Here is a 220,380-nt window from a genome sequence, read left to right on the forward strand (position 1 = left end):
CGGGATCGGACTTCGAGCCCCTGCTGCACATCTACGCGAAGGAAGGCCCTGCCGCCTTCCAGCGGCTGCGGGGAATGTACGCCTTCTGCCTGATCGGCGCCGACGGGCGCTCCTGGCTGGTCCGCGACCCGTTCGGCATCAAGCCGCTCTACGTCCTGGAGCGCGAGGGCGCGGTGATCTTCGCTTCCGAGCCGCGGGCGTTCCTCGCCGCCGGGCTGATCGGCGCCGAGCTGTCGGAGGACAGGGCGCGCGAGCTGCTGGCCTTCAACTACGTGCTCGGCGAGGAGACCATCTTCCAAGGCCTGCGCCGCCTGGCGCCCGGCGAGATCGTCGAGGTGACGGACGGCAAGATCGTCCCGCGGGAGGTCCGTCCCGCGGTTCCCGCCCGCGCGCCGTCGGGCAGGAGCGAGGAGGCCGCCCTGCTCTCACGCCTGGACGCCGTGCTGGAGGACAGCGTCCGGGTCCATCAACGGTCGGACGTGCCCTATGGCCTCTTCCTCTCCGGCGGCGTCGACTCGGCGACCATCGCCACCCTGATGTCGCGCCTCAACGCGCGGCCGGTCACCGCCTTCACCTGCGGCTTCGACGCCCCCGGCGCCCGCGACGAGCGCGCCCAGGCCGAGCGCGTGGCCAGGGCCCTGAACCTCGACTGGCGGGAGACCGGGTTCGGCGAGGAGGACTTCTGGCGCATCCTGCCGCAGGTCGCCTGGGCGATGGACGATCCCACCGCCGACTACGCCACCTTGCCCACCTACAAGCTCGCTGAGGCCGCCAAGGGAACCCTGACCGTGGTGCTCACCGGCGAGGGGGGCGACGAGCTGTTCGGCGGCTATGGCCGCTACCGCCGCGCCCTGCGCCCGGCCTGGATGGGCGGCCGGCCGGCCGAGCCGCGCAGCCCCGACGCCGGCGTGGTCGAGCGCTGGCGCGCCGCCGCCAAGGCCCCACCCGGTCTCACCCGGCTGCAGCAGGCGCAATATGCCGACATCGCCACCTGGCTGCCGAACGACCTGCTGCTGAAGCTGGACCGCTGCCTGATGGCTCACGGGCTGGAAGGGCGCACGCCGTTCCTCGACCCGCAGGTGGCCGAGTTCGCCTTCCCCCTGCCCGACCGAATGAAGGTGCGCGGCCGCTACGGCAAATGGCTGCTGCGCCGCTGGCTGGAGCGAGCCTGCCCCGCCGCCGAGCCCTGGGCCCGCAAGCAGGGCTTCACCGTTCCGGTCGAGGCCTGGATCGAACCCCGCGCCGGCGAGATCGCCGCCCGCATCGGCAAGGTCGCCGCCGTGCGCGAGCTTCTCGGCGCCGATCTGGCCTCCAGCGCGTTCACATCGCAAGGTGGCGGTCGCTGGCCTCTGCTCTTCTTTGCTGTGTGGTCGCTGATCCACCTGGAGGGGGCCGCCCCGACCGACGCCCTGGCCGCCGTCGCCGGCCCGATAGGACCTTAAGAAGGAGCTTCCCATGCGCCGTCTGCTGATCACCACGGCCATCGCCGCCCTGGCCGGAGCCTGCGGCGGGCGGGACGGCCAGGCCCAGCCCCAAAATCAGACCCAGGCTAAGGCCGCCGCCGGCGCTCCCGTCGCCACCGCCCCGCCGAACGCGCCGAACCAGAAGCCCGCCTTCGCCGGCCAGACCCGCGCGCCGGAGATGAAGTCGAACGTGGCCCTGCAGGTCACCACGATCGCCGAGGGGCTCGAGATGCCCTGGGGCATGGCCTTCCTGCCGGACGGGCGTCTGCTGGTCACCGAAAAGCACCTCGGCCAACTCCGCATCCTCGGGACCGACGGCAAGCTTTCCGGCCCGATCCTTGGCCTGCCCGCCGTCGCCGGCGTCGACCAGGGCGGCATGCTGGGCCTGGCCGTCGATCCGAAGTTCGCGGAGAACGGCCTGATCTACTGGGCCTATGCCGAGCCCCGGGCGAACGGGACCAACAACACCGCCGTGGCCCGCGGCCGGCTGGCCGGCGACCATCTGGAGAACGTCCAGGTGATCTTCCACCAGACCCCGTCGCTCGAATCGACCATGCACTTCGGCGGTCGCCTGGCCTTCGCCCCCGACGGCACGCTGTTCATCACCACCGGCGAGCGTTCGATCCTGCCGGGCCGCGCCCAGGCCCAGCGCCTGGACGGGACCCTGGGCAAGGTGGTCCGGATCAATTCGGACGGCTCGATCCCCAGGGACAACCCCTTCGTCGGCCGCCCCGGCGTGCGGCCGGAGATCTGGTCCTACGGCCACCGCAACATCCTCTCGGCCGCGATCGACCCCGCGACCGGCAAGCTATGGGAGGTCGAGCACGGCGCGCGGGGCGGCGACGAGTTGAACCAGCCGCAGGCCGGCAAGAACTACGGCTGGCCGGTCATCACCTACGGCCTCGAATATTCCGGCGAGAAGATCGGCGACGGCATCACCGCCAAGGAGGGCATGGAGCAGCCGGTCTACTACTGGGACCCGGTGATCGCGCCCGCCGGCATGGCCTTCTATGAGGCGGACCTCATCCCGGCCTGGAAGGGAAACATCCTGATCGGCGGCCTGGCCAGCAAGGCCCTGGTTCGCCTGGTCATGCAGGACGGCAAGGTGGTCGGCGAAGAGCGCCTGCTCACGGACCTGAACGAGCGCATCCGCGACGTGATCGTTGGCCCCGACGGCGCCGTCTACCTCGCCACCGACAACAAGAACGGCCGCATCCTGAAGGTCACGCCCAGGGCGTGATGGTGAACGTTCGCGCTCTTCTCGATGATACTTGAGGATTAGGCCCCCAGCCGCCCCGCCACCTCCTCGCCGATCGCCAGGGAGGACGTCAGGCCAGGGCTCTCGATGCCGAACAGGGCGACCAGCCCGGCCAGGCCATGCGCCTCCGGACCGTCGATGCGGAAGTCCGGCTGCGGCTCGTCAGGGCCATGCAGCTTGGGCCGGATGCCCGCATAGTCGGGAGCCAGCGCCCCGTCCGGCAGGCCCGGCCAGAACTTGCGGATATAGGCGTAGAACTCACCGGCGCCGGCCGGATCGACGCTGTAGTCGATGTGGTCCACGAAGTGCAGGTCGGGTCCGAACACCGCCTGGCCGCCCAGGTCACGGCGATAGTGGGTGCCCAGCGCCCCGGGGATCGGCGGCGGGTAGATCAGGCGCGCGAACGGCGCCTTGCCGCTCAGCCGGAAATAGACCCCCTTGCCGTAGTGCAGCGCCGGGATCTGGTCCCTCGGAAAGCCCTCGATCTCACCGGCCACGGCTTGCGCCGAGAGCCCCGGCGCGGTCACCAGCAGCCGCGCGGTCAGGGTCGTCGGCTCGGCCCCGCCGGCGCGGATGGAGAACCCGCCGCCTTCCAGCGGCCGCGCGCCTTCGAACGGGGTCGAAGTGACCACCGCCCCGCCGGCTTCCTCGATCTCTCCCTGCAGGGCCACCATGTAGCCGTGGCTGTCGAACACCCCGCTCTGCGGCGAGATCAGCGCCGCCTCGCACTTCAGTTGCGGCTCCAGCGCCAGGGCCTCTCCCTTGGTCAGCCGCGCCATGCCCTCGACGTCGTTGGCCTGCGCCTGCGCAAGGATGTCGTCCAGGCGGCCGACCTCGTCCGGATTGGTCGCCACGACAAGCTTTCCGCAGCGGTCGTAGGCGACCTTGTGCTTTTCGAGGAAGGCGTAGAGCGCTCGCCGGCCAGCCACGCACAGCCGCGCCTTCAGCGAACCGGTCGGATAGTAGAGCCCGCCGTGAATGACCTCGGAGTTCCGGGCGGAGATCCCCTCCCCGATGCCGGGCTCGCGCTCCAGCACCGCCACCGTGAGCCCGCGCCGCGACAGCGCATAGCCGCAGGCCAGGCCCACGGCCCCGGCGCCCACCACGACCGCATCGAAATCGAAATCCGCCATGACTCTATTCTTGGTTGGAGCGCCGTTCCGCGCTCCAGGCCTAGCCGAGCCCCGCGCCCTTGCCTACCGGCGAACGAAGGCAAATCGCGCGTTCATGACCCGGATGGCCGCCACGCCAGCGCCGACAGCGTCGTCAGGCAGAGCGCGATGAAGGCGATCACCGTATTGGCCGCGTGCGAGTATTCCCACTGACGGCGCAGCGCCTCCCAGTTTTCGGGGGCCGTGGTCCAGTTCGAGGTCGCCTGGTTGGCTGGCTGGGTCCAGAGGAAGAAGATCACCAGCATCAGGACGAAGCAGGTCGCCGCCAGCGCCGCCAGCCAGAACGGCCCGCTCTGTGAGCGGGCCAGCCCCGCGAGCAAGGTGTTCGCGACGATGGCGGCCGGCCAGAGAAGCCCGAGCAAGGCCCACCGGCTGTAGATGCCCTGCACGACGAAATAGTCGGCCTGCGGAAGGCCGATCTTGTTGGGCAGCGCAGCGAGGTGCGCTCCGGACGGGATGAGCGCCAGCGCGCCGATGACGATGGCGAGAAACTGGACGGTTCTGATCGTCACGCCGAAGTCTCCCTTCCGGCCTGAACTGGCGCGAGAGAGGAGATGTTCCTGGCTGCGGCCTCTAGGTGGTCGCCGGTTCGGGCCCGACGTTTTCCGGGCTGAGGCGCCGGGCGAAGAGCCGGCCGACCAGGAGGAAGACGAGGCCTGCGCCGAGCCCGATGCCGGCGTGCATCAGCCAGAACCGGCTGGCCGGCATCTTCTCGAGCAGGCCGCCCAGGATCCCCACCGTCTGGTTCGCCATGAAGAGGTGCAGGTAGTAGACTCCGATGATCGAGCCGGCGAGCGCCTGGGGCGCGGCGCGGGCGAAGAGGGCCAGCGACACCGGCAGGATGTTGGCGAAGGCGATGCTGTTGATGACGTGGAAGGCCACGCACCAGAGGATGTTGACCTTGCCGCCCGTAGCCTCGGCGATGGCCGCGCCGGCGGCCAGGCACAGCGCTCCGCCCACCGAGACGAAGGCGCCGATGGTCAGCTTGCCGATCTCGTCCGGCTCCTTGAAGCGCGTGGCCCACACCCGCCAGAAGACCACCATGATCGCCAGGAACGAGACCGAGACGATGGAGTCGAGGGTGATCAGCCAGGTCGTGGGCGCCTTCTGGCCCATGAACTCCAGGTTCACCGCCCGGTCGGCCCAGACCAGGTAGGCGTTGAAGATCTGCTGGTTGCAGAGCACCGAGGCGGCCATGACTGGCAGGAGGGCGACCAGCAGCAGGATAGTCCCCCTTTCGCTTGCAGCGAGCTTGGGGCGGGCCGCGCCCTTGGCCCGCAGCGGCGGGTCGGGCGGCAGGTGGCGGCGGCCGCTCAGATAGATGACCAGCGCGATCAGCATGCCCACCCCGGCCGCGCCGAAGCCGTAGTGCCAGCCGACCTTCTCCCCGAGCGTCCCCGCGATCAGCGGCGCGGCGATGACCCCGGCGTTGATGCCCAGGTAGAAGATCTGGAAGGCGTCGGCCCGGCGCAGGTCCTTGTCGCCGTAGAGCGCCCCCACCTGGCCGGCGATATTGCCCTTGAAGCATCCGGTCCCGAGAATCAGGCACAGCAGGGCCAGCAGGAACGAGACGTCGAAGGCCATCAGGAAGTGGCCGGCCGCCATCAGCAGCGCGCCCAGCACCACCGTCCGGGTCTTGCCCAGCACCCGGTCGGCCAGGAAACCGCCCAGGATCGGCGTCAGGTAGACCAGGCTGGTGTAGAGCCCGAAGATCGCCGAAGCGACCGCCTGGATCGACGCGCCCGGATGGTAGAGCGCCTCGATGAAGGCGTGGAACGCCGGAAAGCCCGCGATCCTGTCGACCTGCGGGCTGAGCAGCAACTGCTTGGTCATGTAGAGCACCAGCAACGACTGCATGCCGTAGTAGGAGAACCGCTCCCAGGCCTCGGAGAAAGCGAGGAAGCCGAGGGCGCGCGGGTGCCCCAGGAAGGCGGTGTCACCGTCGGTGGCGGTCTTTGTCATCCGATGCTCCAGAGCCGGCGACGACCGGCGCGCCCCGTTCACCTACGCCTTTAGCGCCAATGTCGCGCCATGGCTAAGCGTCGCCCTGCGACGGGCCCCGGCCATCCATAGACGCCGATGATCGCCGATCCCCGGCAAGCTGACGCGGCCGGGGATGACGATCTGGAAGATGGAGCGGGCGGATCGAGATCGCCCACCCGATAGCCTCGCCGAAATCGGCCTTGGATCAGCAGCTGAAAACGCCGGGAGAGCCCCCGACCTCAGGCTCCCTCCCACCGCTTCCAGAGCCGCGCTTCCTTGGCCTTGGCGACCTTCACCGAGGCGTCCTTGATGTGGCCGAAGCCGCGGATGTCCTGGGGGATGGCGGCGATGTCGATGGCGACCGGCAGGTGGGCGGCGTCGAGCGTGCCGAGCAGCCTATCGAGGGTCGCCTCATAGTCGGCGATCAGGCCGCGCTCCATCTTCCGCTCCTCGGTCCGGCCGAAGAGGTCCAGCGGCGTGCCGCGCAGGCCCTTCAGCTTCGCCAGCATCGGGAAGGCGAGGTCGAGCATCCAGCCGCCGAACTCCATCTTGCGCGGCTTGCCGTCCGGCCCCTTGGGCGCGAGCAGCGGCGGGGAGAGCAGCACCTTGGTCCTGCCGCCCTTGAAGGCTTCGTTGCGCTCGGCGGCGAACCGGCCGTCGGTATAGAGCCGGGCGACCTCGTACTCGTCCTTGTAGGCCATCAGCTTGAAGAGGCTGACCGCGACGGCCCGGGTCAGGGCCTCGGAGCCGAAGGGCGCTTCGGCCGCGGCCACCTTAGCGACCTTGTCGGCGTAGCGCCTGGCGTAGGCGGCGTTCTGATAGGCGGTCAGTTCCCTTGTCCGATGGGCGATCAGCTCGTCCAGCGACATGGTCTCGGGCGTCGGGGTCTTGTCCTCGGCCGCGACCGCCAGGCTCGGGTCGTGAGCGACCCGGCGGCCCAGCTCGAAAGCCTGCAGGTTGGCCTCGGCCTCCACCCCGTTCAGGCGGATGGCGCGATAGACGGCGCGGCTGGAGATCGGGATGAGCCCCTTCTGCCAGGCGAAACCGACCATGATCATGTTGGCGTAGATGGCGTCGCCGAAGTTGCGCTCGGCCAGGTGATGGGCCGGGCACTCGTCATAGGCCTTGGTCGCGGCCTTGATGCGCCGGGACATCGAGGCGCTGTCGAAGCGCACGTCGCGGTCGGTGACGAAGTCGGCGGTGGGCGCGAAGTCCTCGTTGCCGACGGCGACCGTGCGGTCCTTGGCGTAGAGGGCCAGGGCGTCGGCGCCGGCCGCCGAGAGGATGTCGCAGGCGATCAGCACGTGGGCCGAAGCCGCCGGCACCCGGCCGCCGATCACCGTCTCCTCGGTCTCGCCGATCCGGACGTGGGAGAACACCGCCCCGCCCTTCTGCGCTAGGCCGGTCATGTCGACCACCGAGGCGGCGCGGCCGTCCACGTGGGCGGCCATGGCCAGGATCGAGGCCACCGTCGTCACCCCCGTCCCGCCGATGCCGGTGAAGACGATGTTGCGCACGCCGTGCAGCGGCTCGGTGGTCGGCAGCGGCGTCGACTCCGCCGTCAGGGCCGGCAAGGCCTTGGCCTGCGGGTTCTCGCCGCCCTCGATGGTGATGAACGAGGGGCAGAAGCCTTCCAGGCAGGAATAGTCGGCGTTGCAGGTCGACTGGTTGATCTTGCGCTTGCGGCCGAACTCGGTGTTCAGCGGCTCGACCGAGACGCAGTTGGACTTCTTCGAGCAGTCACCGCAGCCCTCGCAGACCAGCGGGTTGATGAAGACGCGCTTGGTCGCCGCCTCCATCGTGCCGCGCTTGCGCCGGCGGCGCTTCTCGGTGGCGCAGACCTGATCATAGAGCAGGACCGTTGTTCCGGGGGTGTCGCGCAGCATCTCCTGAACGGTGATGAGTTCCGAACGCGGACGCACCTCGACGCCGGGCGCCAGGTCGGTGACGCCCTCGTAGCGCCCGGGGTCGTCGGCCACGATCACCGTCTTGGCCACGCCTTCCGAGGCGAGCTGGCGGGTGATCTGGGCCGGGGTGAAGCCGCTCTCGGGCGCCTGGCCGCCGGTCATCGCCACCGCGTCGTTGAACAGCAGCTTGTAGGTGACGTGCGAATTGGCCGCCACCGATGCGCGGATCGCCAGCGAACCCGAGTGGTTGTAGGTGCCGTCGCCCAGATTGACGAAGACGTGCGGCTCTTCGGTGAACGGCGCCGAGCCGACCCAACTCAGGCCTTCGCCGCCCATGTGGCTGTTCAGGTCGGTCTGAGGGTCGGTGAAGCTGGCCATATAGTGGCAGCCGATCCCGGCCAGGGCGCGCGAGCCCTCCGGCAGGCGGGTCGAGGAGTTGTGCGGGCAGCCGGAGCAGAAGAACGGCTTGCGCTGCTGCTCGGCCGCCAGGGTCACCGCCGCCATGGAGGCGGCCGAGACGCGGGCCAGGTAGTCGTTCACCCGCTCCGAATGCGGGCCTTTCGGCAGCCGGTCGGCGATGGCGAGCGCGATCTCGGCTACCGACAGCGAGCCCAGCTCGGAAAGCAGCGGATGGCCCTGCTCGTCGATCTTGCCGATGATCTTCGGGCGGGCGTGGGCCGGCAGGTCGTAGAGCGCCGAGCGGGCCTGGGTCTCGATCAGCGGGCGCTTGTGCTCGACCACCATCAGGGTTTCGAGACCCGCGGCGAAGGAGCGAAGCCCGGTCGGCTCCAGCGGCCAGGGCATGCCGACCTTGTAGATCGAGACGCCGAGGTCAGCGACTTCCTGCTCGGAAAGTCCCATGGCCGCGAAGGCCTCGATGACGTCCTTGTAGGCCTGGCCCTGGCAGACGATGCCGAAGCGCGGCCGCGCAGCGGCCAGCATCGTCCGGTCGATCCTGTTGGCGCGGGCGAAGGCGAGCGCCGCCGGGATCTTGAAGTTGCGGAGCCGGCGCTCCTTCTCCAGCGGCTGGTCCTTCAGGCGGATGCCCAGGCCACCGGCCGGTAGATGGAAGTTTGGTGGGGAAACCTGACGATGGCGGCTCAGCGAGACGTCGATCGTCGCGCCCGAATCCATGGTGTCGGCCAGGGCGATCAGCCCGACCCAGAGGCCCGAGAACCGCGACATGGCGATCCCCATCAGGCCGTAGTCGAGCACCTCCTGCACGTCGGCCGGCGACAGCACCGGGATCTCGAAGTCCTGGAAGGCGTACTCCGACTGCGACGGCAGCGTAGAGGACTTGCAGGTATGGTCGTCGCCCGCGACCGCCAGCACCCCGCCCTTGGCCCAGGTGCCCGCGAAGTTCGCGTGCTTGAACGCGTCGCCCGTCCGGTCCACGCCCGGAGCCTTGCCGTACCACATGCCGGTGACGCCATCGAACTTCGCGCCGGGGAACAGGTTGGCCTGCTGGCTGCCCCAGACGGCGGTGGCCGCCAGGTCCTCGTTCAGCCCCTCCTTGAAGACGACGTCCGCCGCCTTGAGGAACTTGGCCGCGCGGCCCGCCTGCTGGTCAAGGCCGCCGAGGGGGGAGCCGCGATATCCGGAAACAAAGCCCGCCGTATGCAGGCCAGCCGCGTCGTCGAGCCGATGCTGGTCCAGCATCACCCTGAGGAGCGCTTGGACGCCTGTGATGAAGACCCGACCTTCCGTGAGCAGGAATTTGTCGTCGAGCGTCACGTCAGCGTGCCGCATAGCAATATCTTTCCTTTTCGGCTCCCTAATGCCAATAGAACATCATATAAGTTCGCCGGAATTGCTTGCCAAAGATATGCCCCTCATTTGCAGGTTTGGGGCAAGATTGACGCTCACAAGCGCCGATTGAAGGAGGAAAAATTGTCCGAGGCACTCGACGCCGTCGACGCCAAGATTCTCGATCTCATCCAGCATGACGCCGGTTTGTCGGTGGCGGAGATCGCCGAAAGGGTAGGTTTGTCCTCCAGCCCCTGCTGGCGGCGCATCAAGCGCCTGGAAGACGCGGGCGTGATTCAACGCCGGGTCACGATCCTGGATCGCGACCTGCTGGGCCTGGGATTCGAGGTCTACTGCACCGTCAAGCTCAGCCTGCCCACCAAGGACAATCTCGACGCCTTCGAACAGGCCATCATCCGCCTGGCCGAGGTCGTGCAGTGCGCGACGGTCACCGGCTCGGCGGATTACGAACTGCGCGTCGTCACCCGGGACATGCACGCCTTTGACGACTTCCTGCGCGACAAGATCCTCTCCCTGGGCCTGGTCTCGAACATCGAAAGCCGGATCGTGATCCGGTCGGTAAAGAACACGACCGCCGCTCCCCTCGGCCTTGTCAGTCCCTATGTGAGCGCGCAAGGCTAGACCTCCTTCCTGCATTCCCTCGCAGGGGGGAACGCAAAGGAAGCGAATATGATCGAACTCGTCATCGACCAGCGGCGCCGGGACCTTGGCGGCTTCGAAGTCGGCCGCGTGCTTCCCTTCGCCAAGCGGCGCATGGTCGGGCCGTTCATCTTCTTCGATCACATGGGGCCAGTGACCTTCCAGCCCGGCTTCGGCCGCGAGGCGGATGTCCGCCCGCACCCGCACATCGGCCTTTCGACCCTGACCTATCTGTTCGAGGGCGAGATCACCCACCGGGATTCCGTGGGCGCGATCCAGCCGATCCATCCGGGCGAGGTGAACTGGATGACCGCCGGCAGCGGGGTCACCCACTCCGAGCGCTTCGAAACCCTGCGCGCCAAGGGCGGGCGCATGGACGGCATCCAGGCCTGGATCGCCCTGCCCGTCGAGGACGAAGAGATCGCCCCCTCCTTCGACCACTACGGCATGGACGCCCTGCCGACCTACGAGGAGAACGGCCTATGGGCGCGGCTGATCGCCGGCAAGGCCTATGGCGCGAGTTCGCCGGTGAAGACCCACTCTCCGCTGTTTTATGCCCACTGGCGGCTCAAGCTGGGCGCCAAGGGCGAGCTGCCGGCCGAGTACCCCGAGCGCGCCGCCTATGTGGCGCAAGGGGTGGTCGAGGTGGACGGCCGCCAATTCAAGGAAGGCCAGATGCTGGTCTTCGAGCCGGGCCAGTCGATCGTCTTCACGGCGGTGACCGACGCCATCGTCATGTTGCTGGGCGGCGAGCCCGTTGGTCCCCGTCTCATCGAGTGGAACTTCGTCTCGTCCTCCAAGGACCGCCTGGAGCAGGCCAAGGCCGACTGGCGGGCCGGCCGCATGAAACTGCCGGACGCGGACAACCAGGAATTCATCCCCCTGCCCGAGCCTGCGCCCCCGGCCAATCCGATGTCGTAAGGCGCTTGCTCGCCCCAAGGTAAACCAGGCCAGATGCCGTCCGAACAATGTCCAGGGAGGACGGCATGAAACTCTATTCCTCGATGGGTCCCAATCCGGCGGTTGTGACCATGTTCCTGGCCGAGAAGGGGGTCGAGATCCCCGTCGAGACCGTGGACCTGATGGGCGGCGAGAACCGCCAGGCGCCCTACATGGTGAAGAACCCGGCCGGCCAGCTCCCTTGCCTGGAGCTGGACGACGGTTCGCACCTCTCGGAGATCATCGCGATCTGCGAGTATCTCGACGAGAAGTTCCCGAGCCCGCCGCTGATCGGCGCCACGCCCGAGGAACGCGCCCAGACCCGGATGTGGGTCCGCCGCGTGGACCTGAACATCTGCGAGCCCATGGCCGCGGGCTTCCGCTACGCCGAGGGCCTGCCGCTGTTCCAGGACCGCATGCGCACGATCCCGCACGCCGCGGACGACTTAAAGACCCTGGCCCAGGAAAAGCTGACCTGGCTGGACGGCCTCCTGACCGGCAAGACCTGGATCGCAGGCGAGCGGTTCACCCTGGCCGACATCCTGCTGTTTTGCTTCCTGCAATTCGGCGCCCAGGTCGGCCAGCCGCTGAACCCGGACAACAAGAACCTGGCGGCCTGGATCGAACGGGTGAAGGCGCGCGCCGCCGAGAAGACCCCGGCCTAAAGCCCGCGGAGCGCCTTGCGGGTCTGCTCCCAGTATTGAGCGCCGGTGATCACCGTCACGATGGCCGCGATCCACATCAGGGCATGCGCGGTCAGGGTCACCGGCTGCTCGATCGCCGGATCGGGCGGCAGATCGAACGCGCCCCAGGAGGAGACCAGCAGCTCGGCCGTCAGGGCGGTGAGCTGGAGGGTGGTCTTCCACTTGGCCAGGCGGGTGACCGGAAGCTTGACCCCCTTTCCGGCCCCGACCTCGCGCAGGGCGCTGACGGTGAACTCGCGGAACAGCATCAGTCCCGCAGGCAGGACGATCGCCGGCTGGCCGCCGAGCGCCAGCAGGCCAAGGATCGCGCCGCAGACCAGCACCTTGTCGCCGATCGGGTCGAGGATGGCGCCCCAGACGCTCACGGCGTCGAGCCTGCGCGCCAGCCAGCCGTCGAAGAAGTCGGTCACCGCGGCGATCACGAAGGACCAGAACGCCCAGCGCTGCAGCGAGAACTGCGCCTCCGGCGTCAGCCGCTCGCTGACATAGGGAAAGGCGCCCGCAGCCGTCGCCAGCGCCAGGAAGACGAACAGCGTCAGGACCAGACGCAGCGAAGTCAGGATATTCGGCAGAGCTTTCATGGCTAACTCGGTGTGCGCGCGGTCTCTCGGGTGGCCGGCGACAGCTCGACCTTCTTGCGGTTGTTCGCCAGCTTAGCCGGACCTTCAGCCTTTGCGGAAGAAATCGAAGATCCGCTGGGCCAGTGCCTCGCTCACGCCGTCCACCTTCGCCAGGTCGTCGGCGGAGGCGCGGCTGACGCCTCGGGCGGAGCCGAAGGCGTGCAACAGGGCGCGCTTGCGCCCCGGCCCCACGCCGTCGATCTCGTCGAGCGGGTTCTTCTTGATCTCCATCTTCCGGCGCGTCTGGTGACTACCGTTGGCGAAACGGTGGGCCTCGTCGCGAAGCCGCTGTAGGTAGTAGAGCACCGGCGATTTCGGCTCGAGCATGAAGGGTTCGCGCCCCTCGATGAAGAAGCGCTCCAGGCCTGCGTCGCGGTCCGGCCCCTTGGCGACGCCCACGACCTGGATGTCATCGACGCCAAGGTCGGCCATGACCTCCAGCACCGCCGCAAGCTGGCCGGCGCCGCCGTCGACCAGCACCAGATCGGGGCGCGGCGGATTTTCGCCCGCCTCCTCGTCCTTCACCATGCGCGAGAAGCGGCGGCGCATGACCTCGCGCATCATCCCGTAGTCGTCGCCAGGGGTGAGGTCGGTCCCCTTGATGTTGAACTTCCGGTACTGGCCCTTCTGGAATCCGTCAGGGCCGGCGACGATCATGCCGCCCACGGCGTTGGTCCCCATGATGTGGGCGTTGTCGTAGACCTCGATCCGCTCAGGGGAGGCCTCCAGGCCGAACGCCTCGCAGACGCCCGCCAGCAGCTTCGACTGGGCTGAGCTCTCGGCCATCCTGCGCCCCAGCGCCTCGCGCGCGTTGGTCAGGGCGTGTTCCACGAGCTGAGCCTTCTCGCCCCGCTTGGGCTGGGCGATCTCGACCTTGCGGCCGGCCTTCATGCCAAAGGCTTCGGTCAGCAGTTCGCAGTCGGACGGTTCGATATTGGCCAGGATCAGGCGCGGGATCGGCTTGTCGTCATAGAACTGGCCGAGGAAGGCGGACATCACGTCCGGATCCTCGTCGCTCTTGTCGATCCGCGGGAAATAGGCGCGATTGCCCCAGTTCTGGCCGGCGCGGAAGAAGAACACCTGAACGCAGGCCTGGCCGCCCTCGGCGTGCAGCGCGAAGACGTCGGCCTCCTCGATGGTCTCCGGATTGATCTGCTGTTCCTGGGCGATGGAGGCCAGGGCGCGGATCCGGTCGCGCAGCCGCGCGGCGCGCTCGAACTCCATCTCGTCCGAGGCCTCCTGCATCTCCTTGGACATGCGGGCGATCACCGCCCGGCTCTTGCCGCGCAGGAAGTTCTCCGACTCCTCGACCAGCTTGCCGTAGTCCTCGAGGCTGATCAGGCCGGTGCAGGGGGCTGAGCAGCGCTTGATCTGGTGCAGCATGCAGGGCCGGGTGCGGGTCTCGTAGACACTGTCCGAGCACGAGCGCAGCAGGAAGGCCTTCTGCAGGGTGTTCAGGGTCCGGTTGACCGCCCAGGCGCTGGCGAAGGGGCCGAAATAGTCGCCCTTGATGGTGTGCGCGCCGCGATGCTTGCGCAGTTGAGGCGCGGCGTGGTCGCGCCGGATGACGATCTCGGGAAAGCTCTTGTCGTCGCGCAGCAGGACGTTGAAGCGCGGCTTGAGCTGCTTGATCAGGTTGATCTCGAGCAGCAGGGCGTCGGTCTCGGTCCGGGTGGTGACGAACTCCATGGACCGGGTCAGATCGACCATCAGGGCGATGCGCTGGGTATGGAAGCGCCCCTGCGCATACTGGGTCACCCGCTTCTTCAGCGAGCGCGCCTTGCCGACATAGAGGACCTCGCCCCCCTCGCCCATCATGCGATAGACGCCGGGCGAGTCCGGCAGGCGACGCACCTCGTCCTTGATGAGGGCTGCGCCCAGCAGGGGCGCGGGAGCGGTCACGTCGGTCGGCATGTCACCAATATAGGCGAGTCCTGGCTGCGGCGCAGGGCTACAGCTTGACGCCGCCGTCGAGGATCTTGGCGTAGCCGGCCTTGGTCAGCTTCACATAACCGCGGGTCGGGTCCTTGTAGTAGACGGCGCCCTTGATCGCCGTCGGGTCGAAGCCCTCGGCCACCAGGTCGATCTTGCGGTACTTGAAGGTCCCGGTCGTCTGGATCGCCGGCAGGATGCGGACGAAGACCGGCTGCATATAGGCCGGCAGGTCATGGCCCACTGTGTCGCCGAAGGCCTTGATGTCGAAACCGTCGTCGACCACCAGCCCCGCCATGCCGGCCCGGCCATCGGCGCCCTCGACAGCTACGCCATAGACATTGGCCTCGACCACGCCGGGGATCGCCTGCAGCCGTTCGGCGACTTCGCCGGTCGAGACGTTCTCGCCCTTCCAGCGGAAGGTGTCGCCGATGCGGTCGACGAAATAGAAATAGCCGTCGCTGTCGGTCTTCATCAGGTCGCCGGTGCGGAACCAGGCGTCACCCTTCTCGAAGACGTCCCGCAGGATCTTCCGGTCGGACGCGGCCTTGTCGACATAGCCGGTGAACTCGGTCCGGGCGTCGTTGCCGATCTTGCCGATGCACTCACCGATCTGCCCGGGGCCGGCCTCGATGCAGAGCCCGTTCGCGCCGCGGATCTCCTCTTCCCTCTCCACGTCGAACTGGACGAGGCGGAAATTGAACCGCTTCTTCAGCCAGCCCGGCACCCGCCCGATCGCTCCGACGCGGCCGTCGAAGTTGAACATCGAGACGTTGCCTTCGGTGGCCCCGTAGAATTCCAGCACGTCGGGAATGCGGAAGCGGCGCTTCATCTCCGCCCAGACGTCCGCACGCAGGCCGTTGCCGAACATCAGGCGGATCTTGTGCCGGTGCTCGTCCTCCACTTCCTCGTGGTTGATCAGGTAGCGGCAGAGCTCGCCGATATAGACGAACATCGTGCAGTTCTCGGCCACCACGTCTTCCCAGAAGTGGCTGGCGGAGAACTTCTTCTTGATGACCACCGATCCGCCGCTCAGCAGGCCGGCGCCCATAGCGCAGAGACCGCCGGTGGCGTGATAGAGCGGCAAGGTCACATAGACCCGGTCCTTCTCGCCTGCGTCCGTCGCCCCGGCGAAGGCGCGCATATAAAGCTGGGCGCGCACGTGGGTGATACGGGCCGCCTTCGGCAAGCCGGTGGTGCCGCTGGTATAGATGAACAGCGCCGTGTCCTTGGCGGTCATGCCGTCACGGACGGACCGATCGGGCGGAAGCTGGCTGCAGCTCTTCAGGGCCTGGGAAAGGTCGCGCTGGTCGCCGTGCGCCTGGCCCAGCATCCACTGCTGCATCGGGCGCTCCAGCAGTTCCCTGGCCTCCTCGAACGCGGCCGAGGTTTCGGGGTCGACGATGACGTGGGCGGCCCCGGAGATATTGAGGCAGTGGGCCAGCGGCGCGCCGATGAGCTGGTTGTTGATCAGGGCGGTGACCGCGCCGATCTTGCTCAGCCCATACCAGATCGGCAGGTATTCCAGGCGATTGGGCATGAAGAGCGCCACGGTCTGGCCGCGCCGCACACCGATGCCCTTGGCCCAATGGGCGAAGCGGTTGGCGATGGCGTCCATCTCGCCATAGGTGACGGTCTTGTGCTCGAAGGTCAGGGCGGGATGGTCGCGCCACTTCTCGACCGCAGCCTGGATGTCGTCGCATACGAGGTTCGGAGAGTCAGGCGTGATGGACTTCACACGCTTCAGAGTGCGGTTGAGCCCACGGAAGAACTTCCAATCACGATCTAGCCGGGCCTTTAGACGCATCGATTCCCTCCGACTTGCGGCCGACCTTGGTCAGTTGCGGCGTGAAGGGTCAAGGCGCACCGAGCACCTCGCCGGTCACACACGCGTCAGGCGAGCGCGGCGTGGCGCCCAGGACTCACCCCTTCGTTCGGGGCGAACCGCACGAGCTGACCCGTGTTTCCTGTAAGGTGAAGCCATGACGATCCTGCCCGCAGCGATTCTGTTCGATCTGGACGAGACGATCATCTCCTTCGGCTCGCGGCGGCAGATCCTGCAGGAGGTCGTGGAGGAGTTCGGCGAGATATTCGCTCCCCTCGCCCCGGCCGAGGCGGCCAACGCCCTGGAGGCGGGCTTCCGCCGGTTCTGGGCCGATGAGGAACGCGCAGCGATCTGGCGGCAGAACCTCTCTGAGGGCCGGATCCTGGCGGTCGAGGAATCCTTCCAGCCCCTCCGCGATCGCGCGTCGGCCCTGACGTCCGCCTTCGCCAGGACCTTCGGCGAACGCTTCCATGCCTATCGGGAGGAACAGGGGAAGTTCTTCCCCGGCGCGCTGGAAACCATCCGCTTCTTCCGCGAGCGGGAGGTCAAGCTCGCCCTGGTCACCAACGGCGCGGCCGAGCCCCAGCGGGCCAAGGTCGAGCGCTTCGCGCTGGCGCCGCTGTTCCATCACGTGCAGATCGAAGGCGAGGCCGGGTTCGGCAAGCCGCAGGAGCGGGCCTATCTGCACGCGATGCAGGCGCTGGGCGTCGAGGCCCGCGAAACCTGGATGGTCGGCGACAATCTGGAGTGGGAGGTCGCGGCGCCGCAGCGGCTGGGCATCTATGGGATCTGGCATGACCATCTGGGCGAAGGCGTGCCGGAGGGCAGCCCGGTCAAGCCCGACCGGATCGTCCGCTCGATCGCCGAACTGGTGAGCGGCTTCGACTAAGCAATATCGCGGAATCGCGTTTTTCGTGCGCGAAGCTTGACCACACCCTTGGTTAACCTGCTGGCGGCAGACTCGGTGAAACCAACGGCGAGTGAGGGGCGGCCGAAGGCATGCGACGTAGGTCCGAGTTCAGGTTGCTGGCGCCGCTCGCCGCATTGGCGCTGGGCGCCATGGCCGCCTTCGTCGCCAGTCTGCTCATCTGGGCCCACGCCGTCGATCAGGGCGTACGTCGCCGCGAGGAGGCCCTGGTTGAGCGGGGCGTCGCCGGCAGCATCGCGCGGATCGAACGGACCATCATTGCCAAAACCAACTGGAACGAGGCGGTCGTCAACCTGGACAACCGTTTCGACCAGGCTTGGGCGGACGCGCGCCTCGACGGCTATTTCACCCTGAAGGCGGGCTTCGACCAACTCTTCGTCCTCGACCGGGACAACCGCCCGATCTATGCGCGACGCCGTGCGGGCGACGCCGACCCGGCGGGCTTCTCAGGCGTCCTGGGCGCCGACTCGGTCATCGCAGAGGTCCGCCGCGCCGAGGCGCGGGCGACCAGCACGCGGGGCCCGCTCCAGGCCAGCCAGATCGTGAGGCAGGACGGCAGGACCCATCTCGTCACCGCGACGCTGGTCCGGCCCGCGAACGGCGGGGCAAGGCTCCACCACCGTTATGCGCCGATCGTCCTCACCACGATGCACCTCGATGAGGGCACGCTCGCGCGGCTGCAGCGTCGCTTTCAGCTCAAGGACCTGAAGGTCGAAGCCGAGGCGGCCACCGCGGGCCGGGCCGGGATCCGGCTGCCGACCACCGTGGGCGGGCCGAGCCTGGTGCTGAGCTGGACGCCGGAGCGGCCGGGAGCGGAGATCGCCCGCGCCTCGATCGCGCCGATCGCCCTCGTCCTGCTGGTGTTCGGCGGCCTTGGCGCGCTCATGGTCGCGCGAATCCGCGCCGCCGCCTTGCAGCTTTACACCAGCCACAAGGCGCAGAACGACTTCCTGGCCAATATGAGCCACGAGATCCGGACCCCGCTAAACGGGGTGAACGCCGTCGCCGCGGCCCTCGCCAGGACGCCCCTGGCCCCCTCTCAGGCCGAGATGGTCGAGATCATCCACAGCTCCGGCGTCGCGCTCGAGCGGGTGCTTTCGGACGTGCTCGACCTGTCGCGGATCGAGGCCGGCGGGGTGAAGGTCGTCAATGAGCCGTTCCACCTCGGCGAGGCGGTCCGCAGCGTAGCCGGCCTCACCGCCTCGCGCGCCGAGGACAAGGGCCTGGACCTGATCCTCGACATCGACCCCGCCGCCGAGGCGGCCGTGAGCGGCGACGTCGTGCGGGTCAAACAGGTCCTGGTGAACCTCGTCTCCAACGCCGTGAAGTTCACCAGCGAAGGCTATGTGGCGATCGGGGTCCGCCAGGAGGAAGGCGATTGGTGGCGCATCGACGTGCAGGACACCGGCATCGGCTTCGAGCCTGGCGACACCGAGCGCCTGTTCCGGCGCTTCCAGCAGCTCGACACCTCCTCCACCCGCCGTCACGGCGGCGTCGGACTCGGCCTGAGCATCGCCCAGCAGCTCGTGGTCCTGATGGGCGGCAAGCTGGAGGCCGTCGGATCCCCGGGCGAGGGCTCGACCTTCACCGTCCGCTTGCCCATGAGCGCGGCCGAGGCCACGCCGGAACCGGCCGCCGGAGCCGGGCCGCCCGAGCGCCCCCTGCGCATTCTGCTGGCCGACGACCATCCCACCAACCGCAAGGTCGTCCAGGTGCTGTTCTCGCAGTTCGAGGTCGATCTGGTGAGCGTCGAAAACGGCAAGCAGGCCCTGGAGGCCTTCTCCACCCAGCGCTTCGACCTGATCCTGATGGACATGCAGATGCCGGTCCTCGACGGCGTCGCGGCGGTCAAGGCGATCCGGGAACGCGAACAGTTGCGCGGCATGACCCGCACCCCGATCGTCATGCTGACGGCCAACGCCCTGCCTGAACACGAGGCCCTCAGCCTCGCGGCTGGAGCCGACCTGCACATGCCCAAGCCCATCGAAGCGCCCAAGCTCTTCAACGTGCTGCAGACCGTGGCCGAACGGCAGGGGCTGGCGAGCGCGGCCTAAGGCCAAGCGACCCCATGCCACATTCCCGGCATGGCGCCGGCTGTGGCTTTAGACGGCCGACTTACCAGAGGACCGTCATGCTGAAGCTGCTGTTTTCGAGCTGGGGCGCCGAGTGGGGCACCGCGGCTCTCGTCTTCTTCGTCAGCGCCGCCGTTGGCCGTTACGCCGCCGAAGGCATGAATACGCTGCAGTGGTGCGGCGCGATCACCGCCATCCTCGCCGCGATCACCGCGGCCGTCGCCGTCCGGGTCTGGAAAGCCGAGCCGGTCAAGGTGCGCAGCGACGACTGATCAGTCGGCGTAGACGTCCAGGCCCATGGCCGTCAGCAGCCGGTACTGCTGGTCGGCCGTGACCTTCATTCCGTCCAGGCTTCCCAGTTCCGACAGGTTGAGCCCACTGACCTCCGCCCCGCGGACGTCGGCGCGCGCCAGCTTCGCGCCCACCGTCAGGGCCTGGAAGAAGTCGCACTCGCGCAGGTCGGCCCCCTCCAGGTCGGCATCCACGAGCACCGCCTCGCGGAAGCTCGACCGGTTGAGCTCGCAGTCCTGCAGCCGGACCTGCGTCAGGTCGGCCAGCTCCAGATTGCAGCCTGCGAGCCGCGCAGAGTAGCGCACGATGTTCCGGCCAAGCGCGCGGGCGAAGTCGGCGTGGGCGAACACGGCGCCGCGCAGGTTGCAGGTCTCCATCTCCACTCCATAGAGCGACGAGCGCTCGAACCGCGCGAACGACAGATCGCACTTGGCCAGCCGCGCCTCGTCCAGTTTCGAAAAGGCGAACTGCACGCCCGCATGATCGTCGGCGTCGGCGAAGCTGCACGCCTCGAACACCGCCTCACGCAGGTCGGCATGGGCGAAGCGGCAACGGACCAGCCGGCAATCGGTGAACCGCGCCCCCTGCAGGACGACGCCCGAGAGCTGCGCGTCATGCAGGAAGCAGCCGTCCAGTTCGGCGTCGGTCAGGTCGACGTCCGAGAAGTCCAGGTGCGAGAGGTCCAGGCCCGAGAGCCTGGCCCCTGGCTTCAGTTCGATCTCGGACACGCCGGGCCTCAGGATTTCACGTAGATCTCGCCGCCTTCAGCCCGGAACTTGTCGCTCATTTCCGCCATGCCCGCAGCGATGTCGTTCTGCTTGGCGGCCGCGTCGCGGATGTCCTGGCTGATCTTCATCGAGCAGAACTTGGGACCGCACATCGAGCAGAAGTGGGCGGTCTTCATCGCCTCCTTCGGCAAGGTCTCGTCGTGGTATTGGCGCGCAGTCTCCGGATCGAGGCCCAGGTTGAACTGGTCTTCCCAGCGGAACTCGAAGCGCGCGCGAGAGAGCGCGTCGTCCCAGGCGCGCGCCGAAGGATGGCCCTTGGCCAGGTCGGCGGCGTGGGCGGCGATCTTGTAGGTGATCACGCCCTCCTTCACGTCCTCGCGGTCCGGCAGGCCCAGGTGCTCCTTGGGCGTGACGTAGCAGAGCATGGCGGTGCCGAACCAGCCGATCATCGCCGCCCCGATGGCGCTGGTGATGTGGTCGTAGCCGGGGGCCACGTCGGTGGTTAGCGGGCCGAGCGTGTAGAACGGCGCCTCGCCGCAGGCGGCGAGCTGCTTGTCCATGTTGGCCTTGATCTTGTGCATCGGCACGTGGCCGGGGCCTTCGATCATCACCTGGACCCCATGCTTCCAGGCGATCGGCGTAAGCTCGCCCAGGGTCTCCAGCTCGGCGAACTGGGCCGCGTCGTTCGCGTCGGCGATCGAGCCGGGGCGCAGGCCATCGCCGAGCGAGAACGACACGTCATAGGCGCGCATGATCTCGCAGATGTCCTCGAAGTGCTCGTAGAGGAAGTTCTCCTTGTGGTGCGCCAGGCACCACTTGGCCATGATCGAGCCGCCGCGGCTGACGATGCCGGTCACCCGCTTGGCGGTCAGGGGAATGAAGGGCAGCCGCACGCCGGCGTGGATGGTGAAGTAGTCGACCCCCTGCTCGGCCTGTTCGATGAGGGTGTCGCGGAAGACCTCCCAGGTCAGGTCCTCGGCGATCCCGCCGACCTTCTCCAGGGCCTGGTAGATCGGAACCGTGCCGATCGGGACCGGGCTGTTGCGGACGATCCAGTCGCGGATGTTGTGGATGTTGCGGCCGGTGGAGAGGTCCATGACGGTGTCCGCGCCCCAGCGGATCGCCCAGACCATCTTGTCCACCTCGTCGGCGACGGTGGAGAGCACCGCCGAGTTGCCGATGTTGGCGTTGATCTTGACCAGGAAGTTCCGGCCGATGGCCATCGGCTCGAGTTCGGTGTGGTTGATGTTGGCGGGAATGATCGCCCGGCCGCGGGCCACCTCGTCGCGCACGAACTCCGGGGTCACGAAGTCGGGGATCGAGGCCCCGAAGTCCTCGCCGTCGCGGATCGCCCCGTCGTTCTCCTGACGGCGCAGGTTCTCGCGGATCGCGACATATTCCATCTCGGGCGTGATGATCCCGCGGCGAGCGTAGTCGAGCTGGGTGACCGCCACCCCGCCCTTGGCGCGATAGACCCGGCGCGGGGCGGAGAACCGCGGCGCAAGGTGTTGGCCGGTCGCAAAGCCGTTGTCCTCGGGCTTCACCTCGCGAGGGGTCTCGACGATCTCCACATCGCCCCGAGAGACGACCCACGGCTCGCGGGTGCGCGCCAGGCCGAGGTTGATGTCGATCTTCGTCGTCGGATCGGTATAGGGGCCGGAGGGATCGTAGATCGTCACCGCCGGCTCCTTGGCCGACGGATGCACCGCCACCTCGCGAAACGGCACGCGGATGTCGGGCCAGAGCACGCCAGGCTGATAGACCTTGCGCGAACCCGGGCGCTCGCCCGTGGGAATGGCGTCCTTGACGGGGGTCTGAATATTCACCGGCATGCTCCTTCGCGGCCAAGGGACCGCCGGACGCCGGGAATCCGGGCGCACGACCGCGCCCGACGCCTTCCCTTCGCCGGCATGACCCGGATCAGGTTCTACGGGTCGCGGGCTCGCCCGCCTCTCAGCCGCCCAAGCGCGGCCCCCCGAGGACATGCGTTCAGTCTTATGCGCGATCGGCGCCAATGAAAAGCGCCGCCGTCCGATCTCGTTTCGGCGCATAATCGGTGAAGACTTTCAGGAGGTTCGCCATGCAACGCCTGCTCCTCGCCGCCGCCTTCGCAGCCCTGGCTTCCGGCCCCGCCCTCGCCGCCGACCAGGCCACCGCGCCGGCCCAGGCCAACCAGTGCTTCCGCGTCAGCCAGATCCACAACCACACCAAGGCCGACGACCGGACCCTCTATCTCTCCGTCCGCAACGGGAAGGAGGTCTTTCGGCTGGACATGGCCGGCGCCTGCCTTGCGGGCGTGAGTTCGAGCGGCCCGCTGGTCCTCACCCCAACGGCCGGGACCGATCTCGTCTGCCGTCCGCTGGACCTCGACCTGAAGGTCCGCATGGCGCCCGGCGCCCTGACGCCCTGCATCATCCGGAGCATCACCCGACTCACGCCCGAGCAGGTCGCAACCTTGCCGCCCAAGGTCCGGCCTTAGGACGACGGGGCTCGCGGGACGGCTCGACCTCATGTTAGGGGGCGCGGACTAAGGAGCGCCTCGATGAGTCTGATCCTCGGCGTGCTGGGCGGCATGGGGCCGGCGGCCACGCTCGATTTCCTCGGCAAGCTGCAAGCCGCGACGCCGGTCCAGCGCGACCAGGACCACATCCGGACCCTGGTGGACATCAATCCCCTCGTGCCGGACCGCAACGATCCGGCGGCCCGACCGGGTCCGGTGCTGGCCCAGATGGCCACCAGCCTGCGGGACAGCGGCGCCCAGGTCCTGGCGATCGCCTGCAACACCGCCCACGCCTATGCCGACGTGATCGTCAGGGCCTCTGGACTGCCGCTGGTCGACATGATCGGGACGGCCGCCAAGACCGCCAGGGACACCGGCGCCCGTCGCGCAGGGGTCCTGGGCACGCCCAAGGCGCTCAAGCTCTATCGCGAATACCTCGCGGCCCAGGGCATGGGAGTAGTGACCCTCGACCAGGGGCGGCAGGAGGTCTTCATGGACCTGATCTACAAGATCAAGCGAGGCGACCTTGGCCCCGAGGTTCGAGAGCGCATGGCCGAACTGACGCAATACCTGGCGGCCGAAGGCGCCGAAGCGATCATCGCCGGCTGCACCGAGGTCCCGCTGGTCTTCGACGCCGCCACGAGCCGACTGCCGTTCGTGGACGCCGGCGAGGTGCTGGCGCGCCGCTGCGTGTCGGTCTGCCTGGGGCTGGAGCCCCTGCCCGCGCTCTAGATTCAAAATCTTGAGCGCGTTCTGGTCGCAAAACCGGTTTCCACTTTTGCGGAACGCGCTCTAGAGCCGCGCCGCCTTGAAGGTGTCGCAGGCGCCCGGGTTTCCGGTCTGCACGCCGGTGCGGAACCAGCGCATCCGCTGCTCGCTGGAGCCGTGGGTGAAGGCGTCCGGCATGACCCGTCCCTGGGCCTGCTTCTGGATGGCGTCGTCGCCGACCGCCGCGGCCGCGCGAATGCCGTCCTCGATATCCGCCGGATCGAGCGCCACCTGGCCGCCGGACACCGTCGCGGCGTGCGCGACCCAGACGCCGGCATAGCAGTCGGCCTGCAGTTCCAGCCGCACGGACGAGGAGTCGGCGCCGGCGGAACCCCGTTCCACCCGCCGAGCCTCGCCGGTCAGATTCTGGACGTGGTGGCCGATCTCGTGGGCGATGACATAGGCGCGGGCCGCCTCGCCCTGGGCGCCGAAGCGGCTCTCCAGCTCCTGCCAGAAGGCCAGGTCCAGATAGACCTTCTGATCGGCCGGGCAGTAGAACGGCCCCATGGCCGACTGGCCCATGCCGCAGCCGGTGCCTGTGGCCTGGTCGTAGATAACCACCGCGGCCGGCCGCCGATAAGTCTGGCCCTCCTGGGCGAAGATCTGGGACCAGACGTCGGTGGTGGACTGCTCGATCACGTCCACGAACTGGCCGCCCTGGTCGGTCGTGGTCCCGCGCACGCCCTCCTGCTGCTCGGCCTGGCCGCCGCCCTGGACGACCGACATGGTGGTCGAGGGGTCGATGCCGAAGACGAAGTAGCCGATCAGCGCCAGCACGACGCCGCCGAGGCCGATGCCGCCGACGCCGGCCGCGCTCATGCCGCGCCGGTCTTCGATGTTGCCGCCGCGGCGGCCACCCTGCCAACGCATGCCCGTCTCCTTCCAAACATCGGCCGCCCGAAACCAGGTTCAGCCTAGGTCGAGAGGATGCGGGGAATTGACGCCCTTGTCAGCGGGGGTTTTTCGAGGCGGCGCGTACACGCGCGTTGGAATCGGCCAGCACCGAGTCGGGGATCGTGGCGTAGGCGCCGCTGACGTTGGGGGCCGGTCGCTCGGGCGCGCTCAGCCTGGGCGGAGGCTGGGCCGCCTCGAACTCGCGCAGGCGCTGCTCGCTCTGAATCCGGGCGTCCAGGGTGTTGAGCTGGTTCTCGAGGGCGATGGCCCGCTGCCGATCGATCTGCTGCTGAGCCATGTAGGCCGGGTCGGTGACGACGGAGCCGTATGGAACCTGGGCCGACGAGGCGCCGGCTGAAAGGGCGAGAAGGCTCACGCTCAGGAAGATCGTGCGCATATCAACCCAACGTCGCGGACCGGCCATGGCTCCATCCTACCTGCGCGAGACCGTGAAGCGCGTGAGCTGCTCGCGGGGCGCCGCCCACTCGGGGTCGATCTCGACCGCCTTCTGATAGTCGAAATAGGCAGCCTTGGCGTTGTCCATGCCCTCATGGGCGATGGCTCGATTGTAATAGGCCTTGGCCGGCTCCGACACGCCGAGTTCCAGGGCGCGGTTCAAGTCCGGCAGGCTCTCGGCGTAGCGCCTTTGGCCGAGGAAGGCCGCGCCGCGATTGACGTAGGCCTCGCCCATGTCCGGCTGCAGGCGCGCGGCCTCGCTGAAGTCACGGGCGGCGTCGGCATAGGCGGCGCGGCGCAGCTTGAAGACCCCGCGATTGACATAGGTGCCCGCCCGGTCACGCAGCGACAGGAATTCGGTGTCGAGCGCCAGGGCGCAGAGATCCTCGAACCGGCGGTCGTTCTCGCCGGCGACGGCGGCCTTGGAGCACTGCTCGGCCAGGCCTCCGCCGAGCACGGTGACGGCGCCCTCCGCGGCGGTCGCTACGGCCAGGGCCAGGATCGCGAGCACCGCGACCAGGATTCCCTTGAGCATCTTCCAAGCGCCTCCAGCGCCCCGTGGGCGGCGCGGCTCGGTTCTGGCGGCGGTCCAAGCGTCCAGCCCTACGGCCCTGCCAGAATCCGCCCGCGGCGCGAGCCTGTCAACGCCGCATCTGGCCGCAAGCTATTGTGGAGTAAGCCTTATTTGGCGGCGGCCGCGCGAATGCGGCGGGTCTCGCGAAAGAGGATGTAGACCCCGCTGGCCGCCACGACCAAGGCGCCGCTCACCGTCGCCGCGCGGGGGATCTCGTCCCAGAACAGGTAGCCGATCAGACAGGCCCAGACGAGTTGCGTGTAGTCGAAGGGCGCGACCACCGCGACCGGCGCGCGGCGAAGGGCTTCAGTCAGCAGCAGTTGGCCCGTCCCGCCCACCAGGCCGGTTGCGATCAGCATCGCAAGGGTCGTCAGGTCGGGGATCTTCCAGCCGCCGAACGGCAGGCTGGCCAGGCCGAACAGCATCGCCGCCAGGGTGAAATAGAAGACGATGGTCGGGCCCGGCTCGGTGCGGCTGATCTCCCGGATGGTGATCATCGCGCCGGCGGCCCCCAGCGCGCCGGCCAGGCCGAACGCCGCGCCCAGATTGGCCATGTGCGCCGGATCGGGCCGCACCATGATCAGCACGCCGATGAAGCCGACCACCACAGCGCCCCATCTGTGCGGTCCCACCACCTCCTTAAGGATCAGGGCCGACAGGGCCGTCATGAACAGCGGCGAGGCGAAGGAGAGCGCCGTCGACTCCGTCAGCGGCAGCATCGAGACGGCGGTGAAACCGCAGACCATGCCTACCAGGCCTACGGTCGCGCGCATGGCGTGGCCGCCCAGCCGCCTGGTCTTCAGCACCCCGAAGCCGGCCGTCCGCCAGACGTAGAGCAGCACCGGCACGAAGGCGAATGCGTTGCGAAAGAAGACGATCTCCAGCACCGGCGCGCCGCGCTCGGCGCAGCCCTTCACCAGGGCGGCGAGCACGGCCATGCACGCCATGGCCGCCACGCGCAGGGCGATGCCGGCGCCGTTGCGTTGGACGACGGCGTGTGCGGCGGGCTCGGCGGACAACGAAGATCTCCTTTGGCCGCCGTCCATAGAGGGAGCGGGCGGCAGGCGCCATAGCTGGGTGCGCCGACTCGCCCGCCCCTCGCCGAATCGGGCGAACCTTCGGCGCGCGAACAACGGAGAGACTTCGCCATGACGATCGGTCTGATGATGGCGGCCTGGACCCTGGTCCTCGCCTTTGCCCAGATCCTGCTTTTCGACATCGCCAGGACCAGCCAGTACGGATTGAAGTGGAACACCGGGGCTCGGGACGGCGAGATGCCGCCGCTCAGCGAAAAGGCGCTGCGCCTGAAGCGCGCCCAGGACAATCTCTTCGAAACCCTGCCGCTCTTCTTGGGCGCCGTGCTGATCGCCCATGTGGCCGGCAAGGAGAACGAAACCACCGCCTTGGGCGCGCAGATCTACTTCTGGGCCCGCGTGGCCTATGTGCCGCTCTACGCCTGGGGCGTGCGCCACCTGCGCTCGCTGGTCTGGCTGGTCAGCATTGTCGGCCTCGGCATGATCGCCCAGGCGATCCTCATCCCCTAAGGCAGCAGCCCGCCCCCCCCAGGACGCTCTGGACTCTCGCGGTTCTTGCGCCATTTTCCCCGGGACGCGAGTTGGGCGTCGTGGCTTCGAGCAGGACGATGGCGTCGCGCCGCAATGGCTTCACAGCCCGAGAGGTCCGGCGGCTGTTCGGCGCCGCCGTGCTGGCAGCGATGCTGTCGGGTTGCGCTTCCCTAAGCCGGGAGGACTTCAGCGCCGACGAGGCGCACCGGGCGCTCCCGCCCCTGGCCGCCGACATCCGCTTCAATGCCGCGGACGAGGCCGCCGCCCTGGCGTTCACCCAGCGCGCCCAGACCGAGCGGCCCGGTGGCGACGGACAGGTCGATGTGCTGGCGATCTCCGGCGGCGGCGCGGACGGAGCCTATGGCGCCGGGGTGATGGTCGGCTGGACCAGGGCCAAGACGCGGCCGTCCTTCGAGGTGGTGACCGGGGTCAGCACCGGCGCCCTGATCGCCCCCTTCGCTTTCCTCGGCCCCGCCTGGGACGGCAAGCTCAAGGAAGCCTATGCCGGCGGCCTGGCCAGCCAGGTGCTGCAGGGCCGGGGCCTGGGCGTGCTGTTCGCCTCCAGCATCTACAATCCGAGGCATCTGCGGAATCTGGTCGAAGCCAACTGCACGCCGGTGATGCTCCACGAGATCGCCCAGGAGCACGCCAAGGGCCGGCGGCTGCTGATCGCCACCACCAATCTGGACAGCCAGCAGACCGTCGTCTGGGACATGGGCGCCATAGCCAGCCGCGGCGGCCCCGATGCGCTCAAGCTGTTCCGCGAGGTGCTGGTCGCCTCGGCCGCGATCCCAGGTGTGTTTCCGCCCGTGATCATCCCGATCGGCGAGGCCGACGGGCGGGAGATCGACGAACTACACGTGGACGGCGGCGTGACCGCGCCGTTCGTTTCCATCCCCGAAGGTCTCTACTTCTGGGACGCCCCCGACCAGGAGCGTCAGCGCAGCCGGATCTTCGTGCTGATCAACGGCAAGATCGATCCGACCTTCGCCGTGGTGCGCGGCGGCGCGCCGACCATCCTCGCCCGCGCCTACGATACGATGATGAAGACCAATCTGCGCGTGCACCTGGCCGCCAACCGGGCCTTCGCCGAGCGCAACGGCATGGAATTCTCCGTTTCGGAGATCCCCCGCGAGGCCGAGAGCGGCAGCCTCAACTTCCAGCCGGAAAGCATGAAACGCCTGTTCAAGCTGGGAGAAAGCCGCGCGGTCGCGGGAACCGCCTGGACGCGGCTGAACTGAGGCTTCCGACGAGGAACCACATAGGCGCGCACCCGTTGGTCGTGCGGGACGGCGTAACCTGAACGAGGTTAGCGATGCGACTTTCCAAGAAGGCCGCGGCGGTTGGAGCCACCCTCCTTGTGACCGCTTGCGGTACGACCATGACCGAACGTGCAGCGACCGGCGGGCTGGCAGGCGCGGCAGTCGGTGCGGCGGTGGACAGCTCGGTGACCGGCGCCCTGGTGGGCGGCGCGGCCGGCGCGGCCCTCGGCGCAGCGACCACGCCCCGCAACTACAACAACATCAACCGTCGCCAGTATTACGACGAAGGCGCCCGCCGCTACTACTTCTACGATCCGGGCGCCCGCCGCTACTACTGGGAAGACGGCAGCCCGCGCTACTAGGCCTTTACGGCGTAACCGGCTTCCTTGATCGCCGCGGCGACGGCGTCGCGGCGATCATCGCCGCCGGTCACCGAGACCCGGCCGGTCTCCAGATCGATCTGCACCTGAGCGGCAGGCGCGGCCCCCTTCACGGCGGCGGTCACCGTCTGGGCGCAATGGCTGCACGTCATTCCTTCGACTTCGAACTGCATGGTCGTTTTTCCTCCGTTCTTCGCCACCTGATGGACCTTCCCGCCATGGGAAGGTCAAGCACCTTGGCGCCCCTTGACCCTCCCATCATGGGAATCTTTATCTAAGCCGGGCATGAAGCTGCGGAGCGCCCGGTCGATGTCCGATACCGTCCTGATCCCATTGGAAATTCCCGTCCTCGGGATGACCTGCGCCTCATGCGTCGGCCGTGTCGAGAAGGCGATCCGCGGCACGCCGGGAGTCGCGTCCGCGACGGTCAATCTCGCCGCCGAGCGCGCCCATGTGGAGCTGACGCCCGAGGGCGACACCGGCGCGGTGGTCGAGGCGATCCGCCGCGCCGGCTACGAGCCGCTCGACGAACGCGTCGAGCTCAAGATCTCCGGCATGACCTGCGCCTCCTGCGTGAGCCGGGTCGAGAAGGCGCTTCGCGAGGTTCCGGGCGTGCTGGAGGCGAACGTCAACCTGGCGACCGAGCGCGCCAGCCTGCGCGTCCTGGCCGGCGGCCCCGACATCCGCCGCCTGGCCGCCGCCGTCGCCGCAGCCGGCTACAAGGCCGAAGCGATCGAAGAACCCGGGTCGGCCCAGCAGGCCGACCGCGAAAGCGCCGCGCGCGAGCAGGAGATCAAGGGACTCCAGCGCGACCTCGCCATCGCCGCAGCCGGGACCCTGCCGCTGTTCCTGGTCGAGATGGGGCGTCACTTCATCCCCGGCGTCCACCACTGGCTGGCGGCCAATATCGGCGAACAGCCCTGGCGGCTGGCCAGCTTCGCCCTGGCCGCGCTGGTCCTGGCCGGGCCCGGCCGCCGCTTCTTCGCCAAGGGCGCGCCCGCCCTGCTTCGGGGCGCGCCGGACATGAACTCCCTGGTCGTGCTCGGCACGACCGCGGCCTTCGCCTATTCGGCCGTCGCCACCTTCGTCCCCGGCGTGCTGCCGGCCGCCTCGAACCACGTCTATTACGAAGCCGCCGCGGTCATCGTGACCCTCATCCTGCTGGGGCGGCTGTTCGAGGCCCGCGCCAAGGGCCGCACCAGCGAAGCCATACGACGGCTCATGACCCTTCAGGCCAAGAGCGCGCGCATCCTTCGCGACGGCGCCGAGGTCGAGGTTCCGATCGCCGAGGTGGTGGTCGGGGATGTGGTGGCGGTCCGCCCCGGCGAGCGCATCCCCGTGGATGGCGACGTCACCGAAGGCGCGTCCTTCGTCGACGAATCCATGATCAGCGGCGAACCGGTCCCGGTCGAGAAGACCCTCGGCTCGGGCGTGGTGGCGGGCACGGTCAACGGAACCGGCGCCTTCCGCTTCCGCGCCACCAAGGTCGGCGCCGATACGGTGCTGGCCCAGATCGTCCGCATGGTCGAGACCGCCCAGGGCTCGAAGCTTCCGATCCAGGCGATGGTGGACAAGGTGACCGGCTGGTTCGTCCCAGCGGTGATCGCCTCAGCCCTGCTGACCTTCGCCGTCTGGATGTTCGCCGCGCCCAGCCCGGCCCTGGCCTTCGCCCTGGTCAACGCCGTGGCGGTGCTGATCATCGCCTGCCCCTGCGCCATGGGCCTGGCGACGCCCACCTCGATCATGGTCGGAACCGGCCGCGCCGCGGAGCTGGGCGTGCTCTTCCGGCAGGGCGAGGCCTTGCAGGCCCTGCGCGACGTGCGGGTGGTCGCCTTCGACAAGACCGGCACCTTGACCGTCGGCCGCCCCGCCCTCACCGACCTGCGCGTCGCGCCCGGTTTCGATGAGGCCGAGGTGCTGGCGCTGGCCGCCTCGGTGGAGAGCCGCTCCGAGCACCCGATCGCCCAGGCGGTGGTCGCCGCCGCCAAGGCCCAGGCCCTGGCCATCCCCGAGGCGAGCGCCTTCGACGCCACCGCCGGCTTCGGCGCCGGCGCCACGGTGGCCGGCCGCCGCGTAGACGTCGGCTCCGATCGGATGATGCGCCAGCTCGGACTCGACCCGGCGATCTTCGCCCATGACGCCGAACAGATGGGCGACGAGGCCAAGACCCCGATCTATGCTGCGGTAGACGGCAAGCTCGCCGCCCTGCTGGCCGTCGCCGACCCGATCAAGCCCACCACCGCCGAGGCGCTGAAGACCCTGCACGCCCTGGGGCTGAAGATCGCCGTGATCACCGGCGACAACCGCCGGACCGCTCAGGCCGTCGCCGACAGGCTGGGCCTGGATCAGGTCGAGGCCGAGGTGCTGCCCGACGGCAAGGTCGCCGCCGTGGAGGCCCTGCGCAGCCGCTTCGGCCCTATCGCCTTCGTGGGTGACGGCATCAACGACGCCCCGGCCCTGGCTGCGGCGGACGTCGGGATCGCCATGGGCGCGGGAACCGACATCGCCATCGAGAGCGCCGACCTCGTCCTGATGCGCGACGACCTGCGCGCCGTGGCCACGGCCGTCTCGCTCAGCCGCGCGGTCATGACCAACATCGGCCAGAATCTCGCCTGGGCCTTTGGCTACAATGTCATCCTCATTCCGGTGGCGGCCGGCGCGCTCTACCCCGTCTTCGGCTGGCTGCTGTCGCCTATGGCGGCGGCGGGCGCCATGGCGCTCTCCAGCGTCAGCGTCGTGACCAACGCCCTGCGGCTGAAAAGTTTCAAGACCAGGAGTCTCGCATGAACATCGGTCAGGCTTCGCGGGCCTCTGGCGTCAGCGCCAAGATGATACGCTACTACGACGAAATCGGCCTCGTCCGCCCCTCGGCGCGGACCGAGTCCAACTACCGCGAATACGACGAGCGGGAGATCAACGAGCTGCGCTTCATCCGCCGGGCGCGGTCGCTGGGCTTCTCCATGCCGGAGATCACCAAGCTGCTGTCGCTGTGGCGTGATCGCGGCCGTCCCAGCCGCGAGGTGAAGGCCATTGCCGACCGCCATCTGGCCGACCTCGACAACCGCATCGCCGAGATGCAGGCCATGGCCGACACCCTGCGCCAGCTCTCACGGTGCTGCGCGGGCGACGACCGGCCCGACTGCCCGATCCTGGCGGACCTGACCGGCGAGACGGCGGCTTAATCCGGGCGATAGGCGCGGAGGAAGGTGTCAACCGCCTGGCGGACCTGGAGCTCCATCTCCTCGCCCGTCATGTCCTCGGTGATCACCCCCCAGATGCGCGGTTGCAGGACGCCGGAGATGGCCAGGTCCTTGAACTGCTGGGCGGCGATGAAGGGATCGGCCTTGCGCAGGATCCCGCGGTCCATCAGGTCGGAGAGATAGCCGCCGATCTTGGTCAGTAGAACCTTTGGCCCGGTTTCGTAGAAGACCTTGCCGATCTCCGGGAAGCGCTCGTTCTCCGCGACGACCAGCCTATGGATACCGCGGGACTCCGCGGTCAGCAGCAGGCGCAGGAAGCTGTCGGCGAAGTGCTCAAGGCGCTCGCGCGGCGTGGCGCCCTCATGGGCCACGTCGAACAGGGTCTCGGCCAGCGCTCCGCATTGGCGCTGCATCACCGCCGCGAACAGCTCCTCCTTGGATTTGAAATAGTTGTAGAGCGTGCCTTTCGAACCGCCGAGACGGGCCGAGATCATCGACATCGAGGTGGCGGCGTAGCCCTCGGCCACGAAGCAATCCCGCGCGACGTCGAGGATCATGTCGCGACGCTCGTCGCGGCGTTCTTCCCTCCGCGTGGGGATTGTCGCGTTCACAGTTCCATCCCAGATGTTTCTGACCATCCTGTACGGTTTCGGCTTGACCCCGTCCAGTTCGCACAACATATGACCGTACCGTACGGTTTTCTAGTCGTAGCCCATTCATTCAGTGCGAGACGCGGCATGGCCCGCCTGATCCTCCCCCTATCGACGGCGGCCCTCCTCCTGGCGGGCTGCGCTGCTGTGCCGGACCTGGGCGCCCCCCCTCAGGTCCGACCGCCGCAGGCCTATGCCGCAACCCAGAGCTTCGCGGCCGCTCCGGCGGAGTGGCCCGCCGATCAATGGTGGAAGGGCTATGGCGACAGCCAGCTCGACGCCCTGGTCGATGAGGCGCTCGCCGGCTCTCCGACCCTGGTCCAGGCCCAGGCGCGGGTCCGCGCCGCCCAGGCGCAGGCGCAGCAGGCGCGGGCCTCGACCCTGCCTTCCGCCAGCCTCGAGGCCCAGGCCGCGCAGACCAAGCAAAGCTACAACAACGGCATCCCGGCCGACTTCGTGCCCAAGGGCTACAACGACACAGGACGCGCCACCCTCGACCTGGGCTTCGACCTCGACATCTGGGGCCGCAACCGCGCAGCCCTGGCAGCGGCGACCTCCGAGGCCGTCGCCGCCGAAATGGACGCCGCCCAGGCGCGTCTGGTCCTGACCACCGCCGTGGTCTCGTCCTACGCCGAGCTCAACCGCGCCTTCGCCGAGTCCGAAGCCGCGCAGCAGGCCAAGGCCAACCGCGAGGCGACACGCAAGCTCGTGGCCCAGCGCGTCGACAACGGCGCCGCCAACCAGGGCGAGCTGAGGCAGGCCGAAGCCGCGCTCGCCAGCGCCGATCAGGAACTTGCCGCCGCCCATGAGCAGGTCGAGCTGACGCGCAACCAGATCGCGGCCCTGCTGGGCGCCGGTCCCGACCGCGGCCTGGCGATCACCCGTCCCGCCGCCGGCGCAGGCCGCGAGTTCGGCCTGCCCCAGAACCTCGCCGCCGACCTCCTGGGACGCCGGCCGGACCTGCAGGCCGCGAAGCTGCGCGCGCAGGCCGCGGCCAAGCGCATCGACGTCGCCCACGCCGCCTTCTATCCGAACGTCAATCTGGCGGCCTTCATCGGCGCCCAGTCCCTGGGGCTGGACCTGCTGACCAAGTCCGGATCCGACATCGGCCAGGCCGGGCTCGCCGTCAGCCTCCCGATCTTCCAGGGCGGCCGGCTCTCGGGCGCCTATCGCGGCGCGCGGGCCGAGTACGACGCCGCCGTCGCCGCCTATGACGCCACCCTGGTTCAGGCGCTGAAGGAAGTGGCCGACGCCGCCGCCAGCGAGCGCGCCCTCGGCGCCCGGCTCGCCGCCTCGCGCGAAGCCCTGGCCAAGGGCGAGGAAGCCTATCGCATCGCCAGGCTGCGCTACGAGGGCGGCCTTGATTCCTACACCTCGGTGCTGACCGCCGAGAACGCGGTGATCCTCCAGCGGCGCGCCGCCGCCGACCTGGAATCCCGGGCCCTGATGCTCGACGCCGCCCTTGTCCGCGCCCTCGGCGGCGGCTTCCGAACCGCCTGATTCATAAAAAGACGCTTTCCGCCCTCCCCCGGAAAAAGGCCTCTCTCCCATGCCCGACGATATCGGATCGCATCCCCAGCCGGCGAAGCCGGCCACCGCCGCGCCTGCAGCCCCCGCCGTCAGCAACAACGGCGCCCGGCGCAAGCGCATGCTCAAGATCCTGGCCGCCGTCGTCGTCGGCGTGGCCCTGCTCTGGGGCGTCTACTGGCTGCTGATCGGCTCGCGGCACGTCTCGACCGACAACGCCTATGTGAACGCCGACACCGCCCAGGTGACCGCACTGGTCGCCGGCCAGATCGTCGAAGCTCCGGTCAGCGAGACCCAGATGGTCAAGAAGGGCCAAGTGCTCGCGGTGATCGATCCGGCCGACTACCGGCTCGCGGTCGACACCGCCCGCGCCCAGCTCGGCCAGGCCGAACGCCGGGTCGGCCAGTACTACGCCAATGACGAAGCGCTGACCGCCCAGACCGCCGCCCGCAAGGCCGACATCGCCCGGGCCGAGGCTCAGCTCGCCAGCGCCCAGTCCGATTATTCGCGGGCGCAGGTCGAATACGGCCGCCGCCGCAACCTTTCGGAGTCCGGCGCGGTCTCCGGTGATGAGCTGACCCAGGCCGAGAACCGCTTCCAGGCCGCCAAGGCGGCGCTGGCTGCGGCGCAGGCGGGCCTCGCCCAGGCCCGCGCCACCGCCGCCCAGAGCGCCGGCCAGCAGAAGGCCGCCAACGCCCTCGTCGCCGGCGTCGATGCGAACGCCAATCCGGAAGTGGCCGCCGCTCGCGCGCGCCTCGCCCAGGCCGAGCTGGACCTCTCGCGCACCACCATCCGTTCGCCCGTGGACGGCGTGGTCGCCCGCAAGCAGGCCGTCGTCGGCCAGAAGATCGCCAACGGCGCGCCGGTCATGAGCGTGGTGCCGATCCAGGCCGCCTATGTCGACGCCAACTTCAAGGAAGTGCAGCTCCGCAAGGTCCGCGCCGGCCAGAGCGTCGAGTTGACCAGCGACCTCTACGGCAAGGGCGTGAAGTTCCACGGCAAGGTCGCCGGCATGGCCGGCGGCACCGGCTCGGCCTTCGCCCTGATCCCCGCGCAGAACGCCACCGGCAACTGGATCAAGGTCGTCCAGCGCGTTCCGGTCCGCATCATCCTCGACCCCAGGGAGCTGGCCGAGCATCCGCTGCGCGTCGGCCTCTCCATGGACGCCGTCATCGACGTCGCCGAACGATAGGAGCGGCCGGTGAGCCAGGCCCACTCCCCACCCGCCCCGCTGACGGGCGCGCCCCTGCTGCTGGCCGGGCTGCTGCTGGGCCTCGCCAACTTCATGGTGGTGCTCGACATCACCATCGCCAACGTCGCCGTTCCGCACATCGCCGGCGGCCTAGCGGTCTCGCCCAGCCAGGGAACCTGGGTGATCACCTCTTATTCGGTCGCCGAAGCGATCACCGTCCCGCTCTCGGGCTGGCTGGCCCAGCGCTTCGGGGCGGTGAAGGTCTTCGTGTTCGGGCTGGTCGGCTTTGGCGTCTGCTCGATCTTCTGCGGGATCGCGCCGACCTTCGGCCTCCTGGTCCTCGGCCGGGTCCTGCAGGGTCTATGCGGCGGCCCGATCATGCCGATGTCCCAGACCCTGCTGCTGCAGATCTTCCCCCGGGAGCGCGCGCCCCAGGCGCTGGGCATCTGGAGCATGACCACTGTCGTCGGCCCCATCGCCGGCCCGATCCTGGGCGGCGCCATCTCCGACAGCATCGGCTGGCACTGGATCTTCTTCATCAACATCCCGGTGGCCTTCGGCGTCGCCTTCCTGGCCTACCGCACCCTCATCCGCCGCCAGGAGCCGACCCGCCGCATCCCCGTCGACTATATCGGCCTCGGCCTGCTCATCGTCTGGGTGGCCGCCCTGCAGATCATGCTCGACACCGGCAAGGAGCACGAATGGTTCTCCTCGCCGCTGATCGTGGTCCTGGCCATCGTCGCGGTCCTGGGCTTTGCGGTCTTCATGATCTGGGAGCTGACCGCCGAGAACCCGATCGTGAACCTGCGGGTGTTCCGCCATCGCGGCTTTTCGATCGGCGTCCTGACCCTGGCCATAACCTTCGGCGCCTTCTTCGGGACGGTGGTGCTGATCCCGCTCTGGCTGCAGACCAACATGGGCTACACGGCCACCTGGGCCGGCTATGCCGCCGCTTTCCAGGGACTGCTGGCGGTGGTCATGTCACCGATCGTGGCCAGCCAGGTGGCCAAGCGCGACCCGCGAGCCCTGGTGTCGTTCGGCGTCTTCTGGATGGCCGGAATCGCCATCTGGCGCACCCACTTCACGACCGGCGCGGACTTCCTGTCGATCGCCTTGCCCCAGCTCTTCCTGGGCTTCGCCATGCCGTTCTTCTTCATCCCGACCCAGAGCATCGCCCTAGGCGCAGTGGATCCCGAGGAGACGGCCTCCGCCGCCGGGATCGCGAACTTCCTGCGCGTGGTCGCTGGGGCCTTCGCCACCTCGCTGATCAACACCGGATGGGAGAACACCGCCAACGCCAAGCGGACCGAGTTGGTCGGCGCGCTCAACCAGCCCCAGGGCGCCCTGGACCGGATGATCGCCCAGGGCTTCTCGCCCGATCAGGCGCTCAGGCAGCTCGAGAGCCTGGTCCAGACCCAGGCGGTCATGCTGTCCACCAACGAGATGTTCCTGATCACGGCGGTGGTCTTCGCCATCGCAGCCAGCACCATCTGGCTGGCGCCTCGTCCCAAGAACGCTCCGGCCCCCGGGGGCGGCGGCCACTGAAGCCGTCGCTTGCCTCCCGCAACGTGAACCGGGCCTAATGCCCGCAACACGCCATGAAGAAACGCGGGGAGAGCCGGGATGGCCGATTTTGGAAGCGATGTGGAGCTTGAGGAATTCCGCGCCGAGGCCCGCACCTGGCTGGAGGAAAACTTCCCCGAATCATTGCGCGGCCAGACCGGCGTCGCCGCCCAGTTGATGGACGGTCCGGCGCCTGCCGGCGACATCGGTCTCTGGAAGCAGCGCATGGGCGCCAAGGGCTGGGGCACCCCGACCTGGCCCAAGGAATACGGTGGCGGCGGACTGACGCCCCAGCAGGCCCGCGTCCTGCTGCAGGAGATGACCCGGATCGGCGCGTTCAACCCCCTGATGGCCGGCATGGGCGTGACCATGATCGGCCCGACCATCCTCGACTACGGCACAGAAGAGCAGAAGCGGAAGCACATCCCGCCGATCGCCCGCGGCGAGGTCCGCTGGTGCGTCGGCTATTCCGAGCCCGGCGCCGGGTCGGACCTGGCCTCGCTGCAGATGCGCTGCGTCGACGCCGGCGACCACTGGAAGATCGACGGCCAGAAGATCTGGACCTCCGGCGCCCAGTATTCCGACTGGTGCGGCGCCCTGGTGCGGACCGATCCGCGGGCCAAGAAGCATGAGGGCATCAGCTTCATGCTGGTCGACATGCACCAGCCGCGGATCGAGACCCGGCCGATCAAGCTGATCGCCGGCGCCTCGCCGTTCTGCGAGACCTTCTTCACCGACGCACGCGCCGAGAAGGACGCCATGCTCGGCCAGATCAACGCCGGCTGGACCGTCGGCAAGCGCCTGCTGCAGCACGAGCGCGCCAGCCAGACCGGGGCCTCCACCGGCGGCGGCGGCAAGGCCGCGCCGGTTCACGAGATCGCCAAGCGCTATATGGAGGTCGAGGCCGACGGCTCCATCGCCGACCGCGACCTGCGCAGCCGCATCGCCCAGCACCAGATCGACGCCCGCGCCCACGCCCTTACCCTGGCCCGCGCGGCGGCCGAGGCCCGCGGCGCCGGCGGCGCCACCAACGCCGCCTCGGTGCTCAAGAACTCCGCCACCCACGTCTCCCAGACGCGTTCGGAGCTGTTGCTCGAGATCATGGGCGCCCAAGGGCTCGGCTGGGAGGGCGAGGCCTACTCCACCGAAGAGATCGAGACCGTACGGAGCTGGCTGTCGGGCAAGGCGATGTCGATCTACGGCGGCTCGGCCGAGATCCAGAACAACATCATCTCCAAGCGCATCCTCGGCCTGCCGGACACCACTCAGTCGACCTGAAGCCGCTAGGCGGGCGCGGTGTAGCGGCGCTCGATCATCTCGCGCATCGCCGCTCGCGTCGTCGGCGCATCCTGGCTGTCCTGCAGGACCTGGGCCTCATCCGCCAGGCCATCGTCCTTGATGGCCTCGCGGAACCAGCGGGCATAGTCGCCACGGTGCAGATGGTGCAGCCAGGTGGCGTCGTCCACGCCGTCGGCGATCTGCATGAACAGCCGCAGGTTCTGGGCGCGCAGGTTGAGTGCGCCGTCCGGCCCTCGGAAATAGAAGCTCTTGTCCTCGCCGAGTTCGCCCTCCGCATACTTGCGAGTATGGCGCTTGTGCTCCTGGCGCGGCGGATCGGCGTGGACCCAGCGCGGACCGGCCTTCTGGGCGCGGCTCCAGAACAGCACCATGTCCTCGCCGGGCGCCGGCGGGACGAACGGAACCGCCGCGCCCACCGCCTTGCAGAAGCTTTCGACCACCTCGCCCGCCTGCGGCCCCACCGCCAGCAGCACCTTGACCGCCTCAAGCGCCTGGTGCGCGATCTTGTCGGGATGCACCGTGACCAGGATGGCCGGCCCCAGCTCGGCTGGCGGACCTTCTCCGCCGGCGGGCAGCATGTGGTGCGCTTCGTCGACCAGCAGCCAGTGCGGCCGCGCCTTCGCCGCCCTCAGCTCGCAGACCCGCAGGATCGCCTCGCGGAAGAAGCCCGGCCGCTCCTGCACCGACAGGCCCAGCATGTTGATCGACAGCGGCGGCGCGTCGGGCTTTTCGAGAACGGCGAGCGCCTCGTGGATCACCGGCTCGTGCTTGGCGTCGCCGATCACCACCGCGCCTTCAAGATCGTCGTAGTCACCCTCCGGATCGAGCACGCAGAGCTGGAACCCCTGAGCTTGCAGCTTCTCCAGCAAGGCCGTCGCCAGGGTCGACTTGCCGAGCCCGGAGGAACCGGCGATCAGCACCGTCCCCTGGTCCGGCAGGATGGCGGCGTCCGCGTCCGGGCCCACCAGGACCCGCCGGCGGTGCGCGGCCAGGATCGCGAGCTGGGACGGCTCGGCCAGCATCGTCTCGATGGCCTCGGCCACGCCGGCGCCGTGGTCCGAAGGCGTCACCAGATCGGCCGTACCCTTCACCGCATCGAGGGCGTTGGCCACCGCCACCGAGGCCCCGCAGGCCGAGAGGAAGGCATGGTCGTTCTCAGCGTCGCCGATCCCCACCACATTGAGCGGAGAAAACCCCATGTCCGCCAGCGCCGCCTCCAGGCCGGTCGCCTTGTTGACTCCTGGCGGCAGCACCATCACCGCCCCCTTGTTGAAGATGATCTGCCATTCCAGGCCAAGCTCCTGGATGGTCTCCAGGACAGCACCCTCGTTGGGCTCCCAGGTCGCCACGATGCCGCGGCCGACCGACAACGGGGAGACGCCCCGCGCCTCGAGGCCGGCGACGAGCTCCGGCGGCGGCGCGGTCGAAACCAGCCGCTCCTCGCGGTTTTCCGGGAAGTAGAGCAGCGACCCGTTCTCCGCGACGATCAGGTCGAATAGATCGAACCGGTCGAAAACCCGCTGCAGGTCGGTGAGCTCGCGGCCGGTCACCATCAACAGCTTCCGGCCCGCCGATTTCAGCCGTTCCAGCGCCGCGATGGTCGGTCCATCGACTAGGCCGTGGTGGGCCAGGGTGCCGTCATAGTCGGTGGCGAGCGCGATGAGCTGCATGGGAACGGAGCGATGCAGCCCGCCCGCGGTTCCATCGCTCAGGGCTTGGCGGGGTTCTCGCCGGTGGCCTCGCCGTACTTCATCCCCTCCAGCTTGAGCCCGTCGGGATCGAGGAAGAACACGGCGTAGTAATCCTCGTAGTACTCGCCGGCCGGATCGACGATCTCCACGCCCTCCTTGCGCAGGAAGGCCTGCAGTTCGTCCACGTCGGCGCGGCTGCGCAGTTCGAAGGCGTAGTGATGGAAGCCGACGTCGCCGATGCGGTAAGGCCGCTTGCGCCCCTCCGCGTCAGCCTGGCCGATCCAGAACCTGGTCTGGCCATTGGTCCAGCCGATCGCGTCCTCGTAATCGCCGAGGATCTCGAAGCCGAGAAACGTGAAAAGCTTCTGGTAGAAGGCCTTCGACTTCTCGAAGTCGCTGACTCTGATAACCAGGTGATCGATGCCGACGACGCGCGCCATGGGAGGTCCTCCTTTGGCGCAATAACGATCGGTCCGCCTGCTTGGTCTCGATCAAGGCTGGACGAAAGCGGCTCCGCCTATGCTATCTGCGTCAAAATGGCTCGTCAGGGCCAAGCCGCAAGGAAGCAGTATTGACCCTGGAAGCCGAGGCATTCCTGGCGCCGACGCCCTCGCCTGCCACTCCGGCGCGCGAGGCGGCGCAGCCGCTGCGGATCGCCTTCCTTTCCTATCGGTCCGATCCGAAGGTCGGCGGCCAGGGCGTGTATCTCGCCGAGGCTGCGCGGGCGCTATCGGCGCTGGGCCACCAGGTCGACGTGATCTCCGGCCCGCCCTACCCGGTGCTCAGCGAGGGCGTGCGGCTGATCAAGCTCCCCTCGCTCGATCTCTACGCCCAGCCGCACAACGGCCAGCGCGCCCTGCGCTGGCGCCATCTCAAGAGCTGGACCGACACCGCAGAGTATTTCGGCCACGTCAGCGGCAAGTTCATGGAGCCGTGGAGCTTCGGACGGCGCGCAGCGAAATACCTGCGCCAGCATGGCGCCGACTATGACGTGGCCCTCGACAACCAGTCGCTTTCGTCAGGTCTGCTGGCCATCGAACGGGCCGGCCTGCCGGTGGTCGAGGTGATCCACCATCCGATCCGTCGGGACCTTGAACTCGCCCTCGCCGCCGAGCCGAAGGCCAGCATGCGCTGGCTCAAGCGCCGCTGGTACAGCTTCCTTTCCATGCAGGAAAAGGTCGCGCCGCAGCTCACCGACGTGATTCTGGTTTCGGAGGCCAGCGCGCGGGATGTGAGCGAGTGCCTGGCCGTTCGGCAGGACGCCATGTCGGTGATCCATCTGGGGATCGATCGGCAGGTTTTCTGCCCAAATCCCCAGATAACTCGCGATAGCGCCCGGCTGCTGACCACCGCCAGCGCCGACGTGCCGCTCAAGGGGCTGCGCTACCTGATCGAGGCCTATGGCCAGCTCCTGCAAAGCCACCCCGAACTCGAGCTCGTGGTCATCGGGACCCTGCGCAAAGGTCCGACCAAGGACCTGCTCGACAGCCTCGGCCTGGCCGACAGGGTCCAGTTCATCAGCAATCTGACCCGCGAGGAGGTGGTCGCCCAGTATGCCCAGGCGACCATCTGCGTCACGCCCTCGCTCTATGAAGGCTTTGGCCTGCCCGCGGCCGAGGCCATGGCCTGCGGCGCGCCGGTGGTCGTCACCGACGGCGGCGCCCTGCCCGAGGTCGTGGGCGAGGCGGGGGTGGTGGTCCGCAAGGCCGATCCGGGCGCCCTCGCCTCGGCGATCGGCCAGCTTCTGGACGATCCGGCCAAGCGCGAGGAGATGAGCCGCGCCGGCCTGGAGCGCGCCCGCGAGCGCCTCTCCTGGACCCGCGCCGCCACCGCCTACGAGGAGGTCCTGCGCCGGGCCGTCGCCCGCCGATGCTGACCGTCCGCCTCGAAGACCTCGAGCTCAAGGCTGGCGACTGGGTGCTCGATCTCGGCTGCGGCGAGGGCCGGCACGTGCATGGCGTCCACGTTCTGGGCGGGATCAACGTCGTGGGCCTGGACCTCGACATGCCCTCGCTCGCCAAGGCCCGCGAGGGCCTGGCCATGCTGGACCGCGGCGAGCCGGGCGCGGTCAGCGCGGTGCTGTCGGGCGACGCCTATCGCCTGCCCTTTCCGGACGCGGCCTTCGACGCGGTGATCTGCTCGGAGGTGCTGGAGCACCTGCACGACTATCCCAAGGCCCTGGCCGAGATCACCCGCGTCCTGAAGCCCGGCGGCCTCTTCGTTCCCACCGTGCCGCGGGCCTGGCCCGAACGGATCTGCTGGGCTCTGGCCTCCGGGCCCGGCGGCTATGCGGACCAGCCCGGCGGTCACATCCGCATCTTCCGCGAGCCCCAGCTCCGCGGCGAGATCGCGGACCTGGGCTACAGGCCGCTGGGCAAGCACTACGCCCACGCGCTGCACTCGCCCTACTGGTGGCTGAAGTGCGCCTTCTGGAGCCGACGCGACGACCATCCGCTGGTCAAGCTCTATCACCGCTTCCTGGTATGGGACCTGATGCAGCGGCCCTGGCTGACGCGCGCCCTGGAGGCGGCGGCCTCGCCGCTGATGGGCAAGAGCCTCGCCCTCTATTTCCGCAAGGACGCAGCGTGAACGCGGCCCTGGACCGCCGCCCCGCCGCCGCCGCGCTCGGCGAGCTTCGCGGCGCGGCCCGGGCCATCGGCGAGAGCCAGCGGCCGGACGGGGCCATCCCCTGGTTCGAAGGCGGGCCCTGGGATCCCTGGAACCACGCCGAATGCGTCATGGCCCTGGCGGTGATGGGCGAGGCCGCCGCGGCGCGGGCCGGGCTCGACTATCTGCAGGCGACGCAAGAACCGGACGGCTCATGGCTCGGCGGCTACGGCAACGCCCTGCCCATGGAAGGGCGCCTGAAGATCGCCCGCGTCGCCGCGCCGGAGCTGAAGGACGCCAACTTCATCGCCTATCCGGCCCTGGCCGTCTGGCACGGCTTCCGGCTCACAGGCGACCTGAAGGAGGCGCGGCGACGCTGGCCGATGGTGCGCGCGGCGATCGACTTCGTGCTCTCGCTGCAGCATCCGGAGGGCGACATCTCCTGGTGCGCCGAAGCCCACGGAGGGCCGCTGGACGACGCCATCCTCGCCGGCGCCGCCTCGATCTACGCCAGCCTGGGCGCGGCGATCCGGCTGGCCGACCTAGTGGGTGAGCCATCGCAAGCCTGGCGCCTGGCCCGCGCGCGGCTGCAGAACGCCATCCTTTGCGCGCCTCACCGGTTCGACCGGACCGGAACCCCGCGCTCGGGCTTCGCCATGGACGCCTATTACCCGATCCTGGCCGGGGTCATGCCGTGGATGGCGGGCCTGGCGCGCCTGGAGACCAGGGTCGCGCCCTTCGTCGAGCAGAGCTTAGGTTGTCGCTGCGTCCTGGGCGAGCCCTGGTTCACGGTGGCGGAGTCCAGCGAACTGGCCATGGCCCTCGTCCGCCTCGGCCGCCATCGCCAAGCCCAGGCGCTGCTCTCCTGGCAGATGGCCCACCGCGACGACGACGGCGCCTTCTGGATGGGCTGGCAGATGCAAGAGGCGATCTTCTGGCCCCAGGAAAAGCCGAGCTGGACCCAGGCCGCCGTCATCCTCGCCACCGACGCCCTGCATGGCGCGACGGCGGCCTGCGGGGTCCTGACGGCGGACTGAAACCTCTCCCCCGCTGGACTCCGCCGGAGCTTCTGCAGCGGGAAGCATCTGTTCGGCCCTACAGCTTCCGCAGCACCCGCAGGCTCTTCACCGCGGTCACCTCGTCATAGAGGTCCGAGGCCAGGGCGCGCTGGTAGATTTCGAAGGGTGGGCGGCCGCCGTCGGCGGGGTCGGGGAAGACGTCGTGGATGGCCAGCAGGCCACCGGTCTTCAGGTGCGGGGTCCAGCCGCGCCAGTCGGCCAGGGCCGCCTCCATGGTGTGGCCGCCGTCGATGAAGAGGAAGCCCAGCGGCGTTCCCCAGGCCCGCGCGATGGTCGCCGAGCGGCCGACCACCGGGATGACATGATCCTCCAGGCCGGCGCGACGCAGGGTCCGGCGCAGGAAAGGCAGGGTGTCCATGGCGCCGGCCTCGGCGTCCCATAGCTCGGGATCGTGGTATTCCCAGCCCGGTTGGTTCTCTTCCGATCCGCGATGATGATCTACGCAGAAGAGCAGGCCGCCGGCCTCGCGGCAGGCGGCGCCGAGATAGACCGCGGACTTGCCGCAATAGCTGCCGACCTCCAGAGCAGGCCCAAGCCCTGCGCTCGCGAGCGCGGCGTCGTGGAGGGCGCGGCCCTCCGCTGGATCCAGGAAGCCTTTGACGCTGTCGATGTCGATCGGAAGCTGCATCCGACCGACCTAGGCCATGGAGGCCAGCAAGGAAAGCGGCCGCGTGGGCCGCTCCCGATCAGATAGCCCGGGCCAGCCGCAGGTTCTCGGGATGCTCGGCCTGGGCGCGGCGAGCGTTGATCTCGACCGACTCCGCGTCGAGTTCCGCGTCGAGCGCCTCGACCATGTCGAGTTCCGGCTCTTCAAACGGGGAAGCGACTTCGAACAGTTCTTTCGGCATCGGGACCTCCGTGGCTGGGACGTCGAATTGTTAAGCAATGCTTGACGCAAAAAGAACCCTCACACGGCCTGAAAAGTCCTGAAACATGCCGTGATCACGGCATGTTGAGGCCGTGACGACATCACTACGGCCAAGCTTGGCCTCATCGGGTTCAGGTGTCCAAAAGTCACCGACCCGGCCAAAACCCGGTCATTTTGATCCAGAAATGTATTGGCTGGGCCGTCGAGAAGGTCCTACGATCCTCCCGAACGCTGCGTCGCGGTAAGGCGAGCCTGCTTTCATTGGCCGTCGTCTGGAGTCCCGCGGGAGAACGGCGTCGGGAAGGAAGCGATTGTGCAGCGCACTAGTGCCGAGGGGCCAGACTACTTCCACAAGGTCGTCGATTGCCAATGGGCCTGTCCGGCCCACACGCCCGTACCCGAATACATCAGGCTGATCGCCGAAGGGCGTTACACAGACGCCTATATGGTCAACTGGAAGTCGAACGTCTTCCCGGGGATCCTGGGCCGAACCTGCGACCGCCCCTGCGAGCCGGCCTGCCGGCGCGGGCGGGTCGAGGAGGAACCGGTCGCGATCTGCCGACTGAAGCGCGTCGCCGCCGACAACAAGGAGGACATCACGGGCCGGCTGCCCGTGCCGGTCGCGGTGGACAGCGGCAAGCGCGTCGCCCTGGTGGGCGCAGGCCCCGCCTCGCTCACCGTCGCCCGCGATCTCGCCGTGCTCGGCTACCAACTCACCCTGTTCGACGGGGAAGCCAGGTCCGGCGGCATGATCCGCAGCCAGATTCCGCGTTTCCGGCTGCCCGAGGAGGTTATCGACGAGGAGGTAGGCTACATCACCGGCCTGGGCATGGAGCTTCGGCTGGGCGAACGGATCGACAGCCTGAAGGCGCTGCTGGCCGAGGGCTATGACGCCATCTTCGTCGGGTCCGGCGCGCCGCGCGGGCGCGACCTCGACATTCCCGGGCGGCAGGAAGCGGCCGCCAACATCCACATCGGCATCGACTGGCTCTCCTCGGTCTCCTTCGGCCACATCGAGAAGATCGGCCGGCGGGTCATCGTCCTCGGCGGCGGCAACACCGCCATGGACTGCTGCCGCACCTCGCGCCGGCTGGGCGGCGAGGACGTGAAGGTCATCGTCCGCTCCGGCTTCGAGGAGATGAAGGCCAGCCCCTGGGAGAAGGAGGACGCGATCCACGAGGACATCCCGATCCTCAACTACCTGGTCCCCAAGGCCTTCACCCACGAGAACGGACGCCTGACCGGCGTGCTGTTCGAGAAGGTGCGGCCCGAATACGACGAGCGCGGCCGGCGCAAGCTGGTCCCCTCGGGCGAGCCGGACGAACACTACGAGTGCGACGACGTGCTGGTGGCCGTCGGCCAGGAGAACGCCTTCCCCTGGATCGAGCGCGACATCGGCCTCGAGTTCAACGAGTGGGACATGCCGAAGGTCGACGAGACGACCTTCCAGTCCACCCTGCCCAACGTCTTCTTCGGCGGCGACGCGGCCTTCGGACCCAAGAACATCATCTGGGCCGTCGCTCATGGACACGAGGCGGCGATCTCCATCGACAAGCTGTGTCAGGGCGAGGACATCGGCGAGCGCCCGGCGCCGCAGACCTCGCTGGTCAGCCAGAAGATGGGCATCCACGAGTGGAGCTACGACAACGCCCCGGCCAACGACGCGCGCTATCGCGTGCCGCTACGCGAGAAGAGCGAGGCGCTGCGGAACGTGAAGTTGGAGGTCGAGCTCGGCTTCGACCGGGAGCTGGCCTACAGCGAGGCCAGGCGCTGCCTGAACTGCGACGTCCAGACGGTGTTCACCGAGTCGGCCTGCATCGAGTGCGACGCCTGCGTGGACATCTGCCCCACCGACTGCATCACCTTCACCGACAATGGCGAGGAAGAGGACCTGCGGGGCCGCCTGAAGGCGCCGGCGCTGAATCTGGAACAGGCGCTCTACGTCTCGTCGGATCTGCCGACCGGACGGGTGATGGTCAAGGACGAGGACGTCTGCCTGCACTGCGGCCTCTGCGCCGAGCGCTGCCCGACCGGAGCCTGGGACATGCAGAAGTTCCTGCTCGAAATGACCCATGCGGGGGGATGCCGATGATGAGCAGGCCTTCAGTCCTTCTCCCCTTGCGGGAGAAGGTGGCGGGCGAAGCCCGACGGATGAGGGGTTCGGGCCTCTCGGCCGGACGGGGCGCCGCCACGCGAACCGCGACGCCGCCCCCCTCATCCGACCCTGCTTCGCAGGGCCACCTTCTCCCGCGAGGGGAGAAGGACCGGGGGGCAAGACCATGAGCGCGGCGGTCAACGACTTCGTCGTCAAGTTCGCCAACGTCAACGGCTCGGGCTCGGCCAGCGCCAACGGGATGTTCGCCAGGGCGATCCTGCGGATGGGCGTGCCGGTGGCGGCGCGCAACATCTTCCCCTCGAACATCCAGGGCCTGCCGACCTGGTTCGAGGTGCGGGTGACCGAGGCAGGCCATCTGGGCCGGCGCGGCGGCGTGGACCTCATGGTCGCCATGAACCCGCAGACCTGGGATCGCGACGTCGCCGAGATCGAGCCGGGCGGCTACCTGTTCCACGACTCGACCAAGCCTCTGCCGCCCTCGAAGTTCCGCGACGACATCACCGTGGTCGGGGTGCCGCTGACCGAGATGTGCAACGCGGCCTACCAGGTCCCGCGCGAGCGGCAGCTCTTCAAGAACATCATCTATGTCGGCGCGCTGGCCGCCCTGCTCGACATCGAGATTCCGGTCATCGAGCAACTGCTGGCCGAGCAGTTCGCCGGCAAGGAACGGCTGATCACCGCCAATGTCGCGGCGCTGCACATGGGCCGGGACTATGTGGCCGAGAACCTCCAGCCGCTGGACCTCAAGGTGCGCCGCGTCGATCAGGTGGGGACGCGGATCTTCGTCGAGGGCAACGCCGCCGCGGCGCTGGGCGCGGTCTATGGCGGGGCCAGCGTCTGCGCCTGGTATCCGATCACCCCGTCCACCTCGCTGGCCGAGGCCTTCACCGACTACTGCCACCAACTTCGGATCGACCCGGAGACCGGCAAGGCGCGCTACGCCATCGTCCAGGCCGAGGACGAGATCGCCTCCATCGGCATCGTGGTCGGCGCCGGCTGGAACGGGGCGCGGGCCTTCACCGCCACCTCCGGCCCAGGCGTGTCGCTGATGACCGAGTTCATCGGCCTCTCCTATTTCGCCGAGATCCCGGCGGTGATCTTCGACGTCCAGCGCGGCGGCCCCTCCACCGGCATGCCCACCCGCACCCAGCAGGCCGACCTGCTGGCGGCGGCATACGCCGGCCATGGGGACACCAAGCACCCGCTGCTGCTGCCGGCCGATCCGGGCGAGTGCTTCGAGATGGGAGCGCTGGCCTTCGACCTCTCGGACCGGCTGCAGACCACGATCTTCGTCATGCTGGACCTCGACATCGGCATGAACGAGTGGCTGACCGAGCCCTTCGCCTGGGACGACGCGCGCAAGCTCGACCGCGGCAAGGTGATGAGCTTCGAGGACCTGGAGGCCGGCCGCGAGTTCGGCCGCTATCTCGATGTGGACGGCGACGGCATCCCGTACCGCACCTATCCGGGCGTCCACCCGACCCGGGGCGGCTATTTCACCCGTGGCACTTCGCGCAATCCCTTCGCCCGCTACAGCGAAGAGGGCGCGGTCTATGTCGACAACATGGAGCGGCTGCTGCGCAAGTTCGACACCGCCCGCAGCCTGGTGCCCGCCCCGATCCGGCGCGACGCCGCCGAGCCGAGCCGCGACGGCGTGATCTATTTCGGCTCGTCGACCCCGGCGGTGCACGAGGCCCTGACCACCCTGGAGGAAGGCGGCGTGGCGCTGGACGCCCTGCGCCTGCGCGGCTTCCCGTTCGCCGACGAAGTCTACGCCTTCGTCGCCGAGCACGAGCGTGTGTTCGTGGTCGAGCAGAACCGCGACGCCCAGCTCCGCACCCTGCTGATCAACGAGGGCGACATCGACCCGTCGAAGCTGATTTCGGTGCTGCACTACGACGGCACGCCGATCACCGCGCGGTTCATCGCCGGCGCGATCGAACGACTGCTCCTGGGCCAGAGCGCCATGTCGGAGGCCGCCGAATGACCTACATCACCAAGCCCCGGCTGCATCACCCGCTGCTGACGCCCAACGCCCTGGGCTACACGCGCCGCGACTATGAGGGCTCGGTCTCCACCCTGTGCGCCGGCTGCGGCCACGACTCGATTTCCTCGGCGATCATCCAAGCGGCCTACGAGTTGGACCTGCCGCCGCATCGGGTCGCCAAGCTGTCGGGCATCGGCTGCTCGTCCAAGACGCCGGATTATTTCCTCAGCGCCTCGCACGGCTTCAACACCGTGCATGGCCGCATGCCCTCGGTGCTGACTGGAGCCAACCTGGCCAACCGCGACCTGATCTATCTGGGCGTCTCGGGCGACGGGGACTCCGCCTCCATCGGCCTTGGCCAGTTCGCCCACTCGATCCGGCGTGGGGTGAACATGCTCTACATCGTCGAGAACAACGGCGTGTACGGCCTGACCAAGGGCCAGTTCTCGGCCACCTCCGACAAGGGCTCGAAGTCGAGGAAGGGCGTGGTCAACCACGACGCCGGGGTCGACCTGGTGAGCCTGGCCCTGCAGATGGGCGCCACCTTCGTCGCCCGCTCCTTCTCCGGCGACAAGGCCCAGCTCGTGCCGCTGATCAAGGCGGCCCTGGCCCACCGCGGCGCGGCCTTCATCGACTGCATCAGCCCCTGCGTGCAGTTCAACAACCACCCGGGCTCCACCAAGTCCTACGACTATGTGCGCGAGCACAACGAGGCGGTGAACCGCATGGACCTGGTCCCGGCCCGCGAGGCGATCACCGTCGACTACGCGCCCGGCGAGACCGTGCCGGTGACCCAGCACGACGGCTCGGTCCTGCGCCTGCACAAGCTGGCCGAGCACTACGACCCGTCCGACCGGGTCGGCGCCATGGCCTATCTCCAGGCGCGCCAGGCCCTGGGCGAGATCGTCACCGGCCTGCTGTTCCTCGATCCGGAGGCCCGCGACCTGCACGAGAACCTGGGCACGGTGGAAACCCCGCTCAACGCGCTGGCGGAACACGAGTTGGTCCCAGGTTCGGCGGCTCTGGAAAAGATCAACGCCGCCCTGCGCTAGCGCCGCTCGATTTGCGTATCGAGCGGAAGACCGCTCGCCCTCAAGCCGGCCATCGGCTAGAGCGCGGCCTCGTCTTCGACCGCAGATCAGTGGAGTTTGGGCATGAGCCAGGTCCTGGTGCTCGACGCCGGAGGGACCATCAGTTCCGCGCCCGCCGCCAACGGCGCCCTGGCCGGCGGCCAGGCCCTGGCGGCAGCCCTGGGCGACGCCGCCGCCGACCTGCGCATCGAACGGGTCTATGCCGGGCTGAGCGAGGAAATGAGCCTCACCCAGGCCGGAGAGGTCGTCGCCGCCGCCCTCGCCGCAGCCGAGCGCGAGGACGTGGCCGCCGTCGTGGTCACCCACGGCACCGACACCATGGAGGAGACAGCCTTCCTCGCCGACATCCATTGGACCAGCGCCAAGCCCATCGTCTTCACCGGCGCCCAGCGCTCTCCGGGCCAGCCGGGCTTCGACGGGCTCGACAACCTGCGCGACGCCTTCGCCCTGGCGCAGAAGCCGGAAGCACATGGCCTGGGCGCCTGGATCGTGTTCGGCGGCTACGCCCTGCCGGCCCGCGGCGCCTTCAAGCGGCACACCAGCGCCCTCGACGGCTTCGCCCATCGCATGGGCCTGGGGGTCACCCTGCGCCAGCCCCTGCCGCGGCGGGTACGGCCGGCCCCGCTGCCGTTCGGGCCGTGCGACGAGCACGTCGACCTGATCGGCCTAGGATTGGGCGCCAACGGCCGGCTGATCGACTCAGCCGTGGCCGGGGGCGAGCGCGGCCTGGTGCTGGAGGGCCTGGGGCGCGGCAACGCCGGCCCGGTCGTCGCCGAGGCGGTGTCCCGCGCCATCGCGGCCGGCGTCGCGGTCGCGGTCACCTCGCGCTGCGCCGAAGGCGACGTCTCGCCGGACTACGCTACCGGCCGGCGGTTGGCCGACGCCGGCGCGGTGTTCTGCAACGACCTCAGCCCCAGCCAGTCCCGCATCCTGCTGGCCCGGATGCTGGCCCTGCACGGCGAGGCGGGTCCGGCGCTCGACGCGTTCCGGCGCTGGCTCTCGGCCGGCTGAGGGGATCAGGACCGTCGCGTCGGCGTCACGATGTGGGTTTCGGCAGGGTCATAGCCCCAGATCACTTCGGCGATGGCCTTGGGCGTGCGCCGGAAGATCAGGCCGATGCGGCGCGGCGTCATGCCGGCCCGGTGCAGGCGCCGGATCTCTTCCTGGTCGGCTTCCGACAGCAGCGCCGGTTCGGCCTTGGGCCGGCTGCGCGAAGCCGGCGCGACCCGCCCGAGCGCGGCCAGCGCCACCACCGTGGCCCGCGAGGCCGGCCCGACCTCGAACACCTCCCCTTGCGCATCGAACGCCTGCACGACGACACCGCGCCGCGCCAGGCCATCAAGTATCGAGAGGACCTCCGGCAACGAGGGGGCCAGCACCGCCAGTTCGGTCACCACCACGCCATCGCCCTCGCCAAGGTGTTCCAGGCGCTCGACCAGCCGCTGCGCGGCCCGGGCGTTGGCGGTCTCTTCGATCAGATAGTCGTCAGGCGACATCGCACGCACCCGCGCCACCTGCTCGTCGGTGGTGGGTAATCCGGATCGATGTTGAACTATCGCCAAACGCATGGCCGCGGACCGCCGCAAAGTCAGATCAAGGACCGCTTTACAATCAGCTTCACGTGACAGTTCGCTGACACCGACGAGACTCTTCAGCGTCACATATCCTGCACACGGCCTCGCTAGGTTCGGTGCATGCGGGGAACGTCGCTCTTCATTGGCGCGCCAAGCGTCGAGCCGAAGCCACTAGGCCTGGCCGTCGGCCTTGCGGCGCTGGGCTTCGCCATCCGCCTGGCGGCCGATCCCTTGCTCGGAGAGGACGACACCTACATCGCCTTCTACCCGCTGGTCACGGTCGCCGCGCTCTTCCTGGGCCCGGCTCCGGCCGCGCTGGTCACCGGCCTCGGAGCGATCAGCGGCTATGTCTGGTTCGGCCGCCCGGAAGGGGACGAAGACCTGGGCGCCGAGCATCTGACCCCTCTGGCCCTGTTCGTGGTCAGCAGCGTGCTGACCATCGTTCTGCTCGTGAAGATGCGGCGCGCGATGGCTTGGCAGGCCAGCGCCAGGCGCGAGGCCGAAGCGCTCGCCACCGACCATGCGGTGTTGTTCGGCGAGATGAACGCGCGGGTGACCAACCATCTCCAGCTCATCGCCGGCCTGCTCCAGCTCCACGCCCGGAACGATCGCGGCCCGACCAGCCGCGCCTTCGAGGAAGCCTCCGCCCACACCCTGCTGATCTCCAAGCTGCACAGGGACGTCGCGGGCGACGGCCAGCCGCTCGACTTCAGGCCGCTCGTGCGCCGGCTGGTGGACTCGGCCGCGCCGCCCCCAAACCCGCGGATCGAGATCTCGCCTGGCGAGCTCTGGCTTCGCCCGGACCAGGCGACCTCCGCCGCCGTCGTCCTCTTGGAGCGTCTGCGCGCGCACCAGGCCGCCAGGACGGACGGCTCCCTGCGGATCAACCTTCGAACCGAAAGCCATCAGGCGCGCATCGAGCTCGTCGCCAGCAGCGACCGGCCGCTGCGCCGGTCGCCCCTGCCGCGCCTGCATTTCATCGAGGCCATGGTCGAGCAGCTCGGCGGCCGGTTCCAGCAGCGGCAGACGGCGTTCGGTTCGACCGAAACCCTGGCCTTTCCGCTGGATCCTCCGGCTACGGACCAGATTTCGTCGCAAGCCACGCTGCATTGACGGCGACGATTTACGCAGTGCGGCGCGGCCGCCGATCCTATAGTTGGCGATCAATGAGCGCGTCCCCCCCTTTCTCTGCGTTGCGGATCCTCGAGGCCGCCTCACGCCACAAGAGCTACACTGGGGCGGCGCGCGAGCTGAACGTCACCCACAGCGCCGTCAGCCAGTCGATCAAGCGGCTGGAGACCAGCCTCGGCGCCTCGCTGTTCGCGCGGCGCGGCGGCGCCATGGAGCCGTCTGAGGCCGCGCTGAAGCTCGCCCAGACCTACGCCCAGGCCGCCCTCGCCCTCGAGCGCACCCTGCTGGAGGTGCAGACCGGTTCAGAGGCGAGCGGGCTCTCGCTGCTAGTCCCGGCCGGCATCGGCAAGGGCTGGCTGGCCGGCAGGCTGGACCGGCTGCAGGACGCACTGCCCGATCTCGAGGTGGCGCTGACCAGCAATCCGGCCGCGCCCTTTGACGCCCAGCTCCTGCTGGCTGCGCCCGCGCCGCTCGACGCTGCGGCGATCGGAGAGGCGACCCTGTTCGCGGCCCATGCTCCGGACGAGCCGGCCAAGACGCTCGACGACGCTCTGGCTGCTCCCCTGCTGGTGGAGGCCGGTTCGAACTGGGAGAGCTGGGCACGCCGCGCCGGTCTCGATCCCAGCCGGACGCAGCATCGCGCCTTCGACGATCCGGCCGCATTGCTCGATGCTGCGGCGAAGGGCGCCGGCGTCGCCGTCACCCACATGTTCGTGGCCGAAGCCCATCTGGAGGACGGCAGGCTGCGGCCCCTGCCTTCGCCGGCCTTCGCCTCGGAGAGCGCCAGCCTCGTCCTGCGGGCCAGCACCGCGCCAGGCAAGGCCGATGCGGTGTCGCGCCTCACCATGTGGCTGAAGCTCGAAGCGGCCCGCAGCGCCGCGCGCCTGCGCGAGCGCTTCAAGTCGCTAGCGTGAGCGTCCGCGGGCGCTGACCGGCCAGATGTCCACCAGGGTCTCGCCGCGGACCAGGTGGTAGCTCTCGTAGAGATCGACCGTCGGATCGCAGTGCGGCGTCGATAGCCGGACCATGTCGCCGATCGCAAGGTCAGCCGTCGCCGGGCCGACCAGGGCGCCGTGCTCGTCGCCCATGAAGGCGTAGCGTCCTTCTGCCAGGGCCTCGTCCTCGGGGCGCGGCGGCTTGCCCTCGGTGGCGAAGGCCTTCAGCCCGGCGTCCACCGTCACCATGCCCCGGGCGTTGGCGCTGACCACCCGCGCATCGACGAACAGGCTGCGCTCGTAGGGCGCGACGCCCTCGCCGGTCAGGTCGCAGGCCAGGTACTCGTCGTCCATGAAGATGTAGGACCCCACCTGCAGTTCGTTGATGACTCCCAGCTCCAGATCGATGCGGTGGGTGCCGGTGCCCGCGCCGGTGACGATGGCCGGATGCGCCCCGGCAGCGTCCAGCGCCGCGATCACGTCGCGCAGATAGTCGGTGCGCGCCTCGATGGCGGCGCGGCGGCCCGCATAATCCTCGATGTGCTGCTCGCGCCCGCAGTACATCTGCACGCCCTCATAGCGCAGCGACGGCTCGGCCAGGATCTGCCGGGCCAGGGCGACGGCGTCTTCGGCGGACGAGACGCCGGTCCGGTGGATGCCGGGATCGATGTCGACGAAGACGCCCAGCGGCCGCTCGGGCGAGGCCGCCCCGGCCAGCGCCGCAACGTTGTCCGGGCAGTCGACCACGACCGAGAGCCGGTCGGAGGCGGCGTTCAGCGCGATCAGCCGCGCGATCGCCGGGGCCGAGACCACCGGCGAGGTGATGTGCAGGCCCGCTATGCCCCCCCGCGCCAGGGCCTCGGCCTCGCCCAGCTTGGCGCAGCACAGGCCGACGGCGCCGGCCGCCACCTGACGGCGGGCGATGTCCACGCTCTTGTGGGTCTTGGCGTGCGGCCGCAGGCGAACGCCCCTGGCCTTGGCCAGCTCGGCCATGCGGGCGATGTTGCGGTCCAGCGCGTCGACGTCCAGCACCAGCACCGGGGTGTTCAGGTCGCGGCGCGAGCCCTGGCGCCCGATCAGCTCGCCATGCAGGCGAAGGTCCTCAGACATACGGCCCTCTCTGTCTCTAGCTGAAGAGTTCGGCAAGGTGCGCATTCAGGAACTTGCCCTGCGGGTCGGCCGCCCGGCGAACGTCGCGGAAGCGTTCGGCCATCGGATATAGCGCATCGACGTCGCTGCGCGCGAGCGTATGGCGCTTGGCCCAATGTGGCCGCCCGCCAGCGGCCCGGAAGATCGCTTCCGCCTCGGCCAACAGCGGCGACCAGGGCATCTTGGCGTACTGGTGCATGGAGATCGACGCGCCCGGCCCGGTGTTGAACGGGCTCATCCAGATGTCGTCGCCCGCCGCCCAGCGGAACTCGAAGGGGAAGGCCACCGGCGCCTTGCGACGCCGAATCCAGGCGATCGCCTCCATCAGCGCCGGCAGGCCGGCCGCTCGCGGCATCTCGTACTCCATCTCCTCGAACCGCACGCTCCGGGTCGAGGGGAATATCCGATAGGCCGGCCCGATCTTGTGGCTCGCCGACGATGCCGCGGTCATGAACCTCTGCGCAGGTCCCGCCAGGAACGGCGCGGCCGCCGTCACGTCGCAGCAGAACCGGAAGATCTCCTCCTCGTTGATCATCGGCCGCTTGCCCCGCGGCGTCTCCGGCGCCTCGGTCGGGTGCAGGGTCTTGAGGATCACCTCCTCGGCATAGGGGAAGACGAAGAACTCGGCGTGCCGGTGGCGCTCAGCCAGGTCTGCGAAGTTCTCCATCGTCCAGGCCAGCGGCTTGCGCTCGATCCGCTCCTCCAGCCTGTAGGCCGGCAGCACGTCGACGGTCGCGCGGGTCACCACCCCGAAAAGGCCGAGCGACAGCCGTTGCGCCTCGAAGAGCTCCGGCCGCTCGCTGCGGCTGCATTCGACCACTTCGCCGTCGGCGCCGATCAGGCGAAACCCGTGGGCGATAGTCGCCAGGCTGCCCAGGTCGCGGCCCGTCCCGTGCGTTCCGGTGCTCAGCGCCCCGGCCAGCGACTGCGGGTTCACATCGCCCTGGTTGGGAAGCGAGAGCCCCTCCTCCCACAGCGCCTTGGTCAGCCGCTTCAGGCTCCACCCGGCCGGGGCGGTGACCGTCCGGCGATCGGGAGCGATCTCCAGTTTCCCCTCCAGGTCCTCGAGCGACAGCAGGAGGCCGTCGGTCTCGCAGAGCGGCATAAAGGAATGGCCTGCGCCTACGACCCGCACCTTGGCCGCTTGCCGCACCATCTCGGCCAGCGTTGCCTCGGTCCGCGGCCGCGCCACCTGCGCAGGCTCGGCCCGGACGCTGCCCGACCAGTTATTCCAGGACGCCATGCTCCCCTCCCCGGCTTTTCCAGCAGCATCGGCGACAGGAGTTTAGATAGTCAAGACTATCGTTCTCTCACCGCGTTGCGCAGCATCGCCGCCGCCTCCCGCAGGATCTCGTCCCGCGGAACGCCGGTCTCTTCCGTCAGCATCTCGTCGGCCGCGAAGCCGAACTCGACAGCGATCCGCAGCCGCCGCCAAAGCGCCTGGCGCGGAACGTCGGGAAGGAACTCGGCATAGAAATCCGTCAGCCGATCGGCCACCAGGCGGTGCGACTCCGTCCGCACATGGGTCAGTTGCGGCACCGCCCGCAGCGCCCGCAGGGTCCATACGGCCCCCGGCTCGGACGCGGTGACCTCCGCGGTCGCACGCAGCAGCTCCTCGGTCGCATCGGCCAAGGCCCTCGGCCCGCCCCGCGCATGCCGGTCGAGCCAGGCGAACAGCGCCGCGTTCTGGCGGTCCATCAACCGCCGCCCCAGCGCGCCCAGCACGTCATACTTGTCCTTGAAGTAGCGATAGAGCGCCGGCGGGGTCATGCCTGCGCGGGCGCAGATCTGATTGGTGGAGATACGCTCGATGCCGACCTCGGCCAGCAGTTCGCCGGCCACCTGCAACAGGCGCTCATAGGTCTGCTGGCTGCGCTCCTGCCGCGGCGCGGGCTTGGCCGCCCGCTCGCCGATATCGTCCGCCTTGAGCGCCTCGCCGCCTGCCGCCATTCGTCTCCTCCGCCCCCAGCATGCCTTCGGTCACGTCGCGCGCCAAGCGCTCGCGGATCATCTTGGCTGCTCGGGACTTATCGCTGCATCGGCGCTCGCGGGAGTCCGCTCATGAAGCCAAAGCCCCCTCCGCCTCTCTACGAGGACCCTGGCCCCGACCTGCTGCAGGACGGCCAGGAAGAGGTCTTCTCCCACAAGGCTGTCGAACGCGGCCTCACCCATGACCCGCGCGCCCTCGGCCCCGATCGCGTCGACGGCGAAGACCTGCCCGAATGCGGCTCCGAAAGCGGTGATAAATAAGCGGCGGCCAAGCAAAGCCTGGCTAAACAATGGAAATGAAATAATCATAGCCACCACCATTGGGCCAACAGTGAAGATAGCGAGCTACGCTATAGTATAGTTATTAATTTTATAAGTGAAGCTGCAACCCTCTTTCCGGACATCCATTGTAGCGGCAAGTCTTCACGGGGCTGTCCAGCGGCGCTTGGCGAGTTCCCCGTGGAGAAATCCAGACGACAATCGGAGAACAAGATGCCCAAGGACGAGACGGACGCTGGCGGCTCAGCGCCTGAGAATACAGCATCGCAGGGCCAGAGCGCCGCAGCCTCCCAGGCCAGCGCGCAGCCTAAGGAGGCAGGCTCGCAGTCGGCCATCGAGCTTCTGAAGTCCGACCATCGGACGGTGGAAGGACTGTTCGCTCAGTACGAAAAGGCGGCCGGCAATCAGAAGGCCCGAATCATCGAGCAGGTCTGCAGCGCCCTGGTGATCCACACTATGCTCGAGGAGAAGCTGTTCTATCCGGCCTGCCGCCAGGCGGCCTCGGATGAGGAGCCGCTGGACGAGGCGCAGGTAGAGCATGACGGCGCCAAGGTGCTGATCGCCGATCTCATGAGCGGGAACGGCCAGGACCAGTACCGGGACGCCAAGGTCAAGGTCCTTTCGGAACAGATCAAGCATCACGTCGGAGAAGAAGAAGCTCCGACCAGGGGAATCTTCGCGAAGGCGAAAGCGGCCGGGGTCGACACCCCCGAGCTGGCCCAGCGCATCCGCGAACTCAAGCAGCGTCTCGAGGCGCGCCAGGACGAGCTGTTCCCACCGGCTCTCGTGTCCATCGACGCCCTGGCCAGCCGCGATCGCACTCAGCAGGAGGAAAGTATGCCAAGACAAGGTCCAGAACGTGACGAACGCGGTCGCTTCATGAGCGATGACGACGACCGCTATTACCGCTCCCGCGAACGCGACGACGACCGCTATTACCGCTCTCGCGGCCGGGATGACGACGACGGCCGCGGTTGGTACGGCGATCCGCAAGGCCACTCCGAGGCTTCCCGGAGAGGCTGGGCCGAACGCCGGGGTGAAACCCGCTCCTTCCGCCGTGACGATGACGACGACTACCGCCGCAGCTATCGCAGCCAGGAACGCGACCGCGATGAGTATGGCCGGTTCGTGAGCGATGACGACGATCGTCGCGGCGGCGGCTATCGCGCCCGCGACGAGCGAGGCCGCTTCACCGACGAGGACTACGGCTATCGGTCCCGCTCGCGCTACGAGGACGACGATCGCGGCTACCGCTCGCGCGGCAGCGAAGATCGCGGCCAAGGCGGCTGGTTCGGGGATTCCCGAGGCCACGCCGAGGCGGCGCGGCGCGGCTGGGAAGAAAGAGGCGGCGGCCGTTCTCGCTACGAGGACGACGATCGCGGCTACCGCTCGCGCAGCGACGATCGCGGCCAGGGCGGTTGGTTCGGCGACCCGCAAGGCCATGCCGAAGCCGCTCGACGCGGTTGGGAAGGCCGTCGCTAGACGGCCCAACCCTCCCTTGGCGCCCGCCGTCAGTGGCGCGCGTTCACCTCAAGCGGCCGCCGCAAGGCGGCCGCGCCTGTTTTCAACCGACGCCTTGGCGCCTCGCCCCGGAACTCCCGGCATGCTCTCAGAAGCTTCCTATTGGCTCGTCGTCTATGGCCCGGACGCACGCGCCCTCGCCCAGGCCGCACTCAATTGCCAGAACGACCAGGAGGCGATGATCACCGCCTTCTGCACGGCCAGCCCCTTCGGCCACGAACTCTGGTCGCGGGACGGCTTCCTGGGCGTCTTCCACCCAGCGCTTTCCGTCGCCGACGACATCACGTCCTTCGACTGACGCCAGGCGGCGCATCTATCCTATGACCTGAAGGAATTTGGTGCGGGCGGTCGGGCTCGAACCGACACTCCTTTCGGAACCGGATTTTGAGTCCGGCGCGTCTACCAGTTTCACCACGCCCGCAGCGAGGGCGATCCGTTTAACAAGCTTGCCGGACGAAGGCCAGAGGCGGACGGCGCGCGAGATTTCGGGTTCTCCGTGCGCCCGCAATTTAACCGCTTTGACACATTGCGTCACAACCCTGGTGGAACGTGCGCAGACCGACATCTGGGCGCCGCGCTCTAGCCTTACCTTGCGTGCATCAAGCCCCTGACCTGTCATCACCGTCCGAGGACCCATGACGCTCAAGGATCGCCGCGGCATCTGGATCGCCCTCATCGTCGTGGGCGTCCTGCTCCTGGGTCTTGCGCTGAAGGGGATGCTCTTTCCGTCGAACAGAGGCCCGGCGGTCGCCACCGCCCCGGTGACCATGGGCGACGTGGAACAGACGGTCCTGGCTACCGGCACGCTCGAGCCCATCGAACTGGTCAGCGTCGGCGCCCAGGTGTCGGGCCAGGTGACCTCGCTGAAGGTCGAGCTCGGCCAGCAGGTGAAGCGCGGCGACCTGATAGCCGAGATCGATTCCCAGCCGCAGCAGAACGCCCTGCGCACCGCCCAGGCTCAGGTGGACAACGCCCGCGCCCAGCGCCGGCAGGCCGAGGCGACGCTCACCGAGACGACCCTGGCCTTCGACCGCCAGACCCAGATGCTCGCCGCCGACGCCACCTCCCGCGCCGACTATGAGGCCGCCCGCGCCGCGCTCAAGACCGCCCAGGGCCAGCTCGCCGCCCTCGACGCCCAGATCGCCCAGGCCACCGTCTCGGTGGAGACCGCCCGCGTGAACCTCGGCTACACCCGCATCGTCGCGCCCATGGACGGCACGATCATCGCCATCGTCACCCAGGAGGGCCAGACGGTGAACGCCAACCAGGCCGCGCCGACCATCGTCAAGCTCGGCCAGTTGGGCACCATGACCGTGAAGGCCGAGATCTCGGAGGCCGACGTGGTGCGCGTCCATCCCGGCCAGGACGTCTATTTCACCATCCTCGGCCAGCCCGACCAGCGCCGCTACGCCAAGCTGCGCACCGTCGAGCCGGCGCCGGAATCGTTCGTCAGCGAGACCTCGAGCGCCAGCGCCTCCGGCTCTGCCGCCACCGCCTCGGCGATCTACTACAACGGCCTCTTCGACGTGCCGAACCCCGACGGCCTGCTGCGCACCTCCATGACCGCCCAGGTCTATATCGTGCTGGGCCAGGCCAAGGGCGTGCTGACCGTGCCGTCGGCGGCCCTGGGCGAGCGGGCGCGGGACGGCTCCTATCCGGTGCAGGTCGTGCTCGACAACGGCAAGACTGAGCGCCGCAGGGCCAAGATCGGCCTGAACAACAACATCACCGCCCAGGTGCTCTCGGGCCTCAAGGCCGGTGACCGGGTCGTGGTCGCCGAAGCCGGGCCTAGCGACCAGGCCCAGCAGGGTCCGGGCGCCCGCGGCCCCGGCGGTCGCCGCCGGCCCGGCCCCTTCGGGTTCTAGCCATGGCCGGCGCGCCGCTCATAGAGGTCCGCGGCCTGCGCCGGGAGTTCCCGGCCGGCGAAGGGACCATTGCGGTCCTGAAGGACATCGACCTGACCATCCAGGCCGGCGAGATGGTGGCCATCGTCGGGGCCTCCGGCTCGGGCAAGTCGACCCTGATGAACATCCTCGGCTGCCTGGACCGGCCGACCAGCGGCTCCTACCGCGTCGCCGGCCGCGAGACCGGCGACCTCGACCCCGACGAGCTGGCCGAGCTGCGGCGCGAGCACTTCGGCTTCATCTTCCAGCGCTACCACCTGCTCTCCGACCTCAACGCCCTGGGCAATGTCGAGGTGCCGGCTGTCTATTCCGGCAAGTCGCGGGAAGCCCGTCGCAGCCGGGCCTCGGAGCTGCTGACACGCCTGGGCCTCTCCGACCGCATGGGTCACCGCCCGGGCCAGCTCTCCGGCGGCCAGCAGCAGCGCGTCTCCATCGCGCGGGCCTTGATGAACGGCGGCGAGGTGGTGCTGGCCGACGAGCCGACCGGCGCTCTCGACAAGGCCAGCGGCGAGGAGGTGATGCGCATCCTTCAGGAGCTGCACGCCGAGGGCCACACAGTGATCATCGTGACCCACGACATGGGGGTCGCCGAGCACTGCCAGCGCATCATCGAGATCAGCGACGGCGAGATCATCGCCGACCGCCTCACCTCGAAGGAGCCGCTGCCGCCGGCGGTCCGCGACACGCCGCCTGTGCTGCAGGAAGGCGGTCTCAGCGCCGCCGCCGACCGTTTCCGCGAGGCCTTCCGCATGGCGGTCCTGGCGATGAACGCCCACCGGCTGCGCACATTCCTGACCATGCTCGGCATCATCATCGGCATCGCCTCGGTGGTGTCGGTCGTGGCCCTAGGCGAAGGCTCGCGCCGGCAGGTCCTGGCCAATATCAGCGCCATTGGCACCAACACGCTCGACATCATGCCCGGCAAGGATTTCGGCGACATGCGCTCTGGCGCGGTCCGCACCCTGGTCCCCGCCGACGCCGAGGCCCTGGCCCAGCAGCCCTATGTCGACAGCGTCACTCCCACGGCCCAGACGAGCGTCACCCTGCGCTTCGGCAACGTCGCCGCCACCGGCCAGGCCAATGGCGTAGGCGACCAATATTTCCGGGTGAAGGGCATGAAGATCGCCCAGGGCGCCTTCTTCGGCCCCGACGCGGTCAAGTCCTATGCCCAGGACGCGGTGATCGACCAGAATACCCTGAGCACCCTGTTCGCCGGCTTCGACGGCGACCCGATCGGCCAGATCATCCTGGTCGGCTCCATGCCGGCGCGGGTGGTCGGGGTCGCTCAGGCGACCTCCGGCTTCGGCGGCGGACGCGAGACGGTCACCGTCTACCTGCCCTACACCACCGTCCAGGCGCGAATGCTAGGCGACACCACCCTGCGCAGCGTCACCGTCCGGGTGAAGGACGACACCCCAAGCGACGTGGCCCAGGCCGCGGTCACCAAGCTGCTCACCCTGCGCCATGGCGTGCGGGACTTCTTCATCGTCAACACCGACGAGATCCGCCAGACCATCACCTCGACCACCCAGACCATGACCATCCTGATCTCGGCCATCGCGGTGATCTCGCTTATCGTCGGCGGTATCGGGGTGATGAACATCATGCTGGTCTCGGTGACCGAGCGGACCAGCGAGATCGGCGTGCGCATGGCGGTCGGCGCACGCCAGAGCGACATACTCCAACAGTTCCTCATCGAGGCGGTGCTGGTCTGCCTGCTGGGCGGCATCCTGGGCGTCCTGGCCGCCCTGGGCTTCGGAGCGATCTTCCAGACCTTCAGCACCAACTTCAAACTGGCCTATTCGCCGGCCTCGATCATCGCCGCCTTCGCCTGCTCCACCCTCATCGGCGTCGTCTTCGGCTACCTGCCTGCGCGCAACGCCGCGCGCCTCGACCCCGTCGCCGCCCTGGCTAGAGACTGATGCGCGCGCCCGTCCTCATCGCCCTACTCGCCGCAACCGCCCTCAGCGGCTGCATGTCCAGCAGGTTCGTCACGCCCCAGGTGGACCTGCCGACGGCCTATCCGCACGCGAGCGCCAGCGGCCCCGACGCAAGCCTCCTCGCCAGCCAGGGCCAGTGGTGGACCGGGTTCGGCGACACGCGCCTCGATCGCCTGGTGGGCGACGTCCTGGCCCGCAACAACGACCTGGCGGCGGCCGCCATCCTGGTCCGTCGGGCCCAGCTCCAGGCGGGTCTGGCCGGCGCTCAGCTCCTGCCGCAGTTCTCCGGCGGCGCCGACGCCAGCACCAGCCGCCGCGACGAGGGCGGCTCGACCCGCTCCTACGGCGCCTCGCTGAGCGCCAGCTACGAGGTGGACCTCTGGGGCCGCCTCGCCGCCGAGCGCGACGCCGCGCGCTGGGAGGCCCGCGCCACCGGCCAGGATCTCGAGGCCACCCGCCTCACCCTGATCGGCACGGCCGTCGACCTCTATTACCAGCTCGCCTTCCTCAACCAGCGCATCGCCAGCGCGCAGGAAAGCCTGGCCTACGCCCGCCGCACCCAGACCCTGATCCAGAGCCAGTACGCCGCCGGCCAGGTGTCCGGTGTCGAGATCAACGAGGCCGAGCAGAGCGTCCGCAGCCAGGAATCGGCCCTGGCCGAGCTCGTCCAGCAGCGGGTCGAGGCGCGCTCGGCCCTGGCGCTTCTGCTCAGCGGCTCGACCTGGTCAACCGACAACGAGCCCCAGGTCCTGCCCGAGGCCGCTCCGGCCCCGCCGCCGGAGGGACAGCCCGCGCAGCTCCTGGCCCGCCGCCCGGACCTGCGCGCCGCCGAACTGCGCCTGCGAAGCTCGCTCTCGGTAGTGGACTCCACCCGCGCCAGCTTCTACCCGACCCTCGGCCTGACCGGCACGGTGGGCGGGTCGAGCGCGGCCCTGTCGAACCTGCTGGCCAATCCGGTCGCCACCCTGGGCGCCGGGATCACCCTGCCGTTCCTGAACTTCAACCAGGCCCGGCTGAACATCCGCGTGTCCGAGGCGGACTACGAGCTGGCCGTGGTCAGCTTCCGCCAGACCCTGCTGGCCGCCTTCACCGACGTGGACAACGCGCTCTCGGCCCGCACCCAGCTTGCGGCCCAGGGCGAGGCGCTCAGCCAGTCCCTCGCGGCGGCCCGCCGGGCCGAGCAGCTCTACGAAGTCCGCTATCGGGCCGGCGCCGTCCCGCTGCGCACCTGGCTCGACGCCCAGGAATCCCGGCGCGGGGCCGAGATCGCCCAGGCTCAGAACATGCTGGCGCGGCTGAACAACCAAGTGGCCATCTATCAGGCCCTCGGCGGCGACCTCGCCCCCTCGGCCACCCCGTAAACGCGACATCTTCGCAAGCTGTGGAAAATACCCAGGGCCCAGCTCTCGACGCGGCGAACGTCAAATGATAATCGTTCGCAATAGTGCGTAAGGATCGGGCGTATGAACACCCACACTCCCCGGCTGGCGACAGCCGCCGACGCTGCCGCGGGCGCTGTGGTGCGCCTGAGCGAAGCCTCCGTTGGCGACGCCGGGATCATCGTCGAGGTGCGGGCCGAGGCTCATGACGATCACGGGGTTTCCGTCGAGGAGCTGCAGCGCCGCCTGTTGGAGTTCGGCTTCGTGGAAGGCGCCCGGCTCGAGGTGATCCACCAGGGCGCCATCGGGCGCGATCCGATCGCCGTGCGCCTGGACGACATGCGGGTGGCCCTGCGCCGCCGCGACGCCGCGGACGTGCTCTTCCTGCTGGACCCGCGTTGAGATGAACCAGACCTTGTCGCCGGCCAGGGTCGCCCTGGTCGGCAATCCGAATTCCGGCAAGACCGCGCTTTTCAACGCCCTGACCGGCTCGCGCCAGAAGGTCGCCAACTACGCCGGGGTCACCGTCGAGCGGAAGGAAGGCGTCGTCGTCTCGCCCGCCGGGCGCAACCTCTTTGTCGTCGACCTGCCCGGCACCTATTCGCTGCGCGCCCGCAGCCCCGACGAAGCCGTCACCCGCGACGCCGTGCTCGGCCGCTTGGAGGGCGAGGTCCCGCCGGAGGTGGTGATCTGCGTCGCCGACGCCACCAACCTGCGCCTCGTCCTGCGCCTGGCCTTGGAGCTGAAGCAGGTCGGCCGGCCGATGGTGCTGGCGCTCAACATGTACGACATCGCCCAGCGCCAGGGCCTGCGCATCGACCTCGAAGGTCTCTCGCGCGAACTCGGCGCCCCGATCGTCACCACCGTCGCCACCCGCAAGCGGGGCATCGAGGACCTGCTCGCCCAGGTCGACGCCCTGGTCGCCGCCGGCCATCTCGCGGGCGAGAACACCTGGCGCGAGCCGAACGCGGCCGAGATCCGCCAGGCCCACTCCGAGGCCCAGCGCCTGGTGCGGACCTATGTGCGCCCGCCCGAGCACCCCGACACCTGGACAGGCCGCGTCGATGCGGTGCTGCTGCACCCGGTGGCGGGCCTGGCCATCCTGCTGGGCCTACTGTTCGTCATGTTCCAGGCGGTGTTCACCTGGGCGACCCCGGCCATGGACGCCATCGAGGCGGTCTTCACCTGGCTCGGCGGGTTCGTGGGGGCCTACGTCCCCAATCCCATGCTGCGCAGCCTGATCGCCGACGGCCTCATCGCCGGGGTCGGCAGCGTGCTGGTCTTCCTGCCGCAGATCCTGATCCTGTTCTTCTTCATCATCATGCTGGAGGACTTCGGGTACATGGCCCGGGCCGCCTTCCTGATGGATCGGATCATGGGCGGCGCAGGCCTGCACGGGCGCGCCTTCATTCCGCTGCTGTCGTCCTTCGCCTGCGCGATCCCGGGGATCATGGCCACGCGGGTCATCGACTCCAAGCGCGACCGGATCACCACCATCCTCGTGGCCCCCCTGATGACCTGCTCGGCTCGGATCCCGGTCTACACCCTGATCATCGGCGCCTTCATTCCCAACACCCGGGTCTGGGGCCTGTTCAACCTGCAGGGACTGGTGATGTTCGGGCTCTACGCCAGCGGCATCGTCAGCGCCCTGGTGGTCTCGTTCGTGGTCCGCCGCATATTCTGGCGCACGGCGGTGGAGCCGTTCCTGATGGAGCTGCCGACCTACAAGTTGCCCGATCCGATGAACGTCATCCGCAACCTGCTGTTGCGCGCAAAGATCTTCATCAACCGCGCCGGCCGCATCATCCTGCCGCTGATGGTCCTGATCTGGGTGCTGTCGACCTTCCCCTATCCGCCGGAAGGCGCCACCGGCCCGGCCATCGACTACAGCTTCGCCGGCATGATCGGCCATGCGATCCAGCCCGTGCTCGCGCCCATCGGCTTCAACTGGCAGATGTCCATCGCCCTGGTCCCCGGCATGGCGGCCCGCGAAGTCGCCGTCGCCACCCTGGGCACGGTCTATGCGGTTGGCGGAGCCGAGGAAAATGTCGGCGCCCTGGCCTCCACCCTGGCCAGCCACTGGTCGCTGGCGACCGGCCTCGCGTTCCTGGCTTGGTACGTCTTCGCGCCCCAGTGCGCCCCTACCCTGGGCGTGGTCAAGCGTGAGACCAACGGCTGGCTCTGGCCGACCGTGATGTTCAGCTACATGGTCACGCTGGCCTATCTCGCCGCCTTCATCGTCTACCACACGACCGTGGCCCTCGGAGGCGGCTAGAACAACCTAAAGCTGTCGTTAAGCAAACAACTTAACCCTCCGATAAACGCAGTGTCCCTACTTTTTGACCAAAGGGTAGGGGCAAGCATGAACCAGACTCAGACCAAGACTCGCGCGAAGGCGACCAAGCGGCCGACGACCGAACACCTCGTCGAACGTATCCGCGAGACTCTCCTGTACTTCGGCGGGGAGGCGCATCGGCGCGACGTCATCGTGAACGTCGCCCGCGACATCGGCGTCGACGTGAAGAATATCCCCGAGGAACTCGAGAACGCCGTCATCCTCTCCTTCGAGGAGACCTGGCGCGACGAGGCTCGCCGGGCGGCCTACGGCTTCCATCTGCGTTTCGGCGAAGGCTCCCACCGCTGGGGCCTCAAGCCCGCCACGGCCCACTAGCTTTCCGCGCCGGACAGCGCGCCGGCCGCGCCCTGAAGCCGGATCAGCAGCCGCTTGAGCTGCGCCACCTCGGCCGGGGCGAGTCCCGCGATCAGCGCCGCCTCATAAGCCAGGGCCAGGGGCGATATCTCCGCGTGCATCCGCTCCCCCTCGCGCGTCAGCGTCAGGACGTGGGAGCGGCCGTCCGCCTTGTTGCTGCTGCGCGCCGCCAGACGCCTGGCGACCAGTTCCCGCGCCGCCCGGCTGACCGTCACCTTGTCCATCACCGTCCGCGCGACGATCTCGCGCTGGGTCTTGCCGCCGTCCTCCGCCAACACGCAGATCAGCCGCCACTGAGGGATCGACAGGCCGAAGCGGTCTTCATAGGCCCTGGCGATCAGGCCGCTCACCGCGTTCGAGGCCACCGACAGCCGATAGGGCAGATAGGCGTCCAGTTTCAGCGCACCCGTCGTCTCGTCCGAAAGCGCGGCGGACTGGCTCATGGCCTCTTCCCTCCCTGGATCGCCTATCGGGTGCTTCTACCTCGGCGTCCCCTCGATGCCCGACCGGCGTCCCGTTTCGCGGCGCCGCCAGAGCTCACCGTTCCCCACTGACGGTGCGCGTCAGCCGCACACCCTGCTCGTAGGCTTCGGGAAAATAGACCACGACTTCGACGCAGATGTCGCCGCCGATCTCGCCGGCCCAGAGATAATTGCGCTCGAAGCACACATCGCGACCAGCCGGCGTATAGCCCTCATAGGTATCGCCCCAGGGCGTGCAGGCGGCCATGTCCCGCCGGCTGAGCGCGCAGGCGCGGTCCAGTTCCTCTTCGGCGGCTTCGGTCAGGTCGGCGGTCGGGTCGATTTGAGCCATCGCGCTAATTTAGGGCTCGTCCTTGTAGATGCCCACCGTCAGCGCCCGGCCGTCGGCCATGGCGGCGCGATACATGCCCGAAGTGTTGAAGCTCCAGGCGATCTGTCCGTCCGGCGCCACGGCGATGATCCCGCCGTCCCCGCCCATGGCGGTCAGCTTCTTCTGGACGACCTCGTCAGCCGCGGCCTGCAGGGTCATGCCCTTCAGCTCGACCAGCGAGCAAATGTCGCGCGCGACAGTCCGCCGGACGAAGAACTCGCCGGTTCCGGTCGCCGACACCGCGCAGGACTCGTTGGAGGCGTAGGTGCCCGCCCCGATGATCGGGGCGTCGCCCACCCGGCCCCAGCGTTTGCCGGTCGTGCCGCCGGTCGAGGTGCCCGCGGCCACGTTGCCGTGGCTGTCCAGCGCCACGACCCCGACGGTCCCCTTCTTGCCCTCGTCGTGGGCGAGGCCCTGGGCCGGATCCGGCGCGCCGCCGGTCGGCTTGGGCGGGATCGGCAGGTTGTTCGCCTTCAGGAAGTTCTCCAGGGCGACCCACCGGCGCTCGGTGAAGAAGTAGCTGGGATCGACCTGTTCCAGGCCCTGCGCCTTGGAGAAGGCGTCCGCGCCATCACCCATCAGCATGACGTGCGGCGACTTCTCCATCACCGCCCGCGCCAGCGAGATCGGGTGGCGGGTCCGCGTCACCCCGGCCACGGCGCCCGCCGCCAGGGTCTTGCCGTCCATGATCGAGGAGTCGAGCTCGTTGCGGCCTTCGGCCGTGAACACCGCCCCGCGGCCGGCGTTGAACAGCGGGTCGTCCTCCAGCAGGTGGATGGTCGCCTCGATGGCGTCCAGAGCCGTGCCACCCTCGCGCAGCACCTTGGCGCCCGCCTCCGTCACCCGCGTCATGGCCGAGCGATAGGCCTTTTCCTGCTCGGGCGTCAGGTCGCTGCGCTCGATCACCCCCGCGCCGCCATGCACCACGATGGCCCATTTGGGCGCAGCCAGGGCCGGCGAGCTCATGACCAGTCCGATCGCCGCGGCGAGTGCAAGGATACGCATCGTCCCTCCCCTTTGGGTTTGGCGAGCCCTTCCCTTGGCAGGCAGGGCGATCGCATATGAAAGCTCGTCCTTCTCCCGCAAGGGGAGAAGGGTGACTGACCGGCCCCACTCCATGAGCCAGATGCGATTCCCCTGCCTTGGCATGGGCGATGATCACGCTCGCAGCAGTTTCCGAACTCCAGCACTTGCCCGACCCGGCCGCCGGAGACAAGCGTCCCCACGCCTGCTAGCAAGGCGTGAACCTCAAGTCGGATCGCCATGCTTCGCAAACTCTACGCCTGGGCCATGGGGCTGGCCGGCTCGCGCCACGCCCCCGCCGGCCTGGCGGTCATTTCCTTCGCCGAAAGCTCGTTCTTCCCCATTCCGCCCGACGTGATGCTGGCGCCCATGGTGCTGGCGCGGCCAAACAAGGCCTTCGTCTACGCCGGCATCTGCACCGCCGCCTCGGTGCTCGGCGGCCTGCTCGGCTATGCGATCGGCTTCTATCTAGAGCCCGTCGGCATGTGGCTGCTGAGGCTGATCGGCCACCCCGACGGCAAGGCCGCCTTCGAGCGCTGGTTCGCCGACTGGGGCCTGTGGGTGATCCTCATCAAGGGCGCGACGCCCATCCCCTACAAGCTGGTGACGATCACCGCAGGCCTGGCCAAGTTCTCGCTCGTCACCTTCATCTGGGCCTCGATCCTGACCCGCGGGTTCCGCTTCTTTGTGGTCGCAGCGATCCTCAAATACTTCGGCCCGCGCATGCTGGAGGAATTCGAAAAGCGCATGGCGCTTTACGGCACGATCGGCGCGATCGCTCTGGTCGCCTTGATCGTTGCGTGGAAAATGCTCACCTGATCTCGACGGCGCAGCTTTTGAGTCCCGAATGAGCGCATTCCTGAGCCCCTTCCTGCAACGCTGGCGACTGACCGCCCTGGTCGTCTCCCTGCTGATGCTCGCCATCGCCCATGGGTTCGAGACCATCGGAGGCCTGGCCCCCTGCGCCCTCTGCCTGCGCGCGCGGGAGGTCTATTGGGTCGCCGCGGGCGTCGCCCTAGCCGGCATGTTCGTCGTGCGCATGCGCGGCGGCGACCGCTGGCGCGCGCCAATCGACGCCCTGCTGGCGCTGATCTTCGCCGCCGGCCTCGCCTTGGCGGTGTATCATGCGGGGGTGGAGTGGAAGTGGTGGCCCGGCCCCACGGCCTGCGCGGGCGGCGGCGGCACGGTCAGCACCGGCGCCATGACGGACCTGCTGGGCGGCGCCAAGATCAAGCCGCCGGCTTGCGACAAGGCCGCCTGGGTGTTCCTCGGCCTCTCGATGGCCGGATGGAACGCCATCGCCTCGCTGGGCCTGACCGTCCTCAGCCTGCTCGCCGTCGGTCACGAAAGAAGGAAGACGTCATGAGCCAGAAGCTCCCCCGTCCAGGCGTCGGCGCCATGAGCGGCCGCCTCGCCGAGATCCTGCGGGTCGACCACGCTGGCGAACTGGGCGCCGTGCACATCTATCGCGGCCAGCGCGCGGTGCTCGGCGCGGCCAGCGGCAAGCAGAAGATCACCGGCGAGCTCGAAGAGATGGAAGGCCACGAGGCCCTCCACCTCGACCGCTTCGACAAGCTGCTCAACCAGCATCAGGTCCGGCCAACGGCCATGGCCCCGTTCTGGCGCGTCGCCGGCTTCGCCCTGGGCGCCGGCACCGCCCTGCTCGGCGAGAAGGCCGCCCACGCCTGCACCGAGGCGGTCGAGGACGTCATCGAAAAGCACTATGCCGGCCAGATCGCCGAGCTGGAGAGCCGCGAGCCGGAGCTGGCCGCCGAACTCTCCAAGTTCCGCGACGAGGAGATCGGCCACCGCGACCACGCCCTGGCGGCCGGCGCCCGCGAGGCGCCCGGCTATCCGGTGCTCGCCGCGGTGATCCGCGCCGGCTGCCGCGCGGCCATCAAGATCAGCGAGAAGCTGTGACCGAGGACGAAATCCTCGCCCTTCGCCGGGGCGCGGATTCGCCGGTCCAGGCCTCGGCCCGGGACCTTGCGGCGGTGGCCGACGACCTCGCCGCCGCCTTCACCACCGATCCGGTGTTCAACTGGTTCCTGCGCGCCGACGCCCAGCACGACGCCGCCCGCCGCAAGCTCTTCGGCATGCTGACCGCCATCGGGCTGGCGGACGGCGAGATCTGGCGTCCGCCGGCCGGCGGCGCGGCCGCCATCTGGCTGCCCTCCGAGAGCCTCGACGTCCCGACGCCGCTTCTCCAGGAGCTGCGGACGCTTCCGCGCATCCTTTCGGTGACCGGCCTCTCACGGTTCTCGCGGATGTCGGCCCTGCGCGCCAAGATGGACGCGCGCCATCCGAAGTCGCCGCCGCACGCCTATCTCTGGTTCGTCGGCGTCCGGCCGGACGCGCAAGGCCTGGGCGTCGGCTCCCGCCTGCTGGCCCACGGCCTGGCCCGCATCGACGAGCAAGGCCTGCCCGCCTATCTGGAATCCTCCAGCCCGGCCAACGTGCCCCTCTACCGCCGGTACGGCTTCGAGGTGATCGAGGTGCTCAAGCCCACGCCCGACGCGCCGGAGATGTGGGCCATGTGGCGCGAGCCGCACGCCGGGGCGTGACCGCCCTCCTCCTCTATCTCGCTGCGATCAACCTTGCGGCCTTCGCGGCCATGGGATGGGACAAGGCCTGCGCCGTCCGCGGCGACCGGAGAATCAGTGAACGGACGCTCCTTTCCCTGGCGGCGGCCGGCGGGGCCTTCGGCGCCGTCGCGGCCCAGCAGGCCTTTCGGCACAAGACCCGAAAACAACCTTTTGGCGCATATCTATCTGCCGTCACCATCCTGGAGGCGAGCGCTCTGGTTCTGCTGACCATACGCGCCTGACCTTCTGCGGGCGGTTTCGCAATTCCACAACCTGATCGTCACCGCTCCGTCGTATGGCGTTCCTACTGCTCCCCCACTTTCACCTGGGGATGCAGATGTATTTTGTTCGGTATGCGGCCGGTTGCGCCGCGCTTCTCTTCGCCACCACGGCCCTGACCGCGCCGGCCTTCGCCGCCGAAGCCGACGCTGGCGCCGTCGACGAACTGGTCGTCACCGGCCAGCGCGAAGCCCAGCGCGCGGCCATCGCAGTCAAGCGCGAGGAGTTCGTCGTCGCCGACGTGGTTTCCGCCGACGACATCGGCAAGCTGCCCGACCACAACACCGCCGCCGCCTTGCGCCGCATCCCCGGCATCTCGGTCATGGAAGACCAGGGCGAGCCGCGCTTCCCGGTCATCCGCGGCCTGCGCTCGACCTACAACCGCACCACCATCGACGGCGCCCTGGTCGCCTCGGTCGACGAAAGCGGACGCACCGTGCCGATGGACATCGTCCCCTCGGTGATGGCCGGCCGCCTGGAAGTCATCAAGACCGTCACGCCGGAGAACGACGGCAACGCCATCGGCGGCGTCATCAACGTCACCACCCGCAGCGCCTTCGACGCCGCCCGCCCGTTCTTCAACGGCATGGCCTCCTATGGCATGTACGAGCGCAGCGGCGATGTCCGCAACGACAAGCCGTCCTATCGCCTGGCCTTCGCCACCGGCCGCACCTTCGGCGACCAGGACCAGTGGGGCGTGGTCGTCGGCGCCTCGCACGAACAGCTCGACTACGACATCCCGCAGGTCGAGTCCCAGGACCCGTCGGTGCGCGAATACACCGACGCGGGCGCGCCCGTGGCCTCCGGCGCGCCGATCGGCAACGGCATCCAGGTCCCGACCTACAACCGCCTGTTCTGGTACAACAACACCAAGCAGCGCAGCGGCGTGAACGCCAAGATCGAGTACCGCCCCAGCGACACCTTCCGCTGGGAGGCCTCCGGCCTCTTCGCCCGCATGGAAGACGACGAGGAACGGATCGAGTACCGCCTGGAGCCGCTCGGCAACGTCTCGGCCCAGACCCCGACCAGCGGCCACTTCGAGCGCGGCCGCGCCGTGGTCCAGCTCAACCAGCCGATCACCAAGCGCGAGATCGGCCTGGCCCGCACCGAGTTCGAGTGGGACTTCGCCCCGCAGTGGACCTTCTCCGGCGACCTCGTCTACTCGCAGGCCGCGCTGGAAGTCCCGAACCACTCGGTGGAGTTCCGCACCGTCGACGCCAACGCCGCCAACTACGCGTTCAACTACGACACCACCGAGCCGCTGTTCCCGATCTTCACGCCGGTGAACCAGGCGGCCGCCCGCGACCCCAACAACTTCACCAACCTGCAGCACCGCGACTCGCTGACCGAGACCGACGAGAAGACCGGCCAGGCGCGCTTCGACCTCGCCTTCGACGACGGCGCGGCGGACCGTAACCTCAAGGCCAAGTTCGGCGGCCTGCTGCGCTCGACCAAGCGCGAGTACGACTCCACCCAGTTCACCTACAAGGCCGGGCCGGGCTTCAACTACACCCTGGCCGAGGTCGACAAGGCCGGCCCGAGCGAGCTGATCGCCGGCCGCTACCTGCTGACGCCGCGCATCGACGCCGACGTGGCCATGGACTTCTTCAACGCCAACCGCAGCCGTTTCGTCACCACCGTCGCCGCGCCGACCGGCGACTACGAGGTGAAGGAAGACGTCTATGCCGCCTACGCCCAGGCCAGCTACACCTGGGGCGACTTCACGCTGCTGGGGGGCCTTCGCTACGAGCGCACCGAGGTGGACTCCGACGCCATCCGCAGCGCCGACGGCGTGCTGACTCCGGTCAGCAACTCCGGCTCCTACGACAACTGGCTGCCCAGCCTGCACCTGCAGTGGAAGCCGATGGAGAACCTGATCGTCCACGCGGCCTGGACCAACACCATCGGCCGGCCCGACTACGGCGACCTCGCGGCGACCGAATCGGTCAACTTCGACGGCAGCCAGGCCACCATCTCCCGGGGCAATCCGGGCCTGAAGGCCCGCGAGAGCGAAGGCTTCGACCTCTCGGTGGAATACTATCCGGCCGACGGCATGATCTCGCTGGCGGTGTTCACCAAGGACATCAAAAACGAGATCTTTGACCTCTCGTCCACCGAGACCCTCGACCTCGGCCGCGGCCCCGAAAGCATCATCGTCTCCACGCCGCGCAACGCCGAGTCGGCCAAGATCAATGGCGTCGAGTTCGCCGTGCAGCAGGCCTTCACCTTCCTGCCCGAGCCCTTCGACGGCTTCGGCTTCAACGGCAACATCACCTGGCTGGACACCGAGTTCACCTTCCTGACCTCGGCCGGCCCGCGGGTCACCGGCCTCTTCCAGCAGCCCGAGATCACCACCAACGAGTCGATCTACTACCAGCGCGGGCCGTTCGAGGCCCGAGTCTCGCACAACTACATCGGCGGCCAGCTCGAGACGATCAACGACGCCAACCCGAACTCCGACCAGTACTGGAAGGGCCGGCACCTGTTCGACGCCAGCCTGTCGTGGCGCTTCAACGATCACATCACCGTCTTCGCCGAGGGCCAGAACCTCTCCAACACCGGCCGCCAGGAAGTCACTGGCCCGGGTCGCCGCTACCTGCAGGAATGGGCCAACTACGGCCGCACCTACTGGATCGGCGCGGCCGTCAACTTCTAAGGGGCACGGATGATGATGATGATCAGGTCATTGGTCCTGGCCGGGGCGCTCGCCGCCTCGGCCGCCTCGGCGCAGGAGGCCGCGCCTCCCGCCGCGGCGACCATTCCGCCCTCCCGCGACGCCGAGGTCGTCGGCCGCTTCCAGGCGCCCGAGGCCAGCCAAGGCGTCGCCGTCGATCGCGACCACGTCTATGCGGTCTCCAACTCGGTCATCGCCAAGTACGACAAGAAGACCGGCGCCAAGGTGGCCGAATGGAAGGGCGACCGCGCCCGTTATCCGCACATCAACTCCTGCGCAGTGATCGGCAAGGAACTGGTCTGCGCCAGCTCCAACTTCCCCTCCACCCCCCACTCCAGCGCCGTGGAGTTCTTCAACCCGGCGACCATGACCCACCTGCGCACCGTGGCGCTTGGCCCGGGCCGCGGCTCGGTGACCTGGATCGACCGCAAGGACGGCGCCTGGTGGGTGACCTTCGCCAACTATGACGGCAAGGGCGGCGAGGCGCCTCGCGACCACCGCAGCACCGTCCTCGTCCGCTTCGACGACGAGTGGCGCCAGACTCAGAGCTGGAGCTTCCCGCCCTCAGTGCTCGAACGCTTCAAGCCCATGAGCTCCTCGGGCGGCGGCTGGGGGCCGGACGGCAAGCTCTACATCACCGGCCACGACCACCCCGAGCTCTACGTCCTGGCCCTGCCCACGCAGGGCGGCGCGGTGCTCGACCACCTAGACACGATCGGCGTCCCGATCCAGGGCCAGGCTATCGACTGGGACGAAAGCCAGCCCGGCGTTCTCTACGGGATCAGCCGTCCCAATCGCGAAGTCCTCGCCCTTCGCGTCCTGCCGGCGAAAGCCGCCCGCTGATCTTGCAGAAGCCTCCGCCGGCCCTCCCAGCGGAGGCTTCTTTCCTTCCGTGAGCCTGCCAAGCCCAGATCAGTAGCCGGCCGGCGCAGCCGGATTCGGCGGGGTCGTCGCCGTCGCGGGCGGCGCCGTGCTCTCGGTATCCAGCCGCGTGCCTGCGGTTTCCTGACCGCGGCTCAGGACCGCCACCGCCAGGATGATCAGGGCGGCGATCACCAGCCACATCACGGCCAGGCGTCCGGCCGGCCTGGAATTGAGGCTGGGGCCGCGGCCGGTGGCGCGGCCGTCGTCGACCCCGGGAGCGGAATCGGCGGCGTTGGTGTGGGTGCGCCTTGGATTGACCATGAGGAACCTCCTCGAACTGACAGGAGGCGAACCGCCCGCAGCGGGGGAAGTTCCGGCGCCGCGCCTTCGCGCCGGGCTCGAGGCGTCCTATACCGCTGTCAGAGATTCCCGCGCCCAGGATCGCCCATGCAGTTCTTCGTGCCCAACACCACCAGCCCCCGGCAGGCCGAGGAGGTCTACGCCTCGGTGCGTCGTTTCCTGGCGGACAACGGCTGGCCGACCGCCGACGAGCGCTACGAGAGCCTCTCCTTCCAGCACGACGGCAAGACCTACGTGCTGAACGTGGGCCAGCGCCACTACGAGCTGCCCGAACCGGTGATGCTGATCCTGCGGGCCGAGGGCGCGCAGAACTACTATGTCTGCACGCCCAACCGCGGAACCGTCCGCGGCGCGCCCTATCTCATCGGCGACGAGGCGCAGGCCAAGATCGCCGTGGCCTTCTCCGCGGCCTAGCCGGCGGCGGGGACGGCCTTGGACCGCCGGCGGATCGCCGTCCCGGCCAGGGCGAAGCCGCTCATCAGCAGCGCCCAGCTCGCGGGCTCGGGAACCGGCGAGGTGATCGGCCCCGGCGGCGGCGCAGCGACGACCGCCAGGTTGTCGAACTCGAACGAGTCCCCCGACGAGCCGAACACCACCGAATTCACGACCTTGTCGAAGGCGTAGGTCATGTAGCGGCCGATGGACTGGTCGCCGTTGAAGGCGCCGGCCGCCAACTGGATCCCGTTCAGGCTCTCGGAGGTTCCGTCCAGGTAGTTGAAGCGGATGGAGTTGTAGCTGTCGGGCGATCCCATGAAGACGCTCAAGGACATGATGCCGGGCGTCGTCAGGGTCATGGTCCCGCCGCCCCGCACGGCGGCGTAGGAGCCGGTGGCGCCCGGCGGCGGTGCGGCCGTCGAGGTCGTGCCGGCGGCCACGCTGCGCAGGCCCGAGCCCGCCGAGAACGCGACCGAGTAGTCGGCGTCCTGCACGTCGTCGAAATTCCAGACCAGCGTCTTGCCGGCGAGCGGGCCCGCATCGGCGGAGCTGAACGAAACGATGACTGCGCCCTCAGCAGCCTCCGCGCCGCAGAACAACATGGCGGTGGCCAGAACCGCCGCGCTCGTTGCGTGCTTCATGAACTCCTCCTGCTTCCCGACGCCCGAGCCGAGACGGGGCGCCCACTTGTTCTCGTTGGTACGCGAACTCCCCAGCCCTCACCCCATCGGCGCGCAGGCAGGACGACGGACAGGCCCCAGCCGCCTGACCGCCAACACACCATTAACTCGCCGTTAAGAATAATCGTTCCCCAACTCGCCTATTGAGGGAAATTGTGCAGAAGCAGCGTCCCCTCACCCCCTCCAAGGCGAGTTGCGGATCACCTGGCAGAAGTTCCCGCGGTGGAAGTGCGGTTCCTTGTCGGCAAGGACATCGGCGTTGACGTTGCCGAAGGTCGTTTCCGGCCTGTGGCTGTTGCCGTCGTAGAAGGCCTGGATGATGTCTTCCTTGAACGTCGGCGTGCGCGGGAATCCCGCAACGACGGCGGCCCGCTCGGCGTCGGAATAGCCCGAATAGGCAAGGCCCAGCACGTCCATCTCGACGCCCGCGGTCACCAGCGCCACCACCGGATGCATGTGGACGGGCACCCCCGGCGTGGTGTGCAACGCGATCGCCGTCCAGACGGTGTAGGCGTCGGCCTCCGACACGCCGTGGCTGCGCAGGAAGTCCCGCGCGGCGTGGGCGCCGTCCACCTCGAACCGTTCGCCATGACTCGAATGGCTCGGCATCAGCCCGACGTCGTGGAACATCGCGCCGGCATAGAGCAGTTCCGGATCGAAGCTCAGCCCGCGGCGCACCCCTACCAGCGCGCCGAACTGGAACACGCGGCTGGAGTGGTTGAACAGCAGCTCGGTTTCGGTATCGCGGATGAACTCGGTGATCGCACGCGCGAGCTTGCTGTCGGGGATCGCCGCGGCGGGATGGATCGTCGGCACGGTAGGCCTCCTTGAATGACGAGGAGGCGATCGTATCGCCGGATGGCGTGGCGCTTTCCGGCGCATTCCTGCTAATCCTGCCAAACCACCTCGAAAATGGCCGCAGATCCATGAGAACACGCCGCATCGGGATATTCGCCGTCCAGGGCGTCCAACTGCTGGACGTGTCCGGACCGGCCGACGTCTTCGCCGAGGCGAACATCCAGGCCGGTCGGCCCGCGTATGAAATCCTCGTCCTCGGCGCAGCCCCCGGCATGGTTCGCGCCTCTTCAGGCATGCGCCTCGCCGTAGACGGCGTCCTGGGCAGGGACCACCCCAGCCTGGACACCTTGCTGGTCGCCGGGGCCCCGCACCTTCATCTCCTGCCGCGCGACGAGCAGTTGTTCCAGCGGTTGCGAGAGGCCGCCGGTCAGGCAAGGCGCTACGGCTCGGTCTGCACCGGCGCCTTCCTGCTGGCCGAGGCCGGGCTGTTGTCGGGGCGGCGCGTCACGACCCACTGGGCGCTGGCGGGCCGGTTGGCCGAGGCCTTTCCCGACCTGATCCTGGACGCCAACGCCATTCATGTCCGCGACGGGAAGGTGCGCACGGCCGCCGGCGTCACCGCTGGTCTCGACCTGGCGCTGGCCCTGGTGGAGGAGGATCTCGGCCCGGAACTCGCGCGCGACGTCGCCAGCCAGCTCGTCATGTACTTCCGCAGGCCGGGCGGCCAGCTTCAATATAGCCGCGGACGGCAGGCCAGGCCCGCCGGGCGCTCCGCCCTGCAGCAGGTCCAGCGGTGGGTCGCCGCCCACCCGGGCGACGACCACAGCATCGCCGAACTGGCCGCCCGCGCCGGCATGAGCCCACGCCACTTCGCCCGCCTGTTCCGTGATGAGGTCGGAGACACCCCGTCCGCCTGGGTCGAGGGCGTCAGGATCGATGCGGCCCGCGGCCTGCTCGAACAGGGACAGCCGCCGAAACTGGCTGGAGCCCGATGCGGCTTCGCCAGCGTCGAGACCTTCCGCCGGGCCTTCGAGCGCCGCGTCGGGGTGTCCCCGGCCGCATACCGCCGCCAGCACGCGGCCGGCTAGCTTCGGCGTCAGCGCCCTCTACGCCTCCAGCTCGATGTCCCAGTACAGGTAGTCGAGCCAGCTCTTGTGCAGGTGGTGCGGGGGGAACTTGCGGCCGCGCTCCTGCAGCTCGAAGGCCGTGGGCCGGGAGGGCGCCAGGAAGGGGTGCATGTGAGCTTCGGCCGGAGTGCGTCCGCCCTTCATCAGGTTGCAGCGGGCGCAGGCGGTGACGATGTTTTCCCAGGTCGTGCGCCCTCCCCGCGAGCGCGGCACCACATGGTCGAACGTCAGGTCGTCCGGCGCCGAGCAATACTGGCAGAGGAAGGAATCCCGCAGGAACAGATTGAAGCGGGTGAAGGCCGGCGGCCGGTCCTGCGGCACGTAGTGCTTGAGCGAAACCACGCTCGGCAGGCGCATCGTGAAGGAGGGGGAGTGGACTTCCTGGTCGTAGGTCGAAACCACATCCACACGGTCCAGGAACACCGCCTTGATCACCTCCTGCCATGGCCAGAGGGACAGCGGATAATAGCTGAGCGGCCGGAAGTCGGCGTTCAGCACGAGACAAGGCCAGCCGGACGGCGGGTGGTTAAGCACCTGCATGGCCGGACCCTTCCGGAAGCCCTTCGGCTTCTATGTCGTACGCGTAGAGACTGAAGACAGGCCCCCTTTCGCGATCCGAGCGTTCCGGCGAATCGCCGCTGGCGGCGGGTTCCCGAAACTCCGGAAATTATAAGCGAGATTTCAAGACAGGACTATGAAATGCGCTCGCGGCTTCGTCCCGGCGGGGCTGACGCGGGACGAAGCCGCCTGCTGGGCCATCAGACGCCGACCGCAGCGGTCGCGCCGGCCAGGCTCAGGCTGATGAGAACGAAGGCAACGCTGACGGTGGTGTCGAAGATGCGGCCGAGATTGGTCAGAACGGTCATCGGGAAACTCCCTTGCTTCTGCTTGAGGCCCTCCGGCGGCTGGCCTCGTCCATCTGGACGATGTTTAGATAGGCCTGAATCTGAGCGATGTACAGATTAATTTTACAACGTAAGTTATTCGGAAATGCATGCCCCTGTTCCCTGGCCTGGCTCCAGCGCCGGCGCCCGCGCGGCCTTGGGCCTGAGGAGCGGCCGAAACGCTCGCCCGCCAATTGGGTTGTATAGGGCGCCGTGACTCGCGCGACGTGTGTTCAGGCCGGAGCGATCGCATGAAGCGTAGGAAATGGATCGCCGTCACCCTGGTCGCCCTGCTCGCAGCGGCGGCCTTCGTCGCGGCCACGGCGCGGCCCGCCGATCCGGCCCTGTTCCCGCCGAAGCCCGGCGAGCGCACGGTGACCGTCTATCTGCTCTACAACTGGATGCACTCCAGGCTGGTGGTGCCGACCGCAGCGCTGGAGGCTTCGCCCGCCGCCGCGGCGGCGATCGCCGCCACGCCCCGGAAAGGGCCATGGACGGCCGTCAGTTACGGCGACGCTCGGTTCTATCGCGAGCGGGGTTGGACGCCGATGCGCGTCGTCGACTTCCTCCGCTCCATGCTGGCGCCGGGCAACCCGGCCGCCGTGCTCATCGAGCCGATGCCGCAGCCCAGCCCGGAGACGCTCGGCCGGCCGGTCACCCGGCTGGTCCTCACCGAGCGCGGGTTCGAGCGTCTGCGGGCCCGGTTGGACGCGACCTTCCAGTTGGAGGCCGGCGGGCCAATCATCATCGGCCGCGGACGCAACCCCGACGCCCTGTTCTTCCAGAGCGCGAAGGGCGCCGATCTGGCGCACCAGTGCAACCACTGGGTCGCCGGGCTGCTGAACGCCGCCGGGGTTCCGGTGAATCTCGCGCTCGCCACGCTCACGCGCGGCCTGTCCTGGGACCTGCGAACCCGGGCCGGCGCCACGCCTGTTCCCGGCGAGATCAGGCCGGTCGCCGCCCTGGAGACGCCGCCGGTCTATTCGGGCACGTTCAGGCCGCTCATGCGGCGGGTGGACGAGCGCACCGGAGCGGTCACCTTCGAGGCCTTCGTCATCCGTTTCGGGCGCGGCCAGCGCCTGGTGACCCGACCAGAGCGGCTCGTTCGCGCCGGCGAGCCCCGGCCCGGCGGAGAGACCTATGCCGCGCTGCTTCAGGTTCCAACGGACAGCCTCGTCGAAATCCGGCGCGTGGACCTCGAAGCGGCGGCGCCCGGCGGCGCTCCGGGCCTCTGCGGCGAGCGCCCGACGAGGCAATTGGTCCTGGGCTTCTGGACGCGGCCTCGCGCGCCCTACGAAATCTCGATGGCGGCCTTCGCGGCGACGCCGCCGTCGGAGGCCTCGCTATGCGGCGTCTTCCACTACTCGCAGCCTTAGATCGGGCGGCGGTCTGCTCAAGGTCGCGCGCGCGGTTCGCCGCCCTATCTTAGGGGCCAAGGAGAAGGAGACGCTCGCCCATGTGCCGCAACATCAAGACGTTGTTCAACTTCGACCCGCCCGCCACGGATGAGGAGATCCGTGACGCAGCGCTCCAGTTCGTCCGCAAGCTGTCCGGCTTCAACGCCCCTTCGAAGGCAAATCGCGAAGCCTTCGACACTACCGTCGATGAGGTCGCGGCCGCCGCCCGCCGCCTGTTCGAGAACCTCGAAACCACTGCCAAGCCAAAGGACCGCGAGGAAGAGGCCGCCAAGGCCAAGGCCCGCTCGGCTGAGCGCTTCGGCGCCAGGCAGCCGGCCTAACTGGGGTCACGGGCAACGAAAAAGGGGCCGGCGAACCGGCCCCTTCCGTGACTGTGGGGAGGAGAGAGAGGGGAGCGTTAGCCGCCGACGGAAACCGTGGCCGCCGCCAGGCCGAGGCTAAGAGCGATCAGCACCACCGGAAACACGCGGTCGAAAAGGCGTTCGACGCCAACGATACGCACGAGAGACATAACACACACCTTTCAGTTGAAACCCTCGGGAGAGCGAGGGCGTTTTGTTATTTGAACAACGCTAAGATAGCGCCTATCTGAACGCCGTCAAGATGATCTTTACGCCGTCCAGATTCAGATTTAGAGTAAACGCTATGAAAGAAGCTGCAGCCGCCGAGAGCCGGCCCTATCACCACGGCGACCTGCGCCGCGCGCTGATCGACGCCGCCCGCCGGTTGCTGGAATCCGAGGGCCCCAACGCCTTGTCGCTGCGCGCCGTCGCACGCGAAGCCGGGGTCAGCCCGGCCGCCCCCTATCACCACTTCAAGGACAAGAGCGAACTGCTCGACGCCGTGGCGCACGAGGGCTGGGACATGCTCAACGAGCTGATGACCGCCGCGCGCAACCGCGAGAGCTCGGTCGGCGACAAGCTGACCTCGCTGGGTGTCGCCTATGTCCGCTTCGCCCGCGACAACCCGGCGCTCTATCGCGTCATGTACGACGCCTCGCGCGACAAGGACGACCTGCCCGAGCACGTCCACATGGAAGACGACAGCGCCTATTGCCAGGTGCGCAACACCCTGACCGAGGCCGACGTCGGCCCGCTCAGCGAGCTTGACCTGGAGCTGGCCACCACCGCGGCCTGGTGCGCCGCCCACGGCCTGGCCGAGATGTTCGCCTTCAAGCAGTTCGATCCGCTGAAGGAGGCCCTCGGCGGCGACGAGGCCTTCCTGCGCGGCGTCTTCGAACACATGGGCATTTTCGGCAAGGCCGGCCAGAGCTAAGGCTGCCGGGGTGTTCGTCACCCGCTTCGCCCCCTCGCCTACGGGCCATCTGCATCGCGGCCACGCCTTCTCGGCCCTGACCGCCTACGAGGCCGCGCGCGCGGCCGGCGGCCGCTTCATCCTGCGCATCGAGGACATCGACGTCACCCGCAGCCGCCGGGAGTTCGAGACCTCGATCTACGAGGACCTCGCCTGGCTGGGGATCGAATGGGAAACCCCGGTCCGCCGGCAGTCCGAGCATGTCGACGACTACCAGGCGGCCATCGCCGCCCTCACCGCCGACCACCTCACCTATCGCTGCTTCCGCACCCGCAAGGAGATCGCCCAGGAGGCCGCCCGCGCCCCGCACGGCGCCGCCGAGGCCTTCCGCGGCGGCCCGCTGCCGCCTGAGGAAGAGGCTCGCCGCCTCGCCGCCGGCGAACCCTTCGCCTGGCGCCTGTCGCTCGACGGCGCCGAACGCGCCCTGGCCGGCCGGCCGCTCTCCTTCGTCGAGGAGGGCGCAGGCCCGAACGGCGAGCATGGGATCGTCACCGCCGATCCCGCCTCCAGCGGCGACATCGTCCTGGCCCGCAAGGACGTGGGCGTCGCCTATCACCTGGCGGTGGTCGTCGACGACGCGCTGCAGGGGATCACCCACGTGATCCGCGGCCAGGACCTTTATGAAGCCTCGCACGTGCAAAGACTGCTGCAGGCCTTGCTGGACCTGCCCACTCCTGTTTATCGCCACCATCGGCTGCTGACGGGTCCCGACGGCAAGCGCTTCGCCAAGCGCGACCGGGCCGAGACCCTGCGCGATCTGCGCGCCCGCGGGATCACCCCGCAGCAGCTCCGGCAGGAGATGGGTCTTGACTGAAGCGGCGATGGCCTCCCCCGACAACGGGCGATTGAAGGCGCTCGGCGTGTTGGTGGCCGGCGGGGCGATCATCGGCCTCGCCCCCATCCTGGTGCGCCTGTCCGACGCCGGCCCCGCGGCCATCGGCTTCTGGCGCGTGACCTTCGCCTTGCCGCTGCTGGCGCTGATGGCGCTGCGGTCGGACGGCGGCGTCGGCGCGCCCTCGAAGTTCGCCCTCATCGCGGGCCTGGCCTTCGCCGGCGACCTCTCCTTCTGGCACTACAGCATCCACTACACCTCGGTGGCCAACGCCACGGTGCTGACCAACCTGACGCCGGTGGTGGTGACCATCGTCGCCTGGCTGGCCTTCAGGCAGCGCCCCGCCAACCTCTTCCTGCTGGCCGTCGGCCTGGCGGTCGGCGGAGCCTGGATGATGGCCGCGGGGCGCGGAGCCGGCGCCCCCGGCGCCAACCCGCCGCTGGGCGACTCCCTCGCCCTCTCCACCGCCGGCTGGTACGCGATCTATCTCATGGGCGTGGCCGCGGCCCGGAAGTCCGCCGGCGCCGCGCGCGTGATGTTCTGGTCGAGCCTGGCCAGCGCGCCGGTCCTCCTCGCCGTGGCCCTCGCCCTCGGCGAGAACCTCACTCCCAGCAGCGCCGCCGGCTGGGCTGCCGTGGTCGGGCTCGGCGTCATGCACGTCGCCGGCCAGGGCTCCATCGCCTGGGCCCTGGGCCGCCTGCCCGCCGCCACCGCCTCGGTCGTCGTGCTGATCCAGCCGGTGGTCGCCGCCATCCTCGGCTGGATGCTGTTCGCCGAAGCCATGACGCCCCTGCAGATGGCCGGCGGCATGCTCGCCCTCTTCGGCGTGGTCCTGGCCCAGGCGGCGTCACGCCAGCGCAAGCCTGCCTAGTGTCATCCCGGTATTGCTTCGCAAACCGGGATGACACGTGAAGTGGAGGCCTCTCTACGCCAGCGCCGCCCGCAGCGCCGCCGCGGTCTCCTTGGCCGCCGCCGTCACCGCCGGCGACACGTCGCCCAGGATATAGAAATCGTGGACCATGTCGGCGTACTCGACGTGGCTCGCCTTCACGCCCGCCGCATTGAGCCGCGCCGCGTAGTCGCGGCCTTCGTCCTTCAGCGGATCATAGCCCGCGGTGACCACCAGGGCCGGCGGGGTCCGGCTGACGTCGACGCTGGAGCCCAGCATGGCCCGCGCCGCCTGCGGGTGGTCGCCCACCGCCAGGCACTTGTCGAACCAGGCGATCGCCGCCTTGCTCAGCACCGGCCCGTCCAGTTCCTGACGCGACTTCGTCTCCTCGTCGGGCCAGATGCCCGGATAGAGCAGTAGTTGGAAGGCCAGCTTGCGCTTGGGGTCGTCCCTCAGGTCGATGGAGACCGAGGCCGCCAGATTGCCGCCGGCCGAGCAGCCGCCCACCGCGATCCGGGCCGGGTCGAAGCCGATCTCCGCGGCGTGGTCGAAGGCCCACTTGGCCGCCGCCAGGGCGTCGTCGTGGCCGGCTGGAAACGGATGCTCCGGCGCCAGCCGGTAGTCCACCGCCAGCACCCGGATGCCGGCATAGCTCGCCAGCCGCCGGCAATGGCCGTCATGGGTTTCCAGGTCGCCGATCGTAAAGCCGCCGCCATGGTAATAGACGAGGCCCGGGGTCACCGCCGGCGCGCCGGCCGGCGTGTAGAGCCGCGCGCCGATCTTGCCCGCCGCGCCGTCGATCTGCAGGTCGCGGGCCTCCACGTCCTTTGGCGCCTGCTGGTTCTGGGCGGTGCGCTGCATCCGGTAGCCGGCCCGGACCATTTCCGTCGGCAGCGAGTCCAGCGCCGGGGCCGGCTGGCCGGCCGCCGCCGCAGCCTGTTCGTCGAGCATCGCCTTGATGTGCGGATCCATGGTCTTCCTGTCTTCCTTCCCCGTCCCCGGTCTGCGCCGGGGGACGTCCTTACGAAAACGGGCGGAGAATAGCCTCTCCGCCCGCCGTCCGTCTTCGTTGCGCCCGCGCGCCTACTCGGCCGCCTGCTTCGGCGCGTAGCCGAGCACCGCCTTGGTCTCCAGGAACTCGTTGAAGCCGTAGTCACCCCACTCGCGCCCGTTGCCGCTCATCTTGTAGCCGCCGAACGGCGCGGTCATGTCGCCGCCGCCGCCGTTGATCGACACCTGGCCGGCGCGCAGCTTGGACGCCACTTCCCTGGCCTTGGCCAGGTCCGCGCCGTTCACGTAGGCCGCCAGGCCGTACTCGGTGTCGTTGCCGATCGTGATCGCCTGGTCGAGGTTCTCGTAGCCGAGGATCGACAGCACCGGGCCGAAGATCTCCTCCTTGGCGATGGTCATGTCGTTGGTGACGTTCGCGAACACCGTCGGCTTCACGAAGTAGCCCTTGTCCAGGCCCTCCGGACGTCCCACGCCGCCGACCACCAGGGTCGCGCCCTCGTCGATGCCGGCCTGGATCAGCTTCTGGATCTTGTTGAACTGCACCTCGGACACCACCGGACCGAGCTGGCTGTTGCCGTTCGGGTCGCCGACGGTGATCTGGCTGGCCGCTTCCTTGGCCGCGGCGATCGCCTCGTCCATGCGCTTCTGCGGCACGAGCATCCGGGTCGGAGCGTTACAGGACTGGCCGGAATTGGTCATCATGCTGGCCACGCCGCGGGCCACGCTCTTGGTCATGGCCTCGTCGTCGAGCACGATGTTCGGGCTCTTGCCGCCCAGCTCCTGGGCCACGCGCTTGACGGTCGGAGCGGCGTTCTTGGCCACCTCGATGCCAGCGCGGGTCGAGCCGGTGAACGACACCATGTCCACTTCCGGATGGCTCGACAGCGGCACGCCGACGCCGACGCCATCGCCGTGCACCAGGTTGAACACGCCCGCGGGCACGCCGGCGGCCTGCATGATCTCGGCGAAGATCTGGCCTGAGAACGGCGCCACTTCCGACGGCTTCAGCACCATGGTGCAGCCGGTGGCGATGGCCGGGGCCACCTTGCAGACGATCTGGTTCAGCGGCCAGTTCCAGGGGGTGATGAAGCCGCAGACGCCGATCGGCTCCTTCACGATCATGGTCGGGCCACGATCTTCCTCGAACTTGAAGTTCTTCAGGATCTCGACGGCGGTGGCCAGGTGGCCCATGCCGATCGGCACCTGCGCCCGCTGCGCCAGGCTGGCCGGGGCGCCCATTTCCTCGGTCACGGCGGTGGCCAGGTCGCCGAAGCGCTTCTGGTATTCGGCGAGGATGCGGTTCAGCACCTCGATGCGCTCTTCGCGGCTGGTCTGCGACCAGGCCGGGAACGCCTTGCGCGCCGCCTTCACGGCCTTGTCGACGTCGGCCGCGCCGCCCAGGGCGATCTTGCCGACCACTGCCTCGGTCGCGGGGTTGATGACGTCCAGCGTCTTCAGCTCGACCGGATCAACCCACTGACCGTCGATATAGAACTTCAGGTACTCGCGCATGACGTCCTCCCGGAGGCGTTCGTTGGAATTTTCATCGCCGACGAGATCCCCGACGGCTTCGAACAGGCATTTTAGTGATCAGTGATCACTGTGGAAGAGGCTTCCGCGGCGGCGCCCTCGTCACGCCGACGGCAGAGCCTCCAATTGGTGAACATGGGGCTGGCCCGCAACGGGGCTGCGGCCCTTCAGGACATAACCGGCCCGGATCGAGCCGATGTAAAGGTCCTTCAGGTCCGGCCCGCCCCAGGTCACGTTGGTCGGATGATTCACCACCTCGCCGGAAGGGTCGTGGATCACCGTCACGACCTCCAGCTCGGGCGTGATCGCCACCACCTTGTTGGCCGCCGGCAGGCAGACCCAGAGATTGCCCTCGGCGTCCATACCGATCCCGTCGGTATAGCCGAGCTCGGCGGTGTCGAGCGTCGGCTCGCCAGGCGCCTGCAGCTTGCCGAGCACCGGGCCATAGCGGCCGCCGGCGCCCAGGGTCCCATCCTCGTGGATCGGAAAGCGCATTACGTCTGCGGCGCTGGTCTGGGCGCAGAACAGGTAGCGATCGTCCGCCGACAGGGCCAGGCCGTTGGGAAACCGCAGTCCCTCGGCCACCGCCTGGCTCGAACCGTCCGGCCGCAGCACGAAGATGAAGCCGTCCGGGCGCCCGTCCAGCGCCTGGGGCCAGGTGTCGGCGTGGGTGGAGTTGGCGCACCAGATGTTCCCTGCCCGGTCGATCACCGGATAGTTGGCGCTGGTCAGCCGCCGTCCGCCGACCTCGGCCAGCAAGGTCTCGTGCTCGCTGCTGGCCGGATCGAACCGCTGCAGCGGCCCGTCCTGCCGGTCATAGATGCCGAAGTTGGCGATGAGCACCCGGCCCTGCCGGTCCATGTTGATCCCGTTGGGCGCTCCGCCCCTGGGCCCCAGGCGTCTGAACGATCCATCCGCGAGGATCTCGGCGACCGCGCACTGATGGTCGGAGGCGAAGACCCGCCCGTCTCGTCCGACCACGACGTCCTCGGGACGATCGATTCCGACGGCGACCTGGGTCAGGTCGCCGGGCGCGATGGGCGACAGCGGCATGGCGTTTCCTCGCGGGACTTTATCCTTGCCCGAACCTTGGCCCGCCTCTCAGCCGCTCCGCAAGCCTGGCGTCAGCGGACGCCGGTGGTCGGGCCGATGCCCTTGCCGTCCTCGGGGAAGCTCGTCCACTTCTCCCGCCGCTCGCGATCGTCGCGCTTGGCCTGGAAGTCGGTGGCGCGCTTGAGAAGGATCTGAGCCTCCTTGCCCAGCTTGGCGAAGTCTGATTCCGGCGGCGCGGTGAGGAAGGTCGGCTGGAAAAGCTCTATCTCGTGCAGCAGTTGGCCGAATTCCTCGTCCTCCCGCGTGCCGTGCGCCGGCGGATGCTCCAGAAGGTCCGCCACCCTCTGAAGGGCCGCCTCGAAGGACTCCTGGTCTTTGATCATCTAGGTGCTCCTGCCGTCGGGCGAAGCCTCAGGGCGACGCCCCGCTAAAGCAAAGCCCGAGCGGGCCGGAAGTTCCGCGCCGCCACTTGCGCGCGCCGCGCGGCCGCTCTAAAGCCGGACACCTAACGCCGGAGCTTTCCATGACCGCGATCATGACCATCCTCGCCTTCGTCGTCGTCATCGGCGCGCTGAACCTCTACGAGTTCGGCCGGCTCGACTAAGGCGCGCCTTGGCTGACACCATACGCGGCGCGGCTCTCGTCACCGGCGGGGCCCGCCGGATAGGCCGAGCCCTGACCCTGGCCGCCGCCGAGGCGGGCTACGACGTGGCCATCCACGTCCGCACCATAGACGACGACGCCGAGAGCGCGGCCGCAGCCGTCCGCGCCAAGGGCCGCAAGGCCTCGCTCCACGCGTGCGATCTCCGCGACGAAGGCGCCACCGCCCCGCTCGTCGCCGACGCCGAGTCCGAACTCGGCCCCATCACCCTGCTGGTCAATTGCGCCTCGGTCTTCGAGGACGACGCCATCGCCAGCATGAACCGCGCCTCCTGGGACGCGCACATGGAGACCAATCTCCGTGCGCCGCTGATCCTCTCCCAGGCCTTCGCCCGCCGCCTGCCCGAGGGACGCGAGGGCCTGATCGTCAACATCCTCGACCAGCGGGTCTTCAGGCCCGGCCCCGAGTTCTTCAGCTATTCGCTCTCCAAGAGCGCGCTCTGGGCCGCCACCCAGATGCTGGCCAAGGGCCTGGCGCCCCGCATCCGGGTCAACGGCGTCGGCCCCGGCCCGACCCTGCCCTCGATCCACCAGGAGGGCGCCGATTTCGCCGACGAGGTGGCCACCACCCTGCTGAAGCGATCGGTCGATCCGCGTGAGATCGCCGCGGCGCTCACCTATCTGATTGACGCAAGGTCGGTGACCGGCCAGATGATCGCCGTCGACGCTGGCCAGCACCTGGCCTGAACGGAGCGCCCGTGGTTCTTCCCTCGCTGCAGGACACGCCTGAGGTTTCATCGGCCGAGGCCCCTTCGCCCGAGACTCAGGGCCGCGTGGTCATGACCAAGGTCTTCGTCACCGGCCTGAAGGTCGAGGCCGAGATCGGCGTCTACGCGCACGAAAAGGGCAAGCTCCAGCCGCTGGTCGTTGATGTCGAGCTGGACGTGCCGATCGCCGGGGCCACGCGCCTGGCCGACACCGTGAACTACGAGATGATCGGCGAGGCGGCCCGCGCCATCGTCACCGAAGGCCACATCCAACTGGTCGAGGACTTCGCCGAGCGTCTGGCTCGCGCCTGCCTGTCGGACCCGCGCGTCACCCGGGCCCGCGTCCGGGTGGAAAAGCCCCAGGCGCTTGCGCCCCATGCCGCCGCAGCCGGGGTCGAGATCACCGTCGTCCGCGGCTGATCCATGTCCGAGACCTACGCCGCCCGCCTGTCGCCGCTTCAGGGCGAGACCACCTGGACCATCGACAAGAGCCAGATCATCGAGCGCCGCGGCGCGCGCGAGCGCCGCTTCCAGCTCACCGAGCTGCGCGGCGTCATCCGCGCCCGGCGCGGGGCGGTGCTCAAGTTCAGCCGCCGCCGCCTGACCATCCCGGCCATGAGCTATGGCGAGGACCTGCGCACCCACGACCGCAGCCAGGCCTTCGACGCCTTCCTGGCCGCCGTCGACGCCGCCGCGCCCGGCCGCACCCTCGTCCCGCGCTCGCCCCAGGCCGAGGCCCTGCTCTGGATCATGGCGCTGATGGGCGTCGGCGCGCTGGCGGTGCTGCTGGCCTCGGGCCTGGCCGGCGCTTGGCTGCTGGGGATCGCCCTGGCCTCCCGCCTGGCCTTCGTGGTGATCCTCGGCGCGGCGATCCTGCCCTGGCTGCCGGTGGGCCAAAAGCGGCGAGAAACGGCCCTCTCGCCAGATGAACACGATTTAAGCTAACATTTCGGCCGATCAGGGCCACATTTCGTTCAGACGTTTCACTTGGGAGACCGAATTGAGCGAAACCGACACCGCTGTCGTGACCACGGAAGACCGCACCCTGCCGGCCATCACCTATGGCCTCTACCTGCTGGGCCTGGTCAACGGCCTGACCATCCTCATCGGGCTGGTCATCGCGCACATGAACCGTGACAACGCCGGTCCACAGATGCGCAGCCACTACACCTTTCTGATCCGCACCTTCTGGGTCGGGCTGGGCATCTTCCTGGCGCTGGGCGTGCTGATCGCCATCAGCGCGATCATGTCGCTCGTGCTGATCGGCATTCCGTTCCTGATGCTGTTCCTGGCCCTGTGGGGCGCGGTGGGCGTCTGGTTCGCCGTCCGCTGCATCGTCGGCCTGGTCTACCTGTCACAAGGCGAGGCCTATCCCCGGCCCTATAGCTGGCTGATCTGACCCTCTGTGGCCGCTGCGCCCCACCCGTGGGCGCGGCGCGCTTTTTTCTAAAATTTGGTATGCTGAACGTCTAGACCGGCGGCGCGCCTTTTGGCAGCATGCCTGCCTCGTCGACGCTTCTGGGGGGCGACGACGCGGGGGAGTCCGTGCCCGGTTGGCGCCACTCGGGGGAGTATGACGGCGACACCGGGGCCTGTGGGCCACGGATTCCCCCAACCCTCGTCCTGACACAGCGAAATCGGATCCTCCCCGTAAGCCCGTCGAACGACGGAGCCTCTCCCCCAAACCGGGAGCATCCGCGCATGAAAAACGCCGCCTGCCCGAAGCCAGGCGGCGTTTGACGTTCAGTGATCCGACGCCGATTAGGCCGGCTGCAGCTCGCGACGCACCATGCGGGCGTAGTCGTCAGCCAGGTCGAGCGACAGCTTGCCCGGGATGAACCGATATTCGCCGATCTCGCCCACCGGGGTCACTTCCGCGGCCGTGCCGACCACGAAGCATTCAGTGAACTCGCTGAGTTCTTCCGGGCGGATGTGGCGCTCGATCACCTCGATGCCCTTGGACTTGGCCAGCGCAATCACCGACTGGCGGGTGATCCCGTTCAGGAAGCAGTCCGGGGTCGGGGTGTGCAGCGCCCCGTCCTTCACGAAGAATACGTTCGAGCCGGTGCTCTCGGCGATGTAGCCCCGATAGTCGAGCATCATCGCGTCGGTGTAGCCGGCCTTCTCTGCGGCGTGCTTGGAGATGGTGCAGATCATGTAGAGGCCGGTGGCCTTGGCGTGGACCGGTTCGGTCTCCGGCGACGGGCGCTTGTACTTGGCCCAGGTCAGGCGGATGCCCTTGGCGCGTTCTTCCGGGCTGAAATAGCTCGGCCAGTCCCACACCGCGACGGCGACGTGGATCTTGGTGTTCTGGGCCGACACGCCGATCATCTCCGAACCGCGCCAGGCGATCGGGCGGACATAGGCGTCGGTCAGGCCGTTCTTCGCGCAGGTGTCCTTGCAGGCCCGGTCGATCTCCTCCACCGTGAAGGGGATTTCGAAGTCGAGGATTTCGGCCGACTTGAACAGACGCTCGGTATGTTCCCGCAGCTTGTAGATCTCACCCCCATACATCCGCTCGCCTTCGAACACCGCCGAGGCGTAATGGAGGCCATGGGTCAATACGTGCACCTTCGCCTCGCGCCAGGGCACGAACTGGCCATCCAGCCAGATCCATCCGTCGCGATCGTCAAAGGGCACTAGGGACATGAGGGTAAGTCCTCCTTTCAAGCAGGCCCCCTTACAGACCTCTCAGGACGTCACGTCAAACAAAATGGACTTGGTGGTGTAATGGCCGCAGCCGATCCCAGGCTGATCCTTCGCGATGACGAATTGGACGCCGGTCTCGAAATGATGCTCCTGGCCGAGGCCGCCCTGTGGGCCGCGGTCGACGCCGGCCTCGAGGCCGAGGACGGCCTTGGCCGCTCTCACTGGCGCGCCGCCTTCCTGCTCCGCCGTCGGCCGGGCGTCGGCGTCCAGGATCTCGCGCGCCTCACCAGCCTGTCGAAACAGGCCGCCAGCCGCTCCCTCGCCGACCTGGAAGCCAAGGGCCTGGTCGCGAAGTCGGCGGGGGATCTCGACGGTCGCCGCCGCACCGCGGTCCTGACGCCGCTGGGCCAGGCCTTCGAGGAACGCGTCTCGGAACGCTTGCGCGCCCTCATCGCCAGGTCCTATCGGGTGGGCGGTCTGGACGGCGTGGCCGGCGCCAGGCGCATCCTGTCGGCCCTGGCCGGCGGCCGTATGAAGAGCGGAGGCGCCTGATGGCGACGACGGAAGCCCCTGAGCGGCACCTGCTGGTGGTCGACGATGACGACCGCATCCGCGACCTGCTGAGGCAGTACCTGACCCGCCACGGATTCCGCGTCACCGCCGCGCCGGGCGGCGCCCAAGCGCGCAAGCTGATCGAAACCATCGACTTCGACCTCGCCGTCTTCGACGTGATGATGCCGGGCGAGGACGGGTTCTCGCTGACCAGGTGGCTGCGCGAGCTGAAGGGCGCGGCCGGCCGCACCCCGATCCTGATGCTCACCGCCCGAGGCCTGGCCGAGGACCGGATCGAGGGCCTCAAGCTCGGCGCCGACGACTACCTGGCCAAGCCCTTCGAGCCCGAGGAGCTGCTGCTACGGATCGAGGCCATCCTGCGCCGCGCCGACAGCCGCCCGGCCAGCGGCGCGAACGGCGCCCTCTCTCTCGGCGAATGCAGCTTCGACCTCGAGCGCGGCGAGCTCAGCCGTGGCGGCGTCCCCGTCCGCCTCACCGAGGCCGAGGTCGCCCTGCTCAAGCGTCTGGCCCGCAGCCCGCACGAGCCGGTCGACCGCATGGAGCTCGCCCGCGAAACCGTCGATCCTTCCGGCCGCGCCGTCGACGTCCAGGTCACCCGCCTGCGCCGCAAGATCGAAAGCGACCCCAAGACCCCCCGCTACCTGCAAACCGTCCGCGGCGTCGGCTACCTCCTGGCGCCCGACTGATGGAACGGCGTGCTCTTGGCCCCTCCCCCTCTTTCCTCCCCCATTCATGGGGGAGGAAAAGGGGCTCGCCGTGAAACTCCCCCGCCGCCTCGAACCGCGCCTGATGCAGCGGCTGATCAAGCGCAGCCTGCCGACCTCGCTGTTCGGCCGCTCGCTGCTGATCATCATCCTGCCGGTGGCCCTGATGCAGATCGCGGTCACCTGGATATTCTTCGACGCCCACTGGCAGACGGTCACCAGCCGCCTCTCCGACGGCCTGGCCGGCGAGGTGGCCTGGGCGGTGGAGAGCTATCAGGACGACCCTACCCCTGCGACGCTCACCCGGATCGCTGACCGGGCCGAAGAGTCGCTCAACCTCTCCATCGCCCTGCAGCCGGGCCGCGACCTGCCCCAGGGACGGCGCACCAACGCCTTCGCCGTCGTCGACCGCTCACTGGAGCGGGCCCTGGCCCAGCGCCTCGACGCCCCCTTCTGGTTCGACACCACCCGCTACCCGGCCTATGTCGACATCCGGGTGAAGGTGGACGAGGGCGTCATCCGCATCCTGGCGCCGCGCGACCGCGCCTTCGCCACCCAGGGCCACATCTTCGTGCTCTGGATGGCCATGGCCACGGTCCTGCTGACCGCCATCGCCATCCTGTTCATTCGCAACCAGACCCGCACCATCGAGCGCCTGGCCGCCGCCGCCGACGCCTTCGGCCGGGGGATCGACGCCCCGGCCTTCAAGCCTAGCGGCGCGCGCGAGGTGCGCCAGGCCGCGCAGGCCTTCCTGGCGATGAAGTCGCGTATCCAGCGCCATATCGACCAGCGCACCGCCCTGCTGGCCTCGGTCAGCCACGATCTGCGCACGCCGCTGACCCGCCTGAAGCTCGAACTCGCCCTGGCCGAGCCTGGCCCCCGCACCGGCGAGATGAAGCGCGACCTGGCCGAGATGGAGCACATGATCGACGAGTACCTCGCCTTCGCCCGCGGCGAGGGCGGCGAGGTCGTCGAGACCGTCACCCTCAAGACGCTCATCGAGGAAGTCAGCGAAGGGGCGATCCGCGCCGGCGCCGTGGTAAGCGTCGCCGCCGATCCCGAACTCCAGGCCAGGGTGCGGCCCAACGCCCTCAAGCGCGCCCTCTCCAACCTGGTGATGAACGCCGCCGCCCATGGCGAGAAGGTCGAGGTCTCGGCCTCCCGCCGCCCCTCCGGCGGCATCGAGATCAGCGTCGACGACGACGGTCCCGGCATTCCTCAGGAGCAGTACGAGGACGCCTTCAAGGCTTTCAACCGCCTGGACGCCGCGCGCAACCAGAACGCCAAAGGGGTGGGCCTCGGCCTTGCCATCGCCCGCGATGTGGCCCGCAGCCACGGCGGCGACATCATCCTCGACCGCTCGCGCCTGGGCGGCCTGCGCGCAGTCGTGCGCTTGCCGGGCTGACATGCTTGGGCCACTCTCGCGCCCGCACTGTCAGTCGTTCCACCGTCCGGAGAGCGCCCTGATGTCCTCCTTCCGCCTCGCCGCCGTAGCCGCCGGCGCCGTCCTCGCCGCTTCCACCTCGGCCCAGGCCGCCGATCCGGTGGAGGGCCTCTGGCTCGTCCAGTCGGGCACGGCCAAGGTCAATGTCGGCCCTTGCGCCTCGGACAAGGCCGGCATGTGCGGTCAGATCGCCTGGCTCAGGAACGCGGGCGTCAAGGACACCAAGAACCCGGACCCATCCCTGCGGGCCCGCCCGCTCATGGGCCTCCTGATGATCCGCGACTTCAAGCAGGCCGGCCCCGGCCGCTGGACCGGCGGCAAGATCTACGACCCCAACACCGGCCGCACCTACGGCTCGAAGATGACCGCCAAGGCCGACGGAACCCTGAAGGTCGAAGGCTGCGTCGCCGTGGTCTGCCAGGCCCAGACCTGGCGCCGGACGAACTAGGCGAGCGCCCCCCAAATTCCCGTGCCATCCCGGTTTCGGTCGAAGGCCGAAGACCGGGACCCATGAGCGCCTGATAGCTGTCGTCTGCCCACTAGCGGTCGATGAGCGTATCTCGCGTGGCCGGCGTCTATGGGTCCCGGACAAGCCCTTCGGGCTTTCCGGGATGATACATTGAGTTCACCAGGGACCCAATGGGGGAGGATCTACTAGCCGCCCAGCTCTTCCGAACGCCGGGCCGCAGCGGCCACCGCCTTGCGCAGCAGCTCGGGAAAGCCGTCTTCCGCCAGCAGCACGTCCAGCGCCGCCTGGGTGGTTCCGCCGGGCGATGTCACCTGCCGGCGCAGTTCGGCCGGCTCGACTCCGCTGCGGGCCATGAGGGTCGCCGCGCCGGCGATCGTCGCCCGCGCCAGCTTCGCCGAATCCGCCGCCGGCAGCCCCGCCGACGCGCCTGCGGCCTCCAGGGCTTCGACAAAGGCGTAGAGATAGGCGGGCGAGGAGCCCGACACGGCCGTGGCCGCGTGCATCAGCTCTTCGTCCTGCAGATCCACCACCGTTCCGACCGGCGCGAATAGGGCGTGAGCGCAGGCGCGGGCCTGCGGATCGGCCGCATAGATGCTGGCCGTCCCCTGCCCGACCGCCACCGCCGTGGTCGGCATCACCCGCGCCACCGCGCGGCCGCCGAACGCCTGGGAGATGTCGGCCGCCCGCACCCCGGCGGCGATCGAGACGATCACCGCCTCGGGCGCCAGGTGCTCGGCCACTTCCGCCGCCGCCTCGCGCCACATCTGCGGCTTGACCGCCAGCAGCACGGTCCTGGCCCGCGCCAGCTCGGCGTCCAGTGGGTTCACCACCGCCCCGGCGGCCTTGGCGGCCTCCAGGGTGGGGTTCGCATGCGGTTCGCGGATGATCAGGTCGCTGGCCTGGAAGGCGCCGGCGCCGCGCCAGCCCTCGATCAGCGCGCCGCCCATACGGCCGGCGCCCAGCATCAGGATCGGCGTCATCTAGTTTCCTCAGGCCTCGCCGACGGTCTCGAACATGCAAGCCGTCACGGCGTCGGAGGCCGACTTGGCGCCCCGCACCAGGAAGTCGAACGCCGGGTAGTAGCGGTCGGCCGCCTCCATCGCCACGTCGATCATCGCCGCGGCCTGGGCCAGGCTCGGACGCTCGCCGGTCATCAGCGCCATGGCGTGGCGGAAGATGATCTCGCCGTCGTCCCACACCTCGAAATGGCCCAGCCAGGCACGCTGGTTGAGGGTGGCGATCAGCTCGAACGCGGCCGCGCGCTGCTCCGGCGCGACCTGCAGGTCGACCGAGAGGCAAAGCTGCAGGCAGTCGGCTTCCGGCCGCCAGGCGAACCAGAGCTCGTAGTCCTTCCAGTCCCCGGTGAGCGCAAAGGCGAGGTCGCCGTCTTCGGTGCGGTCGAACTCGAGGTTCTCGGCCGTCAGCACATGCTCGACAACGTCAAGCGGGTCCAGGGAGACCAGGACGTCTTCTTCAGGCTGGGACATATCCATTAGACCTGCGGTCCTTTCGCAAAGGGCGTCCGAGGCCGGGCCGGCCATTCGAATCGCCTGCGAGTAGTGAAAGTAAGCTGCTTCGCGTCGATCGCGTCACCCGGCTTCTGTCTCCGGGCGCGCCACATTCGCGTGTTGGCGATCTCAGTCCTTTTTCGCCGCGCGTTTGGGCGCTGCGGGCTTCAGCGCGGCCAGTTCGGCGCGCAGCGCGGCGATCTCGGCCTTCAGGGCGTCGATCTCATCGCGACGGACGAGATCGAACTCGGCCACGATGCGGTCGGCCTGGGCGCGCATGGCGGCCTTGGCTTCGTCACCGGCGGTCTGGGCCAGGCCCATGGCGGCGCTGGTCAGCTTGGCGAACTCGTCCAGGAAGGGATTCTGGGTCTGCATGATCCCTATATGGCCCCACAGGGGATGAAAGCGAAGGGCTTCTCGTCTAAACCCGTCATTCCAAGCATAGGGAGACGCCAGCCTTGCCCTTCCCCGATTTCGATCCAGTCCTCGTGCAGATCGGGCCTTTCGCAATACGCTGGTACGCCTTGGCCTATGTGGCCGGCATTCTGCTGGGGTGGCGCTATGTCGCGGGCCTGATGAAGAACGAGTCCCTCTGGGGACCTCGCGGCGCGCCGGCCACCACCGCCCAGATCGACGACCTGATCCTCTGGATCACCCTCGGCATCATCGTCGGCGGCCGCCTGGGCCACGTCTTCTTCTATACCCCCTCCCTAGTCGTCACCGATCCGTTGGAGATCGTGAAGGTCTGGAATGGCGGCATGAGCTTCCACGGCGGCGCGCTGGGCGTGATCATCGCCATCCTGGGCTTCTCGTACTTCAACAAGATCGACGTCTTCCGCCTGGGCGACGCGGTCGCCGCCTGCGTGCCGATCGGCCTGTTCTTCGGGCGTATCGCCAACTTCATCAACGGCGAGCTCTGGGGCCGTCCCAGCAACGTCCCCTGGGCGGTGATCTTCCCCGCCGCCGACGGCGTCACCCCCCGCCACCCCAGCCAGCTCTACGAGGCCGCGTTGGAGGGCGTCGTGCTCTTCCTCGTCCTGCGCTGGGCCACCCACCACGCCGGGCTGCTCAAGCGGCGCGGCGTCGTCGCCGGCCTCTTCCTGCTCGGCTATGCGATCTTCCGCACCTTCGTGGAGAACTTCCGCGAGCCCGACCGCTACCTGCAGCATTTTCCCTTCGGCCTGACCATGGGGATGATGCTGTCGGCGCCGATGGTCATCCTCGGCTTCTTCCTGATCTGGCGCGGCATGCGTGAGCCCCTGGCGCTCACCTCCGCCACGCCGCCGCAAGCCGAGACCAAGGCTTCATGAGCCTGCGCGAACGCCTGGTGGCCCAGATCCGCGCCAGCGGGCCCATGAGCGTCGCGCAGTACATGAACGCCTGCCTGCACGATCCGGACTTCGGCTACTACGCCACCCGCCCGGCCCTGGGCGAAGCCGGCGACTTCATCACCGCCCCGCTGGTCAGCCAGATGTTCGGCGAACTGATCGGCCTCTGGGCGGTGGAGACCTGGATGCGCCTCGGCCGCCCCGCCCCCTTCCGCCTGGTGGAGATGGGTCCCGGCGACGGCACGCTGATGAGCGACCTGCTGCGGGCCGCCCGTCTGTCCGCGGAGTTCACCGCCGCCGCGGACGTCTGGCTGGTGGAGACTTCGCAACCGCTGCGCGACCGGCAGCGCCAGACCCTCGGCGACCACCTCTCCTGGGCCTCGACCCTCGCCGAGGTGCCGGGCGAGGCGCCGCTGATCCTCATCGCCAACGAGCTGCTCGACTGCCTGGCCGTCCGCCAGTTCGTCCATACCGAGCGCGGCTGGGCTGAGCGCCTGGTCGGCCTCGACCACACCGGGGCCCTCACCTTCGGCCTCAGCGCCCTCTTTCCTCCCCTGCGCAGCGGGGGAGGGGGAGGACCGCGCGCCAGCGTGGTGGAGGCGGCAGGTTCAAGCTCTGAGCCGGCCGCACGCCCCCTCCACCACCCTTCGGGCGGTCCCCCTCCCCCGTTCCCGATGGTCACGGGCAAGGACATGCTCGGCGCGATCCTCGAACAGTCGCCGGCCCAGGCCGCCCTGGGCGCCGAGCTCGGCCGGCGAATCGCCACCGACGGCGGGGCCGCCCTGCTGATCGACTACGGCCGCGCCGCCCCCGGCTTCGGCGACACCCTGCAGGCCCTTCGCCGCCATACCAAGGAAAGCCCGCTGGCCAGCCCGGGCGAGGCCGACCTCACCGTCCACGCCGACTTCCCCGCGGTCCTGGCCGCCGCCGCCGCCGAAGGCGCCCAGACCCCGCAGATCCTCACCCAGGGCGAGTTCCTGGTCCGCCTGGGGATCGGCGCCCGCGCCGAGGCCCTGGCCGCCGCCCGCCCCGACCAGGGCGACACCATCGAGCGCCAGCTCGAGCGCCTCGTCTCGCCCGACCAGATGGGCGACCTCTTCAAGGCCGCCTGCATCCATTCGGCCAGCTTCGTACCGCCCGCCTTCGAGAGCTTCCAGTGACCGCCCTGCCTGTCCTCACCTCGCCGTTGCTGGATCTCCCAGGCGTGCGCCACGCCTTCTTCACGCGCCAGGGCGGGGTGTCGGAGGGCATATACGACAGCCTCAATGTCGGCCGGGGCTCGGCCGACGACGCCGGCCACGTCATCGAAAACCGCCGCCGCGCCGCGGCGTGGTTCGGCCTGCCCGAAACGGCCCTCAATACCTGCTACCAGGTTCACTCGGCCATCGCCGTCGAGGCGCGCGAGCCCTGGTGCGGCGTACGCCCGGAAGCCGACGGCGTGGTCGCCGCCCGCCGGGGCTTGGCCTGTGGGGCGTTGGCCGCCGACTGCGCGCCGATCCTGTTCGCCGATCCCCAGGCCGGGGTCGTCGCCGCCGCCCACGCTGGCTGGAAGGGCGCGATCGGCGGCGTCGCCGAGGCCACTCTGGCGATGATGGCCAAGCTCGGCGCCCGGCCGGCCCGCACCGTCGCCGTCGTCGGCCCTTGCATCGGCCCGGCTTCCTACCAGGTCGGCCCGGAGTTCCGTGACCGCTTCGTCGCCGACGAGGCGGAGAACGCGCGCTTCTTCCTGCAGGAAGCAGGCGAGGACCAGCCGAGATTCGACCTCCCCGCCTTCGTGCTGCACCGCCTGCGCCGGGCCGGGGTCGGCGCCTGCGAATGGATCGGTCGCGACACCTGCGCCGAGGAAGACCTGTTCTTCTCCAACCGCCGCGCCTTCAAGCGCGGCGAACCCGACTTCGGCCGCCTGCTCTCGGCCATCGCCCTCGATTAGGCCGGGGCCTCCGCCGTCCGCAGGTCGAACCGCTCCCGCGGCAGGGCCTGCGGCAGCTCGGCCTGCAGGAAGGCGACCATCTTCTCGCGCACCTCACAACGCAGGTCGAAGGCCTCGCCGGCGTTGCGGGCGCTGGTCAGGCAGCGGACCTGCATGGTCCGCTCGGTCAGGTCGGTCACCGCTAGGTTCACCACATTGCGGTCCCACAGCGGCGAGGCCGCCGCGATCTCCTGGAGCTTATTGCGCAGCACCTCGATCGGCGCCGAATAATCCACATAGACCATGGCCGTGCCGATCAGCGAGGCGCTCTCGCGGGTCCAGTTCTGGAACGGCTGCTGGATGAAATAGGTCAGCGGCAGCACCATCCGCCGCCAGTCCCAAAGTTTCACCACCACATAGGTCGAGGTGATCTCCTCGACCCTGCCCCATTCGCCCTCCACGATCACCGCGTCGTCCAGCCGGATCGGCTGAGTGGTGGCGATCTGGATGCCGGCGATCAGGTTGGTCAGGAACGGCTGCAGCGCCAGGCCCGCGATGATCCCCGCCGCCCCGGCCGAGGCCAGCAGGCTGACCCCGTACTGCCGCACCCCGCTGAAGGTCATCAGCGCGAAAGCGATGGTCAGAACCACGATCAGCACCGATGCGGTCCGCCGCAGGATGCGGGTCTGGGTCAGGTGCTTGCGGGCCAGCAGGTTGTCTTCGACATCGACCTTGAACCGCCGCATGTGCAGCATCGCGGTGATGTCGAGCGCGGTCATCGCCGTCCAGCCGCACAGCACGATGAAGCCGATCGTCAGGACCCGGCCCAGCATGGCCAGCTGCTCGCCGCTCAGGTCCGCCAGCGGCGCGGCGGCTCCCAGGCCCAGGATCAGAGCCGCCAGCCGCGTCGGCCGCCGGGTGCGGGTGACCAGTTGCCGCCAGAAGCCGTCCCCCCGCGCCATGGCTCGGCGCACGATCAGCACCGCGGCCTGATGCGCCGTCAGCGCGACCAGCACGCCAATCGCCAGTACGCCCAGGCTGATCACCCATGTGGGCGTCCAGTCGGGGGCGAGGCGCTCGATCCAATCCGTCATGCGGTGCTTGTCTCCACGCTGCGCCGGAGCGGCCGGCCTCTCCTGCCGGACCAAACGCACCCGGTCCCATAAGGATCAGGCAAGGGTCAGGGGACGATCGTCGTGAACAGGTAGACGGCGAAGATCACCAGGTGGACGACGCCCTGCAGCACCGTGGTCCGCCCCGTCGCCAGCGAGAGGGTCGTCACCAGCAGGGTCAGCAGCAGCAGCACCGTGCTCTTGGCGTCGAGGCCCAGCGACAGCGGCCAGCCCATCACCAGCGACACCACCGCCACCACCGGGATGGTCAGGCCGATGGAGGCCAGAGCCGATCCCAGCGCCAGGTTGAGGCTGGTCTGCAGCCGGTCGGCCCGCGCCGCCCGCACCGCCGCCAGGCCCTCGGGCAGCAGCACCAGGGCCGCGATGATCACCCCGACCACCGCCTTGGGCGCACCGGCGCTCGTCACCGCCGACTCGATGGTCGGCGCCAAGGCCTTGGCCAGCAGCACCACGGCCACCAGCGCCACCACCAGCAGCGCCAGGCTCACCAGAGCCGCCGCCACGGTCGGCGGGCTCGCATGGGCGTCCTCGTCGTGGAAGGCCGAGCCGGTGGGCAGGAAATAGTCACGGTGGCGGACCGCCTGCACCAGGACGAAAGTGCCGTAGAGCACCAGCGCCACCAGGCCGACGAAGGCGAGCTGGCTGCTGGAATAGGCTGGTCCCGGCGCGGTGGTCGTGTAGTTCGGCAGCACCAGGGTCAGGACGACCAGCGCCGCGAGGGTCGCCAGGGCCGCGCTGACCCCGGCCTGGCCATAGCGCTGCTCCAGGTGCCGCGCGCCCCCCAGCAGCAGGCACAGGCCCACCAGGCCGTTCAGGATGATCATGATCGCGGCGAACACCGTGTCGCGCGCCAGCCCCGCGCCGGCCGGGCCGCTGGAGAGCATCAGCGAGACGATCAGCGAGACCTCGATGACGGTCACCGCCACCGCCAGAACCAGCGTCCCATAGGGTTCGCCGACCTTGTGAGCCACTACCTCGGCATGGTGAACGGCCGCCAGCACGCAGGCGATAAGCCCCGCGGCCAGTACGAAATTGAAGGGTCCTCCGACCTTGGCGCCCAGCAACAGCAGGGCGCCGGCGACAGGTGCGATCCAGGTCCAGATGGGAAGGCCAAGTTTTTGCATCGGCTAGACCGTAACGGATGCGTCGCCGGGCCGCGACCTCTAGCGTTCGGATAAACTCTCCCGCCGCTTCATGGGGAGGGACAGGCCACGAAGCCAAGGGCGGGTTCAAATGCGATCGCCCTGGTCCCGGCCCCGACAAGCATCGCGCGAAGGAAATTCAATGCTTCATTAAGTCACTGACCGCCTCTAGCCCTTGCTCGGTAGCGCTCGCCTGCTCTAAAAGCCGCGGCAATACCGACACCTGCCCCTGGGGGACCAATGAAGCTGCTGGCCGGCAACTCCAACCGCGCGCTGGCTGAGGCCGTAGCCTCGCACCTGGACGTCCCGCTCACCCGGGCCCAGGTCAAGCGCTTCGCCGACAACGAAGTCTGGGTGACCATCGACGAGAACGTCCGCGGCGAGGACGTCTTCATCATCCAGTCGACCAACTACCCGGCCAACGACAACCTGATGGAGCTGCTGGTCTGCGTCGACGCGCTCAAGCGCGCTTCGGCCCGGCGGATCACCGCGGTGATGCCCTACTTCGGCTACGCCCGTCAGGACCGCAAGACCGGCGGCCGCACCCCGATCTCGGCCAAGCTGGTCGCCAACCTGATCGAGCGCGCCGGCGCCGACCGGGTCCTGACCATGGATCTGCACTCTGGCCAGATCCAGGGCTTCTTCGACATCCCCACCGACAACCTGCTGTCGGCGCCGCTGCTGGCCAACGACATCAAGGCCAACTACCACAAGCCCAACGAGATCATGGTGGTCTCCCCGGACGTCGGCGGCGTGGTGCGCGCCCTGGCCGTCGCCAGCCGCCTCGAGGCGGAGCTGGCCATCGTCGACAAGCGCCGCTCGGGTCCCGGCAAGAGCGAAGTCGCCAACGTCATCGGTGACGTGTCCGGCCGCCGCTGCATCCTCTTCGACGACATGATCGACGGCGGCGGCACTCTCTGCAACGCCGCCCAGGCCCTGATCGACAACGGCGCCGAGGAGGTCTCGGCCTACGTCACCCACGGCGTGCTCTCGGGCGCGGCGGTCGAGCGGGTGAACGGCTCTGTGCTCAAGGAGCTGGTCATGACCGACACCATCCCCGCCCCCGACCGCGTCGCCGGCGGCAGCAAGATCCGTTACGTGAGCTGCGACAAGCTGCTCGGCGAGGCGATCCGCCGCATCGCCAACGAAGAGTCGGTCTCCAAACTGTTCGACTGATCCTTCACCGGGATGTGACCGGAAGACGCGGACCGGGGTTGTGCAAAGGCTCGCCCCGGTTAAGCCTCGTTAACCACGCCCCGGTCACATTCTCGCCCGTCCGGCGGTGTTAGTCTCCGGCGCACGATTACCTGGGGAAGGCACGGAATGACTACCGCTGCTCGCGCCGGCCTTACCGCCGCCGCTTTTGCAATCGCCACGCTGCTCGCGTCCTGCGCCCAGCCGCCGGCCGCGCCTCCGCCCCCGCCGGCTCCGCCGGTCAGCATGGCGCCCAAGCTCGTCGAGCAGGCCGCCGCCTATCGCTATTACATGGACAGGGCCGCGGCGATCTCGCCGGCCTTCGTCGACGGCCAGATGGTCCAGGACGGCCTGCGGGTCGCCGCCGCCTACGAGCCCAAGCAGTTCCTGCAAGGCGCCATGGCCTACGGCGCCATCGTGGCCCTGCAGGACCAGGCCTTCATGACCGGCGTCAAGCAGTACGCCTCCGATCCCGCGCGCCGCCAGCAGGTCGCCTACGAGATCATGAAGGACCCGGCCTATGTGGTCGGCATCCCCGGCGCCCAGAGCGCCGCGGGCCTGGTGATCGCCGCCATCGGCTCCGACGGCGCCAAGTTCTACGAGGCCGGCAAGACCGTGAAGCAGGCGGCCTACGACGTCCAGAAGCAGTCCTGGTCCAAGGCCGACGTGCAGGCCCGCGACGCTCGCCTGCAGCAGGCCAAGATGCTCGGCTCGACCCCGGTCGTCGGCAATGTCGACGAGACCGCCCGCCTGCAGCAGGCGATCACCGGCGCCCAGCCCCTGGGAATCACCGGCGCGTCCGCGACCCCGCCTTTCACCCCGATGGTGATTCGCAGCCTGGCGATCGCGGCCCTCTCGGGCCTCGGCGCGGCCACCGACGCCAATATCGAGACGCTCAACGCCATCATGGTCGAGCCGAACGTCAACTCCTGCGCCAATATGTCCAAGCTGAACCTCTATCAGTGCCTGGCCGTTTCCCGGCCGCACTACGAGGACGTCTTCTGCCTGGGCCAGCATGCGATGATGGACACCGCCCGGTGCGTCATCAAAGCCTCCGGCCAGCCTGAGCCCTACGAGCCGAAATTCGTGCCGAAGGTCCGCGAAAACGCCGGCTACACGCCGACGCCGGCCAAGAAGGCTCCGGCCAAGAAAGCCGCCAAAAAGAAGAGCTAGGAATCCTCACCCTGGCCCGTTGCCACGGGCCGGGGTTTTGTGTATCTACGCGCACCTTTCGGCCCCAAGGGGGTCGTTCCGTCGCCGCGCGGGTCTTCGCGCGGCGGCTTCGTTTTGAGGCGAGGCCATGGCCGATATCATCCTGAACGTTGAAGTCCGCGAACGCACCGGCACCGGCAGTGCGCGCGCCACCCGCCGCGAAGGCCTGGTCCCCGGCGTGCTGTACGGCGGCTCCAAGGACCCCGTGGCGATCGCCGTGCGCGCCAACGAGTTCCGCAAGGCGCTCTACACCGGCAAGCTGCTGGGCCACCTGGTGACCCTGAAGCACGGCTCGGAGACCCAGCCGGTCATCGCCAAGGTGGTCGACATGCACCCGGTCACCGACGAGCCGGTCCACTTCGACCTGTACCGCGTCGACGAGCACCAGACGATCAAGATCGCCGTGCCGGTTCACTTCAAGAACCACGAAGCCTCGCCGGGCCTGAAGAAGGGCGGCACGCTGAACGTGGTCCGTCACGAAGTCGAGCTGGCCTGCCCGGCCGACGCCATTCCGGAAGAGCTGGTCTTCGACCTGACCGGCCTGGAAATCGGCGACACCATCCGCATCGGCAGCTTCGACCTGCCGAAGGGCGTTCAGCCCGCCATGGAACGTGACTTCGTCGTCGCCACCGTGGCCGGTTCGGCCGCCGGCGCTTCGGAAGCCGCCGAAGAAGGCGCCGAAGCCGAAGCCGAAGCCTAAGCCTCCGACAACGGGGGCTTCATGCTCGTCCTTGCCGGACAGGGCAATCCGGGAGCCCGCTATGCGGGCAACCGGCACAATATCGGCTTCATGGCCGTCGATGAGATCGCGCGCCGCTGGCGCTTCGGTCCCGAACGCTCTCGTTTCTCCTCCCTCGTCCGCGAGGGGGAGATCGAGACGCCCGCAGGCGCCGTTCGCGCCCTGATCCTCAAGCCGCAGACCTTCTATAACGAAAGCGGCCGCGCCGTTTCCGAGGCGCTCAAGTTCTACAAGCTGACGCCTGCCGACCTCGTGCTCTTCTATGACGAGATCGACATCGCCCCCGGCCGCTTCCGCATGAAGACCGGCGGCGGCGCGGCGGGCAACAACGGCGTCCGCTCGGTCACCGCCCACATCGGCCCCGACTTCCGCCGCGCCCGTCTGGGCGTCGGCCACCCCGGCCACAAGGACCGCGTCCAGGGCCACGTTCTGTCCGATTTCCACAAGATCGACCAGGCCTGGGTCGAGGCCCTGCTCCGCGCCGTCGCCGACGCCGCTCCGCTGCTGGCCGCCGGCGAGGACGAGAAGTACCAGACCGAAGTCATGCGCCTGGCCCCCGCCGACAAAAGCGACGTCCCCCGCGGCCGAGCGTAGCGTCTCCAGTCCTCCCGCATTGGGGGAAGTGGATCGCCGCCGGCGAGACGGCGGGAGCATCTACCCCCGAGAATCCGCCGCCCACTTGGGCCTACCCCCCGAACGTGCTAGGTCGCGCCCTCAAATTCAGGAACCGCTATCTCCATGGCTCTCAAGGTCGCCATCGTCGGCCTGCCCAACGTGGGCAAGTCGACCCTCTTCAACGCGCTCACCCAAACGGCCGCGGCCCAGGCCGCGAACTATCCGTTCTGCACCATCGAGCCGAACACCGGCGACGTGGCCGTGCCTGAGCCGCGGCTGACCGCCCTGGCCGGGGTCATCCCGTCCAAGGAGATCATTCCTGCCCGGATGAACTTCGTCGACATCGCGGGCCTCGTCCGCGGCGCCTCCAAGGGCGAGGGACTCGGCAACCAGTTCCTGGCCAACATCCGCGACTGCGACGCCGTCGCCTTCGTCGCCCGCTGCTTCATCGACGACGACATCACCCACGTCGAAGGCAAGATCGACCCGATCGCCGACCTCGAGACCATCGAGACCGAGCTGATGCTCGCCGACCTCGAGAGCCTGGAAAAGCGCGTCGTCAACCTCGAGAAGCGCGCCAAGACCGGCGACAAGGAAAGCGCCCAGACCCTGCGCCTGGTCCAGGTCGCCCTGGCCGAACTCAACGCCGGCCGCCCGGCCCGCAAGGCGGTCGTCTCGGCGGAGGACGACAAGGCCTGGCGGATGCTGCAGCTCCTGACCTCCAAGCCCGCCCTCTACGTCTCCAACGTCGACGAGGCCTCGGCCGCCACCGGCAACGAGCTGTCCAATCTGGTCGCCGAGCGCGCCGCCCGCGACGGCGCCGACCACGTGGTGATCTCCGCCCAGATCGAGAGCGAGATCGCCCTGCTCGACGAAGACGAGCGCGCTGAGTTCCTCGAGACCCTCGGCCTGGCCGAACCTGGCCTCAACAAGCTGATCCGCGAGGCCTACCACCTGCTGGGCCTGCAGACCTACTTCACCGTGGGCCCCAAGGAGGCGCGCGCCTGGACCATCCACAAGGGCGACACCGCCCCTCAGGCGGCCGGCGTCATCCACACGGACTTCGAGAAGGGGTTCATCCGCGCCGAGACCATCGCCTTCGATGACTACGTCCGCCTCAAGGGCGAGGCCGGCGCCCGCGAAGCCGGCAAGCTCCGCCAGGAAGGCAAGGAATACGTCGTCCAGGACGGCGACGTCATGAACTTCCGCTTCAACGTCTGAGCGAGGCCGGCCGCTTCGCGGCCCATCCGTCTCGCCTTCGGCGATCCACCTCCGCAAAGGTGGGGATCGAACGCCGAGCAGGTGCTCCCCCGCTGGGGAGAGCTGTCAGCGAAGCTGACCGAGGGGGCCGTCCGCCTAGCGGGCGGACCGCCCCTTCCCCCCTCCTCCCCCCTCTGCTTATGTGCGCCTCCCACATGGAGAGAAGCATGGGCGAGACCATCACCCTTCGGGGCGCGGACGGCTTTGAGTTTTCCGCCTATCACGAACAGGCCTTCACGCCCCGCAAGGGCGGGGTGATCGTCATCCAGGAGATCTTCGGCATCGACCGGTTCGTCCGCGCCGACGTCGAGCGCTGGGCCAAGGCCGGCTACGAAGCCATCGCCCCCTCGCTCTACGACCGCCGCGAGCGCGGCTTCACCTCCGAGCACGACCAGGAAGGCATCGCCGCCGGGGTGGTTCACGCGCGCGGCACGCCGCTGGAACAGGCGCTGGGCGACATCGGCGCCTGCCGCGACTTCCTGGCCGAGCGCGGCAAGGTGTTCGTCGTCGGCTACTGCTACGGCGGCTCGCTCACCTGGCTGTCGGCCGCCAAGGTCGAAGGCCTCTCCGGCGCGTCCAGCTATTACGGCAGCCTCGTCCAGGCCAATGCGGCGCTGAAGCCCCTCTGCCCGACCATCATCCACCTCGGTCACACCGATCCCGGCATCAACGCCGAGGCCGTCGAGAAGGCGGTCCACGAGCACAATCCCGACGTCCCGGTCTACGTCTACGAAGGCGCCGGCCACGGCTTCAACAACGAGAGCCCCGAGCGCTACAACGAAGAGGCCGCCGACCTCGCCCGCGCCCGAACGCGACAGCTCTTCGAAAGCGCCTGAGCCATGGGCGAGACAATCACGTACAAGAGCCCCTTCGACGGGTTCGAGGTGCCGGCCTACCACGCCAGGCCCACCGACGCCCGCCGCGGCGGGCTGCTGCTGATCCAGGAGATCTTCGGGATCACCGACCACATCCGCGAGCTGGCCGACGCCTTCGCCGAGGACGGCTACGAGACCATCGCCCCGGCCTTCTACGAGCGCCTGGAGCCGGGTTTCGCGGCCGACTACAGCCAGGAGGCCATCGCCAAGGGCGTGGCCTATTCCCAGAAGACCCCGTGGGATCAGGTGGCCGGCGACGCCCAGGGCGCCATCGACCTTCTCAACCCCCCGGCCTTCGTCACCGGCTTCTGCTGGGGCGGAGCGGCGACCTGGCTGGCGGCCTGCCGCTGCGACGGGCTCTCGGCCGCTGCGGCCTTCTACGGCCGCCGCATCACCGAGCTTAACGCCGAGACGCCGACCGTCCCGACCATCCTGCACTTCGGCAAGACCGACGCCTCGATTCCGCCCGAGCGGGTGGAGGAGATTCGCGCGGCCCATCCCGACGTCCCGATCTATCTCTACGACGCCGGCCATGGCTTCGTCTCCGACCGGCGCGCCGACTACCACGCCGACAGCGCCCGCCTGGCGCGGCTGCGCACCCTGGCCCACTTCGCCAACAACGGCGGCGGCAAGAGTTCGGCATGATCATCACCACGTCGCGCCTGATTCTGCGGCCGATGATGGCCGAGGATCTGGAGCCGCTGCTCGCCATGACCTCGGACCCTCAGGTCATGGCCTTCGTGGGCGACGGCCAGACTCTCGATCGCGCGGCCACCGCCCTGTGGATCGAGAACGCCGCGGCGGCCCTGCGCGCCAGCGATGTCGGCAGCCGCGCCGTGGTGCTGCGCGACAGCGGCAAGGTGATCGGCTGGGCGGGCATCATACCCACCGCCGTCCAGGGCCGCGTGGAGCTGATCTACGGCTTCTCCCGCGCCTATTGGGGCCGGGGCTACGCCAGCGAAGCCACCGCGGCTCTGCTCGAAGCCAGCGACGCCGGCCCGATCGACGCCACCATCGACCCCAACAACGGCCCCTCCCGCCGCATCCTGGAAAAGCTCGGCTTCGCCGCCGTCGGCGAGGAGCAAGACGAACACGGCCTCCCCACCCTCCGCCTGCGGCGGCCGTAGGTCGCAGACGATCTCTCCCTCCCCATCATGGGGACGGAGAAACTGGCCCCTACTCCCGCTCCTCGATCTGCTGGCGCACCTCCGGCACCGTCTCCAGCGCCCGCACCAGCACCGCCTGGGCGGCCAGGATGCCGATCCCAGCCGCATAGCCGGAGAACACGCCGGCCGGGTAGCGCCCGCCGTGGCCCACCGCCCAGACCTGCCAGTAGATGAACAGCGCCGCCGCCGCGAGCAGCCCCACCCCGGTCAGCACCGAGATCGGCGTCTGCCCGAACCCGGCCTGGAAGCTCATCCAGACATACCGCGCCAGGATCTTCTTCAGCGCCGGGACCAGCAGCGGCACGCACAGCGACAGGACCAGGAAGAGGCTCGGCCAGATCAGGGTGCGCTGGGCGATCAGCGTCGTGCCGCCGGGCAGCACCTGGAACGCGTTGAGGACCGCTCCGGCATAGATAAGAGAGGCCGCCCCGACCGCGACATCCTGCATGCGCCGGAAGTCTCTCCATGCCCTGATGAAAGCCATGTCCCCGACTTAAACCTCCGATGCGGCTGCGATAAGGCCTCATGGCCGATCAATTCGCCCCCGATTGCGCCCGTACGCAGATTGTCGCCCTCGGCGCACGGCGCGGCTATGCTGCCTGCTCGAGGGCGCCGCGCCCTCCTCCGCCCTCGCTGGACTCCATGAAGCTCTCCGCCCTGGCCTTCGCCGTCGTCGCCGCCCAGGGGCTTGCCTCCAGCGCCCGGGCCGGCGAGGTCGCCTGCTGGTACGAGCAGGGCGTGCTGATTGCGCCGGCCTCTGTGGCGGGCGTAGCCGGCGACTACATCCTCGACACCGGCAGTCCGGCCACCCAGCTACACGAGACCATGGCCCAGGGCGCGGGCATCGCGCAGACCTCGCTGGCCGGCGAGGTCCGGCTCGCGGGCCTCACCTTGCCCGCCAGGCCGCTGGCGGTGGCTAACCTCGACTCCCGCACCTGGCTCTTTCCGACCCCGATCGCAGGGGTGATCGGCGCCGACATCCTCGGCGACTATGTGGTCGATGTCAGCTTCGCGCCCTGCCGGGTCTCCATCCGCCCCGCGCGCGAAGCCCCGCCGTTCACCGCCAGGACCACCCTGAGGCTTGGCCGCCTCGATGGGGCGGCCACCGCCTTCGCCGCCGTCTCCGACGGCCCCAGGGCCTTCGGCGGCCCCTTCGTGGTGGCCACCGGCGCCGACGCTTCGGTCCGCCTCGATCCGGCCTTCGCCAGGGTGGAGGGCAAGGCCAAGCCTCTCGACCTGCTGCCCGGCGGCGAGCGCCGCGCCGAGCTCCGCGCCGCCTCCTTCGCCGGCGTCCTCTTCGAGAACGTTGACGCCGGCCTCGCGCCCGTGGACATCGCCGCCGCCGGCGTCATCGGCGCGCCCATGCTCGCCCACTGGCGCGTCCGCTTCGACTTCCCCCGCCGCCGCCTGCTCCTCGCCCCCGCGGGCTGAAGCCCCTCCGCCTCGCCTCCTGCGCCCCCGGCGGCTCCCCCACGAGATCGTCATCCCCGGCCGCGTGAGCGCGCCGGGGATCCATGCGCGCGGCCGCTTCCTGAGTCCCTCGGTGTCTACCTACCGGCCCGGCCATGACGAACCGGGGTGAGTTTCAAGTGATCCGCCTCCCTCAGCGGGAGCCGACCGTCGCCAACGAAAAAGGCCCCGAAGCGAACCTCGGGACCTTCTCGTTTTCGTCAGGGGAAGCGCGCCCTAGTGGGCGACGTTCCTCCAGATCCGGCGGTAGCTCGCATAGAGCAGGGCCGCGAAGATGAAGAGATAGGCCATCGCCGCCATGCCGAAGGCCTTGCGCTCTTCCATCTTGGGCTCGGAAGCCCAGGCGATGAACGCGGCCACGTCCTTGGCCTGCTGCTCCAGCGTCGACTTCGTGCCGTCGTCGAAGCTCACCTGATCGGCCGCCAGCGGCTGGGCCATGGCGATGAAGCCGCCCGGCGGAACCTTGTCGTGCGGACCGCTCCAGGCCGCCGTCACGTCCCCGTTCATATACGGGTTGTAGTGCATGCCCGGGGCCACCTTCAGACCCTTCGGCGGCTCCTTGTAGCCGGTCAGGATCGAGTAGATGTACTGCGGTCCTTCGTGACGGGCCTTGGCCATCACCGACAGGTCCGGCGGCAGGGCGCCGCCGTTCGAAGCCCGCGCCGCCGGTTCGTTCGGGAACGGGTTCGGGAAGTGGTCGGCCGGAGTGCCGGGGCGGTCGATGACGTCGCCGGTCTCGGAGTCGATGTCCTTGACCTGGTACTCCGCGGCGATCGCCTTGACGATCGCGTTGTCGTTCGGCGTCTTGTACTTCGGATCGTAGAACGGCCCGCCCTTCTGGCCGAGGTTCCGGAAGTACATCAGGTTCATCGAGTGGCAGGCCGAGCAGACCTCCCGATAAACCTTGTAACCCCGTTGCAGCTGGGCCTGGTCGAACTTGCCGAACGGGCCTTCGAAGCTGAACTCGACGTGCTTGGGCGGGAGGGCGCCGCCGGCGGCCTGAGCCGCCGGAGCCGCGGTGAACACGGCCAAGCCAAGCGCCGCGAGCGCGATACCTTTACGCAGCATCTTAGGCTCAACCCCTCTTTTCAGGCGAAGCCGCGGCGCCGGCCGGCGCGTTGGCAGGATGCGAAAGCACAGGTTCGCTGATCGATTCCGGCTGCTGCAGCGGGGTCTCGGTGAGGCCCAGGACCGGCAGGACGACCAGGAAGTAGGCGAAGTAGTACAGGGTGGCGATACGCGACAGCCACACGAAGGAGTTCAGGTCCGCGTCGAGCAGCTTGAAGGTCGACAGGCCCGGGATCACGTGGTTGTCGGGAAGCTGACCGCCGCAGAAGCCGAGCACCACGCAGGCGACCATGAAGACGAAGAAGTAGAGCTTCGCGGTCGGGCGGTAGCGCATGGAGCGCACCTTCGAGGTGTCGAGCCAGGGCAGGACGAACAGCACCGCGATGGCGCCGAACATCAGCAGCACGCCGCCGAGCTTGTCCGGAACCGCGCGCAGGATCGCGTAGAACGGCAGGAAGTACCATTCCGGAACGATGTGCGCCGGGGTCACCAGCGGGTTGCCGGGGATGTAGTTGTCGGCGTGGCCCAGGGCGTTCGGGTTGTAGAAGACGAAGGTCGCGAAGAGGATCAGGAAGACCACGATCGCGAAGCCGTCCTTCACCGTGTAGTACGGGTGGAAGGGAACGGTGTCCTGCTTGGACTTCACGTTCACGCCGGTCGGGTTGTTGTTGCCCGGCACGTGCAGCGCCCAGATGTGCAGAGCGACGACGCCCGCGATCATGAACGGCAGCAGGTAGTGCAGCGAGAAGAAGCGGTTCAGGGTCGGGTTGTCGACCGCGAAGCCGCCCCACAGCCAGGTGGTGATCGCGCCGCCCACGATCGGCAGGGCGCCGAACAGGTTGGTGATCACGACGGCGCCGTGGAAGCTCATCTGGCCCCAGGGCAGGACGTAGCCCATGAAGGCGGTGGCCATCATCAGCAGGTAGATCACGCAGCCCAGGATCCAGAGCACTTCGCGGGGCGCCTTGTAGGAGCCGTAGTAGAGGCCGCGCAGGATGTGGATGTAGACCGCGATGAAGAACATCGAGGCCCCGTTGGCGTGCATGTAGCGGATCAGCCAGCCGTAGTTGACGTCGCGCATGATGCGCTCGACCGAGGCGAAGGCGTGATCCACGTGCGGCACGTAGTGCATGGCCAGCACGATGCCGGTCACGATCTGGATGCCGAGGCAGACCGCCAGGATGCCGCCGAAGGTCCACCAGTAGTTCAGGTTCTTCGGGGTCGGGAAGTCGATCACCGAGTCATACGCCAGGCGCACGATCGGAAGCCGGGTGTCGAGCCAGCGCTCGATGCCGGTCTTGGGTTCGTAATTCGAATGTCCGCTCATCGGGGTCAGCCCACCTTGACCTTGGTGTCGGAAAGGAAGCTGTACTCGGGGACCGCCAGGTTCTTGGGCGCCGGGCCCTTACGAATACGGCCCGAGACGTCGTAGTGCGAGCCGTGGCACGGGCAGAACCAGCCGCCGTAGTCACCGCCGCCGAAAGTCGGCACGCAGCCAAGGTGCGTGCAGGTTCCGACCAGCACCAGCCATTGGGCCTTGCCCGGCTTGTGACGGTCTTCGTCCTTCTGCGGATCGGGCATGCTCGCGCCGTCGTCCTTCACCGCCCGGGCGATTTCGGCCCCGGTCCGGTTACGGATGAACAGCGGCTTGCCGCGCCACTTGATCGTCACCTGCTGGCCCTCGGCGACCTTGGTCAGGTCGAACTCGACCGAGGCGAGCGCCAGGGTGTCGCCGGACGGGTTCATCTGGTCGATGAACGGCCAGGCGAGGCCCACGACGGCGCCGCCGGCCGCGGCCGCCGCGGCGATATGGATGAAATCACGCCGGTTCGGGTCGTCGCCCGCGGCATGGGTATCGGGATTTGCGCCCGCGACGGTGTCGGCCACCTTAAAGCTACCCTTCCTCTGGGGCCGCGGACCGCGACCCGTCAGACCGCTACGGATAATTCCGAAGCCGTCCTGCCTTCGACCCTGCCCAGCGGTTCTGGTAAGGGCCACCGGAATCAATCGCTGGCGCTGGGCAAACCTTAGGAAGTGTCGTGGAAGCGTTGCGTCGCCTCCCCCCTTCCGTGATTCGCCCCTGGCCCCGGCTAATCCCGTTGCTGGACCGCTTAGAATGCTGCTCGTCCTTTTTCAACCTGACATTCCTCAAAACCTTGGGGCGGCTTTGCGTCTTGGGGCCTGTATGGACGTTCCGGTGCACGTCATCGAGCCCTGCGGCTTCCCGCTCTCGGACAAGGCTATTCGCCGCGCAGCCTTGGATTACGGGGATCCGGCGCAGGTTGTCCGGCATCCCGGATGGGCCGATTTCGTGGCCTCGAAGGGCGACGGAAGAATTGTTCTCTTCTCGACCAAGGCGGCTCAGCCGCTGCACGATTTTTCGTTCCGGGCCGACGACATGTTGCTTTTCGGCCGCGAAAGCATCGGCGTGCCTGACGAGGTGCACGAGGGCGCCGACGCCCGGGTCTTCATTCCGCTTTCTCCTGGCCGCCGTTCCCTGAATGTCACGGTGTCGGCGGCGATCGGCTTGTCAGAGGCGTTGCGCCAGACGGGCCAATTTCCTAAGGCCGTTATTTGATGACCAACATATCCCCAGAAATCGAAGCCCGCCGCGCTCGCGCCAAGGAATGGTTCGAGAGTCTGCAGACCCGCATCTGCGCCGAACTCGAGCGGCTCGAGGAAGAGGCCTCGCCCGAGCTCTATCCTGAAGAGCCCGGCAAGTTCGACATGCGCCCCTGGACCCGCGAGAGCGGCGTCGGCGGCGGGATCGGCGGACACCTGCACGGCCGGCTGTTCGAAAAGGCCGGCGTCCACACCTCGGCGGCCCTGGCGCGCTTCTCGCCGGAGATGGCCGCCCAGATGCCCGGCGCGGACAAGGACCCGACCTACGTCTCGGCCAGCATCAGCCTGATCATCCACCCGCGCTCGCCGCGGGTGCCGACGGTGCACATGAACACCCGCTTCCTGTCGACCGCCGAGAGCTGGTTCGGCGGCGGGGCCGACCTTACCCCCATGCTGGACGAGCAGCGCAGCCAGGACGCCGACGACGCAAAGCTGTTCCACGCCGCCATGAAGGAGGCCTGCGACGCCTTCGATCCGGAATGGCACGCCAAGTACAAGGCCTGGTGCGACGAGTATTTCTACCTGCCGCACCGCAAGGAGCCTCGCGGCGTTGGCGGAATCTTCTACGACCGCCACAACAGCGGCGACTTCGAGAAGGACTTCGGCTTCACCCGCGCCGTGGGCGAGGCCTTCCTCGACGTCTATTCCAAGATCGTCAGCCACCGCATGAGCGAGCCCTGGACCGAGGCCGACCGCCGCGAGCAACTCGTCCGCCGCGGCCGCTACGTCGAGTTCAACCTGCTCTTCGACCGCGGCACCATGTTCGGCCTCAAGGCCGGCGGCAACATCGAGACCATCCTCTCCTCCATGCCCCCCATGGTGAGCTGGCCGTAGTTCCGAGATTTCTCTCCGAGGGGGCCGCCGCAAGGCGGTCTCCCCTCACCCCTGCTCGATGAACCGCTGCAGCCAGGCGCCGACCCGCAGCCGGTCGTCCGGCTGCTCGTAGCTCATCACCGCCCGGTCGGCTTCCTCGTCGGTGTAGCGGGTCCCGCGCCGGTTCTCGATCAGCGCCTTGGCGTAGGCCGGCTCGAACTCCGGATGCAATTGGATCGAGATCGCCCGCGCCTCCCCGTAGTCGATCATTCCGTTGGGACAGAACTCGCTCCCGCCGATCGCCCGCGCGCCGGGCGCAAGCTCCACCACCTGGTCCTGGTGCGAGGCCGGGATCGCGATCGGCTCGGCGCTGTCCATCCAGTCGCGGGTCTCGCTCAGCCGGTAGCGGTGCAGCCCCACGCCCCAGCCCTTGGGCGACTTGATCACCTTGCCGCCGAACGCCTGGGCCATGATCTGATGGCCGAAGCAGACCCCGACCAGCGGCAGCTTCCCCTTCGCCTCCCGCAGGAAGTCCATCAGTGGCTCGATCCACGGCTCTGGGTCGTAGACCCCCGCCGACGAGCCGGTCACAACATAGGCCCCGCAGGCGTCGGCGCCCTGCGGCATCCGCCCGGCCTGCACGTCGAACACCGCATAGTCGTAGGCCTGCTCGCCCAGCAGCTTGCGGAACATGCCGGGATAGCCGCCGAACCGCCCCCGGATATCCTCCGGCGGCGCGCCGGTCTCGAGTATGCCGAGCTTCATGCTTCCTCTCGCAACACCCATCTTGTCATCCCGGCTTCGACCGCAGGCCGAAGGCCGGGCCAATACGCGCCGGTCTTGCTGCAGCCGGGACGCCCGCTAATACGCCATCCCCTGGGCCACGGCCTTCAGCTTCTCGATCGCCGAGAACTTGTCGTCGATGAAGTCGTGGTCGACCCACCAGTCCTCGACCTCGCGCAGCACCTCGCCGACCATCGGCCCCTTCGGCACGCCCGAATTGAGCACGTCCTCGCCGGTCAGCGGGAACGGCGGCGGGGTCCAGCTCTCGGCGAGCGCCAGCAGCCCCCGCCACTGGTGAGTCGCCGCCAGCCGATCCGAACGCGCCCAGGCCAGCTTGATCCGGTCACGGAAGGTCGCCACCCCGATCCGGTAGACCGCCCGCCGGCTCTCGCGGGGGCTCATCCAGGAGGTGATGCGCGGGGTCCTTCCCATGACCTGGACCAGCCGCTCCCGCTGCTCGTTGGAGAGCCGCAGCGCCTCGGCCGCCTTACCCGCTCCGATCTGGTCGTCGGGCAGCAGCGGCGCCAGCCGCATGATCGGATCGTTGACGAAGAGCTGGTCTGTCTCGATCTCGACCATCCGGTCGAAGGCCCGAAGATCCCCCGCCGAGGGCAGGATCTGGTTCAGCACGCCGGTCCTGGCCATCAGCGCCACCGCCGGCCGCGGATCGTCCGCCGCCAGCAGCTTCAAAAGCTCCTTGGCCACCCGCTCGGCCGCCAGGTTGCCCATCAGCCCCTTGCCCGCCGCGCAGGCCTCCACGGCCGCCGTATCGGGCTCGCCCTTCCCGTACCAGGCCAGGAACCGGAAATAGCGCAGGATGCGAAGCGAATCCTCGGCGATCCGCGTTGCGGCGTCGCCCACGAACACCAGCCGCCCGGAGCTGGCGTCCCCGACGCCCCGCCCGGTGGGGTCCAGCAGCTCGCCGCGCGCGTCCGCATAGACCGCGTTCATGGTGAAGTCGCGCCGCTGGGCGTCCTCGCCCCAGTCGGTCGTGAACGCCACCACCGCCCGGCGCCCGTCGGTCTCGACGTCCCGCCGCAAGGTGGTGATCTCATAGGGCCGGCCGTCCAGCACCGCGGTCACCGTGCCGTGGTCGACGCCGGTCGGCACCGGCCGGATCTTCGCCGCTTCCAGGGCCGCCGTCACCGCTTCAGGCGTCAGGACCGTGGCGATGTCCACGTCCTCGACCTTCACGCCCAGGAGGGAGTTGCGGACCGCCCCGCCGACGAAGCGCGCGCAGCCTGCGCCGCCCGCAGCCTCCAGCGCCGCCATCACCGGCGCGGCCGGCTTCATCCAGGGTCGTTCACCGATGCTCTGCGTCACTTTCCGGGCGCCTTCTGCTCGAAATGGCCAGGGATCATATGGCCGCCCGGCTCGACCTCCGCGGGGACGTAGACGCCGCCGCGGTCCTCCTCATGGAACAACGCGCTCGCCAGCAGCGAAAGCCCCACCAGCAGCCCCGCCGCCCCGACCAGCCACGCCCAGGGCGTTCCGCCCATCGGCCGGCCCGTCCGCCGAGCGACCTCTCGCCACGCGAACCAGGCGGCGAAGGGAACCGCGACCAGCAGCAGCCGCGGGGCAAGCTCCCTAAGCAACCGCCGCCCCGTAGAGACGCTCGTAGAGCGCCCGCAGCATGCCGGCCGTCGCGCCCCAGATGAAGCGGTCCTCGTGGGTCATGGCGTAGAACCGGCGCATGGCCCCGTCCGGTCCCTCACGCTCGTGCCGCTCGTGGTTGGCCGGGTCCATCAGGAACCCGAACGGCGTCTCGAAGATGTCGGCCACCTCGGCCGGGTTCGGCTGCAGGGTGAAGCCCGGCCGGATGAACCCCACCACCGGCGTCACCAGGAACCCGGTCCCGGTCCGGTAGGGCGAGGACAGCCCCGCCACCGACACGTAGTCCGGCTCCAGGCCCACCTCCTCGTGCGCCTCGCGCAGGGCGGTGGTCCAGCTCGTCTCGCCCGGATCGGAGCGGCCGCCCGGCAGGGCGATCTGGCCGGTGTGCCGGCGCAGGGTGTCGGCCCGCCGCGTCAGCAGCACCGAATAGCCGGCCGGCCGCTCGATCAGCCCCACCAGCACCGCCGCCGGCGTCAGGGTGACCGGCTCGTTCGGAAAGGCGTTGGCCCCCAGGTCGAAGTCCGAGGCCGCCTCCTGCCCCGGCCGGTCCTCCAGCGGGTCCAGATGGCCTTCGATCCAGGACCGGATTTCGCCCGGCGCAGCGTGGGGGCTCACAGTTGGTGCGCCCCCGCCGGCCCGACCGGGAACCAGGCGCCGTTCGATTCGACGCCGAGTTGCGGGCCCTGCGGCGTCTGCCGCTCCTGCGCCAGCTCCACCAGCTCGTAGAACACCGGCCGGGCGATCAGCGCCTCCAGGCCGCGGCGGACGTGCAGGTAGGGCCGCGGCTCGCCGCTGGCCTCGTCCATCTCGACGCGGATCGCATTCTCCGGGCCGGCGACCACCTCGTCCCCGACATTGGTCATGAATTTCAGCGCCCCGTCCTCGGCGTCGACTCGGGTGGCGATGAACGGGGCGTCCTCCACCGTGATCTTCATCTTCTCGACCGGCGTCACCAGGTGGAACCCGTCCGGGTCCTTGCGCAGCACGGTGGAGAACAGCCGCACCAGGGCCTCGCGCCCGATCGGCGTACCCTCGTGGAACCAGGTCCCGTCCTTGCGGATCACGATGTCGATTTCCCCGCAGTGGGCGGGGTTCCATAGATGCACGGGCGGCAGTCCGCGCCCGGGCGCCTGTTTTGCCGCTGCGATCACGCCGTCGAGGCCAGGTTTCGTCGTCTCTCCCATGCCTGGAAGTTAGGCGCCCGGACCGCCGCCCTCAATGACTTTCGCTAACGGAAGGACTTTCGCCATCAGGGGGGGCTTCGCGATCAGGGGGCCGTCACGATCCGCCCGCCGGCCGACACCTTCGCCCGCCGGACCGCCGCCGCGCCATTCGCCGCGCCGGCCAGTTGGGGCTGCGGGAACAGGAAGGCGCACTCCCGCGCAAAGGTCAGGGGCGCCAGCGCCCCCAGCGATCCGACCATCAGCAGGCGGTTGGAAAGGTTCAGCCAGGCGTTCTCCCGCCAGCCCAGGTCCACCGCCAGGCCAAGGCCCGCAGCCACCGCCGTCCGCGCCGCGGCCTGATAGGGCGACCAGACGACGATCAGGAACATCCAAACCGCCAGCGCCGCGCAGGCGAGCTGGCCGATCTCGCTCGGGCCGAGCTCGCCTTTCGGATGCGGGATCGGCGCGAACCCATCGGCCAGTCCGGCGGCCGCGCCGCCGACGACCAGCGCCAGCACCACGCTGGAAAACCAGCCGATCGCAAAGGCGTTGTAGACCTGCCGCCGCCCGGCCGCCTTGCGGTCGTAGCTCACCGCCTGGCCCTGGTGGCGCAGCTCGCTCCACAGCGCCTGCGCCTGGCCGCGATGCGCATGCGGCAGCCACCAGCCGAGGGTCGCCGCCGCCAGGGCGAAGTCCCGCAGCTCACGCAGCGCGAACCCCACTGGCGAGCCAGCGACCTCGAAGGACGACCCGCGCCACTCGGTCCGGCTGGCCATGTAGACGAAGGCCGCAAACCGCATGAAGCCGTGAAGGAAGCCCGCCAGCGCCAGGAAGACGACGGCCGCCGCCATGCGCCACGGCTCCAGGCTCGCGGCCAGGACGCCGGCCACCGTCAGCACGCCGCCGACGCTCAGCACACGGATCAGCCGACCCAGCAGCAGCTCCGCGCCACCGCCCTCGTAGCGGAAGGGAGCGCCGCCCAGCCGCGTGGCCCCCCAGATCCGCCGCCGCACCTCGCTGCGGCCCCAATAACCATAAAGTCCCAGGCTCGCGAGGTTCGCCGCCCACCGCCCAAACCCCAGCGGCGCGAAATCGCGCGGCTCGAGGCTCAGCTCGATCGGCAAGCTGTAGGCGCCATCCAAGGCGCCGCCCCACCGCGACATCCGCTCCCCCACGACCAATGCTCAAGCCTCTCACGGCTTGGTTGCACGCGCCAGAGGAAGCTACGCGCTCGCCCTTCCTTCAGATCGTCATCTCCGGCCGCGGGCCATCTCACCCCGTTCCCCCCTGGGGGAGCTCCCGGGGCATCCCGGCCAGGGGAGGACAGCCGCACAGGTGGAACCGCCTAACGGCGGTCCCTCTGGCGCGCTGCGCGCGCCACCTCTGCCAGTGGGGGGAGGATATCAGCGCTCAGGATCCCTTCTCCCTTTACGGGAGAGGGATTCACCCGCCCAGGGTCTCGGCGAACCGCACCGGCTCTCCGATCCCCGGCGTCGTCAGCTCGCCGTCGCGCATCACCGTCACCCCGCGGATGATGGTGGCCATCGGCCAGCCCTTGGCCTCGAAGCCGTCGAACGGCGTCCAGCCGGCGCGCGTGGCCATGTCCTCGTGCCTGATGACCCGCCGCGCCTTCATGTCCACCACGGTCATGTCGGCGTCGTAGCCCACCGCCAGGCGGCCCTTGTCGGCCATGCCGAACACCCGGTTGGCCCCATGGCTGCTCAGGTCGACGAAGCGCTCCAGGCTCAGCCGCCCCTCGTTCACATGGGTCAGCATGATCGGCACCAGGGTCTGCACCCCCGGCATGCCCGAGGGCGAGGCCGGATAGGGCCTGGCCTTTTCCTCCTTGGTGTGCGGGGCGTGGTCCGAGCCCAGCACGTCGGCGATCCCGGCGGCGATCCCGTGCCACAGGCCGGCCTGGTGGTAGGCGTTGCGGATCGGCGGGTTCATCTGGGCGTAGCCCTTCAGCCGCTCATAGGCTTCCGGCGCGGTCAGGGTCAGGTGCTGCGGCGTCACTTCGACGCTGGCCACGTCCTTGTGCCCGGCCAGGAACTCGATCTCCTCGGCGGTGGTGACGTGCAGCACGTGGATGCGCTTGCCCAGGGCCTTGGCGATCCGCACCAGGCGGTGGGTGGATTCCAGGGCCGAGGCGGCGTCGCGCACCTCCTCGTGGCTGGTCCAGTCGCCGGTCCGCGCCAGCGGCCGCCGCTCGGCCAGGCGGTACTCGTCCTCGGAGTGGAAGGCTGCGCGCCGGTTCACGTGGCGCAGCACCTGCTCGATGCCCTCGTCGTCCTGGACCAGCAGGCTGCCCGTCGAGGCCCCCATGAACACCTTGATCCCGCAGCAGCCCGGCAGGCGTTCCAGCTCGCCGAGGAACTGCGCGTTCTCATGCGTGCCGCCGACATAGAACGCGTGGTCGGTGTGCATCCGGCCCTTGGCGCGCGCCAGCTTGTCGGCCAGGGCGTCGGCGTCGGTGGTGGTCGGTTCGGTGTTCGGCATCTCGAACACCGCCACCACCCCGCCCAGGGCGGCGGCCCGCGATCCGCTCTCCAGATCTTCCTTCCATTCCAGGCCCGGCTCGCGGAAGTGGACCTGGCTGTCGATCACGCCCGGCAGGACGGTCAGGCCCTTGGCGTCGAACACCTCGCCGGCCGAGGCCTGCGACAGGTCGCCGATCTCGACGATCTTGCCCGCGCGCACGCCGACGTCGGCCTGGCCGCGGCCGGCATGGTTCACAACCTCGCCGCCCTTCACGATGAGGTCGAAGGTCTCGGGCATGGATCGTCCTGACTTGTCTTTAGGTCTTGTTGGTTTGGGCGAGCAGGTCCCTGGCCGCGGCGGTCACCCAGTCCACGGGCAGGTCCATCATGTGACAGAGCGCCTGGGAGAGCGTGGGGTCAACCTCGCGGATCTCGTCCAGGGTCCTAATGCCGCGGACCACTCGCGTGTTCTGCCCCCAAGGGGCGTAGAGCCGGTCGTCCGACGGCCCGAACAGGCCGAGCGTCGGGGTTCCGGCGGCGGCGGCCATGTGCATCAGCCCGGAATCGTTGCCGATGAACAGCCGCGCCCGCTTCAGGCAGGCATAGGTGGCCAGCAGCTCGACCTTGCCGGCCAGGTCGATGGTCCGCTCGCGGGCGATCACGCTGCGCAGGGCGCTGATCGCCCGCATGTCGTCGGGCCCGCCGACCAGCATCAGCCGGCCGCCGGCCAGCGGCCCGTCGAAGAGCTGGATCGCCACCTGGGCGAAGCGCTCGACCGGCCAGGTCTTGCCGATCCAGTTGGCCGCGGGCGCCATGGCCAGGATCGGCCCCTTGCCCGCGGTCAGCTCGTCCGCATAGGCCTCGGTGGCCGGCGAGGTGAAGATGTACGGCGCCGGCGGCTCGCCCTCGATCTTCAGCAGCCGGGCCGCCTCGATCACCTTGTGGACCGGCTCGCCGGAGGACCGCTTGAAGACCGCGCGCCGCTCCCGGCGCAGGAACTGCGAGATCGCCGATCCGCGCAGGTCGACAACCAGCCCCCAGCGGCGCTGGCGCACCTCGCGCCACAGGTTGAACCAGTGGCCGCCGTTCTTGAGCTTTTCCATCACGATCAGCCGCTCGAGGTTCGGGACCTCGGCGAACAGCGGCGCGGCGGCCTTGCCGGCGACGATGGTGAAGGTGGCGTTGGAAACCTCGTCCAGCAGGCGCTTGATCAGGCCTGACGACAGCACCGCATCCCCGATGCGGGTCGCGGTGATGAACAGAATCGGGAAGGACCCGTGCGCCATCGCCCTTGTATAGGGCTCATGCGGCTGGCGCTCTACCCGTCGAGCCCTTAACTCCTCAGCCATGGTCACCCAACCCCAGATCGCTCACCTTGCCAGCCGCGCTCTGATCGAGGTCTCAGGCGAGGATTGGCGCAGTTTCCTCCAGGGACTGATCACCCAGGACGTCGACACCCTCTCTCCCGGCCAGGCGCGGTTCGGCGCCTTGCTGAACCCGCAAGGGCGGCTTTTGTTCGATCTTTTCGTGATCGGGCGCGAAGACGGGGCCTGGCTCGACGTCGAAAAGGCCCATCGCGACGCGCTGGTCATGCGCCTGACCATGTACCGCCTGCGCGCCAAGGTCCGCATCGCTCCGGACGAGACCAAGGTCTTCGCGGCCTTCGGCGCCGATCCCGGCCAAGGTTGGGCGCCCGACCCTCGCCTGCCCGCCCTGGGCTGGCGCGCCTATGGCGACTTTGCGCCCAATGCCGACGAGGCCGCCTACGACGCCCATCGCCTCGCCCTCGGCGTGCCCGGCCCCGCCGACTGGGGCGTGGAGCAGACCTACCCGATCGAGGCCAATTTCGACCTGCTGAACGGCATCGACTTCAAGAAGGGCTGCTTCGTCGGACAGGAGACCACCTCGCGCATGAAGCGCCGCGGCCAGGTCAAGAACCGCATGCTGCCCCTGGCCTTCGATGGCCAGCCCCCCGCCCCCGGCGCTGAACTCCTGAACGGCGAGCGCCGCGCCGGCGAGGTCCTCTCCGGCCAGGGCGGCCGCGCCATGGCCCTCGTCCGCCTCGACCGCCTGGAAGGCGCCCTCACCGCCGAAGGCCGCTCCGCCACCGCCGAGGTCCCGGCCTGGCTGCCGACTTCGTCCTAGCGCCGCAAATCACGGCCGGCGCTCTGGCTCAGCCGCCCAGGAACCGCCGCAGCGCCGCCAAGGTCTCCGCCGGCCGCTCCTCGGCGAGGAAGTGCCCCGCACCCTCGATCGCCTCGCCGCGCAGGTCCTCGCACCAGGGCCGCCAGACTTCGAGCACGTCGTACCAGCGCCCGACCGCGCCCTTCGCGCCCCACAGCACCTGGGTCGGGGCGGCGATCGTCCTGACGCCCCGGTCGGCCTCGTCGGCGGCGACGTCGCAGGTGGCCCCGGCCCGATAGTCCTCGCACATGCCGCGCACCGTCTCCGGGTCGGCCAGGGCCTGCACATAATCGGCATAGGCCTGCGGGTCGAAATAGGTCGCCCCCTGCGCGATGCGGAAGGCGAAGTTCACCGGGTCGGCGGCGATGAAGTGCTCGGGGAACGGATGGGCTTGGGCCAGGAACGGCCAGTGCCAGTAGCCGAGGGCGAACCGCCGGTCGGCCAGTCGCCAGACATCGGCCGTCGGGATGATGTCGAGCACCGACAGCCGGCTCACCGCCTCCGGCGCATCCAGCGCCAGGCGATAGGCCACTCGTCCGCCGCGGTCGTGGCCGACCAGGTCGAACCGCTCGAAGCCGAGCCTCGCCATCAGCGCCCGCGCGTCCCGGGCCATCGCCCGCTTCGAGTAGGGCTCGTGGTCGTCGGTGACCGGCGGCTTGGAGCTGCCGCCATAGCCGCGAAGGTCCGGGGCGACGACCGTGAAGTCCCGCGCCAGGTCATCGGCGACCTTGCCCCACATCATGTGCGTCTGGGGGTAGCCGTGCAGCAGCAGGAGCGGCGGACCCGAGCCGCCGTGCCGGACGCGCAAGGTCGCCTCTCCGAGGTCGATGTGCTCCAGCCTGAAGCCTTCGAACGCCATGCCTTGGCCCTCTCACCGCGAGCGCGCCATCGGCAGCCCGCGCCAGGAAACCTGCCGATCTGCCGATAGCCGCGATCTCTTCGCTCTATCAACAGCTTGGAACATGGCCCTCGCGCGGCCAAGCCTGCGGCCAAGCGCCTTCTGGCCCGCAACCGGCACATTGATGCAGGAACTGGGAAGAAAACCTGCCGATAGACCCCGTGTTCGCGCCGCTTGATAGCAACCTGCCAGACCGCCAAGACTGCGCCGCATGACCGGCGAGTTGATTCGATGCGGCTGGCGCGGCATGGCCGGCGACGAGCTCTACGAGGCCTACCACGACACCGAGTGGGGGGTGCCCGAGTATGACTCCCGCGCCCTATGGGAGAAGCTTGTCCTCGACGGGTTCCAGGCCGGGCTTTCCTGGATAACCATCCTGCGCAAGCGCGAGGCCTTCCGCGAGGCCTTCGCCGGCTTCGATCCCGAGATCGTCGCCCGGTTCGGCGAGGCCGAACGCGCCGCCCTGATGGCTAATCCGGGCATCGTCCGCTCCAACGCCAAGATCGACGCGGCCATCGCCAGCGCGCGGCTCTATCTGGACATGCGCGAGCACGGCGAGGACTTCTCGCAATTCCTCTGGAGCTTCACCAACGGCCGGGTGATCCAGAACGCGTGGACCGAGATCGGCCAGGTGCCGGCCCAGACGAAGGTCGCCGAGGAAATGTCCAAGGCCTTGAAATCCAAGGGCTTCAAGTTCGTCGGACCGGTGATCGTCTACGCCTTCATGCAGGCCACCGGCTTCGTCAACGACCACCTGACCTCCTGCCACCGCCATGATCAGGTCAAGAGGCTGGCGCACTAATGCCGGACATGCTGCTCGAGTTCGCCTGTCCTGGCCCGGTCTGCGGGGTCGACGAGGCCGGCCGCGGCCCCTGGGCCGGCCCGGTCTCCGCCGCCGCCGTGATCCTCGACCCGGGCCGCGTGCCCGACGGGCTCGATGACTCGAAGAAGCTCAGCGCCAAGGCCCGCGAGGCCCTGGAGATCGAGATCAAGGCCAGCGCCGTCGCCTGGGCCGTCGGCATGGCCAGCGTCGAGGAGATCGCCGAGCTGAACATCCTGCACGCCACCGGCCTGGCCATGCGGCGCGCCGTGGAGCAGCTCTCCGTCACCCCGGTCTTCGCCCTGGTCGACGGCAACTACAAGTTCAAATTGCCCTGCGAAATCAAGACTGTGATCAAGGGCGACTCGATCAGCTCGTCCATCGCCGCAGCCTCGATCCTGGCCAAGGTCGCCCGCGACCGGCTGATGATCGAGATGGACAGCCTCTATCCCGGCTACGGCTTCGCCTCCCACAAGGGCTACCACGCCAGCGTCCACGTGGAGGCCCTGAAGACCCTCGGCCCCTGCCCCATCCATCGCCGCGGCTGGGAGCCGGTGCGCCTGGCCATGCTGGGCCAGGAGCCAGTCGGCGAGCTGGAACAGGATTGATTCCTCCCGCGCCGTTAACCAAAATCAACGGCCGTTAACCATGTTTGAAAACGTCCTCTTCACCACGGTGACTCACGATTCTTCGTCCGGACATCGAGGTAGTTCATGGGCGTTTTGGCCGACACGATTATCCAAGGGGACTGCATCGAGGAGCTGAAGAAGCTCCCTGCGAAGTCCGTCGACCTGGTCTTCGCCGACCCGCCCTACAACCTTCAGCTCGGCGGCGACCTGTTGCGCCCCGACAACTCGAAGGTCGACGCGGTCGACGACCACTGGGACCAGTTCGAGAGCTTCGCCGCCTACGACAAGTTCACCCGCGAATGGCTGGGCGAGTGCCATCGGGTGCTCAAGGACGACGGCGCTCTCTGGGTGATCGGCAGCTATCACAACATCTTCCGGGTCGGCTCGGCCTTGCAGGACCTGGGGTTCTGGCTGCTGAACGACATCGTCTGGCGCAAGACCAACCCGATGCCGAACTTCAAGGGCACCCGGTTCACCAATGCCCACGAAACCCTGATCTGGGCCGCCAAGGGCCGCGGCTCGCGCCGCTACACGTTCAACTACGACGCCATGAAGATGGCCAACGACGACGTGCAGATGCGCTCGGACTGGACCTTCCCGCTGTGCACCGGCGAGGAGCGCCTTAAGGACGAGAACGGCGCCAAGGCCCATCCCACCCAGAAGCCCGAGGCCCTGCTGCACCGGGTGATCCTGGCTTCGACCAAGCCCGGCGACATCATCCTCGACCCCTTCTTCGGCACCGGCACCACCGGCGCCGCGGCCAAGCGCCTGGGCCGCCGCTACATCGGCCTGGAGCAGGATGAGAAGTACGTGGCCCTGGCCCGCGAGCGGATCTCGAAGATCATCCCGATCGCGCCGGGCGACCTGCAGGTCACCGGCTCGAAGAAGGCCGAGCCGCGCGTGCCCTTCGGCCAGGTGCTGGAAGCCGGCCTGCTGAGTCCCGGCGACGCGCTCTACTGCCCCAAGGGCGAGCGCATGGCCCGCGTCCGCGCCGACGGCAGCCTGGTGGTCGGCGAGCTTTCCGGCTCGATCCACAAGGTCGGCGCGATGGTGCAATCGGCCCCGGCCTGCAACGGCTGGACCTACTGGCACTTCAAGTCCGACAAGGGCCTGGCCCCCATCGACGTCCTGCGCGCCAAGATCCGCTCGGCGATGCCGAGCGCCTGACGCGCAAACTGGGTCGTCATCCGCGGTCGCACCAGCGCGCCGAAGCGGGAAGCTGAAGGTTAAAGCAGGTTGGCGAGCCCGACCCGCGCAGCCTTGAGGAAGACGCTCGGCAGGGCGTCCAGGCCCGAGCGCTGGGTCCAGATCATCCCCTCCGCCTCCCCTTCGGCCCGCAGCAGGCGCAGGGTCAAGCTGAAGTGGGTGAAGACGTGGTCGACCTCGCCGACGGAACGCCAGTCCGCGCTGGCGGGCGCGGCGGCCATGGCCTCGGCGTCGCTCCAGCCGTTCGTACGCCAGTCGCTGGTGGGCAGGGCGAGCATGCCGCCCAGCAGGCCCTTGGGCGGCCGGCGGACCAGGGCCACCTGGTCGCCCTGGGTCAGGATGTAGGCTACGCCGTTGCGATGCGGCCGCGCGACCTTGGCGGCCTTGCGGGGATAGGTTTCCGGCGCGCCGCCGGCGAGGGCCGCGCAGGCGGCGGCCAGCGGGCAGCGGTCGCAGAGCGGCGCCTTGGGCCGGCAGACGGTCGCCCCCAGGTCCATCAGCGCCTGGGCCCAGTCGCCCGGTCGATCTTCGCCGACCAGTTCTCCCGCCAGGGCCTTCAGCGCGGGCTTGGCGTCCGGCAGCGGCGTCTCGACCGCGAACAGCCGAGCCATGACCCGCTCGACATTGCCGTCCACGACATTGGTGGGCAGGTCGAGGGCGATCGCGCCTACGGCCGCGGCGGTATAGGGCCCGAGCCCCGGCAATTCCCGCAACCCCGCCTCGGTATCCGGGAAGGCGCCCCCATGCTGGCCGGCCACCGCGCGGGCGCAGGCCAGCAGGTTGCGGGCGCGGGCGTAGTAGCCAAGCCCCGCCCAGGCGGCCATCACCTCGGCGTCGTCCTCGCGCGCCAGATCGAACACCGTCGGCCAGCGCTGGGTGAACTTGAGGAAGTAGGGCGCAGCGTGCGGCACGGTCGTCTGTTGCAGCATGACCTCGGACAGCCAGACGCGATAAGGGTCGGCCCGCATTCCGTCGCGGCGGGCGGCCGGCCCCACGCGCCAGGGAAGGTCGCGGGCGTTCTGGTCGTACCAGGCGAGCAGCCGGGTTCGGAGACTTTGGCGGAGGCTTTCGGGCGTCACGGGCCTTCGCTACCCCATCCTCGCTTCCGGCGGGAGCCTTGTTGTATGTTGCCCGCGAAATGGCCCGCCCTCTTCCCACCGCCGCCGAAGCCGCCGAGATCCTGGCGCGCAAGCGCACGCGGCCGCAGCGCCGGCCGCCGCCGGCCGCGGGCCGCGGGCTGACCAAGTATCTCAAGGAGCTGGACGAGAAGTTCGGCCAAGGCCCCGGCGCGCTCCAGGCCCGCTGGCGCGAGATCGTCGGCGCCGAGATCGCCAGGCGCACCGAGCCGGTGAAGCTGACCAAGTCGCGGGGCGGCGGTCCCGGCAGCCTGGAGATCCGGGTGGCCGGCGCCTCGGCCGCGCTGATCCAGCATCAGGCCCCCGAGATCGTCGCGCGGGTCAACCTGTTCCTCGGCGAAGGGGCGGTGAACAAGCTGCGGATCGTCCAGGGGCCGCTGCGCCGGAGCGCTGACGCCAAGCCTGTCCGCAAGCGGGCCGCGCCGTTGGACGCCGGCCAGGAGGCCGAGCTCGCCAGGAGCCTCGCGGACACACCCGACGGCCCTTTGAAAGCCGCATTGCTAAGCTTGGGTCGCGGCGTGCTGCGGCGGAGCAACTTGACTTGAGACGCGGCGCCACGTTCCTGCCGCCGGGAATCGGGCTTTACTCAATCATTCGGAATTCCGCAGAGGTGCAAATGCCGAACTTCAACCGTCGTCTTCTCGTCGTCGCAGCCCTGGGCGCGCTCGCCCTGGCCGGCTGCTCCAAGGGCGGCGGATCCGGCGCCGTCGACAGCGCCGACATGACCCTGGGCGACCCCAACGCCAAGGTGAAGATGGTCGAATACGCCTCGGTGACCTGCAGCCACTGCGCCAGGTTCAACCAGGAGGTCTTTCCCGAATTCCGCAAGCAGTACATCGACACCGGCAAGGTGCACTACACCTTCAAGGAATTCCTGACGCCGCCGAACGAAGTGGCCGCCGCCGGCTTCCTGGTCGCGCGCTGCGCCGGCAAGGACAAATACTTCAGCGTCATCGACGCGATCTTCAACGCCCAGCAGGAAATGTTCACCACCGGCGACATGCGCGGGGTGCTGCTGCGCACGGCGCAGTCGGCCGGCATGACCGAGCAGCAGTTCAACGCCTGCATCACCGACGAAGCGGCGCTGAAGGCCCTGAACGCCCGGGTCGAACGGGCGATCAAGGTCGACAACATCACCGCCACGCCGACCTTCTTCATCAACGGCAAGAAGGTGAAGGAAGGCGAGATGACCATGGCCGACCTGCAGGCTGCGGTCGCCGAGGCTTCCAAATAAGCCCATGCGCAAGTCGAACCGTCGTATCGTGATCTCCGCCCTGGGCGCGCTCGCGCTGCTCGGCGGTTCGGCTATCGCCGCCCCGCTGGAGGGCGACATGACCTTGGGCGATCCCAAGGCCAAGGTGCGGATGATCGAGTACGCCTCGCTGAGCTGCAGCCACTGCGCGCACTTCAACAACGAGGTCTTCGGGGCCTTCAAGAAGAAGTACATCGACACCGGCAAGGTGCATTACACCTTCCGCGAAATCCTGACGCCGCCTCGGGAACTGGCGGCGGCCGGCTTCCTGACCGCCCGCTGCGCCGGCAAGGACAAGTACTTCACCGTCGTGGACACCATGTTCCACGGCTATGAAGAGATGGCCAAGACCGGCGACGCCAGGACCAACCTGGTCAAGGCCGGTGAGGCCGGCGGTCTCTCCGAGGAGCAGATGCGGGCCTGCGTGAACGACGACGCGGCCCTCGACCAGCTCACCACTCGCGTGGCGCGCAACATCGCCGCGGACAAGGTCAGCGGCACCCCGACCTTCGTGTTCAACGGCAAGGTGGTGAAGGAGGGTCCGATGACCACCGCCGAGCTGGACGCCGCCGTCGCCGAAGCCTCCAAGCGGTAGGAGGCGCCCCCGCCCGTGCACTTCCAGAGGCTCCGTCTCTCCGGCTTCAAGTCTTTCGTCGATCCGACCGAGTTCCGGATCGAGCCAGGAGTCACGGGTATCGTCGGGCCGAACGGCTGCGGGAAGTCGAACCTGCTGGAGGCGCTCCGCTGGGTGATGGGCGCCAATTCCGCGAAGGCCATGCGGGCGGGAGGAATGGACGAGGTGATCTTTGCGGGCTCGGGCAATCGCGCCTCCCGCAACCACGCCGAAGTCACCCTGACCATCGACAACAGCGACCGCCGGGCGCCGCCCGCGTTCAACGACGCGCCAGTGCTGGAAGTCGTCCGCCGCATCGATCGCGGCGCCGGCTCGACCTACAAGATCAACGGCCGCGAGGTGCGGGCGCGCGACGTGCAACTGCTGTTCGCCGACGCCTCGACCGGCTCGAACTCGCCGGCCCTGGTGCGGCAGGGCCAGATCTCCGAGCTGATCGCCGCCAAGCCGCAGAACCGCCGCATGATCCTCGAAGAGGCGGCCGGGGTCTCGGGCCTGCATTCCCGCAGGCACGAGGCCGAGCTTCGCCTGCGGGCGGCGGAAGCCAATCTCGCCCGGCTGGACGACGTTTCCCGCGAGCTGGAAACAGCCCTCAACCGCCTGAAGCGCGAGGCGCGCCAGGCCGAACGCTACAAGCGCCTCTCAGCCGAGATCCGCGCCCTGCAAGGCGCCGTGCTCTATGCCCGGTGGGCCGAGGCCCGCGAGACCGCCGTGCGGCTGCGCGAGGAGGCCGCCGCTGCGGTCGCGGCGGTCGAGACAAGCGCCCGAGAGGCCGCGGCCAACACCACCCGCGCCGCCCAGGCCGAAGAAGCCATCAAGCCGCTGCGCGAGGCCGAAACCGTCGCCGCCGCCATCCTGCATCGGTTGGCCATCGACAAGGACCGCCTGGAGCGCGAGGGCGAGGCCTTGGCCGCCGAGGTGGAGCGCCTGACCGCCGACCTTGGGCGCATCGACGCCGACCGCGCCCGCGAGACCCAGATCGTCGAGGACGCCGACGTGGCGCTGAAGCGGATGGCCGAGGACCTCGAGGCCCTGGAGGCGGCCATCGCCGCTGCGCCGGAGCGCGCGCCGGAACTGGAGGCCGCCGCCAAGGCGGCGGAGGCCGCCCGCATCGCCGCCGACAAGGCCGTCGAAGAGCTCGCCGCCCAGGTCGCCGCCGACGAGGCGCGCCGCCGCGCCGGGGCCGCACGGGTGGACGAGGCGCAGAACCGGGTCGCCCGGACCCGCCGCGCCCTCGACCAGGCCAAGGCCGAACGCGCCCAGCTCGGTCCTGCCGTGACGCCGCAGATCGAAGCCGCCCGCGGCGAACTGGAACGGGCCGAGGCGGCGCTGGCCAGCGCCCGCGCCGCCCTGGACGTCGCCGAGGACGAACGTGGCAAGGCGAGCGCGGCCGAGGCCGAGGCGCGCGAAGCCTCGCGAAAGCAGGACGAGGTGCTGGGCCGGCTGACCGCCGAGGCGCGGGCCCTGGCCCAGATCGTCGCACAGCAGCGCCGCTCGGGCTTTGCACCGGCCCTCGATTCGCTGGTCCCCGCGCGGGGCTATGAGCGGGCCCTGGCCGCTGCGCTTGGCGACGACCTGGACGCGGCGCTGGACGCCAAGGCGCCGGCCTTCTGGGGCGGAGCCGAGACGCCGCCGGCCGCATGGCCGCAGGGCGCCGAGCCCTTGGCCCCGAAGGTGAAGGCGCCCGAGGCCCTGGCCGCGCGCCTGGCCTACATCGCCGTGGTCGGCCGCGAGGACGGGGATCGCCTGCAGAAGGGACTGCCGGCCGGCGCGCGCCTGGTGTCGGTCGAAGGCGACCTCTGGCGGTGGGACGGGTTCGTGGCCCGGGCCGACGCCCCCAAGCCGGCCGCCATCCGCATGGAGCAGAAGACCCGGCTGGCCGAGGTCGAGGCCGAGATCGAATCCCTCTCGCCCAAGGCGGCGGCGGCCAAGCGGCTCCTGCAGGAGGCCTCGGCCCGGGTTCGCGCCGGCGAAGAGGCGCTGCGGACCGCCCGTCGCGAACCGCCGGCCGCCGAGCAGAAGGTCTCCGCCGCCCGCGCCACGCTGGAAAAGCTGGACCGCGAGGCCACCCGCCGCGAGGCCCAGGCCCAGTCGCTGGACGATATGATCGCCCGCTTCGACGCCGAACTGGCCGAGGCCGAGGCGGTGCTGGCGGTGGCGATCGCCGAAACCTCCGACCACGGGGCCGGGGGCGACGGCGCCGAGCGGCTGGCCCAGGCCCGCGCGGCCGCCGGCCCGGCCCGGGAAGCTGCATCCGCCGCGCGTTCGGCGCTGGAGCTGGAAATTCGCGAACGGGACGGCCGCGCCCGGCGCCACGAGAGCCTGAAGCGGGACACCGACGACTGGACCCGCCGCGGCCGCGCGGCCGCCAAGCGCCTCGACGACCTGGCCGACAGCCGCAGCAAAGCCCAGGCCGCTCTCGACAAGGCGCATGACGCGCCCGCTTCCCATCAGGAGCGGCTCGGCAGGCTGCTGGATGAACTGGCCGCCGCCGAGGCCCGCCGCGCCCAGTCGGCCGACGCCCTGGCCCAGGCCGAGAGCGCCCGCACCGAAGCCGACCGCGCCCTGCGCGCCGCCGAGACCGCCGCCAGCCAGGCCCGGGAACTCCGCGCCTCGCTCGCCGCCAAGCTGGAAGCGGCCGACGAGCGCCTAGCCGAAATCGCTGGCCAGATTCGTGAGACCGCCCGCATCGAGCCCGAGCAGCTCGGCCGCAAGCTGGCCGACGAGGCGGTGGCGATTCCCACCGACGCCGGGGGCATGGAGGCCCACCTCTACAATCTCGAGCGCCAGCGCGATTCGATCGGAGCGGTGAACCTACGCGCCGAGGAAGAGGCGACCGAGCACGCCGCTCGCCTGGAAACCATGTTCAGCGAGCGCTCCGACCTGACCGGCGCCATCGCCCGGCTGCGCCAGGGAATCGATGAGCTGAACGGCGAGGGCCGCGAGCGGCTGCTGGCCGCCTTCGACGTGATCAACGAGCACTTCAAGGCGCTCTTCCAGGCCCTGTTCCAGGGCGGCCAGGCCGAATTGCGGCTGGTGGAATCGGACGATCCGCTGGAGGCGGGCCTGGAGATCTACGCCTGCCCGCCCGGCAAGCGCCTTTCAACCATGAGCCTGATGAGCGGCGGCGAGCAGGCCCTGACCGCCTGCGCCCTGATCTTCGGGGTGTTTCTGGCCCAGCCGGCCCCGATCTGCGTTCTGGACGAGGTGGACGCCCCGCTCGACGACGCCAATGTCGACCGCTACTGCAACCTGATGGACGAGATGCGGCGGCGGACCGAGACGCGCTTCATCACCATCACCCACAATCCGGTGACCATGGCCCGGATGGACCGGCTGTTCGGGGTCACCATGGCCGAGCGCGGAGTTTCGCAACTGGTTTCGGTCGACCTGCGGCAGGCCGAGGCCATGGCCGCTCAGTAGCCGGCCTTCCGCGGGGGAATCCCTCACATTGGCCGCACACAGGTCTTCGCCCTCGCCCCCACCTTCGCCGGACGAGTTGTCGCGACGACCAATTCTCTCGAAAAAACAAGGCGCTAAATACCACAACCCCAGCCTTGACGCACCGGACCCGCGCCTATAGGTTCCGCGCGACTTGAAGCCCCGGCCGCGGCGGGCGACGTCGTGGTCCATTAGGCCCTTCGACCCATGCCGCATCCGGACAATTCGCGCGACGAGGCCATCAGGCGCCTCGACGAAAGGGCCGCCGCGCTGCAAGAGCGCACGACCCCGAAGGTGCACGACTACGGCTCCAAGGCCGCCGGCTACGGCTATCGCCTGATGGGCGTGCTGATAGGCGGGGTCTTTGTGGGCCTGGGCTTCGGAGCTGGGGCGGACGTTCTGTTCAAGACGGCGCCCTGGGGGATGATCATCGGAGTCCTGGTGGGCTTCGGGGTTTCTATTTGGATGGCCGTTCGTTCGGCCCAGCGCATGACCGCCGAAGCGGCGAAGGAGTGGGGCCCTCCCAAGGACCTGCCTTTCGACGACGAGGACGAATAAAGGAGTTCGAGGCGGCATGGCCGACCCGATGCACCAGTTTGAGATTCACAAGGTCGTGGATCTCCCTTCGTTCAACCTGCCGGGCGTCGGCGCGATCGACATGTCGATCACCAACTCCACCGTGGCGATGCTGTCGGCCGCCGCGCTGGTGGTGCTGTTCTTCGCGGTGACCACCGCCAAGGCCGCCGTGGTGCCGGGCCGCCTGCAGGTCATCGGCGAGGGCATGTTCAGCTACATCGACGATCTCGTGACCGGGATTATCGGGGCTGAAGGCCGCAAGTTCTTCCCGTACATCCTCACCCTGTTCATGTTCATCCTCGGGATGAACATGCTGGGCATGCTGCTGATGTTCACGGCGACGTCGCAGCTCGCGGTGACCGCCTCCCTGGCCGTCATGACGATCCTGATCGTCATCATCTACGGCGTGCTGCGCAACGGCGCGAACATGTACAAGCTGTTCGTCCCGTCCGGCATCCCCTGGTACATGCTGATCCTGGTCACCCCGATCGAGATCCTGTCCTTCCTCCTGCGTCCGGTGACCCTCGCCCTTCGTCTGTTCGGCAACATGCTGGGCGGCCACGTGGCCATGAAGGTCTTCGCCGGCTTCATCATCTCCCTGGGCGCTCTGGCCGCCACGGGCGGCGTCGCCTCCCTGGCCTATGTCGCTGCAGCCCTGTCGATGGGCGGCGTGGTGGCCCTGACGGCGCTGGAGTTCCTGGTGGCCTTCCTGCAGGCCTTCGTCTTCGCGGTTCTGGCCTGCGTCTATCTCAACGACGTGGTCAACCTCGGCCATCACCACTGATCGGCCGATCACCAACTTCCAACCTCTTCAACTTTCAAACGGGACTGAAAAACTATGGACGCGGAAGCTGCTAAGTACATCGGCGCTGGCCTTGCGACGCTCGGCATGATCGGCGCCGGCGTTGGCGTCGGCACCATCTTCGGCCACTTCCTGGCGGGCGCCACGCGCAACCCGTCGGCCGCCGGCGGCCAATTCACCAACCTCATCCTCGGCGCCGCTCTGACCGAAGCCCTGGGCATTCTGGCCTTCGTGCTCGGCCTGCTCATCCTGTTCTCCTAAGCCGAAATCCGCAGGTCCCGAGGGGCGCGTCGTCATCGTCGCGCCCTGACCTGCGTTTATAAGGACGCCTAAGCCTTATGGCCGCCGAGACCCCCTCCCCTGCCGACGCCGCCGTCGCCGAGCACGGAGCTAACGCTCCGGCGGGCACGACGGAAGTCGCCGCTCATGGCGGCGGCGAGAGCGGCGGTGGGCTGCCCCAGTTCGAGTTCGAACATTGGGGCGGCCAGATCGTCTGGCTCTTCCTCATCTTCGCCGTCCTCTACATCCTGCTGGCCAAGGTCTTCATTCCTCGGCTCCGCAAGATCCAGGACGACCGTGCGGCGACCATCGCCGACGCGGTGAATCAGGCGCGCAGCGTCCAGGCCGAGGCGGAAGCCCAGGCCAAGGCCGCTCAAGCCGAGATCGACGAAGCCCGCGCCCGCGCGCGCAGCCTCGCCGTCGAAGCCAAGGCCAAGGCCGCGGCCCAACTGGCCGCCAGCCAGAAGGCCGAGGACGACCGCCTGCAAGCCAAGATGGAAGAGGCCGAAGGCCGTATCCGCGGCCTGCGTGACCAGGCCATGACCAACGTCCGCGGCATCGCCGGCGAGACGGCCCAGGCCATGGTCGAAAAGCTGACCGGTCAGAAGGTGACCGCGGCCGAGATCGACGCGGCGCTCACCGCCCGCGCGCAAGGAGCCGCCTGATGCCTGCTTTCCTCAATCCCGCGAACGCGGAGTTCTGGGTCGGCGTCGGTCTGCTGATCTTCCTGGGCATCGTGATCTTCGTGGCCAAGGCCCCGAAGGCCATCGGCGCGGCCCTGGACGCCAAGACCGCCAAGATCCAGGCGGACCTGGACGAAGCGGCCCGTATCCGTGAAGAAGCCCAGCGCCTGCTGGCTCAGCTCAAGGCCGAACGTGCCGAAGCCGAGGCCCAGGCCAAGGACATGCTGGCCCTCGCCCAGGAAGAGGCTCGTCGCTACGAAGCCGAAGCCAAGGCGAAGCTGGAAGAGAGCCTGGCTCGCCGCCAGGAGCTCGCCGAGCGCAAGATCGCCAACGCCGAGGCCCAGGCCCAGGCCGAGGTGAAGGCCGCTGCTGCGGACCTCGCCGCTCAAGCCGCCGAAGTGGTGCTGACCAAGCGCCTCGCAGGCGTCAAGACCGACCCGCTGATCGACAACGCGATCGGCCAGCTGGGCTCCAAGCTCCAGTAGACGGGTTTAGCGCCGGCGTCTGAAAAGGCGCCGGCCGCGAACCACGACGCGCAGGTTCCTGGGAACCAGGAAGCGTTCAACCTTCAAAGCCTGATGATAGGACATTGCGAGGATCTGAGGATCCTTCCGCAAGAGCCGCCTGATGGGTGAGATCACCCGCGGGTGGGCATGGTGCAGCCGCACGAACTGCCGGCGCGCCTTGAACGAATTCCGCAGGATGATCATCAGGCCGACGACGATCACCGGGATACCGCCAGGCCCCGGCAGGGGCGCGACGGCGATCCCGAGCAGAATGATCAGGAAGCCCAGGACGACCAGGCCGAAACGCACCAGCCGCCCCGCGAGGTCGCGGGTGGCGGCGTCGGTGGCGCGTTGGCCGCGCACGCTCGGCATGACGAGAGACACGTTCTTCAACCTGGCTTGAGCCCGCGCGCCACGCATGGGGAGGAGAGGCGGTCGGGCGTCACGCCGATATGAGAACCGATCACGGAGTCGTAAAGGCGATCCTGAGGTTAAATTTGGTCCACCTGCCGCCTATTCGGCCGCTAGCGGCGCCGGGGACACACCTTTGTCGTCGGAACGCCACGTAAGGCGCGGCTTCCGGGCGGCCAGGGTCTCGTCCAGGCGACGCATCGGGGCGAGATAGGGAGCGCCCTTGAAGCGGTCCACCTCCCCGGCCTTGGCCGCGCCAGCCAGGGCGATTAGCGCCTCGCAGAAGCGGTCCAGCTCCTGCTTGGGCTCGGTCTCCGTCGGCTCGATCAGCATCGCCCCGTGCACGACCAGCGGAAAGTACATGGTCATCGGGTGGAAGCCCTCGTCGATCATCGCCTTGGCGAAGTCGAGCGTGGTGACGCCGGTGCCGTCGAGCCAGCCGTCATCGAACAGCGCCTCGTGCATGCAGGGGCCTTCGGGGAAGGCCGGGCTCATCACCGACGAGAGCCGAGCCTTCAGATAGTTGGCGTTGAGGACCGCATCCTCGGCCACCTGACGCAGGCCGTCCGCTCCATGGCTCAGCATGTAGGCGTAGGCGCGGACGAACATGCCCATCTGGCCGTGGAAGGCGCTCATCCGGCCAAAGGCCTGGGCCGCTTCGCCCTCGGCTTCCTCGACCAGCTCGAAGCCATCCTCGCCGGCGACGACCCATGGGGCCGGCGCGAAGGGCGCCAGCGCCGCCGACAGCACGACCGGGCCAGCGCCTGGGCCACCGCCGCCGTGCGGCGTCGAGAAGGTCTTGTGCAGGTTGATGTGCATGGCGTCGACGCCGAGGTCGCCCGGGCGCACCCGGCCGACGATGGCGTTGAAGTTCGCGCCGTCGCAATAGAAGTAGGCGCCCGCCTCGTGGGTCAGGCGGCCGATCTCGATCACCTCGCGCTCGAAGAGGCCGCAGGTGTTCGGATTGGTCACCATGATCGCCGCCACGTCGGGCGAGAGCTTGGCGGCGAGGTCGGCGATATCGACGCGGCCGTCTTCGGTCTGGGCGATCTCGACCACCGAATAGCCGACGAAGGCGGCGGTAGCCGGATTGGTGCCGTGGGCGGAGGTCGGCACCAGCACGGTGCGGCGATGGCCCTGGCCGTTGGCCTCATGGGCCGCGCGGATCGACAGCAGGCCGCAGAGTTCGCCGTGCGCGCCGGCCTTGGGAGAGAGGGCCACCGCCGGCATGCCGGTGAGGGTCTTCAACCAGTGGGCCAGGCGGTCCATCAGCGCCAGCGCGCCCTGCACGGTCGATTGCGGCGCCAGCGGGTGGAGATCGGCGAACCCGGCCAGCCGCGCCATCTTCTCGTTCAGGCGCGGGTTGTGCTTCATCGTGCACGAGCCCAGCGGATAGAGCGCCAGGTCGATGGCATGGTTCTTCTGCGACAGGCGCACATAGTGGCGCATGGTTTCAGGCTCGGAGAGGCCCGGCAGGCCGATCGGCGCGCTACGCACCAAGTCGCCCAGGTCCGAGGCGTCCTGGTCCGCCGCCGGCAGGTCGACGCCGGTCTTGTCCCAGCCGCCCAGTTCGAAGATCAGCGGCTCGTCCTGCAGCAGGCCGCGGCCGCCGCCGAGCGAGGTATGGCCGGCGCCGCCCACGGCGCCTTCCGGACGGGTCGGGCGTCCGACATTGAGCATGGTCATTATGCGGTCCTCCCGGCGAGCGCCTGGGCGAAGGCCTTGATATGTTCCGAAGTGGTGGTCTCGGTGGCGGCGACGAGCAGGACGTCGTCCAGCCCGGCGGCCGGGTCGAGGCGCGAGAAGGGCACGCCGGCGACGACGCTGTCGGCCAGCAGGCTTTCGACGACCTGCGCCGCCTTGCCTTTCACCCGGATCGCGAACTCGTTGAAGAAGCGCGGAGTCAGCACCTCGACCCCGGCGACCGCAGCCAGGGCGTCGCACAGCTCGCGGGCCTTGGCGTGGTTGATCGCCGCCAGCTCGCGCAGGCCCCGCTCGCCCAGCAGCGAGAGGTGGATGGTGAAGGCCAGGGCGCAGAGGCCCGAATTGGTGCAGATGTTCGAGGTCGCCTTCTCGCGGCGGATATGCTGCTCGCGGGTGGAGAGCGTCAGCACGAAGCCACGGCGGCCGTCGGCGTCCACGGTCTCACCGCAGAGGCGGCCCGGCATCTGGCGGACCAGCTTTTCGCGGCAGGCGAAGAGGCCGACGAAGGGACCGCCGAAGTTCAGGCCGTTGCCGATCGACTGGCCCTCGGCCACCGCGATGTCCGCGCCCATCTCGCCCGGCGACTTCAGGAGGCCATAGGAGACCGCCTCGGTCGTCACCACGATCAATAGCGCGCCGGCGGCATGGGCGGCCTCGGCGATCTTCGTCACGTCAGTGACCACGCCGAAGACGTTGGGCGTCTGAACCACGACGCAGGCGGTGTCGCCGTCGATGGCATCCAGCACCGCGGCCTCGGCGTCGATGGCGGCGGCCTGGCGGACGATGTCCATGCCCTCGGCATGGGCGATGGTCTGGGTGGTCGCCGCGTAGTGCGGATGCAGGCCGCCCGACAGCACCGCCTTCTTACGGCGGGTGACCCGCTGGGCCATCATCACCGCCTCGGCGCAGGCCGTGGAGCCGTCGTACATCGAGGCGTTGGCCACCTCGAGGCCGGTCAGGGCCGCGACCTGGGTCTGGAACTCGAAGAGCACCTGCAAGGTGCCCTGCGCGATCTCGGGCTGGTAGGGCGTGTAGCTGGTCAGGAACTCCGACCGCTGGATCACGTGGTCGACCGTGGCCGGCACATGGTGGCTATAGGCCCCTGCCCCGCAGAAGAACGGCCCCGCCCCGGCCGGGCGGTTCATGGCCGCCAGGGCCGAGAGCTCACGCTCGACCTCCAGCTCGCCGGCGTGCAGCGGCAGGTCGAAGAGGTCGCGCCGGCGAGCGGCCTGCGGCACGTCGACGAAGAGGTCGTCGATGGTCGCAGCGCCGATGGTCGCCAGCATCTCGGCGCGATCGGCTGGGGTAAGGGGCAGGTATCTCATGCGTATTGCTCCCGCTCGGGGCCTAAGGCTTAGAGCGTGCTCAGGAAGTCTTCGTAGGCGGCGCGGTCCATCAGGCCTTCGAACTCGGCCGGGTCGGCGACCTTCAGCTTGGCGAACCAGCCGGCCGATTCCGGCTCGGCGTTCACGGTTTCCGGGGTGTCGGAGAGACCGGCGTTGCCTTCGATGACCTCGCCCGAGATCGGAGCGTAGACGTCGGAGGCGGCCTTGACGCTCTCGACCACGGCCAGGCCTTCGCCCTTCTTCACGGTCTTGCCGGCTTCCGGGACTTCGACGAACACCACGTCGCCCAGTTGCTCGGCGGCGTAGGCGGTGATGCCGATGGTGGCCACGTCCCCTTCGAGGACGACCCACTCGTGATCCTTGGTGAAACGCATCTGGGTGGTCCTCTTTCAGAGCTTGCGGACGTAGCGATGGGGAACGAAGGGCATGGCGACGACCTCGGCGGTCTGGGCCTTGCCCCTGACGATGACTTTGAGACGGACGCCGACCTGCGCGAGAGCGGGAGGCGCAAAGCCCATGGCGATCGGCTTGCCCAGGCTGGGCGAGAAGCCGCCGGAGGTGACGACGCCGATCACATTGCCGGCCTCGTCGGCGATCTCAGCGCCCTCGCGGGCCGGCGCGCCTTCCAGCACGATCAGGCCGACGCGCTTGCGCTGCGGGCCTTCGGCCAGTTCCTTGGCGATCCGGGTCGCGCCCGGGAAATCGCGGGCCTCGCGGCGCTTCTTGGCGACGGCGAAGGCCAGGTCGGCCTCGACCGGGCTGACGGTTTCGTCGACGTCGTGGCCGTAGAGCGGCAGGCCAGCTTCCAGGCGCAGGCTGTCGCGGGCGCCCAGGCCGATCGGGCGCACGCGCTCGTCGGCCAGCAAGGCGTTCCACACCCGCTCGGCTTCCGAGGCCGGGATCGATATCTCGTAGCCGTCCTCGCCGGTGTAGCCGGTGCGCGAGACGATGGCGTCGGTCCCGAAGGCGGTCATGGCCCGGGCGTCCATGAACACCATGGTCGCCGCCTCGGGCGCGTGGTCGGCGAGAACGGCGGCGGCCTTCGGGCCCTGCAGGGCCAGCAGCGCGCGATCCTCAAGGCGCTCGATACGCACCTGGCCGGCCAGCTCGGCGTCGATGACCTTGAAATCGTTGTCCTTGCAGGCTCCGTTCACGACCACGAAGAGGCCGTCGTCGTCCGGACGGGCCGCCATCAGATCGTCGATGACGCCGCCCTGCTTGTTCAGCAGGACCGAGTAGCGCTGCTTGCCCGGCTTGAGGCCGATGAAGTCGCCTGGCGTCACCTCCTCGAAGGCCGACAGCGGCGAGACCCCTCGCAGGCGCGCCTGGCCCATGTGAGAGACGTCGAACAGGCCGGCGTTCTCGCGGGTCCAGAGGTGCTCCTTCAGCACGCCGTCCTTGTACTGAACAGGCATCGAGTAGCCTGCGAACGGCACCATGCGGGCGCCAGCGGCCACATGGGCGGCATAGAGCGGGGTGGTCTTCAAATTCTCGGACAAGCGAGGACTCCGGCTGATGATCCGGCGAGCGCGCATCGGATGCGAATCCTCCGCGACGTTCGCGCCCCCGCTGTCCCTTGGCCTGAGAGATTTCAGGATCGCCGCCGGCGACCCCTTGCTCCTTCGGCGAGCCCCGGTCGCCCGGTGCTACTTTCCAGCGTTCATCAGCTCGCGCGGTCCTTTTGCCTGAGCGTTTCCGGGGCGGTTGCGCCTTCGGCTCCGGCCTCCGGAGAGGCCGATCTCTCCCGCGAGAGTCGGCGCGAAACTCTTCGATCGCCGAAGGGGAGTCAACGCGCAAAGCGCGCGAGCCCCTTACATGCGATCTGGAGCTTCGATACCCAGCAGATCGAGCGCCTGTTCGAGCTGGCGCAGGGTGGTTTGCGCCAGGTTCAGGCGGGAAACCTTCAGCGCCGGCTCGGCCGACAGGATCGGACAGGCGGCGTAGAACTTCGAGAAGGCCTGGGCCAGCTTGTAGGCGTGCTCGGCCAGGAAGTTGGGGGCCTTCTTGTCATAGGCGTCGACCAGGGCCTGATCGAAAGCGTCGAGCAGCAGGACGAGGTCGCGCTCGGCCGGTTCGGAGACGACGATGTCGCCGGCCTTAGCCCCCTCCTCGGCCGCCTTGCGCAGGACCGATTTCACCCGCACCGCCTGATAGAGTAGATAGGGGCCGGTCTTGCCCTCGAAGCTGGAGAAGCGGTCGAGGTCGAAGACGTAGGAAGTGCCGCGGAAGTTCTGCAGGTCGGCGAACTTCAGCGCCGCGACGGCCACCTTGTGGGCGGTCTCCTCGAAGGCCTCGGGATCGAGCTCGGAGCCGAGGTCGGCTTCGTGCAGGCGCTCACGCGCCTTGTCCCGGGTCATGACGATCATGTCGTTCAGCTTCAGGACGCCGCCCTCGCGGGTCTTGAAGGGCTTACCGTCGGTCCCGTTCATCGTGCCGAAGCCGACGTGCTCCAGGGAGCCCTCGGCCGCGTAGCCAGCCAGGTAAGCGGCCCGGAACACGATCTCGAAATGGTCGGCTTGGCGCTGGTCCACCGCATAGAGCACGTGGTCGGGGCCGAAGCTCTGCTTGCGGTCGAGAATGGTCGCAAGGTCGGTCGTGCCGTACATGGCCGAGCCTTCAGACGAGACCACCAGCAGCGGCGGCAGCTCGCGCTTGTCGCCCTGGCGGGCCACCCGGACGATCCGGGCGCCCTGGTCGTCGACCAGCAGGCCCTTGGCGTCGAGGTCCTTGACCATCGAGTCGATCAGGCCGTCCACGTCGCTCTCGCCCTTCCAGAGGTCGAAGTCGACGCCAAGGGCGTGGAAGTCCCGCTCGAGGGCGACGCGCGTCACCTTGGCGAAATGCCGCCACAGCAGGAAATAGCCGGGCTTGCGGTCCTGCAGCTCGGCGGTGAGCTTGCGTGCGCGGTCGCGGTACTCGGGTTCCGACTTCCCGCGGGCGGCGGCCATCGGATAGAGCCGGTCGAGGTCGGCCAGGCTCACCTTCTCGTCGAAGAGGGCGAAGGCGGCGGCCTCGTCCTGAGCATCGACGGCGGGTTTTGCGTTCAAGCCTTCCACCAGGCTGGCGATGGCGGCGTCCTCGTCGGTCACCGCCCCGATCAGCAGGCCCATCTGATAGCCCCAGTCGCCGAAGTGGGCGTCGCCCACCACGGTGTCGCCACGGAAGCGATAGATGCGCTTCACCGATTCCCCGATGATCGAGGACCGTAGGTGGCCGACATGCATCGGCTTGGCGACGTTGGGGCCGCCGTAGTCGATCAGGATCTTGCGCGGGGTCTCCACGACCTCGGCGCCCAGGCGGGGGTCGGCGGCGATCTGCGCGGCGCGGGCGGCCAGGGCGGCGTCGCTGACCCGCAGATTGATGAAGCCGGGGCCTGCGACCTCGACCGCAGCCAGCCGCGGGTCGCCGGCCAGCCGGGCGGCCAGATCGGTCGCGATGTCACGCGGCGGCTTGCCGACGGCCTTGGCCGCAGGCAGGGCCCCATTGCATTGGAAATCCGCCAGGTCGGGCCGGTCAGACGGAGTCACGCGGCCGAGTTCAGCCGGCAGCCCCGCCGCGGCGAAGGCGGCGGAAACCGCTTCGCTCAGGCCCCTTTTCAGGTCGCTCATTTGTTTTCGTTGGTGGTCCCGGCGACGGCCGTGCCGGCGTTCAGCCGGAAGCGCTTACCGTCGCGATTGAAGGCGGCCATCTCCGGCGTGACGTCGAACCCGACCAGCACCTCGAAGTTGGCGCCGCTGGTGGTCATGGTGGCCCGCGGGATGGTGATCTGGGCGATCTGTTCGGTCGCGTAGACCCGATCCTGGCCGGCCGGGAAGTTCACCGGCAGGTCGAAGTATTCCTTGGTGATGACTGCGTCGTTGCGCTTGGTCACCGCCACCCAGTAGCGATAGTTCTTGGACGAGCCTTCGGCCTGGGGCCCTTTGCCCAGTTCGAAGAGGATCTCCATCTTCACCTTGATCGGCTCGGCGTCCTTGTACTGGCAGGCGGCCGAAACGTCCTGGATCTCGCCGGTGTAGCCGACCGCGGCCGACGCCTCGCGGGCGTCCTTGAATTCCACATAGCGGGCGGCGTCGTAGAGCACCTTCACATAGGGGCACGGGCCGGCGTTGCGCAGTTGCGGCAGCGGCGCCTGGATGTCGCTCCACTCGGAGTCGCGCTTCTTTTTCTTCGCGGCCTCCTCCTCCTGGCGTCGCTGATCGCCTCCGCGTTGCTGGGCGGCGGCCAGTTCGGGGATCGTGGCCCCCGCCAGGACGAGGCCGGCGGCGAAGAGCATCAGGGAGCGGCGCATGCAGGGTCGTCCAACGAAAAGAGGCGCGCAAGGATGCCAGCGCGCATGGCCTCCTACTACTGGCTATCGAATGCGGCCGCAACGCGGCTGGCGGACACGGGCGCGAGCGCCTAACTTGCGCGCATGCTGCAAGAGCCCCGTCCTCGCCGTCCCCTGAAGGTCCTGCTGGCCACGCCGCGGGGCTTTTGCGCGGGCGTCGACCGCGCCATCCAGATCGTCGAACGCGCCATAGAGAAGTACGGCGCGCCGGTTTATGTGCGCCATGAGATCGTCCACAACCGTCACGTGGTCGAGCGGCTGAGGAGCCTCGGCGCGGTCTTCGTCGAGGAGCTTTCGGAATGCCCGGCCGACCGGCCGGTGGTGTTCTCGGCCCACGGCGTGCCCAAGTCGGTGCCGGCCGAGGCCCAGTCCCGGCAGATGCTCTATCTCGACGCCACCTGCCCGCTGGTCTCGAAGGTCCACGTGGAAGCCCAGCGCCATTATGACGCCGGCAAGGAGATCGTGCTGATCGGTCACGCCGGCCACCCGGAAGTCGTGGGGACCATGGGCCAGCTTCCGGAAGGCGCGGTCGCCCTGATCGAGACCGTCGAAGACGCGCGCGCCTTCACGCCCAAGGACCCGTCGAACGTGGCCTTCGCCACCCAGACCACACTGTCGGTCGATGACACCGCCGACATCGTCGCGGCGCTGCGCGAGCGCTTCCCGGGCATCGCCGCACCCCACAAGGAAGACATCTGCTATGCGACCACCAACCGCCAGGAAGCGGTGAAGGCGGTGGCGGCCAAGGCCGAGGTGCTGCTGGTGCTCGGTTCGGCCAACTCGTCCAACTCGGTGCGGCTTGTGGAGGTCGGCAAGCGCTCGGGGGCCAAGGGCGCTTATCTGATCGACGACGCCCGCGGCCTTGACCTGGCCTGGCTCGAAGGCGCCTCCAGCGTCGGCGTGACGGCGGGCGCCTCGGCGCCGGAGCTGCTGGTCCAGGGCCTGATCGACCGCCTGGCCGAATCCTTCGAGGTCACGGTCGAAGAGGTGGACACGGTCCGCGAGACGGTGAGCTTCAAGCTGCCGCGGGCGCTAGCGAATTAGAGCGCGACGGATGTAAGCGCTTCGATGCCGGTTTCTCCGCGAGCCACCGACAGCATGACCTCGGTGGCGTCCTCGTCCGACGCCGTGAGAACGATCCTGTTGTCCAGGAGGAACTGACCGAGAGCGATGAACTCCACCCGCTTGTTGCCGTCGATAAAGGGTTCATCGCGATGCCGACGGCGGAGGTCGCCGCAAGCTCCAGCAAATTATCGACCTCTTCAAGGTAGAAATTGCACCACGTCCAACAGCCAGCGTCTTGACCGGCCGGCTGCGCTCCCGCATCCCGCACCGCATGGCCGTCTATACCGACATCACTGATGAGGAGTTGAACACGCTCCTCGCCGACTTCGACCTCGGCGCTCCGCTCGCCTTCAAGGGCATCGCCGAAGGCGTGGAGAACTCGAACTTCCTGCTCGAGACCGAGGCGGGGCGGTTCATCCTGACCGTCTACGAGAAGCGGGTGCGCGAGGACGAGCTGCCCTACTTCCTCGGCCTGACCCGCTGGCTGGCCCAGCACGGCTATCCGTCGGCGACGCCGATGATCGACCGCGCCGGCGAGGCGTTGAAGCGCGTGCGCGGCAAGCCCTGCGCGATCTTCTCCTTCCTGCCAGGCCTGTCGGTGCGCCGGCCGAGCGCGGCCCATTGCCGGCAGGCGGGCGAGGGTCTGGCGCGCCTGCACCTGGCGGCGGAAGGGTTCGCGATGACCCGCGCCAACGACCTGGGCCAAGCCGCATGGGCGCCGATGTTCGCCAAGCTGCACGGCGACGCCGAGGCGCTGAAGCCCGGCCTCGCCGCGGTCATCGAGGGCGACCTGGAGCGGCTGGCGAAGGCCTGGCCGCAGGACCTGCCCAGCGGTGTGATCCACGCCGACTATTTCCCGGATAACGTCTTCTTCAATCCGGACGGGACCTTCGCCGGGACCATCGACTTCTACTTCGCCTGCAACGACGCCTTGGCCTACGACATCGCGGTAGCGTTGAACGCCTGGTGCTTCGAGGCGGACGGCAGCTTCAACATCACCAGCGCGCGAGCCATGCTGGCGGGCTACGAGACGCATCGCCCCTTGAACCGCGCCGAGCGCGACGCCCTGCCCGTCCTTGCCCACGGCGCAGCCATGCGCTTCTTCCTGACCCGGCTGCACGACTGGGGCGCGACGCCGCCCGGCGCGCTGGTGCGGCCGAAGGACCCGCTGGAATACGAACGCAAACTGGCGGTGCACCGCTCGGCCCCGGACCTCGTCCTGCTGGGCGAGGCCTCGTGACCCCGCAGGTCGTGATCTACAGCGACGGCGCGTGCTCAGGTAACCCCGGCCCCGGCGGGTGGGGCGCGATCCTGATGTCGGGCGCGCACGTCAAGGAGATCCATGGCGGCGAGGCGACGACGACCAACAACCGCATGGAGCTGATGGCGGCGATCCAAGCCCTGGAATCACTGAAGCGCCCCTGCAAGGTCGAGGCGCACACCGACAGCCAGTACGTCATGAAGGGCATCTCGGAGTGGATCCACGGCTGGAAAGCCCGTGGATGGAAGACCGCCGACAAGAAGCCGGTGAAGAACGACGACCTTTGGCGGCGGCTGGACGCGGCGCGGGCCAAACACGACGTCGCCTGGAAATGGGTGAAGGGCCATGCCGGTCACGAGCACAACGAGCGCGCCGACGAACTGGCCCGGCTGGGCATGCAGGAGTTCAAGCGCGCCTGAGGTTGCTCAGGCCTGAGCGCGGACCCGTAGGCGAGAGCCGCCACTGAGGCCCACCACCTCGACGATCGCCTCGAGCTCCAGGGCCGAGCCATCGACCGACTCCGCCGCCCACTCCTTGCCGTCCACCAGCACGCGGCCGGCGCCATGGATGAAGGCGGCGGTGACCCGCCCGTGATGCCCCACCAGCCGCGCGACGTTGTCGTTGATGTCCGTCTCCGGCTGGCGGTTGCGCGGCCAGAAGCGGCGCGCGGCCAGGGTGGTCGCGATGGTGAGCACGGCGAAGAGGCCGATCTCCAGCGCTGCATTGTGGGTGAAGAGGCTGAGGATGGCGACGACCGCGGCGCATGCGGCCGGCCACAGGAGCCAGCCCGACCCGAACGCGATCTCGATCGCCAGCACCGCCGCGGCGATGGCCACCCACAGCCAAAAGGCGTGGACGCCGTAGAAGTCGACCAGGCCGGTCATCATTGTCTCAGCCTCCCGTAGGCGGCACGGCGGACCCACGTCCTGAACGCGGCGGCGGGCGCGGCGTATCCTCGCGGACGGTCTTCACCAGTTCCCCCACCCCGGCGAGCGAGCCCACCAGGGCCGACATTTCCGACGGGACGATAACGGTCCTTTGCTGCGGGCTGTCCGCCAGCCTGGCGAAGGCTTCGACGTATTTCTGGGCGACGAAGTAGTTGATGGCGTTGACGTCGCCGCGGGCGATGGCCTCGGAGACCATGGCGGTGGCCTTGGCCTCGGCTTCGGCCTCGCGCTCGCGGGCCTCGGCGTCACGATAGGCCGCCTCGCGCCGGCCTTCGGCTTCCAGGATGGCGGCCTGCTTGGCGCCCTCGGCGCGGGCGATGGCGGCGGCCTTCTCGCCGTCGGCCTCGGTGATGACGGCGCGGCGCTCGCGTTCGGCCTTCATTTGGCGGGCCATGGCGGAGGTGATGTCCGGCGGCGGTTGCAGATCCTTGATCTCGATCCGCGCCACCTTCACGCCCCAGGGACTGGTGGCGGCGTCGATCACGTGCAGCAGGCGGCTGTTGATCTGGTCGCGCTGGGAGAGGACCTCGTCCAGCTCCATCGAACCCACCACCGTCCGCAGGTTGGTCATGGCGAGTTGGGCGATGGCGTAGTTGAGATTGTCGACGCGGTAGGCGGCTGCGGCCGCGTCCATCACCTGGATGAAGACGATGCCGTCCACCTGCACGACGGCGTTGTCCTTGGTGATCACTTCCTGGCGCGGCACATCGAGCACCTGCTCCATCATGTTCACCCGCCGCCCGATGCCCTCGACGAAAGGAGTCAGGAAGCTGATGCCGGGCTTGAGCGTGCGCGTGTAGCGCCCGAAGCGCTCGACGGTGAACTCACGTCCCTGCGGCACGATCTTGATCGCCGCGAACAGGATCACCAAAGCCAGGACCAGAAGGACGATGGCCGTAGCCAGTTCCATGACAACCTCCCCGAGAACGCCGGTCACCCTAACGCGGCAAGGGTTCGGCCGTCACGCCCTCCTGTTCAACTTCCGGCAGCGGCGGCAGGACGCTCACCCGATATTTGGCGTGAGCCAACTTTCCAGCGATCTCCCGCCCACGGACCGCGGCCAGGGCCATCGCCTGGCGGGCGTCGTCGCCACAGACGGGATGGAGCCGCTTGGCCTCCGCGAACCCGGCGTTGAAGCCATCCTTGAGCTGGGCTTCGAAAGCCGGATCGGGCTGCTCGGTCTCCATCAGCCGCGACATGCGCGATCGCCAGTACTGGTCCTCGCGCCCCTCGCAGGCCTGGCGCAGAGCGTGGGCCTCGCCAAGCACCCGCGTAAGGCTGGTCAGGGTCCCGCGCATCTCGGGCGGGCGCTCCTGAGCAAGGACAGGCGTCGCCGCCAAGGCGATGGTGATTATGAGGGCTGGACGCATGGCGGCACTTAAGTCCTCGCAGGCGCGCTTGTCACCCGGCGCTAGGCGCCCGTCGCCCAGGGCGTGGCGGCGAGGCGCTCGGCCAGGAAGTCCGACAGCACCTTCACCCGGGCCGGCCGCAGGCGTCCCGGCGGACTGACGATGTGCAGGGCCGGCTGCGGCGGGGTCCAGTCGCACATCGCTGCCTGCAAGGTCCCGGCCCGCAGTTCGCGCCAGCAGATGAACTCCGGCTGCAGCGCCACGCCCAGTCCGGCCTGCAGGGAGGCGGTCAGGACCTCGGCGTTGTTGACCCGCATGGGGCCGGCGACAGTCACGGCCTGCTCGCCCTCCGTGGCGTGGCTGAAGCGCCAGACGTCCGGGCTGTCGACGTTCGAATAGGTGAAGCAGCGGTGGCGGACGAGGTCGCGGGGATGCTGCGGCTCGCCGAAGGCTTCGAAATAGCGCGGCGCACCCACGAGCAGCACGCGCATGTCGCAGAGCTTGCGCGCCAGCAGCGAAGAGTCCGCCAGCCGGGCGATGCGGATCGCCAGGTCGTAGCCCTCGGCGACCAGGTCGATCTTCTGGTCGGCCAGGTGCAGGTCGATGGAGACCTCGGGATATCGGGCCAGGAAGTCCGGCAGGATCGGCCCGACGTGCAGCATGCCGAAGGACATGGGCGCGGCGAGCCGCACGAGGCCCCGAGGCATGGCCGACTGCGCCGCCGTCTCGGCCTCCACCGCCTCGCCCTCGGCCAGGATGCGGTTGGCGCGCTCCAGCGCGGCGCGACCGCTTTCCGTCATCGACAGCCGGCGGGAGGTCCGATGGAACAGGCCCGCCCCCAGCCGCGCTTCAAGGCGGCCGACCGCCTTCGACACCGTAGCCTTGGAGAGCTCAAGCTCCTCGGCCGCGGCGGCGAAGGAGCCGGTCTCTGCAACCCGCGCGAAGATCGCCCAGGCTTCGAAGTCAGGAAGTTTCGCCATATCAAATTTGGAAACGGTCCATTTCGATCGTTTCTATTTCTAAATCTCCGGCGATCGCTACCTTTTTCTCGAACGGCGGTCGCAAGACGGACCGCCCAAGGGAGACCTTACCGATGATCGAGCTTCGTCCTTTCGAAACCCTCGGCGGCGCCAACCACGGCTGGCTCGACGCCAAGCATCACTTCTCGTTCGCCGACTATCACGACCCGAAGCGGACCAACTGGGGCGCCCTGCGCGTCTGGAACGACGACGTGATCGCGCCGAACTCCGGCTTTCCGCCCCACCCGCACGCGAACATGGAAATCATCACCTATGTCCGCACAGGCGCCATCACCCACCAGGATAGCCTGGGCAACAAGGGCCGCACCGAGGCGGGCGACGTGCAGGTGATGAGCGCCGGCTCGGGCATCCGCCACGCCGAATACAATGTCGAGGCCGAGTCCACGACGCTGTTTCAGATCTGGATCCTGCCGACCAAGGCCGGTGGGGAGCCCTCGTGGGGCGCCAAGCCCTTCCCCAAGGGTGATCGCGCCGGGAAGTTCGTGACGCTCGCCAGCGGGATCGAAGGCGACGCCGACGCCCTGCCGATCCGCGCCGACGGCCGGGTGTCCGGCGCGACCCTGAAGGCGGGCGAAACCACCGAGTATCAACTCGGCCAGGGCCGCTACGCCTACCTGGTTCCGGCGACCGGGCAGATCGAGGTCAACGGCGTGAAGGCCAAGGCCCGCGACGGCCTCGCCATCCGCGACGTCGACACCATCCGCGTCACCGCCATCGAGGACGCCGAGCTCGTCCTGGTGGACGCCGCCTAATCGGACGGCCCGGGCCGCTGTGGCCCGGGCCGTTCTCCATCTCGTCAATCAGCAGGAACGTCAGATGACCAAGGTTCTCGTCCTCTATCATTCAACCTACGGCCACCTCGAAGCCATGGCCAAGGCCGTTGCCGAAGGCGCGCGCGAAGCCGGCGCCGCCGTGGACATCAAGCGTGTCCCGGAAACCGTGCCGGAGGACCTTGCCCGGTCGTCGGGCTACAAGCTCGATCAGGAAGCTCCGATCGCCACGGTCGCCGATCTGGCCGAATACGATGCGATCATCGTGGGCGTCGGTACGCGCTATGGCCGCATGGCCGGCCAGATGGCGTCCTTCTGGGATCAGACCGGCGGCCTCTGGGCCAAGGGCGCGCTGGTCGGCAAGGTCGGCGGCGTGTTCACCTCGACCGCAACCCAACACGGCGGCCAGGAGACCACGATCATCTCGACCATCACCCAACTGCTGCACCACGGCATGGTCGTCGTCGGCCTGCCCTACGCCTGGGCCGGCCAGATGCGCCTGGATGAGATCACCGGCGGCAGCCCCTACGGCGCCTCGACCATCACCGGCAGCGACGGCTCGCGCCAGCCGAGCGCCAACGAGCTGGAAGGCGCCCGCTTCCAGGGCCGCCACATCGCGCAGGTCGCGGCCAAGGTCACGGCCTGATCAAACGCCCGCCTCCGTCAGCCCCGGAGGCGGGCGTTCTTCTTCTTTGCCCTAGGCGTTGGCCATGGCCCGCAGCTTGGCCGTCCGGTCGATCGCCGCCTCGGCCTCCTTCATCAGGCTGGCCACGATCTCGGCGGCGGGCAGCACCTCATGGATACCACCGGCCGACTGGCCCATCGCGAAACAGGAGCGGTCGGGATCGAGCCCCTCGATCTGACCGCCGATACCGCCCATCACGCCTTCTCGGGAAGACAGCGCCGCCTGCATCGGGAAGGGCTGGATGTCTTGCGGGCGCTTCTCCCAGTCCTCGACATAAGGGTTCTTTTTCACCCGCATCGGCTTGCCGGAATAGGAGCGGGTGCGGACGGTGTCCTCGTCCGAAGCCTCCAGCACCGCCTCGCGGTACATCTGGCCGGCGTGCGCCTCTTTCGAAGCGATGAAGCGAGTGCCCATCCAAACGCCGGTGGCGCCCAGGGTCAGGGCCGCGGCCAGCCCTCGCCCATCATAGAGGCCGCCCGCCGCGACCACCGGAATCTTCACCGACTCCACAGCCTGGGCGACCAGCGGCATGGTGCCGACAAGCCCCGTGTGACCGCCGCCCTCGCCGCCCTGGCAGATCACCGCGTCGCAGCCGGCCTGCTCGGCCTTTACCGCATGTTTGACGGCGCCGCAGACCACCATGACCTTCAGGCCGGCCTTCTTGAGCCGCTCCATGATCGGCATGGGCACGCCCAAGCCGGCGACGAAGCTGGAAGCGCCCTCTTCGATGATGATGTCCACTGAGGCGGTCAGGCTTTCCGGCGATGCCGCCAGCAGATCGACGCCGAACGGCTTGTCGGTGAGGCTGCGCACCTTGCGCATCTCATCGCGAATGAACTCGGGCGTGCGGCCCGCCATGCCGAGCACGCCATAGCCGCCGGCGTTCGACACCGCGGCCACCAGCTCGCCATAGGAAACCCCGCCCATGCCGGCCAGCATGATCGGATGCTTTACGCCCAAGAGGTCGCAAAGCGGCGTGTGCAGGGTCATAGCGTTCCTCCGGTCCTTTGTTTGAGCGAAGGATGGCCCAGCCGCCGGGTCATGGGAACCATGACCTGACGTTAGCGATCAGAAGACTGCGTAGCCGCCGTCGATCAGCACCTGGTCGCCAGTGTGGAAGGCAGAGGCGTCGGAGGCGAAATAGACCGCCATGCCACCGAAATCCTCCGGCCGGCCCCAGCGGCGCATCGGTACGCGCCGGATGACGTTTTCCTCGAACTTTTCGTTGCCCTGGGCGCCGGCGGTCATGTCGGTGGCGATCCAGCCCGGCAGGATGGCGTTGGCGCGGACGCCATAGCGCGCGTGCTCCACCGCGATCGCCCGGACCATCGGGATCAGCGCGCCCTTGGTGGCGGCGTAGGCCTCGTTGCGCGGGGCGCCGTCGACGGCCGAGAGCGAGGAAATGGCCACCAGCGAGCCGCCGGCGTCGCCCTGTCCTGCCCGCTCGACCATGTGCTTGCAGGCTTCCCGGAAGGTGAAGAAGACGCCGTCGAGATTAACCGACAGGACCTTGCGATAGGTCTCGGTGTCGAACTCGGCGAAGGACCTTGCGCCGCCGCCGATGCCGGCGTTGGCGATCACCGTGTCGACCCGGCCCATCCTGGCCACGGCCTCGGCCATGCCGGCGATGACGGTCTTCTCGTCGGCGACGTTGACGATCTGGCTGAGCACCCGCACGCCGGCCTGCTTGAGCCGAGCTTCGGCGTCGGCGTTCTTCTTCGGATTCGAGCCCCAGATGACGATGTCGGCGCCGGCCTGGGCCAGCGCTTCGGCCATGCCAAGGCCGATGCCGCCGTTGCCGCCGGTCACCAGGGCCACCTTGCCGGTGAGATCGAAGGGTTTGTAGGCCAAGGCGCTTCCTCGCTGTTCCAACAGGCGTTGAGACGAAGGGGAGCGGGCTGACGCCGCGGCCGTCAAGCTCGCCGCGAGCGACGGCTTTGCGGAAGGGCGTCGAGGCGGTAGCTTCGGACACGCCCGCTGGAGTAGGCCCATGCGCACCTTTGCAATCGCCATTGCCGCGACCTTGCTGGCTTCACCCCCGGCCCTCGCCAAGAGCCCGGGATGCATTCCCACTCCGGACGGCGGCTCGATCTGCCGAGAGGCCGACGGACACATCACAGAGCGCCATCCGGACAAGGACGGCGTCATGCGGACGACCTCCACGGATCGGCGGCGCTGGGGAACTTCCGATGGGCACGGCCGAGGCATCACCCCGCCCGACAGCATGGTCCGGAACGATCCGGTGCTTCGGCGCGAGGTCTGGGGACGTGTCACCGAACCGTGGGAACCGACGGCCAAGCCGGCGCCGACGCCGGGCGGCTGGCGAATGCCCGGCCCGGCCGACCGTACTGGGCGCTAATCTTCAGTGCGGCTGGTGGCGTCGCGGTCGCGTTCGTAGTGTCGCTCGAGCGGGAACGGCGGCAACCACGCCTCGCGGCGGATGGTCCAGATCTCATAGGTCGGCCGCAGCTGGTTGGGCGCGTCAAGCGAACCCAGGTTCACCTCGACTTCGTCTCCAGTGCGCGAGAAGACCGACGAACCGCAGCGGGGGCAGAAGAACCGCCCGGCATAATCGTGCGGCTCGCCGCTAATCGTCACCGAGCCTTGCGGGAATATGGCCGAGGCGTGGAACAGCGCCCCGTGATGCTTGCGGCACTCGAGGCAGTGACAGAGGCCGACGCGATAGGGCCGGCCCGTCGCCTCGATGCGAACGTCGCCGCATAGACAGCCGCCGGTGAAACGTGCCATGCCACGCCTCCTTTCGGACGACGTCAGGTGGCGGTCCAGCCGCCGTCCACCACCATGGCCGAGCCGGTCGCCGACGCGCCAAGATCCGAGACCAAGTAGAGCAGCATGCCGGCCAGATGCTCGTACTCGACAAACTTCTTGGTCGGTTGGGCGGCGAGGATGACATCCTCCATCACCCGGTCTTCCGGGATGCCGCGGGTCTTGGCCTGGTCGACGATCTGCGCCTCGATCAGCGGGGTCTTCACATAGCCGGGACAGATGGCGTTGGCGGTGATCCCGGTGCGCGCCAGCTCGACGCCCAGAGCCCGGGTGAAGCCGACCACCCCATGCTTGGCCGCGACATAGGGCGCCTTGAACGGCGAGGCCACCAGGCCATGCGCCGAGGCGATGTTGACGATCCGCCCGCGCCCCTGGGCCTTCATGATCGGAATGGCCGCACGGCTGGCGTGGAAGGTCGAGGACAGGATGATGGCGATCAGCGCGTCCCACTTCTCCGGCGGGAACTCCTCCACCGGCGCGACGTGCTGGATGCCGGCGTTGTTGACCAGGATGTCCAGCCGGCCGAACTCGCTCACCGCATAGTCGATGAGGTCGTTGATCTCCTGCGGCTTGCTCATGTCAGCGCCATGATAGCGGACCGCGGCGTTGGTCCGCTCCTGCAGCGCCCGGCGGTCGGCCTCGATCTTGGCCGGATCGCCGAAGCCATTGAGCACCACATTGACACCCTGCTCCGCCAGCGCCGTCGCCAGGGCCTGCCCGATCCCGCTGGTCGATCCGGTGATGACGGCGACCTGTCCCTGCAGCCCATAATCGACGGCCATGCGGTCAGTCCTTTTTTCGAGCCGCCGAGGGCGGCGGAGGTTGGGGCCGCGAGAACACCCACTCGGCGTCGCTCGAGGCGTCCTTCTGGAACCGATAGCCTTCGTAGTCGAACGCCCGAAGGTCGTCGGCCTTTTCGATGCCGTGGTCGATGGCGTAGCGCGCCATCAGCCCCCGCGCCTTCTTGGCGTAGAAGGAGATGATCTTGGCCGATCCATCCTTCTCTTCAAGGAACTTGGCCGTGACCACCGGAACGGTCAGGGCCTTCCGGTCCACCGCCCCGAAGTACTCCTGGCTGGCGCAGTTCACCAAGGTCGCGTCCTTGTGGCCGCGCGCCGCCTCGTTCAGCCCCTTGGCGATCCGGTCCCCCCAGAAGTCGTAGAGGCTGCCGCCCCGCTTGGTCTTGATGCGGACGCCCATCTCCAGGCGATAGGGCTGGATGGCGTCCAGCGGGCGCAACAGGCCATAGAGCCCGGAAAGGATGCGCAGGTGCTTTTGCGCATGGGCCAGGCCCTTCTTGTCCAGTTCGCGAGCCTTCAGGCCGGAATAGACGTCGCCGTTGAAGGCGAAGGCCGCCTGCAGGCCGTCCTCCATGGCCGGATCGAAGGCCTGGAAGCGCTCGCGGTTCAACTGCGCCAGCTTGTCCGAAAGGTCCATCATCCGCTTCAGGTCGCCGGTCTTCAGCTTCTTGGCGGTGACGGCCAGTTCGGCGATGTCGGCGGCCATCTCCGGGGTGGTCACGGGCGCGGCGCGCTCAGGAGCCGTGAAATCCAGCGCCTTGGCCGGAGAGATGACGATCAGCATTGCCTGCTCAGAAATGGACTCGCGGATTCATGATCCGCCCAGGGTCCAGGCTTTGCCGGATCGCCGTGAGGGCCGCAACCTCGACCGGCGACTTATAGCGCCGGGCCTCCTCGGTCTTCATCGAGCCCAGCCCATGCTCGGCCGAGATCGAACCGCCCATGGAGGCGACGATGTCGTGGACGATCCGCGAACCCTCCGCGCGCATGGCCGAGTGGCGGGCGTCGTCGCCCCCCTCCGGCCGGATGACGTCGTAGTGGATATTTCCGTCGCCCATGTGGCCGAAGGCCGTCACCCGCGCCCCGGGAACCAGGGCCTCCATCCGCTCGGTAGTGACCTTTAGGAACTCGGCCACCCGGCTGACCGGGACCGAGACGTCGTGCTTCCAGGTCGCCCCTTCCGGCTTCTGGCCGGCGGACTGGTTCTCGCGCAGCGACCAGAGGGCCTTGGCCTGGGCCGCGCTCTGAGCGATCACCGCGTCGCGGATCAACCCTTCCTCGGCCGCGGTGGTCAGCAGCCGCTCCAGGGCGGACTCGGCCGCGCCCGGCTCTCCCGATGCGATCTCGACGAGCACGTACCAGGGATGGACCTCCGCCAGCGGGTCCCGTTGGCCGGGAATGTTCTTCAGTACGAACTCCAGGCCGCGCCGGCCCATCAGCTCGAAGGCCTCCACCGCCCCGCCGGCCTCGTCCTTGGCGCGGACCAGCAGCTTCAACGCCGCCTCGGGCGTTTCGACCGCGGCGATGGCGGTGGCGCGGGAGACCAGCACCGGAAATAGCTTCAGGGCCGCGGCGGTGACCACGCCGAGCGTTCCCTCGGCGCCGATGAGCAGTTGCTTGAGGTCGTAGCCGGTATTGTCCTTGCGCAGGCGCTTCAGCCCGTTCCAGATCTCGCCATTGGGCAGCACCGCCTCCAGGCCCAACACCAGGTCGCGCGTATTGCCATAGCGCAGGACGGCGGTGCCGCCGGCATTGGTGGAGACCACGCCGCCGATGGTCGCCGTGCCTTGCGAGGCCAGGTCGAGCGGGAAGCGGCGGCCGTTGGCCAGGGCCGCCTCATGCACCGCCTCCAGGGTGACGCCGGCCTCGGCGACGAGCACGTCGTCGAAGGTGTCGATATCGCGGATGGCCCGCAGGCGCTCGGTGGAGAGCAGGATCTCACCCAGCGGAATCTGGCCGCCCACCAGGCCGGTATTGCCGCCTTGAGGCACGATGGGAACGCCCGCCTCGGCGCAGATCCCGACCACTGCGGCGGCCTCCGATGTCGATTTCGGCAAGGCGAGGAACGGCGTCGTCCCGTGCCAGCGGTCGCGCCACTCGACCAGCTTGGGCGCCAGGCGGTCCGGGTCCTGGCTCCAGCCGCCCTCGCCGAGCACGACCTTGAGGCGGGAAATGACGTCGGCGGGCACGGAGAGAGTCATGTCGCCAGTCTAGCCCCCGGGGCCTAGCCGACAAAGCCGGCGGCGCGCTTCAGTCGGTCGTTGATGGCCTCGCCGAGCCCTTCGAAAGGGATCGGCGCAACGGCGATGGCGACAGGATCGGTCCGGTCGGCCTCGCGCAAGTAGGCGAAGAGCCGCGCGGCCGCCTCGCGCAGATCGCCCGAGGGGCTGAGGTTCCAGCGATGCTGGCCAGGGCCGAAGGCCAGGAAGGCTTCGCCCGGCTCGGCGTGGGTGGCGTTGAGGCGCACCGGCGCCTTGGGCGAATAGTGCCGGGCCAGCCGCCCCGGAGAGCGCTTGGCGTCGACCTCGGCCTCGGCCAGAGGGCCGATCACCGCCTCGAGTTCGGCCCGCGTCACCGCCCCCGGTCGCAGCAGCCGCGGAACGTCGAGCAGGGCCACCACCGTGGATTCCAGCCCAACCTCGCAAGGTCCGCCATCCAGCGAGGCGCCGACCTTGTCGCCGGTCTCTTCCATGGCGTCGGCATAGGTGGTGGGGCTGGGCCGGCCCGAGCGATTGGCCGAAGGCGCCACCACCGGGCCGCCGAAGCGCGCGAGCAGAGCGCGAGCCGTCGAGTGGGCAGGAACGCGCACCGCCACTGTGTCGAGGCCGGCGCGGGCCAGGTCGCTGACTGCTGTGTCCTCGGCGATCGGCAACACCAGCGTCAGGGGGCCGGGCCAGAAGGTCCGGGCCAGGGCGCGGGCGCGTTCGTCGAACCGGGCGATCCGCTCAGCGGCGGCCAGGTCGGCCACATGCGAGATCAGCGGATTGAAGCTCGGCCGCCCCTTGGCCTCGAAGATGGCGGCCACCGCCTGCGGGTTCGCCGCATCACCCGCCAGGCCATAGACCGTCTCGGTCGGCAGGATGACCAGCTCGCCGCGGCGCAGGGCCTGCGCGGCGGCCTCTATCGCCGCGTCGCCGTCAGCTTCACGCTGACCTTCACCTCGGCCGGAATTTGATCGGTGCTCGTCCACTCGCCCTGTCCGACGCCAAAGGCCGTGCGGTCGAGGGTGGTTACACCGCTGACCCGCGCCTTGTCGCCCTCGATCTTGAGGGTGAAGGGCAGCCGCTGGGGCTTGGTCACACCCCGCAGGGTGAGCTGGCCATGGGCGACATAGCGATCCGTCCCGGTCTTCTCGAAGCGGCTGGCGGTGAAGGTGGCCCTCGGATGCTCGCCGATGTCGAACCAGTCGGCGCCGCCGATGCTCTGGTCGCGCTGGGGATCGCCGGTGACGGCGGAGGCGAGATCGATGCTGACGCTCACCTTCGACTTGTCCAGCGCCTCGGGGCTGAAGCGGACATCGGCGGTCCAGCGGTCGAAGCGCCCGTCGATGGCGTTGCCGCCCCAGGACGTCGAGAAGCCCAGGGTCGAGCCCTGGTTCACCGTCCAGGCGGACGGCTCGCGGGCCGCGGCCTTCTCCGACTCCGGGGCCGCAGCGGGCGCTTCGGCCGGAACCGACACCGGCAACGGTGCGGCGACCTCGGGCTCGGCAGCGATGACTGGCGCCGGCAGTGGTTTGGACTGCGGCGGCCGGGGCTGGACGGCGTAGCCGGCGCCGATCACCCCCAGGGCCGCGACCGCGATCACGATCAGCCGCGGGTCGAACCAGCTCCCGGCCTTCGCGCCGGGCGCCATGTGCGCGAGGACCGGCTCGTCGCGGCCGAACAGTTGGTGCTTGAGCGCGCCGGCTACATGCAGGGCGACCAGGATATAGGCGCCCCAGGCCAGGGTCTCGTGCCCGGCTTCGCCGAAGCTGTTCCATGCGGCCTTTGCGGGACCTTCCAGATGCGCCAGGCCCGGAATGTGCGGCCAGGGGACCGCGCCATAGAGCAAGGTCGGCACCTGGATCCGGCTGGTGGAGACCATGATCCACCCGGTGATCGGCATGCCGATCATGATGACGTAGAGCCCGACATGGGCGATGCGGGCCAGCCAGCGCTCCCAGGCCGCCATGGTCGCCGGCAGCGGCGGCGGCCGATGGCCGAGCCGCCAGGTCAGCCGCCCCAGGCTGAGCAGCAGGATCGTGATCCCGACCGACTTGTGCAGTTGCATCAGGGCGAAGCCCTGCGGCGTACGCCCGTCCATCCGCCAGCCGAGGATCACCTGGAAGACGATCATGGCCGCGATCAGCCAATGCAGGATGATGGCGACGGCGCTGTAGCGATCGCGCCCCGGGGTATTCGGCATACTACTTCCTGGTGAACTCGGCTTCGAAGACAAGGTCGACGTCGTCGCCGACCAGCGGGCTCACCGCCGTGACGCCGAAGTCCGACCGCTTGATGTGGGCGGTTCCGGAAAAGCCGAGCCGGACGCCCACGCCCAGCATGCCTGGGCCGACGCCGTTGAAGGCGACGTCCAGGCTGACCGGCCGGGTGACCCCATGAAAGGTGAGCTGGCCGTCGATCCTGCCGAGGCCGTCGTCATGCGCCTCGATCGCGGAGGTGACGAAGGTGATCTGCGGGTACTTCGCGGCGTCGAAGAACTGGGAGCCGGCGATCTGGCGGTCGAAGTCGGGATTGCCGGTGCTCACCGACGCCGGGTCGACGGTGATGACCGCCTGGGTCGAGGACCAGGCGGCAGGATCATAGGCGAACTGGCCCGCAATCCTGTCGAAGCGCATCGTGTAGTGGGAAAATCCCATGTGGCTGACGCGGGCGACGAGGCTCGCATGAGCCTTGTCGATGACGTACTCGCCCTTGGGCGCCTTGAGGGGATCGCGACTGGTCGGACTGGCCGCGGCCTCGCCCGCAGTCATCAGCAACAATGCGGCGATCGTCACGGTACGCAGCGACATACTGGGCCTCTTCTGGGCGGCCGGCCTCAGATGGTGGAGTTTGCGCCCGGAGCGACCGGCCTGAAGCACACGAAACCGTGATGGCCCGGAGGCGCCGGGCAGCCTAAACAGCAGTCACACCTCCGGAGCCTCGCATGTCCTTCCGCGCGCCTATCCGCGACCTCGCCCTCGCCCTCAAGATCGCCGGCCACCCCGCCCTGATCGGCCAGAGCTTCAGCGAACTGGACGAGGACACCGTCGCGGCTGTGCTGCAGGCAGCCGGCGCGTTCACGCAGGAGGAGCTCGCGCCGCTGAACCGTGTGGGCGATCAGGTCGGCGCGAAATACGCCAACGGCAAGGTCACCGCCGCGCCCGGCTTCGCCGACGCCTACCGGGCCTTCGTCGCCGGCGGCTGGAACTCCCTGTCGGCCGATCCGGAATATGGCGGCCAGGGCCTGACCAAGGCCATGGAGCTGGCGGTGTTCGAGATGGTCCACGCCTCGAACATGGCCTTCGGCCTCTGCCCGATGCTGACCCAGGGCGCGATCGAAGCCCTGCACCTGCACGGGACCGAGCGCCAGAAGCAGCTCGTCCTGCCCAGGCTGGTCTCCGGCGAGTGGACCGGGACCATGAATCTCACCGAGCCGCAGGCCGGCTCGGATCTGGCGGCTATCACCACCCGCGCCGAACCCGACGGCCAGGGCGGCTATCGCCTGACCGGCCAGAAGATCTTCATCACCTGGGGAGACCACGACGCGGCGGAGAACATCTGCCACCTGGTCCTGGCCCGCCTCCCCGACGCCCCGCCCGGCGTGAAGGGCATCTCCCTCTTCCTGGCGCCGAAATACCTGATCGACGACGCCGGTCAGCCGGGCGCGGCCAACGACCTTCGCCCGGCCTCGATCGAGCACAAGCTGGGCATCCACGGCTCGCCCACCTGCGTGATGCTGTTCGAAGGCGCCAGGGCCGAGCTAGTCGGCGAGCTGAACAACGGCCTGGCGCATATGTTCGTCATGATGAACGCCGCGCGCCTGCAGGTCGGCGTGCAGGGCGTCGCCATCGCCGAGCGGGCCTTCCAGCAGGCCCTGGCGTTCAGCCAGGAGCGCCGCCAGGGCCGGGCGGTCTGGTCGGCCGAGTACCCAGCCCCGCTCTTCGGCCACCCGGACGTGCGCCGCTCGCTGATGCTGATGAAGGCCAAGATCGAGGCGGCGCGCGGGATCTGCATGACCACCGGCGTCCTGGCTGACCGGGCCCGCCTGGCCCCCAGCGAGGCTGAGCGCAACGCCGCCCGGGCGCGCCAGGAGCTGCTGACCCCGATCGCCAAGGCCTGGTCCACCGACATCGGGGTCGAGGTGGCCTCGCTCGGCGTGCAGATCCATGGCGGCATGGGCTTCATCGAAGAGACCGGCGCGGCCCAGTATTACCGCGACGCCCGGATCGCCCCGATCTACGAGGGCGCCAACGGCATCCAGGCCATCGACCTGATCGGCCGCAAGGTCGGCATGGAGAACGGCGCGGTGATGGACGCCCTGTGCGCCGACGTCCACGCCACCATCGAGGAACTGAGGGGCGATGCGGAGCTGAAGAGCGTCGCCGAACGCCTGGAAGCCGGCGTCCGGGCGCTGGAGCGCGCCACCGACTGGGTGATCGAGAACAAGGGGCCGAACGCGCTTGCGGCCGCCACGCCTTACCTGGAGCTGGCCGGCGACGTGATCGGCGGCTGGATGCTCGCCCGGCAGGCCCAAGCGACTGCGGGGGCGGCCGACGACTGGTCGCGCAGCAAGGCCGCCCTCGCGCGGCTCTATGCCGGCCAGGTGCTCGCGGGGGCCCCAGGACTCGCCGACGGGCTGATGGACGGCGCCGCCGACCTGGAAGCGGTCACCTTCGAGGCGCTGGAAGCCTGACGAGGCGCGCGACGCCAGCACCAGGAAAACGGGTGAGCACGGACAACCTGCACCTTGTGCGAGCTCAACGGCCACGCTCTGTGGCGCCGAAGCCTCAATCTTGAGCATAGGGTTGATTTTGCCGACCCACCCCGCCGTTCGGCGGCTTGGCGAGTCGAGACTTTCTCTGTAGCTGCACCACAGCGGGATTTTTTGCCCCGCCGGCGTGCGCGCGCCTGCGCCACGACAATGAAGAATAACGAGCACCGCTCATCGGGAGTAGAAATGTCTGACCAGTACGACCGCGTTTCGACGGACCGCCGCGCCCTGATGGCCGGCGCTGCAGCAGCCGCAGCCGCTGGCGCGTTCCTGTCGCCGGCCGCGGCCAGCGCGGCCGCAGCCGATATCGCGGTGATCCGGAAGGCGGTCGAGGCCGACAAGGCCGATGCGATCAAGCGCCTGCAGGAGTGGATCGCGCTTCCGACCGTCGCCGCCGAGGGCATGAACGTGAAGGAAGGCCCCGAGTACATGGCGAAGATCGCCAGGGAAGCGGGCTTCACCACCGCCGAGATCATTCCGACCGACGGGGTTTCGGGCGTGTTCGCCACCCTGGACGTCGGCGCCCCGCGCTGGGTCGGCGTCTATTTCATGTACGACGTCAAGCAGTTCGACCCGAAGGAATGGTCGAGCCCGCCGCTGGAAGGCCGGCTGGTCGAGAAGGCTCCGTTCGGCACGGTGATGGTCGGCCGCGGATCGACCAACTCCAAGGGCGGCCAGATCACCCTGCTGAACGCCCTGCGCGCCATGCGCGCCACCGGCAAGAAGCCGCCGGTCAACATCGCCCTGATCTGCGAGGGCGAGGAAGAGATCGCCTCCACCCATTTCCGCCAGATCGCCACCCACCCGAAGGTGTTGCCGGTCCTCGAGAAGTGCGAAGGCATCTACGTGCCCGGCCCGGCGCAGGACCGCCTGACCGGCGAAGTCTCCTTCACCCTGGGCGCAAAGGGCCCGGTCGAGCTGCAGCTCACCGTGGACGGAGCCAAGACCGGCATCGGCCCGAAGACCGACATCCACTCCTCGGAAAAGGCCCGCATCGACAGCCCGATCTGGCGCCTGGTCCAGGCCCTGGCCACCCTGACCACGCCTGACGGCAACACCCCGACCCTCGACGGCTTCATGGACAAGGTCCGTCCGCTGTCCGCCCGCGAGAAGGAACTGATCGCCCAGCTCGCCAAGAAGACCAACGAAGACGCGATCAAGCAGGCCTACGGCAACAAGGCCTGGATCGACAATCTCAGCTACGAGAAGTCGATCGAGCGCCTGCTCTCCCAGCCGACCATCAACCTGCAAGGCCTGGTCGGCGGCTACACGGGGCCGGGCGGCAAGAGCATCCTGCCTAGCAAGGCCGAAGCCAAGATCGAGATCCGCATGGTCCCGAACCAGACCTATGAGGACACGGTCAAGCAACTGCGCGCCCACCTCGACAAGCGCGGCTTCCAGGACGTGGCGATCAACGTCTCCGGCGGCTACGACCCGACCGAAACCGCCGAGGACGCCCGCGTCGTCCAGGCGGCCCTGGCGGCCTACAAGAAGATGAACATCCCGGTGACCCTGTCGCCGCGCAGCCCCGGCTCGTGGCCGGGCTCGCTGTTCACCCAGCCGCCGGTCAACAAGCCCGCCATCCATTACGGCGTCGGCTTCGGTTCGGGCGCCCACGCACCGGACGAGTTCATCGTCATCGACTCCGCCAACCCGAAAGTGGCGGGCTACGTGGATGCGACCATGGCCCAGGTGCAGTTCCTCTACGCCCTGGCCGAGATGAAATAGCCGACGGCTCCGGGGGGCCGCATCCGCGCAAGGGGCGGCCCTTCCCAATAACGACAAGGCCTGGAGACCGCACCGAAGTCTCTCCAGTGCGCCAAGGCCGACGACAGATCTGAAAAACCGCCGCCCGCCGGCGGACTATGGGGGAACTACAGAACTCAAATGCAAGCGCATCGCTCCAACCGCGGCCTTGGCCGCACGTTCCGCGTCGCCCTGCTGGGCGCCTCGGCCATGGCGGCCGTCGGCGGCCCGGCCCTCGCCCAATCGACGCAGCCGCCGGCGGTCGAGGAAGTCATCGTCACCGCGCTGAAGCGCGCCACCAACCTGCAGGACACCCCGATCGCCATCTCGGCGGTGACCTCCGAGACCATCGCCAATTCCGGCGTGCAGTCGATCGCCGACCTGGGCGCGACCGTTCCCGGCCTGACCTTCGTCAACAGCGGCCCTTCGTTCAGCCGCGTCGTGATCCGCGGGATCAACGCGGCGGGCGAACCGACCGTCGGCGTCTATTATGACGAAACCCCGGTGACCGGCTCGATCGGCGCCGGCAACAACGCCGGCGGCTCGACCCCGGAACTGCGCCTGTTCGACGTCGACCGGGTCGAAGTGCTGCGCGGCCCGCAAGGCACCCTCTATGGCGCCGGCTCCATGGGCGGCACCCTTCGCACGATCTACAAGAAGCCGACCTACGAGTTCGAAGCGGCGGCCGACGGGTCGCTGTCCAAGACCGAGGGCGCCGGCGACTGGAACTACGAGGCGCAGGGGATGGTCAACATCCCGTTGGCGCAGGACAAGGCCGCGCTCCGCGTCGTCGGCTTCTACCGGAACCAGGCCGGCTACATCGACAACACCTTCCTGAACATCAAGGACATCAACGAAACCGAGACCTACGGCGGCCGGGCCTTGCTGCGCGTCGAGCCGACCGAGAACTTCACCCTCGACTTCGCCGCCTACATCAACCGCACCGACGCGGAGTCGCCGAGCTGGTACCCGGACCTCGGCGAGTTCAAGTCGGACTCCCGCACCCAGCAGCCGCTGACCGACGACCTCGACCTCTACAGCGTCACCGGCAACCTGGACCTCGGCGTCATCACCGCGGTGGGCTCGTTCTCGTACATGAAGCGCGAACTGGTCAGCACGCAGGACGTGACACAGTTCATAGAGGGGTTCCGCACCCCGGCGCGCTGCCAGGCGCTCTCCAACAAGGGCGCCCCGTGCGATGCGGGCCAGCTCTCGTCCTACTACGCCTATGTGGACACCCAGCATCCGGCGGCGCTGAACCCGCAGCAGGACATGGACACCTACACGGCCGAGCTGCGCTTCACCTCGAACTACGAGGCGCCGATCCAGTGGACCCTCGGCGGCTTCTTCTCCGACCGCAAGACGTCGGTGTGGAACCCGCAGGTCGGCGCAGATCCGGTCACCGGCGCCCTGCTGCGGCCGGAAGTGGTCATGACCGGCCGGAACATCGATGACACCCTGAAGCAGTACGCCGGCTTCGGCGAACTGACCTTCGACGTCACCGACAAGCTCAACCTCACCGCCGGCGCCCGCTACTTCAAGTACAGCAAGGACATCATCGGCGAGACCCTCGTGGGCTCACTCCTGGTCGGTGCTGTCGTCACCCCGCCCACCCGCGTGGAGTCCGAAGAAAAGGGCTGGATGTTCCGGTTCAACGGCTCCTACCAGTTCACGCCGGACATCATGGCCTATGCCGAGGCCTCGCAGGGCTATCGCCCGGGCGGCGCCAACCAGGTCCTTGGCCTGCCGGGCAACCTGACGCCGTATGAATCCGACCAACTCTGGAACTACGAGCTGGGCGTGAAGACCGCCTTCTGGAATCGTCGCGCGACCCTGAACGCCGACATCTTCCAGATCGACTGGAGCGACATGCAGGTGCGGGTGCTCACGCCGAACGGCGCGTTCAGCTACATCGGCAACGCCGGCAAGGCCCGCATCCGCGGCATCGAGGCGGAAGGCGCGGTGAACCCGATCACCGGCCTCTCGATCACCGGCAACTTCTCGCTGATGGAAGCCGAACTGACCCAGGACCAGCCGGGCGCAGGCGGGGCCATCCCGAACGCCGGTCTGAAGGGCGACCGCATTCCCTACGTGCCGAAGTTCCAGGCCGGCGCCGCCGTGCAGTATGTCTGGCCGGTGGCCGAGGGCCTCAACGGCTTCTCGCGCCTCGACGTGAACCACGTCGGCAGCTCCTGGAACGAACTACGGACCAGCTACGTCTATGCGCGCAAGCTCAAGGCCTATGAGCTGGTGAACGCGCGGGTCGGCGTCGAGGCCGACAACGGCGACTGGGGCGCCTACCTCTTCGTGACGAACCTGTTCAACGACGAGGCGATCCTGTCGAAGACCGCCGGCGCCACCTCGGTCGGCCGCACCTATGTGTTCTCGGCCCAGCCGCGGACCATCGGCGTGAACCTGCGCAAGGCGTTCAGGTAAGAAGGCGGGGGTCGGCGGCCAGGCGTCGCCGGCCCCAGCTCTCCCGTCTCGCCGCTTGACCTTGCCGCCTGCAAGGGTTCAAGCCGCGGCTATAGAGACGAAGGGAGCAGATCGTGGATTTCTCCAAACTGCAGGCGACCAGCAAGATCACCGACGAGTGGTCCTATCCCCTCGTGGACGCGGGCCGCTCGGGCCTGCTGCAGGTCTCGCCCGACCACAAGCTCTATTGGGAAGAGTACGGTTCGCCGGATGGTGAGCCGCTCATGTTCCTGCATGGCGGCCCCGGCGGCGCCTGCGCGCCGGTGATGTCGCGCTACTTCGATCCCGCGCGCTACCGGGTGATCCTGTTCGACCAGCGCGGCTGCGGGAAGAGTGAGCCGACCGTCGCCTCCGCCGGCCCTAAGATCGCCCTGGCCAACAACACCACCGACCATCTGGTGACCGACATCAACGCCCTGCGCGAGGCGCTGGGCATCAAGGGCAAGATGCACGTCTTCGGCGGCAGTTGGGGCAGCACCCTGGCCCTCGTCTACGCCATCCGGTATCCGGAGAACGTCGCCTCGCTGATCCTGCGCGGCATCTTCCTGGGGACACGGGAAGACCTGCTCTACATGTACCAGGGCAATGCGGCGGTCTTCGACAAGACCCCCTACGCGCTGACCGAGCCGGGCTCCTACGTCACCTATCCGGACGAGTGGAAGACCTTCGTCGAGCTCATCCCGCCGGCCGAACGCGGAGACATGATGGCCGCCTACAAGGCGATCTTCGACATGACGCCGCAGACCGAAGCCGAACGCGCCCGCCAGCTCAAGGCGGCCCTGGCCTGGTCGGTCTGGGAAGGCACGATCTCGAACATGATCCCCGACACCGCCGACTCCGGGAAGTTCGGCGAGGCCGACTTCGCGCTCTGCTTCGCGCAGATCGAGGCCCACTTCTTCGCCAACCAGCTCTTCCTGGAGCCGGATTACATCGTGCGCAATGTCGGCAAGCTGGTCGGGATTCCGATGCATATCGTCCATGGCCGCTTCGACCAGGTCTGCCCCCTGCCCCAGGCCTCGCGCCTGGTGGCGGCCCTGGCCGAGCATGGCGCCGCGCCGGCGACCTTCGTGATGACCAATGCGGGCCACAGCGCCATGGAACGGGAAACTGCTCTGGCCCTGACCGCCATCATGGACGGCCTGCCGAGAGTCTAGCCCAAATGGAAGCGGGCTCGCGGCGATGACCGCGAGCCCGCAAACGCACGTCCGGTCCGGCCTGGTTAGAACCGATACTGGAACTCTACCCCGTAGGTGCGCGGGAAGATCAGGCTGACGCTGCGCCGCACCCCGACCGCCGTGATGCCCGCCGGGCTCGCGCCCGAGCTTCCGTAACCCACCTCGTCGGTGACGTTCTTCACGAAGCCGATGACCGTGAACCGGTCTTCCGCATCACGCCACAGCGCCCGCAGGTCGCCGGTCGTGAACGAGTCCGTCCAGTAGATCGGGTTGTTGAACAGCGTCGACTTCTGCGGGTCGATGTAGCTCGCCGTCGCGCCGAGCGTCAGGGTGCCCGGCGTGAAGTGGATGTCGTAGGTCGCCCCGAGCGTGACCTTGTTCTCCGGCGAAAGCGGCAGGTCGTTGCCGACCACGCTCTGGAAGACGCGACCGCCGATCGGCGATCCCACCGGCTGCGCGCCAGGCCCCTGTGCGAGCGGATCGCTGGTGTCGACGAAGCAGCAGCCGGTATCCAGCTCCGTGTTCAGGTAGGCGTAGTTGAACATCAACTGCAGATTGTCGATCGGCGCCCAGAGGGTCTCGAGCTCCAGCCCCCAGATCGTGGCGTCGAGGTTCAGGAACTGGCTGGCGGTGATGGTGCCGAGCGGCGCCGTCAGCGGAGCCTGGAAGCCCTGGTAGTCGGTGTAGAACAGGGCGGCGTTGGCCTGCAGTCGTCCGCCGAAGGTCTTCTTCGCCCCCAGTTCGAACGAGTTCACGTACTCGGGGTCGGCATAGGGGTCGGGCGACAGGCCGTTCGACCCGATCCAGCCGCCGGACTTGTAGCCTCGCGAATAGCGCAGATAGACGTTGGTGTCGGCGTCGGGCTCCCACTGGACCCCAAGGGTGCCGGTAAGCGCGTCCCAGTCGCCGGACAGATCGCGGCGCAGGCCGCCCGTGGGGTTCGCCACCAGATTCGCCGTCAGCGGGTTGGCCGCGCAGGCGGCCATCGTCGTCCCGCCGCAGACCTGCTGAATGGTCAGGTCGACCGCCAACGCCTGGGCCTGGGAAGGCGGTAAGGTCGGGCCGAACGCCAGCGCCAGGGTCGGGATGCGTCCGACGTAGCGGGCGCTGTCGGTGCCCTTCTTCTCGTCGTAGGTGTAGCGAAGGCCCGCCGTCAGGGTCCAGTTCTCGGCGAACTTCCAGTCCACCTGGCCGAACGCCGCGTAGGACTTGGTCTCGAGGTGACCGTCTACATAGAGGAAGGCGCCACGCGGGTTCGGCTGCGAGGCCGTGCCCTGCAGGCTGCGCGGCTGGAACATGCCCGGATCGCCGACCACCCGGATGCCCTGTGGCTGGTCGTATTCCTGGTAGTACTGGTAGAGGCCGACAATCCAGTGCACCGGCCCGTCGTTGTTGGACGAGAGGTTGATCTCGTTGGAGAGCCAGCTCTGGCGCTCCTCATAGAACGTCCGCGCGTCGGTGGAGACGTCCGTCGCGGTGAAGGCGCCGATCGGCCCAGGGCCATCCACGTCGACCAGGATGTTCTGAGGCCCGATGCGCGGCGACAGGTCGGAGTCGGTCGAGGTGTTGTAGTCGTACTGCTGATACCCGGCGAGGTACTTCAGCGTCGCCCAGCCGAGATCGGACGTCAGGTCGAAGTGCAGCCGGTGGTGGTTGTCCAGCGACCCGTAGAACGGGGCGTTCACATCCACCGCGTAGGGATCCCTGACCCCGGGGTTCTGCGACGTCAGGCCGTAGGTGGTGTTGTAGTAGAGCGCCGAGGTGCCCACCCCGGTCAGCGACGTCGTGTCGTAGGGCGAGAGGTTGTTGCCGAAGGTGTTGCCCACCCCGTAGCTGTCGTCCCAGTCGAACTTGGTGTAGCGCAGGCGCGCGACAGTGTTTTCGCCCAGATCGGCTTCGATCTGCGCCTCGACCATCCAGCGACGGACCTGGGCCGGGTCGGCGGCCGGTCCGCTGTTCTTGAGGAAGCCTTCCTCCCGGCGTTCCATCGAGGCGCCGAGCAGGAAGCGCAGGTTGGGCAGCACCGGGCCGCTCACCAACCCGTCCAGCCGGTAGGACTCGTAGTTGCCGACCATGGCGCGGACTTCGGCGTTGAACTCTTCGGTAGGCCGTTTGCTCACCACGTTGATCGTTCCGCCGACCGAGTTGCGCCCGTAGAGGGTCCCCTGCGGCCCGCGCAGGATTTCGGTCCGCTCGATGAAGATCGAGGGCGTCGAGGCGTCGGCCATCGAGTTGGAGAAGATGCCGTCGGAATAGAGCGCGACCGACGGGTCCGTACCGATCGCGTTGGTGAGGCGGCCGATGCCGCGGATCGACATCCGGTCGTTGTTCGTATAGCTGACGCTCGGCGTCAGGCGGGCGATGTCCTCGACGGAGCTCACGCCCAGCACGTCGCGGCGTTCGCTGGTGAAGGCGGAGATCGCGACCGGGACGTCCTGCAGGCTCTGCTCGCGCTTTTCAGCGGTCACGACGAGCTCTTCGATCATGTTCGACGGCGCGGCGGTTTGCGCGAGCGACGGCGTGGCGATCCCTGCGGTGACGAGAAGCGAGGCGGTGGCGGCCAGACGCGCGCGCCGGCTCGCGGCGCCGGCGGGGGTGCGCCGTTGCGCTGCGTAGATCATGCTGTTCCTCCCACTGGGCTCTCTGTGTTTTTTCGGCCCTGCAATCAGGGGTTCGGTTCGAACAAGTTTCGAAAAGGGGCCTGTTTGAGGAACTTGAGGGTGACGCGGCGGGTATGTTGCGGTTTCGCAACATGATCCTGGCCGGGCCGAAAAAGGACTGTAGCCGCGCCCGGCTAACCCGGTCATTCTACCTGTTCCGACGAATGCGCCGCTCAAGACGGCCACGTCGGCAAAGGGAGGAAGTCGACGACAATGCCGGCGCAAGGCCAGCTCAAGTCCGAGTCCTACGGCAATTCGTTCAGCCGGCCGGTGGCCGCGCGCGCCGTCCAGATCAACGGCCTGCAGGCCAAGGCGATCGCCGCATCCCTGACGATCCTGGAGCGCGACGGCGCGGAGAAGCTCAACCTGCGCGCCATCGCCGACCAGGCCGGCGTCGGGGTTTCCTCGATCTATCACTACTTTCCGAGCAAGAAGGATCTCCTGCTCCGCCTCGCCTCGATCGGGCTCAAGCAACTCCTCGAAGCTGTAGAGCGCAGCCAGGCGACCAACCCGGCGCTTACGCCCATGCGGGCCGCCGCCGCGGCGTTCTTCCGGTTCGTCGAAGAACACCCGGTGCTGGTCTCCCTGATGTTCAATTCCCGCCTGCTGGCCGAGCACGAGGCGCTACGGGCCTGCGAGGCCAGCATCATCGCCCGGTATCAGGCCATCGTGCAGGCCGACGAGCGCATTCCGTCGGAACAGGCCGAGGAGATCGCCTTCGCCATCTGGGCGCTCGGCCGGGGAATGGCGGCGATGATGTCCTCCCACGGCGGTCGCCTGCCGCCGGAAAAAGCCGAAACCCTTCGCGCCGGCGCCCGCTACCTCATTGACCGTTCCGACTGAGCCGCGTCGGCCCCGAGGCCATTGTCGAATTATGTTCGACGCCAAAACATCACCGTAACGCCGCGTTACGACGGCGACAGGGAGAGAGGCATGCATCTGGAACGCCCTCCTTCAGGTGACGGCGCATCGCCGATGGCGAAGACGCGTGGGCCAAAGGAAAGGCGCGCATCCGGAAGCTCGAACGTCAGGATGAAGGCGCTCACGGCGGCGAGCGAGGTGCTCGCGACCCAGGGCGTGGAAAACCTGAATCTGCGCGCCATCGCCGAAGCGGCCGACATGGGTATCGCCTCGATCTACCACTACTTCGAGAACAAGGAGGACATCCTCCTCAATCTGGCGCTGATCGGATACGAGCGCCTGACCCAGGATATCGAGCACTACGAGCCGGACGCCCCATCCCCCATCAGTGGCGGCGCCCGCGCCTTCTTCGGCTTCGCCGAGCGCCAGCCGGCGCTCTTCGCCCTGATGTTCGACGAGCAACTGATGTCCCGCCACGAGACCCTGCGGGAAGCCGAGAACGCGGCCTTCAAGGCCTATGAGGCGGTGGTGGAGGCCGACGGCCGCATCGGGCCCGAGCACCAGGCCAAGGCGGCCTTCGCGCTCTGGGCGCTGGGACGCGGGATGGCCTCGATCCTGGCCTCCTACCCTGACGGTCGTCCCCCCGCCGACGTCGCCGAGAAGCTCTTCAAGGGCGCCGCCTACCTGCTCTCCACCCGGGCCTGAGGCTCACGGACGACGACATCTTCCCGATCTTGGGCGGCCATCGGCGTCGATGGATGGCCGGGACCTGCCGGCCCGGCCATAACGAACCGAATAAAGGCTCCTAGTTCCGCGTCGGGATGACCACCGGCATGCTCTCGAAGCCGTGGACGAAGGAAGAGAACGTCCGCACCGGCTCGCCCACGACCTGGATCGTCGGGAAGCGCTTGAGAATCTCTTCCCAGATGATGGTGAGCTGCATTTCCGCCACCCGGTTGCCGACGCAGCGATGGATGCCGAAGCCGAAGGAGAGGTGCTCGCGCGGCCGCTCGCGGTCGATGATGTAGTCGTTCGGCCGATCGAGCTTGGTTTCGTCCCGATTGCCCGAGATGTACCACATGATCACCCGGTCGCCCTTGCTGATCAGCTTGCCGCCGATCTCGATGTCGCGAGTCGCCACGCGCGCCATGTGGGCCAGCGGCGTCTGCCAGCGGATGGTTTCGGAGACCATCGAGGTGACGAGCTCGGGGTTGGCGCGCAGCTTGTCATACTGGTCCGGATACTTGTTCAGCGCGTAGACGCTGCCGGAAATCGTGTTCCGCGTCGTGTCGTTGCCGCCGACGATCAGCAGCACGACATTACCCCGGAACTCTTCGGGCGGCATGTCGCGGGTGGAGGGGTTGTGGGCCAGCATCGAGATCAGGTCGATGCCGGGCTCGGCGTCGACGCGCTGGTTCCAGAGCTCCTGGAAGGTGGCGAAGCAGGTCGACATGTCCTGGAACTTCTGTTCCCAACTGGTGACCGGGCCGTGGCCGGGCATGTTGGTGACCACGTCGGACCAGTGGGTGAGCTTGCGCCGCTCCTCGAACGGGAAGTCGAACAGCGTCGCCAGGGTCATGGCGGTCAGTTCCTTGGAAACCAGGTCGACCCAGTCGAATTCCTTCCCGATCGGCAGGTTGTCGAGGATCATGCCGGCCCGCTCGCGGACGATCGGCGCCATGAGCGCGATGTTGCCGGGCGCGACCGTCGGGCTGACCGCCTTGCGCTGACGGCCGTGCTCGGGCTCGTCCATGGTGATGAAGCCCGCGCCGCCGCGCCGCTGGCGCTCGCCCAGGACCTTGGCCTGCTCCTCCAAGGCCTTGAGGTTGGGAAGCGTGATGCCCTCGGTGGAAGAGAAGGCCTCGTGATTGGTGTCGACCGCCAGGATGTCCTCCCAGCGGGTGATCGACCAGTAGCGACCGAAGTCGCTGTCCTCGGTCAGATGGACCGGTTCCTCCCGGCGCAGGCGCTCGAACACCGGCCAGATCGTGTCGGCCTGAAACCGGTCGGCGCGGCCGGGGTTGATGCTCGCCAGCGGCTCGGCGTCCGCCGCGCCGGGTGCGATCGAAACCATAGTGGCCATCTGGCCCTCCCTTATTGTTGTCGGCCGCGCATGCGTGTTCCGCGCAGCATGCGCGGCCGAGGATCGTTGGAGCTAATGGGGGCGGATCGAACCAAGTTCGACAAGGGGGCCGTCGCTCTGAGGGCGTGCGACGATAATCTAGGCCGCAGGATGGAGAAAAACCTCGACGCGACCTGGGCTTTCGTAGGTTTTTAGGGGGCCTATTGTGGAATCCTGTTCGACGCTCGATCCTCGGATCAAGGGGCGAAGGGACGCCACGCCCCAACAAGAAAAAAGGTACGGGTGGAATGAATACGCATACGGCCGCGTCGACGCGCGAACGCTCCACTGAGGTTCAGCACTTCGATGTCCTGATCGTCGGCGCAGGCATCGCCGGGGTCGGCGCGGCCTATCACCTACAGACCCAGGACCCCGGCCGCACCTTCAAGGTGCTGGAGGCCCAGGCGGGCTTCGGCGGAACCTGGCGCACCCACAAGTACCCGGGCGTCCGTTCGGACAGCGACCTTCACACCTTCGGCTACCGCTTCAAGCCCTGGCAGGGCGCCCCGATCGCCACCGGCCAGGAGATCCTCTCCTACATGGCCGAGGTCATCGAAGAGAACGACCTGGCCCGCCACATCCAGTACCAGACCCACATCCAGTCGGCGCGCTGGTCGAGCCAGGACGGCCTCTGGCATGTCGAGGCCAGGCGGCTGGATACCGGTGTGACCGAGCACTACTCGGCCAACTTCCTCTGGATGTGCCAGGGCTATTATCGCCATACCGAGGGCTACACCCCCGAGTGGCCCGGCATGGCCGACTTCAAGGGCAGGATCGTCCATCCGCAGACCTGGCCAGAAGATCTCGACTGGCGCGGCAAGCGCATCGTGGTCATCGGCTCGGGCGCCACCGCCGCGACCCTGATCCCCGCCCTCGCCGACGAGGCCGCGCACGTCACCATGCTCCAGCGGTCACCGACCTACTTCACGCCCGGCCGAAACCGGAACGAACTGGCCGAGACGCTTCGCGAGCTCGACATCGATCCCGACTGGACGCACGAGATCGTCCGCCGCAGCATCCTCCTGAACAGCGCCAAGCTCGGCAAACGCCGCGAGGAGAACCCCGAGCTGGTCCGCGAAGAACTACTCGGCGTGCTGCGGAAACTGCTCGGGGACGAATACGTCGCCAAGCACTTCACCCCGAGTTACGCGGTCTGGCGCCAGCGGATCTGCTTCGTTCCCAACGGCGACTTCTTCGAATCCATCAAGGCTGGCAAGGCCTCGGTCGTCACCGACACCATCGACCGCTTCACCGAGGCCGGCATCCAGCTCAGCTCCGGCGAGACGCTCGACGCCGACATCATCGTCACGGCCACCGGCTTCAACCTGAACGTCCTCGGGGACATCCAATTCTCGATCGACAACGAGCCGCTCGATCTCTCCAAGACCGTGACCTACCGCGGGATGATGTTCACCGGCGTGCCGAACCTGATCTGGGTCTTCGGCTACTTCCGGGCGAGCTGGACCTTGCGGGCCGACCTGATCGGCGACTTCGTGCCTCGCCTGCTCAAGCACATGGATGCGAAGGGATCGCGATCGGTCACCGTGGCGCTGCGTCCGGAAGACCAGGAAATGCCGCTCGGCGACTGGATCGATCAGGAGAACTTCAATCCGGGCTACCTCATGCGCGGCATGCACCTGATGCCCCGGAGCGGCGCCAAGCGCGAATGGCGGCACACCCAGGACTACTGGTCCGAGAAGGATGAGTTCCCGCTCATCGACCTGGACGACCGAGCCTTCGTCTACGGCTGAACCAGGCGTCGTCCGTATACCAGCCTGACGGGTCGCCGACGGCCGAGCGGCGCTTGCACCGCATGGGTGAAAAAGGCTGATGCGACAAGGCCTTGGCGTCGCTCGCGGAGCTTTACGCGACAAGGCGAACGGCAGAGGAACGCAGCCTAGGGTGCAGCGTTCTGTCTCAGGGCGCTCAGCAGGCGGACGTGCATTAATCTCGGCGAGGCTCCAGGCGCCAGAACAGTCAAAACATGCCGCGTACAGCTCGACCACCAAAGAACCAGACCGACGACGGTGGCGCCCGCAAAGCCGCTTCCGCCCCTCCATTGGAGCTCCTGCAGGCCGTCGTCGACGCCCTGCCCGATCCGACGGTCATCAAGGACCGGGAGCATCGCTGGCTCGCGATCAACGAGCCCCTGCTCAAGATGCTCGGCTACCCGCTCAAGGCGATCGTGGGCCGCACGGACCTGGAAATGTTCCCGAGCCAGGGCGAGCGTCACCACGCCAGCGACGATGACGTGTTCCGCACCGGGCAGCCGGCCGATTACGAGCGCGTGGTCACCTCCCGCAACGGCCAGATCTCGCGCTCCCTGCTGACGCGCAAGCGGCTCCTTCATTTGCCGGAGAGCTACGGTGGCGGCGAGATGCTCATCGCCACCTTCGTCGACGTGACGCCCAGGCGGCGAGCCGAAGCCAAGCTTCAGGAGGCCGAAGAGCATCACCGCCACGCCCTGATGCTCAACCCGCAGATTCCCTGGACTGCAGATCCCGGGGGCAAGCTCCTTGAGGTCGGTCCCGTCTGGGAGATGTGGGTCGGCATGTCGCTGGAAGAGGCGATGGGCGGGGGCTGGGCCCAGGCGGTGCATCCTGACGACCTGGCTCCCCTGATCGAAGCATGGAACGGCGCTCTGGCGAGCGGCCGGATCCTCGACAGCGAATACCGCCTGCGAATGGCGGGCGGCGAGTATCGCTGGGTCCGGGCCTGGGCCGCGCCACGGCGCGATGAAAGCGGCGCCATCATGCTTTGGTACGGCGCCGTGGAGGATATCAACGACCGCAAGCTGGCCGAAGCCGCGCTCGTCGCCAGCGAGCGCGAGTTCAGCGAAGTGGCCAACGCGGCGCCGGCGATGATCTGGACCAACAACGCCGCCGGCGAAGCCACCTTCGTCAGCCGCCTCTGGTGCGAGACCACCGGCCAGGACCCCGACGAACCGCTGGGCCAGGGCTGGCTGGAGCGGATCCACCCTGACGACCGCGCACAGGTCAAGGCCGCGGCCGAAGAGGCCCGGGCTGCCAGACGCACCTACAAGGCCGAATATCGCGTGCGCACCCGTTCAGGCGACTGGATCTGGGTGATGGATGTCGGCGAGCCCCGCCATGGGCCGGGCGGAGAATTCCTGGGCTATGTCGGCTCCATGCTCGACGTCACCGAGCGTCGGCAGGCCGCGGCAAAGCTCGATCAGATTCTCGAGAGCACCACGGACTGCGTGGTGCTGATCGACCGCCACTATCGGCTGACCTACATCAACGGCAACGCGCACCGGAAGCTGAAGGACCGGTCGCTGGTGATCGGCGGAAGGATCCGGGACATCTTCCCGGAAGAGGCCGGAGGCATATTCGCCCAGCAATTCGCCGAGGCGTTCGCTCAGCAGACGCCGGTGATGTTCGAGGCGCGGCTGGCCGGGGTGGACGACTGGTTCGAAGTCCACGCCTTTCCGACCGAGGACGGGCTGTCGGTCTTCTTCCGCGACATCTCGGCGCGACGGACCGCCGAGCAGGAACGCGCGATCGCCCAGGAAAAGATGATCCACATGGCGCGGCACGACGCGCTGACCGAATTGCCCAACCGCGTTCTCTTCCGCGAGCGGCTGGAACGGGTGCTCGCCGACAATCGCAGCCCGAACCAGACGGCAGTGCTCTATATCGACCTCGACGGCTTCAAGGACGTCAACGACACGGCCGGCCACGGCGCCGGCGACGTCCTGCTGCGACTCGTGGCCCAGCGCCTCCAGCGGGGCGTTCGCAGCGGCGATACGGTCACACGCCTGGGCGGCGACGAATTCGCGATCATCCAGACCCAGGTCAGGCAGGGGGCGGACGCCGCGGACCTGGCCGACCGCATCGTGCGGGACCTGGCCGAACCCTTCGAAATCGAGGGCCGTAACATCGTGATCGGGGCAAGCGTCGGCATCGCGCTCGCCCCGGCCGACGCCAGCGATCCCGAAGAGCTTCTGCGGGCGGCCGACACTGCGCTCTATCGCGCCAAGGCCGAGGGCAAGGGCGCATTCCGGCTGTTCGAACCCGGCATGGACGAGCAGCTCAAGCACCGCCAGGCCCTCAAGCTCGCCCTGCACGGCGCCTTGAAGCGGGACGAGTTCTCGATCCTCTACCAGCCGATGGTCGATCTCTCGTCTGGACGGATACGGGCGTTCGAGGCCCTGCTCCGCTGGCGCCACCCCGAGCTCGGCGCGGTCTGCCCCACCGAGTTCATCCCCCTTGCCGAAGAGACCGGCCTGATCGTCGGCATCGGCGCCTGGATCCTGCGTGAGGCCTGCCGTGCGGCGTCAAGGTGGCCGGACGACATCTGCCTGTCGGTGAACCTTTCCCCCGCCCAGTTCCGGAGCGCGGGGCTGGTCAGCACCGTGCGTGCGGCGCTGACCGAGACGCAGCTCCCGACCGACCGCCTTCAACTCGAAATCACCGAGTCGGTGCTGCTGCGCGAGAACAGGGCCAATCTGCAGATCCTGACCGAGCTACGCCGACTGGGCGTGAAGATCGCCTTGGACGACTTCGGGACCGGCTACTCGTCGCTGGGCTATCTGCACCAGTTCCCGTTCGACAAGATCAAGCTCGACCGAAGCTTCGTGCAGAACCTGCCGGGTAGCCGCGAGGGGCACGCCATCGTCACCGCGGTCGCCGCCATGGCCCAGGGTCTGGGCATCTCCCTCACCGCCGAGGGCGTCGAGACCTCCGCCCAGGCGGCCCTGCTGCGGGAGAGGGGCTATAGCGAAGGCCAGGGCTATCTCTTCAGCGAGCCCGTCAGCGAGGGGCAGGCCCGGCGGCTGATCGGCCACGCCATGACCGTCTATCCGGTGAGCCCGGCCTGATCGGACACTCAGGTGACCCGGCGCTTGGCCAGCTTGCGGGCCAGGGTCCGGCGGTGCATGCCCAGCCTCCGCGCGGCCTCGGAGATGTTGAAGCCGCTCTCGGCCAGGATCTCGTGGATGTGTTCCCACTCGAGCGTCTTGATCGAGGTCGGCCGGGTGCCCAGCGGGGTTTCGACGTCGCCCTCGGTGCGCTTGAACGCCGCCTCGATGTCGTCGGTGCTGGCAGGCTTGGCGAGATAGTGGCGCGCGCCCAGCTTGATGGCCTCCACGGCGGTGGCGATGCTGGCGAACCCGGTCAGGACGACGATCATCATGTCCGCGTCGAAGGCGTGCAGCGTCTGAACGCAGGCCAGCCCCGAGGCCCCGTTCAGCTTCAGGTCGACCACGGCGTAGGCCGGTCCGTGTTCGGCCAGCAGCGCCTGCAGCTCGTCATGGCTCGAAGCGCTGATCACCTGATAGCCGCGCCGCTCGAACGACCGCCGCAGGGTCCGGGAAAAGGCCTCGTCGTCCTCGACGATCACCAGGGTCCGGGATTCATCGGCCATGCGAGCCTCCGTTGTCGAGCGGCGCCAGCGAAGCGAGCGGCAGGGACAGCCGAACCTCGGCTCCGCCGCCCGGTCGAGCGCGCGCGCTGACCGAGCCTCCCAAGGTCCGTAACACATTGACCAGCAGGAAGAGACCAAGCCCCGCGCCGGGTTTGCCCTTGGTCGACTGATAGGGCTGGCCGAGACGCTCGAGGATTTCCGGCGGGAAGCCCCGGCCGTCATCGGCGATCGTGATGACGAGCTCGCCGGCGATCAGGGCGGTCCAGAGCTCCACCCGCCGCGCGCCGGCCTCGGCGGCGTTGTCGAACAGCGCGCTGAACACCTGCTTGAGCGCGGTATCGGAGATGATCGGCGGGTCTTCGGCCAGGCCGTCCCGCAGCTCGATCACCACCTTGCAGTGGGTCGCCTGCCATTCTGCGACAACCTCCGACAGGAAGGCCCGGAGCGTCGTGCGCTCAGGCGCCTCGCCCCTCGCCTCGCCCGCCGACATCAGGATGCCGGTGACGATGGCCTTGCAGCGTTCGAGGGCGACCTGCATCTCGGCTATGTCGTTGGCGATCTCGGGCTCGTCGGCCAGGGCCGGCAGGCGCTTCCAATCGCTTAGGATCACCGAGATCGAGGCCAGCGGCGTGCCAAGTTCATGGGCCGCGCCGGAAGCCAGCAGCCCCATGCGGACGATGTGGTTCTGCTCGGCGGCCTGCTGCCTCAGGCCGGCGAGATAGGCGTCGCGGGCCTTCAGGTTCTGGCTGATCCGGGTCACGAACAGCACCAGCAGAACCGCGATCAGCACGAAGCACGCGAGGCTGCCCTGCAGGTAGAGGCCGAAGAGCCCGCGCTCGCTGACGGCCGGCAGGATCAGCGGCTCGAAGAAGACCCCCAGGGCCGCGAAGCAGAAGCTGGTGACCAGGATCAGCAGCCAGGCATAGGCCGGCGACAGCAGCACCGCGCCCAGCACCACCTGCATCAGGAAGAGCGGCGCGAAGGGATTGGTGGCCCCGCCGCTCAGGAAGAGCTGCCAGGTCAGCGCGCCCACGTCGATGAGCAGCGCGAACAGCAGCTCCTGGTCGGATGCTCCTCGCCGCCGATGCAGGATCGGAACGCTGATGAGGTTGACGAGCGTCAGCCCCGCCGGCGCCAGCAGCAGCCAGAAGAGCGGCAGGCGTATGCCGAGCCCCCACTCGACGACTGCGATGGTGACCAGCTGCCCCACCACCGCAAGCCAGCGAAGCTGGGTCAGCAGCAGCATGTTCCGGAGGTTGGCGGCCGCCGGCGAGGCCGGCGTGTCGCGCCAGGATTCGAGCCCGAGCGCCCGGCCGAATGCGGTCCAGCTGTTCACCGCGCATCTCCGCCGCGATGGCGCACGACGACGACCCAGCCGACGACCGTCAGCAGCGCCATGCCGAACCAGGTCAGGGCGTACGCCAGGTGACTGTTGGGGAAGCGCACCACCGTCAGCCCCCCGCGCGGCCAGCCGCCTGGATTGGGCGTGGCGTCGGCGTCGATGAAGTACGGGGCGACCTCGCCAAGCCTGCGCGAGGCGGCGATCGCCTGGACGTCGCGCGAGCGCCATAGGTCCTTGGCCGGCTCGTTGGCGCGCAGGAAGCCGCCATGCGGCTCGGTGATACGCAGCAGGCCGGTCACCTCCTGCTCGCCGGCGACCTGGCCGGCGGCGCGGGCCTCGGCCTTGCGGCGATCGGCCGGCACGAAGCCCCGGTTCACGAGCACGACGAAACCCTGGTCGGTCCGCATGGGCGTCATCACCCAGAAGCCCGCGCCCAGGTCGCTCACCGCCTGCACCAGCGCCTCATCGTCATGCATATACCTGCCGCGGACGAAAACCTGCCGATACTGGTCGGCTTCACGCGTGATCGTCGGCCACCGGCCAGGGCCAGGCGCAGCCGTCGGCGCGGCGTGAATCCGGCCTTCGACCTGGGCGATGAGCTCGGTCTTCCAGGCCAGCCGCTGCACCTGCCAGACGCCCAATGCGACGAAGGCCGCCACCAGGACCAACGCCCCGATGGTGACCTTCAGCACGCTCCGCGCCGGTCTGGCGCGATGTTCCGGGTCGGATGCGATGTCCGGGCCGCTCCTCAGGGCATCGAGCCCATGTCGTGCACGGGCATCATGTTGGCGTTCAGATGATACATGACCCAGATAGATCCGCTGAGCGCGATCGCCACGATGAGGATCGTGAAGATCAGGGCCAGCATCGACCATCCGCCCTCCGACTTCGTGTTCATGTGCAGGAAGTAGATCATGTGCACCACGATCTGGACCACGGCGAAGGCGATGATGATCGCCCCCGTGGCCTGCGGCGCCAACGCGCCGGTCATGACCAGCCAGAACGGGATCGCGGTCAGCACGACCGACAGCACGAACCCCGTCAGGTAGCTCTTCAGCGAGCCGTGGGCGTGGGTGTCGTGGTGATGATGATCGTCGGCGTGGGCGCTCATCGCAGCATCCCCATCAGGTAGACCACAGTGAAGACGCCGATCCAGATGACGTCCAGGAAGTGCCAGAACATCGACAGGCACATCAGCCGTCGCATGTTGGCCGGGATCAGGCCACGCTGAGCCACCTGCGCCATCAGCGTCACCAGCCAGATGATCCCGAAGGTGACGTGCAGGCCGTGGGTGCCGACCAGGGTGAAGAAGGCCGACAGGAAGGCGCTGCGCTGAGGCGTCGCGCCCTCATGGATCAGGTGCGCGAACTCATAGAGCTCGATCCCCAGGAAGCAGAGGCCGAAGAGCCCGGTGATCGCCAGCCAGGCCTGAACCTGGCCCTTCTTGCCGCGCTCCATGGCCAGCATGGCGAAGCCGTAGGTGATCGAGGAGAACAGCAGCATGGCGGTGTTGACCGCCACCAGTGGCAGTTCGAACAGATCCCGCGGCGCAGGACCGGCCGCGTAGTTCCCGCCGAGCACGCCGAACGCCGCGAACAGCATCGCGAAGATCAGGCAGTCGCTCATCAGATAGATCCAGAAGCCCAGCATGGTGCTGGAGCCTTCCGGGTGATGCGGCTCTTCCTCGATGTGGAAGCGCGGCTTGTCCGCGGAAAGATCCGCGTGAGAGGTCATCACGTTCATGAGCTTCAGACCCCGGCCGCGAGAACGCGCGTGCGCTCGTCCTCGGTCTGCCGGACCTCTTCGACCGGGATGTGGTAGTCGCGGTCATAGTTGAAGGTGTGGGCGATGGCGGCCACCAGGATGGCCAGGAAGCTCGCGGCCGCCAGCCACCAGACGTACCAGATCAGGCCAAGCGCCAGGCCGATGCTCAGCACCGACAGGATCACGCCCGCGCCGGTGTTCTTCGGCATGTGGATCGGCCGGAAGCCGGAGATCGGCCGCGCATAGCCGCGCTTCTTCATGTCCCACCAGGCGTCGCCGTCGTGGATCACCGGGGTGAAGGCGAAGTTGTAGGCCGGCGGCGGCGAGGAGGTCGCCCACTCCAGGGTGCGGCCGTCCCACGGGTCGCCGGTCAGGTCGCGCAGCTTCTCGCGGTTCTTGATGCTGACCGCGATCTGGATCAGGAACGCCAGGATGCCGACCGCGATCAGGGCCGCGCCGAAGCCGGCGATGATGAACCAGATCTGCAGCGACTGGTCGTCGAACACCCGCATGCGGCGGGTCACGCCCATCAGGCCCAGCACATAGAGCGGCGTGAAGGCCACGAAGAAGCCGATCACCCAGCACCAGAAGCTGACCTTCCCCCACTTCTCGTCGAGCTTGAAGCCGAAGGCCTTGGGGAACCAGTAGTTGATGGCGGCGAACAGGCCGTAGAGCACGCCGCCGATGATCACGTTATGGAAGTGCGCGATCAGGAAGAGGCTGTTGTGCAGCACGAAGTCGGCTGGCGGCACCGCGAGCATGACGCCGGTCATGCCGCCGATGACGAAGGTCAGCATGAAGGCCACCGTCCACATCATCGGCAGTTCGAACCGGATACGGCCCCGGTACATCGTAAACAGCCAGTTGAATATCTTCGCCCCTGTCGGGATCGAGATGATCATGGTCGTGATCCCGAAGAACGAGTTCACGCTGGCGCCCGAGCCCATGGTGAAGAAGTGGTGCAGCCACACCAGATACGACAGCACCGTGATGACCACCGTCGCATAGACCATCGAGGTGTAGCCGAAGAGCTTCTTGCCCGAGAAGGTCGAGGTGACTTCGGAGAAGACGCCGAACAACGGCAGGATCAGGATGTAGACTTCCGGGTGACCCCAGATCCAGATCAGGTTCACGTACAACATCGGACTGCCGCCGAAGTCGTTCGTGAAGAAATTCATGCCGACGTAGCGGTCGAGCGACAAAAGGGCGAGCGCGGCCGTCAGCACCGGGAAGGTCGCCACGATCAGGATGTTCGTGCAGAGCGAGGTCCAGGTGAAGACCGGCATCTTCATCAGCGACATGCCCGGCGCGCGCATCTTCACGATGGTGGCGATCAGGTTGATGCCGGATAAGGTCGTCCCGACCCCCGCTACCTGCAGGGCCCATATGTAGTAGTCGACCCCGACCCCTGGGCTGTAGGCGATGCCCGACAGCGGCGGATAGGCCAGCCAGCCGGTCTGCGCGAACTCACCGACGAACAGCGAGATCATGACCAGCACGGCGCCGGCCGTGGTCATCCAGAAGCTGAAATTGTTGAGGAACGGGAAGGAGACGTCCCGCGCGCCGATCTGCAGCGGCACCACATAGTTCATCAAGCCCGTGACCAGGGGCATGGCCACGAAGAAGATCATGATCACGCCGTGGGCGGTGAAGATCTGGTCGTAGTGGTGAGCGTTCAGGTAGCCCTCGGACCCGCCGAACGCCATGACCTGCTGCAGGCGCATCATGACCGCGTCGGCGAAGCCACGCAGCAGCATGACGATCCCGAGGATCATGTACATGATCCCGATCTTCTTGTGATCGACGGTGGTGAACCACTCGCGCCACAGGTAGCCCCAGAGCTTGAAATGGGTCAGGGCCGCGAGCAGCCCGACGCCCCCCAGGGCGACGACGCCGAAGGTGCCCACCAGGATGGGCTCGTGGAACGGCAGGGCCTCCCAGGTCAGGCGGCCGAATATGGGCGAGATAGCGGTTTCAGCAGACATGGGGCGAACGATCAGGAGTTCGAGGGGGAGCGGTTCAGCGGGGTGGTGAGCGCGGTCAGCGCGCTCAGCGCCGGCAGGCGCGGCAGGCCGGCGCCGGTCATCGGCGCACCGGAACCCGGCTTGGGCTCAGCCTCGGCGCGCTGGACGCCGGCGCCGCCGCGGCCGTCGTCGGTCGGGGTGCAAATAGAGAGGACGTAGGCGTCCTTGGCGGCGAGCACCGTCGATCCGCGGCGCCCGTTCTTGTCGTAGGTCAGCGGGGCGGTGTTGTGCGCCGCCTCGAGGCCCAGGCCGCCCCGGCGGTCGATGGACATCATCTCACCCATGCACATCTTGCCCGGCTCGACGCACATGTTGACGATCGCGTCCCACAACATCGGGTCGATCTGCGAGAAGTGCGTCACCGGGACCCTCTCGCTGGGCCGCTCCAGCTCGAGATAGCGAGCGCGGTCCAGGCCGGCGTCGGCTTGGCGCACCTTGGCGACCCAGGCGTCGAAGCCCTTGTCGTCCAGACCATGGAACTTGAAGCGCATGCTCGAGAAGCCGGCGCCGGAATAGTTGGCCGAGAAGCCGTCGTACTCGCCGCGATGGTTGATGACCGCGTGGAGCTTCGTCTCCATCCCGGGCATGGCGTAGATCTGGCCGGCCAGGGCCGGGATGTAGAAGGAGTTCATCACCGAGGAGGCGGTGATCTTGAAGCGGATCGGCCGATCGACCGGCGCGGCCATCTCGTTCACCGAGGCGATGCCGTATTCCGGGTAGATGAACAGCCACTTCCAATCGAGGGCGACGACCTCGACATCCAGCGGCTTGGTGGAGGCGGCGACGGGCTCGCCCTGCTTCACATGCCCGAGCGAACGATAGGGGTCGAGCAGGTGGGTGCTGGCCCAGGTGATCGCGCCCAGACAGATGATGATCAGCAGCGGCGCGGCCCAGATCACCAGTTCGAGGTGCGTCGAGTGGTCCCAGTCCGGCTCGTAGCGCGCAGCCTTGTTCGAGGCCCGGTACTTCCAGGCGAAGAAGATCACCAGCGCCATCACCGGCACGATGATCAGCAGCATCAGATAGGTCGAGACCAGCAGCAGGTCGCGCTCGCGCACGGCGATATCGCCGGCCGGATCAAGAACGACGGCGCTGCAGGCGCCTAGGCTCAGCAGCAGGGGCAGGGAAAGAAGCGAGCGCAGGCGCAAGACGTATCCAATCGCGGAACAATGCGGACAGCTCCTGCCGCCGAGCGGAAGAAGCCTCACCCGTGGCCCTAGTGGAGCGGCTGCGGCGCGGACATTGGACAATCTGTCCAATCCCCCTGGCGGCTCCCATGTCCTCAAAGCGCGCCAGACGAGCGCAGCTTTCCGCGCTCGCGTACCTATTCCGGAGCGAAGACCTGATGTCCGCCCAAAGCGCCTCGCCGAGTTCAGTGTCCCTGGAACGCGACGCCGCGAAGATCAACGCGACCCACGGCAAGGTCGACGCCAGCGAGATCGCCATCGGCGTCATCATCGGCCGGACATCGGAGTTCTTCGACTTCTTCGTCTACGCCATCGCCTCGGTGCTGGTGTTCCCGCAGCTTGTCTTTCCCTATGCGGGTCCGCTGGGCGGCACCCTGCTGTCGTTCGCCGTTTTCGCCCTGGCCTTCATCGCCCGCCCGTTCGGCACCGCCCTCTTCATCGCCATCGACCGCAAGTTCGGACGCGGCACGAAGCTGACCACCGCCCTGCTGCTGCTCGGCGCCTCCACCGTGGCCGTCGCCTTCCTGCCCGGCTACCAGCAGGCAGGCGTCTGGTCGGCGATCCTCCTGGCCGCCTTCCGCATCGGCCAGGGCATGGCCCTGGGCGGCGCCTGGGACGGCCTGGCCTCGCTGCTGGCCCTCAACGCGCCGCCGCATCGTCGTGGCTGGTACGCCATGATCCCGCAGCTCGGCGCCCCGATCGGCCTGATCGTCGCCAGCGCGCTCTTCGCCTACTTCCTGACCGTGTTGTCGGCCGCCGACTTCCTGGACTGGGGCTGGCGCTATCCGTTCTTCGTGGCCTTCGCCATCAACGTGGTGGCCCTGTTCGCCCGCCTGCGCATCGTCGTCACTCCGGCCTTCCAGGCGCTGTTCAAGACCCGCGAACTGCATCCCGCGCCGGTGCGCCAGGCCATCGCCGAGGAAGGCCCCAAGATCGCCATCGGCGCCTTCGCCCCTCTGGCCAGCTTCGCCATGTTCCACATGGTGACGGTCTTTCCGCTCTCCTGGATCTTCCTGTTCACCCGTGAACTGCCGAGCCGGTTCCTGGTCATCGAGCTGGTCGGCGCGGTCTTCGGCCTCTTGGCGGTCCTCGCCTCGGGCATGCTGGCCGACAGATATGGCCGCCGCACGGTCCTGGGCGTGACCGCCGCGGGCATCGCCGCCTTCAGCGGCTTCGCCCCGCAACTGCTCGACGGCGGCTCGGCGGGCGAGCTGGCCTATATGATCTCGGGCTTCATCCTGCTGGGCCTTTCCTTCGGCCAGGCGTCCGGCGCGGTGGCCTCCAGCTTCTCGCTCGCCAACCGCTACACCGCCTCGGCCCTCACCTCGGACCTCGCCTGGCTGTTCGGGGCCGGCTTCGCTCCCCTCGCCGCGCTGCTGCTATCGACGCACTTCGGTCTGATCGCCGCCGGCGCCTACCTGCTCTCCGGCGCTGCGGGGACGCTGCTGGCCTTGTGGCTGAACCGCAGCCTGGCCAAGAGCGGGAGCTGAGGCGGCGCGCGCCTCGCGCCGCCTCCGGCATCGATGGTCGGGCATCCACCGCTGACGCTCTTGCGGAGAGAAGCGAGCCGGCCAGCTCATCGCGATTCAAGCTGTGCCATATTCATACAGGTTTAACTCGACTGATTGATACCCGCCAGCCCAACCAGCCCGCGAGGGGGCTGAAGTATTCAGGGCTTACCAGGTGCATATGCATAATAAAGATGGCCTACCGAAAGACGCAGGCTGTGCGTCTATCGATTGTCTGGCTTTTAGAAATCGGGGAGGCCACGCGTGACCGCCCCCACCATTACCGGCCTTGACGCCATATCGTTGATCGAAGGCCACGCCGCGATCAACATCGGCCAGGATCTTTCCTTCTCCGGCGGCGCTGATTTCACCGGCGGCTTCCTCCGCTTCGAAGTGAGCGACCCCAATAGCGGCGACCAACTCAAGCTGACCAGCGCGGGCGACGTGAACGCCGCCGGCGCCATCTCGGTCGACGCCGCCGGCTTCGTCTATCTGGGCGACGGCTCGGGCCGTGAGGCCATCGGGACCGTCGACGCCGTGGAAAACGGCCAGAACGGCGCGGCGCTGAAGATCAATATCGGCGTCTCCACCGGCGCTATCGGCAATACCGGCTTCGAAGGCGGGACCGACGGCTGGACCATCGTCACCCAACGCGTGATCCTCGGAGAAACCGAGATCGGCGGCCATGTGACGCCCACCGATCTGACCATTCCGCCCAACGCTGGCGACGATGCAGGCCCCGCCACCCTGACCTACAACTTCGAGCTTTCGACGAGCGACCACACCGAAGGCTCTTCGTCGCTGCGGCTCTACAACCTCGGCAACACGGGCGCCGGCTTCGATGTCGTCCACGGCCCGTACGCCGTCTCCGACACGTTCGAGGCGAACGCCGGCGAGGTCTTCCGCTTCGACTGGCGCGCGGCGGCGGGCGGCGACGCCTATGACGCCTACGGCTACCTGCTGAACGTCGACACCGGCGAGACGGTCACCGTGCTGGACGCAACCGGCGTGGATGACACCGGCGAGACGGCATGGACCTCTGCGGCGGTCGAGGTGCCGGAGACCGGCGACTGGGCTTTCGTCTTCGTGGCCGGCACCTACGACTTCAGCGGCGGCCAGGCGGTCGGCGGGTCGCTGTTCATCGACAACATCCGCACCCTGACGCCCTCGTCGGTGGATGACGCCATTCTCCAGACGATCGCCTCGCAGGTGACGTTCCAGAACACCTCCAATGAAGCCGTCGACACCCGCACCATCGGGGTCTCGGTGGCCGATGGCGAGGGCGACCAGGAGACGGCGAGCGCCGACCTCGACATCACCAACACGCCTAACGAACCCAGCCAACCGCGGCTCGCGGGGTCGCCGAGGCTCGGCGACACGTTGAGCCTCGCCAGCCCGGTGTCGGATCCGGACGGCCTCGATCCCGCCGGCGTGACCTATCAATGGCAGCAGCGCCAGTCGGACGGGTCCTGGGCCGACATCGACGGCGCGACCGGCGCGACCTACGTGCTCACCGCCGATGACGTCGGTCACTCCGTCCGCCTCGTGGCGCAATACACCGACAACGGCGGCGACGACGAAACGGTCACCAGCTACGCCACGTCCCTGGTGCGGGACCCGGCCGCCCCGCGGCCTCCGCCGGCCCCGACGGAGATCGACGAACATGCCAACACCGCGACCGGCACGATCGGCTCGGACAGCATCAGCGGTCTGGAAGGCGACGACACGCTCAGCGGCGGCGGCGCGGACGACTTCATCAACGGCGACCAGCAGAACGACATCGTGCAGGGCAACCAAGGCTCCGACACCCTGCATGGGGGTCAGGGCGACGACATCGTCCGTGGCGGTCAGGACGATGACCGGGTGCTCGGGGACAAGGGGAACGACCAGGTCTTCGGCGACCTGGGCCGTGACGTGGTCAACGGCGGAGACGGCGACGACGTGCTGTGGGGCGGACAAGGGGCCAGTCCCGACACCGGCGACGCCGGCGACACCGTAAGCGGCGAGGCCGGCGCCGACTTCCTGAACGGCAACGGCGGGGATGACGCCCTCGACGGCGGCGTCGGAAACGACACCGTTCACGGCGGCCAGGGCGCGGACCTGATCTACGGCGGCGAAGGCGACGACATCGTCCTGGGTGATTTCGGGAACGACACCGTCAGCGGCGGCGCCGGCGCCGACGAGTTCCAGATGCACGGCGGCGGGCGCGACGTCATCGTCGACTTCAGCCTGGCGCAGGGCGATCGCATCTTCCTCGATGCGGGCGCCTCGCACACCGTCAGCCAGCAAGGCGCCGACACGGTCATCGACTGGTCGGAGGGTCAGGTGGTGCTGATTGGCGTCCAGCTCTCCAGCCTCACGGGCGACTGGCTGGTCGCCTGACGGCAAGGTCCTGGGGGCGCCTCATGCGGGCGTCCCCAGGCTCTGCGCCCTGCAGAGCCCTTAGCGGTGCGCCGAGCGCTTGCCTTTCTCGGTCAGCGAGAACCAGAAGGTGCGTTCGCCGTTCGGGTCCTCCCTGTGGCCCGTGACCCGCGCCAGGCGCAGATAGCCATAGATGCAGAGACATTCGAGGTGGCGGCACTCGGCCACCGCGCCCTCGACCTCCTGCCGATGGCGATAGGTCACGACCTGCAGACCGCCCGATTGCAGCGCCCTGATCAGCCGTTCACGATCTTCGGTTTCGAGCCTCATTCTGAAAACTCAACCGCGGATTGCCGCCCCAGGTTCCCGGACCTGTACTCACCGGAGCTTGAACCCTCCCGCAAGCTTTGTCATCAGGCCATGTCGGCCATTGCGAGGGAGGCGACGATGACCTGCGAACTGGATACTGACCACCTGCAGGCGCTCAGCACAGCAGCTTCCGAGGCCTGGCTCTACGGCCTGCCGCTGATCGAGGTCGCCACCACCCGGTCGCGCGGAAGCGCGCTCGGCGGCCAGGTCAACGTCTTCGCGCATATGCGCAACCTGGCGGACCACCGCGCCCGCACCGTCACTACCCCGAACAACGACACCCTCTATTCCAGCGGCCAGATCGACCTCAGCGCCGGGCCGGTGACGATCGTCCTGCCCGCCTCGGGCGACCGCTACCTGTCGCTGGCCCTGATGGACGCCTACACCAACAACTTCGCCCTGCTCGGGTCGCGCACCACCGGGCCGGACGGCGGAACCTTTCGGCTCGTCGGTCCCAGGGACGCCGCCGAGGGCGACAACGTGATCCGCTCGCCCACCGACCATGTCTGGGCGCTCGCCCGCATCCTCGTGGACGGCCCCTTCGACCTGGAGGCCGCGCGCTCGGTGCAGGCCGGCATATCCATGCAAGGACCCGCCGCACCCTCCCCGGCCCGCCACGCCGGCCGCGCCGCCCCCTGGAACGAGTATTTCGCCAGCGTCGACGCGCTGATGGCGGCGAACCCGCCGCCGGTCACCGACCTTGGCCTCATCCGCCGCATCGCGCCCCTGGGACTGGGCCGGGGCGGCTTCGATCCGGGCGCATTCAGCAGCGAGGAGGCCGCGGCCATCGAAGCGGGCGTCCAGCAGGCGAGGTCTCTGATCCGCAGCCGCGGCCTGGGCGGCGCCGGCTGGGAAGATGGCTGGTCCTATCCACGCGCCGACCTTGGCGACTTCGGCCAGAGCTACGCCTATCGCGCCGCCGTGGCGCTGGCGGGCCTGGCCGCGCTCCCGCCGGTCGAGGCGATGTACATGCGCGGCCAAGGCGAAACCGGCGGGACCTATGACGGGACTCGCCCCTGGCGGCTGCATTTCCCCAGCGACCGCCTGCCGCCAGTCGACAGCTTCTGGTCCCTCAGCCTCTACGAGGCCACGCCGGACGGGCAGTTCTTCTTCGCCGACAATCCGCTCAATCGTTACGCGATCGGCGACCGGACGCTTGGCCTGGCCTACAATCCCGATGGCTCGCTCGACATCTGGATCGGCGCGGACAGCCCCGGCTCCGAGCGCGAAAGCAACTGGCTGCCCTCGCCGGCCGGCCCGTTCGCGCTGTTCATGCGCGCCTACCTCCCGCAAGCCAGCCTGCTGGAAGGCCAATACCGCCTGCCGCCGGTGCTTCCGGCCTAGTGGACGCGCTCTAACTGACGGCAAAGCGTCTCGATCGCATGGACCGTCGCACGGAGCTCGCCCAGGAGCCCCGGGTCGGCGTCGCCCGGCTCATCGGCCGCCAGCCACAGCTCGCTCTCCATCGCGCAGGCCGACAGCAACAGTTTCAGCGAAGCCATCATGTCCTCCCAGACCGGCGCGCCCTCGCCATGGTCCGGAACGCCATCCTCGAACACCAGGTCGGCGAACCGGCGCATGGCCGCCGAGGCGGCCCTCACGTCCTGGGCCAGCGGGCTCGCTTCGAAGCCGGGCTCGGAAAGCAGGAGGGCGAAGCTGCCGGGAGAGGCGCCCGCCCCCAGCAGCGCCTGGTTCAGACGCTGCAGGCCTTCGCTGAGCCTGCCCAGCCAATAGGCGAGGCGGTCTTCAATCGGATAGGTCATCATCGTCGAACTCACCTGGCGCACGCCCGGCGGGTCCGATGCTGACGGACAAGCATACGCGATCGGGATGTTGCGAGCGGATTGGGGCGTCGCGAGGGGGGAAGGAGAACTCGCACGCCCACTCCGGTAACGCGGAATTCAATCGACGCCATGTAAACAATCGCCGCCGTTACCCTTGTTTACCACCTCCCCGAGCAACCGAGTTGTAGTGATGCTTAGATGTTCCATTGGGCGCCGGGCTCCGGGCCATCGTTTCGATCGGGTAAGCGAATGAGAATTGCGGCGTTGGACGATGACGACGCGCAGCGCGAGGCGGTGGCTCGAGTGCTGGTGGCCGGAGGCCACTCCAGCCAGTGCTTTCATCTGGCGGCGCCGCTGATCAACGCCTTGCGGCGCGAGACCTTCGATCTCCTGGTCCTCGACTGGAACGTTCCGGACATGAGCGGCCTGGAAGTCATCGACTGGGCGCAGAAGAACCTCACGCCGGCTCCGCCGATTCTCTTGCTCACCAGCCGGTCGAGCGAGTCCGATGTCATCAACGGCCTGAACGCCGGCGCCGACGACTATGTGGTCAAGCCCGTGATGGGCGGCGTGCTGCTGGCGCGGATCAACGCCCTGTTGCGACGGACCTATCCCGACCGCGGCGTCGGCGGCCTGGAGACCTATGGCGACTACGTCTTCAACCTTCCCGCCGAGCAGGCCACCGTGCGGGGCGAACTGGTCCCGCTGACGGCCAAGGAGTTCGGCCTGGCCCTGCTCTTGTTCCGCAACCTGCATCGGGCGCTTTCGCGAGGGCATATCCTCGAGGCGATCTGGGGCCGCAACCCCGACCTTCCGACGCGCACCCTCGACATGCACATCTCGCGGATCCGGACCAAGCTGCAGCTCCGCCCGCAAAATGGATTCCGCCTGACTCCCGTCTACAGCTACGGCTACCGGCTTGAGCAGTTGACCGACGGCTGGACCGACGAGGAGCAGCCATGAGAGGTCTGGCGGCGGCGGGCCTCGGCGCGACCCTCTGCCTCCTGACGCCTCTGGCGAGCCGGGCGGCCGAGCCGACCGAGACCTATGTCGTGCAAAAAGGCGACACGCTCTACGAGCTTGGCCGACGCTACTTCGTCAGCGACCGCGACTATCGCATCGTCGCGCGTCTGAACGGCGTGCGCGATCCGCGCCGCCTGCAGGCCGGCGCGGTGCTGAAGGTGCCGACGCGGCTGCTGCGCCTGCGCCAGGTCGAGGCTCGCGTGGCCGGCTTCAAGGGCCAGGTCACCGCGACCGTCGGCGGCCGCACCGTGCCGCTGACCCGCGGCGCCATGATCACCGAAGGCGCGGTGATCGCCACCGGGGCCAACGCCTTCCTGCGACTGGACCTTCCCGACGGAAGCCAGCTCTCGATCCCCTCCCAGAGCCGTATCCGCCTCGGCCGCATGCAGGAGGTGGAGATGACCGGCGTCGTGCGCCGTGAACTCGAAGTCCAGCGCGGACGCCTGGAGTCGGAGGTGGTTCCTCTCCGCAACCAGGAGGACAGCTATACGGTTCGCACCCCGATGTCGGTCTCGGCCGTGCGCGGCACCGAGTTCGGCGTCAGCTACGACGAAGCCGCCGGCAGGTCGGGCACCGAGGTCATCGAAGGGCTGGTCATGGTCAGCCAAGGCGCCCAGTCCGCCTCGATCCCCGCTGCGCAAGGCGCGCTCAGCGGCGCGGCCGGCGTGAACGGCCCACTTCCCCTCCCGCCGCCGCCGAAGGTTCCTGCCGCCGGAAAGGTGCAGGATGAGACGACCGTCGCCTTCGCTGTCGAGGGAAGCGAGACGTCCGGGAGCTATCAGGTCCGCCTCGCCACCGACGCAGGATTTGTCGACGTCCTGGAGGACACCACGGCCAGCGGTCCCGAAGTCGGTTTCGGCGCGCTGCCCGATGGCGTCTATTTCCTGCGCCTGGCGTCGATAGACCCGAGCGGCCTGATCGGCATGCCGGCCACCTACGCCTTCGAGCGCCGCCTGAACACGCTCGAACTCGGCCAGCCCGCCGCGAGCCGGGAAGGGAACCTCCGCCGCTATAAGTTCCGCTGGAAGGCGGGCGGCGATGGCCAGCGGACCTATCGGCTGCAACTCGTCCGCAACGGCGAAGAGACCCCCGTTGTCGACGAAGGCGGCTTGACCATGCAAGAGCTCACCGTCACCGACCTTCCGGCGGGCGTTTACCATTGGCGCGTGATGTCGCGGACCTATGCGCGCGGAAGCTATGTCGAGAAGTGGTCCTCGCCCGAGCGGTTCGAAATCGGCCATTGAAGCCGCCGCTGGCCATAGACGACGGGGACGGGGCGCCGGTCCGGCGACGGGTGCTCCTGGAATGGCTGCTTGTGGCCGCGCTCACTGCTGCGCTGGTCGTGGGACTGTCGCTCAGCCACGCCACGCGACGGGCGGACAATGTGGTTTTCGACGCGCTGTCGGCCCTGAACGTCCGAGCGCCCGACGACGACATCGTCATTGTCGCGATCGACAATCGCAGCATCGCCGAAATCGGCCGCTGGCCGTGGCCGCGCAGCGCCCACGCCGCCCTGCTGCGCGGTCTCGCCGAAGCCTCGCCGCGCGCGATCGCCTACGACGTGCTCCTGCCCGAGGCGGCGCGGGACGACGCCGAGTTGGCGCAAGCCCTGCGGGGGGCGCCCACCTTCCTGCCGATCACCTTCGAAACCCCCGGCGCCGACGGCGCCGCCTACGACCTGCTGCCGCCGATCGAACCCCTCGCCTCCTCCGCCGCCGGCCTCGGGCAGGTCAATGTGCACTTCGACCAGGACGGCGTGGTTCGCCGCGCCTATCTGGCCGAACGCGACGGCGCCTTGGCCTGGCCGCACCTCATGGCCCTCATGCAGGGCGCCGCCGAGGGACGGCCGGCGCCCTCCCGCGCAACGCCCTTGCCGCCCGAGCAGCGGCGGCCGCTTGTGCGCCAGGACCCGGTGATGATCTCATTCGCCGGCCCACCCGGGCATTTCCGCACCATATCGTTCGTCGATGCGATGCGCGGCGCCACGCCGGCGGAGTTCCTGCGCGGCAAGCTGGTGCTGGTCGGCGCGACCGCGGACGGCCTCGGCGACCGTTACGCGACCCCGCTCTCCAATCACACGGAGATCATGTCGGGCATCGAGTTGCAGGCTAACCTGCTCGACACGCTCATCGGCGGGCACGCCATTCGACCGATCGGCCCGGCCACGGCCGCCGCCGCTTCGCTGCTTCCCCTGGCCCTGGCCCTGGCGGGGTTCCTCTACCTGCGCCCGAGGGCCAACCTGCTGCTGGGCGGCGCTCTCATCGCCTTGGCGCTCGCGGCCTGCGCAGCGCTGCTGATCTTCGGCCGCATCTGGGCGCCGCCCACGCCGGCCCTGGCGGGTCTGTTGCTCGCCTATCCGCTCTGGAGCTGGCGGCGGCTGGAGGCGACCAACGCCTACATGATGCGTGAGCTGAGGGACTTCGCCCAGGAGCCCGACCTGCTTTCGGCCCTGTCCGAACCCAGCGGAACGGCGCTGACCGACGTCGTCGACCGCCGCATGACGCTGCTGCATCGGGCGATCCTGCGCGCGCGCAACCTGCGGCGGCTCGTGCTGGACGCCCTGCAGGGCCTGCCGGACGCCACCCTCGTCGCCTCGCTGGATGGCCAGGTGCTGATCGCCAACCGGGAGGCCGAGGCCCTCTTCGGGCCAGTAAGCGGCCAGGTGACCGTTGCGGACCTGATCGCCAGGGTCGCGCCCGACGCGGCATGCACCGAGGCCGAAACCCAGGTGGAGGAGCGCGAACTCACCCTGTCGGACGACCGTGAAATGCACGTCCGGCGTACGGCGCTGACCCACACTGACGGAGAGCCGGTGGGCTGGATCGTCCGCTTCACCGACATCACCGCCCTGAGGGCGGCGGGTCGGCAGCGCGAGCACATCCTGCAACTCCTCACCCACGACATGCGCTCGCCCCAGATCTCCATCCTGACCTTGCTGGGCGGACCCGGCTCGAACGGTCTCCCGCCGGGCGTCGCCGAGCGGATCGGGGGCTATGCGCGCCGGACCCTTTCCCTGGCCGACAACTTCGTAAATCTGGCCCGCGCCGAGACCGACAGCTACACGCTGGAGCCCGAGAACCTGAGCGACATCCTGCTGGATGCGGCGGACGATCTCTGGCCGCAGTCATCGGCTCGCGGCATCGAGGTCGCGATCCTCGGCGCGGAGGACGAGCTCCTGGTCGACGCCGACCGGACGCTGCTGACGCGGGCGTTCATCAACCTGCTCGACAACGCCATCAAGTATTCGCCCGGCGGTTCCAAGGTCGAATGCCGGCTGAAGGCCAGCGACGAGGCCGTCACCTGCGCCATCAGCGACCACGGACGCGGCATGGAGCCCCAGCAGGTGGCCAGCCTTTTCAAGCGCTTCCAGCGGGCGGGCGGCGACCGGATCGACGGGGTCGGCCTCGGTCTTTCCTTCGTCCAGACCGTGATCCACCGGCACCGCGGCGCGATCACCTGCGTCAGCGCCCCCGGACGCGGAACGACTTTCGAGATCAGCCTGCCGCTCAGCAGCTCACGGTGAGACGATGCGCTCGCCGACGGCGGAGGCCAGTTCGCTGACACCGCCGCAGTCCTGCCCACGGCCAAGGCGGCTCGCCCGCACTTCATAGTCCGCCTGCGGGTTCGAAGCGTCGGCGATGTGCAGGGAGAGGGTGCAGATCGCTCGCTGGCGCGGCCGCCAGATCTTCCATTCGTCGGGCGGCGCGATCCAGCCCGCCTGCCCCGCCTCGGCGGCCGGCGGCGGTCCCGAATAGGCGCCGACCTTGAGCGGACGCACGCTGTAGCCGATGTCGGCCACATAGGCCGCGCCCTCGCCCTCCGCGATCAGTCCCGCCCGCGCCAGATCCTGGATCAGCGGATCGGCGCCCGCCGCCGCCGGCGTCGTCATCCGCATCGAGCCTGCAGTCAGGGCGGGCCGAACCCCGCGTTCGGCCAGATCGACCCTTCCGGAGGCGCAGCCTGCCGCCGCTGCGGAGGCGCTCAGGACTATGGCGATGGTTTTCAAGCGATACACGGGCACTGGATCAGTATGTGGATTTTCGCGACCGGGTAAACCGCCGCCGACCGGCTCGCCAGCGCGCGCCATATAGCCAAGCTTCCTCAAAGTAAGCCGAGACTACAACCTTGGCGTCAATCGACGCGGCATGCGTAAAATCCTCATTTCAGCCACGGAGGTGGCGAAAGCTTTTAGAGAATGACGCTCCCGCCTAGGAATATTCCAACCGAAGGACTTGAGTGTCGTCACTACTCGCTATCGGCGAAACACGTTCGCTGAACACGCTCGTCTATGGCGATCGACAAAGGCCACACCACTCTTTCCAAAGAAGAAAATAGGGCCTTAACTTCCTCGAATCCAAAGCGAACCTCGGAGCCAATACTCCGCTGGCGGACGACTTGGGTGAGGAGACCCGCTATGTCTGCTGAACCTTCAAACAAGACACCCGATCCCATGGACGTCGCACTTGGCGCCGCCGTCCGGATCCGGCGTCGAACCATAGGCATGTCCCAAGAGGCCCTGGCCGAGCAATGCGGCGTGAGCTTCCAGCAGATCCAGAAGTACGAAAACGGAGCCAATCGGATTTCGTTCTCCCGGCTCGTTCAGATCGCCCGGGCCCTGCGCTGCCGCGTTGTGGACCTGATGGACGTCCTGGACACCCCTGCGGGCGATGGAGACGTCGACTTGCTCAGCCGGATGCGCACGCCCGGCGCGCTGGAACTGCTCAATGCGTTCGAGCGATTGCCGCAGGAGGCCAGGTCATCCCTGGTCAATCTCCTGCGCGTCATGACCGACCCCGAAGCTGGCCACAAAGCCAGGCACAAGGAAGTCGCGTAAGTAAGAAAGAAGGGGCGCCGGTCACCCAGCGCCCCCTGACTTTTCCGTTGGCTCGGCTCAGAGCGGCTTGAGATCGACGGCGGCGACCTTGCCCCGCTCCTCACGCTCCTGAAACTCCAGCTTCTGCCCTTCGTTCAGGCCACGAAGGCCTGCGCGCTCGACCGCAGAGATATGGACGAAGACGTCCTTGCCCCCGTTGTCGGGCTGGATGAAGCCATAGCCCTTGGTGCCGTTGAACCATTTGACCGTCCCGGTGGCCATGACGCTTAGTCTCCCTGACAGCATCCAAACAGGGGCGGGCGCCCCGAAACAATCTCAGTCATCTGGGAAGGCTGTTCGGTCCGCGAGGCGCGGGGAAAAGAACGACGGCAGGCCCAAGTTCAAGATTGCGGTCGAAATTTTGGACACGGCCAATCAAGACGGTCAACCAAGAACAAGGTTCAACTTTCCGCCAGAACCGCGTCGATCAGGGCCTTGGCTTCGGCGCTGGACCAGTCTGCGCCCCCCGCCAGGCGACCGCGTTCGATCCCGTCCGCGCCATAGATGATTGTGGTGGGCATGCCCGAGGCCACCGGCTTGAAGGCGAAGGGCAGCGCCATTTTCGGGTCGTGATAGAAGGCCAGCGGCGCATGCTTGGCGATGAAGGCGCGAGCCTTTTCGGCGTCCTGCGGACGATCCACGCTGACCGCCACCACCTCGACCGGCTTGCCCTGATAGCTGGCGGCCAGCTTGGCCAGGGTCGGCATCTCGATCACGCAGGGCGCGCACCAGGTGGCCCAGAGGTTCACCACCGTCACCTTGCCCTTGAAGTCGGCGATCCGGGCCGTCGCGCCACTGGCGTTCTGGAAGCTCGTCACCGGGGCGACCGCGGCCTCCGCCGGGATTTCGAACTTCGCCATGTCGCCCTTGGCGAACGACTTCAGGTCATCGGCGCGCTGGGGGTTTATGGAAGCCTGGACGATGATGTACAGAACGGCCGCGACGCCGACCACGGCGACGCCCCATAGCCCCAATTTCAAGCGGGAAGCCTTGGGTTCGCCCGCGGCCTTCTCACCAGACTTCTCGGTCATATGACGCACTCTTCCTCGACTGCTCCCGCCGGTTCGACGCAAGGCTCCCAAGCGGGCGGCCAGGCCATGTGGGGCGGGCGGTTTTCGTCCAAGCCGGCCGAGCTGATGCAGGCGATCAACGTCTCCATCGGCTTCGACAAGCGGCTGGCGGCGCAAGACCTCGCCGGATCCCGCGCGCACGCGGCGATGTTGCTCAAGCAAGGCGTCATTACAAGCGAGGATGAGGCCGCCATCCAGGGCGGGCTCGCCGCCATCGAGGCCGAGATCGCCGCCGGGACCTTCCCGTTCCGCGACGAATACGAAGATATCCACATGAACGTCGAGGCCCGGCTGCGCGAGCTGATCGGGCCCGCCGCCGGCCGCCTGCACACCGCCCGCTCGCGCAACGACCAGGTGGCCCTCGACTTCCGCCTCTGGGTCCGCGACGCCTGCGACCGCACCGTCGTCCAGATCCAGAACCTGCAGCGCGCGTTGGTGGCCAAGGCCGAGCCGCACGCCGCCACCCTGATGCCGGGCTTCACCCACCTGCAGCCCGCCCAGCCGGTGACCTTCGGTCACCACCTGATGGCCTATGTGGAGATGTTCGGCCGCGACGCTTCCCGCTTTTCCGACGCCCGCGCGCGCATGAACGAGTGCCCGCTGGGCGCTGCGGCCCTGGCCGGCTCGCCCTTCCCAATCGATCGCCATGCGACGGCGCAGGCCCTCGGCTTCGCCGTCCCGACCGCCAACTCGCTGGACAGCGTCGCCGACCGCGACTTCGCGCTGGAGAGCCTCTCGGCGGCCTCCATCTGCGCGACCCACCTGTCGCGCCTGGCCGAAGAGATCGTGATCTGGATGACGCCGCAGTTCGGCTTCGTGAAGCTGTCGGACGCCTTCACCACCGGCTCGTCGATCATGCCGCAGAAGAAGAACCCCGACGCGGCCGAACTCATCCGCGCCAAGGTGGGGCGCATCCTCGGCTCGCTCACCCAACTGACCGTGGTCATGAAGGGCCTGCCGCTGACTTATTCGAAGGACATGCAGGAGGACAAGGTCCCGACCTTCGAAGCCTTCGACGCGCTGGAGCTCTCGCTGGCGGCCATGGCCGGCATGGTCGCCGACCTGGAGCCGGTTCCCGAGCGCATGGCCGCCGCGGCCGGGGCCGGCTTCTCGACCGCCACCGACCTGGCCGACTGGCTCGTGCGCACCCTGGACATGCCCTTCCGCGACGCCCACCATGTCACGGGCGCCGCGGTGAAGAAGGCCGAGAGCCTGGGCTGCGACCTTCCGGGCCTGCCGCTCGCCGAACTGCAAGCCATTGAACCGCGCATCACCGCGGCGGTGTTCGACGTGCTGACGCCGGAAGCGTCGGCCGCCAGCCGCAAGAGCTACGGCGGAACCTCGCCGGAGCAAGTCCGCATCCAGATCGCGCGCTGGAAGGAGAAGCTGCAATGACCCTTCGTCCCCTCGCGGTGATCCTGGCGATCAGCGCGACCGCGCTCGCCGGATGCGGCAAGCTGGGCCAGCTCGAACGCCCCGGCCCCATAGCGGGCAAGGGCTCGGGCGCCGACGCCGGCGCCAACCCGGCCCGCACGGTCCGCACCGTCGATCCCCGCAACCGCGACGATCGCCCTGCGCCTCCGCGCACCCTGCCGATCGACAGCGCCCCCAATCCCACCGCCGTCGCCCCGCGCGGCGCCCTGCCGGACCCGTACGCAAACCCACGATGAATCATTTCGAGCTCAAGGGGGGCGAGCTCTTCTGTGAAGGCGTGTCCCTGGCCGACATCGCCGCCGCAGTCGGCACGCCGGTCTATGTCTATTCGAGCGCCACGCTCGAGCGCCATTTCCAGGTCCTTCGCGACGCCCTTGTGGCCGAGGACCTGAAGGGCGAGCACGGCGGCGACCCGCTGATCGCCTTCGCCGTGAAGGCCAACTCCAACCTGGCGGTGCTCAAGACCCTCGCCCGGATGGGCGCAGGCGCCGACACCGTGTCCGAGGGCGAGATCCGTCGCGCCCTGGCCGCCGGCGTGCCCCCCGAAAAAATCGTCTTCTCAGGCGTCGGAAAGACCGCCGACGAACTGGCCTTTGCGCTGAAGGCGGGCGTTTCCGAGATCAACGTGGAGTCCGAACCGGAAATGCGGCTGGCCAGCCAGGTCGCCCGCTCTCTGGGACTGCGCGCGACCATCGCCATCCGGGTCAATCCCGACATCTCGGCCGGCGGCCACGCCAAGATCTCCACCGGCAAGGCCGACAACAAGTTCGGCGTCTCCTTCTCGGAGGCCGAGCGGCTCTACGCCAACGCCTCCAACGACGCCGGCCTCAACCCGGTGGGCGTCACCTGCCACATCGGCAGCCAGATCAGCGACCTGGAGCCCATGGCGCAGGCCTTCGCCAAGATGCGTGGCCTGGTGGAGCGCCTGCGCGGCGAAGGGCTGTCGGTCCAGCGGCTCGACCTCGGCGGCGGCCTGGGCGTGCCCTATTTCAACCAGCCCGAACCGCCCTCCCCGGCCGACTACGCCCGGATGATCGCCAAGACCATGGACGGCCTCGACATCGCCTACGCCTTCGAGCCCGGGCGGATGATCGCGGCCAACGCCGGCGTATTGCTGGCTCGGGTGCTGCACATCCACGAGCGGCCCGAGGGGCGCAAGTTCGCGGTGCTCGACGCGGCCATGAACGACCTGATCCGGCCGGCCATGTACGACGCCTACCACGAGATCGCCCCCGTGAAGCCGCGGGCCGGCGAGCCGGTGGTCTATGACGTCGTCGGCCCGATCTGCGAGACCGGCGACACCTTCACCCGCGAGCGCGCCCTGCCGCCGCTGGAGTCGGGCGATCTCGTCGCCTTCCTCAGCGCCGGCGCCTACGGGGCGGTGATGGCCAGCGAGTACAACAGCCGGCTCCTGGTCCCCGAAGTCCTGGTCAAGGGCGACCAATACGCCGTGGTGCGCCCGCGCCCGACCTACGAAGAGATGATGGAGCGCGAACGCCCCGCGCCCTGGCTCTAATCCAGCGCGCCGATATAGGGCAGCCCGCGCAACGCGCCGGCCGAGTCCATCCCATAGCCGACCAGGTACCTCGCCGGCGCCTCCCAGGCCACGAAGTCGGGGACGATGGCTCGCTTGGTCGGCCAGGGCTTGCTGGCGAACACCGCGGTCAGGGCGCGGCTGGCCCCGGCGTCGCGCACCAGCCGATGGGCCTCGGAGAGCGAGAGGCCGGTGTCGATCACGTCGTCGATGACCAGGGCCGTGCGACCGGCCAGCGGCCGCTGCAGGTCGGCGCGCACCTCGCACCGCCCAAGGCTCGCCCGCTCGTCGCCATAAGACGCCAGCCACAGGGCGTCGAACCGCACGTGGCGGCCCTGCCGCGCCAGGGCCCGCGTCAGGTCGGAGGCGAACCACAAGCCGCCCGTCAGCAGGCAGACCGCCACCGTGTCGTCGTCGATCACCGGCGCGATCTGGCGGGCCAGGTCCTCGACCCGGCGGGCCACCTCCTCTTCGGTGAGCAGGACGACGGGCGGAACGTGGGGATCAGTCATGGGCAGGGAGGGCGTCCGGGCTGTCCGGCGGCAGCGGCTGGGCGTCGACGGGCGGCGGCCCGGCGGCGGCGCGGAGTTCGGGAGCCGGCGCCCGGGGCGCAGGATCGGCCTGCTTGACGGCCACCGTCACGGTTTCCTTCGGCGCGAAGGCGACCTCGAGTTCCTTGGCCCGTACCGGCGGGTCCAGCAGGGCGATGGCGAAGTGCCGGGTCTCGCCCGGCGGGATACGGGCGTCCGCCGGTCGCGCGATCTTGGTGGCGATCGGCTCGCCCTTCTCGTCCAACAGGCTGATGCGCAGCGGCGGTGTGACGATCGGCTCGTTCTCGATGTTGCGGATCATGCCCGACACCGACAGCGCCGCATGGCCCTCCTGCAGCGACGGCTCGAACCGCACGCCCTCGATCACCAGGCCCAGGCTGTTCACTGGCAAGCCGACCCCGGCGTAGGCGCTGGCCGTCCGCGGCCACAGCTTCACGACGTCCACCCGGAAGATCATGGCGAGCGCGATCAACAGCACCAGGGCTGCCGCCATACCGGCCCAGACCACTCCCGTCGCCGTCGCCTCGCGCACCTTGCGCTCGGTGTCCTTGCGCGCGCGGAACGCCCTGGGCAGGTCATCGGCGCTCAAACCGCCGAGCGCAGCCTCGGGTTCGGGTTCGGCGATCGCAGGCTCCAGAACGACGGGTTCCGGCTCCGGTTCGGCGGCGCCTTCCGGCACGGCCGTCCAGCGCGCGCCGCAGTTCGCGCATTTGACCGCGCGTCCGCCAGGCGGAATCTTGGAATCGTCCACGAAATAGCTGGTGGCGCACTCTGGACAGGTCAGTATCATGACGGCCGAATCGGACGCTCCAGCAACCTCCACCGAGGTCGCCGATTTCGGCCCCCATGTCCAGAAACCTGAACGCCACAGGCGCCTACGACGCCGATCCTGCCGTTGTCCGCTTCGATGATGTGTCGATGCGTTATGGTCGCGCCCCCGAAACCTTGAAAGACCTCACCTTCTCTCTAGCGCCGGGGTCCTTCCACTTCGTGACCGGCGCATCGGGTGCAGGCAAGACCTCGCTGCTCAAGCTCCTGTTCCTTGCGGCTCGCCCGTCCAAGGGGTTGCTGCACCTCTTCGGCCAGGACGTCGCGACGCTGCCGCGGTCCGAGCTGCCGTTCCTGCGACGAAGGATCGGCGTGGTCTATCAGGAGTTCAAGCTCCTTGAGCATCTCTCGGTCTTCGACAACACCGCCCTGCCCTTGCGCATCGAGGGCCGCAAGCCCGACAGCTATCGCAACGACGTGGCCGAGCTGCTGGCCTGGGTCGGCCTGCGCAACCGGATGCACGTAATGCCCGCCACCCTCTCCGGCGGCGAGAAGCAGCGCCTGGCCATCGCCCGCGCCGTAGTCAATCGCCCGGAGATTCTGCTGGCCGACGAGCCCACCGGCAACGTCGATCCCGAGATGGCGGTGCGCATCCTGAAGCTCTTCGTCGAGCTCAACCGCCTGGGCGCCACCGTCGTCTTCGCCACCCACGACCAGGAGCTGGTGGCCCGATCGGGCATGCCCTCGCTGCACTTGGAGAAAGGCCGGCTGACTCCGGTGGCGGCGCGATCGTGAACGATTTCGACGTCGCGCGCTGGCGGCCTGCGCCCTTCCTGCCCGAGGCGGACGCCCGCGACGGTTCTCTGACCTTCGTGGTCGCCGTGCTTTGCTTCCTGGCCTGCCTGACCCTGCTTGGCCTGCTGGCCGCCAACCGAGCCGCCGACAACTGGACCGACCAGCTCCATGGCCAGGCGACCGTGATCGTCCGTCCCAAGGCCAACGAGACCCCCGACGGGGCCGCCGCCCGCGCCGCCGAGACCCTTGCCGGAGTGGCCGGCGTCGCCGAGGCCCGCGCCCTCGAAAAGGAGAAGGCCGAGGCGCTCATCGCCCCCTGGCTGGGCGACGCCGACCTTTCGGACCTGCCGGTTCCCCGCCTGGTGGCCGTGCAGCTCGACCGGACGGCGCCCGCCGGCGCCCAGGCCCTCGACCGCGCGCTGAAGGCGCAAGGGATCGACGCCGTGGTGGACGACCACTCCGCCTGGATGGGCGACATCCAGAAGGCCGCCCAGACCACCCGATGGGCGGGCCTGGCCATCTTCGGCCTCATCGCCATAGCCGCCGCCTCCGTGGTCGCCTTCGCCACCCGCGCCGGCCTCGCGGCGCGTCGGGAGGTGGTCGAGGTCCTGCACCTCTCGGGCGCCGAGGACCGCTTCATCGCCCGTCTCTTCCAGTTGCGCTTTGCGCGGATGGCCGCCGTCGCCGGCTTGTTCGGCGCCGCCGCTGCGGCGATCATGGGCGCTGGCCTGCGCATCGCGGGCGGAGGAGAAGGTTTGACGCCGGTGCTGCCGATCGCCTGGAGCGATCTCCTGTTCGTGCTGCCCGCGCCGCTGGCCGCTGCGGCGGTCGCCGCCGTCGCCGCCCGCTTCACCGCCCAGGCCCTGATCCGGGATTTCTCGTGAAGGGTCTCGTCGCGCTCATCGTCGCCGCCGCGATCTGGGCCGCCGGCCTGCTGGCCTTCGCCGAACGGGTCGAGCGCTCGACGCCTGCGCCCGAGCCCGCCGGCGCCGATGGAGTGGTCGCCCTCACCGGCGCCGGGTCGAACGAGCGCATCGGCGCGGCCATGAGCCTGCTGGAGGACGGCAAGGCCAGGCGGATGCTGGTCTCCGGCGTCAATCGCGAGGCCTCGCGCGAGGACATCCGGGTCGTCAGTCGCGCGGTCCGGCGGCTCTACGACTGCTGCGTCGACCTCGGCTTCGACGCCGCCAACACCGTCGGCAACGCCCGCGAGACCCAGGAGTGGGCCCGCGCCATGCGGTTCGACAGCCTGATCATCGTCACCGCCGACTACCACATGCCCCGCGCCATGCTGGAACTCCGCGGCGCCATGCCGGACAAGCGGCTGACCGCCTACCCGGTCGCCACTTCGGTCATGCGCGCCGAGCGCTGGTGGCGCACCAGCGGCGGCGCCCGCTTGATGGTGACGGAGTATTCCAAGTATCTCGCCATCCTCGGTCGGGAAGCGCTGCTGTCGCTGGGCCCCCGCGCCGACGCCGAGACCCAAGAGCCCACGAAAGGCCGCCCCCTTTGATCGCCGTTCGCTCCCTGGTTTTCGTGGTCCTCTTCTACCTGTGGTCCGCCATCGTCGCGGTCGGCTGCGCGCCGATCATCCTGCCTGGCCCACGGCGCTGGACCTCGGCGATGATGAGTGGCTGGGCCAAGGGCATCATCTGGCTGCTGAGGGTTGTCTGCGACATCAAGGTCGAGGTCCGCGGCAAGCAGCACATTCCCCAGGGCGCCTCGGTGCTGGCGCCCAAGCATCAGTGCATGTTCGACGTCTTCGCCCAGCTCGCCTGGCTGCCCGACGCCTGCTTCGTGATGAAGAAGGAGCTGATGTGGATCCCGTTCTTCAGTTGGTACGCGATCAAGGCCCGGATGATCGTCGTCGACCGTGAAGGCCACTCCACCGCCCTGCGCAAGCTGGTCCGCGACAGCCAGGAGCGCTTCGCCCAGAACCGCCAGGTGATGATCTTCCCGGAAGGCACCCGGACCGCGCCCGGAGCGCCGGCCGACTACAAGCCCGGCATCGCCGCCCTCTATCGCCAGATCGACGTTCCGGTGCATCCAGTGGCGACCAACTCCGGCGTCCACTGGCCCCGCCACGGCTTCCTGCGCCGCCCCGGGACCATCGTCTTCGAATACCTCGAACCCATTCAGCCCGGCCTCAAGCGCGCCGACTTTATGCGCACCCTGGAAGACCGGATCGAAACCGCCTCGGCCAAGCTGCTCCCGCTGTAGCGACGTAGGGGTAGGATCCATCCTACCCCGCAGCGAGCTCCCGCGCCTCGACCATGCCCAGCAGCTTTTCCATCACCGCGTCGTGCACGCCGCGCTCGCAGAGGTGGGTCACCAGGTCGCGCAGATAGTCCACATTGCGGCCCGAAAGCCCGGTCGCCCCGGCGATCAGCTCGGCCTGGCGCTCCAGGCTTAGCGCGCCGGCCCACTGGGGATGGCGTACGTCGGACACGAACACCAGGGTCTCCACCCGCCGACCGTCCGCTAGGCGGATGTTGGCCGTCGCCTCGACATAGGTCTCGGTCGGCTGCTCGCGCTCGCGCAGATAGGTGTAGACCTCGGGCCAGGCCTCCTCGGCCACTCGATAGGCCGCCCCGCGCACCGCCCCGCCCGGCGCCAGGCCCAGCACCAGCCCTGGACGCTGGTAGGTCCCGCGATGGTGCACCGAATAGATGCAGAAGGCGCGCCGCCGCCCGTGTAGGGTGGCCGCCTGGCGCTCGACATATTCGAACCCCGGACGCCACATCAGCGACCCGTAACCGAAGACCCAACGCTCAATCGACATGGCCCGCCGCGACAACTCCGCCCCGCCTGCTTATCGTGTGCCCGATCCCGTGCATGACCGCAAACCCGGACGCTGGGGTCTCTACATTCCCTTCATCATCGCCGCGGTCGTGGTCATCGCCTGGACCGGGCTCTGGTTCTACGCCCGCGGCGAGGCCGAGCGCCGGATGGACGCCACCGCCGACAAGCTTCGCGCCGCCGGCTTTGAGGTCACCTGGGCCGAGCGCCGGATCAACGGCTATCCCTTCCGGCTGAACGTCGCGCTGACCGACGCCCGCATCCGCGAGCCGTCCGGCTGGTCGCTGGCCGCCCCCAAGCTCGAGGGCCAGGCCTACATGCACGGCCTCACCGACTGGGTCCTGGCCACCCAGGAGGGACTGGTCTTCACCCGCCCCATCGGCGGCCCCGTGGCGGTGAAGGGCGAGGTCATCCACGCCAGCCTGTTCCACCTCGACAAGCCCCTGCCCAACCTCTCCTTCGAGGGGACCAAGCTGACCTTCGCCCCGGCCACCGGCGCCCAGCCCTTCGCCCTGACCGCAGCCGACAAGGTCGAGTTCCACTTCCGCCCCGGCCCCGACGACCAGGCCGCCATGATGCTCAAGGTCGACGCCGGCCAGGCCAGGCTCTCGGGCCTCTTCGCGCGCATGGCCGACGGCAAGCCGATCTCGATCGTGTGGGACGCCCTGCTCTCCAAGGTCAGCGCCTTCCGCGGCGCCGACTGGCCCGAGGCGGTGCGCGCCTGGACCACGGCCGGCGGCCGGATGACCGTGCGCAATGCAGGCGTCACCGCCGGCGAGGCGGTGATCGGGGCGCAGTCGGGAACGCTCAGCGTCGGCTATGATGGCCGGCTCAACGGCTCGCTCGACGTCTCGCTGCGCCAGGCGCCCAAGACCATCGGGGCCATGGCCGAGACCGGCGTCATCAAGCCCGAGGCCGCCGCCGCAGCCTCCGCCGTCGCCGCCGCCCGCCAGGGCGAAGGCGACGTGGCCCGCGCCAACATCACCTTCCAGGCCGGCCAGACGACCCTCGGCCCCGTCGCGATCGGCCCGTCGCCAAAGGTCTACTAGAGGCCAAGGCGGCGCAGCGAGCCTTATGCAATTTCGGCTTTCGACCCTTTGCGGAAGTCTTGCGCGAGGACCGGGCGGCGACGCTCCAGTGAGGTGAAGTACGTCAGATAGCGCTGGCGTCCGTTGTCGAGCCCCTCAAGTAGATCCGGGTGAGGTATGTCATTCCGACGATCATGGTGATGAACAGCAGGATGACCGAAGCCCCGACATTGGCGACGGCAGCAACAGGCCCTTTGTAGTGATCGTACGCGACGCCGAGGCCCCAGGTCGCCAAGGCGTAGGGAGCCAGGATCATGGCGGCGCCCAGATAGTATTTCCGGCCTACCAGACGGAAGCCCCGCATGGAGGCCACGATCCCCTTGTCGGCAGCGTCCAGCGCAACAGCCGGAAGCACGAGCGCGAACGGGCTGAAGAAGACCAGCATGATGAAGCCGATCAAACCCAGGAGACCGTCAAGTTGCCACTGAGTGGCGGTTGCGAGGTGCGCCTTCAACCAGGGCTCGATCCGGTCGAGAGATCGAAACAGCACGCCGCAGATGAACCAGCGCCAAGCCCATCCCCAGAGAGCTTTGGCAGGAAAGGCGGTCAGTCGGGGTTCCCGCCTTGTGGCAGTAAACCGCGCCCACTGGATCATCGCCACGGACAGCAAGGCGAGTTCCGTCAGAAGCAAGATCAGTAACACCAGCAGGATCATCAGCGCGAAGCCCCGGTCCCTATCAGCAAACTCCTTCGAGTAGCCCACGTTCATGAAGAGCACCGGCAGCACGCAGAACAGGAAGAACCAGGGGCCGACTACGCGAAGCAGCGCGCCCCGGTGGTCGCTCAACTCGGCAAGCACGGCCTTGACCTCGTTCCCTGGGCTGAAGGCTCCAGGCGCCCGCTGTGCCGCCGCTTTCCACCCATCGGCCTTCAAGGCCGCAACATCCCTCTCCAGGCGCCTGGCCATGAACGGAAGGAAGATAACAAGGGAACCGACCATAGTGAGGAAAGCGGTCGCCGTACCAACAACCTGCGGATCGAAGGAGAGAGGCGATAGGCCGCTAAAGAAAACGAGTGGAGTGATACCGACCGCGCCGATCCCAACGGCGATGGCGCCGCGCCGGTGACGTAGAATGAACTGGCGTATCGGCGGCGCCTGCAAGGCGGTGATGAGCGCCGCCAGCAGCCCAAAGGTCGCTCCCATTTGCGCGCGGTCACTGGCTGGAGTGAGCGCCAGCATCGTCCCAAAGACGCCCGCCATCACGACGGCGACCCAAACGTACTTCTTGGCCAAGTTTATCCCCCACCCCAGCACTCGAAGCTGCACTAGAGGCTCTTGGAGTTCAACCCAAGAGAGTAGTCATTTACCGGCTCGAAGAGGGCGTCCTTCCATCCCACCCAGGAAAACGGTCCGGTTAACCTTGGCGTCTATGGACGTCTGCCCGCCCGGCCATGACAGCGCTTGGATCATAGGCCGTCGGCGGAACAAGCGCCTTCTTCCCTAGGCGGTGAACTCCCGCCCGCACTGGTCCCTGAACTCCTGCATGGCCTCGCCCCGGTCGGGATAAAGCGCGCAGATCATTTCGGTGGCGAAGGTGACCGGCGCATTGCCTGCGGCGGTCACCAGGTTCCCTTCCCGAACCGCCGCCGGCGTGTCGACATAGAAAGCGCTGGCGTCATAGCCCGCGGCCTTGGCCTTGAGAAAACCGAGCGAGTTCGAGGTGTGCCGGCGGCCGTTCATCAGGCCTGCACGGGCTGCGGCGAGCGTGGCGGCGCAGATCGCGCCCACCACTTTGCCGGCCTCGTCGGCGGCCTGGAGGACGGCAGAGATGTCGGGCGCGTCGGCCTGGCTCCAGCCCGCAGAGCCGATCACCGCCAGCCCGTCATAGTCGTCGGGGCGCAGGTCCTCGATGGCGTGCTCAGGCGCGAACCTCATGCCGCCCATGGACAGCACCGGCTGGCCGCCCGGCGTGTGAAACGACACGCGGCCGGCGAAGTAGGAACGGAAAGCCGCGCTCAGGCGCGCGTGCTCCCAGTCGGCGAAATCGTCGATCAGGATAAAGGCCAGATGCTTTGCCACGAACGCCTCCTGCATTTGGGTCGCGCCCCTGAGCCTAGGCCCCGAAGGCGCCCAAACCTGTCAGCAGCGCGTCATCTGAACGGCTCGTCGATGGAAGCCGGCGGCCGCGAGAACCAGCGCGGGCCATTCTCGGTCATGTAGATGCAGTCTTCCAGCCGCACGCCGAACTGGCCGGGCAGATAGAGCCCCGGCTCGTTCGACAGGCACATGCCGGGCGCCAGCTTCGTCGCCTCGCCATGGACGAAGTTCACCGGCTCGTGGCCGTCCAGACCGATCCCATGGCCGGTGCGATGCGACAGGCCCGGAAGCTGATAGCGCGGCCCATAGCCCAGGCTCTCGTAGTGGCGGCGCACGGCGTCATCCACCGCCCCGGCGGCCACGCCAACCTGCGCCCTTTCGAAGGCGATCTGCTGGCCCCGCGCGACCTCCTTCCAGACCTTCCGCTGCGGCGCCGTCGGCTCGCCGAAGACGAAGGTGCGGGAGATGTCGGACTGATAACCCTCGACCGTGCAGCCGCAGTCCATCAGCACCACCTCGCCGTCGCGGACCGCCTGAGGCTTGCCCGAACCGTGAGGATAGGCGCTGGCTTCGCCCAGCAGGATCAGGTTGAACTCCGGCCGCCCGCCCAGGGCCACCGTCGCCCGGTCCATCAGGGCCCCGATGTCGGCCGGCGTCATGCCCCGCTCGACCCTCGCATGGGTGTAGCGATAGGCGCCCAGCGTCACGTCGGCCGCTAGCTGCATCAGCGCGATCTCGGCGGGCGACTTGATCATGCGGCAACCCCGCACCACCGGCGCCCCGGATACGAAACGCGCCTCCGGAAGCCGATGGGCCAGGCCGTCGGTCACGAAGAAGCGGACCGTCTCCTCGACCCCGACCGTCCCCTTGTCGAGCCTGCGTTCCTTCAGCCAGCGCGCGGCCACCGCCGCCGGATCCTCGTCCTCGTGCCAGACCCGGACCTCCGCCGGAATGGCCAGGCTTTCGCGCACCGAGGGCTCTTCGAAGTGGGGGGTCACCACCAGCGCTTCGCCCTCGACGGGAATGATCGCCGCGGTCACCCGCTCGCTGCGCCCCCAGCGAACGCCGGTGAAATAGGTCAGCGAGGCGCCCGGCTCGACAACCAGCGCCGCCTGCCCGCCCGCCTTCATCAGTTCCTGGGCCCTGGCGATCCGCGCCAGCCGCTCGGCCTGGCTGATCGGCCGGGCGGTCTTGGTAAGGCTTGAGAGCCCGTCGGCCTGGGCGTTGGCGACGCCGCCAAGGGCCATGCTCGCGCCCGCAGCGCCCGCCGCCTGCAGAAATAGCCGTCGATCCGCGCGCATCACCCCTCCCACGCTTTCCCAAGTGCTCGCATGGCGTGCGGCCAGGGTCCAGCCCGGCGGTCCTTTGCATAGCTTCGCCGCAAAACCGGTTTCTGATGCAACTTTTTTGCGGCGAAGGGGCCTATTGCGTGCAGCCTCGCAATGACCTAAGCGCCGAACCTTCGTTTCGGGGGAGAGTATGGCCGATCCAATGACCGCGCCGCCCAGCCTGGAAGCCATCCGTGCGCGGATCGACGCCATCGACGCCCAGCTCCTGGCGCTCGTGGACGAGCGTGCGGGCCTGGCCGTCCATGTGGCTGCCGCCAAGGCCGCGGCCGGCGACGGCGACAAGTTCGGCCTGCGTCCCGGCCGGGAAGCCCAGCTCCTGCGCACCCTGCTTTCCAAGGACCGCAAGGCCGCCCGCCCCAGCCTCGTGGTCCGTATCTGGCGCGAGCTGATCGGCGACAGCCTCTCGCGCCAGGGTCCGTTCCATCTCAACGTCTTCGGCGGACGCGATCCCGGCCGCGCCGTCGAGGGCGCGCGCCTGCGCTTCGGCGCCGCTCCGCCCCTGCGCCAGGTGGCCAAGCCGGAAGAGGCGCTGGCGGCGGCCAAGACCCCCGGCGGCGTGGCGATCCTGGCGCTCTCGTCCGACACCCCTTGGTGGGGCCGGCTGCTGGTCGATCCGCAGCTCAAGGTCTTCGCGGCCCTACCCTGCCTCACCACCTGGGGCCCGCTCTCGGCCCTGGCCGTGGCGCAGGTCGAGGTCGAGCCGACCGGCGCCGACATCACCTACTGGGTCACCGACGCGCCGGGCTCGGCCCAGGCGGTCGAAGAGGCCCTGGGCCGCGACGGCGTGGCCGGCGACATGATCGCCGAGGCCGGCGGCCTCAAGCTGTTCGGCCTGCTGGGCTACTACCAGGTCAACGACGAGCGTCTGGCCCGCGCGCCCGGCCGGCTGACGGGCGTCATCGGGGCTGCGCCGGCGCCGATGGACGTGTAAGACGGCGGCGCTTCTTCCAGCCCGCCGAGACCCATGTCCGAAGTGCTCACCGATCGCTCCGCCGCCCCCCGCCCGGTCCCCAAGCCGGGCATCCTCGACATCGCGCCCTATGTGCCGGGCAAGGCGAAGGTCGAAGGGGTGGCGCACCCGCTGAAGCTCTCGGCCAACGAGAATATCCTGGGCTCCAGCCCCAAGGCGCGCGAGGCCTTCGCCACCGCCTTCGACCAGCTCCAGATGTATCCCGACGGCCGCTCCAACGAGCTGCGCGAGGCGATCGCGACCAAGTACGGCCTGGAGCCCGAACGCCTGCTGTTCGGCTGCGGCTCGGATGAGATATTCCAGCTCCTCAACCAGACCTTCCTCGAGCCGGGCGACAACATCGTCCAGGGCGAGTTCGGCTTCGGCGCCTACGCCATCGGCGCGCGGGCCTGCCAGGCCGAGGTCCGCATGGCCCCGGAGCCAAACTACCGCATCGACGTCGATGAGCTGCTCAAGCTTGTGGACGCCCGCACCCGGATCGTCTTCGTCGCCAATCCGGCCAATCCGACAGGAACCTGGAACCTTCGGCAGGAAATCCGCCGATTGCACGCCGGTCTGCCGCCTGCCGTGGTCCTCTGCCTGGACGGCGCCTATGCCGAATTCTGCGACGACCCGGACTACGAAGACGGCATGTCCCTGGTCCGCGAATTCGACAACGTCGTCGTCACCCGGACCTTCTCCAAGCTGCACGGCCTGGCTGCCTTGCGCGTCGGCTGGGCCTATATGCCGGCCGAGATGGCCAGCGCCGTCGACCGTATCCGCCTGCCGTTCAACGTGAACATCCCGGCCCAGCTCGCCGCCGTCGCCGCCCTCGGCGACGACGACTTCCAGCGCCGCTCCCTCGATCTGGTGAACCAGTGGCGGCCCTGGCTGACGCAACAGCTCGGCGGCCTCGGCCTCGAGCCCCTGCCCTCGGCGGCGAACTTCGTCCTGGTCGGATTCCCGACCACGCCTGGCAGGACCGCCCGCGAGGCTGACGCCTTCCTCAGCGCCCGTGGCCTGATCACCCGCTACGTGGCCGGCTACGGCCTGCCCAACCACCTGCGCATCACCATCGGCCTGGAAGAGCACAACCGCGCCGTGGTCGAGGCCCTGTCCGAGTTCATGAGGGGCTGACGCGATGGCCGTGATCTACCAACGGATGGCGGTGATCGGCTGCGGTCTGATCGGCTCGTCGGTGATCCGCGCGGCTCGCGAGGCCGGCGTGGTCGGCCACGTCTTCGTCGCCGACGCCAGTGAAGCCCACCGCCAGCGGATCGTCGAGCTGGGCTATGCCGACGAGGTCACCGGCGACATCGCCCAAGCGGTGAAGGACGCCGACCTCGTGGTCCTGGCCGTGCCGGTCCTGGCCATGGGATCAGCCGCTGAGGCTGCGGCCGCGGCCCTGAAGCCCGGGGCGACGGTCACCGACGTCGGCTCGGTCAAGGGCTCGGTCGCCCAGGCCATGATCAAGGCCCTACCCGACAACGTCTTCGTCATCCCCGGCCACCCGATCGCCGGCACCGAGCACTCCGGCCCCGACGCAGGGCTCGCCGAGCTCTTCCAGAACCGGTGGGTGATCCTCACCCCGCAGCCCCGGGACGACGAGCCCTATCTCGAAGCCACCGCCAGGCTGGCGGATTTCTGGCGGGCGCTGGGCGCCAATGTCGAGCAGATGGACGCCACGCACCACGACCTGGTGCTGGCCGTCACCAGCCACCTGCCCCACCTGATCGCCTACAACATCGTCGGCACGGCCGCCGACATGGAGGAGGTCACCCAGGCCGAGGTGATGAAGTACTCCGCCGGCGGCTTCCGCGACTTCACCCGCATCGCCGCCTCCGACCCGACCATGTGGCGCGACGTCTTCGTGGCCAACAAGGATGCCGTGCTGGAAATCCTCGGCCGCTTCACCGAGGACCTGCAGGCCCTGTCGCGGGCCATCCGCTGGGGCGAGGCCGACAAGCTTTTCGACCTCTTCACCCGCACCCGCGAAATCCGCCGCGGCATCATCGCCGCCGGCCAGGAAAGCGCCGAACCCAACTTCGGCCGCGACCGCGGCAAGCACTGAACCGCCCCACATGCTCCCCCGCTGGGGGAGCTGTCAGCCGAATGGCTGACTGAGGCCCCCCCCGCCAGGGGAGGACTGCGACCGCGAGGTGGGACGGCCTTACGGCAGCCCCCTCCGTCTCGCCTTCGGCGATCCACCTCCCCCAACGGGGAATCTAGGCCGCCGGCTGTTCGCGCTTGGCTATCTGGTCGGCCAGGCGTCCGGGCAGCTCGGCCATGTGGTCGAACTCCGCCGTGAACTCGCCCAGCCCCTGGGTCAGGCCGCGCAGCTCGACGATCAGGTCCTGGCGCTCGGCGCGCGGCAGACAGACCTCGATCTCGTCCCAGCCTTCCCATCCCTCGCGCGGATGGAAGCCGAGGATCTGCCCACGCCGTCCGGAAACCGCCTGGGTGATCCTTGAGGTCGAAGACTGCGGCGCGTGGATGGTCAGCTTCTCCACCGGCTCCAGCAGATAGGGCGCGCCGGCCTTCAATCCCTCGCTCATCGCCAGCCGTCCGGCCGCCCGGAAGCTCATCTCCGAGGAGTCGACGCTGTGATAGGAGCCATCCACCAGCACCACTTCGACGTCGGTGACCGGAAAGCCCAGCGCCCCGCGCTCCATGGCGTCGCGCACCCCCTGTTCGACCGACGGGATCCACTGCTTGGGCACCACTCCGCCGGTGATCTTCTGCGAGAATGCGAAGCCCTCGCCGCGCGCCCGCGGCCGGATTTCCAGGACCACGTCGCCGAACTGGCCGTGGCCGCCAGTCTGCTTCTTGTGCCGACCGCGCTGGGTGACCGCCTTTCGCAGGGATTCCCGATAGGAGACCTTGGGCTTACCGACCTGGGCCTCCACACCGAACCGCCGCCGCAGCCGCTCCAGCGCCACCTGAATGTGCGCCTCGCCGCGGCCGGAGATCAGCGTCTCCTGGGTCTCGTGATCCTGGCTCACCGAAAGGGCCGGGTCTTCCTCGACCAGCTTGGCCAGGGCCGCCGAAAGCCGCACGTCGTCCTTGCGGTCCTTGGCGGCGATGGACATCGAGAACAGGGCCGTAGGCGGACACGCCGGGGCCGAACAGCTCCGCGCCTTGCCATCCATCGACAGCACCTGGCCAGGCGTGACCGCATCCAGCTTGCCGATGGAGACGACCTCCCCCGCCAGCGCCTTGTCGGTCTTGCGCCCGGAGGGGCTGGTGAAGCTGACCAGGCCCCCGGCGCGGCTCTTCTCGCCGCCGCCCAGGGTCAGTTCCTGGCCGTCCGCCAGCTCGCCTTGCATGACCCGCGCATAGGCGATCTTGCCGGCCTGACCGACATAGGAGGTCTTCAGGACATAGGCGCTGGGGCCGTCCAGGCCCATGCGCGCCGCGGCCGCCATGACATCGGGGGTTTCATGCCGCAGCGCCTTCAGCAGGCGGCGGACGCCGAACCCATTGAGCGCCGAGCCGAAGAAGACCGGCGTGATCAGGCCCTGGGCCAGGTCCGAGACCAGGTCCGCAAACACCGCGTCCTGGGCCGGATTGAGGTCGGAGAGCAGTTGCTCCATCAGTTCGTCGTCGAAGTCGGCGAGCTGCTCCAGCATGTGGAAACGTGCATCGGCCTCGAGCCCGGCGATGTCCGGCGAAAGCTCGATCCGCTCCGATGGGCGGCCTGGCCGGTAGACGAAAGCCCGTTCCAGCGCCAGGTCCACGAACCCGGTCACATGTTCCTTGTCGATCAGCGGGATCTGCCGGGCCACTAGGCGATTGCCCGAGGCCGGGGCCATGGCCGCCAACAGCTCGTCCAGAGGTCCGCGCGCCTGATCGATCTTGTTGACGAAGACCGCGTGCGGCACTCGCCGCTCTTCCAATTCCTTGAAGATCGGCTGCAGCAGCCCCGCGCGGGTCGGATTGGGATCGGCGACGATGATCGCCAGGTCGACCGCCGGCAGCACATAGTCCTCGGTCCCGGAGAACTCCGGCGATCCGGGGCAGTCGATCACCCCGTAGCGGTCGCCCATGAACTCGAAGCCCGCGATGTTGAACTCGATGGACTGCCCGCGGGCGCGCGCCTCCGGACTGGCGTCGCCGACGCTGGCCGAGCCGACGTCGCCCTGGCGCGGGATGGCGCCGGCGGCGAACAGCATGGCTTCCATGAGTGTTGTCTTGCCGGCTCCCGCCGCACCTACGAGGGCGATGGCGCGTGCGGCGCCGGTACCTGGTCTGCCCATGTCTAGGGCCCTCCAAGCTAGAGGCGCCCGCCTCTTGGAGCGGGCGCTAGTGACCCCCCGACGAACCTATGCTTCCACCCGCTGCGCGCTCTGCACAAGGGGCGAAAGAGGCCACGATCAATCTGTTTTGAAAGAACCCTGCGGACCGAGGAACTCGGTCACCGCCTCGATCACGTCCACGAGGCCGAGCCGGTCTACCCGCACGCCCTCGGGCAAGCTGGAGAACAGCCGCGTCGGGGCCGCAGCGTCCAGCATCACGAAGACGCCCTTGTCGTCCGCCCGGCGGATCAGGCGGCCGAAGGCCTGGGCGATCCGCGCCCGCGCGACGCTGTCGTCATAGGTTTTGCCGCCGAAGCGGGTGCGGCGCGCCTTGTGCAGCAGATCCGGCCGCGGCCAGGGCACCCGGTCGAAGGCCAGCAGGCGCAGCGAGCGGCCCGGCACGTCCACCCCGTCGCGCACCGCGTCGGTGCCCAGCAGGCAGGCGTCCTCCTCGGCCCGAAAGATGTCGACCAGCGCCCCGACCTCCAGCGGATCGACATGCTGGGCGTAGAGCGCCAGCCCCCGGTCGGCCAGGGGCGCAGCGATCTTCTCGTGCACCGCGCGCAGCCGCCGGATCGCGGTGAAGAGGCCGACGCCTCCGCCGCCCGCGGCCAGGAACAGCTCGCGCATCGCCGCCGCCACCTGGCGCGGATCGTCCCGCCCCACGTCGGTCACCACATAGGCGCGGGCGTGGGCGGCGTAGTCGAAGGGCGAGGCGAGCTTCAGCGTCTTGGGCCGGTCTGGCAGCCGCGCCGCGCCGGTGCGCATCTCGGCCAGGGCGAAGGGATGGTCCAGGGTGGCGTCCGACAGGGTCGCGCTGGTCACCAGCACACCATGCGAGGGCGCGATCACCGCATTGGTCAGGGGCTCGGTCGGATCGACCCAATGGCGGCGGCAGGCCGCATCCACCACCCGTCCATAGAGGAAGGTCGCCTCGAACCAGTCCACGAAGTCCGGATCGTCCTCGGCGTCCTCGTCGATCGCCCGCAGCATCGAGCGCCAGGCCGGCAGCAGCATGCGGCAACGGCGGTCCAGGCCGCGCAGGGCGCCTTCGATCCGCCCGCGGTCGCTGGTGACGATCTGCGAGGCCTCCTCGTCCAGCAGGTCTTCCAGGTGCCGGGCCAGCGCCAGCAAGGGCGCCTCGATCTTGGCCAGCGCCGCGGCGGCCTCCCGCGCGGTCGTCCGCACGAGATCCAGCGCCGGCCGCGCCGCGCACTCCATGCCCACGTCCGAGGGCGCGGCGCGGGCGCGAAGCTGCTCGATCACCGCCACCAGGAAGGACTCGATCGGCCCGATCGGATTGACCTCGCCATTGGGCGGGGCGATGCGGCCGGACCAGCCTTCTCCCGGCAGGGCCGCGGCGGCGTGCAGGGCCGAGGTCAGGGCGTCACGCGCGTCTTCACGATCGCCCAGCATGTCCATCAGCCGCGCTTCAAGCCCGCGCCCGCGCCGGCCACGCCCTTCCGGCCCGCGGATCCAGCGGCGCAGCTCGGCCGTTTCCTGACCCGACAGCGCCGCGGCGAAGGCGGCGTCGGCCGCGTCGAACAGGTGGTGCCCTTCGTCGAAGACGATGCGCTTGAGCTGGGTCGTCTCGCCATCGGCCTTCGAACCCCGCGCCGCGCGGGCGCCGTCGAAGGCGGCTTGGGTCAGCACGAGGGCATGGTTGGCGATGACCAGGTCCGCCTTGCGCGAGCCCCGGATCGCCTTTTCCACGAAACAGGCGCGGTAGTGCTGGCAGCCGGTATGGATGCACTCGCCGCGCCGGTCCACCAGGTTGGCGGCGCTCGCCTGGGCGGCAGCCGGCACGGCGAACAGCGTCGGCAGCCAGGCCGGGAAGTCACCGCCAGTCATGTCGCCGTCGCGGGTCGCGCGCGCCCAGCGGGCGGTCAGCCCGACACCCACCAGATCGGCCCCGCCGAGTTGGGCGGTGTTGGCCATGTCCTGGAAGTTCAGCAGGCAGAGGTAGTTCTCCCGCCCCTTGCGGACCACCGCCTTCTTCGCCCGCACCTTGGGATCGGGGAAGATCGCGTGGCTCTCGCGCTCGATCTGCCGCTGAAGCGCGCGGGTGTAGGTCGAGACCCAGACCGAGGGCCCGTTCGCCTCGGCCCAGAGCGAGGCCGGCGCCAGATAGCCGAGGGTCTTGCCGACCCCAGTGCCGGCCTCGGCCAGCATCATCCGGGGCTCGCCCTCGCGCTCGCGCGGCAGGAAGGCGAAGGCCGCCTCGCTTGCGTATTCCGCCTGCGAGGCCCGCACCTCGTCGAGGCCCGCGCGCTGCAGCAGATCGGCCAGGCGCTGGGCCGCCTCCTCCGGCGCGATGGGGCGCGAGGTGGCCTCGCCCGGCGGCGCCTGGTCCTCCCACTCGGCGACGCGGGTCCAGACATCGAGCCCGGAGGTGCGGAACTGGTTGCCCACCGGCGCCGAGCGCAGCGCCTGCACCACGGATGGTCCCCAGGCCCAGCCGGCCCGCATCAGGGTCTCGGCGATGGCCAGCGCCTCCTCGCGGCTGGGCTCAGGCGCCGCGGCGACCTCGTCCAGCAGCAGCCTGCAGGCATCGCGCAGAGCCTGGGCTTGCGCCTGGGCGCCCCGTGGCTCCGGCTGGCCGAGCGCCAGGGCCAGGCCGGCGGCCGAGGGCGCGCAGAACCGGGCCGGCCGCACGAAAGCGTAGAGCTCCAGGGCGTCGAACAACCCAGGCAACCGCGGCGGCGCGTTCAGGCCCAGCCGGCGCGCAGTCATCGCCGCGTGCGCCACCAGCACCGGGCCACGCTGAAGCAGATCCCGCGCATCCGGCGTTCGCATCGGCTGCGCGCGCTGCGCATCCGCGACCGCCGCCCGCGGCCCGGGCAACACGACCAAGGCGGGCGCCAGATCCAGACTGTTGGCCGGGGCGTTCACCTCGCCTTGCTAGCCGCTTTCGGCAGGAAACGGAAAGGGAACGTGGAAAACCTGCCCATAGGCCGCATTTTACTCCGCGATCGTCTCCCCCGAGCCCCCGAACTCAGCCGGAAAATCCTTCAGTTTCGGCAGGCCATCCTTCATAGGCAGCACGGTCTCGGCATAGTTGACGTGGACGCCAGGCGTGAACTCCAAGGTCGGCAAGGTCGCGGCGAACACATCGACCAGCTTCAGCGGCGGGTGGTTTGTCATGATGTGCCCGCCGCACTTATTGCAATACTGGCGCTCGCTCATCTCGGTCTTTGCGAAGGTCGCCAAGTGCTCCTGTCCGGCCACGACCTTGACCGCCGACGGCTCCCAAAGACTGAAGGCGTTGACCGGCCCGCCGGACCACGATCGGCAGGACCTGCAATGGCAATAGCCCATGGCCGCCGGTTGGCCCGTGACCTCGATCTTTACTGATCCGCAAAAGCACTCGCCCGGGTACGACTGAGACATGCTCGGCTCCTGTCAGCTAATGGCGCGACAGACCCAAGCTTACGCCCGGCACGAGCGCGGACCAGCGACTCAGAGGCGCAAGCTTGACCAGAACAATATAGGAACATAGCCTTTCGCCTAGAAGTGGGGGGAATGCAGATGAGCTTCTACGTCGATTGGATTTCGGTCGCAGGCGCCGACAAGGACGATATCCTCGGAAAATTGGGGATCGAGGACACCGGCAAGGTCGTCGATTGGCCGCCAGATAGCGGATACATGTGGGCCGTGACGCCAGACGGACGGATCGTGGTCGTCGCCGATCTCTACAGCTCTCTGGTCCCAGCCAAATTGGCGATGCTTTCAGAAGGCGCTTCGCTAATCGGCGCGCGTGCGGAGGGGAATTACTGCACCACCTCGGTATGGGGCTTTGAGGACGGATCGGAGCGGTGGTCGGTGCATTGCACCGGCGATGACGAAGTCGATCTGCGGGATGAACTGGTGGTCGAGGGATCACCGCCCGCGGCGCTGAAGCCCTTTTTCGACGAGTCTCTGAAGGCCAGAGACGAAGACAGCAACGTGAGTTGCTTCGAGCAGGCCAGCCAGTTCGCTGCGCTGATGAGCGGCTGGGGCCCCGAAACCGAACGTGGCTCCGAATTGACATTCTTCGCGGCGACCGGTCGGAAGCCATCCAACGGCGTCAAGACCGCCAAGCCCGTGAACAAGCTGTGGTTCGCCGCCTTCGTCGGCGTCGTGGCGGCGCTTATCCTCTTCCAGATCCTCCGCCACTGACCGCGCTGGCTTGCGCGAAACGGAACAAGAACATCATATGGCGGCATGGCTGACGCCGCAGCGATCTCGCCCGATCTCCTGCCCGAAAAGTTCTCCGCCTGGTTCGAAGGCCGAGGCTGGAGCGCGCGCGCCCATCAGCTCGAAATGGTCGCCAAGGCCCGCGAGGGGCGCGACGCCCTGCTCATCGCGCCCACCGGCGGCGGCAAGACCTTGGCCGGCTTCCTGCCCAGCCTGATCGAACTGGCCGAGCGCCCGCCGCCCAACACCGCGCCCGGGCTCCACACGCTCTACATCTCGCCGCTCAAGGCCTTGGCCGTCGACGTCGAGCGCAACCTGATGACGCCGATCCTGCAGATGGGGCTGCCGATCGTCGCCGAGAGCCGAACCGGCGACACCGGCCTCTCGCGCCGCCAGCGTCAGCGGGTGAAGCCGCCGGACATCCTGCTGACCACGCCCGAACAGCTCGCGCTGTTCTGCGCCTGGGAAGGGGCGCGGCTCTATTTCGAGAACCTCTCCTGCGTGATCCTGGACGAGATCCACACCCTGCACGGCTCCAAGCGCGGCGACCTGCTGGCGCTGGACCTGGCCCGGCTGCAGCAGTTCGCGCCGAAGCTGCGCCGGGTCGGCCTCTCGGCGACAGTCGATGATCCGGACGTGATCCGCCGCTGGCTGGCGTACGGCAAGCAGGACGAAGGAGAGCCCGCGCCGCATGAGTCGATCGCCCTGGTCCGCGGGCCGGCCGGCGCGCCCCCGATCGTCGACCTGCTGCTGTCGGAAGGGCGGGTCCCCTGGGCGGGCCACACCGCCAAGCACGCCATGGATGAGGTCTACGAGGCGATCAAGGGCGCCAGGACCGCCCTCGTCTTCGTCAACACCCGCTTCCAGGCTGAGTTCGCCTTCCAGGAGCTCTGGCGGCTGAACGAGGACAACCTCCCGATCGCCCTCCACCACGGCAGCCTGGCGGCCGAGCAGCGGCGCAAGGTCGAGGCCGCCATGGCCCGCGGTGATCTGCGCGCGGTGGTCTGCACCTCGACCCTCGACCTCGGCATCGACTGGGGCGACGTGGACCTGGTCATCCAGCTCGCCTCGCCCAAGGGCGCCTCGCGCATGGTCCAGCGCATCGGTCGCGCCAACCACCGCCTGGACGAGCCCAGCCGCGCCCTCTTCGTGCCGGCCAACCGCTTCGAGATGCTGGAATGCCAGGCCGCCCGCGAGGCGATCGCCGAGAACCGCTTCGACGGCGAGCCCACCCGCATCGGCGCCCTCGACGTCCTGGCCCAGCACATCATGGGCTGCGCCTGTTCCGAGCCCTTCGAGCTGGTCGCCATGTACGACGAGGTCCGCTCCAGCGGCCCCTATCGTGACCTCGCCTGGGAGGACTTCGAGCAGGTCGTCGATTTCGTCTCCACCGGCGGCTACGCGCTCAAGACCTACGACCGCTTCAAGCGGATCGTGAAGGGGCTGGACGGCCTCTGGCGGGTGCGCAACGCCGAGATCGCCCAGCGCCACCGGCTGAACGTCGGCGCCATCGTCTCCCCGGCCATGCTTTCGGTCCGCATCGCCATGGGCAAGCAGCGGGCGGGCCGCAAGATCGGCGAGGTCGAGGAGGGCATGCTGGAGATGCTCGATCCCGGCGACACCTTCGTCTTCGCCGGCCAGGTCTGGGCGCTGGTCGCCGTCACCGGAACCGACGTGCTGGTCAGCCCGGCCACGAACCGCGATCCGAAGATGCCCTCCTGGGGCGGCTCCAAGTTCGCCCTCTCGACCTACCTCGCCAAGCGGGTGCGCGAGCTGATGTACGACCAGGAACACTGGAAGGTGCTGCCGGCCGACGTGCGCGAGTGGCTGGAGGTGCAGCGCGACCACTCCTTGATCCCCGAGGCCGAGGAGATGCTGCTGGAGACCTTCCCGCATCAGAAGCGCCACTTCCTGGTCTGCTACCCGTTCGAGGGACGGCTTGCCCACACGACCCTGGCCATGCTGCTCACCCGCCGGCTGGAGCGGCTGGGGGTCGGGCCGCTGGGTTTCGTCTGCAACGACTACGCGATGGCGATCTGGGCGCTGAAGCCGATGGACGGCCTGGATCTGGACGACCTTTTCGCCGAGGACATGCTGGGCGACGATCTGGAGGCTTGGCTTGCCGAGAGCTTCATGATGAAGCGGGCCTTCAAGGGCTGCGCGATCATCGCCGGCCTGATCGAGCGGCGGTTCCCGGGCCACGAGAAGTCCGGCCGCCAGGTGACCTTTTCGACCGACCTGATCTACGACGTGCTGCGACGCCACCAACCAGACCACCTGCTGCTGAGATGCGCCCGCGACGACGCGGCGAGCGGCATGATCGACGTGGCGCGCCTGGGCCAGATGCTGTCGCGGGTCGCCGGCCGCATCCGGCATGCGGCGCTCGACCATCTCTCGCCCTTCTCGGTGCCGATCCTGCTGGAGATCGGCAAGGAGCGCTCGCCCGGCGGCG

General features: G+C 68.6%; 218 protein-coding genes, 1 tRNA gene, 1 pseudogene and 2 riboswitches (2 of these 222 running past the window's edge). Of the genes and pseudogenes, 121 read left to right on the forward strand and 99 right to left on the reverse strand.

Going from position 1 to position 220,380, the window contains the following annotated elements:
* Both asnB and ABID41_RS03565 read left to right on the forward strand, forming a co-directional pair.
* On the forward strand, positions 1 to 1,442 hold the 3' portion of the coding sequence (asnB, locus tag ABID41_RS03560) for an asparagine synthase (glutamine-hydrolyzing) (protein ID WP_354297183.1). The gene continues 259 nt to the left of window position 1, outside the view; the window shows 1,442 of its 1,701 coding nt (coding positions 260-1,701); its start codon lies beyond the left edge, outside the window; its stop codon occupies positions 1,440 to 1,442.
* Positions 1,443 to 1,455: 13 nt separating this feature from the next.
* The gene (locus ABID41_RS03565; RefSeq protein ID WP_331928956.1) at positions 1,456 to 2,703 is read left to right on the forward strand and encodes a PQQ-dependent sugar dehydrogenase; all 1,248 of its coding nucleotides are present in this window, start codon (positions 1,456 to 1,458) and stop codon (positions 2,701 to 2,703) included.
* Positions 2,704 to 2,741: 38 nt separating this feature from the next.
* Here the strand turns inward: ABID41_RS03565 and ABID41_RS03570 are convergent, their stop codons facing one another.
* The 4 genes from ABID41_RS03570 to ABID41_RS03585 all read right to left on the reverse strand — a co-directional run bounded on the left by ABID41_RS03570 (position 2,742) and on the right by ABID41_RS03585 (position 9,532).
* Positions 2,742 to 3,854, reverse strand: a complete 1,113-nt coding sequence (locus ABID41_RS03570; protein WP_331928954.1) for an NAD(P)/FAD-dependent oxidoreductase — start codon at positions 3,852 to 3,854, stop codon at positions 2,742 to 2,744.
* A 92-nt stretch (positions 3,855 to 3,946) separates the two neighbouring features.
* Positions 3,947 to 4,405 carry a hypothetical protein gene (locus tag ABID41_RS03575; RefSeq protein ID WP_331928953.1) on the reverse strand — a complete coding sequence of 153 codons (459 nt, stop codon included), beginning with the start codon at positions 4,403 to 4,405 and terminating at the stop codon, positions 3,947 to 3,949.
* A 61-nt stretch (positions 4,406 to 4,466) separates the two neighbouring features.
* A complete protein-coding gene (locus ABID41_RS03580; RefSeq protein WP_331928951.1) occupies positions 4,467 to 5,855 on the reverse strand; it encodes a peptide MFS transporter in 1,389 nt (462 codons plus the stop codon).
* A 260-nt stretch (positions 5,856 to 6,115) separates the two neighbouring features.
* A complete protein-coding gene (locus tag ABID41_RS03585) occupies positions 6,116 to 9,532 on the reverse strand; it encodes an indolepyruvate ferredoxin oxidoreductase family protein (protein ID WP_331928950.1) in 3,417 nt (1,138 codons plus the stop codon).
* A gap of 141 nt (positions 9,533 to 9,673) precedes the next feature.
* Here ABID41_RS03585 and ABID41_RS03590 point away from each other — a divergent pair, with 141 nt between their 5' ends.
* The 3 genes from ABID41_RS03590 to ABID41_RS03600 all read left to right on the forward strand — a co-directional run bounded on the left by ABID41_RS03590 (position 9,674) and on the right by ABID41_RS03600 (position 11,793).
* On the forward strand, positions 9,674 to 10,171 hold the full coding sequence (locus ABID41_RS03590; protein ID WP_331928948.1) for an Lrp/AsnC family transcriptional regulator: 498 nt from the start codon (positions 9,674 to 9,676) through the stop codon (positions 10,169 to 10,171).
* Between the two features lie 48 nt (positions 10,172 to 10,219).
* Positions 10,220 to 11,110, forward strand: coding sequence for a pirin family protein (locus ABID41_RS03595; protein WP_331928946.1), 891 nt, complete (start codon positions 10,220 to 10,222; stop codon positions 11,108 to 11,110).
* Positions 11,111 to 11,175: 65 nt separating this feature from the next.
* On the forward strand, positions 11,176 to 11,793 hold the full coding sequence (locus ABID41_RS03600; RefSeq protein WP_331928945.1) for a glutathione S-transferase family protein: 618 nt from the start codon (positions 11,176 to 11,178) through the stop codon (positions 11,791 to 11,793).
* Here the strand turns inward: ABID41_RS03600 and pgsA are convergent.
* The 3 genes from pgsA to ABID41_RS03615 form a co-directional block, all read right to left on the reverse strand.
* Positions 11,790 to 12,413: a CDP-diacylglycerol--glycerol-3-phosphate 3-phosphatidyltransferase gene (gene pgsA / locus ABID41_RS03605; RefSeq protein ID WP_331928943.1), complete on the reverse strand. Its 624-nt coding sequence runs from the start codon at positions 12,411 to 12,413 to the stop codon at positions 11,790 to 11,792. The two genes, ABID41_RS03600 and pgsA, sit on opposite strands and share 4 nt — an antisense overlap.
* Positions 12,414 to 12,497: 84 nt before the next feature.
* Complete coding sequence (gene uvrC / locus ABID41_RS03610; protein WP_331928941.1) at positions 12,498 to 14,366, reverse strand: excinuclease ABC subunit UvrC; 1,869 nt, start codon at positions 14,364 to 14,366, stop codon at positions 12,498 to 12,500.
* 37 nt (positions 14,367 to 14,403) lie between these two features.
* The gene (locus tag ABID41_RS03615; protein WP_331928939.1) at positions 14,404 to 16,191 is read right to left on the reverse strand and encodes a long-chain-acyl-CoA synthetase; all 1,788 of its coding nucleotides are present in this window, start codon (positions 16,189 to 16,191) and stop codon (positions 14,404 to 14,406) included.
* A 175-nt stretch (positions 16,192 to 16,366) separates the two neighbouring features.
* On the opposite strand from ABID41_RS03615, the gene ABID41_RS03620 reads away from it, so the two are divergent.
* The 3 genes from ABID41_RS03620 to ABID41_RS03630 all read left to right on the forward strand — a co-directional run bounded on the left by ABID41_RS03620 (position 16,367) and on the right by ABID41_RS03630 (position 19,481).
* On the forward strand, positions 16,367 to 17,098 hold the full coding sequence (locus ABID41_RS03620; protein ID WP_331928937.1) for an HAD family hydrolase: 732 nt from the start codon (positions 16,367 to 16,369) through the stop codon (positions 17,096 to 17,098).
* A gap of 110 nt (positions 17,099 to 17,208) precedes the next feature.
* A complete protein-coding gene (locus ABID41_RS03625; RefSeq protein WP_331928936.1) occupies positions 17,209 to 19,191 on the forward strand; it encodes a hybrid sensor histidine kinase/response regulator in 1,983 nt (660 codons plus the stop codon).
* 77 nt (positions 19,192 to 19,268) lie between these two features.
* Positions 19,269 to 19,481, forward strand: a complete 213-nt coding sequence (locus ABID41_RS03630; protein WP_331928934.1) for a hypothetical protein — start codon at positions 19,269 to 19,271, stop codon at positions 19,479 to 19,481.
* Here the strand turns inward: ABID41_RS03630 and ABID41_RS03635 are convergent, their stop codons facing one another.
* The gene (locus ABID41_RS03635; protein WP_331928932.1) at positions 19,482 to 20,228 is read right to left on the reverse strand and encodes a pentapeptide repeat-containing protein; all 747 of its coding nucleotides are present in this window, start codon (positions 20,226 to 20,228) and stop codon (positions 19,482 to 19,484) included.
* 8 nt (positions 20,229 to 20,236) lie between these two features.
* The gene (thiC, locus tag ABID41_RS03640) at positions 20,237 to 22,060 is read right to left on the reverse strand and encodes a phosphomethylpyrimidine synthase ThiC (protein WP_414695911.1); all 1,824 of its coding nucleotides are present in this window, start codon (positions 22,058 to 22,060) and stop codon (positions 20,237 to 20,239) included.
* A 62-nt stretch (positions 22,061 to 22,122) separates the two neighbouring features.
* Positions 22,123 to 22,209: riboswitch (TPP riboswitch) on the reverse strand.
* Positions 22,210 to 22,308: 99 nt separating this feature from the next.
* On the opposite strand from thiC, the gene ABID41_RS03645 reads away from it, so the two are divergent.
* Both ABID41_RS03645 and cuyB read left to right on the forward strand, forming a co-directional pair.
* A complete protein-coding gene (locus ABID41_RS03645; RefSeq protein WP_331928929.1) occupies positions 22,309 to 22,707 on the forward strand; it encodes a DUF6491 family protein in 399 nt (132 codons plus the stop codon).
* A gap of 63 nt (positions 22,708 to 22,770) precedes the next feature.
* A complete protein-coding gene (gene cuyB, locus ABID41_RS03650; protein WP_331928927.1) occupies positions 22,771 to 23,460 on the forward strand; it encodes a cysteate racemase in 690 nt (229 codons plus the stop codon).
* Positions 23,461 to 23,520: 60 nt separating this feature from the next.
* On the opposite strand, the gene ypfJ is transcribed toward cuyB, so the two are convergent.
* The 4 genes from ypfJ to ABID41_RS03670 all read right to left on the reverse strand — a co-directional run bounded on the left by ypfJ (position 23,521) and on the right by ABID41_RS03670 (position 26,439).
* Positions 23,521 to 24,366 (reverse strand): KPN_02809 family neutral zinc metallopeptidase, encoded by an 846-nt coding sequence (gene ypfJ / locus ABID41_RS03655; protein ID WP_331928926.1) that lies wholly within the window; start codon positions 24,364 to 24,366, stop codon positions 23,521 to 23,523.
* Between the two features lie 79 nt (positions 24,367 to 24,445).
* Complete coding sequence (locus ABID41_RS03660) at positions 24,446 to 24,814, reverse strand: hypothetical protein (RefSeq protein WP_331928924.1); 369 nt, start codon at positions 24,812 to 24,814, stop codon at positions 24,446 to 24,448.
* A 9-nt stretch (positions 24,815 to 24,823) separates the two neighbouring features.
* Positions 24,824 to 25,381 carry a tetratricopeptide repeat protein gene (locus ABID41_RS03665; RefSeq protein WP_331928922.1) on the reverse strand — a complete coding sequence of 186 codons (558 nt, stop codon included), beginning with the start codon at positions 25,379 to 25,381 and terminating at the stop codon, positions 24,824 to 24,826.
* Between the two features lie 146 nt (positions 25,382 to 25,527).
* A complete protein-coding gene (locus tag ABID41_RS03670) occupies positions 25,528 to 26,439 on the reverse strand; it encodes a DMT family transporter (protein ID WP_331928921.1) in 912 nt (303 codons plus the stop codon).
* A gap of 129 nt (positions 26,440 to 26,568) precedes the next feature.
* Here ABID41_RS03670 and ABID41_RS03675 point away from each other — a divergent pair, with 129 nt between their 5' ends.
* The 3 genes from ABID41_RS03675 to ABID41_RS03685 all read left to right on the forward strand — a co-directional run bounded on the left by ABID41_RS03675 (position 26,569) and on the right by ABID41_RS03685 (position 28,609).
* Positions 26,569 to 26,964 (forward strand): MAPEG family protein, encoded by a 396-nt coding sequence (locus tag ABID41_RS03675; protein WP_331928920.1) that lies wholly within the window; start codon positions 26,569 to 26,571, stop codon positions 26,962 to 26,964.
* 98 nt (positions 26,965 to 27,062) lie between these two features.
* Positions 27,063 to 28,226 carry a patatin-like phospholipase family protein gene (locus ABID41_RS03680; RefSeq protein ID WP_331928919.1) on the forward strand — a complete coding sequence of 388 codons (1,164 nt, stop codon included), beginning with the start codon at positions 27,063 to 27,065 and terminating at the stop codon, positions 28,224 to 28,226.
* Between the two features lie 140 nt (positions 28,227 to 28,366).
* Positions 28,367 to 28,609 carry a hypothetical protein gene (locus ABID41_RS03685; protein ID WP_354297184.1) on the forward strand — a complete coding sequence of 81 codons (243 nt, stop codon included), beginning with the start codon at positions 28,367 to 28,369 and terminating at the stop codon, positions 28,607 to 28,609.
* Here the strand turns inward: ABID41_RS03685 and ABID41_RS03690 are convergent.
* Entirely contained in the window at positions 28,606 to 28,800 is a 195-nt protein-coding gene (locus tag ABID41_RS03690) for a heavy-metal-associated domain-containing protein (RefSeq protein WP_354297185.1), read from the reverse strand. The two genes, ABID41_RS03685 and ABID41_RS03690, sit on opposite strands and share 4 nt — an antisense overlap.
* A 136-nt stretch (positions 28,801 to 28,936) precedes the next feature.
* On the opposite strand from ABID41_RS03690, the gene ABID41_RS03695 reads away from it, so the two are divergent.
* Positions 28,937 to 31,414, forward strand: a complete 2,478-nt coding sequence (locus tag ABID41_RS03695; RefSeq protein ID WP_354297186.1) for a heavy metal translocating P-type ATPase — start codon at positions 28,937 to 28,939, stop codon at positions 31,412 to 31,414.
* Positions 31,411 to 31,809, forward strand: coding sequence for a Cu(I)-responsive transcriptional regulator (gene cueR / locus ABID41_RS03700; RefSeq protein WP_331932267.1), 399 nt, complete (start codon positions 31,411 to 31,413; stop codon positions 31,807 to 31,809). Before ABID41_RS03695 ends, cueR begins: the two co-directional genes overlap by 4 nt.
* Here the strand turns inward: cueR and ABID41_RS03705 are convergent.
* Positions 31,806 to 32,384 (reverse strand): TetR/AcrR family transcriptional regulator, encoded by a 579-nt coding sequence (locus tag ABID41_RS03705; RefSeq protein ID WP_331932268.1) that lies wholly within the window; start codon positions 32,382 to 32,384, stop codon positions 31,806 to 31,808. The two genes, cueR and ABID41_RS03705, sit on opposite strands and share 4 nt — an antisense overlap.
* A 180-nt stretch (positions 32,385 to 32,564) precedes the next feature.
* Between ABID41_RS03705 and ABID41_RS03710 the strand changes: the two genes are divergently transcribed.
* The 4 genes from ABID41_RS03710 to ABID41_RS03725 all read left to right on the forward strand — a co-directional run bounded on the left by ABID41_RS03710 (position 32,565) and on the right by ABID41_RS03725 (position 38,037).
* On the forward strand, positions 32,565 to 33,977 hold the full coding sequence (locus ABID41_RS03710; RefSeq protein WP_354297187.1) for an efflux transporter outer membrane subunit: 1,413 nt from the start codon (positions 32,565 to 32,567) through the stop codon (positions 33,975 to 33,977).
* A 49-nt stretch (positions 33,978 to 34,026) separates the two neighbouring features.
* A complete protein-coding gene (locus tag ABID41_RS03715; RefSeq protein ID WP_354297188.1) occupies positions 34,027 to 35,196 on the forward strand; it encodes an HlyD family efflux transporter periplasmic adaptor subunit in 1,170 nt (389 codons plus the stop codon).
* A 9-nt stretch (positions 35,197 to 35,205) separates the two neighbouring features.
* Positions 35,206 to 36,741 (forward strand): DHA2 family efflux MFS transporter permease subunit, encoded by a 1,536-nt coding sequence (locus ABID41_RS03720; RefSeq protein WP_331929776.1) that lies wholly within the window; start codon positions 35,206 to 35,208, stop codon positions 36,739 to 36,741.
* 78 nt (positions 36,742 to 36,819) lie between these two features.
* The gene (locus ABID41_RS03725; RefSeq protein WP_354297189.1) at positions 36,820 to 38,037 is read left to right on the forward strand and encodes an acyl-CoA dehydrogenase family protein; all 1,218 of its coding nucleotides are present in this window, start codon (positions 36,820 to 36,822) and stop codon (positions 38,035 to 38,037) included.
* A gap of 5 nt (positions 38,038 to 38,042) precedes the next feature.
* Here the strand turns inward: ABID41_RS03725 and ABID41_RS03730 are convergent, their stop codons facing one another.
* The gene (locus ABID41_RS03730; protein WP_354297190.1) at positions 38,043 to 39,728 is read right to left on the reverse strand and encodes an HAD hydrolase family protein; all 1,686 of its coding nucleotides are present in this window, start codon (positions 39,726 to 39,728) and stop codon (positions 38,043 to 38,045) included.
* Positions 39,729 to 39,766: 38 nt separating this feature from the next.
* Positions 39,767 to 40,189 carry a VOC family protein gene (locus ABID41_RS03735; protein ID WP_331933014.1) on the reverse strand — a complete coding sequence of 141 codons (423 nt, stop codon included), beginning with the start codon at positions 40,187 to 40,189 and terminating at the stop codon, positions 39,767 to 39,769.
* A gap of 131 nt (positions 40,190 to 40,320) precedes the next feature.
* On the opposite strand from ABID41_RS03735, the gene ABID41_RS03740 reads away from it, so the two are divergent.
* From ABID41_RS03740 to ABID41_RS03750, 3 genes are read left to right on the forward strand one after another with little or no spacing between them, the layout of a single operon-like run.
* Complete coding sequence (locus ABID41_RS03740; RefSeq protein WP_354297191.1) at positions 40,321 to 41,625, forward strand: glycosyltransferase family 4 protein; 1,305 nt, start codon at positions 40,321 to 40,323, stop codon at positions 41,623 to 41,625.
* Positions 41,619 to 42,338, forward strand: coding sequence for a class I SAM-dependent methyltransferase (locus ABID41_RS03745; protein ID WP_354297192.1), 720 nt, complete (start codon positions 41,619 to 41,621; stop codon positions 42,336 to 42,338). Before ABID41_RS03740 ends, ABID41_RS03745 begins: the two co-directional genes overlap by 7 nt.
* Positions 42,335 to 43,393 (forward strand): hypothetical protein, encoded by a 1,059-nt coding sequence (locus ABID41_RS03750; protein WP_354297193.1) that lies wholly within the window; start codon positions 42,335 to 42,337, stop codon positions 43,391 to 43,393. Before ABID41_RS03745 ends, ABID41_RS03750 begins: the two co-directional genes overlap by 4 nt.
* 58 nt (positions 43,394 to 43,451) lie before the next feature.
* Here the strand turns inward: ABID41_RS03750 and ABID41_RS03755 are convergent, their stop codons facing one another.
* Both ABID41_RS03755 and ABID41_RS03760 read right to left on the reverse strand, forming a co-directional pair.
* The gene (locus ABID41_RS03755) at positions 43,452 to 44,063 is read right to left on the reverse strand and encodes a class I SAM-dependent methyltransferase (protein ID WP_331928209.1); all 612 of its coding nucleotides are present in this window, start codon (positions 44,061 to 44,063) and stop codon (positions 43,452 to 43,454) included.
* Positions 44,064 to 44,121: 58 nt separating this feature from the next.
* On the reverse strand, positions 44,122 to 44,283 hold the full coding sequence (locus ABID41_RS03760; protein WP_331928211.1) for a hypothetical protein: 162 nt from the start codon (positions 44,281 to 44,283) through the stop codon (positions 44,122 to 44,124).
* A gap of 333 nt (positions 44,284 to 44,616) precedes the next feature.
* On the opposite strand from ABID41_RS03760, the gene ABID41_RS03765 reads away from it, so the two are divergent.
* From ABID41_RS03765 to ABID41_RS03780, 4 genes are all read left to right on the forward strand, one after another.
* Positions 44,617 to 46,395: an FAD-dependent oxidoreductase gene (locus ABID41_RS03765; protein ID WP_331928213.1), complete on the forward strand. Its 1,779-nt coding sequence runs from the start codon at positions 44,617 to 44,619 to the stop codon at positions 46,393 to 46,395.
* A 187-nt stretch (positions 46,396 to 46,582) separates the two neighbouring features.
* Positions 46,583 to 48,406, forward strand: a complete 1,824-nt coding sequence (locus ABID41_RS03770; protein WP_354297194.1) for a 2-oxoacid:acceptor oxidoreductase subunit alpha — start codon at positions 46,583 to 46,585, stop codon at positions 48,404 to 48,406.
* The gene (locus ABID41_RS03775) at positions 48,403 to 49,458 is read left to right on the forward strand and encodes a 2-oxoacid:ferredoxin oxidoreductase subunit beta (RefSeq protein WP_331928217.1); all 1,056 of its coding nucleotides are present in this window, start codon (positions 48,403 to 48,405) and stop codon (positions 49,456 to 49,458) included. The genes ABID41_RS03770 and ABID41_RS03775 overlap by 4 nt, the downstream gene beginning before the upstream one ends.
* A gap of 102 nt (positions 49,459 to 49,560) precedes the next feature.
* Positions 49,561 to 50,508, forward strand: a complete 948-nt coding sequence (locus ABID41_RS03780; RefSeq protein ID WP_354297195.1) for an asparaginase domain-containing protein — start codon at positions 49,561 to 49,563, stop codon at positions 50,506 to 50,508.
* A 5-nt stretch (positions 50,509 to 50,513) separates the two neighbouring features.
* Here ABID41_RS03780 and ABID41_RS03785 read toward each other — a convergent pair whose 3' ends face one another.
* Positions 50,514 to 51,065 carry a recombinase family protein gene (locus ABID41_RS03785; protein ID WP_354297196.1) on the reverse strand — a complete coding sequence of 184 codons (552 nt, stop codon included), beginning with the start codon at positions 51,063 to 51,065 and terminating at the stop codon, positions 50,514 to 50,516.
* Positions 51,066 to 51,191: 126 nt separating this feature from the next.
* On the opposite strand from ABID41_RS03785, the gene ABID41_RS03790 reads away from it, so the two are divergent.
* The gene (locus ABID41_RS03790) at positions 51,192 to 52,184 is read left to right on the forward strand and encodes a DUF4118 domain-containing protein (protein ID WP_331931926.1); all 993 of its coding nucleotides are present in this window, start codon (positions 51,192 to 51,194) and stop codon (positions 52,182 to 52,184) included.
* Positions 52,185 to 52,237: 53 nt separating this feature from the next.
* Positions 52,238 to 53,116, forward strand: coding sequence for a LysR family transcriptional regulator (locus ABID41_RS03795; RefSeq protein ID WP_331931925.1), 879 nt, complete (start codon positions 52,238 to 52,240; stop codon positions 53,114 to 53,116).
* Here the strand turns inward: ABID41_RS03795 and ABID41_RS03800 are convergent.
* The 3 genes from ABID41_RS03800 to ABID41_RS03810 are packed head-to-tail and all read right to left on the reverse strand — an operon-like array spanning position 53,108 to position 56,236.
* The gene (locus ABID41_RS03800) at positions 53,108 to 54,247 is read right to left on the reverse strand and encodes a DSD1 family PLP-dependent enzyme (RefSeq protein WP_354297197.1); all 1,140 of its coding nucleotides are present in this window, start codon (positions 54,245 to 54,247) and stop codon (positions 53,108 to 53,110) included. The two genes, ABID41_RS03795 and ABID41_RS03800, sit on opposite strands and share 9 nt — an antisense overlap.
* A 16-nt stretch (positions 54,248 to 54,263) precedes the next feature.
* A complete protein-coding gene (locus ABID41_RS03805; RefSeq protein WP_331932185.1) occupies positions 54,264 to 55,529 on the reverse strand; it encodes a D-arabinono-1,4-lactone oxidase in 1,266 nt (421 codons plus the stop codon).
* A gap of 56 nt (positions 55,530 to 55,585) precedes the next feature.
* Entirely contained in the window at positions 55,586 to 56,236 is a 651-nt protein-coding gene (locus ABID41_RS03810) for a TetR/AcrR family transcriptional regulator (protein ID WP_331932186.1), read from the reverse strand.
* 111 nt (positions 56,237 to 56,347) lie between these two features.
* Here ABID41_RS03810 and ABID41_RS03815 point away from each other — a divergent pair, with 111 nt between their 5' ends.
* The 3 genes from ABID41_RS03815 (at position 56,348) to ABID41_RS03825 (ending at position 58,373) form a co-directional block, all read left to right on the forward strand.
* Positions 56,348 to 56,536, forward strand: coding sequence for a hypothetical protein (locus tag ABID41_RS03815; RefSeq protein ID WP_331932187.1), 189 nt, complete (start codon positions 56,348 to 56,350; stop codon positions 56,534 to 56,536).
* A 231-nt stretch (positions 56,537 to 56,767) separates the two neighbouring features.
* A complete protein-coding gene (locus ABID41_RS03820; protein WP_331932188.1) occupies positions 56,768 to 58,036 on the forward strand; it encodes a hemerythrin domain-containing protein in 1,269 nt (422 codons plus the stop codon).
* 121 nt (positions 58,037 to 58,157) lie between these two features.
* On the forward strand, positions 58,158 to 58,373 hold the full coding sequence (locus tag ABID41_RS03825; RefSeq protein ID WP_331932189.1) for a hypothetical protein: 216 nt from the start codon (positions 58,158 to 58,160) through the stop codon (positions 58,371 to 58,373).
* Between the two features lie 38 nt (positions 58,374 to 58,411).
* Here the strand turns inward: ABID41_RS03825 and ABID41_RS03830 are convergent.
* Positions 58,412 to 58,496, reverse strand: a tRNA-Leu gene (locus ABID41_RS03830).
* Between the two features lie 214 nt (positions 58,497 to 58,710).
* Between ABID41_RS03830 and ABID41_RS03835 the strand changes: the two genes are divergently transcribed.
* From ABID41_RS03835 to ABID41_RS03860, 6 genes are all read left to right on the forward strand, one after another.
* Positions 58,711 to 59,940, forward strand: a complete 1,230-nt coding sequence (locus ABID41_RS03835) for an efflux RND transporter periplasmic adaptor subunit (RefSeq protein WP_331932190.1) — start codon at positions 58,711 to 58,713, stop codon at positions 59,938 to 59,940.
* Between the two features lie 2 nt (positions 59,941 to 59,942).
* Positions 59,943 to 61,901: a MacB family efflux pump subunit gene (locus ABID41_RS03840; RefSeq protein ID WP_331932191.1), complete on the forward strand. Its 1,959-nt coding sequence runs from the start codon at positions 59,943 to 59,945 to the stop codon at positions 61,899 to 61,901.
* Positions 61,901 to 63,280 (forward strand): efflux transporter outer membrane subunit, encoded by a 1,380-nt coding sequence (locus tag ABID41_RS03845; protein WP_354297198.1) that lies wholly within the window; start codon positions 61,901 to 61,903, stop codon positions 63,278 to 63,280. Before ABID41_RS03840 ends, ABID41_RS03845 begins: the two co-directional genes overlap by 1 nt.
* A 102-nt stretch (positions 63,281 to 63,382) precedes the next feature.
* Positions 63,383 to 63,700: a FeoA family protein gene (locus ABID41_RS03850; protein ID WP_331929650.1), complete on the forward strand. Its 318-nt coding sequence runs from the start codon at positions 63,383 to 63,385 to the stop codon at positions 63,698 to 63,700.
* Between the two features lies 1 nt (position 63,701).
* Entirely contained in the window at positions 63,702 to 65,573 is a 1,872-nt protein-coding gene (gene feoB, locus ABID41_RS03855; RefSeq protein ID WP_331929648.1) for a ferrous iron transporter B, read from the forward strand.
* 87 nt (positions 65,574 to 65,660) lie between these two features.
* Positions 65,661 to 65,969 (forward strand): hypothetical protein, encoded by a 309-nt coding sequence (locus ABID41_RS03860; RefSeq protein ID WP_331929646.1) that lies wholly within the window; start codon positions 65,661 to 65,663, stop codon positions 65,967 to 65,969.
* Here the strand turns inward: ABID41_RS03860 and ABID41_RS03865 are convergent.
* The 3 genes from ABID41_RS03865 to ABID41_RS03875 form a co-directional block, all read right to left on the reverse strand.
* Entirely contained in the window at positions 65,966 to 66,451 is a 486-nt protein-coding gene (locus ABID41_RS03865) for a MarR family winged helix-turn-helix transcriptional regulator (RefSeq protein WP_331929644.1), read from the reverse strand. The two genes, ABID41_RS03860 and ABID41_RS03865, sit on opposite strands and share 4 nt — an antisense overlap.
* A 94-nt stretch (positions 66,452 to 66,545) precedes the next feature.
* On the reverse strand, positions 66,546 to 66,821 hold the full coding sequence (locus ABID41_RS03870) for a hypothetical protein (protein WP_331929642.1): 276 nt from the start codon (positions 66,819 to 66,821) through the stop codon (positions 66,546 to 66,548).
* A gap of 9 nt (positions 66,822 to 66,830) precedes the next feature.
* Complete coding sequence (locus tag ABID41_RS03875; RefSeq protein ID WP_331929640.1) at positions 66,831 to 67,865, reverse strand: isoaspartyl peptidase/L-asparaginase family protein; 1,035 nt, start codon at positions 67,863 to 67,865, stop codon at positions 66,831 to 66,833.
* A gap of 258 nt (positions 67,866 to 68,123) precedes the next feature.
* On the opposite strand from ABID41_RS03875, the gene ABID41_RS03880 reads away from it, so the two are divergent.
* The 7 genes and pseudogenes from ABID41_RS03880 (at position 68,124) to ABID41_RS03910 (ending at position 74,264) form a co-directional block, all read left to right on the forward strand.
* Entirely contained in the window at positions 68,124 to 68,702 is a 579-nt protein-coding gene (locus ABID41_RS03880; RefSeq protein ID WP_331929638.1) for a YqaA family protein, read from the forward strand.
* 28 nt (positions 68,703 to 68,730) lie between these two features.
* On the forward strand, positions 68,731 to 69,249 hold the full coding sequence (locus ABID41_RS03885) for a disulfide bond formation protein B (RefSeq protein WP_331929636.1): 519 nt from the start codon (positions 68,731 to 68,733) through the stop codon (positions 69,247 to 69,249).
* Entirely contained in the window at positions 69,246 to 69,803 is a 558-nt protein-coding gene (locus tag ABID41_RS03890; RefSeq protein WP_354297199.1) for a demethoxyubiquinone hydroxylase family protein, read from the forward strand. Before ABID41_RS03885 ends, ABID41_RS03890 begins: the two co-directional genes overlap by 4 nt.
* On the forward strand, positions 69,800 to 70,447 hold the full coding sequence (locus tag ABID41_RS03895; RefSeq protein WP_354297200.1) for a GNAT family N-acetyltransferase: 648 nt from the start codon (positions 69,800 to 69,802) through the stop codon (positions 70,445 to 70,447). The genes ABID41_RS03890 and ABID41_RS03895 overlap by 4 nt, the downstream gene beginning before the upstream one ends.
* Positions 70,444 to 70,710 (forward strand): DUF1294 domain-containing protein, encoded by a 267-nt coding sequence (locus ABID41_RS03900; protein WP_331931993.1) that lies wholly within the window; start codon positions 70,444 to 70,446, stop codon positions 70,708 to 70,710. The genes ABID41_RS03895 and ABID41_RS03900 overlap by 4 nt, the downstream gene beginning before the upstream one ends.
* Before the next feature lie 134 nt (positions 70,711 to 70,844).
* Positions 70,845 to 73,403 (forward strand): annotated as a pseudogene (locus ABID41_RS03905) (TonB-dependent receptor); the annotation flags it as partial.
* 18 nt (positions 73,404 to 73,421) lie between these two features.
* Entirely contained in the window at positions 73,422 to 74,264 is an 843-nt protein-coding gene (locus tag ABID41_RS03910; protein WP_354297201.1) for a hypothetical protein, read from the forward strand.
* Positions 74,265 to 74,333: 69 nt separating this feature from the next.
* On the opposite strand, the gene ABID41_RS03915 is transcribed toward ABID41_RS03910, so the two are convergent.
* A complete protein-coding gene (locus ABID41_RS03915; RefSeq protein WP_331931922.1) occupies positions 74,334 to 74,606 on the reverse strand; it encodes a hypothetical protein in 273 nt (90 codons plus the stop codon).
* Between the two features lie 126 nt (positions 74,607 to 74,732).
* Here ABID41_RS03915 and ABID41_RS03920 point away from each other — a divergent pair, with 126 nt between their 5' ends.
* Positions 74,733 to 75,059, forward strand: a complete 327-nt coding sequence (locus ABID41_RS03920; protein ID WP_331931921.1) for a hypothetical protein — start codon at positions 74,733 to 74,735, stop codon at positions 75,057 to 75,059.
* Here the strand turns inward: ABID41_RS03920 and ABID41_RS03925 are convergent.
* Positions 75,056 to 75,721, reverse strand: coding sequence for a PEPxxWA-CTERM sorting domain-containing protein (locus tag ABID41_RS03925; RefSeq protein WP_354297202.1), 666 nt, complete (start codon positions 75,719 to 75,721; stop codon positions 75,056 to 75,058). The two genes, ABID41_RS03920 and ABID41_RS03925, sit on opposite strands and share 4 nt — an antisense overlap.
* 213 nt (positions 75,722 to 75,934) lie before the next feature.
* The gene (locus ABID41_RS03930; RefSeq protein WP_331931680.1) at positions 75,935 to 76,576 is read right to left on the reverse strand and encodes an HD domain-containing protein; all 642 of its coding nucleotides are present in this window, start codon (positions 76,574 to 76,576) and stop codon (positions 75,935 to 75,937) included.
* A 110-nt stretch (positions 76,577 to 76,686) separates the two neighbouring features.
* On the opposite strand from ABID41_RS03930, the gene ABID41_RS03935 reads away from it, so the two are divergent.
* Positions 76,687 to 77,646, forward strand: coding sequence for a GlxA family transcriptional regulator (locus ABID41_RS03935; protein WP_331931681.1), 960 nt, complete (start codon positions 76,687 to 76,689; stop codon positions 77,644 to 77,646).
* Positions 77,647 to 77,664: 18 nt separating this feature from the next.
* Here ABID41_RS03935 and ABID41_RS03940 read toward each other — a convergent pair whose 3' ends face one another.
* A complete protein-coding gene (locus ABID41_RS03940) occupies positions 77,665 to 78,225 on the reverse strand; it encodes an HNH endonuclease (RefSeq protein ID WP_331931682.1) in 561 nt (186 codons plus the stop codon).
* A 595-nt stretch (positions 78,226 to 78,820) separates the two neighbouring features.
* Here ABID41_RS03940 and ABID41_RS03945 point away from each other — a divergent pair.
* The 5 genes from ABID41_RS03945 (at position 78,821) to ABID41_RS03965 (ending at position 83,004) form a co-directional block, all read left to right on the forward strand.
* Entirely contained in the window at positions 78,821 to 79,945 is a 1,125-nt protein-coding gene (locus tag ABID41_RS03945; RefSeq protein ID WP_331931683.1) for a DUF2459 domain-containing protein, read from the forward strand.
* A gap of 80 nt (positions 79,946 to 80,025) precedes the next feature.
* Positions 80,026 to 80,307 (forward strand): DUF2277 domain-containing protein, encoded by a 282-nt coding sequence (locus ABID41_RS03950; protein WP_331931684.1) that lies wholly within the window; start codon positions 80,026 to 80,028, stop codon positions 80,305 to 80,307.
* 325 nt (positions 80,308 to 80,632) lie between these two features.
* Positions 80,633 to 81,262 carry a TetR/AcrR family transcriptional regulator gene (locus ABID41_RS03955; RefSeq protein ID WP_331931685.1) on the forward strand — a complete coding sequence of 210 codons (630 nt, stop codon included), beginning with the start codon at positions 80,633 to 80,635 and terminating at the stop codon, positions 81,260 to 81,262.
* 10 nt (positions 81,263 to 81,272) lie between these two features.
* Positions 81,273 to 82,115: a tRNA glutamyl-Q(34) synthetase GluQRS gene (gluQRS, locus tag ABID41_RS03960; protein WP_354297203.1), complete on the forward strand. Its 843-nt coding sequence runs from the start codon at positions 81,273 to 81,275 to the stop codon at positions 82,113 to 82,115.
* Positions 82,108 to 83,004 carry a DMT family transporter gene (locus tag ABID41_RS03965; protein ID WP_354297204.1) on the forward strand — a complete coding sequence of 299 codons (897 nt, stop codon included), beginning with the start codon at positions 82,108 to 82,110 and terminating at the stop codon, positions 83,002 to 83,004. The genes gluQRS and ABID41_RS03965 overlap by 8 nt, the downstream gene beginning before the upstream one ends.
* 54 nt (positions 83,005 to 83,058) lie before the next feature.
* On the opposite strand, the gene ABID41_RS03970 is transcribed toward ABID41_RS03965, so the two are convergent.
* The 4 genes from ABID41_RS03970 to ABID41_RS03985 form a co-directional block, all read right to left on the reverse strand.
* A complete protein-coding gene (locus ABID41_RS03970) occupies positions 83,059 to 83,994 on the reverse strand; it encodes an alpha/beta hydrolase (RefSeq protein ID WP_331931843.1) in 936 nt (311 codons plus the stop codon).
* A gap of 111 nt (positions 83,995 to 84,105) precedes the next feature.
* Positions 84,106 to 85,545, reverse strand: coding sequence for an aldehyde dehydrogenase family protein (locus ABID41_RS03975; RefSeq protein WP_331931842.1), 1,440 nt, complete (start codon positions 85,543 to 85,545; stop codon positions 84,106 to 84,108).
* 120 nt (positions 85,546 to 85,665) lie between these two features.
* Positions 85,666 to 86,616, reverse strand: coding sequence for an SMP-30/gluconolactonase/LRE family protein (locus ABID41_RS03980; protein ID WP_331931841.1), 951 nt, complete (start codon positions 86,614 to 86,616; stop codon positions 85,666 to 85,668).
* 71 nt (positions 86,617 to 86,687) lie between these two features.
* The gene (locus tag ABID41_RS03985; RefSeq protein WP_331931840.1) at positions 86,688 to 86,999 is read right to left on the reverse strand and encodes a hypothetical protein; all 312 of its coding nucleotides are present in this window, start codon (positions 86,997 to 86,999) and stop codon (positions 86,688 to 86,690) included.
* 86 nt (positions 87,000 to 87,085) lie between these two features.
* On the opposite strand from ABID41_RS03985, the gene ABID41_RS03990 reads away from it, so the two are divergent.
* The 5 genes from ABID41_RS03990 (at position 87,086) to ABID41_RS04010 (ending at position 89,382) form a co-directional block, all read left to right on the forward strand.
* Entirely contained in the window at positions 87,086 to 87,220 is a 135-nt protein-coding gene (locus ABID41_RS03990) for a hypothetical protein (RefSeq protein ID WP_331931839.1), read from the forward strand.
* A gap of 8 nt (positions 87,221 to 87,228) precedes the next feature.
* Positions 87,229 to 87,963, forward strand: coding sequence for an SDR family oxidoreductase (locus ABID41_RS03995; RefSeq protein ID WP_331931838.1), 735 nt, complete (start codon positions 87,229 to 87,231; stop codon positions 87,961 to 87,963).
* Positions 87,964 to 88,055: 92 nt separating this feature from the next.
* The gene (gene folB, locus ABID41_RS04000) at positions 88,056 to 88,403 is read left to right on the forward strand and encodes a dihydroneopterin aldolase (protein ID WP_331931845.1); all 348 of its coding nucleotides are present in this window, start codon (positions 88,056 to 88,058) and stop codon (positions 88,401 to 88,403) included.
* 3 nt (positions 88,404 to 88,406) lie between these two features.
* Complete coding sequence (locus ABID41_RS04005) at positions 88,407 to 88,928, forward strand: hypothetical protein (RefSeq protein ID WP_354297205.1); 522 nt, start codon at positions 88,407 to 88,409, stop codon at positions 88,926 to 88,928.
* Between the two features lie 55 nt (positions 88,929 to 88,983).
* Entirely contained in the window at positions 88,984 to 89,382 is a 399-nt protein-coding gene (locus ABID41_RS04010) for a DUF4870 family protein (protein WP_331927720.1), read from the forward strand.
* Positions 89,383 to 89,744: 362 nt separating this feature from the next.
* On the opposite strand, the gene ABID41_RS04015 is transcribed toward ABID41_RS04010, so the two are convergent.
* Positions 89,745 to 90,632 carry a branched-chain amino acid aminotransferase gene (locus ABID41_RS04015; RefSeq protein WP_331927722.1) on the reverse strand — a complete coding sequence of 296 codons (888 nt, stop codon included), beginning with the start codon at positions 90,630 to 90,632 and terminating at the stop codon, positions 89,745 to 89,747.
* An 81-nt stretch (positions 90,633 to 90,713) separates the two neighbouring features.
* Here ABID41_RS04015 and ABID41_RS04020 point away from each other — a divergent pair, with 81 nt between their 5' ends.
* The 4 genes from ABID41_RS04020 to ABID41_RS04035 all read left to right on the forward strand — a co-directional run bounded on the left by ABID41_RS04020 (position 90,714) and on the right by ABID41_RS04035 (position 93,801).
* The gene (locus ABID41_RS04020; protein ID WP_331927724.1) at positions 90,714 to 91,184 is read left to right on the forward strand and encodes a MarR family winged helix-turn-helix transcriptional regulator; all 471 of its coding nucleotides are present in this window, start codon (positions 90,714 to 90,716) and stop codon (positions 91,182 to 91,184) included.
* Positions 91,184 to 91,891, forward strand: a complete 708-nt coding sequence (locus ABID41_RS04025) for a response regulator (protein WP_331927726.1) — start codon at positions 91,184 to 91,186, stop codon at positions 91,889 to 91,891. The genes ABID41_RS04020 and ABID41_RS04025 overlap by 1 nt, the downstream gene beginning before the upstream one ends.
* Before the next feature lie 103 nt (positions 91,892 to 91,994).
* Positions 91,995 to 93,314 carry an ATP-binding protein gene (locus ABID41_RS04030; protein ID WP_331927732.1) on the forward strand — a complete coding sequence of 440 codons (1,320 nt, stop codon included), beginning with the start codon at positions 91,995 to 91,997 and terminating at the stop codon, positions 93,312 to 93,314.
* A gap of 61 nt (positions 93,315 to 93,375) precedes the next feature.
* Positions 93,376 to 93,801 carry a DUF2147 domain-containing protein gene (locus ABID41_RS04035; protein WP_331927728.1) on the forward strand — a complete coding sequence of 142 codons (426 nt, stop codon included), beginning with the start codon at positions 93,376 to 93,378 and terminating at the stop codon, positions 93,799 to 93,801.
* A gap of 206 nt (positions 93,802 to 94,007) precedes the next feature.
* On the opposite strand, the gene proC is transcribed toward ABID41_RS04035, so the two are convergent.
* The 3 genes from proC to ABID41_RS04050 form a co-directional block, all read right to left on the reverse strand.
* Positions 94,008 to 94,802 (reverse strand): pyrroline-5-carboxylate reductase, encoded by a 795-nt coding sequence (gene proC, locus ABID41_RS04040; protein ID WP_354297206.1) that lies wholly within the window; start codon positions 94,800 to 94,802, stop codon positions 94,008 to 94,010.
* A gap of 9 nt (positions 94,803 to 94,811) precedes the next feature.
* Positions 94,812 to 95,315, reverse strand: a complete 504-nt coding sequence (locus tag ABID41_RS04045) for a type III secretion system chaperone family protein (protein WP_331932198.1) — start codon at positions 95,313 to 95,315, stop codon at positions 94,812 to 94,814.
* Positions 95,316 to 95,459: 144 nt separating this feature from the next.
* Positions 95,460 to 95,705 (reverse strand): accessory factor UbiK family protein, encoded by a 246-nt coding sequence (locus ABID41_RS04050; protein ID WP_331932199.1) that lies wholly within the window; start codon positions 95,703 to 95,705, stop codon positions 95,460 to 95,462.
* A gap of 83 nt (positions 95,706 to 95,788) precedes the next feature.
* Here ABID41_RS04050 and lgt point away from each other — a divergent pair, with 83 nt between their 5' ends.
* The 3 genes from lgt to pgeF are packed head-to-tail and all read left to right on the forward strand — an operon-like array spanning position 95,789 to position 98,588.
* Positions 95,789 to 96,640, forward strand: a complete 852-nt coding sequence (lgt, locus tag ABID41_RS04055) for a prolipoprotein diacylglyceryl transferase (RefSeq protein ID WP_331932200.1) — start codon at positions 95,789 to 95,791, stop codon at positions 96,638 to 96,640.
* Positions 96,637 to 97,818 (forward strand): class I SAM-dependent methyltransferase, encoded by a 1,182-nt coding sequence (locus tag ABID41_RS04060; protein WP_354297207.1) that lies wholly within the window; start codon positions 96,637 to 96,639, stop codon positions 97,816 to 97,818. The genes lgt and ABID41_RS04060 overlap by 4 nt, the downstream gene beginning before the upstream one ends.
* The gene (gene pgeF / locus ABID41_RS04065) at positions 97,815 to 98,588 is read left to right on the forward strand and encodes a peptidoglycan editing factor PgeF (protein ID WP_354297208.1); all 774 of its coding nucleotides are present in this window, start codon (positions 97,815 to 97,817) and stop codon (positions 98,586 to 98,588) included. The genes ABID41_RS04060 and pgeF overlap by 4 nt, the downstream gene beginning before the upstream one ends.
* Here pgeF and ABID41_RS04070 read toward each other — a convergent pair.
* Together ABID41_RS04070 and ABID41_RS04075 are read right to left on the reverse strand one after the other, a co-directional pair.
* Positions 98,585 to 99,661, reverse strand: a complete 1,077-nt coding sequence (locus tag ABID41_RS04070) for a mechanosensitive ion channel family protein (RefSeq protein ID WP_331931567.1) — start codon at positions 99,659 to 99,661, stop codon at positions 98,585 to 98,587. The genes pgeF and ABID41_RS04070 overlap by 4 nt on opposite strands.
* A gap of 86 nt (positions 99,662 to 99,747) precedes the next feature.
* Positions 99,748 to 100,824, reverse strand: coding sequence for a calcium:cation antiporter (locus tag ABID41_RS04075; protein ID WP_331931566.1), 1,077 nt, complete (start codon positions 100,822 to 100,824; stop codon positions 99,748 to 99,750).
* Positions 100,825 to 101,082: 258 nt separating this feature from the next.
* Here ABID41_RS04075 and ABID41_RS04080 point away from each other — a divergent pair, with 258 nt between their 5' ends.
* The 8 genes from ABID41_RS04080 (at position 101,083) to ABID41_RS04115 (ending at position 107,864) form a co-directional block, all read left to right on the forward strand.
* A complete protein-coding gene (locus tag ABID41_RS04080; RefSeq protein ID WP_331931565.1) occupies positions 101,083 to 102,018 on the forward strand; it encodes a ribose-phosphate pyrophosphokinase in 936 nt (311 codons plus the stop codon).
* 147 nt (positions 102,019 to 102,165) lie between these two features.
* Positions 102,166 to 103,209: a hypothetical protein gene (locus ABID41_RS04085; protein ID WP_331931564.1), complete on the forward strand. Its 1,044-nt coding sequence runs from the start codon at positions 102,166 to 102,168 to the stop codon at positions 103,207 to 103,209.
* A 127-nt stretch (positions 103,210 to 103,336) separates the two neighbouring features.
* Positions 103,337 to 103,948 carry a 50S ribosomal protein L25/general stress protein Ctc gene (locus ABID41_RS04090; protein ID WP_331931563.1) on the forward strand — a complete coding sequence of 204 codons (612 nt, stop codon included), beginning with the start codon at positions 103,337 to 103,339 and terminating at the stop codon, positions 103,946 to 103,948.
* Between the two features lie 21 nt (positions 103,949 to 103,969).
* Positions 103,970 to 104,581: an aminoacyl-tRNA hydrolase gene (gene pth, locus ABID41_RS04095; protein WP_331931562.1), complete on the forward strand. Its 612-nt coding sequence runs from the start codon at positions 103,970 to 103,972 to the stop codon at positions 104,579 to 104,581.
* Positions 104,582 to 104,725: 144 nt separating this feature from the next.
* Positions 104,726 to 105,823 (forward strand): redox-regulated ATPase YchF, encoded by a 1,098-nt coding sequence (ychF, locus tag ABID41_RS04100; RefSeq protein ID WP_331931561.1) that lies wholly within the window; start codon positions 104,726 to 104,728, stop codon positions 105,821 to 105,823.
* A 206-nt stretch (positions 105,824 to 106,029) separates the two neighbouring features.
* Positions 106,030 to 106,698: a dienelactone hydrolase family protein gene (locus ABID41_RS04105; RefSeq protein ID WP_331931560.1), complete on the forward strand. Its 669-nt coding sequence runs from the start codon at positions 106,030 to 106,032 to the stop codon at positions 106,696 to 106,698.
* Between the two features lie 3 nt (positions 106,699 to 106,701).
* The gene (locus tag ABID41_RS04110) at positions 106,702 to 107,382 is read left to right on the forward strand and encodes a dienelactone hydrolase family protein (RefSeq protein ID WP_331931559.1); all 681 of its coding nucleotides are present in this window, start codon (positions 106,702 to 106,704) and stop codon (positions 107,380 to 107,382) included.
* Positions 107,379 to 107,864, forward strand: coding sequence for a GNAT family N-acetyltransferase (locus tag ABID41_RS04115; protein WP_331931558.1), 486 nt, complete (start codon positions 107,379 to 107,381; stop codon positions 107,862 to 107,864). Before ABID41_RS04110 ends, ABID41_RS04115 begins: the two co-directional genes overlap by 4 nt.
* A 49-nt stretch (positions 107,865 to 107,913) precedes the next feature.
* Here ABID41_RS04115 and ABID41_RS04120 read toward each other — a convergent pair whose 3' ends face one another.
* The gene (locus ABID41_RS04120; RefSeq protein WP_331931557.1) at positions 107,914 to 108,351 is read right to left on the reverse strand and encodes a hypothetical protein; all 438 of its coding nucleotides are present in this window, start codon (positions 108,349 to 108,351) and stop codon (positions 107,914 to 107,916) included.
* A 194-nt stretch (positions 108,352 to 108,545) separates the two neighbouring features.
* Between ABID41_RS04120 and ABID41_RS04125 the strand changes: the two genes are divergently transcribed.
* Positions 108,546 to 109,334, forward strand: coding sequence for a pepsin/retropepsin-like aspartic protease family protein (locus ABID41_RS04125; protein ID WP_354297209.1), 789 nt, complete (start codon positions 108,546 to 108,548; stop codon positions 109,332 to 109,334).
* Between the two features lie 255 nt (positions 109,335 to 109,589).
* Here the strand turns inward: ABID41_RS04125 and ABID41_RS04130 are convergent, their stop codons facing one another.
* The 3 genes from ABID41_RS04130 to petA are packed head-to-tail and all read right to left on the reverse strand — an operon-like array spanning position 109,590 to position 112,328.
* On the reverse strand, positions 109,590 to 110,441 hold the full coding sequence (locus tag ABID41_RS04130) for a cytochrome c1 (protein ID WP_331930277.1): 852 nt from the start codon (positions 110,439 to 110,441) through the stop codon (positions 109,590 to 109,592).
* A 7-nt stretch (positions 110,442 to 110,448) separates the two neighbouring features.
* Positions 110,449 to 111,768 carry a cytochrome b gene (locus ABID41_RS04135; RefSeq protein ID WP_331930275.1) on the reverse strand — a complete coding sequence of 440 codons (1,320 nt, stop codon included), beginning with the start codon at positions 111,766 to 111,768 and terminating at the stop codon, positions 110,449 to 110,451.
* 5 nt (positions 111,769 to 111,773) lie between these two features.
* A complete protein-coding gene (petA, locus tag ABID41_RS04140) occupies positions 111,774 to 112,328 on the reverse strand; it encodes a ubiquinol-cytochrome c reductase iron-sulfur subunit (protein ID WP_331930273.1) in 555 nt (184 codons plus the stop codon).
* A gap of 229 nt (positions 112,329 to 112,557) precedes the next feature.
* Between petA and ABID41_RS04145 the strand changes: the two genes are divergently transcribed.
* The gene (locus ABID41_RS04145) at positions 112,558 to 113,019 is read left to right on the forward strand and encodes a tRNA (cytidine(34)-2'-O)-methyltransferase (RefSeq protein ID WP_331930271.1); all 462 of its coding nucleotides are present in this window, start codon (positions 112,558 to 112,560) and stop codon (positions 113,017 to 113,019) included.
* Positions 113,019 to 113,897, forward strand: a complete 879-nt coding sequence (gene hemF / locus ABID41_RS04150; RefSeq protein ID WP_331930269.1) for an oxygen-dependent coproporphyrinogen oxidase — start codon at positions 113,019 to 113,021, stop codon at positions 113,895 to 113,897. The genes ABID41_RS04145 and hemF overlap by 1 nt, the downstream gene beginning before the upstream one ends.
* Positions 113,898 to 113,942: 45 nt before the next feature.
* On the opposite strand, the gene ABID41_RS04155 is transcribed toward hemF, so the two are convergent.
* The 8 genes from ABID41_RS04155 to ABID41_RS04190 all read right to left on the reverse strand — a co-directional run bounded on the left by ABID41_RS04155 (position 113,943) and on the right by ABID41_RS04190 (position 121,202).
* On the reverse strand, positions 113,943 to 114,641 hold the full coding sequence (locus ABID41_RS04155; protein ID WP_331930267.1) for a glutamine amidotransferase-related protein: 699 nt from the start codon (positions 114,639 to 114,641) through the stop codon (positions 113,943 to 113,945).
* A gap of 96 nt (positions 114,642 to 114,737) precedes the next feature.
* Complete coding sequence (locus ABID41_RS04160) at positions 114,738 to 115,952, reverse strand: CCA tRNA nucleotidyltransferase (RefSeq protein WP_354297722.1); 1,215 nt, start codon at positions 115,950 to 115,952, stop codon at positions 114,738 to 114,740.
* Positions 115,953 to 115,978: 26 nt separating this feature from the next.
* A complete protein-coding gene (locus ABID41_RS04165; protein WP_331930265.1) occupies positions 115,979 to 116,254 on the reverse strand; it encodes a hypothetical protein in 276 nt (91 codons plus the stop codon).
* Positions 116,247 to 116,888 (reverse strand): CoA pyrophosphatase, encoded by a 642-nt coding sequence (locus tag ABID41_RS04170; protein WP_331930263.1) that lies wholly within the window; start codon positions 116,886 to 116,888, stop codon positions 116,247 to 116,249. The genes ABID41_RS04165 and ABID41_RS04170 overlap by 8 nt, the downstream gene beginning before the upstream one ends.
* Positions 116,885 to 117,457: a DUF1285 domain-containing protein gene (locus ABID41_RS04175; protein ID WP_331930261.1), complete on the reverse strand. Its 573-nt coding sequence runs from the start codon at positions 117,455 to 117,457 to the stop codon at positions 116,885 to 116,887. Before ABID41_RS04175 ends, ABID41_RS04170 begins: the two co-directional genes overlap by 4 nt.
* A gap of 83 nt (positions 117,458 to 117,540) precedes the next feature.
* Entirely contained in the window at positions 117,541 to 118,599 is a 1,059-nt protein-coding gene (locus ABID41_RS04180; protein WP_331930259.1) for a DUF898 family protein, read from the reverse strand.
* A gap of 280 nt (positions 118,600 to 118,879) precedes the next feature.
* A complete protein-coding gene (locus ABID41_RS04185) occupies positions 118,880 to 120,214 on the reverse strand; it encodes a dihydroorotase (RefSeq protein WP_331930257.1) in 1,335 nt (444 codons plus the stop codon).
* Between the two features lie 19 nt (positions 120,215 to 120,233).
* Positions 120,234 to 121,202: a glycosyltransferase family 9 protein gene (locus ABID41_RS04190; RefSeq protein WP_331930255.1), complete on the reverse strand. Its 969-nt coding sequence runs from the start codon at positions 121,200 to 121,202 to the stop codon at positions 120,234 to 120,236.
* Between the two features lie 61 nt (positions 121,203 to 121,263).
* On the opposite strand from ABID41_RS04190, the gene ygfZ reads away from it, so the two are divergent.
* Positions 121,264 to 122,061, forward strand: a complete 798-nt coding sequence (ygfZ, locus tag ABID41_RS04195) for a CAF17-like 4Fe-4S cluster assembly/insertion protein YgfZ (protein ID WP_354297210.1) — start codon at positions 121,264 to 121,266, stop codon at positions 122,059 to 122,061.
* A gap of 28 nt (positions 122,062 to 122,089) precedes the next feature.
* Here ygfZ and ABID41_RS04200 read toward each other — a convergent pair whose 3' ends face one another.
* Entirely contained in the window at positions 122,090 to 122,959 is an 870-nt protein-coding gene (locus ABID41_RS04200) for an alpha/beta fold hydrolase (RefSeq protein WP_331927746.1), read from the reverse strand.
* A gap of 250 nt (positions 122,960 to 123,209) precedes the next feature.
* Here ABID41_RS04200 and ABID41_RS04205 point away from each other — a divergent pair, with 250 nt between their 5' ends.
* From ABID41_RS04205 to ABID41_RS04215, 3 genes are all read left to right on the forward strand, one after another.
* A complete protein-coding gene (locus tag ABID41_RS04205; protein WP_331927744.1) occupies positions 123,210 to 123,800 on the forward strand; it encodes a DNA-3-methyladenine glycosylase I in 591 nt (196 codons plus the stop codon).
* On the forward strand, positions 123,800 to 124,426 hold the full coding sequence (locus ABID41_RS04210) for a ribonuclease HII (RefSeq protein WP_331927742.1): 627 nt from the start codon (positions 123,800 to 123,802) through the stop codon (positions 124,424 to 124,426). The genes ABID41_RS04205 and ABID41_RS04210 overlap by 1 nt, the downstream gene beginning before the upstream one ends.
* A gap of 105 nt (positions 124,427 to 124,531) precedes the next feature.
* Positions 124,532 to 125,614, forward strand: a complete 1,083-nt coding sequence (locus ABID41_RS04215; protein WP_331927740.1) for a site-specific DNA-methyltransferase — start codon at positions 124,532 to 124,534, stop codon at positions 125,612 to 125,614.
* Positions 125,615 to 125,673: 59 nt separating this feature from the next.
* On the opposite strand, the gene mutY is transcribed toward ABID41_RS04215, so the two are convergent.
* Positions 125,674 to 126,732 carry an A/G-specific adenine glycosylase gene (gene mutY / locus ABID41_RS04220; RefSeq protein WP_354297211.1) on the reverse strand — a complete coding sequence of 353 codons (1,059 nt, stop codon included), beginning with the start codon at positions 126,730 to 126,732 and terminating at the stop codon, positions 125,674 to 125,676.
* A gap of 59 nt (positions 126,733 to 126,791) precedes the next feature.
* On the opposite strand from mutY, the gene ABID41_RS04225 reads away from it, so the two are divergent.
* The 9 genes from ABID41_RS04225 to ABID41_RS04265 all read left to right on the forward strand — a co-directional run bounded on the left by ABID41_RS04225 (position 126,792) and on the right by ABID41_RS04265 (position 134,938).
* Entirely contained in the window at positions 126,792 to 127,334 is a 543-nt protein-coding gene (locus tag ABID41_RS04225; protein WP_354297212.1) for a DUF721 domain-containing protein, read from the forward strand.
* A 71-nt stretch (positions 127,335 to 127,405) separates the two neighbouring features.
* Positions 127,406 to 128,023, forward strand: coding sequence for a DsbA family protein (locus ABID41_RS04230; RefSeq protein WP_331929656.1), 618 nt, complete (start codon positions 127,406 to 127,408; stop codon positions 128,021 to 128,023).
* A 4-nt stretch (positions 128,024 to 128,027) separates the two neighbouring features.
* Positions 128,028 to 128,636 carry a thioredoxin domain-containing protein gene (locus ABID41_RS04235; RefSeq protein ID WP_331929658.1) on the forward strand — a complete coding sequence of 203 codons (609 nt, stop codon included), beginning with the start codon at positions 128,028 to 128,030 and terminating at the stop codon, positions 128,634 to 128,636.
* A gap of 15 nt (positions 128,637 to 128,651) precedes the next feature.
* A complete protein-coding gene (locus ABID41_RS04240) occupies positions 128,652 to 132,095 on the forward strand; it encodes an AAA family ATPase (protein WP_354297213.1) in 3,444 nt (1,147 codons plus the stop codon).
* A 225-nt stretch (positions 132,096 to 132,320) separates the two neighbouring features.
* Positions 132,321 to 132,671, forward strand: coding sequence for an AtpZ/AtpI family protein (locus tag ABID41_RS04245; RefSeq protein WP_331931887.1), 351 nt, complete (start codon positions 132,321 to 132,323; stop codon positions 132,669 to 132,671).
* A 16-nt stretch (positions 132,672 to 132,687) separates the two neighbouring features.
* Positions 132,688 to 133,473 (forward strand): F0F1 ATP synthase subunit A, encoded by a 786-nt coding sequence (locus tag ABID41_RS04250; protein WP_331931888.1) that lies wholly within the window; start codon positions 132,688 to 132,690, stop codon positions 133,471 to 133,473.
* Positions 133,474 to 133,527: 54 nt separating this feature from the next.
* Positions 133,528 to 133,752 carry a F0F1 ATP synthase subunit C gene (locus tag ABID41_RS04255; protein ID WP_056016592.1) on the forward strand — a complete coding sequence of 75 codons (225 nt, stop codon included), beginning with the start codon at positions 133,528 to 133,530 and terminating at the stop codon, positions 133,750 to 133,752.
* Between the two features lie 77 nt (positions 133,753 to 133,829).
* The gene (locus ABID41_RS04260; RefSeq protein ID WP_331931889.1) at positions 133,830 to 134,435 is read left to right on the forward strand and encodes a F0F1 ATP synthase subunit B family protein; all 606 of its coding nucleotides are present in this window, start codon (positions 133,830 to 133,832) and stop codon (positions 134,433 to 134,435) included.
* A complete protein-coding gene (locus ABID41_RS04265) occupies positions 134,435 to 134,938 on the forward strand; it encodes a F0F1 ATP synthase subunit B (RefSeq protein WP_331931890.1) in 504 nt (167 codons plus the stop codon). The genes ABID41_RS04260 and ABID41_RS04265 overlap by 1 nt, the downstream gene beginning before the upstream one ends.
* 6 nt (positions 134,939 to 134,944) lie before the next feature.
* Here ABID41_RS04265 and ABID41_RS04270 read toward each other — a convergent pair whose 3' ends face one another.
* The 7 genes from ABID41_RS04270 to ABID41_RS04300 form a co-directional block, all read right to left on the reverse strand.
* Positions 134,945 to 135,343, reverse strand: a complete 399-nt coding sequence (locus tag ABID41_RS04270) for a PGPGW domain-containing protein (protein ID WP_331931891.1) — start codon at positions 135,341 to 135,343, stop codon at positions 134,945 to 134,947.
* A gap of 129 nt (positions 135,344 to 135,472) precedes the next feature.
* Positions 135,473 to 137,056 (reverse strand): aminomethyl-transferring glycine dehydrogenase subunit GcvPB, encoded by a 1,584-nt coding sequence (gcvPB, locus tag ABID41_RS04275; RefSeq protein WP_331931892.1) that lies wholly within the window; start codon positions 137,054 to 137,056, stop codon positions 135,473 to 135,475.
* Positions 137,056 to 138,399 carry an aminomethyl-transferring glycine dehydrogenase subunit GcvPA gene (gene gcvPA, locus ABID41_RS04280; RefSeq protein ID WP_331931893.1) on the reverse strand — a complete coding sequence of 448 codons (1,344 nt, stop codon included), beginning with the start codon at positions 138,397 to 138,399 and terminating at the stop codon, positions 137,056 to 137,058. The genes gcvPB and gcvPA overlap by 1 nt, the downstream gene beginning before the upstream one ends.
* 29 nt (positions 138,400 to 138,428) lie before the next feature.
* Complete coding sequence (gene gcvH / locus ABID41_RS04285; RefSeq protein WP_331931894.1) at positions 138,429 to 138,794, reverse strand: glycine cleavage system protein GcvH; 366 nt, start codon at positions 138,792 to 138,794, stop codon at positions 138,429 to 138,431.
* Positions 138,795 to 138,809: 15 nt separating this feature from the next.
* Positions 138,810 to 139,955 carry a glycine cleavage system aminomethyltransferase GcvT gene (gene gcvT, locus ABID41_RS04290; protein WP_414695981.1) on the reverse strand — a complete coding sequence of 382 codons (1,146 nt, stop codon included), beginning with the start codon at positions 139,953 to 139,955 and terminating at the stop codon, positions 138,810 to 138,812.
* 128 nt (positions 139,956 to 140,083) lie between these two features.
* A riboswitch (glycine riboswitch) is annotated at positions 140,084 to 140,177 on the reverse strand.
* A 54-nt stretch (positions 140,178 to 140,231) separates the two neighbouring features.
* The gene (locus ABID41_RS04295) at positions 140,232 to 142,028 is read right to left on the reverse strand and encodes an arginine--tRNA ligase (protein ID WP_354297214.1); all 1,797 of its coding nucleotides are present in this window, start codon (positions 142,026 to 142,028) and stop codon (positions 140,232 to 140,234) included.
* Positions 142,025 to 142,708 carry a Tat pathway signal sequence domain protein gene (locus ABID41_RS04300; protein ID WP_331932438.1) on the reverse strand — a complete coding sequence of 228 codons (684 nt, stop codon included), beginning with the start codon at positions 142,706 to 142,708 and terminating at the stop codon, positions 142,025 to 142,027. Before ABID41_RS04300 ends, ABID41_RS04295 begins: the two co-directional genes overlap by 4 nt.
* 123 nt (positions 142,709 to 142,831) lie before the next feature.
* Between ABID41_RS04300 and ispH the strand changes: the two genes are divergently transcribed.
* Positions 142,832 to 143,791, forward strand: a complete 960-nt coding sequence (gene ispH, locus ABID41_RS04305; RefSeq protein WP_331932439.1) for a 4-hydroxy-3-methylbut-2-enyl diphosphate reductase — start codon at positions 142,832 to 142,834, stop codon at positions 143,789 to 143,791.
* Here ispH and ABID41_RS04310 read toward each other — a convergent pair.
* Positions 143,788 to 143,928, reverse strand: a complete 141-nt coding sequence (locus tag ABID41_RS04310; RefSeq protein WP_331932440.1) for a hypothetical protein — start codon at positions 143,926 to 143,928, stop codon at positions 143,788 to 143,790. The genes ispH and ABID41_RS04310 overlap by 4 nt on opposite strands.
* Positions 143,929 to 144,083: 155 nt before the next feature.
* Here ABID41_RS04310 and thrB point away from each other — a divergent pair, with 155 nt between their 5' ends.
* Positions 144,084 to 145,052 carry a homoserine kinase gene (gene thrB / locus ABID41_RS04315; RefSeq protein ID WP_331932457.1) on the forward strand — a complete coding sequence of 323 codons (969 nt, stop codon included), beginning with the start codon at positions 144,084 to 144,086 and terminating at the stop codon, positions 145,050 to 145,052.
* Positions 145,049 to 145,492 (forward strand): ribonuclease HI, encoded by a 444-nt coding sequence (rnhA, locus tag ABID41_RS04320; RefSeq protein WP_354297215.1) that lies wholly within the window; start codon positions 145,049 to 145,051, stop codon positions 145,490 to 145,492. Before thrB ends, rnhA begins: the two co-directional genes overlap by 4 nt.
* A gap of 6 nt (positions 145,493 to 145,498) precedes the next feature.
* Here the strand turns inward: rnhA and ABID41_RS04325 are convergent, their stop codons facing one another.
* The 4 genes from ABID41_RS04325 to ABID41_RS04340 are packed head-to-tail and all read right to left on the reverse strand — an operon-like array spanning position 145,499 to position 148,349.
* On the reverse strand, positions 145,499 to 145,960 hold the full coding sequence (locus ABID41_RS04325; protein WP_331932442.1) for an NfeD family protein: 462 nt from the start codon (positions 145,958 to 145,960) through the stop codon (positions 145,499 to 145,501).
* 4 nt (positions 145,961 to 145,964) lie between these two features.
* Positions 145,965 to 146,930 (reverse strand): SPFH domain-containing protein, encoded by a 966-nt coding sequence (locus ABID41_RS04330; RefSeq protein ID WP_331932443.1) that lies wholly within the window; start codon positions 146,928 to 146,930, stop codon positions 145,965 to 145,967.
* 28 nt (positions 146,931 to 146,958) lie between these two features.
* Positions 146,959 to 147,390, reverse strand: a complete 432-nt coding sequence (locus tag ABID41_RS04335; RefSeq protein ID WP_331932444.1) for a TIGR02301 family protein — start codon at positions 147,388 to 147,390, stop codon at positions 146,959 to 146,961.
* Between the two features lie 41 nt (positions 147,391 to 147,431).
* Positions 147,432 to 148,349 (reverse strand): LysR family transcriptional regulator, encoded by a 918-nt coding sequence (locus tag ABID41_RS04340; protein ID WP_331932445.1) that lies wholly within the window; start codon positions 148,347 to 148,349, stop codon positions 147,432 to 147,434.
* A 113-nt stretch (positions 148,350 to 148,462) separates the two neighbouring features.
* Between ABID41_RS04340 and ABID41_RS04345 the strand changes: the two genes are divergently transcribed.
* Both ABID41_RS04345 and wrbA read left to right on the forward strand, forming a co-directional pair.
* On the forward strand, positions 148,463 to 149,161 hold the full coding sequence (locus ABID41_RS04345; protein ID WP_331932446.1) for a pirin family protein: 699 nt from the start codon (positions 148,463 to 148,465) through the stop codon (positions 149,159 to 149,161).
* Positions 149,162 to 149,225: 64 nt separating this feature from the next.
* Positions 149,226 to 149,825, forward strand: coding sequence for an NAD(P)H:quinone oxidoreductase (gene wrbA / locus ABID41_RS04350; protein WP_331932447.1), 600 nt, complete (start codon positions 149,226 to 149,228; stop codon positions 149,823 to 149,825).
* A gap of 51 nt (positions 149,826 to 149,876) precedes the next feature.
* Here the strand turns inward: wrbA and ABID41_RS04355 are convergent, their stop codons facing one another.
* Together ABID41_RS04355 and ABID41_RS04360 are read right to left on the reverse strand one after the other, a co-directional pair.
* Entirely contained in the window at positions 149,877 to 150,854 is a 978-nt protein-coding gene (locus tag ABID41_RS04355) for an NAD(P)H-dependent flavin oxidoreductase (protein ID WP_331932448.1), read from the reverse strand.
* A gap of 78 nt (positions 150,855 to 150,932) precedes the next feature.
* Positions 150,933 to 151,715, reverse strand: coding sequence for an SDR family NAD(P)-dependent oxidoreductase (locus ABID41_RS04360; protein WP_331932449.1), 783 nt, complete (start codon positions 151,713 to 151,715; stop codon positions 150,933 to 150,935).
* 139 nt (positions 151,716 to 151,854) lie between these two features.
* Between ABID41_RS04360 and ABID41_RS04365 the strand changes: the two genes are divergently transcribed.
* Complete coding sequence (locus tag ABID41_RS04365) at positions 151,855 to 152,223, forward strand: hypothetical protein (protein WP_331932450.1); 369 nt, start codon at positions 151,855 to 151,857, stop codon at positions 152,221 to 152,223.
* On the opposite strand, the gene ABID41_RS04370 is transcribed toward ABID41_RS04365, so the two are convergent.
* The 7 genes from ABID41_RS04370 to ABID41_RS04400 are packed head-to-tail and all read right to left on the reverse strand — an operon-like array spanning position 152,220 to position 158,462.
* The gene (locus tag ABID41_RS04370) at positions 152,220 to 152,612 is read right to left on the reverse strand and encodes a GFA family protein (protein WP_331932451.1); all 393 of its coding nucleotides are present in this window, start codon (positions 152,610 to 152,612) and stop codon (positions 152,220 to 152,222) included. The genes ABID41_RS04365 and ABID41_RS04370 overlap by 4 nt on opposite strands.
* Positions 152,613 to 152,635: 23 nt before the next feature.
* The gene (locus ABID41_RS04375) at positions 152,636 to 153,433 is read right to left on the reverse strand and encodes a 3-hydroxybutyrate dehydrogenase (protein ID WP_331932452.1); all 798 of its coding nucleotides are present in this window, start codon (positions 153,431 to 153,433) and stop codon (positions 152,636 to 152,638) included.
* 4 nt (positions 153,434 to 153,437) lie between these two features.
* A complete protein-coding gene (gene yaaA / locus ABID41_RS04380) occupies positions 153,438 to 154,235 on the reverse strand; it encodes a peroxide stress protein YaaA (RefSeq protein ID WP_331932453.1) in 798 nt (265 codons plus the stop codon).
* Between the two features lie 7 nt (positions 154,236 to 154,242).
* Positions 154,243 to 155,652 (reverse strand): FAD-binding oxidoreductase, encoded by a 1,410-nt coding sequence (locus tag ABID41_RS04385; protein WP_331932454.1) that lies wholly within the window; start codon positions 155,650 to 155,652, stop codon positions 154,243 to 154,245.
* A 23-nt stretch (positions 155,653 to 155,675) separates the two neighbouring features.
* A complete protein-coding gene (locus ABID41_RS04390; RefSeq protein ID WP_331932455.1) occupies positions 155,676 to 156,641 on the reverse strand; it encodes an L-threonylcarbamoyladenylate synthase in 966 nt (321 codons plus the stop codon).
* A complete protein-coding gene (locus tag ABID41_RS04395) occupies positions 156,572 to 157,855 on the reverse strand; it encodes a YceI family protein (RefSeq protein ID WP_354297216.1) in 1,284 nt (427 codons plus the stop codon). Before ABID41_RS04395 ends, ABID41_RS04390 begins: the two co-directional genes overlap by 70 nt.
* A gap of 1 nt (position 157,856) precedes the next feature.
* On the reverse strand, positions 157,857 to 158,462 hold the full coding sequence (locus ABID41_RS04400; RefSeq protein ID WP_331932274.1) for a YceI family protein: 606 nt from the start codon (positions 158,460 to 158,462) through the stop codon (positions 157,857 to 157,859).
* Positions 158,463 to 158,596: 134 nt separating this feature from the next.
* Here ABID41_RS04400 and ABID41_RS04405 point away from each other — a divergent pair, with 134 nt between their 5' ends.
* The 4 genes from ABID41_RS04405 to pip all read left to right on the forward strand — a co-directional run bounded on the left by ABID41_RS04405 (position 158,597) and on the right by pip (position 165,798).
* Positions 158,597 to 160,345, forward strand: coding sequence for an acyl-CoA dehydrogenase (locus ABID41_RS04405; RefSeq protein WP_331932273.1), 1,749 nt, complete (start codon positions 158,597 to 158,599; stop codon positions 160,343 to 160,345).
* Between the two features lie 264 nt (positions 160,346 to 160,609).
* Positions 160,610 to 162,151 (forward strand): M20/M25/M40 family metallo-hydrolase, encoded by a 1,542-nt coding sequence (locus ABID41_RS04410; RefSeq protein ID WP_331932272.1) that lies wholly within the window; start codon positions 160,610 to 160,612, stop codon positions 162,149 to 162,151.
* A gap of 159 nt (positions 162,152 to 162,310) precedes the next feature.
* Positions 162,311 to 164,605 (forward strand): TonB-dependent receptor, encoded by a 2,295-nt coding sequence (locus tag ABID41_RS04415; protein ID WP_331932271.1) that lies wholly within the window; start codon positions 162,311 to 162,313, stop codon positions 164,603 to 164,605.
* 113 nt (positions 164,606 to 164,718) lie between these two features.
* Positions 164,719 to 165,798, forward strand: coding sequence for a prolyl aminopeptidase (pip, locus tag ABID41_RS04420; protein ID WP_331932270.1), 1,080 nt, complete (start codon positions 164,719 to 164,721; stop codon positions 165,796 to 165,798).
* Positions 165,799 to 165,863: 65 nt separating this feature from the next.
* On the opposite strand, the gene ABID41_RS04425 is transcribed toward pip, so the two are convergent.
* Positions 165,864 to 168,440 (reverse strand): TonB-dependent receptor, encoded by a 2,577-nt coding sequence (locus ABID41_RS04425; RefSeq protein WP_354297217.1) that lies wholly within the window; start codon positions 168,438 to 168,440, stop codon positions 165,864 to 165,866.
* Between the two features lie 252 nt (positions 168,441 to 168,692).
* Here ABID41_RS04425 and ABID41_RS04430 point away from each other — a divergent pair, with 252 nt between their 5' ends.
* Together ABID41_RS04430 and ABID41_RS04435 are read left to right on the forward strand one after the other, a co-directional pair.
* Positions 168,693 to 169,322 carry a TetR/AcrR family transcriptional regulator gene (locus tag ABID41_RS04430; protein ID WP_331932674.1) on the forward strand — a complete coding sequence of 210 codons (630 nt, stop codon included), beginning with the start codon at positions 168,693 to 168,695 and terminating at the stop codon, positions 169,320 to 169,322.
* 189 nt (positions 169,323 to 169,511) lie between these two features.
* Positions 169,512 to 170,045, forward strand: a complete 534-nt coding sequence (locus ABID41_RS04435) for a TetR/AcrR family transcriptional regulator (RefSeq protein WP_331932675.1) — start codon at positions 169,512 to 169,514, stop codon at positions 170,043 to 170,045.
* A 100-nt stretch (positions 170,046 to 170,145) separates the two neighbouring features.
* Here the strand turns inward: ABID41_RS04435 and ABID41_RS04440 are convergent, their stop codons facing one another.
* The gene (locus ABID41_RS04440) at positions 170,146 to 171,423 is read right to left on the reverse strand and encodes a cytochrome P450 (protein ID WP_331932676.1); all 1,278 of its coding nucleotides are present in this window, start codon (positions 171,421 to 171,423) and stop codon (positions 170,146 to 170,148) included.
* 287 nt (positions 171,424 to 171,710) lie between these two features.
* Here ABID41_RS04440 and ABID41_RS04445 point away from each other — a divergent pair, with 287 nt between their 5' ends.
* Positions 171,711 to 173,213 carry a flavin-containing monooxygenase gene (locus ABID41_RS04445; protein WP_331932677.1) on the forward strand — a complete coding sequence of 501 codons (1,503 nt, stop codon included), beginning with the start codon at positions 171,711 to 171,713 and terminating at the stop codon, positions 173,211 to 173,213.
* A gap of 233 nt (positions 173,214 to 173,446) precedes the next feature.
* A complete protein-coding gene (locus ABID41_RS04450) occupies positions 173,447 to 176,302 on the forward strand; it encodes a bifunctional diguanylate cyclase/phosphodiesterase (protein ID WP_331932678.1) in 2,856 nt (951 codons plus the stop codon).
* An 8-nt stretch (positions 176,303 to 176,310) separates the two neighbouring features.
* On the opposite strand, the gene ABID41_RS04455 is transcribed toward ABID41_RS04450, so the two are convergent.
* Genes ABID41_RS04455 through cyoA form a run of 7 tightly spaced genes read right to left on the reverse strand, consistent with a single transcriptional unit; the run spans position 176,311 to position 183,125 of the window.
* Positions 176,311 to 176,847, reverse strand: a complete 537-nt coding sequence (locus ABID41_RS04455; protein ID WP_331932679.1) for a response regulator transcription factor — start codon at positions 176,845 to 176,847, stop codon at positions 176,311 to 176,313.
* Positions 176,837 to 178,183 (reverse strand): ATP-binding protein, encoded by a 1,347-nt coding sequence (locus tag ABID41_RS04460; RefSeq protein WP_331932680.1) that lies wholly within the window; start codon positions 178,181 to 178,183, stop codon positions 176,837 to 176,839. Before ABID41_RS04460 ends, ABID41_RS04455 begins: the two co-directional genes overlap by 11 nt.
* Positions 178,180 to 178,881 (reverse strand): SURF1 family protein, encoded by a 702-nt coding sequence (locus tag ABID41_RS04465; protein WP_331932681.1) that lies wholly within the window; start codon positions 178,879 to 178,881, stop codon positions 178,180 to 178,182. The genes ABID41_RS04460 and ABID41_RS04465 overlap by 4 nt, the downstream gene beginning before the upstream one ends.
* A gap of 56 nt (positions 178,882 to 178,937) precedes the next feature.
* On the reverse strand, positions 178,938 to 179,300 hold the full coding sequence (locus ABID41_RS04470; protein WP_331932682.1) for a cytochrome o ubiquinol oxidase subunit IV: 363 nt from the start codon (positions 179,298 to 179,300) through the stop codon (positions 178,938 to 178,940).
* On the reverse strand, positions 179,297 to 179,923 hold the full coding sequence (gene cyoC, locus ABID41_RS04475) for a cytochrome o ubiquinol oxidase subunit III (RefSeq protein ID WP_331932683.1): 627 nt from the start codon (positions 179,921 to 179,923) through the stop codon (positions 179,297 to 179,299). The genes ABID41_RS04470 and cyoC overlap by 4 nt, the downstream gene beginning before the upstream one ends.
* A gap of 14 nt (positions 179,924 to 179,937) precedes the next feature.
* Positions 179,938 to 181,938 (reverse strand): cytochrome o ubiquinol oxidase subunit I, encoded by a 2,001-nt coding sequence (gene cyoB / locus ABID41_RS04480; RefSeq protein WP_331932684.1) that lies wholly within the window; start codon positions 181,936 to 181,938, stop codon positions 179,938 to 179,940.
* A gap of 11 nt (positions 181,939 to 181,949) precedes the next feature.
* The gene (gene cyoA / locus ABID41_RS04485; protein ID WP_354297218.1) at positions 181,950 to 183,125 is read right to left on the reverse strand and encodes a ubiquinol oxidase subunit II; all 1,176 of its coding nucleotides are present in this window, start codon (positions 183,123 to 183,125) and stop codon (positions 181,950 to 181,952) included.
* 197 nt (positions 183,126 to 183,322) lie between these two features.
* On the opposite strand from cyoA, the gene ABID41_RS04490 reads away from it, so the two are divergent.
* Positions 183,323 to 184,654 (forward strand): MFS transporter, encoded by a 1,332-nt coding sequence (locus tag ABID41_RS04490; RefSeq protein WP_331932211.1) that lies wholly within the window; start codon positions 183,323 to 183,325, stop codon positions 184,652 to 184,654.
* Positions 184,655 to 184,936: 282 nt separating this feature from the next.
* Positions 184,937 to 187,054: a calcium-binding protein gene (locus ABID41_RS04495; protein WP_331932212.1), complete on the forward strand. Its 2,118-nt coding sequence runs from the start codon at positions 184,937 to 184,939 to the stop codon at positions 187,052 to 187,054.
* Between the two features lie 60 nt (positions 187,055 to 187,114).
* Here ABID41_RS04495 and ABID41_RS04500 read toward each other — a convergent pair whose 3' ends face one another.
* Positions 187,115 to 187,363, reverse strand: a complete 249-nt coding sequence (locus ABID41_RS04500) for a hypothetical protein (protein ID WP_331932213.1) — start codon at positions 187,361 to 187,363, stop codon at positions 187,115 to 187,117.
* Positions 187,364 to 187,480: 117 nt separating this feature from the next.
* On the opposite strand from ABID41_RS04500, the gene ABID41_RS04505 reads away from it, so the two are divergent.
* The gene (locus ABID41_RS04505; RefSeq protein WP_354297219.1) at positions 187,481 to 188,746 is read left to right on the forward strand and encodes a DUF1254 domain-containing protein; all 1,266 of its coding nucleotides are present in this window, start codon (positions 187,481 to 187,483) and stop codon (positions 188,744 to 188,746) included.
* Here ABID41_RS04505 and ABID41_RS04510 read toward each other — a convergent pair.
* Complete coding sequence (locus ABID41_RS04510; RefSeq protein ID WP_354297220.1) at positions 188,743 to 189,168, reverse strand: hypothetical protein; 426 nt, start codon at positions 189,166 to 189,168, stop codon at positions 188,743 to 188,745. The genes ABID41_RS04505 and ABID41_RS04510 overlap by 4 nt on opposite strands.
* Before the next feature lie 282 nt (positions 189,169 to 189,450).
* On the opposite strand from ABID41_RS04510, the gene ABID41_RS04515 reads away from it, so the two are divergent.
* Genes ABID41_RS04515 through ABID41_RS04525 form a run of 3 tightly spaced genes read left to right on the forward strand, consistent with a single transcriptional unit; the run spans position 189,451 to position 193,732 of the window.
* Positions 189,451 to 190,149, forward strand: coding sequence for a response regulator transcription factor (locus tag ABID41_RS04515; protein ID WP_331931677.1), 699 nt, complete (start codon positions 189,451 to 189,453; stop codon positions 190,147 to 190,149).
* Entirely contained in the window at positions 190,146 to 191,453 is a 1,308-nt protein-coding gene (locus ABID41_RS04520) for a FecR family protein (RefSeq protein ID WP_354297221.1), read from the forward strand. Before ABID41_RS04515 ends, ABID41_RS04520 begins: the two co-directional genes overlap by 4 nt.
* Positions 191,450 to 193,732, forward strand: a complete 2,283-nt coding sequence (locus tag ABID41_RS04525) for a CHASE2 domain-containing protein (RefSeq protein ID WP_354297222.1) — start codon at positions 191,450 to 191,452, stop codon at positions 193,730 to 193,732. Before ABID41_RS04520 ends, ABID41_RS04525 begins: the two co-directional genes overlap by 4 nt.
* On the opposite strand, the gene ABID41_RS04530 is transcribed toward ABID41_RS04525, so the two are convergent.
* Positions 193,724 to 194,224: a hypothetical protein gene (locus ABID41_RS04530; RefSeq protein WP_331932143.1), complete on the reverse strand. Its 501-nt coding sequence runs from the start codon at positions 194,222 to 194,224 to the stop codon at positions 193,724 to 193,726. The genes ABID41_RS04525 and ABID41_RS04530 overlap by 9 nt on opposite strands.
* Before the next feature lie 486 nt (positions 194,225 to 194,710).
* Here ABID41_RS04530 and ABID41_RS04535 point away from each other — a divergent pair, with 486 nt between their 5' ends.
* The gene (locus ABID41_RS04535; RefSeq protein WP_414695991.1) at positions 194,711 to 195,043 is read left to right on the forward strand and encodes a helix-turn-helix domain-containing protein; all 333 of its coding nucleotides are present in this window, start codon (positions 194,711 to 194,713) and stop codon (positions 195,041 to 195,043) included.
* Positions 195,044 to 195,100: 57 nt separating this feature from the next.
* Here the strand turns inward: ABID41_RS04535 and ABID41_RS04540 are convergent, their stop codons facing one another.
* A complete protein-coding gene (locus ABID41_RS04540; protein ID WP_331932141.1) occupies positions 195,101 to 195,304 on the reverse strand; it encodes a cold-shock protein in 204 nt (67 codons plus the stop codon).
* A gap of 179 nt (positions 195,305 to 195,483) precedes the next feature.
* Positions 195,484 to 196,113, reverse strand: coding sequence for a TlpA family protein disulfide reductase (locus ABID41_RS04545; RefSeq protein WP_331932140.1), 630 nt, complete (start codon positions 196,111 to 196,113; stop codon positions 195,484 to 195,486).
* Between ABID41_RS04545 and argH the strand changes: the two genes are divergently transcribed.
* The 3 genes from argH to lysA are packed head-to-tail and all read left to right on the forward strand — an operon-like array spanning position 196,114 to position 199,102.
* Positions 196,114 to 197,547: an argininosuccinate lyase gene (gene argH / locus ABID41_RS04550; protein ID WP_331932139.1), complete on the forward strand. Its 1,434-nt coding sequence runs from the start codon at positions 196,114 to 196,116 to the stop codon at positions 197,545 to 197,547.
* Positions 197,544 to 197,822: a hypothetical protein gene (locus ABID41_RS04555; protein ID WP_331932138.1), complete on the forward strand. Its 279-nt coding sequence runs from the start codon at positions 197,544 to 197,546 to the stop codon at positions 197,820 to 197,822. Before argH ends, ABID41_RS04555 begins: the two co-directional genes overlap by 4 nt.
* On the forward strand, positions 197,819 to 199,102 hold the full coding sequence (gene lysA, locus ABID41_RS04560) for a diaminopimelate decarboxylase (protein ID WP_331932137.1): 1,284 nt from the start codon (positions 197,819 to 197,821) through the stop codon (positions 199,100 to 199,102). Before ABID41_RS04555 ends, lysA begins: the two co-directional genes overlap by 4 nt.
* On the opposite strand, the gene ABID41_RS04565 is transcribed toward lysA, so the two are convergent.
* Positions 199,099 to 199,632, reverse strand: coding sequence for a phosphoribosyltransferase (locus ABID41_RS04565; RefSeq protein WP_331932145.1), 534 nt, complete (start codon positions 199,630 to 199,632; stop codon positions 199,099 to 199,101). The genes lysA and ABID41_RS04565 overlap by 4 nt on opposite strands.
* Positions 199,625 to 200,461, reverse strand: a complete 837-nt coding sequence (locus tag ABID41_RS04570; protein WP_354297223.1) for a DUF3426 domain-containing protein — start codon at positions 200,459 to 200,461, stop codon at positions 199,625 to 199,627. Before ABID41_RS04570 ends, ABID41_RS04565 begins: the two co-directional genes overlap by 8 nt.
* 56 nt (positions 200,462 to 200,517) lie before the next feature.
* Here ABID41_RS04570 and ftsE point away from each other — a divergent pair, with 56 nt between their 5' ends.
* Genes ftsE through ABID41_RS04590 form a run of 4 tightly spaced genes read left to right on the forward strand, consistent with a single transcriptional unit; the run spans position 200,518 to position 203,454 of the window.
* A complete protein-coding gene (gene ftsE / locus ABID41_RS04575) occupies positions 200,518 to 201,234 on the forward strand; it encodes a cell division ATP-binding protein FtsE (RefSeq protein WP_331931257.1) in 717 nt (238 codons plus the stop codon).
* Positions 201,231 to 202,118, forward strand: coding sequence for a cell division protein FtsX (locus ABID41_RS04580; RefSeq protein ID WP_435529978.1), 888 nt, complete (start codon positions 201,231 to 201,233; stop codon positions 202,116 to 202,118). The genes ftsE and ABID41_RS04580 overlap by 4 nt, the downstream gene beginning before the upstream one ends.
* Entirely contained in the window at positions 202,115 to 202,747 is a 633-nt protein-coding gene (locus ABID41_RS04585) for a YdcF family protein (protein ID WP_354297224.1), read from the forward strand. Before ABID41_RS04580 ends, ABID41_RS04585 begins: the two co-directional genes overlap by 4 nt.
* Entirely contained in the window at positions 202,744 to 203,454 is a 711-nt protein-coding gene (locus ABID41_RS04590) for a lysophospholipid acyltransferase family protein (protein ID WP_331927678.1), read from the forward strand. The genes ABID41_RS04585 and ABID41_RS04590 overlap by 4 nt, the downstream gene beginning before the upstream one ends.
* A gap of 22 nt (positions 203,455 to 203,476) precedes the next feature.
* Here ABID41_RS04590 and ABID41_RS04595 read toward each other — a convergent pair whose 3' ends face one another.
* The gene (locus tag ABID41_RS04595; RefSeq protein WP_331927676.1) at positions 203,477 to 204,016 is read right to left on the reverse strand and encodes a gamma-glutamylcyclotransferase; all 540 of its coding nucleotides are present in this window, start codon (positions 204,014 to 204,016) and stop codon (positions 203,477 to 203,479) included.
* On the opposite strand from ABID41_RS04595, the gene ABID41_RS04600 reads away from it, so the two are divergent.
* Complete coding sequence (locus tag ABID41_RS04600; protein ID WP_354297225.1) at positions 204,015 to 205,082, forward strand: DUF2125 domain-containing protein; 1,068 nt, start codon at positions 204,015 to 204,017, stop codon at positions 205,080 to 205,082. The two genes, ABID41_RS04595 and ABID41_RS04600, sit on opposite strands and share 2 nt — an antisense overlap.
* A gap of 103 nt (positions 205,083 to 205,185) precedes the next feature.
* On the opposite strand, the gene ABID41_RS04605 is transcribed toward ABID41_RS04600, so the two are convergent.
* From ABID41_RS04605 to ABID41_RS04615, 3 genes are all read right to left on the reverse strand, one after another.
* On the reverse strand, positions 205,186 to 206,355 hold the full coding sequence (locus ABID41_RS04605) for a hypothetical protein (RefSeq protein ID WP_331930395.1): 1,170 nt from the start codon (positions 206,353 to 206,355) through the stop codon (positions 205,186 to 205,188).
* A 207-nt stretch (positions 206,356 to 206,562) separates the two neighbouring features.
* Entirely contained in the window at positions 206,563 to 207,141 is a 579-nt protein-coding gene (locus tag ABID41_RS04610; RefSeq protein ID WP_331930397.1) for a DJ-1/PfpI family protein, read from the reverse strand.
* 71 nt (positions 207,142 to 207,212) lie between these two features.
* Positions 207,213 to 208,460, reverse strand: coding sequence for a M24 family metallopeptidase (locus ABID41_RS04615; RefSeq protein WP_331930399.1), 1,248 nt, complete (start codon positions 208,458 to 208,460; stop codon positions 207,213 to 207,215).
* Positions 208,461 to 208,638: 178 nt separating this feature from the next.
* Here ABID41_RS04615 and ABID41_RS04620 point away from each other — a divergent pair, with 178 nt between their 5' ends.
* The 3 genes from ABID41_RS04620 to ABID41_RS04630 are packed head-to-tail and all read left to right on the forward strand — an operon-like array spanning position 208,639 to position 211,528.
* Positions 208,639 to 209,439: a chorismate mutase gene (locus ABID41_RS04620; protein ID WP_354297226.1), complete on the forward strand. Its 801-nt coding sequence runs from the start codon at positions 208,639 to 208,641 to the stop codon at positions 209,437 to 209,439.
* 33 nt (positions 209,440 to 209,472) lie between these two features.
* On the forward strand, positions 209,473 to 210,594 hold the full coding sequence (gene hisC / locus ABID41_RS04625) for a histidinol-phosphate transaminase (protein ID WP_331928421.1): 1,122 nt from the start codon (positions 209,473 to 209,475) through the stop codon (positions 210,592 to 210,594).
* Between the two features lie 4 nt (positions 210,595 to 210,598).
* The gene (locus ABID41_RS04630; protein ID WP_331928419.1) at positions 210,599 to 211,528 is read left to right on the forward strand and encodes a prephenate/arogenate dehydrogenase family protein; all 930 of its coding nucleotides are present in this window, start codon (positions 210,599 to 210,601) and stop codon (positions 211,526 to 211,528) included.
* Positions 211,529 to 211,682: 154 nt separating this feature from the next.
* Here ABID41_RS04630 and ABID41_RS04635 read toward each other — a convergent pair whose 3' ends face one another.
* From ABID41_RS04635 to ABID41_RS04645, 3 genes are all read right to left on the reverse strand, one after another.
* On the reverse strand, positions 211,683 to 213,713 hold the full coding sequence (locus ABID41_RS04635) for an elongation factor G (RefSeq protein ID WP_354297227.1): 2,031 nt from the start codon (positions 213,711 to 213,713) through the stop codon (positions 211,683 to 211,685).
* A gap of 117 nt (positions 213,714 to 213,830) precedes the next feature.
* Positions 213,831 to 216,548, reverse strand: coding sequence for an ATP-dependent DNA helicase (locus tag ABID41_RS04640; protein ID WP_354297228.1), 2,718 nt, complete (start codon positions 216,546 to 216,548; stop codon positions 213,831 to 213,833).
* A gap of 165 nt (positions 216,549 to 216,713) precedes the next feature.
* The gene (locus ABID41_RS04645; protein ID WP_331929202.1) at positions 216,714 to 217,142 is read right to left on the reverse strand and encodes a GFA family protein; all 429 of its coding nucleotides are present in this window, start codon (positions 217,140 to 217,142) and stop codon (positions 216,714 to 216,716) included.
* 138 nt (positions 217,143 to 217,280) lie between these two features.
* Between ABID41_RS04645 and ABID41_RS04650 the strand changes: the two genes are divergently transcribed.
* Both ABID41_RS04650 and ABID41_RS04655 read left to right on the forward strand, forming a co-directional pair.
* Positions 217,281 to 217,910 (forward strand): hypothetical protein, encoded by a 630-nt coding sequence (locus ABID41_RS04650; RefSeq protein WP_331929204.1) that lies wholly within the window; start codon positions 217,281 to 217,283, stop codon positions 217,908 to 217,910.
* A 45-nt stretch (positions 217,911 to 217,955) separates the two neighbouring features.
* On the forward strand, positions 217,956 to 220,380 hold the 5' portion of the coding sequence (locus tag ABID41_RS04655; RefSeq protein WP_331929205.1) for a ligase-associated DNA damage response DEXH box helicase. Its footprint extends 59 nt past the window's final position; 2,425 of the gene's 2,484 nt are visible here — the first part of the coding sequence; the start codon lies at positions 217,956 to 217,958; its stop codon lies off the right edge, out of view.

The organism is Phenylobacterium koreense (assembly GCF_040545335.1).
In the GTDB taxonomy this organism is placed as follows: domain Bacteria; phylum Pseudomonadota; class Alphaproteobacteria; order Caulobacterales; family Caulobacteraceae; genus Phenylobacterium; species Phenylobacterium koreense.

Excerpts from the sequence above, each read along its gene's own strand:
- ABID41_RS03565 (WP_331928956.1), top strand. The coding sequence starts at position 1,456 with ATGCGCCGTCTGCTGATCACCACGGCCATCGCCGCCCTGGCCGGAGCC.
- ABID41_RS03570 (WP_331928954.1), bottom strand. The coding sequence starts at position 3,854 with ATGGCGGATTTCGATTTCGATGCGGTCGTGGTGGGCGCCGGGGCCGTG.
- ABID41_RS03580 (WP_331928951.1), bottom strand. The coding sequence starts at position 5,855 with ATGACAAAGACCGCCACCGACGGTGACACCGCCTTCCTGGGGCACCCG.
- ABID41_RS03585 (WP_331928950.1), bottom strand. The coding sequence starts at position 9,532 with ATGCGGCACGCTGACGTGACGCTCGACGACAAATTCCTGCTCACGGAA.
- ABID41_RS03595 (WP_331928946.1), top strand. The coding sequence starts at position 10,220 with ATGATCGAACTCGTCATCGACCAGCGGCGCCGGGACCTTGGCGGCTTC.
- ABID41_RS03600 (WP_331928945.1), top strand. The coding sequence starts at position 11,176 with ATGAAACTCTATTCCTCGATGGGTCCCAATCCGGCGGTTGTGACCATG.
- pgsA (WP_331928943.1), bottom strand. The coding sequence starts at position 12,413 with ATGAAAGCTCTGCCGAATATCCTGACTTCGCTGCGTCTGGTCCTGACG.
- uvrC (WP_331928941.1), bottom strand. The coding sequence starts at position 14,366 with ATGCCGACCGACGTGACCGCTCCCGCGCCCCTGCTGGGCGCAGCCCTC.
- ABID41_RS03615 (WP_331928939.1), bottom strand. The coding sequence starts at position 16,191 with ATGCGTCTAAAGGCCCGGCTAGATCGTGATTGGAAGTTCTTCCGTGGG.
- ABID41_RS03620 (WP_331928937.1), top strand. The coding sequence starts at position 16,367 with ATGACGATCCTGCCCGCAGCGATTCTGTTCGATCTGGACGAGACGATC.
- ABID41_RS03625 (WP_331928936.1), top strand. The coding sequence starts at position 17,209 with ATGCGACGTAGGTCCGAGTTCAGGTTGCTGGCGCCGCTCGCCGCATTG.
- ABID41_RS03630 (WP_331928934.1), top strand. The coding sequence starts at position 19,269 with ATGCTGAAGCTGCTGTTTTCGAGCTGGGGCGCCGAGTGGGGCACCGCG.
- thiC (WP_414695911.1), bottom strand. The coding sequence starts at position 22,060 with ATGCCGGTGAATATTCAGACCCCCGTCAAGGACGCCATTCCCACGGGC.
- ABID41_RS03645 (WP_331928929.1), top strand. The coding sequence starts at position 22,309 with ATGCAACGCCTGCTCCTCGCCGCCGCCTTCGCAGCCCTGGCTTCCGGC.
- cuyB (WP_331928927.1), top strand. The coding sequence starts at position 22,771 with ATGAGTCTGATCCTCGGCGTGCTGGGCGGCATGGGGCCGGCGGCCACG.
- ypfJ (WP_331928926.1), bottom strand. The coding sequence starts at position 24,366 with ATGCGTTGGCAGGGTGGCCGCCGCGGCGGCAACATCGAAGACCGGCGC.
- ABID41_RS03660 (WP_331928924.1), bottom strand. The coding sequence starts at position 24,814 with ATGGCCGGTCCGCGACGTTGGGTTGATATGCGCACGATCTTCCTGAGC.
- ABID41_RS03665 (WP_331928922.1), bottom strand. The coding sequence starts at position 25,381 with ATGCTCAAGGGAATCCTGGTCGCGGTGCTCGCGATCCTGGCCCTGGCC.
- ABID41_RS03675 (WP_331928920.1), top strand. The coding sequence starts at position 26,569 with ATGACGATCGGTCTGATGATGGCGGCCTGGACCCTGGTCCTCGCCTTT.
- ABID41_RS03680 (WP_331928919.1), top strand. The coding sequence starts at position 27,063 with ATGGCGTCGCGCCGCAATGGCTTCACAGCCCGAGAGGTCCGGCGGCTG.
- ABID41_RS03685 (WP_354297184.1), top strand. The coding sequence starts at position 28,367 with ATGACCGAACGTGCAGCGACCGGCGGGCTGGCAGGCGCGGCAGTCGGT.
- ABID41_RS03690 (WP_354297185.1), bottom strand. The coding sequence starts at position 28,800 with ATGCAGTTCGAAGTCGAAGGAATGACGTGCAGCCATTGCGCCCAGACG.
- ABID41_RS03695 (WP_354297186.1), top strand. The coding sequence starts at position 28,937 with ATGTCCGATACCGTCCTGATCCCATTGGAAATTCCCGTCCTCGGGATG.
- cueR (WP_331932267.1), top strand. The coding sequence starts at position 31,411 with ATGAACATCGGTCAGGCTTCGCGGGCCTCTGGCGTCAGCGCCAAGATG.
- ABID41_RS03705 (WP_331932268.1), bottom strand. The coding sequence starts at position 32,384 with ATGATCCTCGACGTCGCGCGGGATTGCTTCGTGGCCGAGGGCTACGCC.
- ABID41_RS03710 (WP_354297187.1), top strand. The coding sequence starts at position 32,565 with ATGGCCCGCCTGATCCTCCCCCTATCGACGGCGGCCCTCCTCCTGGCG.
- ABID41_RS03715 (WP_354297188.1), top strand. The coding sequence starts at position 34,027 with ATGCCCGACGATATCGGATCGCATCCCCAGCCGGCGAAGCCGGCCACC.
- ABID41_RS03725 (WP_354297189.1), top strand. The coding sequence starts at position 36,820 with ATGGCCGATTTTGGAAGCGATGTGGAGCTTGAGGAATTCCGCGCCGAG.
- ABID41_RS03730 (WP_354297190.1), bottom strand. The coding sequence starts at position 39,728 with ATGCAGCTCATCGCGCTCGCCACCGACTATGACGGCACCCTGGCCCAC.
- ABID41_RS03735 (WP_331933014.1), bottom strand. The coding sequence starts at position 40,189 with ATGGCGCGCGTCGTCGGCATCGATCACCTGGTTATCAGAGTCAGCGAC.
- ABID41_RS03745 (WP_354297192.1), top strand. The coding sequence starts at position 41,619 with ATGCTGACCGTCCGCCTCGAAGACCTCGAGCTCAAGGCTGGCGACTGG.
- ABID41_RS03755 (WP_331928209.1), bottom strand. The coding sequence starts at position 44,063 with ATGCAGCTTCCGATCGACATCGACAGCGTCAAAGGCTTCCTGGATCCA.
- ABID41_RS03760 (WP_331928211.1), bottom strand. The coding sequence starts at position 44,283 with ATGCCGAAAGAACTGTTCGAAGTCGCTTCCCCGTTTGAAGAGCCGGAA.
- ABID41_RS03770 (WP_354297194.1), top strand. The coding sequence starts at position 46,583 with ATGAGCGCGGCGGTCAACGACTTCGTCGTCAAGTTCGCCAACGTCAAC.
- ABID41_RS03775 (WP_331928217.1), top strand. The coding sequence starts at position 48,403 with ATGACCTACATCACCAAGCCCCGGCTGCATCACCCGCTGCTGACGCCC.
- ABID41_RS03780 (WP_354297195.1), top strand. The coding sequence starts at position 49,561 with ATGAGCCAGGTCCTGGTGCTCGACGCCGGAGGGACCATCAGTTCCGCG.
- ABID41_RS03785 (WP_354297196.1), bottom strand. The coding sequence starts at position 51,065 with ATGCGTTTGGCGATAGTTCAACATCGATCCGGATTACCCACCACCGAC.
- ABID41_RS03790 (WP_331931926.1), top strand. The coding sequence starts at position 51,192 with ATGCGGGGAACGTCGCTCTTCATTGGCGCGCCAAGCGTCGAGCCGAAG.
- ABID41_RS03795 (WP_331931925.1), top strand. The coding sequence starts at position 52,238 with ATGAGCGCGTCCCCCCCTTTCTCTGCGTTGCGGATCCTCGAGGCCGCC.
- ABID41_RS03800 (WP_354297197.1), bottom strand. The coding sequence starts at position 54,247 with ATGTCTGAGGACCTTCGCCTGCATGGCGAGCTGATCGGGCGCCAGGGC.
- ABID41_RS03805 (WP_331932185.1), bottom strand. The coding sequence starts at position 55,529 with ATGGCGTCCTGGAATAACTGGTCGGGCAGCGTCCGGGCCGAGCCTGCG.
- ABID41_RS03810 (WP_331932186.1), bottom strand. The coding sequence starts at position 56,236 with ATGGCGGCAGGCGGCGAGGCGCTCAAGGCGGACGATATCGGCGAGCGG.
- ABID41_RS03815 (WP_331932187.1), top strand. The coding sequence starts at position 56,348 with ATGAAGCCAAAGCCCCCTCCGCCTCTCTACGAGGACCCTGGCCCCGAC.
- ABID41_RS03820 (WP_331932188.1), top strand. The coding sequence starts at position 56,768 with ATGCCCAAGGACGAGACGGACGCTGGCGGCTCAGCGCCTGAGAATACA.
- ABID41_RS03825 (WP_331932189.1), top strand. The coding sequence starts at position 58,158 with ATGCTCTCAGAAGCTTCCTATTGGCTCGTCGTCTATGGCCCGGACGCA.
- ABID41_RS03835 (WP_331932190.1), top strand. The coding sequence starts at position 58,711 with ATGACGCTCAAGGATCGCCGCGGCATCTGGATCGCCCTCATCGTCGTG.
- ABID41_RS03840 (WP_331932191.1), top strand. The coding sequence starts at position 59,943 with ATGGCCGGCGCGCCGCTCATAGAGGTCCGCGGCCTGCGCCGGGAGTTC.
- ABID41_RS03845 (WP_354297198.1), top strand. The coding sequence starts at position 61,901 with ATGCGCGCGCCCGTCCTCATCGCCCTACTCGCCGCAACCGCCCTCAGC.
- ABID41_RS03850 (WP_331929650.1), top strand. The coding sequence starts at position 63,383 with ATGAACACCCACACTCCCCGGCTGGCGACAGCCGCCGACGCTGCCGCG.
- feoB (WP_331929648.1), top strand. The coding sequence starts at position 63,702 with ATGAACCAGACCTTGTCGCCGGCCAGGGTCGCCCTGGTCGGCAATCCG.
- ABID41_RS03860 (WP_331929646.1), top strand. The coding sequence starts at position 65,661 with ATGAACCAGACTCAGACCAAGACTCGCGCGAAGGCGACCAAGCGGCCG.
- ABID41_RS03865 (WP_331929644.1), bottom strand. The coding sequence starts at position 66,451 with ATGAGCCAGTCCGCCGCGCTTTCGGACGAGACGACGGGTGCGCTGAAA.
- ABID41_RS03870 (WP_331929642.1), bottom strand. The coding sequence starts at position 66,821 with ATGGCTCAAATCGACCCGACCGCCGACCTGACCGAAGCCGCCGAAGAG.
- ABID41_RS03875 (WP_331929640.1), bottom strand. The coding sequence starts at position 67,865 with ATGCGTATCCTTGCACTCGCCGCGGCGATCGGACTGGTCATGAGCTCG.
- ABID41_RS03880 (WP_331929638.1), top strand. The coding sequence starts at position 68,124 with ATGCTTCGCAAACTCTACGCCTGGGCCATGGGGCTGGCCGGCTCGCGC.
- ABID41_RS03885 (WP_331929636.1), top strand. The coding sequence starts at position 68,731 with ATGAGCGCATTCCTGAGCCCCTTCCTGCAACGCTGGCGACTGACCGCC.
- ABID41_RS03890 (WP_354297199.1), top strand. The coding sequence starts at position 69,246 with ATGAGCCAGAAGCTCCCCCGTCCAGGCGTCGGCGCCATGAGCGGCCGC.
- ABID41_RS03910 (WP_354297201.1), top strand. The coding sequence starts at position 73,422 with ATGATCAGGTCATTGGTCCTGGCCGGGGCGCTCGCCGCCTCGGCCGCC.
- ABID41_RS03915 (WP_331931922.1), bottom strand. The coding sequence starts at position 74,606 with ATGGTCAATCCAAGGCGCACCCACACCAACGCCGCCGATTCCGCTCCC.
- ABID41_RS03920 (WP_331931921.1), top strand. The coding sequence starts at position 74,733 with ATGCAGTTCTTCGTGCCCAACACCACCAGCCCCCGGCAGGCCGAGGAG.
- ABID41_RS03925 (WP_354297202.1), bottom strand. The coding sequence starts at position 75,721 with ATGAAGCACGCAACGAGCGCGGCGGTTCTGGCCACCGCCATGTTGTTC.
- ABID41_RS03935 (WP_331931681.1), top strand. The coding sequence starts at position 76,687 with ATGAGAACACGCCGCATCGGGATATTCGCCGTCCAGGGCGTCCAACTG.
- ABID41_RS03940 (WP_331931682.1), bottom strand. The coding sequence starts at position 78,225 with ATGCAGGTGCTTAACCACCCGCCGTCCGGCTGGCCTTGTCTCGTGCTG.
- ABID41_RS03945 (WP_331931683.1), top strand. The coding sequence starts at position 78,821 with ATGAAGCGTAGGAAATGGATCGCCGTCACCCTGGTCGCCCTGCTCGCA.
- ABID41_RS03950 (WP_331931684.1), top strand. The coding sequence starts at position 80,026 with ATGTGCCGCAACATCAAGACGTTGTTCAACTTCGACCCGCCCGCCACG.
- ABID41_RS03955 (WP_331931685.1), top strand. The coding sequence starts at position 80,633 with ATGAAAGAAGCTGCAGCCGCCGAGAGCCGGCCCTATCACCACGGCGAC.
- ABID41_RS03970 (WP_331931843.1), bottom strand. The coding sequence starts at position 83,994 with ATGGATCCGCACATCAAGGCGATGCTCGACGAACAGGCTGCGGCGGCG.
- ABID41_RS03975 (WP_331931842.1), bottom strand. The coding sequence starts at position 85,545 with ATGCGCGAGTACCTGAAGTTCTATATCGACGGTCAGTGGGTTGATCCG.
- ABID41_RS03980 (WP_331931841.1), bottom strand. The coding sequence starts at position 86,616 with ATGCCGCTGTCGCCCATCGCGCCCGGCGACCTGACCCAGGTCGCCGTC.
- ABID41_RS03985 (WP_331931840.1), bottom strand. The coding sequence starts at position 86,999 with ATGATCAAAGACCAGGAGTCCTTCGAGGCGGCCCTTCAGAGGGTGGCG.
- folB (WP_331931845.1), top strand. The coding sequence starts at position 88,056 with ATGACCAAGGTCTTCGTCACCGGCCTGAAGGTCGAGGCCGAGATCGGC.
- ABID41_RS04005 (WP_354297205.1), top strand. The coding sequence starts at position 88,407 with ATGTCCGAGACCTACGCCGCCCGCCTGTCGCCGCTTCAGGGCGAGACC.
- ABID41_RS04015 (WP_331927722.1), bottom strand. The coding sequence starts at position 90,632 with ATGTCCCTAGTGCCCTTTGACGATCGCGACGGATGGATCTGGCTGGAT.
- ABID41_RS04020 (WP_331927724.1), top strand. The coding sequence starts at position 90,714 with ATGGCCGCAGCCGATCCCAGGCTGATCCTTCGCGATGACGAATTGGAC.
- ABID41_RS04025 (WP_331927726.1), top strand. The coding sequence starts at position 91,184 with ATGGCGACGACGGAAGCCCCTGAGCGGCACCTGCTGGTGGTCGACGAT.
- ABID41_RS04030 (WP_331927732.1), top strand. The coding sequence starts at position 91,995 with ATGCAGCGGCTGATCAAGCGCAGCCTGCCGACCTCGCTGTTCGGCCGC.
- ABID41_RS04035 (WP_331927728.1), top strand. The coding sequence starts at position 93,376 with ATGTCCTCCTTCCGCCTCGCCGCCGTAGCCGCCGGCGCCGTCCTCGCC.
- proC (WP_354297206.1), bottom strand. The coding sequence starts at position 94,802 with ATGACGCCGATCCTGATGCTGGGCGCCGGCCGTATGGGCGGCGCGCTG.
- ABID41_RS04045 (WP_331932198.1), bottom strand. The coding sequence starts at position 95,315 with ATGGATATGTCCCAGCCTGAAGAAGACGTCCTGGTCTCCCTGGACCCG.
- ABID41_RS04050 (WP_331932199.1), bottom strand. The coding sequence starts at position 95,705 with ATGCAGACCCAGAATCCCTTCCTGGACGAGTTCGCCAAGCTGACCAGC.
- ABID41_RS04060 (WP_354297207.1), top strand. The coding sequence starts at position 96,637 with ATGAGCCTGCGCGAACGCCTGGTGGCCCAGATCCGCGCCAGCGGGCCC.
- ABID41_RS04070 (WP_331931567.1), bottom strand. The coding sequence starts at position 99,661 with ATGACGGATTGGATCGAGCGCCTCGCCCCCGACTGGACGCCCACATGG.
- ABID41_RS04075 (WP_331931566.1), bottom strand. The coding sequence starts at position 100,824 with ATGCAAAAACTTGGCCTTCCCATCTGGACCTGGATCGCACCTGTCGCC.
- ABID41_RS04080 (WP_331931565.1), top strand. The coding sequence starts at position 101,083 with ATGAAGCTGCTGGCCGGCAACTCCAACCGCGCGCTGGCTGAGGCCGTA.
- ABID41_RS04085 (WP_331931564.1), top strand. The coding sequence starts at position 102,166 with ATGACTACCGCTGCTCGCGCCGGCCTTACCGCCGCCGCTTTTGCAATC.
- ABID41_RS04090 (WP_331931563.1), top strand. The coding sequence starts at position 103,337 with ATGGCCGATATCATCCTGAACGTTGAAGTCCGCGAACGCACCGGCACC.
- pth (WP_331931562.1), top strand. The coding sequence starts at position 103,970 with ATGCTCGTCCTTGCCGGACAGGGCAATCCGGGAGCCCGCTATGCGGGC.
- ychF (WP_331931561.1), top strand. The coding sequence starts at position 104,726 with ATGGCTCTCAAGGTCGCCATCGTCGGCCTGCCCAACGTGGGCAAGTCG.
- ABID41_RS04105 (WP_331931560.1), top strand. The coding sequence starts at position 106,030 with ATGGGCGAGACCATCACCCTTCGGGGCGCGGACGGCTTTGAGTTTTCC.
- ABID41_RS04110 (WP_331931559.1), top strand. The coding sequence starts at position 106,702 with ATGGGCGAGACAATCACGTACAAGAGCCCCTTCGACGGGTTCGAGGTG.
- ABID41_RS04115 (WP_331931558.1), top strand. The coding sequence starts at position 107,379 with ATGATCATCACCACGTCGCGCCTGATTCTGCGGCCGATGATGGCCGAG.
- ABID41_RS04120 (WP_331931557.1), bottom strand. The coding sequence starts at position 108,351 with ATGCAGGATGTCGCGGTCGGGGCGGCCTCTCTTATCTATGCCGGAGCG.
- ABID41_RS04125 (WP_354297209.1), top strand. The coding sequence starts at position 108,546 with ATGAAGCTCTCCGCCCTGGCCTTCGCCGTCGTCGCCGCCCAGGGGCTT.
- ABID41_RS04130 (WP_331930277.1), bottom strand. The coding sequence starts at position 110,441 with ATGCTGCGTAAAGGTATCGCGCTCGCGGCGCTTGGCTTGGCCGTGTTC.
- ABID41_RS04135 (WP_331930275.1), bottom strand. The coding sequence starts at position 111,768 with ATGAGCGGACATTCGAATTACGAACCCAAGACCGGCATCGAGCGCTGG.
- ABID41_RS04145 (WP_331930271.1), top strand. The coding sequence starts at position 112,558 with ATGCTGCTCGTCCTTTTTCAACCTGACATTCCTCAAAACCTTGGGGCG.
- hemF (WP_331930269.1), top strand. The coding sequence starts at position 113,019 with ATGACCAACATATCCCCAGAAATCGAAGCCCGCCGCGCTCGCGCCAAG.
- ABID41_RS04155 (WP_331930267.1), bottom strand. The coding sequence starts at position 114,641 with ATGAAGCTCGGCATACTCGAGACCGGCGCGCCGCCGGAGGATATCCGG.
- ABID41_RS04160 (WP_354297722.1), bottom strand. The coding sequence starts at position 115,952 with ATGAAGCCGGCCGCGCCGGTGATGGCGGCGCTGGAGGCTGCGGGCGGC.
- ABID41_RS04175 (WP_331930261.1), bottom strand. The coding sequence starts at position 117,457 with ATGGGAGAGACGACGAAACCTGGCCTCGACGGCGTGATCGCAGCGGCA.
- ABID41_RS04180 (WP_331930259.1), bottom strand. The coding sequence starts at position 118,599 with ATGTCGCGGTGGGGCGGCGCCTTGGATGGCGCCTACAGCTTGCCGATC.
- ABID41_RS04185 (WP_331930257.1), bottom strand. The coding sequence starts at position 120,214 with ATGCCCGAGACCTTCGACCTCATCGTGAAGGGCGGCGAGGTTGTGAAC.
- ABID41_RS04190 (WP_331930255.1), bottom strand. The coding sequence starts at position 121,202 with ATGGCGCACGGGTCCTTCCCGATTCTGTTCATCACCGCGACCCGCATC.
- ygfZ (WP_354297210.1), top strand. The coding sequence starts at position 121,264 with ATGGTCACCCAACCCCAGATCGCTCACCTTGCCAGCCGCGCTCTGATC.
- ABID41_RS04200 (WP_331927746.1), bottom strand. The coding sequence starts at position 122,959 with ATGGCGTTCGAAGGCTTCAGGCTGGAGCACATCGACCTCGGAGAGGCG.
- ABID41_RS04205 (WP_331927744.1), top strand. The coding sequence starts at position 123,210 with ATGACCGGCGAGTTGATTCGATGCGGCTGGCGCGGCATGGCCGGCGAC.
- ABID41_RS04210 (WP_331927742.1), top strand. The coding sequence starts at position 123,800 with ATGCCGGACATGCTGCTCGAGTTCGCCTGTCCTGGCCCGGTCTGCGGG.
- ABID41_RS04215 (WP_331927740.1), top strand. The coding sequence starts at position 124,532 with ATGGGCGTTTTGGCCGACACGATTATCCAAGGGGACTGCATCGAGGAG.
- ABID41_RS04225 (WP_354297212.1), top strand. The coding sequence starts at position 126,792 with ATGGCCCGCCCTCTTCCCACCGCCGCCGAAGCCGCCGAGATCCTGGCG.
- ABID41_RS04230 (WP_331929656.1), top strand. The coding sequence starts at position 127,406 with ATGCCGAACTTCAACCGTCGTCTTCTCGTCGTCGCAGCCCTGGGCGCG.
- ABID41_RS04235 (WP_331929658.1), top strand. The coding sequence starts at position 128,028 with ATGCGCAAGTCGAACCGTCGTATCGTGATCTCCGCCCTGGGCGCGCTC.
- ABID41_RS04245 (WP_331931887.1), top strand. The coding sequence starts at position 132,321 with ATGCCGCATCCGGACAATTCGCGCGACGAGGCCATCAGGCGCCTCGAC.
- ABID41_RS04250 (WP_331931888.1), top strand. The coding sequence starts at position 132,688 with ATGGCCGACCCGATGCACCAGTTTGAGATTCACAAGGTCGTGGATCTC.
- ABID41_RS04255 (WP_056016592.1), top strand. The coding sequence starts at position 133,528 with ATGGACGCGGAAGCTGCTAAGTACATCGGCGCTGGCCTTGCGACGCTC.
- ABID41_RS04260 (WP_331931889.1), top strand. The coding sequence starts at position 133,830 with ATGGCCGCCGAGACCCCCTCCCCTGCCGACGCCGCCGTCGCCGAGCAC.
- ABID41_RS04265 (WP_331931890.1), top strand. The coding sequence starts at position 134,435 with ATGCCTGCTTTCCTCAATCCCGCGAACGCGGAGTTCTGGGTCGGCGTC.
- gcvPB (WP_331931892.1), bottom strand. The coding sequence starts at position 137,056 with ATGACCATGCTCAATGTCGGACGCCCGACCCGTCCGGAAGGCGCCGTG.
- gcvPA (WP_331931893.1), bottom strand. The coding sequence starts at position 138,399 with ATGAGATACCTGCCCCTTACCCCAGCCGATCGCGCCGAGATGCTGGCG.
- gcvH (WP_331931894.1), bottom strand. The coding sequence starts at position 138,794 with ATGCGTTTCACCAAGGATCACGAGTGGGTCGTCCTCGAAGGGGACGTG.
- gcvT (WP_414695981.1), bottom strand. The coding sequence starts at position 139,955 with ATGCGCGCTCGCCGGATCATCAGCCGGAGTCCTCGCTTGTCCGAGAAT.
- ABID41_RS04295 (WP_354297214.1), bottom strand. The coding sequence starts at position 142,028 with ATGAGCGACCTGAAAAGGGGCCTGAGCGAAGCGGTTTCCGCCGCCTTC.
- ABID41_RS04300 (WP_331932438.1), bottom strand. The coding sequence starts at position 142,708 with ATGCGCCGCTCCCTGATGCTCTTCGCCGCCGGCCTCGTCCTGGCGGGG.
- ispH (WP_331932439.1), top strand. The coding sequence starts at position 142,832 with ATGCTGCAAGAGCCCCGTCCTCGCCGTCCCCTGAAGGTCCTGCTGGCC.
- thrB (WP_331932457.1), top strand. The coding sequence starts at position 144,084 with ATGGCCGTCTATACCGACATCACTGATGAGGAGTTGAACACGCTCCTC.
- ABID41_RS04325 (WP_331932442.1), bottom strand. The coding sequence starts at position 145,960 with ATGATGACCGGCCTGGTCGACTTCTACGGCGTCCACGCCTTTTGGCTG.
- ABID41_RS04330 (WP_331932443.1), bottom strand. The coding sequence starts at position 146,930 with ATGGAACTGGCTACGGCCATCGTCCTTCTGGTCCTGGCTTTGGTGATC.
- ABID41_RS04335 (WP_331932444.1), bottom strand. The coding sequence starts at position 147,390 with ATGCGTCCAGCCCTCATAATCACCATCGCCTTGGCGGCGACGCCTGTC.
- ABID41_RS04340 (WP_331932445.1), bottom strand. The coding sequence starts at position 148,349 with ATGGCGAAACTTCCTGACTTCGAAGCCTGGGCGATCTTCGCGCGGGTT.
- ABID41_RS04345 (WP_331932446.1), top strand. The coding sequence starts at position 148,463 with ATGATCGAGCTTCGTCCTTTCGAAACCCTCGGCGGCGCCAACCACGGC.
- wrbA (WP_331932447.1), top strand. The coding sequence starts at position 149,226 with ATGACCAAGGTTCTCGTCCTCTATCATTCAACCTACGGCCACCTCGAA.
- ABID41_RS04355 (WP_331932448.1), bottom strand. The coding sequence starts at position 150,854 with ATGACCCTGCACACGCCGCTTTGCGACCTCTTGGGCGTAAAGCATCCG.
- ABID41_RS04365 (WP_331932450.1), top strand. The coding sequence starts at position 151,855 with ATGCGCACCTTTGCAATCGCCATTGCCGCGACCTTGCTGGCTTCACCC.
- ABID41_RS04370 (WP_331932451.1), bottom strand. The coding sequence starts at position 152,612 with ATGGCACGTTTCACCGGCGGCTGTCTATGCGGCGACGTTCGCATCGAG.
- ABID41_RS04375 (WP_331932452.1), bottom strand. The coding sequence starts at position 153,433 with ATGGCCGTCGATTATGGGCTGCAGGGACAGGTCGCCGTCATCACCGGA.
- yaaA (WP_331932453.1), bottom strand. The coding sequence starts at position 154,235 with ATGCTGATCGTCATCTCTCCGGCCAAGGCGCTGGATTTCACGGCTCCT.
- ABID41_RS04385 (WP_331932454.1), bottom strand. The coding sequence starts at position 155,652 with ATGACTCTCTCCGTGCCCGCCGACGTCATTTCCCGCCTCAAGGTCGTG.
- ABID41_RS04395 (WP_354297216.1), bottom strand. The coding sequence starts at position 157,855 with ATGCCGAATACCCCGGGGCGCGATCGCTACAGCGCCGTCGCCATCATC.
- ABID41_RS04400 (WP_331932274.1), bottom strand. The coding sequence starts at position 158,462 with ATGTCGCTGCGTACCGTGACGATCGCCGCATTGTTGCTGATGACTGCG.
- ABID41_RS04405 (WP_331932273.1), top strand. The coding sequence starts at position 158,597 with ATGTCCTTCCGCGCGCCTATCCGCGACCTCGCCCTCGCCCTCAAGATC.
- ABID41_RS04410 (WP_331932272.1), top strand. The coding sequence starts at position 160,610 with ATGTCTGACCAGTACGACCGCGTTTCGACGGACCGCCGCGCCCTGATG.
- ABID41_RS04415 (WP_331932271.1), top strand. The coding sequence starts at position 162,311 with ATGCAAGCGCATCGCTCCAACCGCGGCCTTGGCCGCACGTTCCGCGTC.
- ABID41_RS04425 (WP_354297217.1), bottom strand. The coding sequence starts at position 168,440 with ATGATCTACGCAGCGCAACGGCGCACCCCCGCCGGCGCCGCGAGCCGG.
- ABID41_RS04430 (WP_331932674.1), top strand. The coding sequence starts at position 168,693 with ATGCCGGCGCAAGGCCAGCTCAAGTCCGAGTCCTACGGCAATTCGTTC.
- ABID41_RS04435 (WP_331932675.1), top strand. The coding sequence starts at position 169,512 with ATGAAGGCGCTCACGGCGGCGAGCGAGGTGCTCGCGACCCAGGGCGTG.
- ABID41_RS04440 (WP_331932676.1), bottom strand. The coding sequence starts at position 171,423 with ATGGCCACTATGGTTTCGATCGCACCCGGCGCGGCGGACGCCGAGCCG.
- ABID41_RS04445 (WP_331932677.1), top strand. The coding sequence starts at position 171,711 with ATGAATACGCATACGGCCGCGTCGACGCGCGAACGCTCCACTGAGGTT.
- ABID41_RS04450 (WP_331932678.1), top strand. The coding sequence starts at position 173,447 with ATGCCGCGTACAGCTCGACCACCAAAGAACCAGACCGACGACGGTGGC.
- ABID41_RS04455 (WP_331932679.1), bottom strand. The coding sequence starts at position 176,847 with ATGGCCGATGAATCCCGGACCCTGGTGATCGTCGAGGACGACGAGGCC.
- ABID41_RS04470 (WP_331932682.1), bottom strand. The coding sequence starts at position 179,300 with ATGAGCGCCCACGCCGACGATCATCATCACCACGACACCCACGCCCAC.
- cyoC (WP_331932683.1), bottom strand. The coding sequence starts at position 179,923 with ATGACCTCTCACGCGGATCTTTCCGCGGACAAGCCGCGCTTCCACATC.
- cyoB (WP_331932684.1), bottom strand. The coding sequence starts at position 181,938 with ATGTCTGCTGAAACCGCTATCTCGCCCATATTCGGCCGCCTGACCTGG.
- ABID41_RS04490 (WP_331932211.1), top strand. The coding sequence starts at position 183,323 with ATGTCCGCCCAAAGCGCCTCGCCGAGTTCAGTGTCCCTGGAACGCGAC.
- ABID41_RS04500 (WP_331932213.1), bottom strand. The coding sequence starts at position 187,363 with ATGAGGCTCGAAACCGAAGATCGTGAACGGCTGATCAGGGCGCTGCAA.
- ABID41_RS04505 (WP_354297219.1), top strand. The coding sequence starts at position 187,481 with ATGACCTGCGAACTGGATACTGACCACCTGCAGGCGCTCAGCACAGCA.
- ABID41_RS04510 (WP_354297220.1), bottom strand. The coding sequence starts at position 189,168 with ATGATGACCTATCCGATTGAAGACCGCCTCGCCTATTGGCTGGGCAGG.
- ABID41_RS04520 (WP_354297221.1), top strand. The coding sequence starts at position 190,146 with ATGAGAGGTCTGGCGGCGGCGGGCCTCGGCGCGACCCTCTGCCTCCTG.
- ABID41_RS04535 (WP_414695991.1), top strand. The coding sequence starts at position 194,711 with ATGTCCCAAGAGGCCCTGGCCGAGCAATGCGGCGTGAGCTTCCAGCAG.
- ABID41_RS04540 (WP_331932141.1), bottom strand. The coding sequence starts at position 195,304 with ATGGCCACCGGGACGGTCAAATGGTTCAACGGCACCAAGGGCTATGGC.
- ABID41_RS04545 (WP_331932140.1), bottom strand. The coding sequence starts at position 196,113 with ATGACCGAGAAGTCTGGTGAGAAGGCCGCGGGCGAACCCAAGGCTTCC.
- argH (WP_331932139.1), top strand. The coding sequence starts at position 196,114 with ATGACGCACTCTTCCTCGACTGCTCCCGCCGGTTCGACGCAAGGCTCC.
- ABID41_RS04555 (WP_331932138.1), top strand. The coding sequence starts at position 197,544 with ATGACCCTTCGTCCCCTCGCGGTGATCCTGGCGATCAGCGCGACCGCG.
- lysA (WP_331932137.1), top strand. The coding sequence starts at position 197,819 with ATGAATCATTTCGAGCTCAAGGGGGGCGAGCTCTTCTGTGAAGGCGTG.
- ABID41_RS04565 (WP_331932145.1), bottom strand. The coding sequence starts at position 199,632 with ATGACTGATCCCCACGTTCCGCCCGTCGTCCTGCTCACCGAAGAGGAG.
- ABID41_RS04570 (WP_354297223.1), bottom strand. The coding sequence starts at position 200,461 with ATGATACTGACCTGTCCAGAGTGCGCCACCAGCTATTTCGTGGACGAT.
- ftsE (WP_331931257.1), top strand. The coding sequence starts at position 200,518 with ATGTCCAGAAACCTGAACGCCACAGGCGCCTACGACGCCGATCCTGCC.
- ABID41_RS04600 (WP_354297225.1), top strand. The coding sequence starts at position 204,015 with ATGGCCCGCCGCGACAACTCCGCCCCGCCTGCTTATCGTGTGCCCGAT.
- ABID41_RS04595 (WP_331927676.1), bottom strand. The coding sequence starts at position 204,016 with ATGTCGATTGAGCGTTGGGTCTTCGGTTACGGGTCGCTGATGTGGCGT.
- ABID41_RS04615 (WP_331930399.1), bottom strand. The coding sequence starts at position 208,460 with ATGCGCGCGGATCGACGGCTATTTCTGCAGGCGGCGGGCGCTGCGGGC.
- ABID41_RS04620 (WP_354297226.1), top strand. The coding sequence starts at position 208,639 with ATGGCCGATCCAATGACCGCGCCGCCCAGCCTGGAAGCCATCCGTGCG.
- hisC (WP_331928421.1), top strand. The coding sequence starts at position 209,473 with ATGTCCGAAGTGCTCACCGATCGCTCCGCCGCCCCCCGCCCGGTCCCC.
- ABID41_RS04630 (WP_331928419.1), top strand. The coding sequence starts at position 210,599 with ATGGCCGTGATCTACCAACGGATGGCGGTGATCGGCTGCGGTCTGATC.
- ABID41_RS04635 (WP_354297227.1), bottom strand. The coding sequence starts at position 213,713 with ATGGGCAGACCAGGTACCGGCGCCGCACGCGCCATCGCCCTCGTAGGT.
- ABID41_RS04640 (WP_354297228.1), bottom strand. The coding sequence starts at position 216,548 with ATGCGAACGCCGGATGCGCGGGATCTGCTTCAGCGTGGCCCGGTGCTG.
- ABID41_RS04645 (WP_331929202.1), bottom strand. The coding sequence starts at position 217,142 with ATGTCTCAGTCGTACCCGGGCGAGTGCTTTTGCGGATCAGTAAAGATC.
- ABID41_RS04650 (WP_331929204.1), top strand. The coding sequence starts at position 217,281 with ATGAGCTTCTACGTCGATTGGATTTCGGTCGCAGGCGCCGACAAGGAC.